The organism is Pseudomonas sp. MWU13-2862 (assembly GCF_023242495.1).
Lineage (GTDB): Bacteria > Pseudomonadota > Gammaproteobacteria > Pseudomonadales > Pseudomonadaceae > Aquipseudomonas > Aquipseudomonas gingeri_D.
This window is the reverse complement of sequence record NZ_JALMEZ010000001.1, coordinates 1-224,753: the sequence shown is the minus strand read 5'-3', so window position 1 is coordinate 224,753 and position 224,753 is coordinate 1. Positions and strand designations below refer to the sequence as shown.

Sequence of the window (224,753 nt, the reverse complement as noted above, 5' to 3'; positions counted from 1 at the left end):
GGCTGGCCGAGGGGACGGCCGTCGGCGGCGAAGACCAGGCTGACGTTGTACAGCGCGCCCTTGCCGATTTTCAGGCTGCCTTGCTCGACGCTGGGATCCGGCAGGACGATGGAGCCGGCCACCAGGGTGACGCCGAATTCTTTCGCCAGGCCGCCGAACACCGCCTGGTAATCCTGGGCCATGCCTTTGGCCTTCATGCGCAGGCGGGCGTCTTCGAGGAAGCTGCGGCCCTTGGCATTGAACAGGGCACCGAGCAGCTTCAGCGGGTTGCCGAGCATCAGCCAGTTCATCGCCTCCTGCTGGTCGAGGGCCTGGTAGAGGTCATCCTTTTCCCCGCGCAGCAGCAGCCAGGTGCCGATGTGTTCGGGCAGTACCACAATGGTCTTGGCGTTCAGCAGTCCCAGGCCACGGGCCTGTTGCAGATAGGCCGCCAACTTGCGGTGCAGGCGCGCCGGGCTCTGGTAGTCGTTGGGAAACAGCTCCGGTTGCAGGCCCAGCAGGTTGCCGTGCTCGCCCGCCACGCCCTGGTCCACGGCCAGGCGGATACGCAGGTCCGAGAGGTAGTGGCCGCTGCCGCGTTGTTGGGTCCACACGCCATAACCGACGACGCTGGCGAGCAGCAGGACCGATAGGAAGAAGAGCAGGAATTTACGCATGGGAGCGGATAACGAACGACCGTGTGCGGGAGTCGTCGACTAGGGTAGGGCCCACGGGCGTGCTTGCCAAGGGGCACTGCACATTTGGATCAATAAGTTGTCAGTTTCGGTCATTGAGCCAGGGCCTGGGCATCTTTAATGTGCCAGTCATACAACTGACGGGGGCCGAAGAGCTTCCCGCATCCCGTGATCTTGCCCGTTGTGGAGTTTCTATGACCGCCGCCCAATACCCGCACCTGCTGGCCCCGCTCGACCTGGGTTTCACCACGTTGCGCAACCGCACCCTGATGGGGTCGATGCACACCGGTCTTGAGGAAAAGCCCGGTGGTTTCGAGCGCATGGCGGCTTATTTCGCCGAACGTGCTCGTGGCGGTGTCGGCCTGATGGTGACCGGCGGTATCGCGCCAAACGACGAGGGCGGCGTGTATTCCGGCGCGGCCAAGCTGACCACCCAGGCCGAAGCCGACCAGCATCGCATCGTCACCCACGCGGTGCATCAGGCCGGCGGCAAGATCTGCCTGCAGATCCTCCATGCCGGGCGTTATGCCTACAGCCCGAAACAGGTGGCGCCGAGTGCGATCCAGGCCCCGATCAACCCGTTCAAGCCCAAAGAGCTGGATGAGGAAGGTATCGAGAAACAGATCGCCGATTTCGTGACCTGTTCAGCCCTGGCCCAGAATGCCGAGTACGACGGCGTCGAAATCATGGGTTCGGAAGGTTACTTCATCAACCAGTTCCTCGCGGCCCACACCAACCACCGCACCGACCGCTGGGGCGGCAGCTACGAGAACCGCATGCGCCTGCCCGTGGAGATCGTGCGCCGGGTGCGTGAGGCGGTGGGTTCGGACTTCATCATCATCTTCCGCCTGTCGATGCTCGACCTGGTGGAAGGCGGCAGTACCTGGGACGAAATCGTCCAGTTGGCCAAGGCCATCGAGCAGGCCGGCGCAACCATCATCAACACCGGTATCGGCTGGCACGAGGCGCGGATTCCGACCATTGCCACCAAGGTGCCGCGCGCTGCGTTCAGCAAGGTCACCGCCAAGTTGCGTGGCTCGGTGGGCATTCCGCTGATCACCACCAATCGGATCAACACCCCGGAAGTGGCCGAGCAGATCCTCGCCGAGGGCGACGCCGACATGGTTTCCATGGCCCGGCCGTTCCTGGCCGACCCGGAGTTCGTCAACAAGGCGGCCCAAGGGCGTGCCGACGAAATCAATACCTGCATCGGCTGTAACCAGGCCTGTCTGGACCATACCTTCGGCGGAAAGTTGACCTCCTGCCTGGTCAACCCGCGGGCCTGCCACGAGACCGAGCTGAATTACCTGCCGGTCACCCAGGTGAAGAAAATCGCCGTGGTTGGCGCCGGGCCGGCGGGTCTGTCGGCGGCCACCGTGGCGGCCGAGCGCGGGCACCAGGTGACGTTGTTCGATTCGGCCAGTGAGATCGGTGGCCAGTTCAATGTCGCCAAGCGTGTACCGGGCAAGGAAGAGTTCTTCGAAACCCTGCGTTACTTCAAGCGCAAGCTGCAGACCACCCATGTCGAGGTTTGCCTGGATACACGGGTGGATGCGGCGCAACTGGTGGCTGGCGGGTACGACGAGATCATTCTCGCCACGGGCATCGCGCCACGGCTGCCGGCGATTCCCGGCATCGATAATCCCAAGGTGCTGAGCTACCTGGATGTGCTGCTGGAGCGCAAGCCGGTGGGCCACAAGGTGGCGGTGATCGGCGCTGGTGGTATCGGCTTCGACGTCTCGGAGTTCCTGGTGCATGAAGGTGTGGCCACCAGCCTGGATCGCGAGGCGTTCTGGAAGGAGTGGGGTATCGACACCCACCTTGAGGCGCGTGGCGGGGTGGCCGGAATCAAGGCCGAACCCCATGCACCGGCCCGTGAGGTGTTTCTGTTGCAGCGCAAGGCCTCCAAGGTCGGCGATGGCCTGGGCAAGACCACCGGCTGGATTCACCGCACCGGGTTGAAGAACAAGCGGGTGCAGATGCTCAACAGCGTCGAGTACCTGAAGATCGACGAGGCGGGCCTGCATATCAGCATCGGCGGTGGCGAGCCGCAGTTGCTGGCGGTAGACAACGTGGTGATCTGCGCCGGGCAGGACCCGTTGCGCGAGTTGCAGGACGGGCTGGTGGCGGCGGGGCAGAATGTGCACCTGATCGGCGGTGCGGACGTGGCGGCGGAGCTGGATGCCAAGCGGGCGATCGACCAGGGTTCGCGGTTGGCGGCTGGGCTGTAGGTCTGAGCAGACTGAACGCGGCCTTTCTCCTGTAGGCGCCGGCTTGCTGGCGATGGCGCCTCGATGAGCGCTGCAAGGCTTAAGGGCCTCTTCGCGGGCAAGCCCTGCTCCTACAACCTTGTGTCGTGCGCAAATTTTGTGATCGGCTCGAATCTGTAGGAGCAGGGCTTGCCCGCGAAGAGGCCCTCGAGAACGCCACAAGACCTGAACTGTTAAACTGGTGGGTCTCCTCCCATCGGACCACCCCGCAATGCTACCCCCCGCCGACTGGCACCCCCACGCCCCCCTCGAACCCCTGCACCTGGACTGGCTGACCCAGGCCGAGGTCGAGGTGGCCATACTGCGCCTCGACCTGATCGATCCGCTGATCAGCGGCAACAAGTGGTTCAAGCTCACCGAACATCTGGCGGCGGCCCGGCAGGCCCGTGCCGAAGGCCTGATCAGCCTGGGTGGCGCGCACTCCAATCACCTGCACGCCCTGGCGGCGGCGGGCAAGCGTTTCGGTTTCCCCACCGTCGGCCTGCTGCGTGGCAATCCGGTACAAACTCCCACCGTCGTCGATCTCCAGGCCTTCGGCATGGAGCTGCACTGGCTCGGCTATGGCGGTTATCGGGCGCGGCATGCGCCAGGCTTCTGGGAGTCGTGGCAGCAACGCTATCCACATCTGCGCGGCGTTCCGGAGGGCGGTGGCGGTTTGATGGGCGCGCGTGGTTGTGGGGTCTTGCTGGAAAAGGTCCATGAGCAACTACCGGCACTCGGCTGGGATGACTATCACGGCTGGTGGCTGGCTGCCGGAACCGGCACCACCCTGGCCGGGCTGGTGCTGGCCGAAGCCGGGCGTCGACCGGTATATGGTGCCCTGGCGGTGCCGGCTGACCATGGCGTGGCACCTTTGGTCGCGGCGATCCTGGAGGAGGGCGGGGTAATGAGCCCGGCGTTTGAACTGATCGACGCCTGCCGTGGCGGTTTTGCCAAGGTCGATCCGACGCTGCTGGATTTTATCGTGCAAAGCGAGCAGCAGAGCGCAGTACCGCTGGAGCCGCTGTATACCGGCAAGGCTTTACTGGCGCTTCAGGAAGAGGTGAACGCCGGACGTTTTGCCCCTGGCACGCGCCTGGTCTTCGTGCACACCGGTGGTTTACAGGGTCGCCGGGGTTTTACTTTGTAAACCCGGTCCTTGTAGGAGCAGAGCTTGCTCGCGAAGGGGCCCTCAAGATCGCCAAAGGCTTCGCTGGCAAGCCATGCTCCTACAGGTTGTGCAGGGCTCCGAGACCTCGCGTTATCGTTGCGAGCAAGAAGGCATCGGGGCTCAAGCACGACGCTTGGGCAGCATGCGCATCAGGGTGTTATCCCGCACGAAGTAGTGGTGATACAGTCCGGCCAGGGCATGCAGGCCGATCAGCCAGTAGCCGATCGTCGCCAGCAGTTCATGCCAGCCCTTGATCTCTTTGGCAAAATCCAGGTTTTCCCCCGTCAGCGCCGGCAGCTCGACGCCGTAGAACAGCACCGAATGTCCTTGCGCACTGACGACCAACCAGCCCAGGAACGGCGTAGCGATCATGAACAGGTACAAAGCCCAGTGCATCAGTTTGGAAATCAGCATCTGCCAGACCGGCGGCGCGGGGACGATCTTCGGTGCCACGCCGAGGGCACGGGCCAGCAAACGCAGCCACACCAGCAGGAACACGGTCAGGCCGAACATGTAGTGCGCCTCGACGATCAGCGCCCGGCCGCCGCTGCCCTTGGGGAATATCCCGCGAAACTCGATACAGGCGTAAACCACCGCCAACAGCACCAGCATCAACCAGTGCAGTGCAATCGACAGGCTGCTGTAGCGACTGTCGGTATTTTTCCAGGGCATACGGTGTTCCTCGAATCATCAGGGCTGGAACCTCCATTCTTGAGCGACGGAGTCCCTACACCTTAATAGGTTTAGCAGCATTTTGCCCAAGGCAACTCAGGGGAGGGCCTGCATTCTCTGTGACTGGGATTTGCTTTTATATATGCTTACTCATATATTCGAAAATCCATATGTGTAGAGCTGCTCGCGATGCCCTGTTTTGCCTCCCCTGTGGAACTCTTCAAATGCCTGGCTGACGAAACCCGTAGCCGCGTTGTGCTGCTGGTGGCTCGTGAGGGTGAGCTCTGCGTGTGCGAATTGACCGCCGCCCTGGAATTGAGCCAGCCGAAAATCTCCCGGCACCTGGCGCAACTGCGCCAGGGCGGGCTGCTGGCTGACCGACGTCAGGGACAATGGGTGTTTTATCGTCTGCACCCGGAGCTGCCGCAATGGGTTTCGACCTTGCTGCAAGGCACCCTGCAGGCCAGCGAGCAGTGGCTGGCGGCGGATATCCGGCGCCTGCAGGCCATGAACGACCGACCACTGCGCTGTTGCTGAGCGTTTACTCCCCCTCTTGCTAACCTTGAAGGTTGTTGTGCATGTTGATTGCCGCGTTGATTTTCCTGCTGACCATTACCCTGGTGATCTGGCAGCCCAGGGGCCTGGGCGTCGGCTGGAGCGCCTGTCTGGGCGCGCTGCTGGCCTTGCTCTGCGGTGTGGTCCATCTCACTGATATTCCGCTGGTGTGGGAGATCATCTGGAATGCCACCGGCACCTTTATCGCCCTGATCATCATCAGCCTGTTGCTTGACGAAGCCGGCTTCTTTGCCTGGGCGGCACTGCATGTGGCGCGCTGGGGGCGGGGCAGCGGACGCAAGCTGTTCGCCGCCTTCGTGCTGCTGGGAGCGTTGGTGTCAGCGTTGTTCGCCAACGACGGCGCGGCGTTGATCCTCACGCCGATTGTGATCGCCATGCTCCTGGCCCTGCGTTTTTCCAAGGCGGCGACCCTGGCATTTGTCATGGCCGCCGGCTTTATCGCCGACACCGCGAGCCTGCCGCTGGTGGTGTCGAACCTGGTGAACATCGTCTCGGCGGACTATTTCAAGATCGGCTTCAATGCCTATGCCTCGGTGATGCTGCCGGTGAACCTGGTCAGCGTGGCGGCGACCCTGCTGGTGTTGCTGTGGTTCTTCCGACGTGACATTCCCCGTGACTACGATCCGCAGCAGTTGGAGCTGCCCGCCAGCGCAATTCACGACAAGGCGACTTTCATTGCCGGCTGGTGGGTGTTGATCATCCTGCTGGTGGGGTGTTTTGCCCTGGAGCCCCTGGGGATTCCCATCAGCGCGATTTCGGCTGTGTGCGCGGCCTTGCTGCTGGGGATCGCTGCACGGGGTCACAAGATCTCGACCCGCAAGGTGCTGAAAGAGGCGCCGTGGCAGATCGTGATTTTCTCCCTGGGCATGTACCTGGTGGTCTATGGCCTGCGCAATGCCGGGTTGACCACTTACCTGGCCGGTTGGCTGGATCACTTCGCGAACTACGGGATCTGGGGCGCGGCCATGGGCACCGGGCTGTTGAGCGCGTTCCTGTCCTCGGTCATGAACAACCTGCCGACGGTGCTGATCGGCGCCTTGTCCATCGATGCCAGCCAGGCCAGCGGCGTGGTGAAGGAGGCGATGATCTACGCCAACGTCATCGGCAGCGACCTGGGCCCGAAAATCACCCCCATCGGCAGCCTGGCCACCTTGCTCTGGCTGCATGTGCTGGAGCGCAAGGATATCCGTATCGGCTGGGGTTACTACTTCAAGGTAGGGATCGTCCTGACCCTGCCGGTGCTGCTGGTGACCCTGGCGGCCCTGGCCTTGCGTTTGTCGCTGGTTTGACGGGTGGTGACGTGCTTTGGCGATCAGCCGGTACCCGGCACATTCGGCCAGAGATCAGCCACCAGGAACAAGCGCTCGGCCTCTTCCCAGTCGCCTTGCGCATTCTGGGTCAGGCGCACCAGCAACTGCGCTGGCGCGTGCGGGTCGAGCTCCTCCAGCCACCGGGCCAGGTGCTCCCGCGACCAGGCGTCTGCCTCGGCATAGTGCGCCGGCGCCAGCCAGGCATGGCGGGGCAGGGGTTGCCAGCGGCCCACCGGGCTGCGCTTGATAAAGTCCGCCCAGTCGCGCTGATGCAGCCAGCGCCCGTGCAGATGCTGCGGATGAGCCCCCCGGGGCGGACGCGCGGTCCCCGGCCACGGATACAGCAGGTAACCGCCCAGCCACAGCTGTGCGCTGAACTGATGGATATCCAGCGCCGCCAAGGCCTCGCGGCTTTCCGGCCGGGCGGAAATCGGCAACTGGTGCTCGCTCAGGTGCGCCAGCTTGCGGTCCAGCCGATCATGGCAGCCCGGGCCGAGCCAGCGTGCCGGGTCTTCGCCGCCGCCGTGTTGCGGGCCAAGGTACAGCTTGATCGCCAATTCCAGGTGATGCACACCATCGCGATCGCGCAACAGCAGGTCCAACTCACCCAGGGTGTGGCCCTCGCGGCGGATCGGCAGGTTGGCGCCGATCAGCTCGATCCCCGGCGCCTCCTGTACCGCGAACTGCCACAGTCGCTCGTAATACAGCCCCAGGCGCCGGGTCGCCCCGCGTACCAACCACCCCTGCAACTCGACGGGATTGCGATCCAGCCCATGCAACCACCGCTCCAACAGGTCCGGTGCCTGGACCCAGTCACTGCCGGCCAACGGGTGGCGCTGCGGCCACGGCGTGTCTGCCAGCATCGGTGGCGCCAGGATGACCCAGGCCAGGTCGCGCACTTCGGGATGGCGCAACTGTCGGGGCAGGTTGAGCAAGTCGGGGAAGAGGATCATCCTGCGAGCATAGCTGAAAGGGTTTTGTCTCGGGCCGGCTTTCGCCCATAATCTCCCCTTTGCCCGTCCCAGACCCCGCAGGAGCCCCATGGAGCAATTTCGCAATATCGGCATCATTGGCCGCCTGGGCAGTTCGCAGGTGCTGGAAACCGTTCGCCGGTTGAAGAGATTCCTCCTGGCGCGGCACCTGCACGTCATCCTCGAGGACACCATCGCCGAGGTCCTGCCGGGCCACGGCCTGCAGACCTCGTCGCGCAAGATGCTCGGCGAAGTCTGTGACATGGTCATCGTCGTCGGCGGCGACGGCAGCCTGCTCGGCGCCGCCCGCGCGCTGGCCCGGCACAATATCCCGGTACTGGGGATCAACCGCGGCAACCTGGGCTTTCTCACCGATATCCGCCCGGACGACCTCGAGGTCGAAGTGGCCAAGGTCCTCGACGGCCATTACCTGGTGGAGAACCGTTTCCTGCTGCAGGCCGAAGTACGCCGCCATGCCGAAGCCATCGGCCAGGGCGATGCGCTCAACGACGTGGTCCTGCACCCCGGCAAGTCGACGCGGATGATCGAGTTCGAGCTGTATATCGACGGCCAGTTCGTCTGCAGCCAGAAAGCCGACGGCCTGATCGTCGCCACACCCACCGGTTCCACTGCCTATGCGCTGTCCGCCGGCGGTCCGATCATGCATCCCAAGCTCGATGCCATTGTGATCGTGCCCATGTACCCCCATACCTTGTCCAGCCGCCCCATTGTGGTCGACGGCAACAGCGAGTTGAAAATCGTGGTGTCCAAGGACATGCAGATCTACCCGCAGGTTTCCTGTGACGGGCAGAACCATTTCACCTGTGCCCCCGGCGATACGGTGACCATCAGCAAGAAACCGCAGAAGCTGCGGCTGATCCACCCGCTGGATCACAACTATTACGAAGTCTGCCGCACCAAGCTCGGCTGGGGCAGTCGGCTGGGTGGTGGAGGCGACTGATGCTCGATCCCGCGCGTGGCTACGATCTGATCGGTGATGTGCACGGTTGCGCCCATACCCTCGAACATCTGCTGGACATGCTCGGCTACCAGAAGCTGGGGGGCGTCTGGCGTCATCCGTCGCGCATGGCGGTGTTCCTCGGCGATATCATCGACCGTGGCCCACGTATCCGCGAAGCCCTGCATATCGTCCATGACATGGTCGAGGCCGGGCAGGCGCTGTGCATCATGGGCAACCACGAGTTCAACGCCCTGGGCTGGAGCACCCCGGCCGCCGCGGGCAGCGGCAAGCAGTTCGTCCGCGAGCACACGCCACGGCATGCCCGGCTGCTCAATGAAACCCTGACCCAGTTCGAACAGCACCCGGCGGACTGGCATGACTTTCTCGCCTGGTTCTACGAGCTGCCGCTGTTCATCGATGCCGGACGTTTCCGCGTGGTGCATGCCTGCTGGGATGGCGGCTTGATCGCGCCTTTGCGGTCGCAGCACCCCGACGGCCGGATCGACGAAGCCTTCCTCAAGGATTCGGCGCTGCCCGGCAGTTTTGCCGCGACGGTGTTCGACCGCCTGCTGCGCGGCACCGATATGCGCCTGCCGGACGGCCTGACGTTGACCGGCGGCGACGGCCTGACCCGGGCGTTCTTCCGCACCAAGTTCTGGGAAGACGATCCGCAGACCTACGGCGATATCGTCTTCCAGCCGGATGCCTTGCCTGAATTGGTGGCGAGCAAAGCACTGTCCTCGACCGAAAAGAATGCCCTGCTGCGCTACGGTCTCGAAGAACCGATGCTGTTCGTCGGTCACTACTGGCGCAGCGGCAAGCCCGCGCCGATCCGTCCCAACCTGGCCTGCCTGGATTACAGCGCCGTGCTCTACGGCAAGCTGGCGGCTTACCGGCTGGACCAGGAAACCACCCTCGACCCGCAGAAATTCGTCTGGGTCGACGTCGAACGTCCCGAGGCTTTGCGATGAGTGCCACTGCTGTCTTACGCCTGCCGTTGACCACTGATTTGAGTGGCTTCGTCAAACTGCTGGAGCGCATGCAGGTGCCGCACCGGGTCAACGAGGAATCCGGCGAGCAGGTGCTGTGGGTGCCCGAGTCGATCAGTGCCGACGTGCTGTCGCTGTACCAGCGTTTCCCCGCTGGCGACCCGGATAACCACCTGGATGTCCCGGACAAGCCCGTGGCCATGACCCGGCCGAACTTTCTCACCCAGGTGCGTCAGAGCCCGGCCACCGCCACCATCCTCTTGCTGTGCCTGATCGTCGCCGGCGTGACCCTGCTCGGTGACAACCTCCAGACCCTGCACTGGTTGACCTTCCTCGACTTCCGGGTGAACGGCAACTACGTCCAGTTCACGCCCCTGGCCGATGGCCTGGCGGCGGGGCAGTGGTGGCGGTTGGTGACGCCGATGCTGATCCACTTCGGCATCCTGCATATCGCCATGAACGGCATGTGGTACTGGGAGCTGGGCCGGCGCATCGAGCTGCGCCAGGGCAGCATCAACCTGATCGGGCTGACGCTGCTGTTCAGCCTGGTTTCCAACTATGCGCAGTACTACGTCAGCGGCCCGACCCTGTTCGGCGGCCTGTCCGGGGTGCTCTACGGTTTGCTCGGGTATTGCTGGATCTACCAATGGGTGTCGCCGAACCCGGTCTATCGTCTGCCGCGCGGTGTGCTGGTGATGATGCTGGTCTGGCTGTTGTTGTGCCTGTCGGGCCTGGTCTCGATGATCGGCTTCGGCGAAATCGCCAACGGCGCCCATGTCGGTGGACTGCTCATCGGATGTTTCAGCGGTTTGTTGGGCGGCCTCTGGTCTCGTCGTAAACTGGCCATCTAGTCGACTTTTTTCAAGCGTGGAGAGCGCATGTCCTCTTTTATCGAAATGATTGAAAACATCACCCCCGACATCTACGAGAGCCTGAAACTGGCGGTGGAAATCGGCAAATGGTCGGACGGGCGCAAGCTCAGCGCCGAACAGCGCGAATTGTCGTTGCAGGCAATGATCGCCTGGGAAACCCAGAACCTGCCGGAAGACCAGCGCACCGGCTACATGGGCGCGCAGGAATGCGCCTCGAAGTCGGCGCCGGTGCCGAACATCCTGTTCAAGTCGGATGCCATCCATTGATCGAGCTTGGCCGCGGTGCAATCAGCAAGATGTCGACGCGCCTTGAAGGCGCGGATGTGCAGTACGCCTTTCGCCTGGGTGACAGCGAGGTGCCGGTCAATCCGTTGATCGGCCAGAAGCTGCGCCTGGAATTCCTCGGGGCGATTCATTGCACCCATTGTGGACGCAAGACCAAGACCAGCTTCAGCCAGGGTTATTGCTACCCGTGCATGACCAAGCTGGCCCAGTGCGACACCTGCATCATGAGTCCCGAGCGCTGCCATTACGACGCCGGCACTTGCCGCGAACCGTCCTGGGGCGAAAAATTCTGCATGACCGACCACGTGGTCTACCTGGCCAATTCGTCGGGGATCAAGGTCGGCATCACCCGTGCCACCCAGTTGCCGACCCGCTGGCTCGACCAGGGCGCCAGTCAGGCGCTGCCGATTGTCCGTGTGGCGACCCGCCAGCAGTCCGGTTTCGTCGAGGACCTGTTTCGCAGCCAGGTGGCCGACAAGACCAACTGGCGCGCCTTGCTCAAGGGCGATGCGCCGGCGGTGGACCTCAAGGCGGTGCGTGATCAACTGTTCGAATCCTGTGCCGAGGGCTTCACGGCCTTGCAGGCGCGTTTCGGTCTGCAGGCGATCCAGCCGGTGCATGATGTCGAGCCGCTGGAGATCCGCTATCCGATCGAGCACTACCCGACCAAGGTGGTCAGCTTCAACCTGGACAAAGACCCGATTGCCGAAGGCACGTTGATGGGGATCAAGGGCCAGTACCTGATCTTTGACACCGGCGTGATCAATATCCGTAAATACACGGCTTACCAGCTCGCCGTGCATCAGTAAAAGGACACCCTCATGCGCACCGAACAACCGAAGATGATTTATCTGAAGGACTATCAGGCACCGGACTACCTGATCGACGAGACGCACCTGACCTTCGAGTTGTTCGAGGACCATACCCTGGTCCATGCGCAGCTGGTGATGCGCCGCAACCCGGCTGCCGGTGCCGGTCTGCCGCCGCTGGTGCTGGATGGCCAACTGCTGGAACTGCTGTCGGTGCAACTCGACGACCGCGTGTTGTCGAGCAACGACTACCAGATCGACGATAGCCACCTGACCCTGCACCCGGGCAGCGAGCACTTCAGCGTCGATACCAGCGTGAAGATCCACCCGGAAACCAATACCGCCCTGGAAGGCCTGTACAAGTCCGGCTCGATGTTCTGCACCCAGTGCGAGGCCGAAGGCTTCCGCAAGATCACCTACTACCTCGACCGCCCGGACGTGATGAGCAAGTTCACCACCACGGTGATCGCCGAGCAGCATCGCTACCCGGTGCTGTTGTCCAACGGCAACCCGGTGGGCAATGGGCCCCAGGACGACGGTCGGCACTGGGCGACCTGGGAAGACCCGTTCATGAAACCGGCCTACCTGTTCGCCCTGGTGGCGGGTGACCTGTGGTGTGTCGAAGACAGCTTCGCGACCATGAGCGGTCGCGACGTCGCGCTGCGTATCTATGTCGAGCCGGAAAATATCGACAAGTGCCAGCACGCCATGAACAGCCTGAAGAAGTCCATGCGCTGGGACGAGGAAGTCTATGGTCGGGAGTACGACCTGGATATCTTCATGATCGTCGCGGTCAACGACTTCAACATGGGCGCCATGGAGAACAAGGGCCTCAATATCTTCAACTCCAGCGCCGTGCTGGCCCGGGCTGAAACCGCCACCGACGCCGCGCACCAGCGGGTCGAGGCTATCGTCGCCCATGAATACTTCCACAACTGGTCGGGCAACCGCGTGACCTGCCGCGACTGGTTCCAGCTGTCGCTCAAGGAAGGCTTCACGGTGTTCCGCGATGCGGGCTTCTCCGCCGACATGAACTCGGCCACGGTCAAGCGTATCCAGGATGTCGCCTACCTGCGCACCCACCAGTTCGCCGAAGACGCCGGCCCCATGGCCCACGCCGTGCGCCCGGACAGCTTTATCGAGATCTCCAACTTCTACACCCTGACCGTATACGAGAAGGGTTCGGAAGTGGTCGGCATGATCCACACCTTGCTCGGTGCCGAAGGTTTCCGCAAAGGCAGCGACCTGTATTTCCAACGCCATGACGGCCACGCCGTGACCTGCGACGATTTCGTCAAGGCCATGGAGGATGCCAATGGCGTCGACTTCAGCCAGTTCAAGCGCTGGTACAGCCAGGCCGGTACACCGCGTCTTGCCGTCAGCGAAAGCTACGATGCGAGCGCCAGGACCTACAGCCTGACCTTCCGCCAGAGCTGCCCGCAGACCCCGGACAAGCAGGAAAAGCTGCCGTTCGTGATTCCGGTGGAGATCGGCCTGCTGGATGCCCAGGGCGCTGAAATCGCCCTGCAACTGACGGGTGAAGCGGCCGCCGGCGCCACCAGCCGTGTGCTCTCGGTGACCGAAGCCGAACAGACCTTTACCTTTGTCGGCATCGCCGCCAAGCCGCTGCCATCGCTGCTGCGGGGTTTCTCGGCGCCGGTGAAGCTGAGCTTCCCCTACGACCGCGACCAGTTGATGTTCCTGATGCAGCACGACAGCGACGGTTTCAACCGTTGGGACGCCGGCCAGCAATTGTCGGTGCAGGTGTTGCAGGAACTGATCGCCCAGCATCAGAAGGGTGAAACACTGGTGCTTGATCCGCGTCTGGTCACGGCCTTGCGCAGCGTGCTGGGCAACGAGCAGCTTGATCAGGCGATGGTTGCTGAAATGCTCTCGTTGCCGGGCGAGGCCTACCTCACCGAGATCAGCGAAGTGGCGGATGTCGAGGCGATCCACACCGCTCGCGAATTCGTTCGCCGGCAGCTGGCCGAGCAGTTGTTCGACGGTTTGTGGCAGCGTTACCAGGCCAATCGCGCGGTGTCGAAAACCACGGTTTACGTGGCCGAGAACGAGCATTTCGCCCGGCGTGCCCTGCAGAATATCGCGCTGTCGTACCTGATGCTCAGCGGCAAGCCTGAAGTGCTGGCGGCGACCCTGGAGCAGTTCGAAAGCGCCGACAACATGACCGAACGCCTGACCGCCCTGGCGGTGCTGGTGAACTCGCCGTTCGAGGCCGAGAAGGCGTTGGCGCTGGCCAGTTTCGCCGAGCACTTCAAGGACAATCCGCTGGTCATGGACCAGTGGTTCAGCGTCCAGGCCGGTAGCCCGTTGCCGGGTGGCTTGCAGCGGGTCAAGGCGTTGATGGAACACCCGGCGTTCACCATCAAGAACCCGAACAAGGTGCGGGCGTTGATCGGTGCCTTTGCCGGGCAGAACCTGATCAACTTCCATGCGGCGGACGGTTCAGGTTATCGCTTCCTGGCGGACCTGGTGATCCAGCTCAATGCGCTGAACCCGCAGATCGCTTCCCGGCAGTTGGCGCCGCTGACCCGCTGGCGCAAGTATGACGACGCCCGCCAGGCCTTGATGAAGGCCGAGCTGGAGCGGATTCGCGGTTCGGGCGAGTTGTCGGCCGATGTGTACGAGGTTGTCAGCAAAAGCCTGGCCTGATCACGTCCTAACGGCAGACACCTATCCTTGTAGGAGCAGGGCTTGCCCGCGAAGGCGTCCTTGAGGGCGCTAAAAGCTTCGCGGGCAAGCCCTGCTCCTACAGTTGATCGCATTCAGCCAGCGGGACCGTCGCCGCACCGTGGATTTCCGCCAAAGGCCACGCTCGTGGCCTTTGTTCATCACCTCACCTGATGCCCCATCATTCAGGCTCCCCCTCAACGCCCCGGGTTAACAAAAGATAACGTGGCGTCGATTGTCAGACGATTCCAAAGCCCGATAGGATAGCTCCAGCTTTAGAAGGGGCTCTAGATTGCCGGTTTCAGACGAACCGGCCGTCATGAAAATGCCCTCGAAGGCGCCCTGATAGGTTGGATGACCTGACAATAATAATGGGGAGAAAGGTCTATGAATGAGCCTGTGAGGCCTACGGGTTCTGGCTGTCCGCCGACATGGCGCGGTACGGCATTGCTGGTGGCGGCGCTTTCGCTGTCGGGACTGGCGGCACTGCCGGCCAGCGCATACGCGGCAGCGTCCACCACTGCCGACACCGTCTACTCCATCGAATCCTCCAAGGCCATCAAGAGCCTGCTGCTCGACGTGGTGCATGCCGGCAAGCGGCTGGTGGCCGTCGGCGATCGCGGGCACATCCTCTTCTCCGACGACCAGGGCGGCCACTGGACCCAGGCCAAGGTCCCGACCCGGCAGATGCTCACCGCGGTCTATTTCGTCGACGACCAGCACGGCTGGGCCGTCGGCCACGACGCGCAGATTCTCGCCAGCAGCGACGGCGGCGCCACCTGGACCCGCCAGTTCCAGGACCTCAAGCGCGAAGCGCCGTTGCTCGACCTCTGGTTCAAGGACGCCCGCACCGGCTTTGCCGTGGGCGCCTACGGGGCCCTGCTGGAAACCACCGACGGCGGCCAGCACTGGGAAAACGTCAGCGACCGCATCGACAACCCCGATCAGTTCCACCTCAACGCCATCGCCGCGGTCAAGGATGCCGGGCTGTTCGTCGTGGGCGAACAGGGCAGCATGTTCCGCTCCGCCGACTGGGGCCAGACCTGGGAACACGTCGACGGCCCTTACCAGGGTTCGTTGTTCGGCGTGATCGGCACCGCTCAACCCTCCACGTTGCTGGCCTACGGCTTGCGCGGCAACCTCTACCGCTCCACTGACTTCGGCAGCAGCTGGGAACCGGTGGAACTCAAGGCCGCCCGTGGCGCCCTGGAGTTCGGCCTGTCCGGCGCGACCTTGCTGGATGACGGTTCGCTGGTGATCGTCGGCAACGGCGGCAGCGTGATCCGCAGCACCGATGACGGCGTGACCTTCAGCGTGTTCAACCGTCCCGACCGGATTTCCCTGTCGGCAGTGACGGCGGCCGGCAACGGCAACCTGATCCTCGTCGGCCAGGGCGGCGCCCACACCACCACGCCCACGGGCGCTGAGCTGGGCCAATAACAAGAAAGGCGGGAATGTATGAGCAGTCAGCAAAGTCATCATCAAGACAAGGCGACGTTTCTCGAGCGCCTGATTTTCAACAACCGCCCGGCAGTGATCGTTATCTGCCTGCTGGTCAGTGTCTTCCTGTTCTGGCAGGCCACGCTGATCCGGCCGTCCACCAGCTTCGAAAAAATGATTCCGCTCAAGCATCCGTTCATTGAAAAGATGATGGAGCACCGCAACGACCTCGCCAACCTGGGCAACACCGTGCGGATTTCGGTAGAGGCCAAGGACGGCGATATCTTCACCAAGGACTACATGGAGACCCTGCGTCAGGTCAACGACGAGGTGTTCTACATTCCGGGTGTCGACCGCTCCGGCCTCAAGTCCCTGTGGAGCCCCAGCGTGCGCTGGACCGAGGTGACGGAGGAGGGCTTTGCCGGCGGCGAAGTGATCCCGCAGAGCTACAACGGCTCGGCCGACAGTCTCGAAAAGCTGCGCAACAATGTGCTCAAGTCCGGCCAGGTCGGACGCCTGGTGGCCAACGACTTCAAGTCGAGCATCGTCGATATCCCGCTGCTGGAGTCCTACCCCGACCCTAAGGACCAGGGCAAGTTGCTGGCACTGGACTACCAGAAGTTCTCCCACCAGCTCGAAGAAAAGATCCGCGACAAGTTCGAAGCACAGAACCCCAATGTGAAGGTGCATATCGTCGGTTTCGCCAAGAAAGTCGGTGACCTGATCGATGGCCTGGTCATGGTGGTGCTGTTCTTCGGCGTCGCCTTCGTTATCACCCTGGTGCTGCTGTACTGGTTCACCCGGTGCATCCGCAGCACCGTCGCCGTATTGAGCACCACCCTGGTGGCGGTGGTCTGGCAACTGGGGCTGATGCACGCGTTCGGCTTCGGCCTGGACCCGTACTCGATGCTGGTGCCGTTCCTGATCTTCGCCATCGGGATCTCCCATGGCGTACAGAAGATCAACGGCATCGCCTTGCAGTCCAGCGACGCCGACAACGCCCTGACGGCGGCGCGACGGACCTTCCGGCAACTGTTCCTGCCGGGGATGATCGCGATCCTCGCCGACGCCGTGGGTTTTATCACCCTGTTGATCATCGATATCGGCGTGATCCGCGAACTGGCCATCGGCGCTTCCATCGGCGTGGCGGTGATCGTGTTCACCAACCTGATCCTGCTGCCGGTGGCCATCTCCTATGTCGGCATCAGCAAGCGGGCGGTCGAGCGCAGCAAGAAGGATGCGACCCGCGAGCATCCGTTCTGGCGCCTGCTGGCGAACTTCGCCAGCCCCAGGGTCGCCCCGGTGTCCATCGTCCTGGCCCTGCTGGCCCTGGGCGGCGGCCTCTGGTACGGGCAGAACCTGAAGATCGGCGACCTCGACCAGGGCGCGCCGGAGCTGCGTCCCGACTCGCGCTACAACAAGGACAACAGTTTTATCATCAACAACTACTCCACCAGCTCCGATGTGCTGGTGGTGATGGTCAAGACCCCGCCCGAGGGCTGTTCGCACTATGAGGCGATGGCGCCCATCGATGAACTGATGTGGAAGATGCAGAACACCGAGGGCGTGCAGTCGGCGATTTCCCTGGTGACCGTGTCCAAGCAGATGATCAAGGGCATGAACGAAGGCAACCTGAAATGGGAAACCCTGTCGCGCAACCCGGATGTGCTGAACAACTCCATCTCCCGGGCCGATGGCCTGTACAACAACAATTGCTCGCTGGCGCCGGTGCTGGTGTTCCTCAACGACCACAAGGCCGCGACCCTCGACCGTGCGGTGCATGCGGTGCAGGACTTCGCCAAGGAGAACAACAAGGACGGCCTGGAATTCCTTCTTGCCGCGGGTAACGCCGGGATCGAGGCGGCCACCAACGAAGTGATCAAGGAGTCGGAACTGACCATCCTGATCCTGGTGTACGTCTGCGTGGCGACCATGTGCATGATCACCTTCCGCTCCTGGGCGGCGACCCTGTGCATCGTTCTGCCGCTGGTGCTGACCTCGGTGTTGGGTAATGCGTTGATGGCGTTCATGGGCATTGGCGTGAAGGTCGCGACCTTGCCGGTGGTGGCGCTGGGTGTGGGGATTGGCGTGGACTACGGCATCTACATCTACAGTCGCCTGGAAAGCTTCCTGCGTGCCGGGCTGCCATTGCAGGAAGCCTATTACCAGACGCTGAAATCCACCGGCAAGGCGGTGTTGTTCACCGGCCTGTGCCTGGCGATCGGGGTCTGCACCTGGATCTTCTCGGCGATCAAGTTCCAGGCCGATATGGGGCTGATGCTGACCTTCATGCTGCTCTGGAACATGTTCGGCGCGTTGTGGCTGCTGCCGGCGCTGGCGCGGTTCCTGATCAAGCCGGAGAAGCTGGCGGGCAAGGTGGGCGGGTCGTTGTTTTCCCATTGAGGAGGCGGATGGCCGGGTGATCGTGATAAACGATCACCCGGCCCCAGGGCAATATCGCCTATCATGAGCACTTCCCCAAACACGATAGAACACCATGACCGCTGCAACCGACACCCTGCTCAATGCCCTCGAAACCAGCAACATGCTTGAAGTCGACGGCCTGCACGCCTTCGATTTCACCCTCGACGACAGCCGCCTGTTGATCGAATGCATGGATGGCCGGGCCGAAAAACGCTGGAGTTTCACCCGTGCCCAGCTTGAAGCGGCGACTTTCGACGAGGCCCTGCAAAGCTGGACCCTGAGCGACGACTACAGCGAGCATCGGCTGGTCTGCATGAGCGCCTTCACCGGTCGCGACGAAGAAGAGTAAGGCGTCAGCTGCATCGGTTCACCTCGTCCTCCGAGGTGCGCGCGCTGCGACAATAGACCGCAGCCCCTGATGAATCAGGCACTTGCGCTTCTATTAATGACGCTGATATCCGCTACTGCTGCAATGAATTTCAACGATGTCCACCCTCGGATGTACTTTTGACTCACGGCCTGAAAGGGCAAGCAAGCCAACTGACATCGAGGGTTACCATCATGAACTTCAATCTTTTCTCCATCATCGCCGCTTCCGCTGTTTCCGCCACCGTAGCCCTGCCTGCCAGCGCCAACGTGGAAATCAACAGCCCTAAAAGCCACACCCAGAGCTACACCCAGAAATACCTGCAACAGAGCGCCAACTTCTATGCCGCCCTGGATCACAAAGCCCAGCACTGAGCACCGACGCCTGGACACATACCTTGTGGGAGTTTGGACCGTCGCGAAGAGGCCCTTGGGGCCACCAAAAGCTTCGCTGGCAAGCACCGCTCCCACACCACTCCCACAAGGTATGTGTCCAGGTTCGGGTTATGTTGCAGGTTTCAGATTGAGCGCTTTCAAGTGAACAGGCCCCTGTCAGGGCTTGGCCATGACGGAGTTGAACAGTTCCGATGCCAGGAACTGTTCCAGCCAGCTCTGTAGATGTTTGTACGGCGCTTGCGCAAACCACACCTGATCCACATGGGCAAATTGACGCACGAAAGGTGCGACTGCAATGTCCGCCAGGCTCAGGTGTTCGGCCAACAGATGGCCGTTACGCGCAAGCAGACCGTCCAGTTTCAAGAGAAATTGCCCGCCCTGTTCCCGATAGTGCTCCATGGGGAACTCCGGGTAGCGCACCGCGTACTTGTAGCGGTCCAGCCACCGTTTGAAAACCGTATCATTCTCTTCGATCAGCAGCCCCGTGGCCTGTGCCGTCACGGGATCGCTGCCGAGCAACCAATCCTGCGGATCATGCTGGGCCAGCGCCCAGTGCATGATCTCCAGGCTCTGTTCGATCACCCGCCCATCAGCACACGCCAGCACCGGCACCGTGCCCTTGCTCGACAATTCCAGCATCCGCGCCGGCTTGTTCTTGAGGCTGACTTCCTCGATCTCTACCGCCACCCCCGAATAACGTAGCGCCATGCGTGCGCGCATGGCGTAAGGACAGCGGCGGAACGAATACAGCGTGGCCGGCGTCATTTCACCTCCAGGGTGCTCAGCCCGTTGCCTTGGCGGCGTACCTGAATCTGCACCGGTATCCGCTCGTGCATTTCCTGCACATGGGAAATCACCGCGACCTTGCGGCCCTGGGCTTGCAGGCCGTCCAGCGCATCCATCGCCAGTTGCAGGGATTCCGGGTCAAGGCTGCCGAAGCCTTCGTCGATAAACAGCGATTCGATCTTCAGCGTGCTCGAAGCCATCGACGCCAGGCCCAGGGCCAGGGCCAGCGAGACCAGGAAGGTTTCGCCGCCGGACAACGAATGCACCGAACGCAGTTCGTCGCCCATTTCCGTGTCCATCACCAACAACCCGAGCATGCTGCCGCCACGCTTGAGGCGATAACGCCGCACCAGTTGGCGCAATTGCGCGTTGGCATGGTGCACCAGCAGGTCGAGGTTGTAGGCCTGGGCCAGTTTGCGAAAGCGATCGCCGGTGGCCGAGCCGATCAGCGCGTCCAGGCGTGCCCAGCGCTGATACTCGTTGTTGGCCTCGGTGATCCGCTGTTGCAGCTCCTGGTTGGCGTCCTGGCGGCGCTGGTCTTCGGTTTGTTGCGCGCGCAGTTCCGCACAGTGGTGTTCACTGGCAATCAGCTGGGTTTGCAGATCGCTCAAGGCGGCGTCCAGTGCTGGCGCGTCGAGGTTGCCATTGTGCTGGGCTTGATGCTGCTGAAGGTGTTTCTCCCGCTCCTGCAGCAGCACCCGGGCTTGCTCGACGGCTTTTTCGCTGACTTGTAATTGCTGGCGCAGTTGGCTGACATGTTCATCGTCGCAGGCCAGCAGTTGCTCAAGTCCGGCGTCGTCCAGTTCCGGGTGGCGGGCACGCCAGTCCGCGACTTGTTGCGCCAGTTCCAGGCTTTCCTGTTCCAGGGCCTGCCGGCGTTCCTGGCGGGCCTTGATGTCGGCGCCGAGCTGGATCAGTTGACTACCGAGTTCCTGTAACTGCAGGTTGGCCGAAGCATCGGCCTGCCGCGCATGCTCCACCGCCTGGTCCATCTGCTGCTGCCAGGCTTCGACGCTGGCGTGTTCGCCGATCAGGCCGACCAGCTTGAGCTGGCTGGCCTGCTGCTGCTCAAGGAGTGCGGCGCAACGTTGTTTCAGCTCTTCGAATTGCTGTTCTCGGGTTTGCTGACGAACTTGCTCCAGTTCGATTTTTTCCTGGCGCTCGCGCTGTTCCTGCTGCTCCTCGCGCTGCTGTTCCAACTGACCGAGACGTTGCGCGACCTGTTGATCGAGCTGCATGAAGGTCGCCGCCGGATCCTTGCGCAGGCCTTGCAGGGTCTCGTCCGGCAGCAGGCTGGCGAAGGTGCCCAGTTCCTGTTCCAGTCGTTCCTGATCGGCACCCATCTGGCGTTGCTGATCGAGCAAGTGCTGGCGCGCGGCCTGGCTGGCTTCGGTGGCGGCCTGCAATTGTTGCTGGAGCCGCGCGGCATCCTGTTGCAGGGTGAGCAGGGCGGTTTGCCGTTGCTCGTCCTGGCCGATGTTCTGCTGCAACTGGTGCAACTGCTGGTTGAGCCAGGCCTCGCGGCGAGCGCCATCCTGTTCCAGTAGCGCGCTGTGCAGCGGATGGGCTTGCAGGCTCGGCGCCAGTTCCTGATGCTGCTGGGCCAGTTGTTCCTGCTGGGTGAGCAGTTCTTTCTGCTGGGCAATCAGCCCGCCGACCTTTTCCCGCAGTTGGTTGAGCTTTTCCGTCAGCGTGTCGACGGCCTGCCGTGCGGCGGCCTCTTCGCTCTCGTCGTGACGACCCAGGCTCTGCAACAGCGCCTCGGGTTGATGGTAGGGATGTTCATGGCTGCCGCATACCGGGCAGGGCTGGTTGTCCTGCAACTGTCCGCGCAGTTCTTCGACGCTGGCGCTGCGGGCCAGGCGCTGGCGTTCAAGCAACTGCCGGGTAATCGTCAGGGCCTGTTCGGCGACCTTGAGTTCATCCCGTGCCTGCAGGCCTTCGCGGTTGAGTTCATCGCGTTGCTGCTGGGCGTTCTGCTGCCGTTCCTGCAACTGCTGGGTGCGCTGGTCCAGCTCGCGCTGGCGGCTCCACAGTCGTTGCAGTTCTTCGAAGGCGCGCAGTTGCTTGCGATTGTCCTGCAGCAGGCTGCCGAGAATCTGGATCTGTTCGCTGACAGCGGCCGGTTCCGCTCCGGCTTCGCTGTACAGCACTTCGAGCGCGCCACGCTGCTCAGCAAGCTGTTGGTCGGTGTGGGCGACCCGTGCCTGCAACTGCTCCAGCTCGCGTTGGCCCTGGTTCAGTCGATTGCCGATCAGCATCAACTGTTGCAAGCGATCGCGATAGGCGTTCCAGGCCTCGCTCAACGGGGCGAGGGCGGCGCTGTGCCGCAACTGTTCGGCGATTTGCTCCAGGCGCGTGGCGACCTGCTGTTGTTGCTCCAACAGTGAGGTGAGCTGCGCGCGGCCTCCGGTACTGGACTGCTCGGTAGCCTGCTTCTGCCCCTCGGCATCGTCCAGGTCCTTGCCCAGGTGGGTCAGCGTGGCCTGTTCATCGAAGGCCTGGCGTAGCAGTGGCGCGCTATCGCTTTGCCGGGCCAGGGCTTCGCTCAACTGGGTATGGGCATTCGACCGGCTCTGTTCAAGCTGCTGCTGACGGGCCTGCAAGTCGGCCTGCTGGTCCAGATGCTGCCGGATCTGCGTGGCCAGTGGCGCCAGCTGTTCGTTCAACTGGCGCTGACGGGCGAACTGATGCCGTTGTGGCGCCAGTTGTTCCAGGCGGGCGAGTTGCTGGCGCTCGGCGCCATGGGCCTGCCAGTCTTGTTCAGCGCCTTGCAGTTGCTCGGCGGCGGCCTGGTGTTGTTCCTGCCGTTGCAGCAGTTCCTTGAGCCAGGTGTGCTGTAGCTCAAGCTGCTTGAGCTGGGCTTGCCCGGTCTTGAGTTGCTGTTGGGCTTCACCGAATTGTCGATCCAGCTCGACCCGTGCTTCAGCGTCCATGGGCGCGATGCCACCGGCCTGGTCCAGCAACAGCTTGTGGGCCTCGCGGGCCTGCTTGGTCTTGTCGAAGGCACGCCGGCCGAGGCGGGTATAGAGCGCGGTATCGGTAAGCTTTTCCAGCAGTTCGCTACGCTCGTTGTCGTCAGCCTTGAGAAAGGCGCTGAACTCGCTCTGGGCCAGCAACACGGCACGGGTGAACTGTTCGAAGTTCAGGCCCAGGCGGCTTTCCAGCAGGGTCTTGTATTCGCCTTTCTGGCTGGCCAGCAGTTGGTCGCTGTCCAGATCGCGCAGGCTCTGGCGGCTGGCCTGCAACTTGCCGCCGGCTTTGTCCCGGGCGCGGTTGGCTTCCCAGCGTGCGCGGTAGCGGCGGCCGTCGATACCGACAAAATCCACTTCGGCATAGCCTGCGCCGGTGCCGCGACGCAACAGGGTGCGTGGGTCGCCGGTGCCGATCTCGCCATCGGCGTCCGGCACCTTGGCATCGCGCGACGCATTGTTCAGCCGGGGTACGGCGCCGAACAAGGCCAGGCACAAGGCATCGAGCAGGGTACTTTTACCGGCGCCGGTGGGGCCGGTAATGGCGAACAGGCCGGCGCTGGCCAGGGGCTCGGCGGTGAAGTCCAGTTCGAAGGGGCCGGCAAGGGAGGCCAGGTTTTTCAGGCGGATGGCGAGGATCTTCATGGCTGTTCGCCCTCCAACTGGACTTCCTGCAACAGCAGGGCAAAGTCATTGAGGGTCGCTTCGTCCACCGGGTTGCCGTAGCTGTCCTGCCAGGCACGGCTGAACAGTTCCTGCGGGCTGAGCTGATCGAGATTGATCAGTCGCTCGTTGTCCGTTTCGCCTTCACCCCCGTTTGAGCCGGCGTACTCGGCGGCGATCCGCACCAGGCGCACGGCCTTGCCTTGCAGGGCGGTTTCCACTTGCTGGCGCAGGTCCGGCTGCGGCTCATCCAGGCGTACTCGCACTTCCAGCCAGGGTTGGCGTTGCAGGTCGGCCAGCAGGTCGACATCCGGCAGTTGCGCCAGCTGTTCGAGGATCTCGGCAAATGGCGCCGGGCCCAGGCGTTGCAGGTTCACGGTACGGGGGATCAGGCGGCTGTCGACGCTGACCAGGGTTTCGCCGTCGAGGACGATGTCGAGGATCTGGTGTTGGTAGGCGATTTCCGAGAACGACAGAGGAATTGGTGAGCCGCAGTAGCGAATACGTTCCTCGCCGTTGACCTTCTGCGGCTTGTGCAGATGGCCAAGGGCGACATAGCTGACACTGGCGTCGAACAGGCTTGCCGGCAGAGCCTCAGCGCTGCCGATGATCAGGCTGCGCTCCGAATCCTCGGAGATCGAGCCGCCGGCCATATGTGCGTGGCTGATGGCGACCAGGGCCTGGCCCGGCTGGCGCTTGGCGTTGGCCGCGGCGATCAGTCGGCGATGCACCTCGCCGATACCCTTCAGGTAGTGGTCACCCAACTGCGTGCCGGTGACTTCGGCGGGCCGCAGAAAGGGCAGGGCCAGGCACCAGGCGGCGATTTCACCGTTCGCGGCGGGCAATGGCAGCAGCAGGCGTTCACTGTCCAGCTCGCCATCGTCGAGCCACAGCACCCGGCCCACGGCGTGGGTGCGCAGTCGGCGCATCAGCGGCGCGGGCAGTTCGATACGGGAACCGGAGTCGTGGTTGCCGGCAATCATCACGATGGTCAGCAGCGGCTGTTGTTCGTGGGCGCTGACGATAAAGTCGTAGAGGCGCTCCTGGGCTTTGACCGGCGGGTTGACGGTGTCGAAGATATCGCCGGCGATCAACAGGACATCGGGCTGCTGTTGCTTGAGTTGGGCCAGAAGCCAGGTGAGAAAACAGGCGTGTTCGAAATCTCGCTCCTGGCCATGAAGGTTCTGGCCGAGGTGCCAGTCGGAGGTGTGAAACAGGCGCAAGGCAAACTCCAACTTATCGATTATTTGGGGTAGAGCGGCGGCAGACTGCTGTCGCTGGCCGGGTCCTGGACGCGCTCGGCGACCGGGATCGCGCGGATCGCCCGCCACAGTTCCTCACCCTGCCAGTATTGGCCGCTTTCGCTGTAGAGCGCGCCATTGAGGCCGTCCAGGGCATCGGACAGGGTGACAAAACGCGCGGCCATGTCGGCCAGGGTTTCCGGTTGCTGCCGGGCCCAGGCATCCAGGGCCTGGCGGGTGGCCTGGGGATCGTTGGCCAGGCAGGTCCGTTTGAGGTCGTCGAGCAGCGTCCGTGGGCTCGGGCCGGTCTGGGCGGCGCGGTGCACCGCCGGCTGCGAGCGGGCCCGCCACCACAGGCCGAAACCCAGCAGGGTGGTGCAGGCGAGGATCAGCGTGCTGAGCTTCCAGGCCCACAGCAGCGGCGGTTGCGGCGGCGTGTTGTTGGCGGCACTGCTCACCGGCGTGTCCACCGCCAGGCTCGGGTTGTTCGCCACTTGCAGGGTCCGCGCCGGCAGTGTGCTGCGCTCCATATGCTCTTCATGGGTATTCCACCAGGTCACTTCCACCGCCGGCAGGTCGAAGCTGCCGCTGTGGGTCGGCACCAGCGCCTCACGTTCTTCGCGGGTGCCGATCAGGCCGCGTTCGGTGTTCTGGTTGCTCAGTTGCGCCTGGTCCGGGTAGCGCCGCAAGCCATTGAGGGTGGTCGCCGGCAGCGGCGGCAGTTGCCCGCTGGAGAGCCCTTCGGCCTTGAGGGTCAGGCTGCGGGTCAGGGAGTCGCCGACCTGGCTGTGATCCGGTTCCGGGCTCCAGCTTTCACTGAGGCTCAGGCTGCGGGCCGGCAGCCACGGCACGTCGGCGGGCCAGGTATCGGGCTGGGGTTTGACCTGCAAGCGCATCTGCTCGGAGCTGACGCGCGTCAATTTGCCGGGTTTGGCGCCCTGGGGCACCTGGCCCTGGTTTTGATTCGGCTGGGCGTCCACCAGGGTGGCGGTAAACACCTGCGCGGGGATCGTCAGTTCACCGCTGTGCTGCGGGTAGATCGCATAACGCCACTCGATCACGCCATGGCGCACGCCATTGATCAGCTTTTCGTAAGTGCGCGACTCGCCCAACTGCTCGATACGGGCATCGGGGATCTGCAAGGGGGTGAGGCTGCTGTCGTCATACAGCGACACCGAGTGATAGATGCGCAGGGTCAGCACGGCCTGGGCCTGGACGTAGACGCTGTCCTGGTCGAGGCTGGCGTCGATGAACACCGGCGCCAGGTTGCTGGCCGCGGCCTGGTCCTCGCCTTGCAGCACCTGCAGGGTGATCGGCTCGCTGCTGAGTTCGCCCAGGTGCAATTCCGGGATCGTCACGTTGCCGTTTGCCTTTGGCGTCAGGGTGACGATCCAGCGCGTGGTGGCCTGGCTTTCGCCGCCCAGGGTGGTCAACTGGTTGACCTGGCGGGTGCCGCGCACTTCGAACTGCGGGTCCAGCGGGGCCAGGTCGGGTTTGCCGAACTGGGTGACATCCTTCGATTCGAGGGTCAGTTCCACCGACTCGCCAGAGTTCAGGCGCGTGCGGTCGACGCTGGCCAGCAAGCCCTCGGCATGGGCCGACAGGTTGGCGCAGAGCAGCAGCGTAAGGAACAGGGAGAAGCGCAGGGTCATCGGGTCTTGTCCTGATGGAGCTGTTGTTCGTACCAGAATTTGCGCCGCAGCAGTTCTCCCGGGTCATCGGGGATCTGTCGCAGCCATTGTTCCAACGCCTGGTGGCGTTCACCGTCGATGATATCGGCGGCGGCCCGCAAGGGCGGATGGGTGGTCTGTTCGTCGCCCAGCTCGCTGCCGGGTACCTCGTTGCCGCCGGGTTGATTGCCCGCTTGGCTGGCCTGGGCGTCCGGCGGCTGGTTGTCGGTCGCCGGGTTCTGTTCCTGGGGCGCGGACTGCGCCGTGGCAGTACTGGACGAATTCGTCCCGGCCGGGGCCGATTGCGCGGCGTTTTGTTCGTTGCCGGTTGTGGCGGCGTCGGCGGGCTTGCTTGGCTCAACCGGTGGCTTGGCCTGTTTTTCCCTGAGCAACTCTTCCACCAGTGTCCGGTTCTGCAAGGCTGGTCGCAAGTCCGGCTGACGTTCCAGGGCCTGTTCGTAGGCGTCCAGCGCTGCTTCCAGCTCGCCGCTGCGGGCCAGGGCGTTGCCCCGATTGTAGTGGGCGTTGGCATCGTCGCCTTCGGCAAACTTCTTCGCGGCGGCGGCGTAGTCGCCGGCTTCATAGAGGGCCAGGCCTTGCCATTGCGGGTCCTCGAAATGTTGTGCCGCTTCGAGCGGGCGCTTTTGCTCAAGCAACTGCTGGCCCTGTTGGTCTGGCCGCAACCATAGATCCCTCAGCTCAAAGGCCTGGCTCGGCTGTGGGAACAGGAAGAACAGTGGCAGGCAGAACAACCAGCCACGCCGTCCGGCACAGGCGGCCAGCAGCAGGAGCGGCAACAGCAACCAGTAGCCCTGGTCGGCCCAGCTGTCGAGCTGTACGGTCTGGCCGTCCTTGCGCAGGTGGCGCGGGCCGTCCAGCAGACCGAGGCCGCGCAGGTCGCTGTCGTCCAGGCGGGCCTGGCGGTAGCGGCCGCCGATTTCGCCGGCGAAGTCCTTCAGGCTCTGGCTGTCGAGATGCGGCACCAGGATCGTGCCCTGGTCGTCCTTGAGGAAACCGCCGTTCTCCTGGGCCACCGGCGCACCATCGCGGGTGCCGATCCCGAGGATCAGCAGGCTGTGGGGCTTGCCGTCCAGGGCCTGGCGGATGCCTTGGCGTTCCTGTTCGCTGAGGGACGAGCCGATCAGCAGCAGCCGGCCTTCGCCCAGGGCGCCACGTTCGAGCAGGGTCAGGGCCTTTTTTACTGCGAGGTCGGCGCGATGGCCTTCCTCGGGCATGATCGAGGGTTTGATCGCGTCCAGCAGATTGCGGCTGGTGCCCAGGTCATCGGACAGCGGCACCAGCGTATGGGCGCTGCCGGCGTAGACGATGATCGCCGTCTGCGAGTCGCTGCGAGCGCGCAACAGGTCGAACAGTTTGCGCCGGGCCTGTTCCAGTCGATTTGGCGGGGTGTCGGTGGCGAGCATGTCCGGCGTCAGCTCGAGTAGCACCACCAGCGGGTCCAAGGGTTTCTGGGTGGACTCTTCGACCCGCTGCCAGCTCGGCCCGAGCAGGGCCAGGGCGGCGAGAGTCCAGCCCAGGCCGAGGGCGATCAGGTGCAGTTTGCTGCTGTTGCGGCTGCCACCATTGAGCAGGACCCGATGGAACGCCGTCGGCAGGATCATCTGCCAGCGGCCGGCGCGCTTCTGCCGGTGCCAGAGTTGCCACAGCAACCAACCCAGCAGCGGCAGGACCAACAGCGAGATAGGGCGGAACCAGTGTGGCCAGAGGGCTTCGATCATCGACGCCTCCGCAGACGCAGGCGTTCCAGGCGCTGGCGCCATTCCGGGCGCTGCGGCAGGAACTGCCGGCGTGCCAGCCAGCGTTGCAGCAGGTTGTCCGGCCAGCGTTCGCGGATCACCAGCAACACGCTGATCAGCAGGGCCAAGCTGAGCGGCCAGTGATACAGCGCTCGGGCGGGGCGGGCCTGGGTGGGTTGTTGGGCGACAGGTTCAAGCTGGTCGAGGGTTTCCTTGATGGCTTGCAGCTCCTGGCCGTCGCGGGCACGGAAATAGCGACCGCCGGTGATGCTGGCGATTTCCTTCAGCGCCGGCTCGTCGAGGTCCATGCTCGGGTTCAGGCCGAGCATGCTCAGGGTCCCGGTTTGTTGCGGATCGGCACCCATGCCGATGGTGTAGATCTTCACGCTTTCTTCGGCGGCCAGGTGCGCGGCGGTGATCGGATCGATTTCGCCGGCGTTGTTGGCGCCGTCGGTGACCAGGATCAGCACCCGGCTTTGCGTAGGCCGCTGGCGCAGGCGCTTGATGGCCAGGCCAATGGCGTCGCCGATGGCGGTGTTCTTGCCGGCGATGCCGATCTTCGCTTCATCCAGCCAGATGCGCACGGTGCGTCGGTCGAAGGTCAGGGGAGCCTGCACATAGGCCTTGCTGCCGAACAGGATCAGGCCCACGCGATCGCCTTCGCGGTGCTCGAGAAAATCGCCGAGCAGGTGCTGGACCAGGCCCAGGCGGCTGATGTCCTCGTCCTGCCAACGCATGTCGGGGTATTCCATGGAGCCGGACAGGTCCACCGCCACCAACAGGTCACGACCGCTGGCGGCCAGCGGCAAGGGGGCGCCCAGCCATTGTGGCCGCGCGGCGGCGCATAACAGCAGCAGCCAGAGCAGGATGAACGGCAGTTGCTGGCGCCAGCTCGGCAGGCTGACCCGGGCGCGGCGGCGGGCCAGGCTTTCCAGGTCGGCGAGAAAGCTGATCTTCAGCGATGCTTCACCGCTGTCGGCCACCGGCAGCAGGATGCGCATCAGCCAGGGCAGCGGCAGCAAGGCAAAGAGCCAGGGCCAGGCGAACTCAAACATGTTTGCGGATCCAGGTGTCGATCGCCTGGCTCAACCCGGCGATGGCCTTGTCGTCGAGCTTGCATTCGGGTTTGTAGGCGCCTTCCACCAGCACCATCCAGCGGGTCAGGCCGGCGGCTGGACAGCGGTTGTCGAGGAACGCCAGCCATTTACGGCCATTGAGGGTGTGGCTCTGGCTGTAGGGGTAATGGTTGCGGCACAGGCGCTTGAGCAGGCCGTTGAGTTGTTGCAGCCAGGCTCCGGCCGGTGCGCCGTCATAGGGCTTGGGCAACTGCGCGAGTTCCGCCAGGGCGGCCAGGCGCACCGGGTCCAGGGGCTGTTCGGCGCGGGCGACGGGGCGCTTGGCCGGCAGGAAGCGACGCAGGTACCAGAGCCCGACGCCCAGCAGCGGAATCAGTGCCAGCAGCAGCCACCAGCCCGGTGCCGGTGGCCAGAAACCCTGGATCGGCGGGGTGATCAGCGGTTGCAGTTGCTCCAGGCTGCTCATGGTTGTTTCCCCGGTCGCTGGGGGTTCAGGTACTCGCGTAACTGCTCGACCATTTCGCTCTGGGTGCTCAAGGGCATCAACAGCACCCGCAGTTTCTGCGCCAGCAGCTCCCAGCGGGCAATCCGTGCTTCACCCTGGGCGCGGTAGGTCTGGCGCAGCTCCAGGTTGAGGGTGTCGAGTTCCAACTGCGCGCCGCGCTCGGCAAAACGCAACAGGCCGGCGGCGGGGAGGGCATGGTCGAGGGGATCGGAGACCGGCAGCATCAGCAGGTCGCAATGACGCGAGAGCAGGCTGAGTTGCTGTTCGGCGGCATCGCTCAGGGCCCGCTCGTCACAGATCACGATCACCAGGCTGCCGGGGCGCAGCACCTTGCGCGCGCGGATCAGTGCCAGGCCCAGGGCATTGGGATCGGCGGCGGTTTCGGTGTGCAGCGAGTGGTTGACCCGCACCAGGCGGTTGAGCAGTTGCAACAGGCTTTGCTTGCTGCGCCGCGGCTTGATTTCGTAGTGTTCGTTGTCGCCGTAGACCAGGCCGCCGACCCGGTCGTTGTGGCCCAGGGCGGCCCAGCCGATCAGGCTCGCGGCCTGGGCGGCGAGCACCGACTTGAAGGTCAGCCCCGAGCCGAAGAACAGCTGGCGGCTCTGTTCCACCAGAATGAAGATCGGCCGCTCGCGCTCTTCGTGAAACAGCTTGGTATGGGGTTCCTGGGTGCGGGCGGTGACGCGCCAGTCGATGGTGCGCACATCGTCGCCGGCCTGGTAGACCCGCACCTGGTCGAAATCGACCCCACGCCCGCGCAGTTTCGAGTGGTGCAGGCCGATCAGCGGGCTGCGCTGGCTCGGCGTCGAGAACAGCTGCACTTCGCGCACGCGATGGCGCATCTCGATCAGTTCGGCGAGGGTGGTGCGGATACCGGGTTCGGCGGGCAGGGGCGCGATCATGGTCCGGGTCAGGCGACGGCGACGACATCGAGGATGCGCTGCACCACCCGATCCTGGTCGATCCCGGCGGCTTCGGCCTCGAACGACAGGATGATACGGTGGCGCAGTACGTCGAACAGCACGGCCTGGATATCCTCGGGGCTGACGAAATCGCGACCGGCCAGCCAGGCATGGGCCCGCGCGCAACGGTCCAGGGCAATCGAGCCGCGAGGGCTGGCGCCATAGGCGATCCATTCGGCCATCTCCGGGTCGAACTTGGCCGGCGTACGGGTCGCCATCACCAGTTGCACCAGATACTCCTCCACCGCATCGGCCATGTACAAGCCGAGGATTTCCTTGCGCGCGGCGAAGATCGCCTGTTGGCTGACCCGGCGCTCGGGCTTGGTTTCGCCGTTCAGGGCTTCGCCCCGGGCCTGTTGCAGGATGCGCCGTTCGACCGAGGCATCGGGGAAACCGATCTTGACGTGCATCAGGAAGCGGTCGAGCTGGGCTTCGGGCAGCGGGTAGGTGCCTTCCTGCTCGATCGGGTTCTGGGTCGCCATCACCAGGAACAGCGGCGACAGGTCGTAGGTACTGCGTCCGACGCTGACCTGGCGTTCGGCCATGGCTTCCAGCAGGGCCGACTGGACCTTGGCCGGCGCGCGGTTGATTTCATCCGCCAGCACCAGGTTGTGGAAGATCGGGCCTTGCTGGAACACGAAACTGCCGGTTTCCGGGCGATAGATCTCGGTGCCGGTGATGTCGGCCGGGAGCAGGTCGGGGGTGAACTGGATGCGATGGAACTGCGCTTCGATGCCTTCGGCCAACTCCTTGATGGCCTTGGTCTTGGCCAGGCCCGGGGCGCCTTCGACCAGTATGTGACCGTCGGCCAGCAGGGCGATCAACAGGCGCTCGACGAGTTTTTCCTGGCCGAGGATCTGGGCTGAGAGAAAGGTTCGCAGCGCAAGCAGCGCTTCACGATGTTCCATCGATGAGTGTTCCTGGAGAGGGTGGCCGACGGCATTCGAATGAATGTCACGGCTGGGGGCGTTACTTTAATGCATCGGGGGTGGTGGCGACTAACGGCTATGGGGATTTTTATGGATTTTGAGGAAAAGTCTTACCTGGTTGGGAATCATCTCCTGTAAGCAGCCCCGCCCAGGCGATTTCTCACTGGGCGGGGGGGCGCTCGCGTTACGGGTTATTGGGCCAGTGCGCAGCCATAGTCCTGGATCTCGCCGGCGGAGCCGCGGCTGAAACCGACCAGGCTCAAACGGTTCGCCAGCAGCAACAGGTCACCGCCGGGCGCTACCACCAGGGCCAGGCCATAGTGGGACAGGCTGTCACCCTGTTGTCGGGCATATTCACCCAGCACCTTGAACGGGTTTTCCTGTTTCAGGTCCTGGCCGTTCAGGCGTTTCGCCAGGTACTCATGGCCGTTCAGCCTGACCGCCAGGGGCTGCCACGCCTGGGTCACCCGCGGGGCTTGTTCGACCAGTTGCTGGTAGATCCCGGGGCGCAGGCAGGCCAGATGGATATGCAGTTGGCCCTGGGAGCGGCCATACGGCGAGTTGATGGCCAGCGAGAGAAACTCGTCCTTGATCGGTTTGCCGGCTTCGGCGGACAGGCGCCCACGTTGCTGCCAGGCACTGGCGAAAAAGGCGTAGGCATTGTCCTCGAGCAGCAGCGGACTCTCGATGCCGGTGACCCGGTCAGTGGGAATGGTCAGGTCATGCAGCGGGCCCTGGCGATCCTTGAGCAAGGCAACGTGCTGCTGCAGATCCACCCTCAGGCACGGCGCGGGGTTCTGGGCGTCCTGCTGATGGGGCACGCATTGCTGGCCGACAATCTGCCAAAGCGCATTGCCTTTGCCGAGTCCCCAGATCAGCCAGGACCCCGCCGCCAGTACAGCGACCACCAACACCAGCCCTGAAATTTTCAGCCACTTGCTCATGCCACTTTCCTGATCAGAAGTAAAAACCGGGACACTCTAAACCAGCTCTTCGTGCTTTTTTGTGTCGATTCTGATCGCGGATGTTTCAAGCCAATCGGCTGTCAGCCCAGTTCGCTGACATAGGTGCCGGTGCCGGCAAGAATATTTTTCAGGGTTTGCTCGACTTCGGCCAGGTCGGCCGCGTCGGTCTGGTGCTGGATCTCGAGGTGATCGTCGCCGTTGAGCGCATCGGCATCGGCGGCGGCGATTTCGATCAGCAGGCGCGTGGCGCTGAGGGTCACCTTGATGCCATCCAGGGTGGAGGGTTCGCCATCGAGGGTGATCTCCAGTTCATCCTCGTCGGGATAGCGGGTCATCAGGAACATTTCGCCCTTGTCGCTATGGCAGCAGAGCATGGCCATGTTGTCTTCTTCATCGTCGCAGGGGTTGGCGATAAGGTGGGCGGTGCTGAGCTGCATGGGTGAGCGTCCTGTCTGGGTGGGGAGGGCGCCATTTTGCCTGGGTTCAGGATATTTTTCAGGACTTACCAGCCAATGTCCGAATATGTCGCAGCGCCGCAAGCAGCGGCGTTCGCGCACTCGTTAAGCTGCGCAACGGAGCGTCGTCCACGAAAATACAGCCTGTGCACCCGGCCGTTGCCATCGTGTGCGACTATCTTGAACGTGAATGTGACCCCTGGGTCGCGGCCAGCTTCATCAACCTGTCACTCTGTACTGCCCAGCTTTACCCTGCAGAGTGATGCAGGTCCCCTTTTCCGGGGAAGAAAACGCGACGCTTCTCTCTATATAACAAGCCCAAGCGGAGTACCACAGATGGCGTTCTTCACCGCAGCCAGCAAAGCCGACTTCCAGCACCAACTGCAGGCGGCACTGGCGCAGCACATCAACGAACAGGCACTGCCACAAGTGGCGCTGTTCGCTGAGCAGTTCTTCGGCATCATTTCCCTGGACGAGCTGACCCAGCGCCGGCTCTCCGATCTCGCCGGCTGCACCCTTTCGGCCTGGCGTCTGCTGGAGCGTTTTGACCACACCCAGGCACAGGTTCGCGCCTACAACCCGGATTATGAACGCCATGGCTGGCAGTCGACCCACACCGCCGTCGAGGTCCTGCACCCCGACCTGCCGTTCCTGGTCGACTCGGTCCGCACCGAACTGAACCGCCGCGGTTACAGCATCCACACCCTGCAAACCACCGTGCTGAGCGTGCGTCGCGGCAGCAAGGGCGAGTTGCTTGAAGTCCTGCCCAAGGGCACCCAGGGCGAGGGGATCGACAAAGAATCCCTGATGTATCTGGAAATCGATCGCTGCGCCAACGCCGCCGAGCTGAGCGTGCTGTCCAAGGAACTGGAACAGGTCCTGACGGAAGTGCGTATCGCCGTCGCCGACTTCGAGCCGATGAAGACCAAGGTCCAGGAGCTGCTGGCCGGTATCGACGCCAGCCAGTTCGCCATCGACCCGGAAGAAAAAACCGAGATCAAGACCTTCCTGCAGTGGCTGGTGGACAACCACTTCACCTTCCTCGGCTACGAAGAGTTCGTGGTCCGTGACGAGCAGGACGGCGGTCATATCGAATATGACGCCCAGTCCTTCCTCGGTCTGACCAAATTGCTGCGCGCCGGCCTGACCCCCGACGACACCCGCATCGAAGACTACGCGGTCAACTACCTGCGCGAACCGACGCCGCTGTCGTTCGCCAAGGCCGCGCACCCGAGCCGTGTGCACCGCAACGCCTACCCGGACTATGTCTCGATCCGTGAGATCGACGCCGACGGCAAGGTCATCAAGGAATGCCGCTTCATGGGCCTCTACACCTCTTCGGTGTACGGCGAAAGCGTGCGGGTGATCCCTTACATCAGTCGCAAGGTCGCCGAAGTCGAGCGCCGTTCGGGCTTCCAGGCCAAGGCCCACCTAGGCAAGGAACTGGCCCAGGTCCTCGAAGTGCTGCCCCGCGACGATCTGTTCCAGACGCCGGTGGACGAGCTGTTCAACACCGTGATGTCGATCGTGCAGATCCAGGAACGCAACAAGATCCGCGTGTTCCTGCGCAAAGACCCGTACGGTCGTTTCTGCTACTGCCTGGCCTACGTGCCGCGTGACGTCTACTCCACCGAAGTGCGGCAGAAGATCCAGCAAGTGCTGATGGATCGCCTGAAAGCCACCGACTGCGAGTTCTGGACCTTCTTCTCCGAGTCCGTGCTGGCCCGTGTACAACTGATCCTGCGGGTCGATCCGAAGAACCGTCTCGATATCGACCCGCTGCAACTGGAAAACGAAGTGATCCAGGCCTGCCGCAGCTGGCAGGACGACTACAAGAGCCTGGTGGTCGAAGGTTTCGGCGAGGCCCAGGGCACCAATGTGCTGGCGGACTTCCCGAAAGGCTTCCCGGCCGGCTACCGCGAGCGCTTCGCCGCGCACTCGGCCGTGGTCGACATGCAGCACCTGCTGAGCCTGAGCGACAGCAATCCGCTGGTGATGAGCTTCTACCAGCCGTTGGGCCAGGTGTCCGGCCAGCGCGAGCTGCACTGCAAGCTGTATCACGCCGATACGCCGCTGGCCCTGTCCGATGTCCTGCCGATCCTGGAAAACCTCGGCCTGCGCGTGCTCGGCGAGTTCCCGTACCGCCTGCGTCACAACAACGGTCGCGAGTTCTGGATCCATGACTTTGCCTTCACCGCCGCCGAAGGCCTGGACCTGGATATCCAGCAGCTCAACGACACCCTGCAGGACGCCTTCGTCCACATCGTCCGTGGCGATGCCGAGAACGACGCGTTCAACCGCCTGGTGCTGACCGCCGGCCTGCCATGGCGCGACGTGGCGCTGCTGCGGGCCTATGCCCGTTACCTGAAGCAGATCCGCCTGGGCTTCGACCTGGGTTACATCGCCAGCACCCTGAACAACCACACCGACATCGCCCGCGAGTTGACCCGGTTGTTCAAGACCCGTTTCTACCTGGCCCGCAAGCTCAGCGTCGAAGACCTCGACGACAAGCAACTGCGCCTGGAACAAGCGATCCTGACCGCCCTGGACGACGTCCAGGTGCTGAACGAAGACCGCATCCTGCGTCGCTACCTTGACCTGATCAAGGCGACCCTGCGGACCAACTTCTACCAGACCGACGCCAACGGCCAGAACAAGTCGTACTTCAGCTTCAAGTTCAACCCGCACGCGATTCCCGAGTTGCCCAAGCCGGTACCGAAGTTCGAAATCTTCGTCTACTCGCCACGGGTCGAGGGTGTGCACCTGCGTTTCGGCAACGTCGCCCGCGGCGGCCTGCGCTGGTCGGACCGCGAAGAAGACTACCGCACCGAAGTCCTGGGCCTGGTAAAAGCCCAGCAAGTGAAGAACTCGGTGATCGTGCCGGTGGGTGCGAAGGGCGGCTTCCTGCCGCGTCGCCTGCCACTGGGCGGCGGTCGTGACGAGATCGCGGCCGAGGGCATCGCCTGCTACCGCATCTTCATCTCGGGCCTGTTGGACATCACCGACAACCTGAAGGACGGCGCCCTGGTGCCACCGGCCAACGTCGTGCGTCATGACGACGATGACCCCTACCTGGTGGTGGCGGCGGACAAAGGCACCGCGACCTTCTCCGACATCGCCAACGGCATTGCCATCGACTACGGCTTCTGGCTCGGCGACGCCTTCGCCTCCGGCGGCTCGGCCGGTTACGACCACAAGAAGATGGGCATCACCGCCAAGGGCGCGTGGGTCGGCGTACAGCGCCACTTCCGTGAGCGCGGCATCAACGTCCAGGAAGACAGCATCACCGTGGTGGGCGTCGGCGACATGGCCGGCGACGTGTTCGGCAACGGCCTGTTGATGTCCGACAAGCTCAAGCTGGTCGCGGCCTTCAACCACCTGCATATCTTCATCGACCCGAACCCGGAGCCGGCCAGCAGCTTCGCCGAGCGCCAGCGCCTGTTCGACCTGCCGCGTTCGGCCTGGTCGGACTACGACGCCAGCCTGATGTCCGAAGGCGGTGGGATCTTCTCGCGCAGCGCGAAGAGCATCGCGATTTCCCCGCAGATGAAAGAGCGCTTCGACATCCACGCCGACAAGCTGACCCCGACCGAACTGCTCAATGCCTTGCTCAAGGCACCGGTGGACCTGTTGTGGAACGGCGGTATCGGCACCTACGTCAAGGCCAGCACTGAAAGCCACGCCGATGTCGGCGACAAGGCCAACGATGCACTGCGCGTGAACGGCAACGAACTGCGCTGCAAGGTCGTGGGTGAGGGCGGTAACCTGGGCATGACCCAGCTCGGTCGCGTCGAGTTCGGCCTCAATGGCGGCGGTTCCAACACCGACTTCATCGACAACGCCGGTGGCGTGGATTGCTCCGACCACGAAGTGAATATCAAGATCCTGCTCAACGAAGTCGTGCAGGCCGGCGATATGACCGAGAAGCAGCGTAACCAGCTGCTGGGCAGCATGACCGACGAAGTCGGCGGCCTGGTCCTGGGCAACAACTACAAGCAGACCCAGGCCCTGTCCCTGGCGGCCCGTCGCGCAGTCGAGCGGATCGCCGAGTACAAGCGCCTGATGAGCGACCTGGAAGCCCGTGGCAAGCTGGACCGTGCCATCGAGTTCCTGCCGTCGGAAGAGCAACTGGTCGAGCGCGTCGCGGCAGGCCAGGGCCTGACCCGTGCCGAGCTGTCGGTGCTGATCTCCTACAGCAAGATCGACCTCAAGGCGGCGTTGCTCGAGTCCAAGGTTCCGGACGACGAGTACCTGACCCGCGACATGGAAACCGCGTTCCCACCGATGCTGGTGAGCAAGTTCGCCGACGCCATGCGCCGTCACCGCCTCAAGCGCGAGATCGTCAGCACCCAGATCGCCAACGACCTGGTCAACCACATGGGCATCACCTTCGTGCAGCGCCTGAAGGAGTCCACCGGCATGAGCCCGGCGAACGTGGCCGGTGCTTATGTGATCGTGCGTGACATCTTCCACCTCCCGCACTGGTTCCGTCAGATCGAGGCCCTGGATTACAAGGTGTCGGCCGAGACCCAGCTGGAGCTGATGGATGAGCTGATGCGCCTGGGCCGTCGTGCCACGCGCTGGTTCCTGCGCAGCCGTCGCAACGAGCAGGATGCTGCCCGTGATGTCGCGCACTTCGGTCCGCACCTGGCGGCCCTGGGCCTGAAGCTCGACGAACTGCTGGAAGGCCCGACCCGGGAAGTCTGGCAGGCCCGTTACCAGGCTTATGTCCAGGCCGGTGTGCCGGAGTTGCTGGCACGCATGGTGGCCGGTACCACGCACCTGTACACCCTGTTGCCGATCATCGAGGCCGCCGACGTTTCCGGCCACGATGCCGCCGAAGTGGCCAAGGCCTACTTCGCGGTGGGCAGTGAGCTGGATCTGACCTGGTACTCCCAGCAGATCAGCGACCTGCGCGTGAGCAACAACTGGCAGGCCCAGGCCCGTGAAACCTTCCGCGACGATGTGGACTGGCAGCAACGTGCAATCACCATCTCGGTGCTGAAACTGGCCGACGCGCCGCAAGACATGGAAGCCCGCGTGGCCCTGTGGCTTGAGCGCAACGCGAGCATGGCCGAGCGCTGGCGTTCGATGCTGGTGGAAATCCGTGCCGCCAGCGGCACGGACTACGCCATGTACGCGGTGGCCAACCGTGAGCTGATGGACCTGGCATTGAGCGGTCAACCGGTGCTTTGATAGCCTGAAGCAAGTGGTAACCAAAAGCCCCGGCTCGTGAGAGTCGGGGCTTTTTTTTGTTAGAACGATATAAGAATGTTCTCAGTTTTATAAAGGGCTTTGTGATCAACCGAAAGCCGTTCACGGGTTGAGCTGTTGGAGGGCGTTAATATCTATGTCATGGGGTGGGTAATGTAGATGGGAAGGTAGAGGAAGTGATTGGTTATTTGAACTTTTTATCGTGCGGATGAAGATTAGTATAAAAAGATTGAAGTTATTTAAGGTTTTTTGGAGATGGCTGTTTCCACGCTTGAAACATCGGATGTTGCAGTGGCTCTTGAGGGTGAGGAATATCATGCCCTGGTGAAAAGTCGACTGCCGGATTGGCTGAAGGCCGCGCCCTTCGAAACCCGCAGCTCCTACGTGGGCAACATGCAGCGCAATCAGGCGAGCAAGGCCGACCTGAGCGCTTATCTGGAGGGCTTGCAGAGCCCGGAGGACTTTGCCGCACCGCTCTTGCAAGGTGCCCTGGACCAGGAGTTCGGCACGGGCCTGGATGTGTATCAGGACCAGCTCAGGCATGTTCATATCCTGGCGGCACAAACAGCCTCCACGCCTTATCGGCAAAGGCTCACGCAACAGACGTTGTTACAGGCGGCCTTGCAGAACTTCGAAGAGAGCGAAACGACTTACTTTGGCTTCGATCGTGGGTCGCAGATACTTCGCAAGGGGCAGGGTGTCTTGCTCAAGGCGTTTACGCCACGGGAATTTGCGCGGTTATGTCGTGAGCTGGATCTGGGCGGGAAATATAAGGAACATATCGAGTCTTTTCTGCTGCGCAAGAATACTTCCGGGCAACGCGATGATAAGTTTCGTCGATTGTTCGTGGCCCACGAGATCTCCGAACTGGCGCTCCAGGCCGATATTGCCGTGATGAAAGGGCATATCGACGACTCGGCCTACCGCATGCTCAAGCAGTGGGTGAGTGGGAACGCCAACCCACTCTGGAGCCTGCATGCCGTGCAGTTTCATGAGATCAAGATGCTCGATGTGCGTATTCCCGAAAGCGGCTATCGAGGCGCTTTGCTCAAGGGTGTACTGCTGATCCGTTTCGACGTCTCGGCATCCCGCGAATCTTGCCCTTGTGTGGTGTACCTGTCCGGTGATGCCGAACAGGCGCTCAAGCAGTATTCAAGCCTGGCGGCCTTCGAGGATGACCTCAGGCGCAGGCTGCGTGATCAGCGCTATCAGCAGGCATTTCGGCGCTATCTCCATTTGCGCACGCAACCGGTGTTTTTCACTGCGCTGAACGAACGCCTGAATCCCTTGAGTGCCGAGACGCGCCGGCGTATGCCCGATGAACAGGCGCGCCTGCAACTGCAACTCGCCCGGGTAACCGGAGATCCCTTCTTCGAGTTCTATGTACAGCACACCGACAAGATGCTCGATGATGCCCGGATGCTGGCGGTGTCGACGGATGCGGAGGACAAGAAGAGCCGTAGCGCTCGCTGGCATGCCTTTCTGGATTGGGGCGTCAACCTGCTGTTTTTCGTGCCGGGCCTTGGCGAGGCGATGCTGGCGCTGGCCGGTGCCCAGATGCTGGTCCAGCTCTATGAGGGAGTCGAGGAGTGGGAACACGACGACAAGAAGCAGGCCGTGCTGGTGTTTCTCGGCGTGGTGCTGAACCTGGAGCTCGGGGCCTTCATGCAGGTCTTGGCGCGCGACGACGAAGCGGCGGCTTTTATTGACTCCCTAAAGCGGGTCAAGCTGCCGGATGGAGGAGACCGGTTATGGAAAGCCGACCTGACGCCCTATCGACATCAGCCGGCCTTGCCCGAGGGGCTCAAGCCCGACGAGTCAGGGCTGCACGTGCGCAATGGCAATACCTTCCTTGATCTGGATGGCAGCTACTACAAGCTCAAGTCCAGCCGCGTCAGCCATGAGTTCCGCGCCGAGCATCCCACCCGGGCGACCTATTCGCCCCTGTTCAGCCATAACGGCTCAGGTGCCTGGACCCATGAGTTGGAGGAGCCGTTGCGCTGGGATGCACTCAAGCTGTTCAAGCGCCTGGGGCCTGATCTGGCGGACTTTTCCCCGGAGCAGGCGACTCGAATCATGACCATCAGCGGCGTGGAGGCCGATCAGTTGCGTCCGGTCTACCTGGACCAGATAAGCCGGCCGGCGCTGCTGAGCGATACGGTGGAGCGCTTCAGGGTCGATGCCGATATCCAGCGGTTTATCGAGACCGGCACCACCAACGGCGGTGTTGTCGATTGGCGTATCCAGGAACAGTTGCTGGAGGCCTTGTGGCCGCCGACCAAGGTCTTGCGCTTCGTCAATGGCGAAGGGCGGGTGTTGAAGGAATACGGCCCGGTGGCTAACGCGGGGTTGCCGGTGGTGATCGTCAGCGAAGCCCAGATCCATGACGCCGAACTGTTGAACGTGGTGTTGCAGGGGCTTGATCATGACGACGTCAATCTATTGCTCGGGCGTCGGCCGGGTGAGGCGCGGTTGACCAGCACGGAACAACTGTCGGCGCTGAACCGGCGACTGGCCGTCGAGGCGCAGAACCAGCGCAGTGCGCTGTTCGAGGCCTATTACGAGTTTCGTACCCGTTCGCGAAATGCCTTTGTCGCTGTGTTCAAGCAAGATTTCCCCAGCTTGCCGACGGTGATTGCCGATGAGTTGGCCAGTGCGGCCAACAGCTATGAGGTCGCGTCGCTGGAGGCGGGGAGGGTGCCGCTGCGGTTGGCGGAGGAAAGCCGTTGGTATGCGCAACAGGTCCGTATCGCACGGGCCTATGAAGGGTTTTTCATCGAATCTTCGGTCAGTCTGGATGCTGATCGGTTGTTCCTGCACTCACTGGAAAACCTGCCGGGCTGGTCGAAAAAACTGCGCATCGAGCTGTATGAGCCTTCCGCACTGGCACCGGGCGGGCGCCGCCTGGTCGACAGCCTGGGGGCGACCTCCTCCGAAGCACCGCTGGAGTTGCTGCGCAAGTCGGGGGGCTATGAGATTGAAGGGCAGGACCTGCCTGGCAACCTCCAGGTGACGCTATTGCAGGCTCTGCCGAATAACCAGCTCCGGGCACTTGGATTCTCGCGTACAACCCGCCCGGAGCTGTTCAAACAGGCGGTGGTGAACCACCTGATGCTGTCCCGTCCGCGCATTCGCGCGTTGCTGAACATACAGGCGATCAAGCCCGGGTTCAGGTCGCCGATGCGTTTGAGCGATGGGCGATTCGGTTATACGCTGGGTGGGCAGCCGGGGGCGCAGGCGGTGTCGCCGAGTCATTTGTGGCTGCTGGTGGACAAGCTTTATCCCGGCAAGGATCTGGACACGGTTCGACAGTTCCTGTCGCTCGAAGGGCAGAATGACAAGGCGTTCCTGAAAGTCCTCAAGAAGCAGCAGGTCGAGTACCACAAGCTGAAACTGGCGCTCGAATACTGGCGCATCGACAGTGAGTATGAGCATGGCGGTAGCAGCACAGGCAGTTGGCTGGTCAGCCGGGCTTCCAAGTCACGGGTCGCGAGCCGGATAAAAAAGTGCTGGCGCCGGGAATCGCAATTGCTGCTCGACGCCAGTGGCCAACCGTTGGGGTATGAGCTGGACCTGTCGAGTGAGCGCCTGCTGAAGTTGCCTGAACTGGAAGAAGGCAGCTTCGAGCATGTGGTCTCATTGAAGTTGGCCCTGGTCGGACGTCGGGATCGGCGTGACTTCGATGCCTTTCTCAAGCGTTTTCCCAAGTTGCGTGAGTTGCAGATCACCGGGGGCAGGTTGACGCAGTTGCCTTCGAGCATGGGCGCGATGGGTGAGCTGCGCAGGTTGCAGCTCAACGACAACCGGATCGCCTGGACCTCGTTACTGGGGCAGCAATTGCGCAGTATGACGCGCCTGAAGCGACTGAACCTGGATGGCAACCCCTTGGGGCTGTTCAATGCCAGGGGCATGCTCCAGTTGCAGGGGCTGCAGTTGCAGCGTACCGAATTGTCCGCCTGGCCGACCGGGGTACTGGAGCTGCTCGATCTGGCGGTGCTGGATTTGCAGGGCAACCAACTGACCTCCATCCCCTGGAGCTTTTTCAGCCTGAGCAGTCGCAGGATGCGAACGGTATTGCTCTACGGCAATCCGTTTGATAACACGGCGCTCCATATGATTGCCCGGTTCATGGATCGACCCTCGATACGTTTCACCTTGCCGGGTGACACCGATATCCCGGAGCCGGGGGTGCCGAAGCTGACGCCTTTCGTGGAAAACTGGCTGGACAGCAGTTATTCGATTGAGGAGCAGGAGCGAAAAAGGGCGTTGTGGGAACTGCTTGCCCAGGAGCCCGGGAGCGGAACCTTCCTTGAGTCGATTGCCGCACTGCGCGCCTCGGCGGACTATCGCGTCGAATACCGGGGCCAGTTGAGCCGACGTGTCTGGCGGATGATCGAGGCGGCGGCTGCCAGCAGCACCTTGCGTCAGATCCTGTTCGACTGGACGACCGACCTGGACACCTGTGCCGATGGCTTTACCGAGGTGTTCAGCCGGTTGGGCGGCGAGGTATTGCTCTACGAGGCGAATCAACTGGTGGGTGATGCCAGGGAAGCGGCGTACCTCGCGTTGGCTCGGGGACGCTCGCGGTTGGCGCGACTGAACGATATCTCCAAAGTCGAAACCTCCAGCCAGGAGATTGCCAGGGCCGCCCGCATCGACGACGCCAGGGCCCAGGCCATGGCCGCGGCGCGCGAGCGGCACCAGAGCGAGGCCGATATCGAGATGGCAGGGCGTGTGGCTGCCGAGGCCGCCGATGAACGCTGGCCCCATGTCGATGAGGTCGAAATCTATCTGGCCTACCGTGTCGATCTCGCGGTACGCCTGGCGCTCCCTTGGCAACCTTTGGCCATGCTGTATCGGGGTTCCAGCAATGTCACCCGGGACATGACCCAGGAAGCGGGTGATCGCATCCTGGCGGCCGAGAACATACCCGGCAAGCAGGTCGAGCTGCTGCTTGAGCAGCCGGTGTGGAAAGATTACCTGAAGACCCTGCCCGAGATGGAACGCCAGGCGAGCGCTGCACAGGAGCAGTTGCAAACCCTGGAAGAACTGCGTGAGGCGCTGGAAGAGCTGGCACGCCAGCCACAAGCCTCGCCGCGGGACATCACCCGTTGGACCGAGACGGTGCGGCAGGGGGCGAGTGCCTTGGGGATCGCCGAGGCGGACATTCCCATGGGCCGGGAAATGAGCGATACGGTGTATGAGCAGGCGCTCGAAGGGATCGACCGTGAGCGAAAAGCCGGAGAGGTGCGGATCACCCAGCGCGCGCTGGATCGTGCGCAGGTGCCCGAGAGTTCAGACCTGTGAAGCCCGTCCCTTGAAAACAGCCGCTGCTGCGTCGGAGGGGGACGGGCCAGTGCATGGCCCTGTTCAGATACCGATATTGCCCAGGGTTTGCACGATGTTGCGCAAGGTGCCGGCGATGGCTGGGTGTTCGAGCTCGAAGCGCTCCACGGCGAGGTTGACGCCGTCCGCAAGGTTGGTGTCCTGGGTCGAGGTCTCCAGTTTGATTTGTGCGTCGATCTGCTGCATCAGCAATTGCAGGTGTTCACGCTCTTCCGGTGAGAGCGGTGGGTTCTGCTCCAGTTGCTCGCGCAGTGTATTGAGTTGGTCTTGCAGTTCGCGGGCAGGCATTGTGGTACTTCCTCTTTGGATAATCTCTGGCACATAGACCGCCATGTGGCGATAAAGGTCTGTGCCTGATGTCAGAGTAATCCACTCGCGCGCGGCCTGCATGACCTTGATCAAGATCGCCGCGTCAGGGCTTCTCGCCCTTGAGCCGGCGCAGGGCGATATCGTCCAGGCAGGTCGCCAGTTCACCCAGGTGATCGATCACCGAGTGCACGCCCAGGCCGAACAGCTCGACGGTGGCCTTGCCGCGTTTGCGTTCCCGCTCCTTCTGCGGCAGTGCCTGCCACTCCACGGGCGACAGGCCGCACAAGGGCCCGCAAGAGGCCAGGCCGATGGTCCAGAGCCCGGCATTCAGGCCCGATTGCAGCAGGCGCGGCTCGCCGCTGACCAGCACGCAGCCGTCCAGTTGCGCCACGCCGAGGGCCATCAGCGCATGCCAGCAAGCGTTGGGCGCCGGCCATTGGGCGCAGTTGGCGGGGGTAAGGGTGGGTTTGATCCAGCTCGGCAAGGTCGCGGCGAGGGGTTGGCTGAGGCTGTGGGGCAATTCATCCAGCCAGGCGCAGGGTACGCCGCGTTGTTGTAGGCCTTGCAAGATCTCCAAGGCACCCTGCGTCGCGTGGTTGTGTTCGCCCGGGTCCAGGTGAGGGCGGGCGCGGGCGCCGAAGTCCACCAGGCAACCGCTCAGGCCAAAGAGCAGGGCGGTGGGCGCGGGCAGCGGTAAGGCGGCGGGTAATGGCATGGCAACGTCCCTGAAATGACTTCGCAGGTTAAGACACTGCCATGACAGTAGGATGACGGCGGCCTGCCCCCGTGTCATCTGTAAATCTTTGCAGGACTTGTCTCGAGCAGACTGCCTAATCGAAGTTATCCGCTTTATACTGGCCGCTTTTCGAGGGTGCGGTTGCCCAGCCCCGTGTTATCCAAGGAGTTCTTTTTATGCGCTGGATCAATCGTCTAGCTCAACTGTCCCTGTGTGCCGGCGTTGCGCTGGTGCCATTTGCCGCACAGGCGGCAGACGAAGATCCATGGGAGAGCGTCAACCGCCCTATCTTCAAGTTCAACGATGTGCTGGATACCTACGCGCTGAAACCTTTGGCCCAGGGCTATCAGGCAGTGACGCCGCAGTTCCTGATCGACGGCATCCACAACATGTACCGCAACATCGGCGATGTGCAGAATCTGGCCAACGACGTGTTGCAGCTCAAGCCTCAAGCGGCGGGTGTCGATACTTCACGGATCTTCTTCAACACCATCTTCGGTGTTGCGGGTTTCTTCGATGTCGGCACCAAAATGGGGCTGCAGCGTAACGACGAAGATTTCGGCCAGACCCTGGGACACTGGGGCGTGGGCAGCGGTCCGTACGTGGTGATCCCGTTCTTCGGCCCGAGCACCCTGCGTGACGCGCCGTCCAAGTACGTCGACACCTACACCCAGCCCTGGCGCTACATGAACGACATTCCGGCGCGCAACATGGCGCTCGGCGCGGAAGTGATCGACACCCGCACCAGCCTGTTGTCCAGCGAGAAGCTGATCACCGGCGACAAGTACATCTTCATCCGCAACGCCTACCTGCAGAACCGCGAGTTCAAGGTCAAGGACGGCAAGGTTGTAGACGATTTCTAAGGGCTTGTCGGGTAAATGAAAAAGGCGACCTCACGAGGTCGCCTTTTTTGTGCCTGGCGGGCCTCAGTTCATCTTGAGGATATGCAACCCCAGGCGCTGGCCGCCGCCTTCGTCTTGGACCCAGACCACCTCCGTCTCGGCCTCCAGGCCCTTGAGCGCCGGATGGTCGGAATCAATACGCACCAGCAACGTGTCGCCGGCCTTGAAGGCCCGTGGCGCGGCGATCTGCATGCCGCTGCTCGACAGGTCCAGGCAGGTCGCGGAAATCTCCAGCCCGGCATGGATCAGCGTCACGTCGGCGTCGACGCGCATACGGATGTAATCGCGCTTTTCACTATAGTCCTGATCGGTTCGGCTCATCACTTCTGTCCTTCGATTCCGTTGTGGTTTGCACTGTTCTTATAACTCCCGGTGATTTGAGGTGTAAAGACGTCAGGCGACCATCGGCATGAGCTTGAAACGCCCGGCGGATGGGAGTACCGTCTGCGCCTTAGAAGGGCACCTCTGATACCGATGCACCGGACGTGATCGTCCGACCCGATTCGGGACAGAGAGGCTAGAAAGCGAATCCAGTAGTACGAGTCGGGCACGTTGCCTTGCTGTCTACGCCAACCTAATTCTGGCGCCGTTTGCCCACATGCAAAAAACCAGTGCCACGCTGCTGATAATTGATGACGACGAAGTAGTGCGTGCAAGCCTTGCGGCCTACTTGGAAGACAGCGGATTCAGCGTCCTGCAGGCCGGCAATGGCTTGCAGGGTCTTGAGGTATTCGAGCAGTCCAAGCCTGATCTGGTGATCTGCGACCTGCGCATGCCCCAGATGGGCGGCCTCGAGCTGATTCGTCAGGTGACCGACCTGTCGCCGCAGACGCCGGTTATCGTGGTGTCCGGCGCGGGCGTCATGAACGACGCTGTCGAAGCGTTGCGCCTGGGTGCCGCGGACTACCTCATCAAGCCCCTTGAGGACCTTGCCGTCCTGGAGCACTCCGTGCGCCGGGCGCTGGATCGTGCGCGGCTGCTGCTGGAGAACCAGCGCTACCGCGAGAAGCTGGAAACCGCCAACCGAGAGCTCGAAGCCAGCCTGCACCTGCTCCAGGAAGACCAGAACGCCGGTCGCCAGGTGCAGATGAACATGCTGCCGACCAGCCCGTGGAGCATCGACAACTTCCAGTTCGCGCACCAGATCATTCCGTCGTTGTACCTGTCGGGCGATTTTGTCGACTACTTCCGCGTCGATGAGCGCCGCGTGGCGTTCTACCTGGCGGACGTGTCCGGCCATGGGGCATCGTCGGCGTTCGTCACCGTGCTGCTGAAATTCATGACCACGCGCCTGCTGTTCGAATCCAAGCGCAACGGCACCTTGCCGGAGTTCACCCCGTCGCAGGTGCTAGGCCATATCAACCGCGGCCTGATCAACTGCAAGCTGGGCAAGCACGTGACCATGGTCGGCGGCGTGATCGACGAAGAAACCGGATTGCTGACCTACAGCATTGGCGGGCATCTGCCGTTGCCGGTGCTCTACACCCCGGACAGCGTGCGTTACCTGGAAGGGCGTGGTTTGCCGGTGGGCTTGTTCAACGAGGCCACCTATGAAGATCACATCCTGGAACTGCCGCCGGCGTTCAGTTTGACGCTAATGTCTGATGGCATTCTGGACCTTTTGAAGCAAGATACACTCAAAGAGAAAGAGGCTGCTTTACCTGAACTGGTAAAAACAGCCGGGGGCAGCCTGGATGGCTTGCGCCAGGTCTTTGGATTGGCCACGCTAGGGGAGATGCCGGATGATATCGCCCTGTTAGTGTTGAGCAGGAACATTTGATGAGTACCGGTAGAATCCAGTTCGCCGAGCAGGATGGCACCTTCGTTCTGAAGTTTGTCGGTGAAGTTCGCCTGACCCTCTGTTCAGCGTTGGATGCAACAATTGAAAGGATCTTCACGGCGCTGAACTTTTCGGCGATCGTGATCGACCTGACGGAAACCCGCAGCATCGACAGCACCACGCTGGGTTTGCTGGCCAAACTGTCGATCTTGTCGCGGCAGAAGGTGGGCTTGTTGCCGACCGTGGTCACCACCCACGAAGACATCACCCGGTTGTTGCAGTCCATGGGCTTTGACCAGGTCTTCAACATCGTCAACCATCCGATCCCGTGCACGGATTGCCTGACCGACCTGCCGTCGCAGGATCAGTCGGAAGAGGTGGTGCGGGTCAAGGTGCTGGAAGCGCACAAGATCCTGATGGGCCTGAACGACTCGAACCGCGAAGCCTTTCACGACCTGGTGAATGCGCTGGAGCGTTCCTGACCGACTGACGCCGAGCGCGTACAAAAAAGGGCGACACCTTCCCAGGTGCCGCCCTTTTTGCGCTTCTCTCGAACCTGGAGCCGGCTTGAACCGGCGATAAACGACAATACGGTCCTACGCGGTCCCCTGTGGGAGCGGAGCTTGCCCGCGAAGAACGATAACGCGGTCCCTAGCCGATCGCGTTACCGCCCCTCCAACAACTCCCCAGCCTGATCCAGCAAAGCCAGCGGATCCTTGGCCTTGTGAATATCCACCGACAGCAACTGCCGAAACCGCCGCGCCCCTGGAAACCCGGTACCCAGCCCCAGCACATGCCGGGTGATATGGTGCATCGCACCGCCATCGGCAATATGCGCCGCCACATAAGGCCGCAACTGCGCCAACGCTTCCGCCCGTGAAATCACCGGTGCTTCACTGCCAAACAACTGCTGATCCACCTCAGCCAGCAGATACGGGTTGTGATACGCCTCACGGCCCAGCATCACCCCATCAAACGTCTGCAAATGCTCGTGACACTGCTCCAGCGTCTTGATCCCGCCGTTAAGGATGATTTCCAACGCCGGAAAGTCCTGCTTCAACTGAGCCGCCACGTCATACCGCAACGGCGGAATATCCCGGTTCTCCTTCGGCGACAGCCCTTCCAGAATTGCGATCCGCGCATGCACGGTGAAGCTGCGGCAACCGGCTTCCTGCACTTTACCCACGAAATCGCAGAGTTCGGCGTAGCTGTCACGACCGTTGATGCCAATACGGTGTTTCACCGTGACCGGAATCGACACGGCATCGCGCATGGCTTTCACGCAATCGGCCACCAGCTCCGGATGCCCCATCAGGCAGGCACCGATCATATTGTTCTGCACCCGGTCGCTGGGGCAGCCGACGTTGAGGTTCACTTCGTCGTAACCGGCGTCCTGGGCCATACGGGCACAGGCGGCGAGGTCGGCAGGAACGCTACCACCCAATTGCAGCGCCAGTGGGTGCTCGGCTTCGTTGTGACGCAGGAACCGCTCATGGTCGCCATGAAGGATGGCGCCGGTGGTGACCATTTCGGTGTAGAGCAGGGTGTGTTTGGAGAGTAGGCGTAGGAAGAATCGGCAATGTCTGTCAGTCCAATCCATCATCGGGGCAACGCTAAAGCGTCGAGATGGCTCGGGGCGGGAAGGTGTAGCGTCGTTCAAAGGCATGGAAGGTCTGTCGCTGTAGGCGCAGCCGGCGCGGATGGGGCAGGGCGCGGGCTTGAGTGGCGTGAGGCTGAATGGGGCGCAGTTTATCAGGAAATGGGTTTGATCGCCGGGGCTGGCAAGCGCAGCAGGCGTTTGAAATGTTTCGCTTCAAATGCTGGCTTGAGCGCTTCGAGTGCTCCGCTACCCTTATTGCTGCTGCCCATTCTCCCTTCTGCTGTATTACGCGAAAGCACTCTCCTTGGATGCCGCGCTGGAAGCAGATGAAGAGCGCGACGCTTAGGCCGGTAAACTCAGCTGCTCGCATCGCGACATTTGGCGCTATGATTGTGCCAAATGTCGTAGGGAGGTCACCGCCATGTCCGCAGCGAAGCCAGCTAACAAGCCAACCGTTAAATCCACAGGAAAAGGAGTAACGGTGCCAAGGACAGAGAGCGTTACCAGAAAACCTACTGAGGTGCTATTACATGGCCGCAAAGGTGATGAGCGCATGCTGATTATCCGGTACACGCAGGAAGGCTTTGACCTGAGTGACGTCAGGGACATGCTTTCAACATCCGCTTTGTACATGGAGCACGACCTGGTTCAGCGCATTACAGGGAAGTCTGTCAGGACCGTCCAGCGTTTGGCGAAAGAGACCAAGCCGGTACGCCTGAACCAGCAGCAAAGTACGGTTGCGTTTCAGTATGCCCAGACCTTGGAGCACGCCACCAACGTGTTTGGCAGCCAGCAGTTGGCTGAGGATTGGCTGAAGAAACCCTGCAAGTACCTGGACGGTAACGTCCCGCTGGAACTGATCGAGAACTCGCTTGGCTTCCAGGTGGTGGAGGATTACCTGACCCGGATTGAACACGGGGTCTACCAATGAATCCTTTGCCCTGGGACGGGCGGTGGCACGCTTGGCGCCTCGACCGTGAGATCTACAAGGATACCTGGGACAGTGGCATTGGTGCGCAACGATCCGGTGGCCGATGGAACCCACCCGGCCGCCGGGTGATTTATGCGTCGTCCGACCCGTCCACGGCTATTCTGGAAGTTACGGCCCACTTGGGGTTCGATGCACTGGATAGGGTGCCCCATGTGCTGACGTGCTTTGAGGTGCTGGATTCGTCGCTTATCAAGGTTGTGCAGCCAGAAGATGTGCCGAACCCGAATTGGCTTGTCCCTTCGTTACCCTCGCCCAATCAGCGACAGTTTGCTGATGAGTTGTTGGCGCAGCATCCCTTCGTGCTGATCCCTTCGGCGGTGACTCGGCATTCCTGGAATTTGCTGGTGAGCTGCGATTTGGCGGCTGAGCAGTTCAGACTTGTGTCGCAGGAGCGGTTTGGGCTGGATACTCGGTTGCTTAAGTAAGCGGTGATTGGCCAGTAGGGACTCAAACCAGAGGGGGTAAGGGGACTGACTTATTTGACTTTCTACGTATGGCATCTACCGTCTTGATGGCCAATGTTGGCAAGCTAAGGGACTACAGTAATGGCTAATGTATTTGTTGAACCACGACCAAAGGGAAAACCAGAAGGCGCTGCAATTGCTGATTATGTACTTGAGCATGCAGGTGGTCTTAGAGTCACTGATACAGACTACAAGACCCAAAAGGACGCTATAGACGCAGCAAAAAAATTGGGTCACCAGCCTTTGGTTGCACGAGTCCGAAATACTGATAAGGGTAAACCTGATCACTGGCGGTCAGCCTAACCGGCAGAAAAAATGGACTGATTTATTTTCCAGTTTTCCGCTGTTGGTACTTGATGGTTCTCAGCGAGGATTAAATAAATCCGTCCGCTTTTCGGTCCTTAATATTCAACTCTGGAGTCGTTCAGTTGTGGGTAAGAATTAAATTTTATCCCATGTTTTTCTAGTTCTAAAGTACGAGTCGTCGTTGGCGAATCCACCTAAGATTTCGCCGAAATAAGGTGTGGCCATCCTATCGACTTGCCTACTTAGGTTTTCCAGCGCAAAAAGAACCTCCGACCAGTACCGGATCATTTGGAGTATATACAGCTGCCTTTTTGGAGCTACGGCTTCAAAGACTCCAGTCCGATGGCTCGCATCCTCAAAGTCACTGATCGCTGCTCCATCTTCAGATGTGTGCGAAATCATTCCAATTTGACTCAAGTACCTGTTAGTGAGTTCGGCTTTCTTTTTTATAATTTGTTTTTTTTGTTCCGTAATATCTATCTTGAAAATTTGCATATCGATTTTTTTATACCACTCTCCAGTAGGATCGGATTGGCGTGAGCTTCCAACTAAGAAGTCGAAATTTGAATAGCGGTCACCTTTAGCAAATTTTGAAAGAATGGATAGAATGCTGGAGTGTATGGGGTTGTCAAGTTTTTGCAGTGTTCTGAGTTTTATTTTTCTTTTTTCTATTACGGCTTGGGACTGGTTGTATAATTTGACTAGGTCATGACCAATTGATTTTTTAAGCTGTTCGTCGGTAGGGAAACTTCCATTTGTTTCGATGAAGTGATCTAAAGTTAGGCAAAGTTTTCCTATTCGTTCTAGTCCTATGCTTAGGTTGCTAAAAGCCTGGAAATAAAGACCTTGTGTGGCATAATTTGCTCTACGGATTTGAGTCACTCCAGAACCGAGTAGCTCTTTGGTAAACATTGCTTCTTTGCAAAGCGCGCGAAATATAGGTGTTGAATTCATTTTTTTAGTTTTCCAGTCCGATGGAGTGAGTAGGCGAATTCTTCTCTATCATACAAGCCAAATAACGCATTGATATATTGGAAAATGGGCGCATTTATTTTTCCAGTTTTCTGCTGTTGGCGCTTGGTGGCTGTTTACGGGATTAAATAAATACTCTCGTTTTTTTCTTGATTTAGGTGCTCCATACGTTCTCTGCTTTTTAGATGTGTATGTAATGCTCTAGCGGTGTGTAGCCTGGTTAGGCTTGCCACGAAGGTAAAAACAAGAAAAAGTGACCACGCTGTTATCATCAGGAGAAGGCCTCGCTGCTGGCTTAGGCCGTTATTGACATAGTCGTTGTATCTGCTGTCGATAAAAAATGAGCAAATTGTATCTAGGTTTTTTTCTTGAAACTCTGGTGTGATAAATTTTTCAAGTGATGCAGATGAGCGGCACTCAGCAGGTGTCAAAAAAATGTCTGCAAAAATTTTAAATTTAACATTGTCTTCGGATATATAAAATGAAGGAACATCGGGTGCATTTTTTAATGAAACCATTAGATATTTTGTAATCGCGAATTGTGAGGTTGTGGCAGCTATTGCGATAAATAAAATTGTTACTATCAATTTAGGTGTTTCTATTCCTTTTGAAATTGATTTTGTCTTTATTTTTAGTTTGCTAAAGTCACTCCAGTCAATGTAATTTCTTGCTCTAGCAACGTCTCTTGATGATATGTCGTTTTTCAAAATCCAGTCCGCAGAAAGCCTAGCTTGCTTCAGGTTTTTTGCAGGAATGTTAAATTCAAAACGGTAGTACTCTAGCTCCCTAAGGTCCTTTCGCATTTGTTCGAATAGCGAATCATTAAATTTATCGATCCCTCCGCAAAGACGCCAAAATAGGTCGCGTAAAAATAAGAGCGAGCCGGAGCGTGTATAGATATAGATTATAAATCCGAATATGAAAATCGCGGTGGCGATGCTGGTGAAAGTTGCGTAGTTTTCAAGAGGCCAAGAGAGTGCGTTTTCGTGTGATTGAGTCATGGATTTTATCTGAGGAATTTTTGGTTGAGTGGTGTTGAAAAAAGAGTAAATTTGTTTTTTCTCAATAGAAACGGTCTTCCTGCTTCAGGATGAAAATACGGCTTACCGTTCGGACGGAGATACCTAGAAATAACAATGCTAGTAACACCCCGCCAGTCATGATGTAAAAACCGGGGCGGTAGGTGTGTAGTTCTGTGGTGATACTACTAGTTTGCAGGAACCAACGTGAATAAAGCAACGAAATTACCCCGTTCACCTCATATCGGGCTTTTTGCCCATAGCGCTCGTCCCTGTATTCACCTTCGTGAACATGGCCGTCGTGATCGATAAACTGGTAATGGATTACTTTGTCGTTCTTGTTCATTGGGATGTCCTCCAGTTGCGTCACGGTACCTTTGATCTCAAGGGCGCTCAACTGGATTGCCGCATAGATGGATCCTTCCTGTCGTGCCATAGCAGCCAGTAGCAGCAATACAAAGCATGCTATGGTGAGCAGGATGACTCGGTTGTACAGATGGTCTCTTTCAGCTTCGCGTGGGTAAAACATTATACGGTCCTTCGTAAAAAGGTAATTAGACACTCGGCTGTATCGGCTGCGGAACAGATAACTTTAAACTCTTCAATGACAGCTTTTGGCTGATTTTAAAAAAAATAGATCCTCTGGACGGCCTGCGAAAATTAACTCATCGACCAGCAAGAGAGTACGGAGCATGTAGGGTCAGTTATTGAATGGGTACAGGAGGGATGCCTACTGTGTGAGTGTTACTGAAGGTTGCTGCACCAATATTTTCGGTTGCGTCATCATACCTTGCGCCCTACAGTTGGCCTTCGCGGCAAACTCCGCGAACGACCTTGGCCGGTCGGAATGGCAGCAGCTCTTGGCAACCAATGGGAGCTTCATTCAATGGACTACACCCCCCTCGACTCATCCAAACCCACCGAACACACCATCCTCTTCATCGACAGACAAGCCCCACTGCATGATCTGCTGGCCTGTGCCGCCCAACGCATTACGTCTGCGCGGGATATGTTGGACAGCATTTCGTGCATGAGCACTCATCACTCGGACGGCATCGATTTGATGCGTATTTCTGGCGTGGCCGCGCTGTTGCTACAAGATGGTTGTGATGTGCTGCGGGTCGTTGAGCAGCGCTTAATGGCCTGACACTGTATCGGGTGGCGTGTCGCTTAACGAAATGATCAGGTGCTATCTGATAGCGATCGAGCAGCACGCCCCTTTGGCCAAACCAAGCGGGTGACCCCAAGGCAACCGAAGAGATATCGTTGGGGACGGTCCTTGACGCCATTTCACCAGTCAGCGGCTAGTCGAGTCTGCGTTCTGGCTCCAGCGCCGGACACGTATCGTCCCCACCTGTTCATTCGTGGTGAATTTACCGTTATCGGCTTCCTGTACCAGCCCAATCTTCACATCCCGAATGGACGCTAACAGCTCTTCGCCGATATTACGTTTGGCATCCCGTTCCGTGAGTTCTTTTTCAGTCAGGGGCATGATTCAGCTCCTTGGCGATTCTGCGTCATATGTTTGCAGGTGTGTTTTCGGTGACGCTTTTTACCGTGGATGGTTAGCGTGAGCAGGGTGACGCTGGCACCAGGTTTTGGAAAAACTCAGAGTCCCGCTCATAGATCATCGAGGAAAATTTTTATTGTAGGTCGGAGTGGCTGCCATTCTTGACAGGATACGGGTGCTTCACCTTGTTGGTGTGTGGGATTTTTCTGATAATTAGTTGGGGTTCGTCTCTGGAAGCGATGTTGCTCTTCTTTTAGTGTTTATCCGCCTTTATATCTAACGCCGTTTTTCATACATCAAGGATGTGAAACATGGCGCACGGATTCATCAATGAAAAGACCACTCATTACCCCAGTCTAAAAAGCCAGCTGCTGATACAGCGCGGCTCACATGCGCTCACCAAGTTCGACACGACCAATAGTCACCTGCGCCGCTCGATGGTCACCCCAGGGCAACTGGTGATCGTACCCGACGACAGCACGGCCTCCTGCACCTTTGAAGAAGCCTGGTTGATGACCCGGGCCCGGGAAGTCGATCTGGCCCTGAGCCTCGAACCCAGGGCAGGTGTAGAGATCCTGAACAACTATGATTTGTTGCAAGGCTTGCTGGGCTATAGCTCGATTGGTATCGGCAGTTCCACTGCGGCCTGGGGGCGGCATTTGACCGGGGTTGAGGACACCTTGAAGGACATCGAAAAGCTGCATCAGCGGCATCTGAAAGGCGGCGCTTCGGCCAGGGCCGAGTTCATCGCCAAGCGCCAGGCACTGTTCCAGAAGCTGGACATGCAACTCCAGGGCGTCGGTCATTACGGCACCAGCCTGCGGCACAACAAGTCGATCAAGAAGATGCTCAGTATTTCCACCCGGAGTTACCTGCATCGCCAGGAAATCGACGGGTATGCACAACGGATCAACAAGATTGCCAGCACCTCCCGTTTCCTGAGCAAAGGTGGCTATGTGGGTATGGCGCTGGACGTGGGGGCGGCGGGGCTGGCGATTCAGGAGGCGTGTTCGACGGGGCGGGAGGAGCAGTGCAGGAAGGCGCGGTATGTAGAGGGAGGTAAAGCGGCGGCAGGGATTATAGGGTCTCACTTCGGAGGAAAGCTGGGAGCCCATGCCGTGGGAGTTGTATGCGTCTTTGGACTTGGTGTCGTCTCGGGAGGATGGGGCGCTTTGAGTTGCGGGATTATTGGCGGCGCTGTCGGTGGCTATACCGGCGGGATCATCGGTGGAGGACTGGGAGAGCGTTTCGGTAATTTTATTTATGAGAGGGCGTACTGATGGAGACGTTGATGCTAGTGGCGGATGTTCTATTCTTGTTTTCTGCCTTCTTTGGTACGGGACTTTTAGCCTATCTCGCCAAAACCAAACTGGATGTGGCCGAAGCATATTTTAAGGATAACGCGACGATGATCGGTCATCACCGCTGGTGGGGTGGTAACTCCTATGACAGTCGAATCATGCGAGTGTACTTTGTCGGCTCATTCTTCATGTTTCCAAAGCTTTACATGCGGCGAGGATTGCTCACCGAACAGGAGCTTGAACCTGTCCCAATAGCCCTGCAGCGTTGGTTCAAGCTCCCCCAGTACTTGGGGATACTGTTTATTTTGCTCTGTATCTTTCATTTGGTGGTGCCCGTCACCGATGAATTGTGATGGGGGAAAGAGGGAAAGGGGGACACCCATTAGCCTTCTTACCGGCCAGGTAGGTGTGAAACAGATTCCAGACGCCCGACAGTTTTTCGCCTTGCAGGCGCAAGCAAGACCGGCCCCAATATCTGAAACAAAGACATCAGGGCCATCCCCCTATGACTGTTGCTCGTTCCAGGCCGTGCCCTGCACCGGCTTGCCTTTGAAGGTGCCGCTGGCCTTGGCCACGCCTTCATAGGTATCACTGGGCTTGGTGCCAGGAAGCGTGGGGAAGGGAAAGTCTTGCGCATCCACCAAACTGACCACATGGAGCACGGCATCGAACGATGGAATCTCTACCTTGAACTCCATGAAGAACACCACGCCGGTCGGACCGGTCCAGGTTCTTCCTGTCGGCGTCATCGTGCAATCCGTCTGGAAGTAGGTGGTCCCATCGGGGAACTCGATCGTTGCCTTGCTCGGCACCGGCACATCGAGCTTTGGCGCAGGAGCACTCTTGCTGAATGTCGTGTAGTGCGAGATGTGCACTCCGTTGTCCAACTGCATGGCCTGCAGGAACCACATGACCGGGTGGGCAGCGTCTCCGAAATTGCCATACTCGTGGTCCATCCACGTAAGCCCCTTCACCGCAAACTCATCGTCGCCGACGGTCAGTGTCCCCTCCGTGTGTATCCGTGTCAGCGAGTAGTAGTAGTTGTTCTGCTTCAGGCCACCCGGTTTTTCCGGATAGTCCAGCACACCATGGCCCCATACAAACAGCGGGCGTCCTTCCTGTGACATCCTCAACGAAAACTTCACGACCGTCTTGGTGTCCGTGTCCACGATCACGGCTTCTACCTGCATGTTTTTTGTCGGATCAGCCTGCGGCGCTTTCATCGTCACATAGGACACACCGTCGAGGCCTGTCTGTTTCACCCACCAGTCCTTGCTCGGGTCGCTTTCCGCCCAATCCTTGATACCCGGAATCAAGGAGGTCAGTTGATAGTGCTTCTGGTTCTCTACATCCGTCAGCATCACCTGGAAGAAACCCAACGGATAGAACGCCGCCGTGTTGATCTCAAAGCCGAAGACACGCTCGCCTGCCTTGAGCGTGCCGGTATGCCACCACCATTCAGTCGGTGCGCCGACGTGCAGGTACTGGTCCTTGGGAAGGTGGAGGACCACTTCGGACGGGGGAATGGGAACAGGAACAGGAGGATGCGCAAGCTGCGATGACTTCATGATGTCGCCTCTCTCTATGGAAACCAGATGGTGGGTGTCGACCGCGCCTGTACCCGCGCACTGCTGTGCGCCTGTGCAGGAGAAAGAAATCTACTGTCAGCGAAGGCCGGGGCAACCCGGTTCGGCGGGGGAAGGGCTGTCAGGGCGCAGAAGAGGTGTCGCACACTCGAGGTGACACCTGGGCTGGTCATGTCTTCTTCCATGAAAGAGGAGCATCGTTATGGGCCGGCTATTGGGGCCGGGGTTTCAAACGTCCTGGCCGATAAGGCTAGCTGACAATTCTGAAGCTGCAATGTCAATTTGATGCCATTGGTTATTCAGGGCTGGATGCCGAAAAGACATTGCCAGCATGGCCCCCAAGGGCAAGTGCTACTCCGACCCGGCTTGCTGTACGGGCGCCAATCATGCTTTCCTGCCATGTCCGTCGGATCGGTGGCATTACCGCAATGTGCAATCAAACTTCTGAATACCAGCATGGGGCCTGTTTATGTCGAGTGAAGTGAAGCTGGTTGTTTTGATTTCCACCCAGGCAGGGCGAGGGCAGGCGCAGATTGATGCATTTGAAAAGCTTGCCCCACTGGTCAGAAATGAAGAGGGATGCCTGCAATACGATCTTCATCGGGTTGCTGGCAATGACGACCAGTTTGTTTTGATGGAGCGTTGGGCATCGACATCAGCCCTGGCGGCTCATGACCTTACGCCTCATATGATTGCGGCGGGTACACACAACCCTACCTTCAGGGCTGGTCCCGCAACCGTTTTGCACCTTGGCCCAACGATTCCAGCCTAGCTGCGCGAGGGCTTGGGCCAATTTTGACGCGGTCCAGGGGCGAGCCTGCTCGGCGGTTATGATGTGTTGCGGGTCGTTGAACCGCTCATAAGGACCTGACACTGCCTGGCGTGCCGCTCAACGACATGATCAAACACTATTTGGTCGCGGCTGAGCGGGCACGCGCCTATTTTTCATAAGACGTTATCAGTATTAGCTGGGTTGTAGGATGTTTCTGAAGGTTGGTGGGTGCCGATATTAAATCAAAGCCACATTGTATTTTGAAATCCCGTTTTTCCTGGCTGCTATCGTCTTCTGCATATGGGAGCAGTTTCAATAAGCTTGTTACTTATAAGTTTGTATCCGATTGTAGTCATTTCTGACACATTTCTTCATGTTCTCTTGTGTCTGTTTGTGCATGCTTGAGCAACTTCCGTAAGTCTCTTCTGAACGGCGGCACGCCACTTTCGCCTGCTCGAAAAGTTTCATGTTCGAAAGCTTGAGGTGTTTCATAGCATCAGCGAATATCGCCGGTCTCAGCTATACCCCTATATAGAGTCCTCAGACTCAACAGCCAGGCACCCGGCCTGACACCGCATGCCGGAACTTGACTTTCAATTCGCAGAAGAGGTTTCGCGTCTATGCAAGACAGCCATATCATCATCAGGCCGCTGTCGGAGATTGATGCGCAACCGTACAGGGAAATCCGCCTTCGCGCGATTGTCGATGCCCCCTCCACCATGTGGCCAACGGCCGAGGAAGAGCTGGCCTGGCCGGTGGCGCAAACCGAGGCCCTGCTTCATGCCACTGTGCATGAGATTGTGTTCGGGGCCTTTGCCGGAGAACACCTGATAGGGGTCACCAGCCTGCACCGTGAGCCTGTTCGACAGGCCGAGCACACCGGCTTTGTATGGGGCGTCTTTGTTGATTCGGCTTATCGTCGACAAGGCGTCGCGCGCAAACTCTTCGAAGCCGTCGTCGCGCAGGCCAGGGCGACTGGCGTCATTCAGCTCCATCTGTCCGTCAATACCGAGAACTTCGCCGCCAGCAACTTCTATCGCTCGCTTGGCTTCGAGTCCTTCGGCATCAAGCCCCGCGTGCTGTGGGTCGGCGGACGCTTTTATGATGAAGAGCAAATGGGGCTGCGCCTGGACGACTGACGCAGAGATGTACCCTGATGGCGGCCAAGTGTGCCGAGCAACGATCACGTTGTCGGCCCGGCGCCAGTCTAGGTTTTCTCGGGTAGCTCCGCTTCTTCCACCATCACGCAGTTGCGGCCGTTCTGCTTGGCCCGGTACAGCAGCTTGTCCGCCTTGTCGAATACGGCGGCGACGGATTCCTTCTCTGGTGTCCAGAGGGCAACGCCGAACGAAACCGTGATATGTCCGACGGTGTCGATGGCTTTGCTTTCGATCGAGACCCGAAGCCGTTCGGCCACTTCGGCCGCCGTCTTGAGCGAGCTGTCCGGGAGCAGCAGCACAAACTCTTCACCGCCCACCCGGCAGGGCAAGTCGTTCGCCCGTGAGTTCTGTTTCATCAGGTCGGCGACGATTCGAAGGGTTTCATCGCCCGCACCATGACCGAAGGTGTCGTTTACCCGCTTGAAGTGATCGATGTCCAGGGACACAACGGCGAATGAATGACCGGTTTCCTCCCAGAGCGTCAGCGCATCTTGCATGGCCCGGCGATTGGCCAGCCCGGTCAGCGCATCACTCTGGGCCTGCCGGTTCAGCCGGCTGATCTTTTCCTGCAGCAGGCCGACGCTGAACAGCAGGGCCCGACGGATTTGCCAGGCTTCGTTGAAAAAGGCTGAAACCGCACTGATGCGCTTGTAGCTGTCAGGCGCATCCAGGCGTTTCGCATACCTGGCCAGCAGGGAAAGGGGGCTGGCTATCTTGGTCCCCGACCACCAGATGAGCACGAGGCCGAGCAGTCCCAGCGGGGCGATTCCCTTGCCGACTTTGATCATCAGGTGATTCAGCGTCGCCAGGGTATTGTTGAGCGGCTGTTGTGAAACCACGCCCCAGCCGCTACTGGAAACGGTTTCGAAGCCGGCAAGCATTTCGATGCCGTTGGCATCGTGGGACTGGAGGCTACCGTTCTTGTTTTGCAAGGCGGCATCCACGATGGGGTCATCTCCCACGATGGTGCCGATGTTGTCGGGTCGAGGGTGATAGAGCACGCGACGTGTTTTGTCGACCAGATAAACATAGGCCCCGTCATGGCGGACATGCTGATCGACCAGGGTGTGCAGGGCGTTTTCCTGGTCGAGCCGGACGGTCCCGCCGATAAGGCCCAGGTATTCTCCCCTGGCGCCGAATACGGGATAAGAGATGAAGATCACGAGATTGCCGGCGATCGACTTGAATGCGTTGCTGATCTTCGGCTCGCGGCTTTGCAGGGGCTCTGTGTTGCGCAGCGCCTGGCCATTGATGTTCAGACTTTCTGGCGCCGATGCCACGACCGTGCCGGAGGCGTTGGCCATCAGGATGGAGTTGAAACTGTTGTCCTGATTCAGCAATCGCAGGGCTTCGTCACCCAGGCGTCCCTGGTCGTTAAAACCCTTGCCGATAACACTGGCGCTGTATTTGAGCTTGTCGATGTCGGAGCTGAGGACTTGCTCGATACCCGCGGCGATTCTTGAGGCATAGTCCTTGTTGTTATCGAGTGCGTGGGTAATCAGTTCCTGTTTCTGAACCTTGTAGATAACCCAGAAACTGTTGGCCAGGGTGGTGACTGCGGAGAGTAGTGCAATCAGCAGGATGAGAGTGCGCAGGTTAAGCGTTGGCTTTGGCCGGGTGGGCATTTGATGAGATCCGGATAGACATGGGAATACCTGTAGCGTGGGTGAAGCACGGGGACGATGGGCGCGCGTGGCTTACGCGGCCCTATCGTTCCCGGGGTCTGCTATTGCTGGGGGGCCTTCAACCGCGGCGTGTCAGCCCCGTTAGTGTATCGGCAATTGTCTTGGTCCGCCGAGAGGTCCCTTCGGTCATCTGGCCGGAGTCTTCCAGGGCGTCGAGCAAGCTGCGCAGGGTGCCCACGGCCGTGGACTGGTCTTCGATCTGCACCGCGACTTTCTGGATCTCGGACGACAGTCGATCGATATCCACGCCGATCTCCCCGGCATTCTTGCGGGTGATCTCCGCCAGTTTGCGCACTTCATCGGCCACCACGGCAAAGCCTCGGCCCATTTCGCCGGCCCGGGCCGCTTCGATGGCGGCGTTGAGGGCGAGCAGGTTGGTCTGGCCGGCGATCTGCTGGATCACCTGCACGATCGATTGGATACGCAGGCTCGATTGCGCCAGCTCACGGGCGCCGCCGACCACTTCGTCGGCCTGGGTGGACAGGCCGTCGAAGGTCGAGCGCGCTTCGGCGGCGACGTCGTGTTGCCGGTCGATGGTGGTGGCCAGGTCGTCCATCGACAGGTGCAGCTCCTGGGAATAGTGCTGCAACTGGCCCGCGATCTGTTCCTGATGGCGGTTAGCCTGGTCGAGCACGGTGCCCAGGTCGGTCAGGCCGTGGAACACCGGTTGCAGGTTTTCGTCGAGGCCGCTCACGTCAAGGGTGCTGACGAAGTTGTTGTTCTTGAAGGCTTCTATCTGCTTGACCAGCACATGGTTGAGGCCTACCAGTTTCTTGATCTGACGGCGCAGGAAGAAGGCCTTGAATTCGCCGTAGTGGATCGGGAAGCGGTCGACGTAGTCATCCTCGAAACTGGCCCCCTTGGCGACGCGGAAGAAAAAGATCGCGGTCAGGGTCTGGTTGAGGTTGAGCCCCAGGATTTCTCCGAAGGTGGAAAAGCCGATCAACGGCACGTCGCCGAACAGGCCGGTCATGGCGTCCAGTTCCGCGCTGTTGTTCAGCCGGCGCAGGATGCAGTCGTTGAGGATGCCGGCAATCGGCTGGCCGCCCTTGCCCTGCAGGAAGCGTTGGTAGTCGGTACGGGTGGCGTCGCGGATCGAGGTGCGTTTGACCATGAGCAGCTCTTCGCCCGGCGCCACGTCGCAGAACAGGTGCACCAGGCCTTGTGCCGGGTCGATGCGGGCGATGGAGCGGACAAACAGTTCCTGGCCCACGCGGATGGCGAAGGAGTAGTCGCCCAGGTGCTGCTCCAGTGTCTGCGGCGTGCATTTGAACGCATCAGCCAGGGCCTGGACCATGGTCTTGATATTGCCTTGGGCGTCGATGACCTGGTGAATGGTGCGATCTTCCAGGGACGCGGTCAGGACGCTGAAGGTCAGCGTCGAGGGTTGGAAGTTCTGGCTTTTGAATACGCCAAAACGGATACCGGGCGAGCACTTGAGAAAGACGATCTGGGCGTGGTTCTCGTAACTGCGGTTGCCGTCATGGATCAGGGTTTTCTTGAAATCGCCCTTGCCGCCCGCCGAGCCACCGACGAACAGGCAGGGGAAACGGCCGGATTCGTAAAGGGCTTCCATAAAGAAGGATTCGGACGCCGACAGGCCATCGAAGAGGATGTAGGCCAAGGTGTCACGCTGGTCAATCTGGGTGCGGACTTGCGCCGCCTTGAGGTTGTGTACCAGGCGGGAGATGCGCTCGCGCATGCTGATGCGTTTGCTATCGCCGCGGATGTCGGCGCACTCCAGGGACACCATGGCGATTTCCGCGCTGGCGATCACGCTGCGATCGAACAACTGCAGCACGATCCGGTCCCAGCGTTCGCCGGTAGGGCAGTAGAGCTGGCTGGCCGTGCCGCAGAGTTCGCCGGAGGTGGTGCACAGGCTGATGATGCAGCTCGGGAAACGCTGGCGAACCGTGCGAGCGATCTGGTCAAGGTCCAGGTGCGGGGACACGAAGCCGGAGATGAATACCGGCTCCAGGCGAACTGCCTGCAGCTTGGCCTGTAGTTCACTGGCGGTACTGAGCACGCTGAGGGTGCCCGACGACGAGGAGTGGGTCCGGTTGAGCAAATGAGAGAGATTCATCAAGGACTACCTCAGGGTAAACCGCGGATTGTTATTGTGGATAACAGCGGTCCTTTGCCGTAGGGGCGCTTGCAGGGCTTGGCGATGCTGATTTGAGTGTTGCCCCGGCGCAACCCGTGCTGTTCAGCGTGATATCAATGTGATTTCGAGTTTTGATTTTGATCAATGAAACCGGTCAGGCTGACTTCGCCGACGGTTGTTGGTTGCACGACAATGCGCATCTGCCAGAGCAGAGAGGGGCAGGTCGCTTGCAACGAATCATGTAGTCTATGGGGCTGAACGCTCCCAACATGCGTAGGCTAAATCAAGAGTACCTGACCATGGTCCGAGATCTCCTGGTTCTGATCGAACTGGCTCCCGAAAGTCTTTCTCGACTGGAGGCCGCAGGCTTCAAGGCGCACGTGGCATTCTCAACTGAAGCGAAGGCCATCACGCTCAAGAGCATGGGCCCTCAGATTCAAGCCGTTCTGACAAACGGGTCTACGGGACTCTCGGCCGACGAAATGGCCTCCCTGCCTCAACTCAAGATCATCTGCGCCCAGGGCGCGGGCTACGAAAAGGTCGATCTGGTTGCGGCTCGTGCACGCGACATCGTCGTGACACACGGCCCCGGCACCAATGACGCCTCGGTCGCTGACCATGCGATCGCCTTGTTGATGGCCATTGTCAGAGGCATTCCGCAAGCCGACGCCGCCGTTCGTCACGGCCAATGGGCCCACTCCAGACAGCCACGTCCCATGCTCTCGAAAAAGAAACTGGGGATCCTGGGGTTGGGCAATATCGGGCAGCAGATTGCCCGGCGTGGCGTCGGCGGATTCGAGATGTCGGTGGGGTATCACAGCCGTCATCCACGACACGACTCGCCCTTCACCTATTTTGATACGCCGGTGGCCTTGGCAAGCTGGGCCGATTTCCTGATCGTGGCCACGCCCGGTGGTGCGGGGACATTTCATCTGGTCGACGCCACGGTACTGAAAGCCCTTGGCCCCGACGGCTATCTGGTCAATATCGCCCGAGGCAGCGTGGTGGATACCGCTGCACTTATCTCGGCACTGACAAACAGGGAAATTGCCGGGGCGGCACTGGATGTCGTGGAAGGCGAGCCTGAGGTGCCGGCGGCATTTGCCAACCTGAATAACTTGATCCTGACGCCGCATATAGCGGGGCGCTCGCCGGAAGCGGTCACCGCCACGCTACAATTGGTCATTGAAAACCTGACGGCGTATTTCTCAGGAAGCCCTGTCCTGACACCGGTGCCATGGGTCTAGTAACGATTTCATGGCTGTTCATGATCGACCGGTAGCCGCCCTCAGCCCCTTAAAGCTTGAACTGTGCCACCAGAACATTGAAGGCGACGGCCAGGCGCGACAGGTCCTGGCTGGAGGCGCTGGTCTGGTTGGCGCCCGCCGCGGTCTGGGTCGAAAGGTCCTGGATATTCAGCAGATTACGGTCCACTTCGCGGGCTACCTGGGCCTGTTCTTCGGACGCCGAAGCGATCACCAGATTACGCGCGTTGATGCTGACGACCCTGTCGCTGATCTTCTCCAGCGCCGCCCCGGCGCTCTGGGCCAGTTCGTGGGTGCTGGTGGCCAGTGACAGACTCTTGCCCATGGCCGCGACGGCCCCATTGGCACCCGATTGCACGCTACTGATCATGCCTTCGATTTCTACGGTTGAGGTTTGGGTGCGGTGTGCGAGCGCCCGCACTTCATCGGCCACCACCGCAAACCCGCGCCCCTGTTCGCCCGCACGGGCGGCTTCGATGGCCGCATTGAGCGCCAGCAGGTTGGTCTGTTCGGCGATGCTGCGGATGACGTCCAGTACTTTGCTGACGCTCTGAATGTTCCCGGCCAGTTCAATCACCGTCTCGGTGGACTCGGTGATCTCTTCCACCATGGTGCTGATGCCGGTGAGCGTATGGTTGACCTGGCTGCGGCCATGGGCGGCGTCGTCGGTTGCGGCTTTGGAGGCCTCGGAAGTCGACACGGCATTGCGCGCCACTTCCTCGACTGCCGCCGTCATCTCGTTGATGGCGGCGGCCGCTTGCTGGATTTCGTCATTCTGCCGCGTCAGGCCATGGGTACTTTCCTCGGTCACCGCGCTCAGCTCTTCGGCTGCCGAGGCCAACTGATCCGAGGCACTGGCGATCTGCTGAAGGGTTTCCCTCAAGCCGCTTTGCATGTCCGCCAGGGCATTGAGCAGTTGCCCGGCTTCATCGCCACGGGTCGTGGAAATGCTCTGGGTCAGATCGCCACGGGCAACGCGTTGCGCATGCTCGACCGCTACCGCCAGTGGCCGGGTGATCATGCGGGTAATCAAAATGCCAAGAGCGGCGGCCACAAGAAATGCGATCACAATCCCGATCAACAGCATCAGTGTGGAGCTGGCTTTGAGTGCCTGTGCCTCATCGGCACCTTCTTTGATCTGCCGATTGTTCGAATCGATCATGATTCGCAGGTCATCGCGGGCGTTGTTGAACACGTCCAGTGACAGGGTGTTCAAGCGAGTGCGTGCGTGGGCAAGATCGTTGGCGTCCATCAGCTCAATGACCCTCTGGGCACCTGCCACATAACTGGGCCACCGCGCTGCGTACTGATCTCCCGCCGCGCGCTCATCAGCTTCCAGAGGCGTGGCACGGTAGGTCGTGAAAGCCTTTTCCGCGCGAGCCAGATAGGTTGCCAGGGACTGGCGAATACGCGTCTTGTCGGCTTCGGACACGCCGCCGTCCTGAGCGTCGAGCAACCGGTAGAGCTCGCGGTTGTGAGCGATCAGGCTGGACAGCGTCTCGTTGACGTTGCCCACCGAAACCAGGTTGTTGGAAAAGGTGAATGACAGCGCAGCGGCCAGGCGGTTGATCCCCGCCATGCCTAATCCACCCACGGCGAGGGTGATCAGGGCGCAGATAGCAAATGAGGACAAAAGCTTGGTCGAGAATTTGGATTGATTCAGAATGTTCAAGTGGCAAGCTCTGTGGATTAGAGGTGATTATCTCGGAGCTTAAACGATTCTTCACGACTTGATCCGAGAGATGTCAAAATAACATCATTCTCTTGGCGGTGCTCGCCGATCCTGACACCGGCAGGTCGGTGCAGCGGGTGTTTCCTGCCACCTTTTGAGGCTTGGTGCATGTCACGCTGCGCTATATTCATGGGCCCCGGCGGGCCGCACAGATAGTGCGGCAGTTGTCGGGGGCTTGCAGTCCTGATTCGAGACCCGCTGATGGGTGTCCCCGCTTTTCGGGTCAAGGGCGCCCCTTCAGTCCATCTCCAGCAGCAGCTGTCGCGCCGATGGCTCCCACTGCTCGGCGTAGCCGGGAACGATGGCGTCATTGCGCGCAATAACGATGGGGAATGCCTGAATGTCGTAGACGGTGAAACGTTGCGGATCAAGTGTCATGGGTTTTCTCCAGGGATGGGTATTGAAAGGACGCAGGCGACCACGGCTCATGCCTTGGCCCTCGGGATGAAAGGCGGCTTGGCAAGCCACACCAGCGCAATGGCCAGCAGAAACGCCGCACCCAGGATGAGCGCGACATCGTTGAAGGCGATCTGTGAAGCCTGGACATCGACCATGCGGTTCAACAACTCATGGCCGAGCGCCAGGTTGCCATGCCCCAGGGTCGAGACCGCCTGCCGGGTGCTGGCGTCGTATGCACTCAGCGACTCACCCAGCCGTGCGTGGTGTTCCGTGGTGCGCCGGTCCCACAGCAGCGACGTGATAGAGACCGACAAGCTCGCGCCCAATGTGCGCAGGAAGGTCGACAGCCCGGAGCCGGCGGCGATCTGCTCGGGTTTCAGGTCGGACAGCAGGATGACGTTGATCGGCATGATGAACAGCGCCAGGCCAAGGCCCTGCAACAGCTGGATCAGGGCGATGTACTGGAAGTCGATCTCGACCACGAAGCCCGCCCGCAGGAATGACGCACTCGCCAGCAGCACAAAGGCGCCGCACACCAGCAGGCGCATATTGAAGCGCGCCGCATACTTGCCCATGAACGGGGTCAGCAGCACCGGCATGATGCCCATCGGCGCCAGGGCCAGGCCGGCCCAGATCGGCGTGTATCCGAGCGTGCGTTGCAGCCACAGCGGCATGATCACGTTGACCGCGTAGAACGCCGAGTAGGCGAACACCAGGGCCAGCGCGCCGGCCGCGAAGTTGCGATGGTGCAATAGCCGCAGATTGACGATGGGTTCACGCTCGGTCAGTTCCCAGATCAGGAAAAAGATCAGTCCGATCACCGCGACGATGGACAGCACAACGATAAGCGGCGAGTTGAACCAGTCCGCTTCATTGCCCCTGTCCAGCACGATCTGCAACGCGCCGACGCCAGCGATCAACGCCACCAACCCGATCACATCCACCTTGACCCGCTCGGTTGCCTCCGGCCGGCCACGCAGTTGGCTGGCCACCAGGCCGCAGGCGAAGAGGCCGACCGGAATGTTGACCAGAAAGGCCCAGCGCCACGAATAGCTGTCGGTGATCCAGCCCCCCAGCAGCGGTCCGGCGATCGGCGCCACCACGGTGACCATGGCGATCATCGACAAGGCGAAGCCACGCCGCTCGGGCGGGTAGATCGACAGCATCAGGGCCTGGGTGGTCGGGATCATCGGCCCGGCCACCGCCCCTTGCAGGGAGCGACACAGGATCAGCAGGCCCATGCTTGGGGCCAGGCCGCAGAGGAGCGAGGCCAGGGTGAACAGTCCGGTCGACCAGAGGAACAGCCGCAGTTGGCCGATGCGGCGTACGAGAAAACCGGTCAGCGGCAGGGCAATGGCATTGCTGACCGCAAAGCTGGTGATGACCCAGGCGCTCTGGCTGCTGCTGACCCCCAGGTTACCGGCGATGGTGGGCAACGAGACATTGGCGATGGTGCCGTCCAGTACTTGCATAAATACCGCCAGCGCCAGGCCGATGCTGGTCCAGCCGACGCTGGTCGGACGAAAGCTCCCGAGCGGAGCGGGGCTGCTCATGAGCGATCCGGCGTGGGTTCGCCGGTAGTGTGGTGGGCCTGGTTGCTGTTGGTTCGGATGATGCGTTCGATCAGTGCATCGGCCTGGGCCAGTTGGTCGCGGTAGACCCGGGTGTCGAGCACCGGCTGGGTGGGTGATTGCTGTGACAGGAGGGCGCCGCGAGTGTCGTGCAAATCGACGCTGACGCTCGTGGACAGGCCGATGCGCAGCGGGTGGCTGTCCAATTGCTCGGGCCGGGTCAGGACGATACGCACCGGCACGCGTTGCACGATCTTGATCCAGTTACCGGTCGCGTTCTGCGCCGGCAGCAGGGCAAAGGCGCTGCCGGTGCCGATGCCCAGGCTCTCTATCCGGCCGTCATAGTGCACCGCATTGCCATAGACATCGGCGTGGATGTCGACCGTCTGGCCGATGCGCATGTCGGTCAACTGCATTTCCGTGAAGTTGGCTTCGATCCACACCTGGTGCAGCGGCACCACCGCCATCAGCGGCTCCCCGGGCTGGACCCGTTGACCGAGCTGGGCGCTGCGTTTGGCGATGTAGCCGCTGACCGGCGCCATTACCGTGGCCCGCGCTTGCCCGAGGAAAGCCGTGCGTAGCGTGGTGACCGCTGCCTGTACCTCGGGGTGCGAAATCAGCACCGTGTCATCGACCAGGGATTTGCTGGTCTGGTAACGCTGGCGCGCCGCCTGCATCGCGCTTTGTGCCATCAGCAGGCTGTCGCGGGCATGGGCCAGTTCTTCGGCGGGGATCGCCCCTGAGGTCGCCAGCATCTTGCGCCGCTCATAGTCGGCCCGCGCCTTGTCCACCGCGACGCCGAGGGCAACCCAGTCGGCTTGTGCGCCATCGACGCTGCTGTACAGGCCGCGGACCTTGCGCACGATAGTCGCCAGGTTGGCTTCGGCACTCGCCAGGGCGAGTTGGCTGTCGCTCGGGTCCAACTGCACCAGCACGGCACCCGCCTGGACGAAGTCGCCATCGTCGGCGCCGATCGACACCACGGTGCCGGGTATCTGCGGGGTGATCTGCACGACATTGCCTTGGGCATAGGCGTTGTCGGTGGTCGCGTACCAGCGTCCGTACAGGCCGTACCAGCTTCCCCAGCCGATGGCGCCGAGCACGACGGTGACCCCGAGCAGGCGCAGCAGCCAGGGACGTTTACTTTTGGCAGGTGCTGCAGGTGGCGCGCTACTCCCGGGGGTGGGTGCCGTAGCGGGGGGCGAGAGGGGCTGGGTGTCGCTCATGGGAAGGCCTTGGCAAGTTCGTCTGAAGTGGGTGGACGGTGTTGAAACCACGAAGACAGTGTTGGACGACTTCACCAAAGGCAGATAACGTTGTTTTATCTAAAAATACTGAGTTTGAATCATGCCGCCAGCAAGCGAGATCCCCACGATTCCAGCGCCGGATCACAGCGAGTGCAGCGATGGCCCCGCGTTGATCGCCTTGAGGGGAGAGGACGCGCCGGACAACGAGTTTCGACTGGGGACCCGCGAATACGACTGGCACCATCACTTGCGTGGCCAGTTGTTCTGCGTCGAGAGCGGTCTGGTCCATGTCCGAACGGTGCAGGGGTCCTGGCTGCTGCCGCCCAACCGCGCGGGTTGGATACCTGGCAATGAAGCGCACAAGGTCAGTATCAGCGGCGCCATGAGCGGCTGGACGGTCCTGATCACTCCGCAGGCTTCCCGCGAGCTGCCGGATCAGCCTTGTGTCATTGGCATCAGTGAGTTGATGAACGCCCTGGTGCGCCGGGCAGTGTCCTGGTCGGCACAAGAGGTGTTGGACGCCTCGCAGGAGCGGATGATTGCGGTACTTCTGGACGAGATCGGGCAGGCGCCCCATGAACCGTTGCATCTGCCCATGCCCAGTGATCGGCGTTTGTTGCGCATTGCCCACGCGGTGCTGGAGCAGCCGCAAGACACCCGCACCCTGCAGGCCTGGGCATCCTGGGCGGGACTGTCGCCCAGCACCTTGTCACGCCTGTTCCTGGCTGAAACGGGAAACAGCTTCGCCCAGTGGCGCCAGCAGGCGCGCTTGACCCATGCATTGGAAATGCTCGCCAAGGGTGTTTCTGTCGCCGAGGTGGCGGATGCGCTGGGATATGCCACCCCCAGCAACTTCATTGCGATGTTCCGGCGCTGCTTCGGCGATTCTCCGGCGCACTATTTTTCGAAAAAATCGCGCTGAGGCCAGTGCGGGGATTGCCGGGGGAGGCTCACGCCTCTTTAGGTGCCAGGTACGCGCAGACCAGGTGGACCAACTCTTCCTTCAGCTCGGGGGATTGCAAGGTTCCTCTTCGGGCGGCGCTATGAATGACCCCTTCAACAGCGGCCGAGAGGACTTGCGCCACCATCGAACTTCGTGACCCGGGGTAGGCCGCCACCACGGCGGCATAGCGCGCCAGGTATTCCGTTTCGAAGACGCTTTGATCGGATACTGAATTTGCATACGGCGAGGTTTCCTCAAGCAGCACCCGATGCAGTTCCGGGTGAACGCTGTGTGCCGCGATCATGCCGCCGACCAGCTCCTCCACCAGTTGCCTGGCGGACTTTTCACCGACCCGCACCGCACGAATGACCGCCACCACCTCATTGAGGTGACGTTGTCGAATGGCTTCGATCAACGCCTGTTTGTCCGGAAAGTACTGGTAGAGCGAGCCAATGCTCACGCCGGCCACCTCGGCGACCTCGTTGGTATTGAAACCGGCCCAGCCTCGCTCGCTCAAAACGCGAGCACCCGCTTGGACGATGGAGTCGACCGTGGCCCGGGAGCGCGCCTGGCGTGGTTCCTTGCGCATCGGGGAGGACGGCGATGGAATGCGAGTAGTCAAAAAATACCCCTGGGAATCAAAATATAAACATATTACTCACATTCCATAACGTCAAAAGGGGTCACTGATCATGAGCTCGTTACCCTTGCTCCGCAGGCTGTTCAGCTATCAGGAATGGGCCAACGGCGAGCTGTTGAAAAAGATGTCACGCGAGGAAATGCTGACCCACGTCGTCACGCATGGCGGTTACCACCGCGGTGAAGTGGGGTAAATCATGAAGCAGCTGTCCATTGAACTGCCCTGGGACACCTTCGCGGTGTACCTGCATCGCACAGAACCTTCACGTCGGTTGACCGCATCGTGACGCAAACCCCCACCATCCACCAGGAAATCACCATGTTTGCGCTACCCCTGACTTCTCGTGAAATCAAACTCGTGCGACGTCCCGATCACACGCCAGGCCCCGAACATTTCGAGATCGTCGAGTCGCCGATGCCGCGTCCCGCCGCCCACGAGGTGCTGGTGCGCAATCGGTGGTTCCGCATCTCGATCTCCGCGCGTCTGATGATGAGCATCGGTGCACAGGACATCAAAGGCATCCCGTTTCCACCGATCAATCCGGGTGACACGCTGGCCGACGGGGCGATTGGTGAAGTGGTATCGGCACCGCCCGAGAGCGGCTTGCAGCCTGGCGATCTGGTTTCACACCATTGTGGCTGGCGCGAGTACGCGGCGATCGCCCTGGACCAATGTGTGCCGCTGCGTTCAGGGCCCGTCGATCCGGTGGCCCATCTTGGCCATGGTTGGACAGCCTATGCCGCGCTGACTCGCGGTGTTGAGGTTCGGCAAGGGGATACGGTTTTCGTTTCCAGCGGCGCGGGCGCCATCGGCTCGATGGCAGGGCAGATTGCCCGTCGGCTCGGGGCAGGGCATGTCATCGGCAGCACCAGTTCCCATGACAAGGCCGCGTGGATGAAATCCGAACTCGGCTACGACGAGGTTATCGTCACCGGTAGCATGCCGATGGTTGAACTGTTGGCCGCTGCTGCGCCAGAGGGAATCGATGTCTATGTGGACATCGTCGGCGGCGAGCAATTGCGTGCCGCGGTGGAGGTCGCCCGGCAAGGGGCGCGCTTCGTGCTGCTCGGTGCCTTGAGCGCAGAGCTGGCGGCCAAGGGCGCGACAACGGTCGCACCGGTGGAGCTTGATTCGTTTCAGCTCATCCTCAAGGGCATGAGGCTACGCGGCTACAGTGCCGACAACGATCCCGACGCGTTCAACGAATGGATCGAGCGCCTCGCCGTATGGCAACGCGATGGCGGTCTCCATCTGCTGTCCTCGAAGTTCAGCGGGATCGAGAGCGCGCCGCAAGCCTTGCATGACGCCTGTATCGGAAGGCTCAGGGGATTGGTGTATGTGGAGTTGTAGGCATGGATCAACCAGGTGATTCCATGCCCGATAATCCGGTCGCCCCTGTTTTATTCATAATTAACATTCAGAGCGCTGTACGCCACAATAGCGGCATCTCCGCCGGCATCGGAAGTCTGGTTGTAATTGCCGGCTTTGAAGTACAGATTCACGCCGTCCCAGCCTGATTTCGGAAAGGTGAACGTCTGGGTTGATATTTGCCCCTGCGCTGTCACTTTAACCAGCAAGGTCATTTCGCTGGCAGAACCTCTGGCTTGTATCGTGTAATCTATTTTGTCGTTAAGGCGGATGCCTGATAAGAGGGTTGATCGGCTCTCTTTGTCGCCATAGTGTGTTTTGGTTCCGGCGATAATAGCACCGTCTTTCCAACGGAGTTTGAGCAACTCTGATCCCCAGGGTTTATCGCCATGAATCTGCGCGAAGATAATGGATTTGGTTTGTGGGTTCTGGACGATATAGGCTTCACCGGATTGGCTGGCATTCAACGGGCCGCCGATGGTGAATTCTCGTTTGCCCCTTAGCTCAACGCGAGGGTAGTCGCTGTGGGCCGTGGCTTTGAGCCCTGAGGGTGTGTTGAAGATGATGGCGCCTTCAGGCACGCCTTTTTGGCAATTGTTTGCGGTATAGCAGTTTGTGTAGAAGTAGGCGTTTTGCAGATTGTCAGTGATCGATACTTCCTCCAGCAGATTTGCACCATTGAAATCCTGGAGAAGGTACGAACTGGTCAGAATGGGAAAGTTGTGGCCCGGTGCTTTGCTCGCATCGAGTGAAAAAGCAGAGGTGCAACTGAGTGTCATGGTGATGGCGGCGATGGCGTTGATAATGGATTTGGTGTTGAACAGTTTGTAGGGGCTCACAATCATCTCGTGTTGCTCCAGGTGTTGATTTGAATTAGGTCACTTTAAAAGATCGGGACCTTAGTGTTCCACGATAGCCTGCCGGGTTCCGCTCGCCAAATGAAACATGAGCAATCATCGTTTCTGGTCTGAACGCTATTCGTTTATGATCAAGCCAACTTTTACGTTTTCCAGAGGATTGGCGATGGCGGAACTGTTGGCTGTGATCTCCATTACCCTGTTGGCTGTCATCAGCCCTGGCCCCGATTTCGCCATGGTGACGCGTAACAGCCTGATGTTGTCCCGCCGAGCGGGCGTGCTCACGGCCCTGGGCATCGGGCTGGGCGTGCTGGTCCACGTCAGCTACACCCTGATTGGCCTGGGACTGCTGATCCAGCAGTCGCTGTGGCTGTTCAACACCATCAAGCTGGCGGGGGCTGCGTACCTCATCTGGCTGGGGGTGAAGATGTTGCGGACCCAGCCCAGTGGAACACTGGCCGAGAGCGCTGTTGCACCGCTGTCTGACTTTGCCGCGCTGCGCACGGGTTTCCTGACCAATGTCCTGAACCCGAAGACGACGATCTTTATCATCAGCCTGTTCATGCAGGTGGTTCGTCCCGATACGCCGATGGCCGTGCAGATCGGTTATGGGGCTTTTATCTCGGGTGCGCATATGGCCTGGTTCAGTGTGGTTGCCTTGTGCTTTTCGGCTAACGCCGTGCGCGAACGGTTGCTGGCTGTGCGCCATTGGATCGACCGTGCGTTTGGCGGGGTGCTGGTGGGCTTCGGTGTTTTGCTGGCGGTTGCCAGGGGCGTGCGCTGACGGTGTTGGCGCTACAGGGTCGCTCCATGGAGGAGGAGGCCCGCGATATCGGGCCATCTGCTATTTGCGGAAAGTATCCAGATTGACGTCATTTTTCCAACGCGGCTGAAGCGTTGAGGCTATGCTCAGCCCAAATGCAAGCACTGCATTTTTTCCAGTTGTCGGCCGTCCAGGAAGGAGTCCGTATGTATTTAGCGCTTCCTATCCAGCGATACCCCATTGCCTTTATCGATCGCGCCTCCCGGGATCCGGCCAGTAGGCCGTACCGTCATTATTTTAGCCGCATCGTGCCGATCCCCCGCTGACGCTGCGACTCCAGTGATCGAAGAGCGACCTGCTTCAAACCGCTTCAAGTATTCGCTCGAAGCGGCCGGCAGTGCCGGTGATAAATCCCAAGCCCGATGGAGAACAGCATGAAGGCTAAATCGATCGATAAAATCCTGCGCCGCTTCGTTGGCTGCCTGACCGGGGTGGCGATGGTTGCCGTCGTTACGGCCCAGGCTGCCGACGGCGGCATCGCCAATGGCCCTACCGCAAGCAAACGCATCGCCTTCAGCAACTCCTACGCGGGCAGCGATTTTCGCAAAGTGATGGTGCGCAACTGGCAAGAGGTTGCGGCCACGGCAAAAAAGGATGGCTTGATCCAGGAGGCACCGGTGGTCAGCGCCAACAACTCGGCGTCGGAACAGGCGGCCCATATCCAGGATCTGATCGTCCAGGGCGTCAACGCCATCGTCATCCTGGCCGCATCCGACACAGCCCTCAATGGGGTGATCCAGGATGCCTGTAACGCCGGCATCGTGGTGGTGGTCATGGCCAGCCTGGTGACCGAACGCTGTGTCTATACGGTGGACTACAACTGGTCCGCCATGGGCCGCGTGGAAATGGACTATATCGCCGAGCGCCTCAAGGGGAACGGCACGCTGCTGGAGATCCGCGGCATTGCCGGCGATGCTACCGATCAAAACATCAGCGACGGTATTCACAAGGCTGCTGGCGACTACCCGGGTCTGAAGTTCGCCAAGACCGTATACGGCAACTGGACGGCTTCCGTCGCTCGCAAGGAGGTGGCGCTGGCGCTGCCGTCGCTGCCCGGCATCGATGCCGTTGCTACTCAGGGGGGCGACGGTTATGGCGCGGCCCTGGCATTCAAGGCGGCGGGACGCCCCTTGCCGATCATCGTGATGGGCAACCGTCAGGACGAACTCGCCCTGTGGAAACAGGAACGCGATGCCAATGGCTATGAGACCGTCTCGGTTTCTGCCTCCCCGAGTGTCTCCCAGGTGGGTTTCTGGGTGGCCCAGCAGATTCTGGCGGGCAAGCAGGTGCCGAAGTTCGTCGAGGTACCGCTGGTACGCATCGATGCGAAAGACCTGGATACCTGGCTCGCCACCATGCCGGTGGGCACCGCCGCCAATCCCTCCTACAGCCAAGCTGCCGTCGTGGCGATGATCGACGCCGCCATCAACCATACGCCGACGTCTCTGCCGAAGGCTGCGAAGCCGTAGCGGGGCGTGAGGAGGCGAGGCTCCATGTCGGTATTCAAACCCGCCAGGGACAGGCCTATTGCCGTCAGGATCGGGCTGGCGGTCGCCGCACTGGTGCTGCTGATGCTGACGGTATCGCTGGTGGACCTCTACGGGCTGCGGGGCATGGAACGTGCGGTGGATTCCGCCAGCCATTCCGCGGAGATCCTGGCCTCGGTCAACGCGGCCACCGGGCGGGTGGAAAACTTTATCGCCACCCGTGACCAGGAAAGCCTGTCCCAGGCCGAAGCCATGGTGGCGACCGCCATCGCCGGCCTCACCACGATTCCGGCGGCGGAGGCGGAACCGCTCAAGGGCAGTCTGGGGAGACTTGCCGAAGCCATCGCCACCTTGCGGGCGGCGACCCTGACCATGGATGGCGAAACGGAGAACATGACCGACCATTATGGGCGGATGCGAGAGGCGACGATCCTCGTTGAACAGGGCATCGCCGATGGGCTGAAGGGGCTCGACTCGCGCATCGCCGACCATGAGGCGCGGGTGAGTAACATCGAAAGCACCCATCGCATCCTGGATATCCTGCGCAACGGCGAACGGATCGTCATCGCCAATGTGGCCAAGGTGTTGGCGACCGGTGATGAGGGCGCCGCCACCGTGGCGCGCAACGCCTGCGCGGCCCTCCTGCCCGTGGTCGAGCAATTGCGCGAGGTGATGGGCGCGTCGCAGGCGGGCGAGAGCCTGGACCAGTTGGCAGCGACGGTCGCCGCGGCCAGGCTGGCGGTCGAGCACCTTGGCGAGGCTCCCAGGCTCCGGGGAAGCGAGGCCTTGCAGCACCTCGCCGCTGTCGAGGATACGCTCGAGCGCCTCGAGGCGATGCTGGGCGAAGCGAGCGAGCACGTGGCCCATGACGCAAACGACATTCAGGCCACAACCGGTTTGCTGCACAATGCCTCCGCGTTGTCCAAGCGGTTCGCCGAGCGCGTCGCCACCCTGGAGGCGCAGACCCTGTCGTTCCGCCTGTCACCCTCGGCTGAGGTCGCGAGCTCCGTCGGCAACCTCCTCGATGAGCTCTCCCGGCTCTCCCGCGTTCTGCCCTCGCCCGGAGGACTGCAAACCCAAGCTGCGCCCCTCTCGGTCTATGACCAGATTGCCGGCTACCGGGCGGCATTCGTCAAGTTCCATCAGGCGAGCAACTCTTTGAGCGTCGCGCGCGATCAGGTGCGCAACGAGGCACGAAGTGCCGGCCAACTGGTCGCGCGCTTCGCTGGCGAAGCGCGCTCCGACGCGGTGGTCCACAATGATCGCGGCATGCTGGCGACGGTGATCGCAGGCACCGTCGCTATCCTGCTGGCCGGCGCCATTGCCTGGAGCACGTCGCGGTTTGTCGCGCAGCCCATCGTGGTCCTGGCCTCGGTCATGCGCCGGCTTGCGGCCGGCGACCTGAACGCCGAGATCGCCAGCGCCGAACGCGGCGACGAGATTGGGATCATGACCCGCGCCGTCCGGGTGTTCCAGGAGAATGCCTTGCGTATCCGGGTGCTGGAGGCCGAGGCCGAGGCCGAACGACAGCAGGTCCAGGCCTCTTTGGAGAGAATGGTCGCCGAACGGACCGACACGCTGCACCAGCAGACCGAGGTACTGGAGGCGCAGGCCGTCGAACTCATTCAGGCGCGCAACCAGGCCGAGGCGGCGAACCAGGCAAAGAGCGATTTCGTCGCCACGGTCAGCCATGAACTGCGCACCCCCCTGACCCTGATTCTCGCCCCCCTGGAGCAGCTCACGGCAGCGAGCGCCCCGCCGGCGGACTGGCATGGGCAACTCGACCGCGTCCAACGCAACGCGCTGCGCTTGATGAACCGGGTGAACGACATTCTCGACTTCTCCAAGGCCGAAGCGGGCAAGTTTGAGCTGTTTCCGGCGCCCGTTGACTTGAGCAAGGCGGTTGGCGTGCTGGCCGACGATGCCGCCATGGTGGCCGAGGGCAAAGGCTGCACCTTGACCTGGTACGTCGATCCCGCGCTCGGCACGGTGTTCCTGGACCCCCGGCACTTCGAGAAGATACTGCTCAACCTGGTGAGCAATGCCATCAAGTTCACGCCCGCTGGCGGCACCGTGCACCTGGCGGTGACTCCGCTCGATGGCGAGCGCTTTGAGCTCGCGGTGCAGGACTCGGGCATTGGCATTGCGCCTGACAAACTACCGCTGCTGTTCCAGCGTTTTTCCCAGATCGACAATTCCGCCACGCGCCACTACAGCGGCACAGGCATCGGTCTCGCCCTGGTCAAGGATCTGGTCGAACTGATGGGCGGTGAAGTCGGCGTCAACAGCGAGCCCGGGCGAGGGGCGCGCTTCTTTGTTCGACTTCCGCTGGGAGCGGAGCAAGACACCGTGCCGGCTGAAGCCGGCAATATGCACGAGCGATCGTCACCGAGCCCGACAAGCAGTACCGAGCAGCGCCACTTGCGTTTCGACGACGGTCACCCTGGCAGTAGCAACGACCGGCCTTCGACGGACGACACTACAGGCGAGGAGCCGCATCCGGAACACGACTTGCGATCCAGAGTACTGCTGGTAGACGACAGTCCGGAAATGCTCAGCTACCTCAGCGAACTTTTGCACAACGACTACGTCGTTGCCACCGCGGCGGATGGAGAGCAGGCCTGGGCGCTCCTGCAGCGTCGCCCCATCGATGTCGTCGTCTCGGATGTGATGATGCCGAAGCTCGACGGCTTTGGTCTGACAGCCAGAATCAAGTCCAGCGCCGGTTTCGCCCATTTACCCGTGATCCTGTTGACCGCCCGCGGCGGCAGCGAAGCCAGCGTCTCAGGGCTGGAGAGCGGTGCCGACGACTATATCGCCAAACCCTTCTCGCCGCTGGAGCTCCGGGCTCGCGTACGCGCGGCGCTACGCATGAGCCAGATACAAACCGAACTGCATGCAAAATCCCGTCAGGCCGGCATGGCCGAGATCGCCAATAATGTGCTGCACAACATCGGCAACGTGCTCAACAGCGTGAATGTCTCGGCCGATGTGATCAGTACCCAGATGCGCGCTTCGAAGGCACTGGGACTGACCAAGGTGGCTCATATGATGAACGAACACGTCCATGACCTGAGCGATTTTCTCACCAGCGACCAGAAAGGAAAGATGCTGCCTGAATACCTGCTCAGGTTGGCAGTGGTGGTGACAGCGGAGCAGCAGGGCATCATCGAAGAGCTGGGGCAACTGACCAAGGGCATCAACCATATCAAGAGCATCGTCGCTGCCCAGCAGTCCCATGCTGGTAACGTCAATGTCGTCGAGGCAGTTCCGGTCCAGGAATTGATCGATGATGCCTTGCGCATGAATGCCGGATCACTGGCGCGCCACGAGGTGACGGTGGTCAAGGACGTTGCCGACTTGCCCCTGCTGTCGCTGGACCGGCACCGGATACTGCAGATTCTGGTGAACCTGATCCGCAACGCCAAGCAGGCATTGGACGGCGTGGTTGATCGCAGCCCGAGCATCACGCTCCGCGCGGCCCTCGCCGACGGGCCGGTATTGCGCATCACGGTAGCCGACAACGGCGACGGGATTACGCCGGAAAACCTGGCTAGCATTTTCTCGCATGGCTTCACCACGCGTAAGAACGGGCACGGTTTCGGCCTGCACAGCTGCGCGCTAGCCGCGCAGGAAATGGGCGGCAGCTTGACTGTGCACAGCGACGGGGCGGGGCAGGGCGCGACCTTCACCCTCGATATTCCGGTTGATGCGGCGCAGGCATGAGTGATGAACACGCCAGCGACACCACCGACAGCGTGGCGCCGGAACAGGTCTTCATCTGGTTGTCGGCGGTCTCGACCTTTGGTGCGATCCGGACCCAGCCCAGTGGAACACTGGCCGAGAGTGATGTCCTGAACTCGAAGACGACGATTTTTATCATCAGTCCGTTTATGCAGGTGGTACGTCACTGGATCGACCGCGCGTTCGGCGGGTTGCTGGTGGGTTTTGGTATTTTGCTGGCTGTTGCCAGAGGGGGGGCGCTGACGGAGCATTCAAGGTGGCCAGATCTTAAAGGAACTGCCCTGACTGCAATCAATGCTTAAAATGCAATCATTGATGAATGATGGAGGTGTGTCATGGCCAGCATGACGATTTGTAATGTTGATGAGCAGTTAAAGGCGCGCTTGAGAGTACAAGCGGCACTGCACGGTCGCTCCATGGAGGATCATTCTGGAGTACCAATGTACTGTCCGAAATAATGCGACCTGATAAAGAAACTCAAAATCCATGAGCACTCGTGGACTCCAGGCGTCATCTACCCGCCCCTAGGCACAAACCTTGGCAATCTGCTCGCGCAGCCAGGTATTGGCACTGTTTTGCTCGGCTTTCCTGTCCCACAACATGTCGATGGTGAAACTGGGCAAACCCGCCGGCGGCTTGCAAAACGCGAACTTGGTTTCGTCACAGATCCGCTTCTGGAGACGGCGAGGCAACATGAGAACCAGATCGGTTCCGCTGATCATTTCAAGTGCCGCTACATAACTGTTGGCGCGGGCGACTATCTGCCGGGTATAGCCCTGTTTGCCGAGCCAGCCATCCACCATGTTGGTGTCTGAGGTCCAGGGCGTCGGAAAGATATGCTGGCGCGCGACAAAGGTGTCCAGGTTGAACCTGTTCTCTGGCGGCGTGAAATGCTTGTCGACCACGCACACCAGGTCATCGTCCAGCAGGATCTTTGATTTGAAGGGCTTGGCGTCACGATGAAAGTTCGGACCGGCACAAATCACCAGGTCAATACGACCGTCGACCAATTGTTCGACCGGAACATCCTTGTGGAACTTGTGGGTGTTCACAATGATCGGCAGGTTGCTCTTGATAAAACTTTTCAGTAGGTCGGGGAGGATCAGGAGTTCGAAGTACTCCGGTGCGCAAATATTAAAAGTGATCTCTTTTTCGGTCGGGTCAAATACGTTGACTCCGGAATGACACAGGTTGATGTTTTTTATAATATTGACCACATGGCTGTACATGCTGGTGGCCTTGCTGGTCGGCCACATGGCATTACGGGTGTGGATGAACAACTCGTCCTCGAAGCTGGTCCGCAGCTTTTTCAGGCAGTAGCTGACCGTGGACTGGCTGACGCAAAGGGTTTCGGAAACCTCGGTGACGCTGCTCTGCTCATAAACCGCGACGAATACCATCAGGTCCTGCATGTCCAGCTTTCTGAGCAAATTGCTATTGAGCATAAAATCCGTCTCGGTCAGGTTCCATAGGCGTTACTTTTGCTCATGTTTGTAGACAAGCAGCCGATTGAGATATTAGGGGATGGGATTTGTTTTTTAAATAGCCTGTGGGCGACCCCTTCACTATAAAGGCCTGGCCCTCGCGTTATCCTTGCCAAGAAGAAAATCGCCATGATTCATGATTGTATCTCCCTCTTTGTGGTCGTCAGCGACGCCTCGGTCCTTCAGGCCCACGCGGGATGAACATGAATATTGCCAACTGGCGGGACGCCGCCGGCCAGCATTGCCCGGGGCTACCGGCCTTGTTCGAAGGGCAACGGCAAGTCGCCAACTATGGTGCCTTTGCCGCCCTGGTCCGCTACCGCGCTGACGGCGCGCCCCTGTACCTGTCGGATCGGGTGGATCCGACAGCGCTGCGCCCGTGGTTGAAGGCAGGGGCAAATGACCCCTTTGTTCCCTGAAGAACGTTTCCACGTAACCCCATTTCCAATGGCAGGCTGATCAGCCAGGAAAGGACCGCGCCGACTAGTGGATGTGCTGTGCGTAGTGCTTCGGATTGAAGCGCAGGACCATCACGATCATCACGGCCATCACCGCCGTCAGTGACCACCAGGCCCACTCGAAGCTGCCCAGCTGGTCACGAATCACCCCGGCAATCAGCGGCGAGAGCCCGGCGATCAGATAACCGATGCCTTGCACGAAGGCGGTCAGGCCGCCGGCACGACGCGGGTTGTCCAGGTGGTCGAGGGAAACGATCAGGCTCATCGGGAACAACCCGCCGATACCCAGGCCCAGCAGGCATGGCCAGAGCAGGGTGAAGCGTTGCGGGCTGAGGATCAGGCCGCAGAAGCCGGCGATGATCAACGCCAGCAAGACCGCCAGCACCAGGCGTCGGTCCTGGCTGCGGTTGGCGATTGCCGGGGTGACCAGGCCGGACACCACTTCCATGGCGGTCAGCAGGCCCAGCAGCAAGCCGGCGCTTTGTTCGCTCCAGCCTTTCTCCACGTAGTAGGGCGCCAGCCAGGCCAGCACGCAGGTATAGGACGCCGTGCCCAGGCCGAAGAAGATCGCCAGCAGCCAGGCCCTCGAGTTGCCGAAAAACGATTCCTGTTGGGTGCTGCTCGAGGTCTGCGGCAAGTGCGGGACCGCCGAGCGCTGGGCGAACCAGACCACCAGGCCGACCAGCGCCAGCAGCGCCCAGATGGCGAGGCTGATCCGCCAGCTTCCAGTCTGTGCCAGGACGAACGGCGAGAACGACGCCGCGAGCGCCGCGCCGCCCATGATCGAGGTCACGTAGATCCCCATGAACAGCGAGACGTTGTGGCTGAAGCGCGACTTGATCAGCGCCGGCATCACCGCTTGGATCAGGGCGATCCCGAGACCCGCGAGTACCGCACTGAGGATCAGCTCGACGGTGCTCTCCAGGTAGAGTCGCGAAGCCGTCGCCAGGCCGATGACCAGCAAGGACAGGACGATGGTGCGGTGTTCGCCGAAGCGCTGGGCGATGCGCATGCCGAGGAACATGGCCAGTCCCATTGCCATGACCGGCAGCATGGTCAGTAACGACGCGGCGCTGAAACTCAAGGGGATATCCCCGCGAATCGCCGACAGCAAGGGCCCGACCGCGGCCATCGACGGCCGCAGATTGAGGGCGACCAACACCACACTGACCATCAACCCCGCGGCGTGGGTGCTTGAAGCTCGTACATGTTCCATTCGGGAGCCTTGGTTAACAAAGCTCTAATTAGGCCGTCGCGGATGGGCAGGCGCAATTTGATAAGTAGGCTGGGATATCGAGAAATTAGGATTCAGCCGCTTTCAGGACCGAAAGGTGCCCGAGTGCCGCCAGATGCAGTTGACGGTACGCCGCCACCAATTGATCGAGGCTGAACGCACGATTACGCCCACTGGGATTGGGCAGCACCCAGACCGCCGCATGGCCGAAGGTCTGTGGCTGAAGTCCCCAGGCGATGTCTCGTTGGCCGGACAAGCCGCAGTACGCCGCCTTGCCGAGAAAGGCCACGAAGCGCGGGGCGTAGCGGGCGATCTTGTGCTCAAAGTCCCTGGCGATGGCGGTGAATTCAGCGGGAGACAGCTGATCCGCGCGCGCCGTGGGCCGTTCAACCACGGCGGTCAATCCACACCCATGCTGCAGGATTGTCCGGTCGTTTTCCGGGCGGATTTCCTCAGGGGTAAAGCCGGCCAGATGCAGCGTGCGCCAGAAACGATTGCTTCTGCCGGCAAAGTGATGCCCCTGGGCGGCGGCCAGTAGTCCCGGATTGATACCGCAGAAAATCACCGCAAGGCCTTCATCAAGAATGTCTTCGAGTCTTTCAGCCACCCCACACCTCGCAAGCCCGGCGGGTGCCGAGCACCTCGTTCAAGCTCATCCGCAGATCACCTTGACCGCATTGCGTGCCAGCTCCGTCAATTCGGCGCGGGGTTTGCCCGCTCGAGCCCGTATCGAAAGGCTGTGCAGCAGGGAGGAGGCGAGTACGGCAAGGGCGGCCGGGTCGGCATCGCTTTTCAATTCGCCAGCGGCGACGGCCAGGCGCAGGCGTGCTTCGAGATCGGCGTCGAGCTGGCTCAGGCGATCCGCAAGCAGGTCGCGTATTTCACGGTCTTCGGCAGCCTCGGTGGTGGCCGTGCCGATTACAAAGCAGCCCCGCGGCTGGCCGTCACCTGAGAAATAGATCGACAACTGCCCCTCGTAGAAACCCAGCAACGCCTCGCGCAAGGTCAGCGTGCTGTCCGTCAGGGCCTCGTGCACGGCGGCGCAGGCCTGCGCCCAATACTGCTCGAACGCCTTGATATAGAGGGCGTGTTTGTCGCCGAACGCCGCATAGAGACTGGGACGGTTCATGCCCGCCGCCGTGGCGATGCTGTCCAGCGACGCGCCGGCATACCCGGTGCTCCAGAAAACCCCAAGCGCCTGCTGCAGCGCGGTCTGCGGGTCATACGCGCGGGGCCGGCCACGGCCTTTGGCTTCGGTGACTTTATTTTGTGCCATGTTGTATAAAAATCCTTGAGCGAAGACTTGCGTGGGGATATTCTTACACTATCGCACAAAATTAAGGAACCAGAAGTTCCTGAATCTCAGATTTGTTGTGGCGGAGCTCGAACCGGGTGGTGCTGCGATGAAACAGGTGCGCTGGGGCAACCCTCCAGACCGCGCATGGACTGCTTTCTCACAGCAATTCCGATTTCCCGGTTAAAGGTGCATTCGATCATGACCCAACAGTTCGACATCCCCGCTTCGCAGACCTTTGAGCATCCAGGGCCGAACCCGGCTGGCACGCTTGTGCGCAAACCGTTCAAGGAGCGGTTGCGGCCATGGCTGATGGTCGGTGTCCCGGTGCTTTTCGCGGCCATCGGGTATGCCCGCTATCTGGCCGGCGAACCCTATGTCTCGACTGATAATGCCTACGCCCGGGTGGCGAAGGTCTCGGTCAATGCCCGGGTTTCCGGGCAGGTGGTGGACATCGCCGTTGAGGACAATCAGCCGGTGCGCAAGGGCCAGGTGCTGTTTCGGATCAATCCGGAGCCGTTCCAGATCGCGGTCAACCGCGCCGAAGCCCAACTGAGCGTGGCGCGGTTGCGTATCCAGGGACTCAAGGCCAGCTATCGCCAGCAACAGGCCGACTTGCAATCGGCCAAGGAGTCGGCCGGCTTCGATCAAAAGGAGTTCACCCGCAAGCAGGCGTTGGTGGCGACCGAGTTTGTCTCGCGCTCTGTTTATGAGCGCGCGGACACCGACCTTAAAATGGCGCGGCAGCACGTGGCGTCTATCGAACAACAGATCGCCAGCACGGTGGTTGCGCTGAACGGCAATCCGGATATCGACGTCGACAGCCACCCGGCGATTCGTGAGGCCAAGGCGCAGCTGGATGAGGCGCAGCTCTATCTTTCCTACGCGACGGTGTATGCGCCGGACGATGGCATCGTCGCCAAGGTCGACGATTTGCAGGTGGGCAACTATGTCAGCAATGGGGCGCCAGCTTTTGCCCTGCTGTCTCGGCGGGTTTGGGTCGAGGCCAACTTCCGTGAAACGGAGGTGACCCATATGCATCCGGGCCAGGCCGCGATGATCCGTATTGACACCTATCCGGGGCACGCCTTCAAGGCCCACGTGATCAGCATGAGCCCGGGGGCCGGCGCGGACTTCGCCCTGTTGCCGCCGGAAAATGCCACCGGCAACTGGGTCAAGGTGGTCCAGCGGGTTCCGGTTCGACTTGAACTCGATCAAGCCGATCCGGATCTACCGTTGTTCTCCGGCACCAGCGCCACGGTCCAGGTCGATACCGGCTATCGCTCGTCCTGGTGGAAGCCGATCGCGGCGCTGTTGAGCGCGGGGACTGACCAATGAGCGCCAAGCCCGGAGGGGAGGGCGCGCTTACGCTCAGGTTTGCCGCGCTGTTCGTGACCTATATGCAGTCCGCCAGCCTGCCGCTGCCGAATGCGGTGCTCCGGTTTATCCAGGGGGCGATGTCGATGAGTGATGACCAGGCGGGTTGGGTCTTCACTTCGTATCTGGCGGCGAGCGCGATCACCCTGCCGCTGGCGCAGTGGCTTGCCGGGAGATTCGGTTTGAAGCGGGTGTATCAAGCCGCGATAGCCGGCTTTGTCCTGGGTTTGTTGCTCGCGACCCAGGCAACGACGCCGCTGGAGTTCGTCGGTGCACGGATTATCCAGGGCGCCGCGAGTGGCGTGCTGGCACCGCTGTCGATGGCGATTGCCATGGAGACTTTACCGCCCGCACGGCGCGGGACCTTTAGCCCGATATGGACGGCCATTGTGCTGCTGGGCATCGTCAGTGGCCCGAGTCTCGGTGGCTGGCTTGGCGAGCTTTACGGTTGGCGTTCGATCTTCTACATCAGCGTTCCGTTGTCGCTGTTCATCTTCCTCGTGGTGACATTTTTGTTGCCGGAGAAAAAGGCCGAGAAAGGTCCGCCCTTTGACTTCTTCGGTTTCGGTAGCTTCACGCTCGGCATGATCGGCCTGCAAATGCTGCTCGACCGTGGGGAGCGCCTGGAGTGGTTCGACTCGCTGGAAATCTGGCTGGAAGCCCTGGCCTGTGCGCTGGGGCTCTACCTGTTCGTGGTGCATGTGCTGACCGCCAAGGTGCATTTCCTCAGCAAGGGCTTGTTCCGGGATCGCAACTTCGTGCTGTCGACCGTGATGTTTTTCGCCCTCGGTTTTGTGCTGCTGTCGACCATGGCGCTGACCTCGCCGATGCTGGATGAACTGCTCGGTTTTCCGCCTGACACCACGGGCTACCTGACGATACCGCGGGGTGTCGGGTTGGTCGGTGCGTTCCTGCTGATGGGCCGTGTTCCCGAACGTTTCGACCGCCGGCCCTTCGTGGCGGGGGGCATCGCCATGGTGATCTATGCCAACTGGCTGATGCTCGGTTATTCACCCTTGATGGACGGCTGGCCGGTGGCGGTTGCCGGTTCGCTCCAGGGCGCCGGTCTCGGGGTATTGATGCCGGCGCTGAGCAAGGTGGCGTTCAGCACCCTGGACCCGAAGCTGCGCCCGGAAGGGACGGGCTTTTTCAATCTGGCCCGTGTCTATGGCAGCACCCTGGGCGTGGCGGTGGTGCAGGCCTGTTTCTTCAACAACACGCAGGCGATGCATCAGGCGCTGGCCAGTCATCTGACCGCGTATCGCATGGCCGCCTCGACGTCCTTGCCGGCGCTGGGCGCGCTCAACGAAATGATCACCGGCCAGGCGGCCTTCATCGCCATCGTCGACCAATTCAAGATTTTGCTGTGGGTGATGCTGCTGGTGAGTCCGCTGGTGGTGTTGCTTCGCAAACCCGTTCCGACCAACTAGTTTTCGTGGAGTCTGGCAAATGAAACCCAATGCATTCGTCCTCAACAGACACCTCTTCCCTACGATGGTCGGTGCGGTGTCGGCGGCTTTTTTCCTGTCCGCCTGTACCGTCGGCCCTGACTACAAGGCACCCTCGGAAAGCGCGTCGCAGCACTATGACCAGCAGGCCGAGCAGGGCCTCGGTCAGAAGGGCCGGATTGACCTGGGCCAGAAGATCAACGGTGACTGGTGGTCGGCCTTTCAATCACCCAAGCTCGACCGGGTTGTCCGTCGGGCAATCGAGGGCAATCTTGAGCTGGTGGCGGTTGACGCGACGCTCCGGCAGGCGGCTTCGTCCGTGGTTGCGGCGCAAGGCGCGCTCTATCCGCGGGTCGATTTTGCCGCCCAGGTCGGTCGCCAGCGGGTCCATACCGCCGCCGACCCCACGGTGGCCAATTTCTACAGCATCGGGCCTCAAGTCAGCTTCGACCTGGATGCATTCGGTGGTAACAAGCGGCGGGTCGAACAACAAGCGGCTTTGGTCGATCTTCAGACGCATCGCTACGAAGCGGCGTATCTGAGCCTGACCGGCAACGTCGCCAGCCAGGCGCTGCTGATAGCCTCTGCCAACGCGCAGATGACGGCGGTCGAGAAACTGCTGGCCGATGACACCCGGAATCTTGAGCTGGTGCGCATGGCCCACCTCAATGGCAGCACCACGCAGGTCGATGTTGCGCTGGCCGAGACACGCTTGGCGCAGGATCGCACGCTGTTGCCGCCCCTGGCCCAGCAGCGGGATGCGGCACGTCATGCGCTGTCGATTCTGACCGGGAAGGGGCCGGCCGACTGGATTGCGCCGGACTTCGACCTGGCCGAATTTGCCTTGCCCTCCGGCGTACCGGTCAGCCTGCCCTCGGAAATGGCCCACGACCGGCCCGATGTCCGGCAAGCCGAGGCTGACTTGCAGATGGCCAGTGCCGCCGTGGGGATCGCGACCGCGAACCTGTATCCGCATGTCGAGCTTTCCGCATCGTTGGCGCAAGCCGCTTCCGGCAATGGCGGCGCGGCGCTCTGGGGCTTTGCGGCGGGACTGGCGGGGCCGATCTTCGATGGCGGAACGCTCAAGGCTGAACGCCAGGCGGCCGTCGACGGCTACAAGGCGTCTCTCGCCGGCTACCAGCAGACGGTCATCCAATCCTTCGGCCAGGTCGCTGACACGTTGCAGGCCATCAACCATGACGAGCAGGAAAACCTCGCCCAAGGGGACGCGCTGCGCGCCGCCGAAACCAGTTTGCGCTTGAACCAACAGGCCTATGCGCAAGGCGAGAACAGCGTTCTTCAAGTGCTGGAGGCCGAGCGTGCGTATCAACAGGCGCTGCTGGGACAGATCCGTGTGAAGACCGCGCGGTATCTCGACACGGTGCGCTTGTTCGTGGCGCTGGGCGGTAACTCCGTCGGTGTACTTGGGCAAAAACTGGCGGGTCGCTGACAGCGGCAAGGCCGAACCCATAGCCGAGCCAGGTATTGGCGGACCGTTTCCGCGAACTGGCCGGCCTCTCGAGATTTTATGAATGGTCACTGCCGCGGTTGCGGTGGTGGCCCCAGGCAATGGAGTAAAGGCATGACTTATCACGATGCGCTTCGCGACACCAGATTCCCTATTGCTCACGGAACCGGTGAGATGCCGGCGGTTGGTTTTGGCACGTTGTTTCGAGACCTCTCGGTGACCACGCAGGCGGTCAGAGCGGCATTGGAAACAGGCTTTCGTCATTTCGATTGTGCGGAGCGCTATCGCAACGAGGAAGGTGTCGGCATTGCTCTACAGGAGGTCTTGCAAACCGGCAAGGTTCGGCGAGAAGAGCTGTTCATTACCACCAAGCTGTGGAATACCAACCATCGTCCCGAGCGCGTCGAGCCGGCATTTGCCGCCAGCTGCCGCCGACTTCAGGTGGATTACATCGATTGCTACCTGATCCATACGCCGTTTGCCTTTCAGCCCGGCGATGACCAGGACCCGAGGGATTTTCAGGGGCATGTCATCTACGATTCGGGTGTCACCTTGATCGAGACCTGGAGGGCCCTTGAGCGCCTGGTGGATGAAGGCCGGTGCAGGTCCATCGGTTTGTCTGATATCACCCTGGACGCGTTGAAAGCGCTGGTGGCCGTGGCGCGGATAAAGCCCGCCGTCGTGCAGGTTGAATCCCACCCTTATCTGCCTGAATGGGAACTGCTCGAGTTCTGCCAGGAGCACGGGATTATCCTCCTGGCATTTGCGCCACTGGGGCATGGCATGGAACCCAATGTGCTGGAAGAACCGGTAATGACCGCAATCGCCCAGCGCTTGCAGAAAACCCCGGCGCAAGTCGCGTTGGCCTGGGCGGTACAGCGGGGAACGGCTTTTCTGACCACCAGCGCAACACCGAGCCATATCCAGGAAAACTTCGATATTGCCACCTTGCCCCATCGGGCCATGGCTGAAATCCGGGACGATATCACCACCCGGATACGCTTCAACTCGGTAGTGGAAACCGGCGTGCCCGGGTTTATTCCGCGCAAGAAATAACGCGTAAGCAGGGGGCGGCTGTTGCAGGGCCGCCCCTTTTTTACGAGCCATTTTCCAGACTGGGCTATGGTATTTTTGCTGATTTGCCGAGGTGGAAACGATGGACGTCTTCCAGACCATGCGTTTTTTCACGGTGGTCGCTCAAAGCGGCAGCTTTACCGGGGCCGCCGAGATCCTGAACAGCACCACCGCCAACGTCTCCAAAGCCGTCTCCAGCCTGGAGGCCAGGTTGCAAACCCGCTTGATCAACCGGACGACCCGGCGCCTGGCACTCACCGAAGCCGGTGTGCGTTATTTGCAGCGCTGCGAGAAAATCCTCGATGAGGTGCGTGAAGCGGAAGAGGAAGCCGGTACCGCTCAAGTCATGCCGGCCGGCAGGCTGAAGATTCACGCCATGTCGGCCATCGGCAATCACTATGTGATCCAGGCCATTGCCAGGTATCGAGAGACCCATCCCTCGGTGATGTTTGATCTGGTCCTGACCAATCGGCTGCCTGACTTGCTGGAGGAGGGCTATGACATGTCGATTGTGCTGGCGCGGGATTTGCCCGATTCAGGCTTTGTCGCCCAGCGGCTCGGTAGCACCTACAGCATTCTGTGTGCGTCGCCCGCCTACCTGGAAAAACGCGGGCATCCCGAGTCTCCGGGGGATCTTTGTTCACACGACTGCCTGAGAATCGTGAACACGGTGATGCCGGCTGAAAACTGGATATTCGAAGGGCCCGAAGGCCTGGAGAGCGTCACGACACCCCTGTCTCCCTTGCACATCAATACCGCCGACGGCATGACCGTTGCGATAAAAAGCGGAATGGGGATCGGGATACAGCCTATTGCTTCGGCTGTCGAGGGACTGAGGAACGGAACATTGGTGCGGGTACTGCCCAACCATCATCTTGAAGAGTTGAATCTGTTTGCAATCTATCCCTCGCGAAAGTTCGTCGATGCCAAGATAAAAACCTGGGTCGAGTTTCTCAAAGGCGCGATTCCGGAGTTGTTGGCATCCAATAAGGAAATTGTCGGTTCACAATAACGATAATGGCTTTTTCATCTGGCCGTGCGGGGAAGGAGTGTCGACCCTCCATCGTCCACAAAGGCACTCAGCCGTTCGAGCAGCCGCTACCCATGACATCGTATTGCAGGATATGGCGTTGGCCGTGGGAGTCGTCATAGGTCATCTGCACGGGCACCGGCGCGCATTGGTCGGCGGCCTCGGTGATGGCAATGACTTTCTCGATATCGGGTTTTGCTGCAGCGGTGTACGTTTCAACCGGGAGCTGGCTGGTGGCGGCTGTTGAATAGCCGTCGTCGGCAAATGCCTGCGCCGCTGCACTACCAAGAATAAGAACCAATGCCATTTTTGCGAAGTTCATGATGTTCACCGTGTCGTCTGGAGTTTCGAGTGTTTACCTCGTGAGGGGTTAATGCTTATTGCATTGGCTCACTGGGTAGAGACGATATTAGGTGTTTGTTATTCCCCCATATAGCGGCTCACTGGACAAACACTGTTGCCAGATTCACATCAATGACCGACTGGAAAAGACAACGGCCCCAAATCAGGGGCCGTTGTCGTTCCGCGAGGTAATGGCGCCGAGCGGCTTTATTCGGTGGTGCGCTCATGATGGCTGGAGACGAATTGCTTGAAGCGTTCGGTAGGCAAGCCTTCGAACAGTTCCGTCGGCGTGCCCTGGACGTCGATCAAGCCGCCGTGCATGAATACCACCCGGTTTGACACGTGGCGGGAAAAGCCCATTTCGTGAGTGACCACCAGCATGGTGCGACCTTCTTCGGCCAGGGAGCGCATCACCCGCAACACTTCGCCCACCAGTTCAGGGTCAAGGGCCGAGGTCGGCTCGTCGAACAGCATCACCTGCGGGTTCATCGCCAGTGCGCGGGCAATCGCCACGCGCTGTTGCTGACCACCGGACAGGTGCGCCGGGTAATAGTCGCGACGATCGTACAGGCCGACCTTGTGCAGCAGTGCCTCGGCTTCCTCGACGCACTCGGCACGGGAGCGCTTGAGCACCCGCATCGGGCCTTCAATGACGTTTTGCAGCACGGTCATGTGCGACCACAGGTTGAAGCTCTGGAACACCATGCCCAGGCAGCTGCGCATGCGCTCGACCTGGCGGGCGTTGCTCGGGGTCTGGCGGCCGTCGGCGTGCTGCTTCATTTCGATCATTTCACCGTTGACGGTGATGATGCCCTGATCGGGGGTCTCCAGCAGGTTGATGCAGCGCAGGAAGGTACTTTTCCCGGACCCACTGGCGCCGAGGATCGAGATCACGTCGCCCTTGTGGGCTTCAAGGGAAATGCCCTTGAGGACATGGGCGCTGCCGAAGGACTTCTGAATATTAGTCACCGACAGGGCAGAGGCGGACTGAGTGCTCATGGCAGGCTCCGTATCAAATCAGGAATGGGTAGGCAGCGAAGGGCTGGCTTTTTTGATGGCGTCGACTGGTCGCTCCCGCAAGTGCGGCGAGAGACGATACTCAAGCCAGGCGACTGCACGGACGACCAGGAAGTTCAGCACCAGGTAGATCATGGCCGCGCAAATGAACACTTCCATCGTGCGATAGGTGCGCTGGATGATCTGTTGCGCAACGCCCGTCACGTCCCACACCGTCACCAGGCTGGCCAGCGCCGTGGACTTGACCAGCAAGATGGCTTCGGTGGAGTAGGCCGGCAGGGCCTGGCGCAGGGTGACCGGCGCAATGATCCGGCGCAGCAATTCCCACGGCGACATGCCCACGGCCTTGCCGGCTTCGATCTGCCCCTGGGGTACGCTGAGCAGCCCGCCACGAATGATCTCGGCGGTATAACCGGCGGTACACAGGGCCAGTGAAACCACCGCGCAGCCATAGGGCGACTTGAGCAGGACCCAGGCGAAGCTGTCGCGGATGGCCGGGAACTGGCCCAGCCCGTAGTAGATCAGGAACATCTGGATCAGCAGCGGCGTGCCGCGAAACAGCATGATGTAGAAACGCGCCGGGTAGCTGAAGAACCACCAGCGGCTGACCCGCAGGCTGACAATGCCGACGGAGAGGGTCAGGCCGATCACCAATGAGCAGAAAAACAGCGTCAGCGTGGTGGGCAACGCGGCCAACAGCTTGAGCATGGTGTCGGCGAGGAACGGAAAATCGATCATAAGTAGTCCTTCCGACTCTGACTAGACTGGGCTGCGCTGCTGCGTGCGACGCACGCGAGCCTCGGCCATGTTGAAAAGCCGACCGGAGAGGCCAGTGAGAACCAGGTACACGATGCCCCCGATGATGTAGAAGGTGAAATATTGCCGGGTCGATCCGGCCGCGACCTGACTGGCCCGCATCAACTCCACCAGGCCGATCACGGAAATCAGCGCGGAGTCTTTCAAGCTCATTTGCCAGACATTGCCCAGCCCGGGCAGCGCGAAGCGCAGTACCTGGGGGATCAAGATCCGTTTGAAACGCATGGCCCGGCTCATGCCGATGGCCAGCCCGGCTTCCAGTTCGCCCTTGGAGACGGCGAGAAAAGCGCCACGGTAGACTTCGGCCTGATAGGAACCGGAAATCAACCCGACCGCCAGCGCGCCCACCAGAAAAGGCGGCACGTCGATATAGCCTTCGCCGCCGAACCAGTGGCCCACCGCGGTGACCACACTGGCGCCGCCGAAGTAGAACAGGTATATCACCAGCAGCTCAGGGATACCCCTGAACAGAATCGAATACAGGTCTCCGAGCCAGCGCAGGGTGCGCCGCCGGGATAGCTTGGCCGCCGCGACCAGGCTGCCAAATACCGCACCCACCAGCAGCGCCGCCAGGGTCAATATCACGGTCATGCCTGCTGCCTTGAGCAGCGCCATTCCCCAGCCTGAGTCACCAAAACTGAGTAGCTGCAAGAGGTTCATAGAAGGTCCCACTTATGATGAAGGTTCAAGCAACCCGGCAACTGTTACGTTGCCGGGCCATTCAGAATCACTGCTTAGGGGTAAGGTCTGCCTTGAACCACTTCTCGCTCAGTTTCTTGATGGTGCCGTCAGCCATGGCTTCCTTGAGGGCGGCGTCGAACTTGGCTTTGAGCTCCGGGTCTTTCTGACGGAAGCCCAGTGCTTCGCCTTCACCCCAGATCGGGCCTTTGATGACCGGGCCGGTAAAGACCAGCGGTTTGTTCTCTGGCTTGTCCATGACCGAGTTGAAGAAGGTCACGTCATCGAAAGCGACGTCGATACGGCCAGCCAGCAGGTCGAGGATGGCTTCGGCCGAGCTGCCGTACTCGCGAATGGTCGCGACATCCTTGAAGTTCTCATCAATGAACGATGTGTAGATGGTGCCGGAGGCGATACCGATGGTCTTGCCTTTGAGGGCCTTGCGCAGCTCTTCAACGCCGGCGCGGACTTGCTTGGCATCGGTGCCCAGGGTGATGGCGGCGGCGTCACCGGTCTTGCCCGGCAGCAGATCGGCTTTCAGCGAGACGAAGCTGGCCGGGGTCTGGGCGTAAGGCGTCGAGAAGGCCATGACCTTCTGGCGTTCCTCGTTGATGACGATGGCGTCCATCAGCACGTCGAATTTGCCGGCATTGAGGCTGGCGATCATCCCGTCCCAGTTCTGTACCACGACGTTGCACTTGAGCTTCATGCGCGGGCAGATGATATCCATCAACTCCGGTTCGAAGCCGCCGATCTTTCCACCTGGGAGCGTCAGGTTCCAGGGCTCATAGGCGCCCTCGGTGGCGATATTCACCGATGTCCACTCTTTGGCCTGCAGTGCCGGGGCACAGGCCAGAACCATTGCACTGAGCGCTACAGAACCCAACCAGCTTGATTTCTTCGACATCTTGATAATTTCCTGCCTAATCAATGGAGTGTTGCGAACTGATCCGGCTCAGGCCGAATCTCCAATGCTTGCCTGCGCAACGGTTCTTGTGCAGACAAGACAAAACCATAAACAGCCAACCCGCCAGTCAAGCCGGTTAATTCGCACCCCTGATGGTTTCAGCCTGGCTGGCCGTCCCCTCTCCATGTGCTCCTGATCGATCGATCAAGCCGTGATCATCGGCAGGTTTGTGGCCTTGCTCTCGAACGTAAACCGGTGCTGTGCACAGATCGTGCTGGCAACTTATACGCACACACATTTACTTGTACATACAAGCATATGCAATCAAGCGGCCAACTTGCCGGGTCGCCGTGCAATAAAACCTGGGATTTTGCTGCAGCGCTTGTAGGACAAGGCTTTGCTGGGCGGGGTTTTTTTTCTGGAAGCTTTGCCGAGGAGGTAACGGTTGTTACCTGAGCTGGGAATTGCGCCACGTTGGGGCGCTCGGTGACAGTTTGAGAGATGTTAGTGCGCGATGGGGAACGTTTTGGGGAGGGCTTGTATAGCGAAAAAGGCCGTCCTTCAGCCGTCGAGAGGTAGCCAAAACACCTACCTTGACGGCCAAAGGACGGCCCCGGGGTCAACCTGTTTACTTGAGGTTTTTCTGCACCGTGGCCAGCACCTCACCACTGCGTACCTGCTCGGTAACACTCACCATGTCCAGATAGAAGGCACGATCATGGTCGGCGACCGGTACGCGACTGCGCACCAGGTCGTAAACCGCCTTGGTCACGCTGGAAGCTTTGTGCACGTCATGGAAGTCCAACGCCTGGCAACCCACCAGCAGTTCAATCGCCAGCACCGACTCGAGCTTTTCGGAAACCTTGTAGGCCTTGATCGCGGCGTTGTACGCCAGGCTGACCAGGTCCTCCTGGTTGGCGCAGGTCGAGAAACTGTCGACCGTGGAGGGGAGTGACAGCGCCTTCATTTCCGCATACAGGCCCGCCGCGGTGTATTGCAGGATCATATAGCCGCTGTTGAGTCCCGGGTTGCGCACCAGGAAGGCCGGCATTTCGCTGAAGTGCGAGTTGACCATGCGGTCGATGCGGCGTTCGGAAATCTTCGCCAGGCTGGCCAGCGCCACGCACAGCGAATCCGCCGACATGCCGATATAGCTGCCGTCGAAGTTGGCGCCGGAAATGGCAATGCCGTCACCGTCCTCCAGCGGGTAGATGATCGGGTTGTCGCCCGAGGAGTGGATTTCGTTCTCGATATTTTCCCGTGCGTGATCGATAAAGCGTTTCGACGCACCATGCACCTGGGGAATGGCCCGCAGGCTGTAGGCGTCCTGCAACCGGTAGTCGATGTTTTCGGCGATCAGTTGGCTGTCGTGCAGCATCGCCTTGATCTCCCGGGCGGTTTGCGCCTGCTCCTTGTGGGCCTTGATCGAGTGGTAACGCGGATCGAAGGCCCGAATCGTGCCCTTCAGTGCTTCCAGTGAAAGGGCGGCGGCGACGTCGGCCAGGGCGGCGCTCTGCATGGCATTGTAGAGGGCCAGAATCGCGATGGCGGTCACCGACATGGTGCCATTGAGCATGGCCAGGCCTTCCTTGCACTGCAGGTCCGTCGCTTGTAGGCCGACCTGTTGCAGGGCGGTGGCGCCATCCACCCATTCGCCGCCATTGACCCGGGCCTTGCCCTCGCCGAGCAGGACCAGGGCCAGGTGCCCTTCGACGGCCAGATAACCCACCGACCCCTCGCCGGGCGCAAACGGCACGACGTCATGGTTGAGCAGGCCGGCAATCAGCTCCAGCAACTCCAGGCGTACCCCGGAAAAGCCTTTGCCCAGGCTGATCAATACCATCAACTGGATGGCCCGAACCTGTTCACGCTTGAGCGGCTCGCCGACGGCGACGGCATGGGAACGCACGATATTGACCTGAAGCTCCTTGGCATTCTGTGGCGAAATCACATGCCGGACGTTGTCGCCGAAGCCGGTGGTCACCCCATAGACCAGGCGATTTTCATCGAGGAAACGCTCGACCAGACCCCGGGACCGGTTCACGCGATTCTTGTAGGTCTCGGAAAACGACACCTTGGCGGAGTAACGGGCTACCGCGACGAACTCTTCGATGGAAGGTTCCCTGTCGCCAAGCACTACTTGAGTGATCTGCTGAGGATGAGCTGTCATTGCGAACTCCCGAGAAACGAAATGATTGAGGACCCGGCCCGGCCGGGCCATCGCTCGATTGAGCGTGGGAGAAGGCTAAAGCGATCTATCGATGAAGAAAATATGGCAATTTCTGTCAGTTTTAATATAATTTCTAAACATAAAATGCCTTCGAGAGCTTTGTACCGCCATGAGCCGTCTACCGCCTTTACGAGCCCTCCAGGTGTTTGAAACCGTCGGTCACTGCGGCGGTATCTCCCAAGCGGCCAAACGCTTGAACCTCTCCGTGGGCGCGGTGAGCCAGCAGATGAAGTTGCTGGAGGAGGCGCTGGGCATGAGCCTGACGGTCAAGGAGGGACAGCGCCTGCGGCTGAACGCCATTGGCCTGCGTTTTCATGGGCGCTGTTCCACGGCCTTTGAAGAGTTGAGGGCCGCCGTTTCCGAAGTCGAGCGTTCGAAAAATCCCAACAATCTGTATGTCAGTGGCCTGCCTTCACTCATGACCCGGTGGTTGGCGCCCCTGACCTACGAATGGCAGCATGAGCATGGGGATCTCGACATCTATCTGGACAGCACGCTGGCGGATACCTCGGAGGAGGAAAACGCCGATTTTCGGATCGGTTATGGCGAGCCAGGCCAATATGCCGAGCACAGTGTCGTGCTGTTTCGCGATTGTGTGGTGCCGGCCTGCTCACCGAAACTGTTGAGCCTTGCGGGCTATCCGGGCCGGGTGGAGCAGGCCGCTGACCTGCTTCAATACCCGCTGATCCGTATCGATTCGCGGCCGAAATTCGACTCACCGCCCTCATGGGCCGAATGGTTCGAGCACGAAGGTGTGGCGGTCGAGCAGGCGATTGTCATCCGTCGCAGTTTTTCTTCGTCGAGCATGGCGATTCAAGCCGCGATCGATTACCAGGGGGTGGTGCTGGCGCAGTTTTCGATGATTTCCCGCGATATTGATGAAGGGCGCCTGGTCATTCCCTGGGGCCGCGCCATGCCGCTGCCTTCGCCGTATTACCTGAGCTGGCACCCCAACACCCTGCAGAAATCCCAATGCCGGGCCTTTCAGCGCTGGTTGATTGGCCGGGGCAAGGCACAAGAGGAAATTACCGCTGGCTTGATCGTTGCCCTCTGATCGAGTCGAAACCAAGTATCGTGAATGTTGCGCGGGGTTTTGGTAGATTCCCCGCGCTTACAGCCTGCCTTGCACGGCAGCTTCAGAGACTGAGCTTCAGATTCGGAAAGGTTCATGGCTAAGAAACCAGCGGCGTCCTCCACTGACACATCGATCACCGCGCCCAGGAAGGGCGCCAGCCTGACCTTGATTGATGTGGCGAAGGTGGCCGGCGTTTCGCCGATGACAGTTTCCCGGGCCTTGCATCGACCGGAGCTGGTGACCGAGGAGACTCGGGAAAAGGTCCGTGAAGCGGTGCGCAAGACCGGCTATGTTTCAAATATGCTGGCTGGTGGCCTGGCGAGTAACAAAAGCCGCCTGGTGGCGATTTTCCTCCCGACCATTGCCAACTCCATTTTTGCCGATACCGTGCAATCGCTGATGGATCGCCTGACCCAGGCCGGCTATCAAACCCTGCTGGGGCTGACCGGCTACTCCGCCGAGCAGGAAGAAAAGCTGCTGGAAGCGGTCCTCGGCCGTCGGCCGGACGGTATTGTCCTGACTGGCACGCTGCATACCGAATCCAGTCGTCTGCGACTCGCCCAGGCGGGTATTCCGGTGGTGGAGTCCTGGGACTTGAGCGAAGATCCCCTGGATATGCTGGTGGGCTTCTCCCATGAGAAAGTCGGGGAGGAGACCGCACGGCATTTGCTGAAAAAGGGCTACAAGCGTTTCTCGGTAGTGACCATCAGCGATCCTCGCGGTCTGCGTCGCTGCAACAGCCTGATCGCCGAGCTCAAGCGCCAGGGTATCGAAGAGGTGCCGATGGAGATCCTGGCACCGCCGGCCACCCTCGAAGTGGGCAGGGAAGGGCTGCGACGCCTGCTTGAACAGCCCGTGCCGCCGGACATCGTGGTGTGCAGCTCCGACACCGTGGCTCAGGGTGTCCTAGCCGAAGCCGCCAGTCGCGGGATGAAGGTACCGTCGGATCTGGCGGTGATGGGCTTCGGCGATCTGAGCAGCGCGGCGCAGGTGCACCCGGCCTTGTCGACCGTCAGCGTCGATGGCAGGAACATTGGCCTGCAAGTGGCCCAGGCGCTGCTTGAGCGCTTCGAATATCCCGCCGGCAGTCATCATCCCGTGCGAATCGACACCGGTTTCACCCTGATCGACCGCGCCAGTACCTGATCCTGAAAACAGCTTTTTTCCGATAATCGCAGGGTTGAATGATTGCGCAATCAGTGTAGTATCGGCGCAAAGGTCATCTGTTCTGTCGGGCGGGACCTTTTTTTGAATCTTTCAATGATTGCGCAATCATTTGCCGATCATGCTGTTATCAGGAGCCGTAAGGGCCACATGGATTCGCCGCTGCACTCACAATAAGGAAAATAATAGTGATCACGCCCACGCCATCGGTCGCGAAGACCAACGTCCGCTATCTCATCCTCGTGATGATCTTCATCGTCACCGTGTTCAACTACGTTGACCGCGCCACGCTGTCCATTGCCGCCCCGAGCATGCGCACCGACCTTGGCTTCGATGCCATGACCATGGGCATCGCTTTCTCGGCCTTCGGCTGGGCCTACACCTGGATGCAGCTGCCCGGCGGCATCGTTCTCGACCGTTTCGGCTCGCGTCTGGTGCTTGGCATGAGCCTGATCATCTGGTCGGTGTTTACCTTCCTGCAGGGCTACGTCGACCTGTTCAGTTCGGCCTTTCTGGTGCTGTTTGTCCTGCGCTTCATGATGGGGGTGGCCGAAGCACCGGCGTTTCCGGCCAACAACCGCCTGACGGTGATGTGGTTCCCGCGCCATGAACGGGGCCTGGCCACGGCGGTGTTCCAGTCCGCGCAATATTTTGCCCTGGCGGCGTTCACCCCGGTGATGGTCTGGCTGGTCAGTACCTGGGGCTGGCAGCACGTGTTCTGGGTCACCGGTGTGGCCGGTATCCTGATCGGCTTGCTGTGGTTTCGCATGGTTCAGGAGCCGCGCAAGGACAAACGTACCAACCAGGCTGAAATCGACTACATCGAAGCGGGCGGGGGCTTGCCCACCCTCGGCGACGTGAAGACACCCTTCAGTTGGAAAAGAATGAAGGCCATCGGCGGCAACCGCATGATGCTGGGCATCTACCTGGGCCAGTTCTGCCTGACCTCGATCACCTGGTTTTTCCTGACCTGGTTCCCGACCTACCTGATCGAAGCCAAGGGCATGACTCTGTTAAAGGTCGGGCTGGTGGCCGCCATTCCCCCCATCGCCGGTTGCCTGGGCGGCATGATCGGCGGTGTCTGGTCGGACTGGATGCTGCGCAAGAACTTCAGCCTGACCGCGGCCCGCAAGACACCGATCATCTGTGGCCTGTTGCTGTCGAGCAGCATCATGGTCGCCAACTACACCCAGTCGATCCCCCTGGTGATCCTGGTGATGTCCATTGCCTTCTTCGCCAAAGGGGTCGGCAACCTGGGCTGGTGCATCGTCGGTGACGTTTCGCCGGCCCGGGCCATGGGCGTCAGCGGGGCCATGTTCAACTTCTGCGGCAACCTCGCGAGCATCGTCACCCCCATCGCCATCGGCGTGATGATCAACCAGTTGGGCTCTTTCGATGTCGCGTTGATCTACGTGGCCGGCATGGGGTTGCTGGGGGCGTTTTCCTATCTGTTTATCGTCGGGCCGCTCAAGCGCCTGGAATTCGATGATTTCGAGGATCCACCGGCCAAGCCTGTCGAAGAGGGCGCGCTGAACAGCGAACTGACACCGCACCGTACCTGATCTCTTTTCAAGACCTCATCACCGTTCAAGGAGAGCGCCATGCTCGCAGCACAACACACCATCAAATCCTCCGACGACGACCGTATTGCCTGGGTGCGTGTGTCTTCGGTGATCCTGCCGCTGGCCAATCCGATCAGTGATGCCAAGGTGCTGACCGGCCGGCAAAAGCCGATGACCGAAATCGTCATCTTGTTCGCTGAAATCGAAACCATCGATGGTCATCGTGGGCTCGGCTTCAGTTACTCGAAGCGGGCCGGTGGGCCGGGGCAATTCGCCCATGCCCAGGAAATCGCCCCGGCGCTGATCGGCGAAAATCCGAGTGACATTGCCAAGCTGTGGACCAAGCTGTACTGGGCCGGCGCCTCGGTGGGGCGTAGCGGCCTGTCGACCCAGGCCATCGGTGCCTTCGACGTGGCCTTGTGGGACTTGAAAGCCAAGCGCGCCAATCTTTCCCTGGCGCGCCTGCTCGGTGCCCAACGTGATTCCGTGCGTTGCTACAACACCTCCGGTGGTTTCCTGCACACGCCGCTGGATCAACTGATGAAGAACACCGACCTGTCTCGTGAAAAGGGCATCGGCGGCATAAAGCTGAAAGTCGGCCAGCCGGATTGCGCCATCGACATCCAGCGCGTCAGCACGGTTCGCAAGCACCTGGGTGACGACTTCCCCTTGATGGTGGATGCCAATCAGCAATGGGATCGCCCGACGGCCCAGCGCATGTGCCGCCAGTTTGAACAATACAACCTGATCTGGATCGAAGAGCCGCTGGACTGCTACGACGTTGAAGGCCATGCCGCCCTGGCCCAGCAATTCGATACGCCGATTGCTACCGGTGAAATGCTTACCAGCGTTGCCGAACACGCCGAGTTCATCAAGCTGCGCGGTGCCGATTTCCTGATGCCCGACGCACCGCGGGTGGGGGGGATTACGCCTTACCTGAAGGTGGCGGCCATGGCTGAGCAGGCGGGCCTGATGCTGGCGCCGCACTTCGCCATGGAGCTGCACGTTCATCTGGCGGCGGCTTACCCGACCGAGCCTTGGGTCGAGCATTTCGAATGGCTTGAGCCGCTGTTCAACGAGCGTCTGGAAACCCGTGACGGTCGCATGCTCGTGCCTACCCGTCCCGGTCTGGGGCTGACGCTCAGCGAGCAGGTCAAAGCCTGGACAGCGCAGGTTGCCGAGGTCGGTGTTCGTCCATAACCCCGTTCGAGGTCGTGTGTGACGCCTATGAACACCTCGCCAAAGGTGCCGTTGGCAACGTCGTTATCAAGGTCGCTGGAGCCTGATCTGTTTCAACGACCGATTGATACGCACACAATCAAAGGTCGTCGGATCAAAGTCGTTATCGCCGAACCACTCCAGTACGCTCTCATGTTCGGGGTGGCCGGCGTCATGCAGGGCCGTCAGGAACTCGTCATAGCCGAGCATGCCGCCGATATCTTCGGGTGGCCGGGCGTTGGCGCCGTCGATGCAGTAGGGCAGTTGCGGGCAAACGTCAGCGGGGATGATTTTTTCCAGCCGGATCAAGTGCTCCCAGCCATCCCTGAAATCGTAGACATAACGGAAGGTGCGGTTCCCCCGCAGGGCGCTGATCAGTGTCGTGCGTTTCTCCGCAACGATCGGAGGTTTCCAGCCGGTGCTGGAGTCGGAAACACCGTAGCTGTCACCGGCGATTTCAAATTCGTGCAGGTGCGTGTCCGTCCAGCCCATCGTCGCCTGGATAACCTGGTGCAGGCTGCCCAGGGTGATGCTTTCGGGGACCGCCACCTGGCGCCAGATCGTAGGGGTTATCCACTTCAACTCAATGCGTAGAATCAGCACGCGGTCGGTTTGGGGTGTCGGCAGTTGGGCAATCTGGGTCATGGGTCAGGCAGCCTCTCGAGGGTCAATGGACAAGGAGCGAGATCAGGGATCGCTCTGGGCTTCATCGGTCATCCACTTCAAGTGTTCAGTCTCTGGAGGGGCTGTTGTAGGAACTTGATTGATGGACGGTCTACTTCGATGGTAGCGACGTTGTTCATCGGCGAAAATCAGACTGCAAGGACAAGTTTGGTACGAATCAGCCTACAGTAATAGGGTTGTATTTAAACGTTACGGGCTGGGAGACGCCATTCAGTCTTATCGGGTTGTCAGCGTTTCGAGTGTTTTTTGGAGTTTGTTGATATCCATTGGCTTTTGTATGCACTCATTGAATATGGATGCCTGGCATTTTCTTCGAACTTCCTCCAGTGGGTTGGCGGTAATGGCGATGATGGGGGTGGTCTGCGGATCAAACCCTTGCTGGCGAATCTTCATGGCGGTCTCAATACCGTCCATTCCGGGCATTTGAATATCCATCAGGATGGCGTCATAGGATTTGCACAGCATGCCCAGGGCTTCATATCCATTACTGGCTATGTTGACGCTGCAATTAAGGCTTTTCAGGATTTTGCAGTGAAACTCGCGCACTCGTTCATCATCGTCGACGATCAATATGGAGAGCCAGGCACTTGGCTTGGGTTGGCTGTCGGTAGAGGTCGTTTCCTTGGCTTGCTCTGCAATACATTGAAAAAATTTAAGCATATCGGCACCTGACAGCTCAAGGTCGGAGCAACTTCTTTCGAAATGGGCCATAAACTGTTTCATTTGTTCCAAGGTCATGCTGTCCGTCTTCCTGGCTCCGGACTTGAGCTTCCGGAAGGTCTCCATGATGTCAGTCAATGGCTCAAACAAATGACGGCTGAGGGTTTGCTTGCTGATCGGGAGCCTGATGCTGTTCGGATGTGTATTTTGGCACATAGAAGCTCCCTCTGTTCCCCGGGGCGATTTGCTTTGTGGTTCGCTTTGAAATTTATAAAACGAATGGACTTGTCGTTCAATAGGGGGATATATCGTTTGTTGCTGATGTTTTTGTAGGTCGAATCTTGTTGGTGTGTAGGGTGGAGGATCGTTTTGTGCTGCTAGGTTGATTTTTTGGTGTATCCATTGCCAAGTTAGGCAAAGTATGTAGAAAATTGATTGAATCAAGGACTGAAGGTTCACCTCATGCAGATTGATAAAACGTGGCATCTGGCTACCACTGATGGTGAAGTGAGTTGGACTGAGTTCGAATTGCAGCTTTGGAGGGCGTTTAATGCCTTCAAGCGTTGGCAGTTGGAGTGCGAAAAGATGGCCAACGATAATAAAATATCAGTTGATGAGCTTGCGGTGCTTCACGTTATTCGGATGAATGATCGACCTAAAACCATTGCGGAGGTGGGGCAGCTGTTGAATCGCTCTGATTATTTTAATATCAATTACAGTGTTACAAAGCTCAGTGAACGAGGGTTGGTAAAAAAATATCAACCGTTCAAGAATAGACCGGTGCAACTCAGCGTTACCGAGGCAGGTCGCGAGAATACGGAAAAATATACAGAGGCACGCAAAAATATATTGTTCGGGGAATTTTCACGCGAAATCAGTGGTATCAACCTCAAGGAGGTCGTCCTTGGACTCAGACAAATCAAGGGTGTGTATGAAGAAGCTCATCGGGCGGCTTCGACTTATAGGTCTGTCACTACGGATTCTGGTTGAACTCAGTTTGAGTTCTCGAGGGGCGTTTTTACGATGAAGAGCACCTGTTCAAGCGGCTGGATGATCGGGCATGTGTAAGCGACCACACTCCGTGACGGGAGAGTGATTCCTGGCGCATTGAGTGTGTGCGTTGCTCAGCTCGGCCCTTCCGCACGCGCAACCTCGCTGCGCAGGGCATTGGCCAACTCTTCGCAGCATCGGTAATAGGTGCGCTCGGCGATCTTGACGGCTTTGAACCCTTCTTCCAGCGTGTCTTTGGGCGACTTGCTCAAGGCGGCGACCGTCGTGCGCCATGCCGCGCGGGCGTTGTCTGCTTCGATCAGGTAGGGCTTCAAGAGAGCTACGTCAATCATCGTCATGGAGGGTGATTCCTGTCTCTGTTTTTTTCTACGGCAGGCCGGCGACCGAATGCCCACCACCCCTGTCTTTTTCTTCGCTCAGCTTAGGGGGCAGCGAATGAACTGTCGAATCTTCGCGCGCCCGCCTGACCACCCACCTGTCATCCTGTCGATACCGGGCTTTGCCGACGATCAGGCATACTCTGCGCCGTCGAGATGAAAAGGATCCAGCCATGTTGTTGAGTAAACGCGAGCAGGCGCAGATCGAGCGTCGTCTGGTTGCCGCCCTGACCGAGGCCTGCGAGACGGCGAAGGCCAGGATCGTCGGGTTTGCCTGGCTGACCCACGAGGTGGACTTCGCGCACTTTCCCGCCAGCCTGCGGGTGACCTGGGTTTTCGACACCCGGGCCAACCGTGACCAGGCGATGTCCGGCGAGTCGGCCCAGATGCTTGAACTGACCGCCGAAGCCCTGCGCGAAGCCGACGTTGAGGTCAAGCAGGTCGCAGCTCATCTGGCGTTCGACAGCGAGGAGCACTGCCAGCAGGTGAGCGCCGGTAACTGGCAGCAGCACCTTGCCCGCAGTCCACGCCCGGGACGCCACTGAATCATGGCCAAGGACATCGACAATCCCTGTATTTCCGTGTGCCAGCTCAACAGCGAAATGTGCCTGAGCTGTGGCCGCTCCAAGGAAGAGATCAAGCAGTGGAAGCGCATGAAGCGCCCGGAAAAAATGGCCGCGGTGCAACGGGCGACGCTACGTCTGAAAAGCCTGCAGAAAAAGAAGCGTTAATCCGCATCAAAGTCCGTGGAACGGGTCAGCGCCTCCCAGGCGTCGAGTTCCGCGGCATAGCTGGCGAGCTTTTCCCGAACCAGCGTGAGCGCGTCACTGCCCAGCAGCAGATGAGCCGGCGGCTGGTCGCTGGCGATCAGGCTGAGCATGGCCCTGGCCGCTTTGACGGGATCGCCCAGCTGTTTGCCGCTCTTGGCTTCGCGGGCCGTCCGGATGGGATCGAACAGGGCGTCATAGTCGGCGATGCTGCGCGGCGAACGGACCATGGAGCGGCCCGCCCAGTCGGTACGAAACGATCCCGGGGCCACGGCGGTGACGGCGATATTGAATGGCTTGAGTTCCTTGCCCAACGCTTCGGAGATCCCTTCCAGGGCGAATTTGCTGCCGCAGTAGTCAGTGATGCCGGGCATTGTGATGAACCCGCCCATGGAGGTGATATTGATGATATGGCCGCGACGACGCTGACGCAGATAAGGCAGCAGTGCCTTGGTCACCGCCACGGCGCCAAAGACATTGACCTCGAACTGCTGTCGTATTTCCTCGAGTGATGATTCTTCGAAGATCCCTTCGTGACCATAACCTGCGTTATTGACCAGGACATCGATCGGTCCCAGGGAGGACTCCATCTCGGCCACAGCCGCGTCGATCCGCCCGAAATCGGTGACATCGAGCAGGCGCCCGAAGGCTTGTGAAGGGCTCAGGGCTTCAAAGGCCTGCCTGGCCGATTCGTTGCGCACCGTACCGATCACGCGATGTCCGGCGGCAATCGCCTCCAGGGCGAGTGCTCGCCCGAAGCCGCTGCTGACGCCGGTGACAAGCAGGGTTTTGACTGGCGACATGCTGATTTCTCTCATGGCAAGGGGATGGGGCGTCAACGGGATGTTCCGCTGTACGAATGCCGCAACTTTAGTCCTCGTGCGCCGCGAGGGAGAGCTCGCTTCCTCTGAATGTCTAGCCTATTCCTATGAGTGGTCTGTTATTCCGGGCCGGCCTTGAGCACAATCGACGACAGGGTCAGTGAGGACGGGGAATCAGGTGAACGGCGAGACGTGGGACCCCAGCGACGTGCGCAAGCGCATGATTGCGCTGATGGACAAGCTGACACCCCGGGAAGGCTACAACCTTACGGTGTTGCCGCAGGTGCGTTTCCTGCGTTCCAATCGGCCGCTGAGCCTGACCCCGGTGTTTTACCAACCCGGTATCGTCATTGTCTGTCAGGGCAGCAAGCGCGGTTTCTTCGGCGACCAGGTCTACCTCTACGATGAACAGCACTACCTGGCCGTTTCAGTCCCGGTGCCATTCACCATGCAAACCCTTGCCACTGAACAGGCGCCGCTGCTCGCCATCTACCTGTATCTGGATTTCAATGTTGTCGCGGATCTGATTCTGCAAATCGACCAGTTGGGTGGCGTCGCGGCGTCCAAGCCCCAGGGCATGTTCTCGACCCCCATGGACCGGGCGATGAGCGAATCGGTCCTGCGTTTTGTCGAGGTCATGGACCGGCCTCTGGAGGCGGAGATCCTCGGCCCTTCACTGGTTCGTGAAATCTACTTTCGGGCGTTGACGGGGGAGCAGGGCGGCGCCATGCGCGCGGCACTCACCCAACAAGGCCGGTTCGGCAAGATAGCCAGGGCCATTCGCCGGATTCACGGGGCCTTCAGCCAACCGCTGAGCGTGGAGCAATTGGCCGCTGAAGCGGGCATGAGCGTTCCCTCGTTTCACAGTCATTTCAAGTCGGTGACCCAGACTTCACCGCTGCAATACCTCAAGTCGATCCGGCTGCACCAGGCACGGCTGCTGATGGTCAGGAACGAGGTGGGCGCCGCCAGCGCTGCTTTGGAAGTGGGTTACGAAAGCGCTTCGCAATTTGGCCGTGAGTTCAAGCGGCTGTTCGGCAACAGCCCGGTTGAGGAGGTCAAGCGCATGAAGGCCAGTTTCGTGGTGCCGCCGCCGGGGTGGCCTGCCAGCGCAGGCCCGGCAATGCACCGACAATAAACCCCCGCCCGTCGCCCCGCGCGGGCCTTTCAACACGACTCCGTTACCTGAACTATGTTGTTAATAACCATGCCTGCACCTTGCGGCCTGGGGGACGAGTGGCTCTTGGCGTTCAAGCAATCTGCGGCGTCAGTTCGAGGCGACTGATGGTCTCATTGATTGCCCAGGTACACCGATAGTCTTGGAATAACACGGCAAAAGGGATTCTTGCAGTCATGTTCAATACTCATCTGAAGAAGAGATTAGAGAGCAAAGAAGAAGAGCTTTTCAAGTTGCACCAGTTGTTCCATGGCATGACGGCGGAAATGGTTTCACTGGTGCTCGACCCGCAGTTCCGCGTCATCGACTTCAATCAACGCTTTCTCGACCTGCTGGGGTATACCGCCGAGCAGGTGCGGGATCGACCGTTGGAGCAGATCGTTCCGGCCTATGTCAAAACCCTGGACTGTTACCGTAACCTCAAGGCTGCGGTGGCCAAGGGCGAGTCGGTCAGCGACAACTACCGTTTCCTGCGCGCCGATGGCACCCTGGCCTGGTTGCAGGGCAGTTGGCAGCCGGTCCGGAACGAGAAGGGCGAGTTGTTGCACATCCGGTGTTTCGCTCGCGATGTCAGCCAGACCGTCGAGACCATGAAGGAGAACGAGGCCTTTATTCGGGCACTGCTGCGTTCCACGGCGGTGATCGAGTTCAATCTCAAGGGCGAAGTGATTACCGCCAATGACCAGTTCCTGCGGGCCATGGGCTACTCGCTGGCGCAGATCGTCGGCAAGCATCACCGTATTTTCTGTTCTCCCGAAGAGGTCGCTTCGAATCAGTACCAGGCCTTTTGGGCGACCCTCAATCGTGGGGAGTTCGTCGCGGATCGGTTCAGGCGCATCGACAGCCAGGGGCGCGATGTCTGGCTGGAGGCCACTTATAACCCGGTCCATGATGCCCAGGGCCAACTCTACAAAGTGGTCAAGTTCGCCAGCCTGGTGACCGACCAGGTGGAGCGCGAGAAAGAGGTCAGCGAGGCGGCGGGGATTGCCTACGACATCTCCCTGCAGACCGACACGACCGCGCAGCGCGGGGCCACGGTGGTCAAGGACACGGTGATGACCATGCAGGCCATTTCCGAGGAAATGCAGTCGGCCTCGGAAGGCATCGAGGCGTTGGGCAAGCAGTCGATGTTGATTACCTCGATGGTCCAGACCATTGGCGGGATTGCCGCGCAAACCAACCTGCTGGCGCTCAATGCCGCCATCGAGGCGGCCCGGGCCGGGGAGCAGGGCCGTGGTTTCGCGGTAGTGGCCGACGAGGTCCGGCAACTGGCGGGACGCACCAGCGCCGCCACCGAGGAAATCGTCACCCTGGTTCAGCAGAACCAGAAGCTGGTGGACGAGGCGGTGCGGGACGTGTCCACCAGCCGGCACAAGGCCGAGCAGGGCGTGTCCCTGGCCAACCAGGCCGGCGAGGTGATCATCGAGATCCAGGATGGGGCCAAGCAGGTGGTGGGCGCGGTGGGGCGGTTTGCCAATCAGCTGAAGTAAGTGTCAGATTGGAATGGGATCGGGCGGCCAGGGGATTTCCTGATCCGCCCGAGTGTTCTGGTTGTCGGATGTTAAATCCGGGTTTCAAGTGCGAGCATCAGAAGCGAGTCCACCGTCGCCTTGGCCATTTCCACTGACTGCATGACAGTCAAAAGTTGATGGTGAGCTGTTTCGTGATTGCCCAGGTTGATGTTGTCGGCAGTATCTTCGGCGGTTTCAAGTATCTGCGAAACGTTAGCCAGCACGTTCAGTAGGCCGATGTCTTCGCGAATCGCCAATAGCGAGGGGATCTGAGAGTGGGCTGTTTCAAAGGGTATTGGCGGGTGTGCTTCGGCAGTACCTGAACGCAGTGTTTCATTGGCCGGTGGTTCTGAATCCAGCCGTGAAAAAATGGCGTTGATGCTTTGGCGAATGAAAGCTGCTTTATCTTCGCCAGTTGGATTAATCGGAAGGTAGGGCGAGTCAGGCGTAATTTTCTTCATCATTTGTGTAGCTCCTGGACGCTCCTATATCTTTATTTCGGTCTGTCAAAACCGGTCGTCGATGGGCGGCGACCCTGAAACGTTATCGACGTGGATACATCGGCTCAAGCAGATGCTTCTTACAGGTGTGTAGGCTTTGTCGGTGAGTTGGGTGGGCTTGTCAGCCTGTTGCGTAAGTAACAAAAGCCATCCGATACCCAGGCGCCCCTCGCTTTAGAAAATCGCCCGCAACGCCAATATCGCCAGGTAGATCAGGGCCACTCCGCACAGCCCATGGCTGAGCCGCTGCCAACCCGGTGATGCGGCTTTCCTGAGTACGTTGACCAAGGCCGCGATGACAAAGCAGCAGGCCACCGAGGCAAACATGAAGCCGGCAAAGAACATCAGGGTTTGCCCATGGCTCAGGATACCCAGCCTTTGGAGCACGAACCATGGGGGTTTAAAAATATTCTGTTACGTTTTTTCAGGTGTTTTGGGGTAAATTTTTTCATGAACGGCATGACTGGAATTTATCGGGGTTTATTACGAATAGAGCCTGTAATCCATTCGCTGTGTTGTGCGTAAGTCTTGTCGTTTATTTTTTAAAATTTCAGCATATTCAGAGGATTGTGAATTTAAGGTTAAGTTCAGTGTTTCGACCTTGGATGGACATTCTTGTTGTTTGAGCTAGGTTGAAAGTTCTCCCTGAGTTGGAGAGATTTCTTTCAAAGGAGTGAGAAAAATGAACAAGCCTTTATCTAAGCCCGTACTTAAACATGGCCGTGTCGTTTCGCCGTCCAGCCGTGGATCGGTGGCCGTGGAACTGGGGTTGCTCGGTACCTGGCAGGTCAATGAAATGGAGGGAGGGAAGAATTTTCCGGCGCTCACCGCCGGGCCTTTCCCCCAGCCGTTTGAAACCGATGACCAGAGCGTCGCCCCACCCGCTGACGGTTACATCCTCAGTGGCGGGAAAAACGATGCCCGTGACTGCATCAACTTCACCGACGAGGAATTGAGCAAGAAGCTCAATCGCCCTTATGCCTGGCCACTGCTGAACGTCAACCCTGGGCAGGCCTTCCATGTGCAGTGGGAATACACCGCCGCCCACGTCACCCGGGGCTATCGCTGGTTTATCACCAAGGACGGCTGGGACCCGAAACAACGCATCAGCCGTGGGCAACTGGAAGCCAAGCCGTTTTACGAGGACTTCTACACCCAGGTGCCTTACTACCAGCACAGCGATGAGTTGAAGGCCAAGGTGGAGCACGAGGTGAAACTGCCGGCGGGCAAGAAAGGCCGGCATGTCATCGTCCTGCTGTGGATCGTCGCCAATACCGGCAACGCCTTCTACCAGGCGTTTGACGTGGACTTCAAATGAGCTTGCCGCTGGGCAATCGATCTCATGCAAATTTCTAAAGGACTGGAATGTGACCACAATCGACTTTTCACTGCTCAAATCCAAGGCCAGCGATGCGGCGTCGGCGATGCCGAGCCTTGCCGGCAAGAAAATCCTCATGGGCTTCTGGCACAACTGGGCCGCGGGGCCGAACGATGGTTACCAGGGCGGCAAGTTCGCCAACCTGGCGCTGACGGATGTGCCCATGGAGTACAACGTGGTGGCCGTGGCCTTTATGAAAGGCAACGGCATCCCGACGTTCAAGCCGTATAACCTGTCTGACGCGGAGTTCCGCCGCCAGGTCGGTGTCCTCAACGGTCAGGGCCGTGCCGTGCTGATTTCACTGGGCGGCGCCGATGCCCATATCGAGCTGCACAAGGGTTCCGAGCAACCGCTGGCCAACGAAATCATCCGCCTGGTGGAAACCTATGGTTTCGATGGGCTGGATATCGACCTGGAACAAAGTGCCATCGACTATGCCGACAACAAGGCGGTGTTGCCCGCAGCCCTGAAACTGGTGCGCAACCACTACAAGGCCGAGGGCAAGCACTTCATTATCAGCATGGCCCCCGAGTTCCCCCATCTCACCACCAACGGCAAGTACATCGATTACATCACCGCCCTCGACGGCTACTACGACTTTATCGCGCCGCAGTATTACAACCAGGGCGGCGACGGCGTCTGGGTGCCGGAAGCCAACGGTGGCAGCGGGGCCTGGATCGCGCAGAACAACGATGCGATGAAGGAGGATTTCCTCTACTACCTGACCGATAGCCTGGTCACGGGAACGCGGGGCTTTACCAAGATTACGCCGGACAAGTTCGTCATTGGCTTGCCGACCAATAACGATGCGGCTGCCACGGGTTATGTGATCGATCCGGCGGCGGTGGTCAATGCCTTCAAGCGACTGGATGCCGCCGGCCATTCGATCAAGGGGCTGATGACCTGGTCCATCAACTGGGACCAGGGACTCAGCCGGCAGCAGGTGCCTTACAACTGGGAGTTCCGCAATCGCTACGCGCCGCTGATTCATGGCGCGCTGGCGGCGGCTGAAGTGCCAGCGGGCAAGCGGCAGGCCTAAGCAGAAAAACGAAACCCGGCGCTTGCGCCGGGTTTTGTCTTATCGCTGTTCCACTACTGGTAGCGCCAATGCCCAGGCACCCAGATCCACTGATTATGCCCCCAGCGATAGTGCCCGGCGACCCAGTGATAACCCGGTCCGGGCATGACCGGTACGACTTCGACAATGGGCGGTGGTCGACGCGGATGCACCGGCTCGACAATACAGCCAGCCAGTGACGCGGCCATCAGGGTGGCAATCAGCGCGGTCTTGAATATTCGCAGCATTGCGTAACTCCTTGCAGAGCGTTCAGTCGTCGCCTAGTGGGCGGGCTTGTAAGGGTTAAACGTCACAACAGGGAAAATCCGTCGCCCCTACAGCTTTTTTTGCATCGACTTGCCTTTGGCTTGCGTGCGGAAATACAGGGAGTCGACCAGTTTGCGACGTTCCTCCTGGGGCAGGGTCTCGGCGAATTCCGCCAGGGTGTTGTCCACCAGCGCCCTGAGCGCGACATCCGCCTCACGGGCCTTGCCCAGATCCGCCAGCAAGGCCGGCCGATCCAGTGTCGGTGCCTCAAGCTGCTTGATCACATCCTGACGGGCCTGACGGCCTGCCATGATCAGCGGCTGGCTGTCGGCCCGATTGCGGCGTAGCAGTTGGCGCAACTCATGCTGTCGCGCCTCCGGCAACTGCACCATGGCCTGGCGCAAGCCGTGCTGGTTGACGGCGGCCATGGCCGGTTTCGCATTGACCAACCAGTGGTAGACGCCACCACCGATGCCACAGATCAGGAAGACATTGAGCATCAACGACATCAGGAGGAAGTTCTTGATGGTCTTGGACGGTTGACTCATTGCTCGCTTTCCTCGGCGTTTACGGTGAAGACGATATCGGCATCGCCCTGGTCGAAGACACTCGGCAGCGCTTCGGATGCAGTGGACAATGGCAGGCTCAGCGAGACCACCAGGATACCGGTGGCAATCCCAGCCAGGCCCACGCCGACGAAGCCGACACTGGACAGCCAGTCGGCATAACGGCTCCAGAACGACACCGGCTTGGTCATGACTGCTGAAGCGGCAATACGCCGGGCCAGGGCCGGGTCGGGAGGCGCCAGTTGATAGCTGTCGAGCAGGCTGTCGAGTTGCCGGGCCTGTTGCAGCACCTGGAGCAACGCGGCATCGCCACGCTCAAGCAACCCCAGGGCGGCGCCGCGTTCGGCGGCCGGCCAGCGTTGCAGGTCCGCGCCGTAGGCGTCGGCCAGGTAAGCAAATCGTTCGGGCGTCATCATCTTCCCCTTCCTAGGCTATCTGGGCCGTGCGTTTCGGCGAGGTAGCTGCGCAGGTTGCGCCTGGCCCGCGAGAGCAGGCTTTCCAGTGCATCGACGCTGATATTCATCAGCGCCGCCGCTTCGATGTTCGACAGCTCCTGGTAGTACTGCAACACGATGGCTTCGCGCTGACGATCAGGCAACGCGGCCAGGGCCGCGGCCATCTGCTCACTGCGCGCCGTCGCCTCCAGCTGTTCATCGGGGCGGGGGGCGCTGTCGACCAACTCAATGCCGGGCTCGTCGTCGTCCAGCGGGCGCTCCTTGCGCTTGCGCAGGCGGTCGTGACAGAGGTTCAGCACCACCCGGTGCAGCCAGGTGTCGAAACGCGCCTCGCCACTGCGCCAGTTCGCCGCCTGTCTCCAGATGCGCAGAAAACTTTCTTGCGCCACATCCTTGGCCTCATCGGCATCGCCCAGTATCCGGCTGGCGAGGGCGAGCAAACGGGGCAGCTTGCGCGACACCATCTCGTTGACGGCGGCCGGCTCCTTGTTGCCAATACGGGCCAGCAGCTCAACGTCCGGATCAATCTCTTTCAATCGGGCAAGTCTCGGTCCGGTGATGGGTTCGGGTATGACAAGGCCGGACGGCACAGTAGCGTCGTCCGGCCCGCAGGTCAGCGGATCCAGTGTCCTTCGACCCAGCGCCAGTTAGGTCCACGGGGTTCCCAGTGGCCCGGTTCCCAGCGCGCATTGCGCATCACGGGCTGCCAGTGGCCAGGGAACCAGACGTAACCCCGACCTTCCCAGCGCCAGTGCCCACGGTCCCAGACGTAGCCGGGGCGCCCCATGGGCTCGGCCTCGACGCGCATCGGTGGTGGCGCTTCACGAATGATGACTTCGGTCTGAGCAAAGCTCGGCGTACTGGTCAGCGCGGCGAACGCCAGCGGGATCAGCAGGAGGGCATGGCGCAATTTGGCCAGGGGTCGTGTAGGTTTCATGACAACTCCTTCAGGCTGCGTACGAAAGTGAACGCTGCTGATGAGTTGAACGATAGGTGCCGGGAAAATCCGTCGCGAGAAAAAATCATTTTTTTATCGATACATTCCGAGGGGGGGCGAGGGCAGTATTGCGTAGGGAAGGCGGGCACTTGATGAAATTGTTCGAGGGCAGCGACGGATTGGTCGTCGTCATCACGTTCAACTGGTAACCGTAGCAATCGGCAGGTGCCTTGGCCCTGTGGGTTGAGCGGCTTTACCTATTGAACCTCCTGAGGAAACCACCATGTCACGTCGCCTTTCACTGTTGGGTGCAGCTGTGTTGCTGCTGAGTCTGAGCGGTTGTGTGATCTTGCCGGGTCATCGGGATCATTGCTGCTGGCGGTACGGGTATGTGGCGCCGGTCACCGCGCCCACGGCGGCGACCGTTTAAGCAGCGGCGCCTCGAACACACCACAGACCCCGTAGGAGCCGGCTTGCCGGCGATTCAGGTGACGCGGTTTGACCGGAGACCGCGTCGATACCATCGCCAGCAAGCTGGCTCCTACGGGGTGCTCTGTTGGCTTGTCATAAAATGAAGTAATTCCCAGCTTGTGTTTTAGGCTTTGCTGAGACTGGAAAATCATAAAAAACAGGGCCATCATTCCCGCAGCTGTCTAAGCTTCACAGGTCTGCGCCGCGCTTCTTGGAGAGCGGTGGGAAATTAGCCTTATTCCGGGAAATTATTTTGTCTAACGTCTGCTCCAGCGGCCTCGATATTGGCTTCGCTTCGCTGAATTATCTGCAAATCGGCATCCTGGGTATCATCCAGGGCATCACGGAGTTGCTCCCTATCTCCTCCACGGCGCATATGCGCATCGTGCCGGCGGTGCTCGGCTGGCAGGATCCGGGCTCGGCTTTTTCGGCCGCGATGCAATTGGCCGCATTGGCGGCAGTGGTCAGTTATTTCTGGCGTGATGTGCGAGATGTGGTTGGTGGCAGTATCGGCGCCGTGCGCCAGCGCGACTACAACAGCCCGTGGTTCAAGCTGGCGGTGGCGATCATCCTGGCGACCATCCCCATCGGGATCGCCGGCCTGGCCTTGTCGTCGACACTCAATGCCTGCGACTCGCCCTTGCGCGGGCTGACAGTGATCGGTATTTCCTGCCTGGTGATGGCGGTGTTGATGGCGGTGTCCGAGTTCAGTGCCCGCCATCAGCGGGTGGTGGGCCAGATGCGCCTGCGCGATGCGCTGATCGTCGGTATCGCCCAGGTCGGCGCCCTGATCCCGGGTGTTTCCCGTTCCGGTTCGACGCTGACCGCGGCCCTGTTCCTCAACTTCAAGCGTGAAGAGGCCGCGCGGTTTTCCTTCCTGCTGGGCTTGCCGGCGATTGCGCTGGCCGGGCTCAAGGAGTTGCTGACGTTGCACCATGCGCAGATCCCGGCGGAGGCTTGGAGCCATCTGCTGTTCGGCTTGGTGGTCGCCAGCGTCTCGGCGTTCTGCGCGATCTGGGGCCTGATGCGCTTCCTGGAACGCTTCTCCACCTGGCCGTTCGTGATCTATCGCGCGGCGCTGGGGATTTTCCTCCTCGTCGGCGTCAGCACCGGCTTTCTGTCGTAATCGACCCTCCCGAGCGTGGCCTGCGGGCTACGCTTTTTTTGCCGTCGCCAGCGCATAGCGTCGGCAATGTTCCAGATACCCTTGCTCATGGCTGCCCACCAGTTGTACGACGCTGGTCCATAACCAGGACGGCGCATCGAGGGTTTTCGAGCGATTGAGTTGCAGCTCCGCCCGCCAGCTTTTGCGTGTCGCCTCATCCATCTGCCGGGCATGGGCAATACCGATCACCCGGGCCAGATAACCCGCTGCGTGCATGGCGTCGGTTTCATTGAGGGTGTCCAGTTCGAGCTTGAGGTCCTGGGGCAGCAGCTCACGAATGAACATCCCATGGTCGAGAAAACGGGTGGCGATCATCCGCTCGCCCAGACCGGGTGAAAGGTGGCGTGCTCCCTCGACCACCCGTCGCGCATTGTCCCGTGGCATCTGCACGTGGGCACCACGGGGGGCCGCGGCCGCAACGGCCTCCTTGACGTCGATCAGGCAATAATCCTGCTCGTCATGCCCGCCGACACCCAGCAGCACGGCGTAGCGCAGCAGCCCCAGCGAACTGCAACCCTTGACCCAATAGGCACAGTCGAGCAGTTCGACACTGGCATCATTGGGACGCCCCTTGAGCGAGGTCACCAGCGTCTGGATCTCTTCGCCGGTACACAAGGCCTCGATCTCGGCTTTTTCGTTGCGGGACATCGGCCAGAAATGCCGGCCCATCGGCAGCGTCAGCTTGGTGTTCTCCATGCGCTCACGGGCCAGGTTTTTCCAGGTACGCTTGACCGCGTCCCGCAGGCCGGCCTTGACCTGTGACGGGCGTTCGGGCGTATGGTCGGTCTCGTCCAGCAGGGCCTGTTCGTAGCCCACCATCATTTCTTCGAGCATGCGCGCGGTGGTCACGCCGGGCAGGTCCGAACCGCGCGCGGCGGTCGCCAGGGACAGGGCCAGGCGCACCAGGTCGTGGGCGGGATTGCCGATCACCGTCTGGTCCAGGTCGCGGATATGGATATCGATACCACCACGACGGTCACCCGTGGGGCCCAGGTTGCCGGCGTGGCAATCGCCGCAGATCCACACGTTGGGGCCATGGGGCAAGCGTCTGCCGCGCTGGCTGTGCAACCACTCATAGAACTGGACCGTACTGCCACGGACATAGGCGTGGGCCGAGCGGGCCATTTTTTCGTTACGCAGGTTAGAGAGCAGGGTGGTGCGGTCGGCAGGGCGAGGTGGTTTCAAGGGCGGGCTCTTCGTGCTGGTGAGAAGGCGATACTCATTTCGTATAAAGCCTAGACCGCTGCGTTGAGGCGTTCGATCCCTGCCCCGATGATTTTCCTCGTTTTTCAGGTAAAAAAAGGCCCGCAAAGAGCGCGGGCCAATAAGAGGTTTCACCAAAGAAGCAGGTAGAAATATAAACAGCCCGGGCCTTGTTCACAGTGAAAGAAGTTTTATTCGTTAAAGAATAAAGTCTAATATTTTCAATGGTTTGTATGTGAATAACGAGCTGCTTTTTCGGCCGCCCCTGAAAAAATTTTCATGATCACCCCGGGCTCCGTGGAAGGCCGCGAAAGCGCTATCGATGCAGGCTCTTTTCCAGCCCCAGGCGAACATCGGGCCACTCTTCGTCAATGATGCTCAAGCGTACGGAATTGCGCTTGCGTCCGTCCGGCATGATCCGTTCATTACGTACGATGCCTTCCTGCTTGGCGCCCAGGCGCAGGATTGCCGCGCGGGATTTTTCGTTGATCTCATCGGTGGTGAACTGTACGCGCACGCAATCGAGCACCTCGAAGGCGTGGCGCAGCATCAGGTACTTGGCCTCGGTATTGACGAAGCTTCTCTGCCAGCGGGTCGAGATCCAGGAACTGCCGATTTCCAGCTTGCGGTACTGGCGATCGATCTTCCAGAAGCGCGTCGAGCCGATCACTTCGCCGGTGGCCTTGATCACGATGACAAAGGGCATCACGGTCCCGGCTTCCCGACCCGTGAGGGCTTTGTGCAGGTAGGACTCGACGGTGTCAGGCCCTGGTATGACGGTAAAGGGCAGGTTCCACAGTTCGCCGTCCCGGGCGGCCGCCACCAGGGCGTCGGCGTCGTCGGCCTGGAGTGGGCGCAGCAGCAAGCGCTCGCCTTCAAGGGATTGCAGCAATTGCAGGTTTTTCACGGGGCAGGCGCTCGCGGTGCGGGTTTCAGCGAGCATTACAAGGTAGCCGGGATCGGGTTTGCAAGGGCCATTGCGGGTTAAAACGGGCAGACCAATGCCGCCGTGGGCTCAGGCCTGGCTCACATCGAGCAGCGCCACCAGGCGATCGAACATCGGATACATGGAGTTTTCCTCGGGTTTACAGGATCAGGTTTGCAGAATCAGGTCGTAGGACAGTTTGCTGATCAGGATCACCAGCAACACCAGGAACAGAGCCCGGACAAAGGGTACGCCTTTATGCACCGCCAGCCAGGTGCCGGTCAGCGCACCGAGGATGTTGAAGACGGCCATGGGGATGGCGATCAGGTAGAGCACGTTGCCGGTTGGAATGAAGAAGATCAGCGCCGCGACGTTGGTCGCGATGTTCACCACCTTGGCCGACGCCGAGGCTTGCAGGAAGTCGAAGGCGAAGCAGCGGATAAACAGGAAGATCAGGAAACTACCGGTCCCGGGGCCGAACAATCCGTCGTAGAAGCCAATGGCCCCGCCGATTACGATCGCCAGCAGTTTTTCCTTGGTGCCGATGTGCATGGGTTTGTGCAGGGCGCCGAAGTCCTTCTTCCAGAAGGTGTAGATCGCCATCAGCACGATCAGCACCAGCACCGTCGGACGGATCACCGACTGGGGCACGGAGGAGACTGTGGCTGCACCAAAGAAGGCCATGGCAAAAGCCGCGCACGCGGCGGGGACCACCAGCCTCCAGTCGATCACCACCTTGCGTACGAAGGACCGGGCCGCGAATACGGTACCGCAGGCGGCCGCGAACTTGTTGGTGCCCAGCAACGCCACCGGTTGTGTCGTGGGCAGCACGTTGAACAACGCGGGTACCTGGATCAGTCCGCCGCCGCCCACCGCCGCATCGATCAGGCCGGCGGCGAAGGCGAATACACAAAGGATGACAATATCGACCATGGAATCAGGCTCTGATGATGAAAGGTTGGTGAGGGACCAGCGGCACCTCGTGTATCGGGTCGTTGACCTTATAGATGCGGAGCATCCAGCGGTCGTGGCAATCGTAGCGGAGGGGAAGTCGTCCCGGGCATTCAGGGCCTGCTGGTTCTTGAAGATCAGCATGTCCCCCGGTGGCTGCAGAATCGGGTGAATGACATCGGGATGGTTGGCGGCGGCAAATAGTGGCAGGACAAACTGCGTGTGGTCGCAGGTCGTGGCGACGCCGGCCTTGTTGCAGCCGGAAATACAGGATAATGCTGACGTTTCTGTACATCAGGGGAACGTTTTCCAGCACATTACCCTGTGTACCGACGGAGGTCGGTCGGCGGATGGCGAAGCGGCGGGGCGACAATTCTTCTTCGAAGGAGGCCGGCAACACGGAGAGCGGCGCCCCGGTCATAACCGCCAGGTGCTCGATTTCCGGCACCAAGTCGTAGGTTTTGGCTGGCAGTTGTCGAGCCCTGAAGATCATCGCCACTTCAGGGGCCCTGCCATTACTATCTTATTCAGCGTTGACACGTCCTTTTGCTGATATTTGCCTGCATTTCCGTGCGGGCTTCTCAATATGAGAGGTGCCAATATACTTAAGCGCCTCTCCACAGGCTATTTAAAAATGGTTGCTGGCGACTTTCTTCGGCTTCCATACGGCTCCTGCAACTGCGTGCTGTGGCTGGCGTGGCTATCCGTGAAAACGCTCTTCAGGGGGAGGAGGGATCATTTGCGCTCGCCTTCAACCACGGGTACAGCGCCTTCGCCTCCATCCAGTCCGACAGGTAGATGGGGGCGCCGTCATAGACGATGGTCTTGATACCCTCACCACCATGACCCAACTGGCGGGCCCGTTCGACGATCTGCTTGAACATGGTGGGGGTCACGAACAAACTGATATGCCCCAGCCTGCCCGCCAGCTCAAACAACTCTTCGGCCTGGAAACCACGGGACTCGGGAACGACATGGCGGGCGGCCCGGCGCACATGGATCAAATGGTAAAGGCCGGCGCAGTGAGACATCGGCGCGGCATACACCACCGCATCATCGGCACCGACCGGATCGGTATCGGCCGGATAGCGCAGTGACATGGCCGTCAGGTCGCCATGACTGAGCCTCACACCCTTGGCGTCGTCGCTGGTGCCGCAGGAGTAGAACAACCAGGCCAGGTCATCGGCCTGGCGCGGACAAGGCCTGTCAGGGGGCGCCGTGGTCGAAGCGAGCACCCCCATGTCTTCTCGATCCAACTCTTGACACCCCAGGGGCAGTCTCTCGGGCGCGAACACCTGGCCGCCATCGGTGAAAATCAGCCGGGCATCGGTGTTACCGACGATCCAGCCGGCCTCGACGGGATGCAGCTTGCAGTTGATCGGCACCGCTACCGCCCCGGCCCACCAGATGGCGTAGAGCAGCTCGAGGTATTCGCAACAGTTCTCCATGAACAACGCGATACGGTCGCCGGGGACAATGCCGTGCTCGTCCATCAGGTACGCCGCGCGATACCGGACCAGGGCGGCAAAGGCACCATAGTTGGCGACTTGCCGCTGCCCTTCGAACAAGGCCGGCCGTTCCGGGCAACGTTGGCCGGCGGCGTCCAGCCAGTTGGCGATATTCATGCTCGGCTCCTGCGTGGCTGAAGGACCGAGGCGTAGTTGGCGATCGCCTTCCCGCCCATGTTGAACGCCAGGCCGAACTCGGGATTCCCAGGCTGATGGGCTCGCCGGTCAGGCGCAGCGACGGCGCGACAAGCGGGTTGTTCGAGTGATACATGAGTCTGCGTTATCTCAAGACGGGTCGAAGTGACTGAGTTTTTCCCCAGCCATGCACGAATTTCTTCACTGATCAGGGCAGCAGATTCCCTGACTGTTTCATTCAGCCTTGACATGTCCGTATGCTCCTTTTTTACCTGCATCCCTATGGGGAGAGTGGGAAGGCTAACGGAAGGGCTTTTTTTGTGTTGCAATACCATATTGTGAAAAGTGCAATGAGGTGAGGAATGGCCCTAGACATGTTGGGGGAGCTGGAAGCCTTCGCGACGGTGGCGCGCAAACGTAGCTTCGTCGCTGCGGCCCGTGTCCTGGGACGCTCTCCCAGCTCTTTGACCCGTGCTGTGCAGGCACTGGAGGAAAGTGCCGGGGTCAAGCTGTTCAATCGTTCGTCGAATGCGGTGAGCCTGACCGAAGCGGGTGAACACTTCTTGCCCCACGCTTACAAAATGCTGGATCTGCAACGTGAGGCGGATGAAGACCTGGCCGGTCTCAGCGGCCTGGCCCACGGCTGGATTCGCTTTTCCGCCCCCGAGTTTCTCGGGCACAGGGTTTTGCCCAAGCTGATCGCGCAGTACTGTGAGCGTTATCCGAACGTGAACGTCGATGTGATTTTCACCGATGAGACCATCGACCCGGCCAAGAGCAAGCTGGACTTCTCGATTCGCGGTGCGTTTCCGCAATCCAGTGACCTGATCGGCTTTCCGCTGTGGAGTTATTCACGTTACCTGTACGCCAGCCCCAGGTATCTGGAGCGACGCGGGATGCCGGATTCCATCGAGGCGCTGGAGGCGCACTCGCTGATCCTGCATACGGCGCCACGGATCCTCAAGGAGTGGAATTTTCGCAATGAGCAACAGGCCATCAGCTTTCGGGTGCATCCGCAGTTTCGTTTCAGCTCCGGTGCGGCGGTGTTCCACGCGGCCCTGGCGGGTGTCGGCATTGCCCGCCTGGCGGACTGGCTGGCGGAGCCGGAAGTGGAGGGGGGGCGCCTGGTCCGGGTCTGCCCTGAATACAAACTCACCTCCAGCAGTGGCGAGAGCCCGCAGATGCACGCCGTGTATCCGGCGGGGAGTCTGCCGCTGCGGGTGAAGTCGCTGCTGGAGGTGATTCGCGGCTTTGGCGAAAGCCTGGATCGCAAGTATTCACTGACGTTCTAGCGCGAGGGTTGCTTGAATTATTCAGGGGTTCTCAAGAGACCGGGCCGGGCCCAAACCTTCCCGAATCAAGGCGACGAAGCGCGTCGCGGCGGGTGACAGGGGCTGGCCGCTGCGGCTGATCAGGCCGATCTCGCGGCTGACGCCGGGGTGTTCCACGGGGCGTTTTTGCAGGCCGCTGAGGCCGTCATCCGCCGATTCCGGCAATAGCGCCATGCCCAACCCCTGGCGCACCAACGCCAGGACCGTGGACATGTAGTTGGCTTCCAGCCCCGGGACCAGTGTCAAACCTTGTTCGTCGAACAGTTGCTCGACCCGTTCGCGCACGCTGCTGTCGCGTCCGGTAAGGATCATCGGCTGGCCGCTCAAGTCCGGCAGACTGACGCTTGTCTTGCGCGCCAGCAGGTGTCCGTCGGGCAGGAACAGGCACAAGCGATCGACCATGACCACTTCGAAGTCCAGGCCATGATTGAGCCGAGCCCGTACGCCCAGTCCGAAGTCCACTTCGTTCTCCCGTACCAGGCTGTCGATACGCTGGGCGACCACGTCCCGAAGGCGGATTTCGATACCGGGATAAGCCTGGCGAAACTGTTTGAGCAGCGGCGGCAGGGCGCCCGAGCAGATCGACGGCAAGGCGGCGAGGGTCACCACGCCCCGTTGCAGGCTGGCCAGGTCGCGGGAGCCACTGACGATATTGTCCAAATCCAGCAACAGTTTCTCCATGGGGCCACGGGCCTGCTGGCCGGCGCCGGTCAGGCTGACCTGGCGCGGACTGCGTTCCAGCAGGGTGACGCCGAGCCACTCTTCCAACTGCTGGACCTGCACCGTCAGCGCCGAGGGCGACAGGTGCAGCAAGGTGGCGGCGCGGGTGAAGCTACCGGTCTGGGCGACCGTCAGAAAGGCGCGGATATGCTGGACGGCGTTTTTCATTCTGTTTTTCCGAATGCATGGCGGTGAACATTCCAATTTACAAAGCTTAACCGCGTTCCAATACTCTGGGGAAAACAATAACTGTCCGCCCTTGAGCGGCCCCCGGAGTCTTCCCATGCTCGCCACATTGGGTGTCATCACCATCGTCTGTCTGCTTGCGGCTGTCATGAGCAAGCGTCTCTCGCCCCTGGTCGCGCTGATTGCCTTGCCGATCATTGCCGCGCTGCTCGGTGGTTTCGGTCTGCAAACCAGTGCCTTTATCGTCACCGGCATCAAGAACGTCGCCCCGGTGGTGGGCATGTTCGTGTTCGCCATCCTGTTTTTCGGGGTGATGACGGATGCCGGCATGCTCGACCCGATCATCGATCGCATCCTGCGCACGGTGGGCACGCGGCCCACGCGGATTGTCATGGGCACGGCCTTGCTGGCGTTGCTGGTGCACCTCGACGGTTCCGGGGCGGTGACTTTTCTGGTGACCATCCCGGCGATGTTGCCGCTCTATACGCGATTGGGCATTGACCGACGGATCCTGGCCTGTGTCGCGGCGATGGCCGCCGGGGTGAATTTCCTGCCCTGGACCGGCCCGGTGCTGCGTTCGTCGGCAGCCTTGCATGTGCCGGTGGCGGACCTGTTCCAGCCGTTGATTCCGGTGCAGATCGTCGGTCTGCTGTTTGTCTTCGCCTGTGCCTGGTGGTTGGGCCGGCGTGAAGAACGACGTCTGGGTCTGGGCGCGGGTCTGGCCACGGGCAGCGTGCCGAGCCGGGTGATCAGTGCGGATGAAGAAGCCCTGCGGCGTCCACGCCTGTTCTGGGCCAACCTGTTGCTGACGGTGCTGGTGATGGCGGTGATGATCGCCGGTTGGGTCGACCCGGTGGTGATGTTCATGCTCGGCACCGTGGTTGCGTTGTGCCTCAACTATCCGAATGTCGACGCCCAGCGTGCTCGCGTCGACGCCCATGCCAAGACCGCCCTGACCATGGCCAGCATCCTCCTGGCGGCCGGGGTCTTTACCGGCATCATGCAGGGCACCGGCATGCTCAAGGCCATGGCCGAAGTGGCGGTGGCGCAGATCCCGGCCGGCCACGGCAAGCTGATTCCGGCAGTGGTGGGTTTCCTGTCGATGCCGCTGAGCCTGTTGTTCGATCCGGACTCCTTTTATTTCGGCGTGATGCCGGTGATCGCCGAGGTCGGCAAGGCCTTGGGTGTAGAACCGTTGCAGGTGGCCCAGGCGTCCTTGCTGGGGGTGCATACCACCGGTTTTCCGGTCAGCCCGCTGACCCCCGCGACCTTTCTGCTGGTGGGCCTGTGCAAGATCGAACTGGCCGATCACCAGCGTTTCACCATTCCTTTCCTGCTCGCCGCCTCGGTGTTGATGACCCTGACGGCGTTGCTTCTGGGCATCTTTTGATAGGAGGGACCTTGCGATGAAAACCTTGCGTATCGGCTCCGGTGCCGGCTATTCGGGCGACCGCATTGAACCGGCGGTGGAACTGGCGGCCAAGGGCGAGCTGGATTACCTGGTGTTCGAGTGCCTGGCCGAACGGACCATTGCCCTGGCACAACAGGCCCGGCTCAGTGATCCCGAGGGCGGTTACGACCCCTTGTTGCGTGAGCGGATGGAGCGCGTGCTGCCCTTCGTCGGCGGCGCTGGGCGGCGCCTGCGGATCATCACCAATATGGGCGCGGCCAATCCCCTGGCCGCCGCGCGGGAGGTCCGGCGGATCGCCATCGAGCTGGGTTTGCCCGGGCTCAAGATTGCCGCGGTGACCGGTGACGACGTGCTTGAGGTGCTGCGTGCCGAACCGAGCCGTTGGCTGGACAACGGCTTACGGGTCGAGCAGTTGGGCGAGCGACTGGTCTGCGCCAATGCCTATCTGGGGGCGGAAGGCATTGTCCAGGCCCTGGCGGCCGATGCCGATGTGGTGATCACCGGCCGGGTGGCCGATCCATCGTTGTTTCTCGCGCCGCAGTGCTTCGAGTTCGGCTGGGCGGCGGACGATTGGCCGCGCCTGGGCCGTGGCACCCTGATCGGCCATCTGCTGGAGTGCGCGGGGCAGATCACCGGCGGTTACTTTGCCGACCCGGGTGTCAAGGAGGTGCCGGACCTGGCGCGCCTGGGCTTTCCCCTGGCGGAAGTGGATGCCGAGGGCCGGGCGACCATTACCAAGGTTGTGGGTAGCGGCGGCCGGGTGGACGCGGCGACTTGCACGGAGCAGTTGCTCTATGAGGTGCATGACCCGGCGGCCTACCTGACGCCGGATGTCACGGCGGATTTTCAGGGCGTGAGTTTTGTCGAAGAGGGCGCGGGCCGGGTCGGCGTGCAGGGGGCGAGCGGGCGCCAGCGTCCGGAGACGCTGAAGGTCTCGGTCGGTTACCTGGACGGTTGGATCGGTGAAGGGCAGATGTCCTACGGTGGTCCGGGCGCCTTGTCCCGGGCACGGCTGGCGCGGGAGATTGTCTTGCAGCGCCTGGAAATCATCGGTGTGAAAACTGAAGAGGTCCGTGCGGAACTGATCGGCGTTGATGCCCTGTATGGCGAAGCGCTGAGTGCGCGAGGGCAGGGTGAACCCTGGGAAGTGCGCTTGCGGGTGGCGGCGCGTTGTGTCGATCGGGCCGATGCGCTGCGTGTCGGCAATGAAGTGGAGACGCTGTATACCAACGGTCCGTCCGGCGGTGGTGGCGCAAGCAAGAGTGTGCGGCAGGTGGTGGCGGTGGCGTCGCTGCTGCTGCCACGGGAAAACCTGACGGCAACGGTACATCTGGAGGAACGCCCATGAGTGGTCTTGAATTGCGCGCCTTTGCCCATTCGCGCACCGGCGACAAAGGCGACACCTCGAATATCTCGGTGATCGCTTATCGGGCCGAGGACTACCCCGGGTTATGTGAATGGCTGACGGCCGAACGGGTGGCGGACTACTTTGCGCCCTTGCTCGATCCGGCAGCCGGACCGGTACGGCGTTATGCCGTACCGGGGGTGCGGGCCTTGAATTTCGTCTTGCCGGGCATCCTCCGTGGCGGAGTGACCCGCTCCCTGGCGCTGGATGCCCACGGCAAGAGCCTGGGCTCGGCATTGCTGGATATGCGCTGGGCGCGCGATTAACCCACTTGTTTCAAGCGCTGGGCGACCCGTTCGGTGATCAGGCTGCGCTGCTTGTGCGACTCCGCCGCCCGTTGCCGGGCAATCTCCAGCACCTGCACAGGTGCCGTCTCCGGGCTACCGGAGTTGAAGGGCGGCGCCGGTGCGTATTCCAGCTGCAACTGGGTCACCTGGGCCTCTTGCGCCCCCACCAGTTCGGCGACCAGGGTCAGGGCAAAATCGATCCCGGCGGTGATGCCGCCGCCGGTCAGCAGGTTGCCGTCACGTACCACACGGTCTTTCACGGGGATGGCACCGAGAGGCGCCAGCAGGTCGTGATAGGCCCAGTGCGTGGTGGCCTTGCGACCTTGCAACAGCCCGGCGGCACCCAGTACCAGGGAACCGGTGCAGACCGAGGTGATATAGCGTGCCTGGGCGGCCTGTCGGACGATGAACGAGAGGGTCTCGGCATCTTCCATCAAGGGGCCTACCCCGGCACCGCCCGGAATGCAGATCACGTCCAGGGGCGGACAGTCTTCGAACGTCGTCGTCGGCGTAAAGACCAGGCCGGTACTGGAGGTGACGGGGGCCAGGTCTTTCCAGATCAGGTGGATCCGCGCATCCGGCAGCGAGAACAGGACGTCGTAGGGGCCGGTAAGGTCCAGCTGTTGGACTTTGGGGAACAACAGAAAGCCGATATGCAGCGTCATGGCGATAGCTCCTTGGGAGTGGATAAACGGGTCCGGCGAGGCTGGACGAACCTACTTTAGTTTCGTAGGCTTTGGCGTATCCGCCATTGACCCCACGTTTCACGCCAATCCCCATGAATACACCCAGAACGATCCGCATCCTGGCCTTTCCCAATGTGCAGGTGCTCGATGTCACGGGGCCGTTGCAGGTCTTTGCCTCGGCCAACGACCTGGCCCGTGCCGAGGGCTTGCCGCTGCCTTATGCCGTGAGCGTCATTGCCGACCAGCGCGAACCGGTGATGAGTTCGGCGGGGCTGGCCCTGGTGGCTGATCCTTTGCCGGCGACGGGGGGGGCGTGCGACACCCTGATCATCTCCGGTGGTTGGGGGACTTACGCGGCCGCCGAGGACCCGGCGCTGGTGGCCTGGGTACGCCAGCAGGCCAGTTGCGCACGCCGGGTCGCTTCGGTCTGCACCGGGGCTTTCCTGCTGGCGGCCAGTGGCTGGCTGGACGGGCGGCGGGTGGCCACCCACTGGACCCGCTGCGAACAATTGGCCGCGCAGTACCCGCAGGTGCGGGTCGAGCCCAATCCGATTTTTATCAACGACGGCCCGGTCTGGACGTCGGCGGGGGTGACGGCAGGCATCGATTTGTCCCTGGCCCTGGTTGAAGCGGACCTGGGGCGCCCCGTGGCGCTGGAGGTCGCCCGGCATCTGGTGGTGTTCCTGAAACGTCCGGGCGGGCAGTCGCAATTCAGCGCCACCTTGTCCTTGCAGAAGGCCGGCAGCCGCTTTGGCGACTTGCAGGCCTGGATCGCCGAGCACCTGGCGCAGGACCTGTCGATCCCGATCCTGGCGCAGCAGGCGGGCATGAGCGAGCGCAGTTTTGTCCGTCACTACCGCGCCGAAACCGGGCAGACGCCGGCCCGGGCCATCGAGCAGATCCGTGTGGAAACCGCCCGGCGCCTGCTGAGCGACACCGCGCTGCCGATCAAGCGGATTGCCACTCGCTGTGGTTTCGGCAGCGAGGAAACCCTGCGCCGCAGCTTTCTGCGGGCCATGAGCATCACGCCCCAGGCCTATCGCGAGCGCTTTTCGCTGCGGCCATAAAACGCCCGTTGGGTGACACCGTCGATCCACTTAGTTGACCTAAGCCATCCCCTGAGGCTCGATTGCGCCTAAGCTGTTGGAATATCGGACGTAGTTCTCAATAAAACCTATACGCTGAGCATGTTTTGTAAAACTTATGGCATCATGCCATTAATGCTTTCCCTGATACCCCAATAAGATGAGCACCGGTCTGTGTCAGTGATTCCCCTACTTGTGTGTGATGACTCCAACATGGCCCGTAAGCAGGTTTTACGGGCGCTGCCGGCAGAGTGGCAGGTCTCGATTACCCAGGCCAGCGATGGCCGGCAGGGGATGGAGGCCATCCGCAAGGGTTTGGGGCAAGTGGTTCTGCTCGACCTGACCATGCCGGAAATGGATGGCTATCAGGTGCTCTCGGCGATTCGTGCCGAAGGGTTGCAGGCACAGGTGATCGTGATCTCCGGTGACGTCCAGGAAGAGGCCGTGCGCCGGGTGCACGAATTGGGGGCACTGGCGTTCCTGAAAAAGCCTTTCGACCAGGACGAGCTGCGCGAGACCCTCGACGGACTGGGGCTGCTCAATGCCCCCGGTCCGGCGCCGTTGGCCGCTCGCCCTGAACCGACGGCCGAAATCAGCTTTCGCGATGCCTTTCGCGAAACGGTCAACGTGGCCATCGGTCGTGCGGCGGCGCTGATCGCCAAGGTGCTGGGGGTGTTCGTGCACTTGCCGGTGCCGAACGTGAATATCCTCGAAGTGGGCGAGTTGCACATGGCGCTGATGGATGCCGGCAACGGCAACCAGCTCACCGCCATTTGCCAGGGCTTTATCGGCAGCGGCATTGCCGGCGAAGCCCTGCTGATGTTCCATGACTCGGAAATCGCCGACATGGCGCAGTTGATGCAGCGTCAGGGCACCGAGTATTCGGATCTGGAAATGTTGCTGGACCTCTCCAGCGTGCTGATCGGCGCCTGCCTGAGCAGTATTGCCGAGCAGATCGACGTGGTGTTTTCCCAGGGCCACCCACAGATTCTCGGGCAGCACGCGGCCATCGACGAACTGATCCGGGTCAACCAGCAGCGCTGGAAAAAGACCCTGGCGGTAGAAATCAGCTACAGCCTGGAAGGGCACGATATTCATTTCGACTTGCTGTTGTTGTTCACGGAAGACTCCATCCAGCGGTTGACCGACAAACTCGCCTACCTGATGAGCTGAGCCATGAACGACACTCTCGATCTGAACGAGTTTCACTGGTTGCTGGCGATTGTCCAGAGCATCGACGTCGGCGTGGTGGTACTGGACCGCGACTACTGCGTGCAGGTCTGGAACACCTTTATGGAAAACCGTTCCGGGGTGCAGCCCAAGGACGCCAGCAGCCAGTCCTTCTTCAGCCTGTTTCCCGAAGTCGATCGCGAATGGTTCAGCCGCAAGGTGGAGAGTGTCGCGACCCTGGGTACGCCGGCGTTCACCATCTGGGAGCAGCGGCCTTACCTGGTGCGGTTCAAGAACTACCAGCCGATCACCGGCCAGGAAGACTTCATGTACCAGAACACCACGTTGCTGCCGTTGCGTTCCACCAACAGCACCATCACCCATATCTGCCTGGTGATCTATGACGTCACCGACGTGGCCACCAACCGCCATCAGCTCCAGGCGGCCAATGCCAAGTTGCAGAAGCTCTCCAGTACCGACCGCCTGACGGGCCTGTACAACCGTGGGCACTGGGAGGAAAGCCTCAAGGCCGCCTATGCCCGGAACCAGCGCTATGGCAATGCCACGAGCCTGGTGATGTTCGATATCGACCACTTCAAGCGGGTCAACGACACCTATGGCCACCAGGCCGGGGACAAGGTCATCGAGCACGTGGCCGATCTGGTCCGTGAACATGTGCGCGACAGCGACGTGGCCGGACGTTATGGCGGCGAGGAGTTTGGCGTGGTGCTGTCGGACACCGACAAGGCCGGCGCACGCTTTTTTGCCGAGCGCTTGCGCAAGGCCATCGAAGCCCTGGAAGTCGTGCACGAAGGCCAGAGCATCCGCTTCACTATCAGCCTGGGGGTGGCCGACCTGAGCCAGTCTTCAATCAGTCATGCCGACCTGATCGCCTGGGCGGACCAGGCCTTGTATGCGTCGAAGAAGGGCGGGCGTAATCGGGTGACGGTCTACGAGTAAACCGACCCGATCCGCTCTGCCATTTCTCAGAGTGTGAATTTTCCTACCAGCGTCTGCAGGTGAACCCCCAGCCGGGCGAGTTCGATGCTGGACGCTGCAGTTTCCTCACTGGCTGCCGAGGTCTGTTCGGAAATCTGGCGGACGTTGGTCACGCTACGGTTGATCTCTTCCGCCACCGCGCTCTGCTGCTCGGCGGCAGTGGCGATCTGATGGTTCATCGATTCGATGGCCTGGACCGACTGGGTGATACCGTCCAGCGAAACGCCGGCCCGACGCGTGAATTCGACACTGCTTTGCGCCAGTGTGCGGCTGCTCTCGAGGCTGCTGGCGACCTTTTCGGTACCGTTGTGCAGCCCGCTGATCAGTTGTTCGATTTCTTCGGTCGAGGTCTGGGTCCGTTGTGCCAGGCTACGCACTTCATCGGCCACCACCGCGAAGCCGCGCCCGGCTTCTCCGGCCCGCGCCGCTTCGATCGCGGCGTTCAAGGCCAGCAGATTGGTCTGCTGGGCGACGGACTTGATGACATCGAGAACGCTGCCGATCTTGTCGCTTTCCTGCTTGAGGTCACCCATCGCGGTGGTTGAGTGATTGACCTCGTTAGCCAGTTTGTCGATCTGGTTCATGGCCTGGCCAAGCACTTCGCCACCTTCGCGGGCTTCACGGGTTGCGCTGACGGCGGCCGTGGAGGCCTGTTCGGCGTTGCGCGCGACTTCCTGGACGGTTGCGGCCATTTCGTTCATGGCCGTGGCGACCTGGTCGGTTTCCTGTCGCTGGTTGTTCACCCCGGCACTGGTTTGCTCGGTGACCGCCGACAGTTCCTCGGCGGCACTGGCAATCTGTATGACGCCTTCACGCAGGCCGCCGATCAATTCCCGCAGGTTGAGCGTCATACGCTGCATGCTCAGTTGCAGTGCACCCAGTTCGTCGCGACGTGACACCGTGACGTTGGCGCTCAGGTTGCCGGCGGCCACCTGCTCGGCCCGACGCAGGGTTTCCATCAACGGGCCGACGATCAGGCGGGTGATGGTCCAGGCCGCGATGATGCCGAGCAGCAAGGCGGCGAGAAAGGCACCTGCCAGCCAATTGCGGGCGTTGAGGACGTCAGCGAGACTCTGTTCGGCCTGGTTCTGCGCCAATTGCTTGTTCGCCGCGAAGAGAGTGGCGATGTCATCGTTGAGCAGCGCCTGGATTTTTTCCGCCCTGACCTGGGCCTCGGCGAACTGGCCGACGGTGGCGCGATAGCCGGCCATTGATTGTTGCAGGCGCTGCAGGCTTTCAGGCGGGGCCGACGGCAGCAACTCGTTGAGGGTCTTTATATAAGCGCCGGCCTGGTCGATGGCCTCTTTGGCCGGTTGTTCAAGCTCGGCTTTCAGGCTGTAGCTGTAGCCTCGGAGTTGAAACCTTGCCTGCTGGACCAGCATCTGCGCGTTGACCACGGCGTCGATCTGGGCCTGATTGCCGCTCGCCGAGGCGGCGCTGTCCTTGAGCTTTTGCAGTTCGGCCACGGCGGCGTCGGCATGATTGCCAAACACGGCGCGCGTCGCATCGCGGGCCTGGATGGCCTGGCTGAAATCGTTGAAGTGCGTGCGATAGCGTTTGACCGATTCGCCGGCAGATTCGATCTGCGCAAGATCTCGCGGGGCCACGAAGGTCGAGCGGTTCTCGGCAAGGTGGCTGTCGAGACTGTCCAGGAGCTTGACCACGTTCGCGGCATGCTGTGGGTCGGCGGTCAGTGTGTAGGACAGGCGCCCGATGCGTACGTCCTTGGCCAGATCGTTCAGCTTGGCGATATCCAGGATTCGGTCACTACGGTTGCTGAGTGACTGGATACCCAACCAACCGGTGATTGCAATCAACAGGGTCAGCAGTATGACCACGCCGAATCCTATGGCGAGCTTGGTCCTGACGCTGATGTTTTCCAGCATCCTGTTGATGGGTGCAAGCATTGAGCAATCTCCTCCATATCAAACCGTAAATATGAGGGCTTTTCCGCCCTCTAACAGGTTAGATCGGCCGGAACACTCAAAGCTTGATGTGTGGAGGCGGGGCGCTCGGGAATGCTCAGGCTCTGCGCGCCATCAGCAGCACCGAAGCCGCCCCTGACAACAGCACCGCGCAACCTCGGTTGAACAGGCGCTTGCCCTTGGGGTCGGCGAACCAGCGACGCATATGCACACCCATATAGGCGTAGGCGCTGATGGCGATCAATTCCAGCATCAGGAACAGGGCGCCGAGTACGGCGAACTGGGCGGAGATGCCCTGGGTCGGGTCGATGAACTGGGGGAGGAAGGCGGTGAAGATAAGGATGGCTTTTGGGTTACCGGCCGCGACCAGGAACTCCTGGCGGGCGAGGGCGCGCAGGCTGGCGGGGGCGCTTTGGGCGCGGATGTCGGCATCGGGGTTGGCGCGCCAGAGCTGGATGGCGAGGTAGATCAGATAGGCCGCGCCGAGAATCTTGATGCCATAGAACAGCAGCTCCGAGGTCTGCAGCACCACCGCCAGGCCCGCGGAGGCCAGGGCGATCATGCCGGCAAATGCCAGCAAGCGGCCGAAGCCCGCCAGGCAAGAGGTGCGAAAGCCATAACGGGTCGAGTTGCTCACCGAGAGCAGGTTGTTCGGGCCAGGAGCCATGTTCAGGGCGAAGCACGCCGGTATAAACAGGATCAGCGTCGGCAGGTTCATGGCAGGCTCCGGGATCGAGAGGCGGGAAAGCTCGACAATAACGTCAAGCCTTGGCCGGATGCCAGTGCGCCAAAGGCTTTCCTGATCTGTACCTGAGACTTGTCACGCAGGTGTACGGTAGGTCGGCATCAACAACCCCGTTTTGCGCAAGGTTGCGCTGCTCCCAAGGCATCTCCTTATGCGTCGAAAATGACGCGCAAATGCGGGCTTCGCAGTACGCTTGCAGGCGTCACGGTATGCCGTTGCCATGGAATCCGGCCGAAGTACCAGAAGCGCCAGAAGGCAAGCTTCGGATCGGGGTTGTCCCGTAATAACGTGGCGAACGTCTCCACGTCGCCGAGCTGGATGGCCGTCGCTTCCTGGATGACTTCACGCACGAAGCGGGAGCAGAACTGGCGTCGTGAGCCGATATTGAAACCGGTGTCGTAGAAGGTCCCCATCCGGCTCTCGGCCGCGCTCACCAGCATGTTGCGATGCCGCTCATTGAGCGGCGCGGTCAGCCTCGCGACTGCGCAGCGTCGGTGCTCGGAGCGCTCCAGGAAACGCGTCATCGGCGTGGTTCGGGCAAAAGGAAAAGTGCTCTCCGCAATCAGGGGGTCATCGCCACGGTTACCGACGACGACGCCTACATGGTTGGTCCATGAGTTCGTGGCGTTGGCCACTTCGAGGAAGGGGCGCGCGGTGACGCGGATAAAAACCAGGTCGCCGATTTGCAGATCACCCACCGGTGGTCCTGCGACAGGCAACTCGACGTGCGCACTTCCTTGCACCCCCTTCGAACGTATGACGCTGTTCATTGCGCTGCTAATGGACATGCTGGCCTCCTTGTTCTCTTGAAGGGCCAGTATGGGAGGAGGGTGCATATTTCACACCTTTATCCTTTGCATTTCCTTATGCTGATACCTTCAGTATCGGATTCCAATACTTAATGACTCCAATTACCCAGCTCATCGCGACGATCAAGCAGCGCCTCAAGTCAGCGGGAATGACCTATCGCGACGTTGCCCAGGCGCTGGACCTCTCGGAACCCAGCGTGAAACGGCTGTTGGCCAGCGGACGGCTGACGGTCGAGCGCCTTGCCCAGTTCTGTGACCTGCTGGGGCTGACGATGGCGGAACTGCTTCAGGAGTCCGAAGCATCGGCACCGCGTCTGCAAATGCTGACCCATGAACAGGAAGCGCAACTGGTCTCAAATGAGAAGCTGCTGTTGGTGGCCGTGTGTGCGTTGAACCAATGGTCACTGGAGGACATGGTGTCGGCCTATCATCTGTCGAAGGCCGAGTGCATCAAGCACTTGCTGGTGCTGGAGCGGATGGGGCTGGCGGATCTGAAGCCGGGCAACCGTATCCGGCTGCTTGTCGCACGAGATTTTGACTGGCTGCCGGACGGACCTATCCGGCACTTCTTTGTGCAACAGGGGCTACCCGATTTTATGGCCAGCCGCTTCGACCTTGCTGACGAGACCCTGGACTTTGCCCATGGCATGTTGACGAAGGCGGCGTACGCCCAGTTGCAGGTCGAAATGCACAGGTTGCGCAGCAAGCTGGCAGCGCTTCACAGCGAATCCCTGAGCGCACCCTTGTCCGAGAAGCGCGGCACGGCGCTGCTGCTGGCCATGCGTGTCTGGGAGCCACGGGCGTTCAGAAAGCTCAAACGGCCAGTACCCGACCGCGCTCAAGAATAAGTGGCTGTTTTAAAACAAATTTGTTTACCTTGGGGCTTCCCAGGCGAGGCGAAAGTTGATAAATTTCCGCGCACTCCTGCAGTGACCCTTCTCGGGTTCGCAAGCTGCAAGATCAAAAGCGAGTGTCAAGCATTCGTCGCAACAGCTACAGGGGCGTCGCCAAGCGGTAAGGCAGCAGGTTTTGATCCTGCCATGCGTTGGTTCGAATCCAGCCGCCCCTGCCATTTTCCTTCTCGTACCTAAGATCATGCCAGCCGCTGGCGCATCTGCTCACTGGCAGCCGGCCCGGCCTGCACTGTGCTACGGTCCAACGGCACCGGACGTCCATCGGCGATATCCGCCATCATCAATTGCAACGGTCGTCCGCTCCCGCGTTCGACGATCTGCACGCTTTCGCCTTCCGGCGCGTAATGGCGATTGCCCCATTCGACAAACGCCATCAGCACCACGCGAAAATCCTCGCCCTTGGCCGTCGGCACATATTCATGGCGCAGCGGACGCTGGCTGTAGGGCTGACGTTCGAGCAGGCCCGCATCCACCAGCCCATTCAGGCGCCGGGTCAGCATGTTCGGGGCAATCTCCAGGCTGCGGGAGAATTCGTCGAAGCGTTTCAGGCCATGCAGGGCATCGCGCATGATCAGGATATTCCACCACTCGCCCACGCGCTCAAGGCTGCGGGCTACCGGGCATTCGGCATGGCTCAGGGTCTTGCGTTGCATGGGGGCTCCTGTCGGGGCGCGCGGATATTTGTGAGGCAGGTATGTTACTTTCATGATGATAGTAGCGTCCACAAGCCATTACCTCACTCAAGAAACGGAAGGAGTTGGATCGTCATGAGCAAACGCATTGTCGTCACGGGCATGGGCGCACTGACCCCGTTGGGCTGCGGAGTCGAACAGGTCTGGCAGCGCCTGCTGGCCGGCCAGTCCGGTATCCGACAGTTGCCGGCGGAGTTGATCGGCGACCTGTCGATCAGTATCGGCGGCCAGGTCCAGGACCGTGCCCAGGACCCGGAAGCCGGCTTCGATCCGGATCAGCTGCTGGCGGCCAAGGAGCAGCGCAAGATGGACCGTTTCATCCTGTTCGCCCTGGCGGCGGCGGATGAGGCCCTGGCCCAGGCCGGCTGGGCTCCCGATTCCCCGGAGGCGCAGGAACGCACGGCAACTATCATTGCTTCCGGTGTCGGCGGTTTTCCCGCCATCGCCGAAGCGGTGCGCACCACGGACAGCAAGGGACCGAGGCGTCTGTCGCCGTTCACCATCCCTTCGTTTCTCAGCAATATGGCGGCCGGTCACGTCTCGATCCGCTATGGTCTCAAGGGGCCATTGGGTGCTCCGGTGACCGCCTGTGCCGCCGGCGTCCAGGCCATCGGCGATGCGGCCCGGATGATCCGTGCGGGGGAGATTGATGTGGCGGTCTGCGGTGGCGCGGAAGCGTGCATCCACAGGGTCAGCCTGGCCGGGTTCGCGGCGGCACGGGCACTTTCAAGTGATTACAACGAGACGCCGCAGTTCGCTTCCCGGCCCTTCGATCAGGCCCGCGATGGTTTTGTCATGGGAGAGGGCGCCGGCCTGCTGGTGATCGAGGAGTTGGAGCATGCCCTGGCCCGCGGTGCCAAACCCCTCGCCGAGTTGGTGGGTTACGGCACCAGTTCCGATGCCTACCATATGACCGCCGGACCGGAAGATGGCGACGGTGCTCGCCGTGCCATGCAGCAGGCATTGCGCCAGGCCGGTATCGAACCGTCCCAGGTCCAGCACCTGAATGCACACGCCACCTCGACCCCAGTGGGCGACAAGGGTGAGTTGGCGGCCATCAAGGCGGTGTTCGGGACAGCGGGTGGTCCGGCCATCAGTTCGACCAAATCCGCCACGGGGCATCTGTTGGGGGCTGCGGGTGGGATCGAGGCGATCTTCACGGTTCTGGCATTGCGTGATCAGGTGGCACCGGCAACGCTCAATCTGGATAACCCCGATGAGCTCGCCGAAGGTCTTGATCTGATTCGTGGTCAGGCCCGTCAGTTGCCCATGGAGTACGCGCTCTCCAATGGCTTCGGTTTTGGTGGGGTCAATGCCAGCGTGTTGTTCAAGCGCTGGGTGTAGGGCGGGAGATACCGTCTTCAGGTCAACGCGGTCAATGTAGGAGCCTGGCTTGCCGGCGATGGCGTCCTCAAGGGGCTCATCGCTGGCAAGCCGCGCTGCTACAAGGGACGGCGTTTACTTGGAGAATTTCCGTGCGCCGGCCACGCAAAGAATCACCGCCACCGTGACCCCCAGCATGCCCAGGCTGACGGGCTCGTGGAGTAAAGTCGCCGCCAGGGCCAGGCCGAAAAACGGCTGCAAAAGCTGCAACTGTCCCACGGCGGCAATCCCGCCCTGGGCCAGCCCGCGATACCAGAACACAAAACCGATCAGCATGCTGAGCAGCGAGACATACGCCAGGCTCAACCAGGCCGGTGGGCTGATCCCCGTGAACGAGGCGGGTGTGAGCAATCCCGTCAGCACGAGCATCACCGGCAGCGACAATACCAGCGCCCAGGAAATCACCTGCCAGCCTCCCAGCGTCCGTGAGAGTTTCGCCCCTTCGGCATAACCCAGACCGCAGACCAGCACCGCCAGCAGCATCAGGATATCGCCCCGGGGCGAGGCGTTCAGTCCCTGGGACACGGCGAACCCCACCACCAGTAGACTCCCCAGCACGGAAAAGAACCAGAACACCGGCCGGGGCCGCTCGCCGCCGCGCAGTACACCGAAGACCGCGGTTGCCAGCGGCAACAAACCGAGGAAAACAATGGAGTGCGCCGAGGTCACGTACTGCAAGGCCAGTGCCGTCAATAACGGAAAGCCGAGCACCACGCCGATGGCTACCACCAGCAGGGACAGCAGTTGGCTGCGGGCAGGTCGCTTCTCCCTGAACAGCAACAGCAGGCACAGCGCCAGAACCCCGGCGATGCTCGCCCGGGCCACGGTCAGAAACACCGGGTCGAACTCCAGCACCGCCACCCGTGTCGCGGGTAGCGAGCCGCTGAAGATCAACACACCGATAAATCCATTGAGCCAGCCGCTGGTATTTTTGGCCAGCGCCGGGGTGTTCAGGGGCGAGGTTCGTTCCATTTTCGCTTCACGCTCAAGGTTCGGGTTGCTTGAGGCGCATGCTATGACTGAGTATTGATACAATCAAAATATTGTCATGGATACATCTGCCGATGCCCCGTTCCCGGTATAAATCACTGGTTGACGTTTTTGCTGCCGATATCCGTTCGGGGCGCTTGCCGCCTGGCGCTCGGCTGCCCACCCATCGCCAGTTGGCCGCCACCCACGGTCTGGCCCTGGTGACGGCCAGTCGGGTCTATGGGGAGCTTGAAGCCATGGGCCTGGTCAGCGGAGAAACGGGGCGCGGCACCTTTGTCCGGGAGACGTCCCTGCCTTCCGGCCTGGGCATCGACCAGCCCGACGTTACCCAGGGGATGGTCGATCTCAACTTCAACTATCCCTCGTCGCCGGGGCAGGCCGAGCAGTTGCGCACGGCCTTGCGCCAGTTGGCGTTGTCCGGCGACCTGGAGTCCTTGCTGCGCTACCACCCCCATGCCGGGCGCCTGCACGAGCGGGCAGCGGTCGCCCGTCACCTGGCGGCGCGGGGGTTGAGGGTGACGGCCGAGCAGGTGCTGATTGTCAGCGGTGCCCAGCATGGTTTGACGGTGATCCTGATGGCGTTTCTGCAACCCGGGGATGTGATCGCCGCGGACGCCTTGACCTACCCCGGATTCAAGGTGTTGGCGCAGGCCCTGCACCTTGAGATCGTGCCGATTCCCGTTTCCGACCAGGGGCCGGATCTCGATGCCCTGGAGCAGCTCTGCCGCAGCCGTCCGGTACGTGCCGTTTACAGCATGCCGACCCTGCACAACCCGATGGGCTGGGTGATGGCGGCCGATCAGCGCAAACAGTTGGTGTCGATTGCACGTCAGCATGATCTGTTGATTATCGAGGATGCAGCCTATGCCTACCTGGCGGAGAAAGCGCCGCCGCCGTTAGCCGAGCTGGCGCCGGAAAGGACGCTCTACGTTTCCGGTCTGTCCAAGAGCGTGGCCGCCGGTTTGCGGGTGGGGTTTGTCGCGGCACCGATATCGCGGGTGGCGGCGTTGGAGCGCACCATCCGGGTGACCACCTGGAACACGCCGGGGGTGTTGACGGCGATTGCCACCGCCTGGATCGAGGATGGCACCGTTGCCCGGCTCGAGGTGCAAAAGCGCAAGGATGCCCAGGCCAGGCAGGCCATGGCCGAAGAGTTGTTGGGCGGCCTGCACACCGTTCGCCATCGGTCTTCGTTCTTTCTCTGGCTGCCCCTGCCGGAAGAGGCACGGGCTGATCAGATCGCCATGGCGCTGATGCGCGAACAGATTTCGGTGTCCACCGCCGAGCCTTTTGCGACCTCCGTGCAGGTGCCGCATGCGATCCGCCTGGCCTTGGGTTCCGTGGACATGGAGACCCTTCGGGTGGCGCTGGTGAAAGTGCAGCGGGTGCTCGGCCCGCTGTTCTGATCCGTATTTTTCATCGTCATCTGCCTCTGTAATGTATTCGGCCCACGACCGACAATGAACCTACGGATCAGCCTTGTGCAGATGCCCGGGGTTACGGCCTGTTATGCCGGGCCACGACCTCTGTTTGCTCTGCTCCGTAAACTCATTACGCACTCCGCGTTATGCGCTGACCTTATAGTCGAGGAGGCCTTATGGCCAAGATGGCGATGTTCCTGGGTGGATTTCTCATACTGACAATTGCGATTGGCCTCCTGGCCACGATTTCTCCGACATAACCCCCTAGACCAGATAGCGCCGGAACCACCCCAGGGTCCGGTCCCAGGCCAGCTTGGCGGCCGCCTCGTCGTATCTCGGTGTGGAGTCGTTGTGAAAACCGTGGTTAACCCCGGCGTAGATATGCGCCTCATAGACCTTGCCGGCGGCTTTTAATGCCTGCTCATAGGCGGGCCAGCCGTCGGTGATCGCCTTGTCCAGTTCTGCGTAGTGCAGCAATAGGGGCGCCTGGATCCGCACCACTTCCTCGGCCTTTGGCTGGCGGCCATAGAAGGGCACCGCGGCGCTGAGTTCCGGATAGGCCACGGCGGCGGCATTGGCGACCCCGCCGCCATAGCAGAAGCCGGTGATGCCGACCTTGCCGGTGGTGCTGTCGTGGTGCATCAGCCATTCGATGGCAGCGAAAAAGTCATTCATGAGCTTTTCCGGGTTGACGGTCAGTTGCAGCTCCCGGCCTTTTTCGTCATTGCCGGGATAGCCGCCGACCGATGACAGGCCATCCGGGGCCAGGGCGATAAATCCGGCCTTGGCCACCCGCCGGGCAACGTCTTCGATATAGGGATTGAGCCCACGGTTTTCATGCACGACCACCACAGCGGGCACCTTGCCGCTGGCCTTGGCCGGACGCACCTGATAGGCACGCACTTGCCCGTTGCCCTTGGGGGAGGGGTAGGTGATGTATTCGGCGAGGATGTCCGGGTCGGTAAACGGCACCTGTTCGGCCAGCGCATAGTTCGGGCTCAACGCCGCCAGCAGGCTGCTGGCGGCGAGACCACCGAGGGTGAACTTTGCCGCACGATCAAGAAACTCCCGGCGGTTGATCTTGCCGTGGACATAGTAGTCGTACAGCTCAAGCAGTTCAGGGGCAAAGTCTTTCGCGGTGAGACGTTCCATCTGGGCGCTACCTTTCGAGTGGTCCGGGTTACGGCCCAGTGTAGAACCTAAAGGCGGGTATTCGGGCTTGAGCGGCTTTCATATGGGTAATATTGATTTATGATCATGAGTGAAACTTGTGATCATCAATATTAAAATGAGTTTGTCTCAGTATGTGCTGAATGTCGACAATGGCTCCCATCGAACATATTGGAGTTTTTTGTCATGGCACTGGCTCATTCCCTAGGATTTCCGCGCATTGGCCGCGACCGCGAGCTGAAGAAAGCTCAAGAAGCCTTCTGGAAAGGCGAACTGAACGAAGCGGGTCTGCGTGCCGTGGGCAGCGAGCTGCGCAAGGCCCACTGGGACCTGCAGAAGAAAGCCGGTATCGAGTTGCTGCCGGTCGGCGACTTCGCCTGGTACGACCAGGTGCTGACCCATTCGCTGATGTTCGGTGTGATCCCGGAGCGTTTCCGTCCGCACGACGGCAAGATCTCCCTGCAAACCCTGTTCGGCATGGCCCGTGGCGTCAGCGACAGCTGCTGCGGCGGTGCCCATGCCCAGGAAATGACCAAGTGGTTTGACACCAACTACCACTACCTGGTGCCGGAGTTCAGCGCCGACCAGCAGTTCCAGCTTGGCTGGGACCAACTGTTTGAAGAGGTCGAAGAGGCACTGGCACTGGGTCACAACGTCAAGCCGGTGGTGATCGGTCCGCTGACCTACCTGTGGCTGGGCAAGGCCAAAGGTGGTGATTTCGACAAGCTCGATCTGCTCGATCGCCTGTTGCCGCTGTACGGTCAGATCTTCCAGCGCCTGGCGGCCCAAGGCGTCGAGTGGGTGCAGATCGACGAGCCGATCCTGGTCCTGGACCTGCCGCAGGAATGGAAAAACGCCTTTGAGCGGGCCTATAACCTGATCCAGCGCGATCCACTGAAGAAGCTGGTTGCCACCTACTTCGGTGGCCTGGAAGAGAACCTCGGCCTGGCGGCCAATCTGCCGGTCGACGGCCTGCACATCGACCTGGTTCGTGCCCCTGAGCAATACCCGACCATCCTCGATCGCCTGCCTGCTTACAAGGTACTGTCGCTGGGCTTGGTCAACGGCCGTAACGTCTGGGGTTGCGACCTGGAAAAAGCCCTGGCGGTCTTGCAACATGCCAATGAGCGCCTGGGCGATCGCCTGTGGGTCGCGCCTTCCTGTTCGTTGCTGCACAGTCCGGTCGACCTGGGCCGTGAAGACAAGCTGGACGCCGAACTGAAGAGCTGGCTGGCCTTTGCCGTGCAGAAGTGTGGAGAAGTGGCGATTCTGGCCCGTGCCATCAACGAACCCGAAGCGGTTCCAGTCCTGCAAGCACTGGCCAGGAGCCGTGCGGTTCAAGCCAGCCGTGCCGCCTCGCCGCGCATCCACAAACCGGCTGTGCAAGCTCGTGTTGCCGCGATCACCGCCAAGGACAGTCAGCGTCACTCGATGTTCGCTACCCGTATCGAGAAGCAGCGCGCCGGCCTGGATCTGCCGCTGTTCCCGACCACGACCATCGGTTCGTTTCCGCAAACGGCGGCCATCCGCCTGGCGCGTCAGTCGTTCAAGCAAGGCAAGTTGAGCGAAGCCGAATACACCGAAGCGATGCAGAGCGAGATTCGCCATGCTGTCGAGTTCCAGGAGCGCCTGGGCCTGGACGTGTTGGTGCACGGTGAAGCCGAGCGTAACGACATGGTCGAGTACTTCGCCGAGCAACTCGAGGGTTATGTCTTCAGCCGCTTTGGCTGGGTCCAGAGCTACGGTTCCCGTTGCGTGAAACCCGCGGTGATCTTCGGCGATCTGAGCCGTCCGAAAGCCATGACCGTGGAGTGGATCCGCTACGCCCAGGGCCTTACCGACAAAGTGATGAAGGGCATGCTGACCGGTCCCGTGACCATGCTGATGTGGTCCTTCCCCCGTGAGGACGTGTCCCGTGAAGTGCAGGCTCGTCAACTGGCCCTGGCCATTCGTGACGAAGTGGTGGACCTGGAAACCGCTGGCATCAAGATCGTGCAGATCGACGAAGCGGCGTTCCGCGAAGGTCTGCCGCTGCGCCGGGCGCAATGGCAGCACTACCTGGACTGGGCCACCGAGGTCTTCCGTCTGTGCGCGTCCGGTGTGCGTGACGAAACCCAGATCCATACCCACATGTGCTACAGCGAGTTCAACGATGTGATCGAGTCCATTGCGGCAATGGATGCCGACGTCATCACTATTGAAACCTCGCGTTCGGACATGGAGCTGTTGGAGGCGTTCGAAGCCTTCGCTTACCCGAATGAAATCGGGCCGGGCGTCTACGACATCCACTCGCCACGGGTTCCGGATGCTTCGGAAATGGCCAACCTGCTGCGCAAGGCCGCCCAGCGCATTCCCGCCGAGCGTCTGTGGGTCAACCCGGATTGCGGTCTGAAAACCCGCGGCTGGCCGGAAACCGAGGCTGCTCTGGTGCATATGGTCAGCGCCGCCCGCCAACTGCGTGCAGAACTGGGGTAATGCGCTAAGCCCTGCGCCTGAAGTACCTGCCGGAGTCTGTCAGCGTGCTCCGGCTTTTTTATGGCTGCTGTCAGCCGGAGTGCGTACACTGCCGGGGTTCTATCGCTTTTTCACTAGAGCGTTTTACAACTCGTTCAGAAACAGGAAGCCGGTTGAAATCCGGCGCGGTCGCGCCACTGTATTCGGCTGTTTATCAGTCGTAAGCCAGACCCTGTTTCTCCAATCCGTAATCCGTACTGGGACGCGTCTTCCCTGGAGGTTCATATGGCTTATAACGCTGCTACGCAGACCGATGTTTCCCTGCCCACCATTCCGTTGGGCGAAATCCTTCCCTGGGCCATTTTTGGCGGCCTGCTGTTGATGCTGGCGATTTATTTCGTCGGTGCGGAGCAGGGCGCGACGGCTTTGTTCAAGGGTATGTATGTCCACGAATTCGTGCACGACGGACGCCACCTGCTTGGTTTCCCCTGCCACTGATTCAAGGAACATGACATGACCGGTCAATTATTGATTCGCGGTATGCTGGTGGGCTTGCTCGCCGGCATTCTTGCCTTTGGCTTTGCCAAAGTGTTTGGCGAGCCGCAAATCGACAAGGCGATTGCCTTCGAAGAACACATGGCGCACATGCACGGTGATGCTCCGGAAGAAGAGGAGCTGGTGAGCCGCGAGGTGCAGAGCACGTTCGGTTTGTTCACCGGTGTGGTGGTGTACAGCGTTTCCCTGGGCGGGATCTTCGCCCTGGTGTTTGCCTATTCCCTCGGGCGTGTCGGCAAGATCGGCCCGCGTGGCCTGGCTGCGCTACTGGCGCTGGCGGCCTTCGTCACGCTGATTCTGGTACCCGGGCTGAAATACCCGTCCAATCCGCCGTCAATTGGCGATCCGGAAACCATCGCGCAGCGCACCAAGCTGTTCTTCCTGATGTTGCTGGTGTCGGTGATTGCGGCGGTGATTGCGATCAATGCCGCGCGTAAGCTGATCCCGGCCCTCGGCATCTGGAGCGGCTCGATCCTGGCGGTAGGGTTGTACATTCTGATCATGGCGGTTGCCGGTGCTCTGTTTCCGACCATCAATGAAGTGCCGCAGGCTTTCTCGGCGGTCCTGCTGTGGAAGTTCCGCGTGGCCTCCCTGGGCATCCAACTGGTGCTCTGGACCACCGTAGGCCTGACGTTTGGCTGGTTGGCCGAGCGCAAGCTGAATCTGCCCGGGTTCTCCACCCGCGCCTGAAGTTGAAGAGCGGTGCCGTGCAAACGGCACTGCTTGAACCCTGTCATCCCTCTGTTCCGCCCCTTCCAGAGCCTTGCCAGTCAATGCGCGAGCGGCTTACCGGCGCAACCGACTCGCAACGTCAGCGTTAAAGGCTACGCCAGCAACCGGGCGTACCGATCCAGGTCAATATTGCCTCCGCTCACGATCACACCGACACGTTTACCTTCCAGTGCCTTGCCCATTTCACGTACAGCGGCCAACCCCAAGCATCCGGTCGGCTCCACGACCATCTTCATGCGCTCGGCAAAAAAACGCATACCCTCGATCAACTGGGCATCCGTGACAGTCAGGATGTCATCAACGTCGCGGCGAATGATTGGGAATGTATAGTGCCCCAGATGCTGAGTCTGGGCTCCGTCTGCCAAGGTGTCCGGTGTGTCGATATGTACAATTTCGCCCCTGCGAAACGACTGTTGACCGTCATTCCCCGTCTGCGGCTCGACACCGTAAAGTTTACAGTCAGGTGACAGTGCGCGGGTTGCCAAGGCAGCTCCCGCCAACAGTCCACCGCCACCGAGACAGACGAATAGCGCGTCCAGCGGGCCGGTTTCTTGCAATAACTCCAGGGTCGCCGTCCCTTGCCCAGCGATGACATCCGGGTGGTCATAGGATGGGATCAAGGTGTAGCCATGCTCCTCAGCCAGGTTTCGACCAATGGCTTCGCGGTCCTCGCTGTAACGATCATAGAGCACAACACTGGCTCCGTATTCGCGTGTCGCTGCCATTTTCGAGGCCGGAGCGTCATGGGGCATCACGATGGTCGCGGGAATACCCAGGATACGTGCAGACAATGCGATGCCTTGGGCGTGGTTACCGGAAGAAAATGCCACGACCCCGGCCTTGCGTTGGCGCTCGTTGAAGCGAGCTACTGCATTGAACGCGCCGCGGAACTTGAATGCGCCCATGCGCTGATAGTTCTCGCATTTGAAAAAAACCTCTGCACCCAGTTGTCCGTTCAGCGTACGTGAGGTCAGCACCGGAGTGCGATGAGCGTGGCCCTGGATACGTTCGGCGGCGTCAAGGACGTCTTGATAGGTAGAGAGCATCAGCTGCGTCGTGGTCATGGGGGCCTCGCTTTTTGATATGAGAATTTTTAGACGTGTGTGCAATTAATACGCTTATGCAGTCGCCGCAAGTGCCATGGCTTCCACCTCTACGGCTGAACCAAAATGCAATTGAGCCACTCCCGCAACGGATCGTGCGGGACGGTGATCACCTAACCACTGCTCGTAGAGCCGATTGAAAGCTGGCCATTGATCAATATCGGTAACATAGACGCGTACCTGCACTAGGCTGTATTTGTCGATGCCTGCCCGGACTAGACAATGTTCAAGATTGCTCAGGACCTGCCGAGTTTGTTCCTCGAAACTCTGGTCTGCCAATGCCTGTCCCGAGGAATTGATAGGTAATTGACCAGAAATAATCACAAATCCACCGGCGATACAAACATGAGAATAGTGCCCCGCAGGAGGGCGGATGGAGCTGCTATTGGCGCATTGGATAGCGGGATTAAGCATGGCGATACCTTTATTCAGGTCGAGGAGAACCAGCCCCTCACTTGGGCAAAAACTTTCTGGCCTACTGTCGGTACGAGACCGGCCAGGGTTATTTCACGTAGCTATAGGCAGCCGCGCGGGACACGCCCAAATGCTGGGCGATGACCTCCATTGACTTGCGTACTTCCAGATAACCGGTGCCCTTCAGTTCGCGAAGCAACAAACGTTTGTCTTCGGCCTTCAGTGCGCGTGGTGTCGTAGCCTGACGCGCGGCGAACTCGTCGATACGCTGGCGAATGGCGTCAGCATTGCTGGTGTCCAGGTTTTCCGTAACACCATTCTTGACCACGTTGGTGAATTGCCCCATCGCGCTTTGCATGCTCTGGAACAGACTCAAGTCCAGGTTCATGCACAGTGCCGCGACATACCGGCCGTTCGAGTCCTTGATCCCTATTGAGGTGCTCTTGGCCTGCCGACCATCAGGAAAGCGGTTGGCATAGTTGGCGATCACTTGCGGATAATGCGCATCAGCAATGCGAGCCAGGCCGAGCTCGGTTGCCGGATCGCCTACCTGGCGCCCCGAAAGGTTGTTGTGAATCGTATGAATGGCGTGACTGGGGTCTTGCAGGTCATGTACCACCACTTCGCAAAAAGGCGCGAATGTTTCACCCAGCCCCTGTGCAATCTGCCCCAGTTGCTTGAGGATATTGGTGGACTCGTCGTTTTTTGCGCTCATGGTGCAAGCTCATGCCGGTGATGAATGGATAGGTTCAGATAACTATTCAGGCGACCGGATTGGACGTTGGGATGGAATCTGACGTCGACTGAAACATTAGACCTGACTCTGTCCGCGCGGCGTGCGCCTGGTCATCGCCGTTGCGTTGCCCCATCCATCGGGCGATAGCCATGGTCGCGACCCCGTTACCTAGAACGTTGGTGAGTGTGCGCATAGTGTCCATCAAGCGGTCGACACCCAGAATCAGGGCAAGGCCAGCTAATGGGATGTCTGGGAACATCGTCAGGGAAGCGGCCAGTGTTACGAAGGCTCCTCCGCTCACGCCAGCAACCCCCTTGGAGGTCAGCAGAAATACCAACAATAACGACAACTGCTCAGACCAGCCCAGATCAAGTCCAGCTGCCTGAGCAATGAACAGAGCCGCCACTGTGAGATAAATGGATGACCCGTCCAGGTTGAATGAATATCCGGCGGGCACTACAAATCCGGTAACGTTCTTGCTGCAACCCGCTTCCTGGAGTTTGGTCATTAAGCCCGGTAGCGCCGCTTCCGATGAGGTTGTTGTAAAGGCGATAATCAGTTCCTTGTGGATAAGCTTGATGAACCTCCACAGGCTGAATCCGGTGAGCCGCGCAATACTGGCGAACACCAGCAGAATCATCAACGTACACCCCAGATACACCAGACCGATCATCTTGATCAGTGGCACTAGTGCCGCAAGTCCGAATTTTCCTATCGTAAATGCTACCGCGGCAAAGACACCGATAGGTGCAAAACGCAGAATAACACTGACCACCTTGAAGCTGACTTCAGTCCACAAACGGAGATTTTCTGCCAGGGGTTCGGCACGTTCACCCAGTGCAAATAATGCATAACCAAACAGCAGCGCGACCAGCAGGATCTGCAACATCGCTCCACCCGCCAGCGCATCAAGCACAGTTTTGGGGATGACATTAAGCAAAAAGTCGACTGTAGACAACGCCTGGCCGGCTTGAGCAAACGATGCCACGGTTGCAGCACCATCTGCCGGGATCGATAGACCTGCGCCCGGTTTAAAAACGTTACCCAGCAGCAATCCCAACACCAGCGCTATGGTGCTGATAACCTCAAAATATATCAGTGTAACGACGCTCAGCCGCCCAAGACCTGCGCCTTTCCTGATCTGAGAAAGCCCGCTGGCTACGGTAAGAAATACGATTAGGCCTGCAACCATTTTAATCAGTTTGACAAAAGCACTGGCCAGCGGATTGAGCTGTGCGGCGAAATGCGGCCAGATAATTCCTATGAAGGTGCCAAGCAGCAACCCAATGAATAACTGGAAGGTCAGCGAGTAGATCAGTGGTGAACCTGTGTTTGCAGCGGATGAAGGTGTTGACATTACAGCACTCCAATCAGGGTGGCAGAAGTCAGAAATACGTCGATACGGCGCTGCTTATTGTTCTGAGCAGTCTCTCTTGGGGGGGGGGGTGGCAAAATATCTAAAAATAATCAAAATGTCCAGGTTCTGGATGTTATATCTTGAAAAAATGGCTGGACAGGCGGTGGTTGGGCCTGAGTTCAGGAAAGCTGACAGTCCGATTTTTCAACAGCGTCTACCCATAACGGTCGTTTGCTGATTTTTGTGGTACAACCATCCGCCTGAAAGATACAGAAAAACCTGGCACTCAGTGGCTGCCGTAACCAGGCGTTATAAAGCGTGTATTCTTCTGATGAAATTGCCTGTGTTGTGAAATAAAAAGTCGCCTGGATGAGTTCGGAATTTTATATTTCGGAGCGGGCAGGGCCGAGTGTTTTACACGCTGTTGATCATTAAGTTAACGTTTATGGAGAGAATCAGTGCGGCTGAGAAGCAGATAAATACAATGCCGCCAACTCTATTGATGATCAAAAAGCCTCTGCCAAGAGATATTTTTTGCCGGGCTGAGGTGGTGATATATCCATAGGCGAAGTGAATCAAGAATACCAGTGTGCAAAATGTGGATGCCAGTAAGGTGAATTGAGGTGCGAACGGTTGGTCTGCTTTTATGAATTGCGGAAAAAGAGCCATGAAAAAAACAATTGGCTTGGGATTGAGCATCGAAACGAAAAACCCCTGCCTGAATCGGGCTGTCACACTGGGAAGGGATTCAGAGTGTGTTATTTCATTGAGGGTGTTTTGAAGTTTCGGCTTGGATCGCAGCAGCTTCAATCCCAGGTAGATCAGATAAGCAGCCCCCAGTAATTTGACGATGTTCATCATCCAGGCGGAGCTGGAAATAATCGCTCCGACACTGCTTGCCGCAATGATGGAGATCCCCCCCATGCCGAGGGCTACTCCAAGAATTCCAGGCAAAGCATTCTTCAATCCATAGGTGAGTGAGTTTGTTAATGTCAGTAACACTCCAGGACCCGGACTGGCGATCGTCAAGCATGATATCGTCACGTAAAAAAGATATTCCTCCACTGTCTATCTCCACGTATAAAAAAGAGCGTAAGCCCTTGTAATGAATCAGCTTGTTTTCGAGGTTTTTAGCGAACGGTACTCTTGGCCTTTAAAGAACGGGCTGTTAACAAGAAGTTCGCCTTGTTCCTTTGCCACTTCTAAGTGAAAGCGCGTCGGACCAGAGTATTTGAAATGCTCGCGAGGAATTTCAAGGTCGTGAGCGCGCCGATAGTCATAGGTACTGGTCTCGCAGAAGAAACGCATGACGAACGCTGCGCGCGAGTCTATCGGGCCATCTTCCAGCATGATGCTCCGGTGAATCACATTTTTGTCGAAAATGAGCGCGTCACCCACCTCGAATTCGTCCTCGACGGCAAAGTGATCCAGCAGCTTTTTAATCGCCGGATCATTCAAAGGACCATCACGAAGATGCATGAACTCATCAATGGTGGTCTCCTCACCCCGCTCAATACGTTCCGACAGCAGTTGGAAGATTGAAGGATCGATGTGTTCATACATGAATGCACCTGATACGGCGTCTTTAGGGACATACGCCAGACCGCCGCGTTGTCCTTTGGGATCGATATTTACCAAGGGCGCCCAGACTGTGCAGCCATAGTCTTCCGCTTGGTGATAGCCGAAACTTTGCGTGCCGATATGCCAAGGGAAACCCTTGTTTTTATTTTTTTCCAGCTCGAAGGAAAGCGCCTGGGCAAAAAACAAGGTTTTGCCCGTCAACGTGTTCATGACATGTTTGAAATGATCATCTTGAATAACGCTGGCAATCATCGGGTCGCCGTCATACATGTCAAATGCCAAACGGCTAAAACCGCTCTGATATTTATCAGTAGGCGCAGAGATGCGCTCGCCAATGGTTGATTTCAAATAACCGGTTATATCTTTGTTGTAAAAACCTTTCAGGAAAAGAAAGCCCTGCCTACGAAACGTTATCACCTGATCTTCGCTTACTTGAAACTGTTCATTGATCATTGTCGCTCCATTTTTTATTGACTGATGCGTTTTGTGGTGTGAGACTTTTCGTATATTATTGAAACTAAATCACTTTTCCATGCCCGAGACATCGCGCGCTGCAAATTGCTCGCTATGGATGTGGGGTATAAAAACAAGTAGGGGGGGTGTCAGAATTCTAGGCGTTCTGAACGGCGGTAATTAGCATATGACATGTCATTCCCTTCACTGAGATGCAGCTCCCTTGATGAGAAGACCCTCTTCTCACTTCGAAAAAGCTTAATATGCTAAAAATATTTTGTAAACATTTTCTTGGTGGTAAAGTTTGCCAGCGACTCGCAAACGCAATCTGCGTACACAACATCCAGGCTTCGATCGTGGATTTGCATTCCTATGGAGTGTGAGCACATAGGCGCAGATTGGAACATGATCTATAGTCTGTTTGGCATGGCATTTGTTGGTGGGCCTGTCATAACCCCCCCCTCACGTCCACCAGTAGCGCACCAGATGGAAAAAGGTCGGTGCGACGAAGCACACCGAGTCCAGCCGGTCGAGCATGCCACCATGGCCTTCGACCATATGGCCCCCAGTCCTTAACCCAACGGTCGCCCTTGATCGCCGACATGACAATGCCATCGGCAAACACCAGCAGCGCGATCAGTGCCGCTGGCGGTGGCGGAAACGTGAGATGTATTACCAGGATGGCCCCGTTCTTCCGACCGATTCAGAAGGCGGGAGTGCACTCGTTATTGCCCGATATCCGAATAAAGATGCCGCGGCCGCCATATATAACTTTGGGAAAGGTACAGTCAGTCTTGTCGGTCCACATCCGGAGGCCAATCAAGAATGGTACAGTCGTGAGGGTTTGAAAAATCCCGACGGTGTAAACCTGGATCTTGCAGAGGATCTGGTTGTGGCGACGATGAGATATGAGATAAAAGAGTGAGCCGTCATGAACGACATCCTGATCTTCATCTCGGTGGTTGATGCCTGAAGCATTGTCGCCGAAGACCGGATGATGTGTCTGGCCCGCTCGTCGGTGGGCAAGTCCGTGACTCGCTTGTAATGCTGGATGAACCGTGTAGTTGAGGTGACTACCCGGTGCGGGGAGCGGAGTGCAGCCCGCCAACGCTAAAACGTTGGCGAGCCCGCCGTAACACCTCTCACGTCCACCAATAGCGCACCAGATGAAAGAAGATCGGCGCGGCAAAGCACACCGAGTCCAGCCGGTCGAGCATGCCGCCATGACCTTCGATCATATGGCCCCAGTCCTTGACCCCACGGTCGCGCTTGATCGCTGACATGACGATGCCGCCGGCAAAGCCCAGCAGGTTGATCAACAACGCAATCAGCGCCGCCTGCCAGGGATTGAAAGGGGTAATCCAGAACAGCGCGCCACCGATCAACGAAGCCAGTGTGATGCCGCCGACAAAGCCTTCGACGGTTTTCGACGGCGACAGGTTGGGCGCGATCTTACGTTTGCCGAACAGCTTGCCGCAGACGTACTGGAGCACGTCGGACAACTGCACCACGATCACCAGGTAGGCGATCAGCAGCAGGTTGCGGCCTTCATAACCGGCAATCTCCAGGGTCAGCAGCGCCGGCACGAACGACACGCAGAACACCGCGATCATCAGCCCCCACTGGACCTTCGAGGCCCGTTCCAGAAAGTGCGTGCTGTCACCGCCCAGCGAAGCGAGGATCGGCAGCAGCAGGAACACATAGACCGGAATGAAGATCGAGAACAGTCCGTACCAGTCGCTGTAGATCAGCAGGTACTGCAACGGCAGGGCCAGGTAGAACGCCGCCACCAGCGCCGGGTAGTCGCTGCGCCGGGTCGGTGTCAGGGTCAGGAATTCGCGCAGGGCGTAGAAGGACACCGCATAGAACAGCAGGATCACCGCGCCGGTCCCCAGCCAGAAGGCGATACCGATCACCAGCACCATCACCCACCAGGCGTTGATCCGGGCGTTGAGGTTATCGATGACCGCATTCGGCGTGCCTCGGGTACGCCACTTGAGGACAAAGCCGATCAGCGAAGCCAGCACCAGGATCATGCCGATCCCGGCGAACAACATCAGGGTCTGCCTATCCATTTCAGTGTTGCTCCGGTGCCAGGGCCAGCAGCGCATCGCGGCTGCGTTGCAGGAAGTGTTCTTTGCTTTCGTCGTCTTCGAGTCGCAGCGGTGCGCCGAAACTGGTGGTGCACAGCAGCGGCAGGGGCAATACCCGGCCCTTGGGCATCACTCGGTTGAGGTTGGCGATCCATACCGGAATCAACTGCGCCTGTGGGTAGCTCCGGGTCAGGTGGAAGATCCCGCTCTTGAACGGCAGCAGGCCGTCTTCCTGGTTGCGGGTGCCTTCGGGAAAGATGATCAGCGAGTGACCTTGTGCCAGGGCGTCGAGCATCGGTTGCAGCGGGTTGTCCCCGGGCTCCTTGCGTTCGCGGTCGATCAGCACACCGTTGAAGACCCGCTTGATGATGTAGCGGCGCAGGGCGCTTTTATTCCAGTAGTCGGCGCCGGCGACCGGCCGGGTGAGTTTGCGCAGTGCCGGTGGCAGCGAGGCCCAGAGCAGCACGAAGTCACCGTGGCTGCTGTGGTTGGCGAAGTAGATGCGCTGCTCCGGATTGGGCCCGCAGCCGATCCACAGGCTGCGGGCACCGGTGATCAGGCGGGCGCCGGAGGTGATGAGGGTGGCAACCACGGGTTCGAACATGACGATTCCTTATCCGGCGAAGGGCAGCCAGGGGCTGGCCAGAATGACGATCAGTGGCAGGGAAATTTGTACCAGCACCAGCAACGCCTGGCGCTTGAGCAGGCCCAGCGCGCCATGGCTGCGCTCGGCCCAGGGACGGTTTGCGGATTGTCGCGGTTGCAGGCCGAGGTCTTGCAGTGCCTGGTCCAGCGCCTCGGTGCGATCGCTCAGGTTGCTGGGATCCTGCGCCATCAGTTGGAACAGATCGGCGTCGAAAGCGACACGAAAGGCCCAGTATTTTTGCAGCAGGCCCGACAGCACCAGCCAGGCGCTGACCACCAGGCACCACAGGCTGATGGTGCTGAAGAGCAGCGGTGCCAGACCCAGCAGAACACCCAGTACGGTCAGTCCCGTGGAGAATTGGTCGAGCGCGCGGCCGCGCCTTAGCAGGCTGGCGATCACATGCAGTTGCAGGCTAGCGGGCATCGGCGATCCTCGATTGGGCGACCGCTTCGCCAGGCACGAGCTGAAGCATGGCTTCCAGCACCTGGCGATGCCGCGGATGCAGGACCACGCCGGGACGTGCCGCGCGTATCAGCTCCAGGGCTGCATCGATCGTCGTCGCTCGGCCGCTGTGCAGCAACCAGGCGGCGAGCGCCGTGGCACTACGTGAATAACCCAGGGCGCAGCAGACCAGCAGCGGCCCGTTCTGGCGCAGTTCATCAATGCTCAGGGCGGCTTCGCGACATTGCTCCGCTGACGGTGCAATCAAGTCCAGTACGGGGATGCTGCTATAGGCCCGCCCTTGGGGGGCCAAGGGCAGTTCGGCACACAGGTCGACGATGGCCGCGAATGGGCCGGCCTGAAGTTCGCGTCGGCTTGGCAGTCGCCCAAGCCAAACGTCATCTACAACCTGATCGGGTTGTGGATGGGATTTTGTCCAGAGCCGCGAATTGACCCAGGCGCCTGCCCGGTAAGGCGCAAACAGCCAGCGTGCGGCCGGGCTCAAGCTGCCGTCGGCGCGTTTCTGGAAGCCCTGGGCGCCGAACACCGCGTAATTGAGCGCTACCAGCGCCAGGGCCAGCGCCGGCCAGAGCAACCATAACGCGACACCGGCGAAGCCGAAGCCGACGATGGCCAACAGCGTCGCCCCCAGCCCGTAGCGAACAGCCAGGGCGAGGCGTTTGCCATCGCCTGACAGGCGCGCGGCGGACAATGGGTTGGCGCGATCATCCGGCCACAGCCAGACGCACAACCAGCCGGCCAAGGCACCGGTGGGCAGGTCGATAAAGTGGTGTTGATAGGTGGTCAGTACCGATACACCGATCAGCGCGAACCAGCCGTGCACCAGCCAGCGTCCGACACCGGTGAAATGCCGGCGGTACATGACCCATAGAATCACCAGCAACGCGATATGCAGCGAAGGCGCCTGGTTGAAGGGTTTGTCGAAGCCCGCCAGTACCGCGAACAGCCAGCCGAACACGCCGTCCAGCGGTGGTCGGGGGAAGGTGAAGGTCAGTGGCCAAAGCAGGAAGCAGGAGACGGCGATCGCCTGGGCCGTCAGCAGGCGCAGGGCGTGTCGGTCGAGCTCGCGCTTGCTTCTGGGCAGCAGCAGCGACAAGCCGTAAAGCAGGTCGATGGACCAGTAGGGCACGATGGTCCAGGCCCAGAACGGCATATGGCTTTCCCAGCCGAACACGTAGTTGCCGACATCGCTGCGCCGGGCGGTGTACCAGGTGGCAAAGCCATAGCTGGCGAAGAACAATGGCGCCAGCAGGACCAGCCAGAGCACGGCGCGCTTCAGCAGGCCGGATTCCCGGGATGTGCTGTTCATCCTTGCACGCGTTGCGCCAGGGACACGCTGAAGATCCCCCATTCATCGACCCGTTGAGTGATCTTGCGAAACCCGGCGGCTTCCACCAACTGGTCCATTTCCGCCTGGCTACGACGGCGCATGACCCAGGCCTGGCCTTGGCGGTGACTGGTCAGGGCGCGGGCGATCAGTTCCAGCTGGGGGTGCCAGGGTTGCCCGGTGTAGACCAGATACGCGCCCGGCTCACAGGCCTCGGCCAAGCCGGCGAGGGAGTTGCCGACCAGGGTGTTGTCGGCGAACAGTTCGTACAGGCCCGACACCACCGCCAGGCTCGGCTTGGGGTCCAGCGCGGCGAGGTCGTCCCGGTCAAAGGCGTCGCCCTTGACGAACCGGGCGATATCGCCAAGGCCTTTTTCGACGATCAGCGCGCTGCCGTCACGCACGTTGATATCGCTGTAGTCGCGCAGCAGGATCGATTCCGGCAGTGGCGTCACCCCGTGCAGGGCTTCGAGGATATAGCGCCCGTGGCCGGCGGCGATATCCACGATCCGCACTTCGCGGCCTTGCTCGCGCAACTGGGCCATGGCCAGGCGTAGCAGCTCCTCGACATACAGTTTGCGTTGGCGGATGCCGCGCCAGCCGATGGAGTTCAGGTAGTTCTGGTCGATCATCCGGCCCAGCGCGGTATGCCCGGTGGGGGTGTTGCGGTAGACGTAGTCCAGGGTGCTGCCGGAGTCGAAACCGGTGTCGAAGCCGAGCTTGACCCCGGCTGACAGCTTGCTGCCCAGGCCCATGCTGGCGCGAGTCAGGCGCCAGTAGAGATCGCGCGGCGAGTTGTGCGGCAAGGGCGCTGCCAGCGACTCGGATTCGGCGCAGGTCTCGCCGATGCGATCAGCGTCGAGCAGGGCCGGGCGGTTAACCGGCGAGAGGAAATTCTGTTGGATAAAACGCTTGGCGCGGCTGACGGCCAGGTGCCGGTCGCGTTCGCCGAGGGTGTCGTGGAAGAAACCGGGGAGTACGTGCCGTTCTTTTTTCAGGCTGCCCAGGCGCTGGAAGAATTGTTCCTGGGGTTTGCGATGGACCACGAAGTCCGCGCCGGAAATCAGCAACTGGGTCGGTACCTGGATCGCATTGGCATCGGCGACCACGCGGTCGGCGGCCTCGTAGAGCCCGAGCAGGACGTTTACCGAAATGGCCTTGGTGATCAGCGGATCGCTGTCATAGGAGGCAATGCGTTCCGGGTCGTGGCTGAGAAACCTGGCCTTGACGTAGCTGTTGACGAAAAAGTTGCCGCGAAAGCGTCGCATCAGGGCCAGGCCTGGACGGGCGAAAGGCACGTAGAGCTTGACCTTGAAGGCCGGGGAGGCGAGCACCAGGGCGCGGATCTTTGGCGCGTAGTCGTGGACCCAGGTGGCGACGATCACCGCGCCGACGCTCTGGGCGATGACCGCGATATTTTCTTCGGCGATAGCGAAGGTGGCGCCGAGGTGATCGCAGAAGGTCTGCACATCCCGCACGCTGGTGGCGAAGCTCGGGCTGTCACCCCGCGCGCCCGGCGACTGGCCGTGGCCACGGGCGTCCCAGGCGAAGAAGTCGAAGTCCGGCAGGTCGAGTTCATCCACCAGGTGGGCAATGCGCCCGGAATGCTCATGCCCCCGGTGGAACAGCAGGATGGCCTTGCGCGGCTCGCCGGCGGCAGGCGTTGTGGCCGGCCAGTGGCGATAAAACAGTTCGACGCCATCATGGGTACTGAAGGTCTGGGCTTGCTCGTCGCGCATTGCAATGTCCTTTTGCCGGATCTTGGAGAGGGGAGCTTGAGGCAACTATCTTGGGGGAGCGGTTTGGCGATTCGGGTGTTACTGGGCAGGCGGTTCTGCTGTTGTTGCGGCTTCTTTCAAGCCTTGCCGTACCCGATTGACCAGCGTAACCAGCAGGAGTGCCGCCATCAGCACGAATAACCCATTTATCCATTGGGTATTGAGCAGGCCGAAGGCCACGCCGGTGGCGATCACACCCAGAACAAATGCGCGATCGCTCTTGCCCATGGGACCGTCGTAGCGCCGTGAGGCGCCGACCATCGACCCCAAGACACCGGCGTATTCGCTGAACAGGGCCAGCAGGGTCACCAGCAGCACCGCCAGCAGGCTGACTTCGGGCAACAAGGCAAACGGCAGGATCAGTGCGCTGTCGGCGATGATGTCGCAGAGTTCGTTCAGGTAGGCGCCGAGCTTCGATTGCTGGCCGAACTCCCGGGCGAGCATGCCGTCGATGGCGTTCAGGGCCATGCGCAGGATCATCCAAATGGGGATGATCACGAACACCCAGGCGTGCCCGGCGAAGGTGGCGACTACGGCGCCTACCAGCAGGGAAATTACAGCGGCGCTCAAGGTGACCTGGTTGGCGCTGGTGCCATTGTCGAAGAGGCGTTGGACCACTGGACGCAACAGGTTCTGGAAGCGGGGCTTGAGTTGGTAGATCGAAGGCATGGTGGCGACGGTCCTTGTCCGAAGGCAGTGAGCGGGGCTAGGGGAATCCTGGGAGCAGGAGAGACCGCTTATTGGCAAAACAGGTGGATTATTGCCAGAAATGGCCGGGGCTGACATTAGGTTCCGGATAAAAATGTGTGCAGCCGTGCATATTCAGGAAACAAAGCGGTTTTTATGAAGGGTTGGTTTCCAGGACTGTCAGCCAAGGCCAGCGAGCCTGATAACTTTTCGCCTTCTGCTCGAACAAGTCGGGTTCGGGATGTGCCGGATTGATCCGAAGCAGGCCTTGTTCGATATCGGTCAGGCCGTAGGGGGCATAGACTTCACCCGTGGCAACATCCAGTCCGATGCAAGTGCCGGCAATAAGGTAACGATCAATACCTTCTTTGGCCGACTCCAGCCGAGCATAGGTTCTGCCGAACCGTTGGGCATACCAAAGATGGACGCGCGCCTGGTTCTTGATATCGATGTTGACGCCAAGGTCCTGGAAGAGCAGGTGAGTGGCCCGGATAACCTCGTTTTCGGCTTCCCAGGAGAGGTCATTGTCGAAGTAGAAAACGTCGTAATCCTTGACGCCCCACTCGGCTGGCAGGTCCGAATGCTGATTCCAGACGGCCTGGAACAGACAGCCCGCCGTGAGCATGCATTGACTCAAACCGAGGGATGGCAGGCGTGAGGCGATTTCAGCGTTTACCGGGTTGGCCATGGCCAGGCTGAGCAAACGTTCGGCAGTCAATGTCATCTTCATTCCTTTGGCGTAGATCGAGTCCTGGCCGCCGAGGATAGCTCAAAGGTTATGAAATTTTGTGATGGCCATAGACCTTGTCGATGTGCGGCTGGTGGTTCGCAGCCCTTGTTTACAAGCCGTTTTTGGAAAGGCATGCCTCAAGTGCTTCGGTTATCAGGGAAATCAGAATCGGGCCTGAGCTGGACTGCATGTCTTTCCCGATTGCCGATTGTCGCTCTATCACTTTACCGGCGTATTTTGAGTCTCGACCTTTAGACGCCAGCGACGATAGCTCTTCTGAGGAGAAAGACTTCTCATAGGCGGCGGCAAGGTTCTGGTCCCATTTCGGCTGGTACTGCGGGAGTAGCGCAGTGATTTCGCTCGACACGGCTGTGTCTGCCCCGACAGCCCCCAGCTTCGCAACGAGCGTCCCGTAGGTTTGTGTGTGCTTGGCGGCTGATAGTGCGATGGCGGCGAGATCGTCGCCGGCATGGGATTGGGCAACGAAACTTCGGGCTGATTCATGAGCTGTTTCAGCCGCGGCTGTATTCGATAGCGCGAGGAGCAATGTGAAGGCGAGGGTGATGCCAAAGGGTTTCGTCATTGTCGGGCTCCTGAAGGGTTGCGAATAAGCGCTTCGTCTTTTGGACGCTCTCTACAACCAAGCCATCACACCGCCGTGCCGTGAGCAGGTTCCACGCCGATGCTGGCTGAAACTGTAAGTCTTGTCGCGGCACTTGGCCGTGGCGCCCTCGGGAGCTCGGTCTGATTTGGTGTGAGCGGGACTGTGTACGGTGTTTCCGTCTTTATTGATATACGAGCCGTGCTCGATCAATTGCGACTCGTCTGGGGTGAAGGCTTGACGATCCGTATCGGACCTGGCGAAAGCGGGTTGGAAAATCAAACAGGTGGCAAGCGCCAGGTAGGCGAGTTTCATGGGCTGACCGATCCTTGGTGTGCTGGAGGAGATTCATACGGGTGTCATTACCGTACGTTCCTTTTCATCAGGATGGTAGCAATTTGGAATTGCTTCTGTCTTTTCCTTCAAGGCCGCTTGTTTTACAGAGGGTACTTTAGTCGTTGATTTCGGCTTTTGTGGATTGTTCCCGAGCCTGTCGAAGCTCGTCGATCACCCCCATGAACGCCTCGACCAGCAGGCTGCGTCCTTGCGCGCGAGTGAGTACCAGCAGAGGCGCACAGGCGTCGGGATCGGTCACGGGGCGGTAGGTCACGCCTTTTTTTGCCAGGGTCCGGGTGCAGTGAGGCACCAGTGCGACGCCCTGGCCGGCAGCCACGAGGGCGATGATCGAGGTGATCTGCCGTCCGGCCGGCCCGGGCTGCAAGGGCAGGCCATGGCGTTGGTAGAGGTGCTCGATAATCGTGTTGAGCCCCGAGCCGTAATCGGTCGGATAGCGTATCAACGGGCGCGTACTGAGTTGCGCCAGGGTCACCTGGGATTGATCGGCCAGCGGGTCGTCACTGGAGAGGGCGGCCACCAGTTGCTCCTCGCCCAGGGACAGTGACTGGACCTCGGTTTGCCCGTCGGACGGTGGCAGACGGCTCATGCCGATATCGATGCGCCCGTCGACGATCTGCGCCACCAGGGTGCCTGAAGCGCTTTCCACCAACGTCAGTTGAACCTCTGGAAAACGCTGGGCGAAGGCCCGAATGGCCTGGCTGAAAATATCCGACAGGGCAATCGAGCTGGCATAACCCAGGACAAGCTGACCGGCAGTGCCAGCCGCCAATTTGTCGGCGATGACTTTGGCCAGGTCGACTTGCTCCAGCACGGAGCGGGCGTAAGGCAGGAAGGCGCGGCCTTGAGGCGTGAGCGATACGCTGCGGCTGGTGCGGTCGAAAAGGCGAAACCCCAGTTCGACTTCCAGGGCCGAAATCTGCCGGGTCAGGGGCGGTTGGGCAAGGTGCAGGCGCAGTGCTGCACGGCCAAAATGCAGTTCCTCGGCAACGGTCAAGAAGTAACGCAACCTGCGTAGATCGAGCATCCTGGTCCTTGGGTATTGATCGGTTCGAATTTGGTATTGGTCTTTGCCAGTCTGCGTATTCTATAAAGTCTTTTCGTCATAAAACGAGAGGCTCTGTGAGTCAACACGATGACTGATCTGAAAAGCCCACTGACATTGAGCGAATCGCCACCCGCCGAGACCTCTTTACGTCGTCGGTCCCTGCTGGCGGCCTGTAGCGCCCATGCCGTGCATGACGGTCTGACCGATGTGATCTATGTGTTGCTGCCAATCTGGCAGGCACAGTTCGGCATGAGCTACGCGCAGGTGGGGCTGCTGCGCGGAGCCTATTCCGGGATGATGGCCGGTTTCCAGTTGTTGGCGAGCCGGGCCGCCAGACGCTGGGGACGAGAGCGTTTGTTGGTGGGCGGCACCGCACTGGCCGGCTTGGCGTACCTGCTCGTCGGCCAGGCCGGCGGCTTGACGGTGCTGCTGTTGGCGCTGCTGCTGGGTGGGTTGGGCGCCAGCACCCAGCACCCGCTGGCGTCCTCGCTGATCACCGATACCCATGAGGCAGGTGGCGGGGTCAAGGAGGCGCTGTCGCAATACAACTTTTCCGGCGATATCGGCAAGACGTTGCTCCCGGGACTGGTAGGCCTGTTGTTGACGGTCGTCAGTTGGCGCGCCAGTGTCACGCTGATGGGCGTACTTGGCCTGGCTGCCGCCGCGCTGCTGTGGTGGCTGGTTCCGACACAGGCGGCAACGTCGCCCGGGTCTCGGAAAGCCTCCGCGACACCGACAGGGAAAGGCTCCGCCAACGGGCTGCGTGCGCTGCTGCTGACGGGCACGCTGGACAGTGCGGTGCGCATGGGCTTTCTCACCTTTTTGCCTTTCCTGTTGAGTAGCAAGGGGGCCGGGACGGCGGGCATTGGCCTGGCGTTGATGCTGTTGTTCGTGGGCGGCGCGTTCGGCAAGTTGTTCTGCGGTTACCTGGGCGCGCGTATCGGCATGATGAAGACCGTGTGGCTGACGGAGTCCGCTACTTCGGTATTGATCGTACTGGCGGTATATCTGCCGCTGTCCGGCATGATGGTGATGCTGCCGTTGCTGGGGCTGGTTCTGAACGGGACATCGTCGGTGCTCTATGGTGTAGTGCCGGAGTTGTCGGAGGCGGGCAGGCGCGAGCAGGCGTTTGCGCTGTTCTATACCGGAACCATCGGCGGCGGGGCACTGGCGCCGGTGTTGTTCGGGGGACTGGGTGACCTGACCGGAATCCCGATCGCGGTGATGGCCCTGGCGGCGATGGTGCTGCTGACGCTGCCATTGTCCTGGTGTGTACAGAGAGCGCTGGACCGCTGAAATCACGGTATTCCCGCAGGGAATGCGCGCATGAAAATCATGCATTTCATTTATGACGGCCAATCCCGTAGCGTGTCCCCTCCCACCTATGGATATGGAGATGTGTCGTGAGTGATCCCCGCCTGCAACTGTACGTCGATGCTCAATTCACCAGCCCTTATGCCATGTCGGATTTCGTTGTGCTGCGGGAAAAGGGCATCGACTTCGAACTGATCCCCCTGGACCTCGACACCTTGGAAAACCAGGCTGAAGGCTACGCCAGCCTGTCGCTGACCCAGCGGGTGCCGACCCTGGTGCATGGCGACTTTGCCTTGTCCGAGTCGTCGGCGATTGCCGAGTATCTGGAAGAGACATTCCCGCAGGTGCCGGTTTATCCGCAAGACCGTCAACAGCGCGCGCAGGCTCGGCAGGTCCAGGCCTGGCTGCGTAGTGACCTGATACCGATCCGGCAGGAGCGCTCCACCGTGGTGGTGTTTTATGGCATCAAGTCGGGGCCCTTGTCGCCAGCGGCCGAGGCGGCGACGCGCAAGCTGTTCGCGGCCGCCCAGGCACTGCTGGCGGATGGGCGCGAGCACCTGTTCGGTCAATGGTCGATTGCCGATACCGACCTGGCGCTGATGCTCAACCGGCTGGTCCTCAACGGTGACGACGTGCCACCTGTCCTGGTGGAATATGCGCAACGCCAATGGCAGCGGCCTGCCGTGCAGGAGTGGGTCGGGTTCCAGCGTCCTGCGTTGTAGTGCGCAGCGTTATCTTTTCTTGACGACCAGCGCCACGGCCAGTGCGACGACAACCAGTGCCAGTGCCGTGGCAAAGGTCGTTCGCATGCCGCTGGCGACGGCTTCGGGGGACGCGCTGGTGATGTCGGCTGCCTTTGAAGCGAACACAAACACCGCACCCAGTGCCGATGCTCCAGTGATCAGCCCGAGATTACGCGACAGATTGAGCAGGCCGGAAACGACGCCCCGTTGCTGCGTGCCGACCTCGCCCATGACGGCGCTGTTGTTGGACGCCTGGAACAGGGCATAGCCGATAGTGACAACGACCAGCGGGCTGATGTAGCCGCCCAGCCCGAGGGTCTGCGGCACTAGCGACAGCGCAAGGCAGCCGACGGTCATGGCCATCAGACCGACAACCGTTATGCGCTGTGCGCCAAAGCGGTCTGCCAGTCGGCCCGCCGGCACTCCGGTCAGCGCCGAGACACAAGGCCCGGCTGAGAGCGCCAATCCGACCCCAGCCGCGTCCAATCCCAGCCCTCGCGCCAGATAGAACGGACCGACCACCAGCGTCGCCATCATCACCGCCGAGACGAGCCCGCTCATCAGCAGGCTCCCGCTCAGCCTGAGGTCACGGAACATCACCAGGCGAATCAGCGGCGAAGCGACCTTGGCCTCGGTCAACACGAACAGGCCAAGGCCGAGGGCTGCCATCGCTAGCAGGCTGATATTGAGCAGGCCGAAGTGGCCGCGTCCCAGGGTCATGGCCAGCGCATAGGCCGCCAGTGTCAGCGCCAGTAGCAGTGTACCCAGTGGGTCGAAACCGCTTCGCTCGTGCTGAGTCCTTTGACGATCTGCGGGCAGGTGGCGGTGGCTGAGGATAAACGCCAGCACACCCAGCGGCACACTGATGAGGAAGAGCGCGCGCCAGCCCGGCCCGGCGATCAGGAACCCGCCCAGTGAGGGGCCCAGGGCCGTGCCGATGGCGGACATGGTACCCAGCAAGCCCATGGCACTGCCGGTGCGGGCCTTGGTCACTGTTTCGCCGACAAACGCCAGGGTCAGGGCCATCATGATCGCCGCGCCGACGCCTTGTAGCGCCCGCGCGCCGATCAGCAGACCCAGCGTGGGGGCGAAACCACAGAGCGTCGAGGCCAGGGTGAACAGGGCGATGCCGGTCAGGAGCAGGCGCCGCCGACCGGTGAGATCACCCAGCCGGCCTACGCTGACGATCAGGGTGGTGATCGTCAGCAGGTAGGCGAGGACGATCCATTGCACGTTCTGGAAGGACGCGTTGAACGCCTGGGCCAAGGTGGGCAGGCCGACGTTGGCGATGCTGGTGCCAAGGGATGACAGCAGCATCGACAGCGACAAGCCGGCCAGTGCCCAGCGTGCCGACGGTGTGTGTGGCTCGGTGTCCGTCGCGAGTTTTTCGGGTCCTGCAGTGATCGGTTTCATCCGGTTTCTCTTTTCGGCCGCTCCCAACGCAGAGCTGTCAGAAATCTACGCCGGCGCCTAACATGGCGGAAGGTGCACCGTTTGCACTGTACTCGTGCGTTTGACGCGCTATCCGATCAGGCCATGCCAAGGGGCGGTCCATGTCCACACCCGATCTCAATCTACTGGTCACCCTGGATGTGCTGCTGGCCGAAGGCAGCGTGGCGCGCGCTGCCCGGCGCCTGCATCTCAGCCCCTCGGCAATGAGCCGGGCGCTGGCGCGTTTGCGGGAAACCACCGGTGATCCGTTGTTGGTCAGGGCAGGGCGTGGCCTGGTGCCCACGCCCCGGGCACTGGAGTTGCGCGAGCGGGTCGCGCAGTTGGTACAGGACGCCGAAGCCGTGCTGCGACCTGTCGGGCAGTTGGACCTCAAGCAACTGGTCCGCACGTTCACACTGCGCACCCGTGACGGTTTTGTGGAGAGTTTCGGTCCTGCGCTGCTGGCCCGGATCGCTGAAGAGGCGCCCGGGGTGCGCCTACGCTTCCTGCAGAAACCGGACAAGGACAGCGCGCCACTGCGCGATGGCAGTGTCGATCTGGAAACCGGTGTGGTGGGCAGCAGCCAAGGTCCTGAGTTGCTGACCCAGGCGCTGTTTCGCGATCGCTTTATTGGCGTGGTGCGCCGGGAGCATCCGCTGGGTCAGGGTGAAATGACTCCTGCACGGTATGCGGCCGGCCAGCATATCGGTGTTGCGCGGCGAGTGCTCGACAAGGGCGCTGTCGATGAGGCGCTGGAGCGGCTTGGGTTTTCACGGGAGGTGGCTACGTTTGTTGCCGGATTTTCGACTGCGCTGTCGCTGGCCCGATCCACCGATTTGATCGCCACCGTGCCCGAGCGCCACACCGGCAACCTGCGTACCCGTATGCACAGCTTTGAACTTCCGTTCTCGCTGCCGACGTTCACGGTTGCCATGCTCTGGCATCCGCGGCTGGATGCCGATCCCGCGCACCGCTGGCTGCGCGGGTGCCTTCGGCAAGTCTGCGCGCAGCTGAAGTGACTCAGTTCAAGGTGAACTTGATCAGCATATCGTAAGCCAGCTTGAGCAGGGGAATGGTGATGCAGACGAGCAGGATGCTGAGCTGCCAGCGCAGGATCTTGTTCTGTGAGTCCATTTCAGCAACGGATACCTGGAATTTTGCACCTTGTTCTGTAATGGCCTCTCGCAGTTCTGCGCCTTGCTTCGTCATGGCCTCTCGCAGCTCCGCGCCCTGCTTCGTCATGGCTTCTCGCAGTTCTGTGCCTTGTTTCGTCATGGACTCTCGCAGTTCCGCGCCTTGCTCTTTTATGGAGGCTCGCAGTTCTGCACCCTGCTCATTGATCAGTGCGCGCAGTTCGGTACCCAGTGAGCGAACTTCTGAGCCCAACTCCGTAATCGACGTTTGCAACTGGGTCTCGGTGCGGAGCAGATCAGACTTTGTCGCGAATTTTTCCATATCCGACTCCCAGGCATTTACAACCGCCTTGGCCTTGTTCGGAGGGACATTGATGCTCGTCAGCGCGTCGTATAAGTTCATCGATAGCTTCATCGTATCTCCTGCAAGGGACAAGTGACCAGAAGGCACCGCTTGACGGCAGGCTCCCGTCAAAAGCGAGGGCTGGGCAGGCGCTGTCGGGGACAGCGGTCCAGATTCAGATAATCGACGTAAAGCTAGGGAGTGGAAAGTCGGACATTTCCTATGAGATAGCAGGACCAGGCTTGGCTTTTTGCGTGCCAATCAACGTGGCTGCCGGGGGATGCAGCCAGCCGTTGATCAGCGATTGAGCTTAGTCGCGCAGCATGCTGGTGCCGTACTCACGGAAGCTGCTGCCCAGGTTCGAGGCGCCAAAACTCTGGGTGACCGGTTTGCTGTCGTAGTGCTGGTTACAGCTTTCGGTATAGCAGGCACTGTTGCTGGTCATCGTGCTCGTGCCGGAGCAGGCGCTCAACAGCAGGGCGCTCATTACCAGCGCGACTTTGACGAGGTTCGGCTTCATGGTTCGGTTTCCCCTGGCTGGATACGATGCACGATTAACACCTTGTTTATCTTACGCCGCTTGAACGCTTTGCTGGATGAAACATTTCGTCTGTGGGGCAAAAGGCTGTACAGGGGAGTTTTCTTCAATACCGCCGCCCGTGCGCATGGGTACCTTCAGCCCCGACATCCACTCATGCAGAAGGTAGACGATGAGCATTCTTGTTTCCATGGCGGCCTTTGCGCTGGCCTCTTCCATAACCCCCGGTCCGGTCAATATCGTGGCCCTGAGCGCCGGTGCACAGTTCGGCTGGCGTGCTAGCTTGCGGCACGTGACGGGCGCGACCCTGGGCTTCACCCTGTTGCTGGTCCTGATCGGCCTCGGGTTGAATGAGCTGCTGTTGTTCGTGCCGAGTTTGACCCGGGTGATCCAGCTGGCCGGTGTGGCGTTCCTGTTGTACATGGCCTTGAAGCTGGCGCTCGACGATGGCGGTCTCAATACCAGCCAGTCCGGCAAACAGCCGACGATGACGGTCGGCGCGGTGATGCAGTGGCTCAATCCCAAGGCCTGGCTGGCCTGCGTGGCGGGGATGGGGGCGTTTGCGGCCAATGGCGAAGCGCGGTTGGTGTGGCAATTCGCGGCGGTGTACTTCGTGATCTGCTACGGCTCGATTGCCTGTTGGGGATTTGCCGGAACCTTTCTGCGGCACTATCTGGACAATCCCAAGGGCATGCGCCTGTTCAATCGGCTGATGGCCTTGTTGCTGGCCCTCAGCGCGATCTACCTGTTGCTGCCTTGAGGCGAATCAACCGCGATACTGCCCCGGTGTCGCGGCCAAGTGTTGTTTGAATGCCCGTTGGAAGTGCGCCTGGTCGGCGAAGCCGGCCTCCAGCGCGACGTCGGCGATCAGGCCGCCACGGCGCAGCCGATTGCGTGCGTACTGGATGCGCCGGTTGACCAGGAAGGCGTGGGGCGTCATGCCGTAATGCTGTTTGAAGGCGCGGGTCAGGTACGACGCCGACAACTGCGCGGCCTGGCAGATGTCTTCCAGCTTCAGGGCTTCAGTGCAGTGTTTATGAATGTAGGCCGCAGCCCGTTCCAGTTTCTGGTTGATCTCCCGAGCCGGCCGTGGCGCCGGGTTCAAACGGTGCTGCAGCAGGGTGAAGAACTCGACCAGGGCGCACTGTTTTTCCAGGAGCGCGAGCTCGTCGTCCACCAGGGTTTCGTACAGGCTGTTCAAGCCTTCATAGAGTGCCGGATCGCGGGTATGGGGCGTGGAAAATGCCCGAAAGTCCAGATCCGGGCTGAACCCCAGTTCATGTTGCAGTGATGTCAGCCAGGCTATTTCGACATAGAACATGCGATAGGCCCAGGGCTGGTCTTCGATGGGGTTGCAGGCATGCACCTCACCCGGATTCATCAGCACCACGGTGCCGGCCGCGACCCGCCATTGGTTCTGCTCGTTGATGTAGGTGCTCTGGCCGTGGGTGATCGCACCGATCGAGAAGTGTTCGTGGGAATGCCGGGAATAGCAGACCTTGCGGCCGTCCTGGATCGAGCGGGCCTCGATGAAGGGCAGGCATTCGTCCCGCCAGAAGTAGGGGGCCTTGTCATCAGGGACGGTTGAGGACGATTTACTCACGAGCGGGTCCGGTGCGAGATGATTCGGGGCGGCGACTGGTCTGTAGCCTAGCCTGTTCCTGCAGAAGTCGAAGCGGTTCCGGTCTTTCCAGGGTTTGCCAAGCCTGGGCATGAGCCGCCTCGGCGGCTGTCAGCCAGAGGCCTGCTTGCAGTTGCAAGGGTTCGCACGGCCACTCCAGTATCTCTTTCAAGGCGATCTTCACACGAGTACCCGGGTCGGAGCCATCCCGCTGATCCCAGTCCGCTTCGAACTGGCGCAAGTGCAGGGCGTCGGCAGCAAAGTCGATGAGCTGTGGTCGGTTGCCCAGCCAGCCGGGTGCGGTGCGCAAGGTGTGTGCCTCGACATCCAGCAGCAGGAGTTTCCAGGCGCTGCGATTGTAGCTGTCAGCGAAGTCGCGATGGTCGAGATAGAGTCGGGTCAGCGCAAGGTAGCGTCCCTTCGGCGACCAGGCCATGGAGGGGGCCAGGTCCGACAGGGCACAGCCGGAAGCGGTCAGCAGGTGTCCGCCCAGGCGAGCAATATGCCCGCGCCCCAGATCGTCGCCGTATTCGGTACTGGTGCCGAACAGCCAGGCGGCGTCCAGGCCGGTCGGGGAGGGTTGGATAAACTCGCCTTCGGCGCTGGCGATCTGTGGCTGCTTGACCCAACGCCAGGCGGGCAAATCTTGCAGGTTGTCGCCACTCAATTGCAGTCTGCGCAGCTCGTAGTAGAGGCGCGAGTCTTCGCGGTATCGGCAGAACTCGGCGGCTTGGGACGCATCAGGGACGGCTTCGGTAAAACGTTGCAGCGGCGTACTGGCGACGTCCCGCGGCAGGCGCCCGACAATCACTGCGACGCTCAGCGTCGCCGCCTTGAAATCCACCAGCCCGGCGACCCGCATCAGTGGACTCTCGATCAGCCGATGTTGCCGGGGATCGGCCACCATCACGCGGTCGGGCACCGCCGGATGCAGGGCAAACGGCACCAGCGCCAGATAATGGGAGCAGTCGCTCACTCGATGATCCAGGCGCCAAAGGCCGGGCAGGGTCCAGTCGCCGATCCGGCACTGGTAGCCGGCTGAGTCGTGCTGATCGTCCTGGAGCAAGGTGAAGTGGGCGTGGGTGCCATTCGCCAGCGGCTCTGACTCGATGGTTACGCTGGCCGTGCTCCCGTCGCTGTCCAGTGGCAGGACCAGGCGGATACGGGGCCTGTTCCATTCGGTAGTCTGCTCGCGGCCCAGAGGGTCGTGGCCGACCAGAATCTGCGAGTCACTGTGGATACTGTGCAACTGGTAGCCGTAATGTCCGTTGTCGGGTTGCGACAGCGGTAGCTCGCTCTCCAGCCAGACCTGCTGCTCGTCCAGCGCCACCGGTTGGCTCCAGTATCCGCTAGGGCTGCGGTTGTCGCGGCTCCAGGGGCTGCGCAGGGGGCGCCAGCCCCGATCCTGCTGCCAGAGCCATAGCGCTTGGTGCGGCTCTGACGAGTCCATTGTGCGGGCCCGACAGATCAGGCTGCGGCTGTCGGCGCTCCAGACAATCGGCGTCTGGGCCGAGATCAACAAGAATGAAGGGGCGTTATCGACGCTGAGCCGGTAATCGGGATGGTTGATCGGGCGGGTCGGTTGGTCCAGTTCCCTCAGGCTATCGGGCAGGGTCAGTTGGCCATTTAGCCGATGCCGACCATCGGGGGAGCGATATTCGATCTGTTGCCGGGCCAGGGCTTGTTGCCAGTTGCCCGGTTCCAGCCAGAGATCGCTGACTGGGAGCAGGTCGATGGCTTGGGCGTCTTGCAATAACTCTTCAAGGGAGTGCTGGTGGGAACCGTTGTCCACCAACGGACTGTAACGCCCACCGAGGCCTTGCTCATTGAAAGTATCCAGTTCCCAGAACTGATCCGCCTGGCAGCGATAGAGGCGGTGCAAGGTGCGGTCGAGGATTACCAGGCCCCAACTGCTGCGCGACGGAATGGGGGCGGCGAAGTAGCGGGCGTCACTGGAAAAGCGCGCCGAGGCGCCCAGTCCTTCGAGCAGGGTGCCGTCGGGAAACAGGTAGTCGCACATCACCGGGCCGCCCATGGCGATTTCGCCGTGGTTGAACACCCGGATCGGCTCGCCTTCGGGCGTCAGTGTTGGCTCCTGGCCACCCCAGGCACTGGCACCGCTGCCAGCGGGTGGGGTCTGCGTGGTGGGCTTTACCAGGCCCAGGTGCTTCTCCCAAATGCTCACGCAAGCCAGCCCGGGGAAAATCGCCAGGCAGGCAGCCGCGATGTCCCAGTAATCGGGCAGTGCCCGGCCGAGGCTGAAGCCCAGGCCAAAGACCGCCGAGATCATCAGCCGGGCAAAGGCTCGTCCGCCTTTGGGCCAACCGACGTTCACACAGACCCACATCGCCCCGGCGCAGACGATGACCACGGCCAGGGCGAGCAAAGGCGGGAGGATCGTGACGAAGAACATCGGCACCAGCAGTACCAGGAGCAGCCACAGCAGTTCGAGCAACAGGCGGCCGATGTTTTTGTTCTCGCGGGTTGGGGTGCGTGCGGCGCTCACGGGTGACGTCCTGTTCGACGGAGGCGGAGCGCGATTATGCCGGTTTGGGTGCGCGGCGGCACCTTTGGGCTTATGGCGACGGATTGGACTCCGCTTGTGGCTGATCGAGCAGGGCCGTCGAAGTCACATCACTGCCGGCGAGGCAGACTGACGGACCCAGTTCAGCCAGGTGATAGGCGCGCAGGAACAGGCACCCGAGCACGACAGCACGTGGCCCGAAGAATCGGGCCACGGTATCAGGGCTTACTTTGACGCTTGGTCGCGGCTCTTGAGGTTCTTCTCGGACTTGTAGCGCAGGGCCACATCCGGTACGCCACCGCTCTTGCCGGTTTCGATCCAGTTGCGGATCCGGCTGGCATCGGCGAAATGGGTGTACTTGCCGAACGCATCGAGAATCACCAACGCCACCGGGCGACCGCCCATGTTGGTGACCAGTACCAGGCAGTGACCGGCCTGGTTGGTGAAGCCGGTCTTGGTGATCTTGATGTCCCAGTTGTCTTTATTGACCAGATGGTCGGTGTTGTGAAAGCCCAGGGTGTAGTTGGGCTTGCGGAACGCCACGGTCTTTTCCCTGGTGGTGCTCAGTTCGCTCAACATCGGATAGTGACGTGCGGCCATCAGCAACTTGCTGAGGTCGCGGGCGGTGGAGACGTTATGGACCGACAGGCCAGTGGGTTCCACATAGTGGGTATTGATCATGCCCAGGGACCGGGCCTTGGCATTCATCGCCGCGATAAAGGCCGCGTAGCCGCCCGGGTAGTGGTGGGCGAGACTGGCCGCCGCACGGTTTTCCGACGACATCAGGGCGATCAGCATCATTTCCTTGCGCGGCAGCTCGCTGTTGAGCTTGACCCGGGAGAACACGCCTTTCATTTCCGGGGTATCGGCGATGTTCACCGAGATGTACTGGTCCATCGGCAGCTTGGCGTCCAGCACTACCATGGCGGTCATCAGCTTGGTCACCGAGGCGATCGGCACGATCACGTCCGGGTTGCTGGAGTACAGGGTCTTGTTGGTTTGCAGATCGACGACCAGGGCGCTGCCGGAAGCGACTTGCAGATGACGGGTATCACGGGGGGCGGAGACGGTCTCGCGGGCTTCTACGTTAGGGGTGATGGCGGCGCCTGCCAGGACAAAAACCAGGCCGAAGATGGAATGACGAATGTTCACGCGGATGGACTCGCAAAAAATAATGGGTAAACCGTAGGTAACGGGTCGTTCTCAAAAAAACGTTACATTTTATGAATATAGTTCAGAAAGTTGCCACACCTCTGTAGATATTGGGCTTAACTGACACAAAATTTACTCTTGTACCAATGTTGTACCCATTCTCTCTTCGAGCTTCCTGATCTCGGTCCAATCCGTGGTGAGCTAAGCCAGCATGCATGGGTCGGCAGGAGGACCTGAACGCTGTGTCCTAACTGGCCGGCGATGAAGGCTGGATGCATGCTGGCCATAAGACACATAGTAGCGTACGTATGGCGGCAGTTGTATGGATTGCGACCCCATATTTTCAGGCTTTTCGGTGCCTTTTCGAACGGGCTGGTCGGGGTCGTGACGCGCTGAGTTTCCTGCCGGTTGGAACACGAATGGAAACGACTTGCGGACGCGTCGGCGGTCGTTGTCGCGCTTCTTTGCTATGTTTGCCAGGACGCCGGATAAGTGATGGCTATTTAATTGTGTACCCAGCCTGATACGTGGTGGTGCGGGCCTCGCGGACCGATTAGCATCGGCGCTTGCGACGTAATCGACGCGATCCAATGACTCAGGAGTCCGGCAATGCCGAAGGGTTTGATCAGCAGGGATTACCTGCCCATGGTGGTCTGGGCAGGGATGGTGGCGGTTCTGTTGCTGGGCTTTGCTTTCTTTCCGAAATCGGCGGATTGGTATGGCTGGATTCAGGCCGTGGGCCTGGTGGTCGGCCTGATGGTGGCTATCAGTGTGCCCGCAATCCAGCGCAAGCAGGAATTCCAGGAGCAGCGCAAACAACGCCGTGAGCGCGATGTCGGGTATGCGCGGCGGCTGCACTACTTTGGCATTGAGCTGCTGGATCTGCTGGGTCGTATCAGCGCCAATCTGGTGCACTTGCGGGCCACGGACCGGCATCGTTGCCAGCGCACCCTCGATGATTTCCTGCACCGCCTGTTCGAGTCCCACAAACACGATCTGAACGACGACCGGATCGTCATCAGCCATGAACTGCGCCAGGTGACCCAAGCGCTGATCGATGAGTTGGAAAGTGGTCGCAGCGACCGTGTGGTGATGATCGAACTGGAGAAGCGCCTGCAGAAGCTCATCCACCGTTCCCAGGTCAATGCTGCCTTGGCCGAGCGCGGCTGATCAGTGCACGCCCATAAAAAAGCCCGCAACGTATGCGGGCAAAGGGGTGTGCGGAGCAACGCACGTTTTCGGGAATCTTGGGCTGGTCAGGCGTTCAATGCCGAGAGGTTCATACTTTGCGACGAAGTCTTGGCGGCCATCAAAGAAGTGAAAGGTCCACTGATCGGTACACCGTCTCGAACCAGGTACCAGCAGGCGAGCAGACCCAGCTCTCTGAGCGAGGCGGGAACGGCACTGCCGATTACGGACATGATTTGTATCTTGGCCATGAGGACCTCCATCAATCTATGGCGCTACCTTAAGGCCCGGCCCGATCGGAGGAAAATCATCGTGCTCGATAGTGGACATCGACGAGATCGACAGGTAGCAATAGAGTGCGTCAGTCGACGACCTGGTCTAGCATCTTCAGCACTTCCTGCTCATTCAGCAGCCCTTTGCGGACGAGATTCTCGGCCAGCAAGGAGAGGAATTTGGCCGTGCGGTGGCCTTCGAGCTGCTTGAGCTCGGTGAGGGCGCTGTAGACCTTGCTGGATGTGCAGAGGCCAGCGGTACGATGTGGGTTCTGCGTAGGCATGGTTCGTCCTTGTTCTTATCATTCAGCCTGATCTTGCTGATCGGGCATGGCATAAATATGACAGTCGTATTAAGGCCCGTCCTGGGCGACGACAGGTCATATCATGCCTTTTATTGCCGCTGGGCGGTTGTCTTGCCTGCGACCTTTGCTGGCGCAATTCAGACATCGACGCTTGGATATCGCAAAAAAAAGCCCCGCTCTTGCGAGCAGGGCCTGGATGTTCTGCCTGTCGATTACCAGCGTGGGCCACCGCCGTAGTAATGCGGATGACCGTAGTACACCGGACGGCCATAGTAGCCACCCTGGACGTAGACCGGGGCCGGCTGGACATAGACCGGTTGTTGGACATAGACCGGAGGCGGCTGCTGTACATAGACCGGGGCCGGTTGCACATACACGGGCTGCTGAACATAAGCCGGGCGGCTCTCTGACATCACCGAACCGACGATGGCTCCGCCGATCACGCCACCCAACAAGGCAGGGCCGACCCAGTTGCCACCATGGGCAGAGGCCTGGCCTGCGACAGCGAGTGCACCAACGAGCAAGGCTATCTTGGGGATTGTACGAATCATGATTATTCCTCGGGTTCCAACCCCAGCGCTTGTTGTCTGCAATAGACTCAAGGACTGTCGTGGGGATACTTCTATGACAACGACTTTCTGAAAAATTGCACAGCCGTTGAGTAAATTTTGTGTAAGGTTCTTGGCGCGGCTTCTTTGACAGCTATCCGAGGCCAGGTGCCAGAGCCTTCAGCTGGTCGCTATGATCGACGAAAGCTGGGTAAATGCCTATCCCATTTATCCGAAAACACCCCTTCAGGAGATGAAACATGCAGATGAACCCCAACAAAGACACCCAGTTGTGCATGTCGTTGTCGGGGCGCCCCGGGAATTTCGGTTTGCGTTTCCACAATCATCTTTATGAGCAACTAGACCTGAACTTTTACTACAAGGCGTTCAGCAGCCAGGACCTGACCGGCGCGGTCGGTGGGATTCGGGCCCTGGGTATTCGGGGCTGTGGGGTGTCGATGCCGTTCAAGGAAGCGTGCATCGCCTTGGTGGATGAACTGGACGCGTCCGCCGCGGCGATTCAGTCCATCAATACCATCGTCAACACCGCTGGCCATCTGAAGGCCTATAACACCGATTACATCGCCATTGCGCAGTTGCTTGAGACCCATGCGGTGCCCAAGGACATCAGCTTCGCGCTACGCGGCAGCGGCGGCATGGCCAAGGCCGTGGCGTCGGCCCTGCGGGATGGCGGTTACCGTAATGGCGTAATTATGGCCCGCAATGAAGCAGCGGGCAGGGCGCTGGCGCAGAGTTGCGGTTATGAATGGCAGGCGGAGTTGGGGGCGTTACGCCCGCAGATGTTGGTCAATGTCACGCCGATCGGCATGAGCGGCGGCCCGGAAGCGGATCAGCTGGCCTTCGAGGCCGCGGCGGTGGAGGCGGCCGACACGCTGTTCGATGTGGTCGCGGTGCCCTCGGAAACCCCGTTGATTCTACGCGGCAGGGCCCTGGGCAAGCGGGTGATCACCGGGCTTGAAGTGATTGCCATCCAGGCGCTGGAACAGTTCGTGCTGTACACCGGTGTGCGGCCCAGCGAAGAGCAGTTCCAGAAGGCGGTGGCCTTTGCGCGCAGTTGAATGAAGCGTCTGGCGGTGGTTATTCCAATCGCGCCAGACGTTCTTCAAGCGCCGCGATCCGGGCTTCCAGCTCTTCGATACGCTCCACGGACACCGCGCCGACCGCACTGCGCTCGGGTCCTTGCTGACGGGCCGCGAGGATGGCTTCGATATCCGCCGGGTCGCCCAGGGCGTGGGTGTAGCGGTCTTCCCGCTGCCCGGCCTGTTTTGGAATCAGCAGGGCCAGGCCACGGGCGATCAGGCGCTCCAATTGATGCACGACCTGCTCGCTGTCTTCGAAATCATGCATCCGGCCGCTGCGGGTCAGGAGTTCGTTGACCGTCTGCGGGCCACGCAGGAACAGCAGGCCGATCAACACCACCTGGGCCGGCACCAGTTCCAGCGCCTTTTCGACCCGATGCTCCCAGCGGTCGGCACGGCTGCCCATCACCAGGCGCGTAAAGCCACGGCCTTCAAGGGCGCGCAGGCTCTGGCCGACCTGGCCCTGGTTGAGGTTCGTCACCGGTTCGCGGCTGGTTTTCTGGTTGCAGGCCAGCACCAGGGCATTGAGGGTCAGGGGGTAGGTTTCCGGGCTGGTGGCCTGTTTTTCAATCAAGGAGCCCAGGATGCGAATTTCCGTGCTGTTCAATTGTGGCTGGTCGACGGAAGTCTCTTGCTCGCTGCCCATAGTGCTTTTCCCTGTGCGTTGAAAGGTCGTAAGCGTAGGGCCTTCAGCCGTAAAAAGACAAGCCGCTATACGCTTCACCCTGGCTATAATCGCCCAGCTTCACTCCTGCCATTTTCACTGCGAGATCCTCATGACCATTTCCCTGTACGCAGCTTCCATTCCGGTCTTCAAGCAAATGCTCAATGCCTTGAGCGACGTTCTGAACAAGGCCGAAGCCCATGCGGTGGCAAAGAACATCGATCCGAGCGTTTTCGTACAAGCCCGTCTGGCCCCTGATATGTTCCCGCTGAACCGTCAGGTGCAGATCGCAGTCGATTTCGCCAAGGGCGTTTCTTCGCGTCTGGCCGAGATCGACGTGCCGTCCTACCCGGACAGCGAAACCACCTTCGCCGAACTGCAGGCATTGATCAGCAAGGTGCTGGCTCACCTGGACACCATCACCCCGGGCAAGATCGACGGTAAGGAAGGCATCGAGATCGTGACCCGTCCGGGTACTCCTAAAGAGAAGCGCTTCACTGGCCAGGCCTACCTGTTGACTTACGGCCTGCCACAGTTCTTCTTCCACGTGACCACTGCCTACGCGATCCTGCGCCACAACGGCGTGGAAATCGGCAAGCGTGACTACATGGGCGCGTTCTGATTTCGTACGGCTCGATACCGGTTCAAATCTGATTGGCCGGTGAGACCTTGTGGTGAGCGGGCTTGCCCGCTTGCCGCAAACCTTCTGTTGAGCGCGAAATCCCGCACGGTCAGCGCTTAGTCTTCCTGCGTGGTAAACAGCTCGCGTCGAGCGCCCTCGGTAATGGCAACAATGCCAGGGTGCTTGACCTTGCGCTCCACCGAGATCGCATAGAACGACTCGCTTACCGCATCGGTCTGGCCGATCAGCTTGACGCCGTACTGCCGGCATACCTCCTCGGCGATCACGCTCGGGGCAATGAAAATCCCGCTGCCGGATTGGCCGAATGCCTGCATCAGGGCACTGTCGTCGAACTCGCCGACGATCCTCGGGTGCAGGTGTTGTTCGGCGAACCAGCGCAAGAGCCGGCTGCGCACCACGCTTTCCTGTCCGGGAATCAGCAGCGGTGCGCCATGCAGGCAACGTGGAAAATCCTCGGCATGGCGCGCTGCCAGTGCCGATGTGGCAAAAAAGCTGATCCCGCATTCCCCCAGCTTCTGGCTATAGCCCTTGATGTCCAGATGACCAGGCATGGGGCTGTCGGAAATCACCAGGTCCAGGCGCTGGATCGCCAGGTCGGCGAGCAGGCGTTCGAGCTTGTCTTCGCGGCAGGTGATACGGATCGGCTCATCCAACTCCATGGTCGGCGCGATCAGGCGATAGACGATGGATTTGGGCACCACATCCGCGACCCCGACCCGCAGCAGTCGCTGCTGCTCGTTCGGCTGGGTGCGCAACATGGCTTCCAGTTCGTTGCCCAATTGGAACATCTGCTCGGCATAGGGCAGGGTCCGGCGCCCGGCTTCAGTCAGTTCCAACTGTCGTCCGGCCTTGCGGAACAACTCCACGCCAAAGGTCTGCTCCAGCAGGCTGATCTGGCCGCTGATGGTTTGTGGCGTCAGGTTCAACTGCTCGCAGGCCCTGACGATACTGCCGGTCCTGGCCACGACCCAGAAATAGTGCAACTGGCGATAATTGAGCATCAGGCTCTATTCAGTTCGTTAAAACCGAAGTATAGCGCTTAAAAATACGAATTTTCCTGAAGTGTTCACTTCCTTAGAATGCTGCGCTATTGGTGGGCCAGGACGTGGCCGCCTTACCCCCGAATCAGGACTGAACCATGGAATACCTGTTGCAACTCGCCGTCAGCCCCACCGCCTGGATTGCCCTGGCGACGCTGATCGTCATGGAAATCGTGCTGGGCATCGACAACCTGATCTTCATCTCGATCCTGACCAACAAGCTGCCGGCGCAGTTTCGCACCAAGGCCCGGCGTATCGGTATCGGCATGGCCCTGATCCTGCGCCTGGCCTTGCTGGGCACCATCGCCTACATCGTCAAGCTCACCGCGCCGGTGATCGAGGTGTTCGGCCAGGCGTTCTCCTGGAAGGACATGATCCTGATTGCCGGTGGCCTGTTCCTGGTGTGGAAGGCCACCACCGAGATTCACCACAGCATGGACCCCGAGGCCAAGGAGACCGAAGACAGCAGCGCCGGTATATCCCTGGGTTTCGCGGCGGCGATCGGTCAGATCCTGATGCTCGACATGGTCTTTTCCATCGACAGCATCATCACCGCCGTGGGCATGACCGAGCATCTGCCGATCATGGTGATCGCGGTGGTAGTGGCGGTGCTGGTGATGTTGCTGGCGTCCGAGCCGTTGGCGAAGTTTATCAACGACAACCCGACGGTGGTGATGCTGGCCCTGGGCTTCCTGATCATGATCGGCATGACGCTGATCGCCGAAGGCTTCGGCGCCCATGTGCCCAAGGGCTATGTCTACGCGGCCATGACTTTCTCCGCGGTGATCGAAGGTTTGAACATGCTGGCCCGGCGTGCCCGACACAAGCGTCAGGTAGCAGAAGGCTGATAGCTGTTGCGTCAATAAAAAGGCCGCCTGGATTCAGGCGGCCTTTCTCGTTAAAAGCCCGTCAGTGCACAGTGACAGTACGGGCCTGGGACTGTTCGGCGGTTTTGGGCTGTGCCGGCAGGGCAGGGTGGTGGTGACGGCGGGAGACTCTCAGGACTCCCCACAACATGGCCGCTGCGACGGTGACCCAGCCGAGCACCAACAGTGCAATTATCGCTACAAGGCTCATCAGTGCCTCCTTCGCCCGTTCGGGCTCACTCACTTCGTCTTTCCAGGATCAGTCTAGACGTTGCTGTGTTTCAGTCCATTGACCAAAGGTCGTGTTGGGTCAGTCATTTCGCTCTATCGCGTCAGGCAAATCGCAACGAAAGGCTATACCCACATCGGCGTGCGACCTATGATCAGGGGGCCTGTCAGGTGTTGAACGGCCTGGCGATTGACCAAGAGAGTGAAGATGTTCAAGGGATCAACAAATTTTCGAACGGTACCGGGGCGGCGCTTGTGGCTGGTGGGGGCATTGTTGCTGGGGTTGGGCGGTTGTGCCGGCGGTGGTGTTTCGCCAGAGGTCCGGAATCTGCCGGAGCGGGTTGAGCTCAATGCCGTGCCGTTCTTCCGTGGCGAGGCCTATCAAGGCGGCACCATGGCCCTGGCCACCATGCTGTCGCAGCAGAGTGTCAGCGTGACGCCGGGGTTGCTGGAGAAACCGCTGAAATTGCCGGGAGCCGAGGACGGCCTTGAACGCAACATGCAGGTCCTGGCCCGTGAGTACGGCATGGTGGTCTATCCGCTGGACCCTGAGTTGTCGGCGTTGCTGGCCCAGGTCGCCGCCGGGTATCCGGTGCTGGTCCGGTTCAACGAGGGGCGGGTGTGGTCGACCCCGCGTTATGGGGTGCTGGTCGGTTACAACCGGACCAAACAGACCGTGCTGTTGCGCGCGGGCATGAGCCCTCGGCTGCCGATGAAGTTCAGTGCCTTTGCATCGGCCTGGAAGGGTGCCGGCAGTTGGGCGGTGCTGGTCCAGGCGCCGACGCAATTGCCGGCCCAGGTTGATCGGCAGCGCTGGTTGAAAGCCGCCAACGACCTGGCCCAGGCCGGTCAGGAACAGGCGGCGGCCCAGGCCACCAAGGCCTTGGCCGGGCACTGACGACAATATTTGCATCAGGCTGCGGGGGTCAGACCCCCAGCTTGTCCCGCAACGTGTAATACCAGGCTCCCAGGGCGGTAAACGGCGTGCGCAGCAACTGGCCGCCGGGGAAGGGGTAGTGCGGCAGGTCGGCAAAAGCGTCGAAGCGCTCGGCCTGGCCGCGCAGGGCTTCGGCCAGCACCTTGCCCGCCAGGTGGGTGTAGGTCACGCCATGACCGCTGCAGCCCTGGGAGTAATAGATATTGTCCCCCAGGCGACCGACCTGCGGCAGGCGCGACAGCGTCAGCAGGAAGTTGCCGGTCCAGGCGTAGTCGATCTTCACATCCTTGAGTTGCGGGAAGGCCTTGAGCATCTTCGGCCGGATGATCGCCTCGATATTGGCCGGGTCCCGTGCGCCATAGACCACGCCGCCGCCGAAGATCAGGCGCTTGTCACCGGAAAGACGGTAATAGTCCAGCAGGTAGTTGCAGTCCTCGACGCAGTAGTCCTGGGGCAGCAGCGACTTTGCCAGCGCATCGCTCAGCGGCTCGGTGGTGATCACCTGGGTGCCGCAGGGCATCGATTTGGCGGACAGTTCCGGCACCAGATTGCCCAGGTAGGCGTTGCCGGCGACGATGATGAACTTGGCCCTGACCTTGCCCTGTGGCGTATGCACTACTGGATTGGCACCGCGTTCGATGCGCACTGCCGGCGACTGCTCGTAGATGGTCCCGCCCAGCGACTCGACCGCTGCCGCTTCGCCCAATGCCAGGTTCAGCGGATGGATATGACCGCCGCTCATGTCGAGCATGCCGCCCAGGTATTGGTCGCAACCGACCACTTCACGAATGCGTCGCTCGTCCAGCAGTTCGAGCTGGGTATGGCCATAGCGTTCCCAGAGCTTCTTCTGGGATTCGAGATGGCCCATCTGCTTTTTGGTAATGGCGGCGAACACACCCCCGTCCTTCAGGTCGCACTGGATGTTGTACTTGGCCACCCGCTCGCGAATGATCCGGCCGCCTTCGAAGGCCATCTGCCCGAGCAATTGCGCCTGTTTGGGGCCAACGGTGCGTTCGATGACGTCGATATCGCGGCTGTAGCTGTTGACGATCTGCCCGCCGTTACGGCCCGACGCGCCGAAACCGACTTTGGCGGCCTCCAGCACTGTGACCCGGAAACCGTTCTCCAGCAGAAAGAGTGCGCTGGACAGCCCGGTATAACCGGCGCCGATCACGCACACATCGGTCTCGACGTCATCCTGCAAGGCAGGGCGTTGAGGAACCGGATTCGCCGAAGCGGCGTAATAGGACTGGGGGTAGGGGGTGTTCGCCATCCTGCAACCTCTGTTTTATATTTTTTACGAGTGGCCTGATCCTACCTCAGATGAAATACCCCCGCCAGCCACCCGGGAAAAAAGCCGATTTCGCCGGGAATCAGTAAAAAATACGCGTATTCAAGGGGTTAGCGAAATAAAGGGGTTGACAGCTTTGAGAAAATCCGCAAAATGTCGCCCCACAGCAGGCACGTAGCTCAGTTGGTTAGAGCACCACCTTGACATGGTGGGGGTCGTTGGTTCGAGTCCAATCGCGCCTACCAAACAAAATCCGCTCTGCTGGGCGGTCAGAAAGGGTCAACCGAGAGGTTGGCCCTTTTTTCGTTTTCCGGGTGTTCACTAAAAAATACGCATATTCATAGGCTTAGCGGAAAGAAAAGGGGTTGACAGCCTTTCGGAAATCCGTAGAATGCCGCCTCACAGCAGGCACGTAGCTCAGTTGGTTAGAGCACCACCTTGACATGGTGGGGGTCGTTGGTTCGAGTCCAATCGCGCCTACCAAACAAAATCCGCTCTGCTGGGCGGTCAGAAAGGGTCAATCGAAAGGTTGGCCCTTTTTTGCGTCTTGCGTTTGGCAATGGTGCCCGACGTATCGAATCCGTTATTGGGTTGACCGTTTTCTGTCTTCCCTAAACATTGGGCCTTAAACGCTGGTTTTTTGGGGGTGTAGGTGGAGGTATCAAGGGTTCGGCTACTGGCAGTCTCCGGGAGCCTTCGGGCGGCCTCTTCAAACTCCTCGTTACTTCGCGCCGCCGAGAGGCTCAGTCCGCAGGGGGTGTCGATCCAGCATTATCTGGAGGTGGGGCAGTTGCCGCATTTCAACCCGGACCTGGCCGACAATCCTCCGGCAATCGTTTTGGCGCTGCGGGAGCTGATCGGTCGGGCAGATGGCATTCTGATCTCTTGCCCCGAATATGCGCGTGGCATTCCAGGCTCGTTCAAGAACGCGCTGGATTGGCTCGTCGCCAGCCACGAATTTCCCGGCAAGCCGGTGGCGCTGTTCAATGCATCGCCGCGGGCGAGTCATGCCCAGGCGGCGCTCAGGCTGGTGCTGGAAACGATGTCAGCCAATATCGTCGAACCGGCATCGATCACTGTGAACCTGCTGGCCAAAGAAATGGATGAGGCGAGCATTGCGGCGGATCCGCTGATTGGCCAGCAAATCGTTTCAGCCCTCGATGCATTCAAGGGCTGGATCGATAAGGAAAACCCGATTTCGTAGCCGCCGCTCGACGGGCCCGCAATCAGTCGGATTTGCGCTCCTGCCGGACATCGATAAAGGGCAGGGAGCCGCTCGGCAATACCGTTGTCGGCAGTACACCATTCCAGCGCTCCGCCTTGGTCAACTCCACCAGGTTCTGGTTGCTCGCCAATGCCTGGGCGCGGGCCTTGATCGCTTCCGCCTCGGCTCGGCCGCGCAGTTCGGTGGCCTGGGCATCGGCCTTGGCCTGCGCCAGCTGTGCGTCGGCCTCGGCTTGTGCCTGGGTCACGCGGATCTGTGCCTGGACCTGTTCGGTGGCCAGTTGCTGTTCGCGGGTCTTGACCTGCACCTCGGCGGCCATGCGTGCCTCGATGGCTTTCTCATAGGCATCGCTGAAGTCGATGTTCTCGACCTGCACGCTGTCGATCATCACCGGCCCGGTGATCGCCGTCTTGATCGCGGCGGAAATATCATTGACCAGTTGGACACGGTTCTGCACGGCGGCCACGGCGTTGAACTGGCCGAAGACGTTCTCGACCTGGGTCGGTACCTGGCGGCTGATCAGTCGGTCGCGAATGCCCTCGATATCCTTGAACTGGGTGTACACCTTGGCGACATCGGAAGGGGCGACGTGCCACGACACCGAGACCTTGAGTTGCGCCGATTGCTGGTCCTTGCTGTAGGCCTGGAGATTTTCATAGGCCGAAACCTGGCTCTGGGTACTGATCAGCTTGACCGTTTCAATGAAGGGTGTCTTGAACGACAACCCGGGGTCCACCACACCGACGAGCGCGCCGTTTCTCAGAAGTACGCCGCGCTCGGTTTCATCCACGGTGTACCAACTGCCGAAAAACACAATGAGCAGGATCAATGCAGCCGCACCGCCAACCGCGCTGCCGATCATATTACGGGTCATATTTCGTTCCTTTGATGTGCGGGAAAGCACTCCCTGGATACGCTGCCTGGGTGTTCAGGAAGCGCGCCCCGCCAACATGGTCAATAGTGTTGAGTTTGCCTTGTCGCCGCAACGGTTCCGGGCGCCTTTCGAGCCGCCGACACTGGCGACCCAATATGATAGCGACCTGGCCAGTTCCATTCTGAGAAGCGACTCTCAGGCCTGGGCGTCAGAGATCCCTGACGGTTCAGGTCTACTGAATATCGTGCCCTGTCGGTCGTTATCTTTTCAATGATGCTGGAAGGCCATATTGATCTAGTGTCGAATGATCAATCTGGCGTCGGCGTTTCCTGGCCGGTTGCCAAACCCATTTGAAGAGCGCGCGCCATATGCCTGTATTGGAAAAGACCACGTTGATCAAAGGGCGCAGTTGCGCCGAAGTGTTCGATTTTTGCCTGGAGGGGGCCAACTTCCCGAAGATTTTTCCGGAGCGTGTCACGCCGCTGGGCAAGGTCGACATCGCCGACCTGCGGATCGAGCTGGGGCGCGAGTTCCGTTTCCGGCACTGGATGTTCGGTTTTATCCCGGCCAACTGGACCGTGCGTATTCGTGAGGTTAGAGACAATCAGCACTTTATCGATGAGATGGTCAGGGGGCCGCTCAGTGCGTTTCGCCATGAGCACCGGGTCGAGGCCGCCGAGGGCGGGACGCTCTATACCGACCGGGTTACCTATCGGGCTATCGGTGGTGCGGCGCTGGAGTGGCTGTTTGTCGATGCGTACATGCATCGCATCTTTGATGCACGCCATCGGAACATGCGGCAGTTGCTGGACATCCCATGATTGCCGTGGTTCCGGGCAGCCTGAAGCCAGAACATCGGGAGCGGAACCAGTTTTGGAAAAGTGAGTCATAGCTATGTGCCATCTCGGCACTTCACAAGGACGCTCAGTGATGCTCGCTCGTTTCAAACCCTCGTTCACGATTCCCGCCACTGGCTTGCTGGTCCTGCTGCTGGGTGGCTTGGCGCTTCCGGCCCAGGCCGCGGTGGAGGTCGATAATCTCAGTGCTTCGGGTTTTGATCATCTCGCCGCGACCCATGGTGGTTCGGGTTCCGGGCACTCGCTGCGCAATACCGATTTCACGGTGGATGACTTGCAGAAGATGGAAAACCTGCAGAAGCGCAATGCCGATGAATTGGAGAACCTGAAGAAGATCATCAACGATCAGGCACGTGTCATCGAGGAACTCAAGCGCAACAGTGGTTCCGGCTCCAATTCCAGTTCGAACAGCAGCGATCTTTCCGGCCTCAAACGCAGTGTCAGCGATCAGGATCGCGCTATCGAAAAGTTGACCAGCCAGGTGGACGACCTCAAGCGCAGTTCAGGCTCAAGCTCCAGTTCGAGTTCCAGTGAGTTGTCCGGCCTCAAGCGCGATATCAGTGATCAGCAGCGTGATCTGGACAGTCTGAAACGCAACGTCGATGACCTGAGCAGAAAGGTGAAGTGACGACAGCAGCCATGGCGCTCGCATAAGCCCTGATGTGATCGTTCCCACGCTCCGGCGTGGGAACGTTCGATCAGTCAGGAGTTGGCCGCCGACTTCGGCGTACGCCGGGTCCTGCCTGTCTTGGTTCCCGCTGCCTTGCGCTTCTTCTTCCAGGGCGCCGCGCCTTGTCCCGTCATTCCGGCCGGCATGGTGATCTGCAGCTTCAACTCGACACAACGTCCTACCTGCTTGCTCATCCAGGCTGCCTGCTTGGCGACAAACTCTTCCAGGCTCATCTCGCCGCTTTGCACCATGTCCAATGCCTGTTCCCAGATCGCCGTGGTGCCCGGGTCGGCAATCGCCCGCGGTACCGCATCGATCAGGCTGAAGGCCGCCGGGGTCGCTGACAGGCTTTTGCCATGCTTGACCAGATAACTTCGATCGAGCAAACCCTGGATGATGCCGGCGCGTGTGGCTTCGGTGCCGATGCCGGTGGTGTCCTTGAGTTTCTGTTTGAGGCGTGGGTCCTCCACATACTTGGCGACGTTTTTCATCGCCTTGATCAGGTCGCCTTCGGTGAAAGGTTTGGGGGGCTGGGTCCAGAGATCCTTGAGGTCGACCCGGCTCACCGTGCATTCGGTGCCTTCGCGCAACGCCGGCAAGGCCTGCGGCTCGGGGGCTTCGCGGCCCTTGGCCGGCGCCAGCGCTTCAGGCAGGGCACGTTTCCAGCCCGGCTCGACGATCTGTTTGCCTACGGCCCGCAATGCCTGCGCCGCACAATCGAAATCGGCCTGGGTCCGGTCGTATTCGTGATTGGGCAGGAATTGCGCCAGGTAACGGGCGCGAATCAGGCTGTAGACGGCGCGCGGCTTGCCCTGCAAACGTTCGAGGCTGGCGCCGGTGCCCGTCGGGATAATACCGTGGTGGGCGGTGACCTTGGCGTCGTTCCAGGCTCGCGAACGGCGTGTCGGATCGAGATACGGCGCCAGTTTGTCCAGGCTTGGATCAGCCCGTTCCAGTGCCGCCAATACCCGACCGGCGTCGCCGTGCTGGCTCAGGGGCAGAAAGCCGCAATCACTGCGCGGGTAGGTGATGACCTTGTGGGTTTCGTACAGTGACTGGGCAATATCCAGTGTCTCCTGGGCGCCCAGCCCGAGCCTTTTCGAGCAGACTTCCTGCAAGGTGCCCAGATCAAAGGGCAGGGGTGCAGCCTCGCGAATCCGCTCGGTCTTGAGCTTCACCACCCGGGCGCTGGACGCCGCGCCCATGTCGCTCGCGGCCTGTTGGGCGAGGGCCTGGTTGAGGCAGCGGTCCTGATCGTCACAGGCATCCGACGGCGCGCGCCACTGGGCGATAAAGGGCTGGCCGTCGTGCAGCAGGTGCACGTCGATCGCCCAGTAAGCCACCGGCACGAAGTCGGCGATGCTACGGTCACGGTCCACCACCAGGCGCAGGGTCGGTGTCTGTACCCGTCCGACCGGCAACACGCCCTGATAACCGGACTGGCGGCCGAGCAGGGTGAACAGGCGGCTCATGTTCATGCCGATCAGCCAGTCGGCCCGCGAGCGTCCCAGGGCCGAGTGATAGAGCGAAAAGGTCTCGACGCCGGGCTTGAGCGCCGCCAGCGCCTTGCGGATCGAGGCATCGTCCAGCGCCGACAGCCAGAGCCGCTGGATCGGCCCGCGATAGCGACAATGCTCCACCAGTTCACGGGCGATCATTTCCCCTTCGCGGTCGGCGTCGGTGGCGATCACCAACTCCCCGGCCTCGCCCAGCAGGCGCTTGACCGCCTTGTACTGGCTGGCGGTCTTGGGCTTGACCTGCATCTTCCATTTTTCCGGAACGATCGGCAGGTCGGCCAGCACCCAGCGCTTGTAGCGGGCGTCGTAGGCATCCGGCGGGGCGGTTTCCAGCAGGTGGCCGATGCACCAGGTGACGGTGGCATTCGGCCCCACCCAGCAGCCGTCGCCACGCCGCGTGGCACCGAGCACCGTAGCAATGTCTTTGGCCTGGGAGGGCTTCTCACAGAGGAACAAGCGCATAACCACTCTCATTTCAGCGCGGGGTCTTGAAGTCGGACAGCATGCTCAGTGTCGGGCGATCAGGCAATCATTATCTGTATAAACATACAGCTTTATTTCATCAACTATAGTTCATGCGCGCAGATAGTAGGCAAGACTCAATTGTCCCTTTTATAGAATCAATGATTCCCGGTTTAGGGTAATTGTCTCGATTTGCTCAGGCGCCTAAAGTGACATCCAAGCCAGGCAGCACGGACCTCCCAACGGAGGGCGCCAGGCCCGCCTGACAAACCGAACGCACCACTACTCGACATCAAAAGGAACGCGCCATGTCTATTCGTGAACTGCTGAACCCAACCAACTCCACCCTGATCCTGATCGACCACCAGCCGCAGATGTCCTTCGGCGTGCAATCGATCGATCGCCAGACCCTGAAGAACAACACCGTGGGCCTGGCCAAGGCGGCGAAGATCTTCAATGTGCCGACGATCTTCACCTCGGTGGAAACCAAGAGCTTCAGCGGCTACATCTGGCCGGAACTACTGGCGGTGCACCCGGACCAGCAGCCCATCGAGCGCACCTCGATGAACTCCTGGGAAGACAAGAAATTCGTCGAGGCGGTGAAGGCCACCGGTCGCAAGAAGCTGATCATGGCTGCACTGTGGACCGAGGTGTGCCTGAACTTCCCGGCCCTGGAAGCCCTGGCCGAAGGTTACGAGGTGTACATCGTCACCGACGCGTCCGGCGGCACCACCCAGGAAGCCCACGACATGTCCGTGCAACGGATGATTCAGGCCGGTGCCGTCCCGGTGACCTGGCAGCAGGTACTGCTGGAGTTCCAGCGTGACTGGGCGCACAAGGAAACCTACGACGCGGTGATGGATCTGGTGCGCGAGCACAGCGGCGCCTACGGCATGGGTGTGGACTACGCCTACACCATGGTGCACAACGCGCCGCAACGCCAAGCCAAGTAGTGACGTGAGTCGGGCGCGTGGGTCGCGCCCGACACCTCATCGCCTCAAGCCTTCACAGGGATACCTGACATGGTCACTCGCCCCTTGTTGTCCTCTCGCACTTCGGCTGACTGGGCGCTGCTCTGGTTACGCCTGGCCGGTTCGGCCTTGTTGTTACGGGTCCATGGCTTGCCCAAGCTGCTGGACTTCCAACATCAACTGACATTGATCGAAGACCCTTTCGGCCTGGGGGCGCACCTGACCCTGAGCCTGGCGATTTTCGCCGAAGTGCTGTGCCCGTTGCTGATTATCCTTGGCCTGTTGACCCGCCTGGCTACGCTGCCGGTGCTGTTCCTGCTGCTGGTTTCACTGGTGTGGGTACACCCGGAGTGGAGCCTGGCCGAAGGGCAATTCGCCTGGTTGCTGCTGATCGTCTTCGTCGCCTTGCTGATCGGTGGTTCCGGGAGCATCGCTCTGGAGCGGCGTTTCAGCGCGTTCACCCGCCCGGGGAGTCTTCATCCATGAATATCGAATTGCTGGATGGCGTGGTGACCCTGCTGGTCCGTCATCGGATCAAGAAAGGCCAGGACCAGGCCTATGAAACCTGGCTGCGGCGCATCGTCACCATGGCGCGCAGTTATCCGGGGCACCTAGGTGTCGATGTGGTGCGTGGGCATAGCCACGGGCAAACGTTGTTTACCAGCGTGCTGCGTTTTGCCTCTACCGAACAACTGCAACACTGGTTGGACTCCAATGACCGTCGTGAGTTGGTAGAAGAGGCCCAGCCCATGCTGGCCGATGGCGACCAGACCGAAATCAACGCCGACCGCGAATTCTGGTTCACCCCGGCCGAAGTCGGTTCGCCCAGTCCGGTGCCGCGTTGGAAGCAGGCCTGCGTGACCTTCCTGGTGATCCTGCCGCTGAGTTTTGTCGTACCGATGTTGTGGCGCCCGCTGTTCACGCTGCTGCCCTGGTTGGGCGGCTATGTGCAAGCCAATGTGCTGATCACCTTGAGCATCGTGTTGCTGGTGGTCTATGTGTTCATGCCCCGTGTGACCCGTCTGTTCAGCCGCTGGCTGCAACCGGCCAACCACTGATTTCGCTGACCGTTACATTCCGTCAAGCAAGGAGAACTGATATGAGCAATGTGATCGCTGACCTGATTCTGCACAACGGCCGCTTGCACACCGTCGACCGCGCCCAACCCAAGGCCACGGCGGTAGCCATCAAGGACGGTCGCTTTATCGCCGTGGGCAACGACGGCGAGGCCATGGCCTTGCGCGGTAGCACCACCCAGGTAATCGACCTCAAGGGCCGCACCGTCATCCCCGGCCTCAATGACTCGCATCTGCACCTGATCCGTGGCGGCCTGAACTACAACCTGGAACTGCGCTGGGAAGGCGTGCCCTCGTTGGTGGATGCGTTGCGTCTGCTCAAGGAACAGGCCGAGCGTACCCCCGCGCCGCAATGGGTGCGGGTGGTGGGCGGCTGGAACGAATTCCAGTTCGCCGAAAAGCGCATGCCGACCCTGGAAGAACTGAACAAGGCGGCGCCGGACACTCCGGTGTTTGTCCTGCACCTGTATGACCGCGCCTTGCTCAACCGGGCGGCACTGCGGGTGGTCGGCTACAACCGCGACACGCCGAACCCGCCGGGTGGCGAGATTGTCCGCGATGCCAAGGGCGAGCCGACCGGCATGTTGATTGCCCGGCCCAACGCGATGATTCTCTACTCGACCCTGGCCAAGGGGCCGAAACTGCCGCTGGAGTATCAGGTCAACTCGACCCGCCAGTTCATGCGTGAACTCAACCGCCTGGGTGTCACCAGCGCCATCGATGCCGGCGGCGGTTTCCAGAACTATCCGGACGACTATGAAGTCATCAACGAACTGGCGGCCAAACAACAACTGACCGTACGGATTGCCTACAACCTGTTTACCCAGAAGCCCAAGGAAGAGCTGGCGGATTTCAAGAACTGGACCAGCAAGGTGACCTACGGCCAGGGCGACGACTTCCTTCGGCACAACGGCGCAGGGGAGATGCTGGTGTTCTCGGCGGCGGATTTCGAAGACTTCCTCGAGCCGCGCCCTGACCTGCCGCAGACCATGGAGCAGGAGCTGGAGCCGGTGGTTCGTCATCTGGTGGAACAGCGCTGGCCGTTCCGCCTGCACGCCACCTATGACGAATCCATTTCGCGGATGCTGGATGTCTTCGAGAAGGTCAATCGGGATATTCCGTTCAATGGTCTGCCGTGGTTTTTCGATCACTGCGAAACCATCACGCCAAAAAACATCGAACGGGTACGGGCGTTGGGCGGCGGCATCGCGATTCAGGACCGCATGGCCTTCCAGGGTGAATACTTCGTCGAGCGTTACGGCGCCAAGGCCGCCGAGGCCACGCCGCCGATCAAGCGCATGCTGGCCGAAGGCGTGCCGGTGGGCGCGGGTACCGATGCCACGCGGGTGTCGAGTTACAACCCCTGGACCTCGCTGTACTGGATGGTCAGCGGGCGTACCGTCGGCGGGCTCGAGCTCTATCCCGAGGGGCTGCCACGGGAAACCGCGCTGGAGCTGTACACCCATGGCAGTGCCTGGTTTTCCTCGGAGCAGGGCAAGAAAGGCCAGATCAAGGTCGGGCAACTGGCGGACCTGGTGGCCTTGTCGGCGGACTATTTCAGTGTGGAGGCCGAGGCCATCAAGTGGATCGAATCGGTGCTGACGGTGGTCGACGGCAAGGTGGTGCACGCGGCGGGTGATTTCGACAAACTCGCGCCGCCGACGCTGCCGGTGACCCCCGACTGGTCGCCGGTGGTCAAGGTGCCGGGACACTGGCGGCCGAACTCGCCCTTGCAGGCCCAGGTGCACCAGTGCAGCGGTCCTTGCGGGGTGCATGCCCACGGTCATGAGCGGGCGCGGATGTCGAGTGTGCCGGTCAGTGACTTCCAGGGGTTCTGGGGGGCCTTTGGTTGTTCGTGTTTTGCCTTCTGAGTCGAAGACCGGGCGGGGCGCTTGCGCCTCGCCCGGCTTCAGAAACGATCCCAGGCCGGTAAACCTTCGAATTCAGCGGCCATATAGTCGATAAATCGACGGACCTTGGACGGCACGTATCGGGCCGTCGGGTAGACGGCCTGTATGGTCAGATCGGGAACGCTGAAATCGGGCAGTATCCTCACCAGATCGCCGGCGGCCAGTGCTTGCCCGAACACAAAGGTCGGGCCGTAGGCGATCCCGAGTCCGGTCAGGGCCGCCGCCAGCAGCATGTGCATGTTATTGGCATACATGCGCACCGGCCCTTCGATCAGATGGGGTTGCTGTTGTGCGTCGCTCAAGGTCCAGGCGCCGCTGGAGACGGCTTCGCTGAAGGCCAGGCGTGGACTGTCACTCAGGTCCTCGGGGCGCGACGGTACACCTTCCCTTTGCAGAAATGCAGGGGCCGCGCAGAGCACCATGCGGCAGGGGGCCAGCGCTCGGGCAATCAATTCCGAATCCGGCAGGCGTCCGATGCGGATGGCGATGTCGATACCGGCGGTATGCAAGTCCACATAACGATCATCGAGCACGATCTCGGTATCGAGCTGCGGGTGCTCGGCCATGAAACGCGCCAGCGGTTGTGCCATGTGCAGGGAGCCGAAGGTCACCGGCGCGCAAATGCGCAATTTCCCGCGCAGGGCATGCTGGGTATCGCTGGCTTCGCGGTCGGCTTCTTCAAGGGCTTCGAGAATACGCTGGCAACGAGCATGGTAGGCCCGACCGGCCTCGGTCAGGCTCAGGCTGCGGGTACTGCGCTGGATCAGCCGCACATTCAACTCGGCCTCCAGGGCGCTCAGGTACTTGCCAGCCATTGAAGCGGAAAGCCCGAAACGCCGGCCTGCGGCCACCAGGCTGCCGGCTTCGACGGCGGCGCTGAACACCTTGAGGCTCATGAAACGGTCCATAACGTACTCCAGTCGATAGCCTGGTGATTAGCTGATGATAGAAAATACGGGATTATCGCTTTATTTGCGCTGATCTACGATCGCCTCCAGACATTCAGTCTCTGGAGATCGACATGAAAGTAGTTTCCAACGGTGTTCAACTTGAAGTCAGCGACCGTGGCGCCAGCTCGCCAGCCCTGGTGTTCCTGCACTACTGGGGCGGTTCGTCACGCACCTGGGACGATGTGCGCGCGGCGCTGCCGAGTGATTACCGTAGCGTTGCCCATGACCATCGCGGCTGGGGCGACTCCCAGGCACCGGCCAGCGGCTATGCCTTGGCTGATTTTGTCGAAGATACCCTGGCGGTGATTGCTGCGTTGAACCTGAGCCGCTACGTGCTGATCGGCCATTCGATGGGGGGCAAGATCGCGCAGCTGTTCGCCTCGCGGCGCCCGGTCGGTCTGGTCGGGCTGGTGCTGGTGGCGCCTTCGCCGCCGGGACCGCTGCGGCTCCCGGCAGAGGTGCAAGCCGCGATGGAGACGGCTTATGAGTCACGTGAGTCGGTGGCGATGGCCCTCGAACATATGCTGACCGCCAAACCCTTGAGCCCGAAGCATCTCGAGCAGGTGATCGAGGACAGTCTGCGTGGCGCACCGCAAGCCAAGGCCGCCTGGCCTTGTGCGACCAGCAAAGAGGACATCACTGCTGACGTGACGGGTATCGAGGTGCCGAGCCTGGTGATTGCCGGTGAGCTGGACCGGGTCGATCCGGTCGAGGTATTGCGAGCAGAAGTCCTCTCGCGAATTCCCCAGGCCACTCTGTGTGAACTGGCGGGTACCGGGCATCTGTCGCCGCTGGAGTCGGCGGATGAGGTTGCCGGGGCTATCCAGCGCTTTGTCGAAGGACTTGGCCGGTGATGCGGATGCTCCGCGAAAGTGGCCGGGTTTGCGGCTTTTATGTCATATCGATAGCCGGTCCCGGTTTGGCACTATCGGCCCACCTTCTTCAGGAAAATGCTAATGACTAGCGCCGTCACCGTCACATTGCTGATGAACATAAAACCTGAGTTCATGGAGGCGTTCATCGAGGGCCTGCCTGAGCTGACCCGTGGCACATCTTCGGCGGCTGGCGCCTTGTCCGTGCGGGTACTGCGTCAGCATCAGGACAGCCAGGCGATCTGCTTCGTCGAACAATGGGAGAACGAAGCCGCGTTCCACGCTTATATCGCCTGGCGCGAGGCTCGCGGCGATATGGCGCACCTGGGGCAACTGCTGTCTGCTCCTCCTCAGATCAATCTGTGGTCTTCCTTGAGCGAGAGCCCGTAACGGCCGGTGTATCCTCAATGAGCATCGGGCGACGCTGCCGCCGCAGGCGGTGGCTTCACCTTGTGCATCAACGGCACCAGGGCCGTGGCGATGATGAAACAGACCATGATCACCAGGAAGGTATCGGCATAACTCTGGGTCTGCGCCTCACGATAGGCCAGTTGCCAGAGTTGCTGCAGGCTGGCGGTGGTGCCTTCGCTGCCGCTCTGGCCGAGGGCCGCGAAGTTGCTGCCGACCGTGGCCATCCACTGGTTCAACGCTTCGTTGGTGCTGTTCAGGTGCTCGGCCAACCGGTTGAAATGCAGGTTGGTCCGATCATTGAGAATCGTCGCGCAAGCCGCGATACCAATGGCGCCGCCGAGGTTACGCATCAGGTTGAACAGGCCCGAAGCCTGTTTCAGACGTGCCGGTGCCAGGGCGCCGAGGGTCAGGGTCACGGTGGGCGGCACGGCGAATTGCTGGGCCATGCCCCGCAGTGCCTGGGGCAACATCAGCTCCTTGCCACCCCAATCATGGGTCAGCGGTGAGAAGTCCCACATCGACACGGCAAACAGCCCCAACCCCACCATCATCAGCCAGCGCAGGTCGACCCGGTTGGCAAAAAACGCGTACAGCGGAATTGCCGCCAGTTGGAACAGACCAGTGGAGAACACCGCCAGGCCGATGTCCAGGGCGCTATAGCCACGCACTCGGCCGAGAAACAGTGGCGTCAGGTAAATGGTTGCGAACAGCCCGATACCGGTGACGAAGGAAAAGAAGCAACCCAGGGCGAAATTGCGCTCCTTGAGCGCGCGCAGGTCGACCACCGGATTGGCCACCATCAGGCTGCGGCTGACAAAGGCCAGCCCGGCGAGGCCGGAAATCCATGCGGTGGCCAGGATAGTGCTGTCGCTGAACCAGTTCCAGCGCGGGCCTTCCTCCAGGGTGTATTCCAGGCAGCCGAGAAACACCGCCATCAGCAGCATGCTCAGGTAGTCGGCACCCTTGATCAGGCGCAGGTCCGGCTCGTCGATCCGCACCAGCATCGGCACCACCACGGCGACGAACACACCGGGCACCAGGTTGATGTAGAACAGCCAGTGCCAGGAGGAAATATCGGTGATCCAGCCGCCGATCACCGGGCCGAGGGTCGGCGCCAGGGAGGCGATGGCACCGATGGTCGAGGCGGCGATAACGCGCTGCTTGCCGCTGAAGAACATGAACGCCGAGGTAAACACCAGGGGGATCATCGAGCCGCCCAGGAACCCTTGCAAGGCGCGAAACACGATCATGCTCTGGATGTTCCAGGCCGCTCCGCAAAGCAGGCTGGCCAGGGTGAACCCCACCGCCGAGGCACAGAACAGCCAGCGCGTGGAAAACACCCGCGACAGCCAGCCCGACAGCGGGATCACGATGATTTCGGCGATCAGGTAGCTGGTCTGCACCCAGGCGGTTTCATCGGTACCGGCCGACAGTCCGCCGCCGATATCGCGCAACGAGGCGGAGACGATCTGGATGTCCAGCAGGGCGATAAACATACCCACGCACAGGGTGGCAAAGGCGAACACCTTGACCGAGGTGCTCATCGACGCCGCGTCGAAAGGCTTGGCCGGGGCGCGGGTGCTCATGGCGTGCTGACCAGTTGGCTGGTGGCACGTTGGTCAGCCGGGCGGCTGGCGACGCCATTGGCGTTGTGCAGGGTATCGACTTCGGCGGTGACCGAGAGGCCCGGGCGCAGCTGCCCGAGCACGCCATCGGCCTGGTCAAGCATGACCCGGACCGGCACCCGCTGGACGATCTTGGTGAAGTTGCCGGTGGCGTTTTCCGGTGGCAGCACGCTGAACTGGGCGCCGGTGGCCGGGGCCAGGCTGTCCAGGTGGCCGTGAAAGACCTTGCCGGGCAGCACGTCGGCGCGGATGGTCACGGCCTGGCCGGGCAGCATATGGGTCAACTGGTCTTCCTTGAAGTTGGCGTCGACCCAGAGGCCCTGCTGCGGCACCACGGAAAGTAACTGCGAACCGGCCGCGGCAAAGGCGCCGACCCGTGCCCGACGGTTGCCGATCACGCCGTCCACCGGCGCTCGCAATTCGGTGTAGGAGAGGTTCAGGCGGGCCATGTCGCGTTCGGCGACCGCTTGCATCAACGCGGCCTTGGCCTGCAATTTCTGGGTCTCGATCACGTCCACCTGGCGTTGATTGGCCAGCAGCGTGGCTTGCGCCTTGGCGCCATTGGCCTGGGCGGTCTTGAAGGTGGCATCGACCCGTTGGGCACTTTCCACCGACACCGCCGAGCGGCCCACCAGGCTTTCGTAGCGGGCGTGGTCGTTGCGCGAACGCACGGTTTCCGCATTGGCCGCATCAATGCCGGCCCGGGCCTGGCTGATCACCGCGTGCTGCAACTGCTCGGTGGCGTCGAGATTGGCCAGCAGCGCCTGTTGAGCTGCGACCGCGCCTTCGGCCTTTTGCAGGGCGGCGACATAGTCGCGGTCATCGATCTTCACCAGCAGGTCACCGGCGTGGACGAACTGGTTGTCGGTGACTTTGAGCTCGGCGATATAACCCGGCACCTTGGGCCCGATCACTGTCACGTCGGCGCCGATATAGGCGTCGTCGGTGCTTTCGATAAAGCGTCCGGCCGTCCACCAGTGCAGGCCGTAGAAAGCGGCGAAGACCAGTGCGCCAGTGACCACCGTCAGCAGCAGGAGGCGCTTGAACAGCACCGGTTTTTTCTGAACGGCCAGTTCAGGGGCAGAGGCCGAGGACAGGTTGGTCATGACGGAGTTACCGGTTGGCAGAGAGGGGGGGAGCGATATCAGGGTTTTGCAGCGCCGCCAGTTGGCGGCGTTTTTCAAAGCGTCGACGCATGGGCTCGTCGGCAGCCGGGCCGGCGACGACCTTGTGGCGCCGACTGATGGTCTGCCCGGAGCGACGGTCGATCAGGGCCAGTTCGACGAGTTCGCCGCTGGCACTGTCGACGAGTTGAGTGGTCGGGCCTTCGGGTGAGAGGTGCTGGTTGCCCCAATCCATCAAGGTCAGCAGCACCGGTCTGAAATCCCGACCGCGAGCGGTCAGCAGATAGTCGAAGCGCGGTGGGGCATCGTTGTAGGCCCGGCGTTCGAGCAAGCCGCTTTCGACCAGGTCATTGAGACGGCGGGTCAGGATACTGGGGGCAATCCCGAGGCTTTCCTGGAACTGATCGAAACGGCTGAGACCGTAGAAGGCGTCCCGCAGGATCAGGATATTCCACCACTGACCGACCTGCTCAAGGCTGCGGGCCACGGGGCAGTGCAGGTGGGCCAGGCTTGTCCTTTTCATGGTTGGGGCCTCGGAGTGCGGTAATGATTATGCGTGTAATATTATGATCGTAATATAGGCGGGCGACTTTCAATTTGCAAGTCACTACTTGCAAGTATTTTCAGGCGAGGGGGGAGGTGGGCAGAGGGAAGGTTCGGGCTGGGTGGGGGGCACACGGGGGCATGGGATCTTGAGAGCAGTACCGAACCGTGTGGGAGCCGGCTTGCCGGCGATGAGGCCCGCAAGCCCGGCGTCGACTATCCGGCCGTCATCGCCAGCAAGCCGGTTCCCAAAAGGGGATGGTGATCACCCGTGCTGGCAAGCGTTGCCCAGGCGGATAAAATTCATTTCGTGGCGCACGCCCTGGCCATCAACGTAGATCACGTGCCCCTGCACCGGACCACAATCGGAGGCGGCGGCACTGTCGGCGCGCACGGCCTTGGCCATGTCGAGGTCTTCGGAATAGTCATAGGGCTCGGCGTTGGTGCTGGCGGTTGCACCCTGGCCTTGGGGAGCGGCGGTCACATCACCTTGGGCGGTAGCAACCAGGCTGAACAGCGAGAGCAGGACAAACAGAAGGTATTTCATGGCGGTCTCCGGAAAGACATCCCCCTCACCTGACGGTAGTGAGGCAGTGGTGGCCATTTTACAAACGGCACTGGCGCCAATAGAACGGATCCTCGGCAATAGCGGATATCAGCGGGATCGATACTGGGTAAAGCTGATGGGACCTGGAAAACACGGCGAATCCCTGTAGGAGCCAGCAAGCCGGCTCCTACAATGACCGTGTGTTACTTGCCGCCCAGTGCACCACCGGCTGCACCACCCAGGCCGGCACCGATGGCCGCTCCGGTCTTGCCGCCCAACTGGTTGCCCAGCAGCGAACCACCGGCTGCACCGAGGCCGCCGCCAATGGCTGCCTTGGTTTTCTTGCCTTTCTTGGCTGCTACGGCACCACCGGCCGCGCCGCCCAGGCCCGCGCCGACTGCTGCGCCGGTGCTGCCGCCCATCTTCTGGCCCAATACGTTGCCCAGGGCGCCGCCCAGACCACCGCCGACCGCGGCCTGTGTGCCGCCCGCCGCCATGGCGCCTTGGGCAAACAGGGCGCTGAGGGCCAGGACGGTAAGTGCTTTACGCATGTTGCAAACCTCGAAAGAAAATGGAACGGCAATTGTCACCGCCTCCGGTTGGCGAAGCAAATACTGTTGTTGGTGATATCAAAGCATCCAACCGCTTCTTTCAGGAATAAAAAACCACTGTTTGTGCTCCATTATGGTTCATCTCAAGCCATGAAAAACATGTGGTTATTGAAGGGGTTATGTCAATAGGAAGCTGAAAAACATCTTGTTACAGATTGTCGCAGTGGGTTAATATTGCCCTGCGTTCACCTACCACGGTTTATGCATTTTTAAGCCCCAAGCGTCCATCAGCCGCTTGGGCTTTTTTTTGCCTGGAGTTTGTCCGCCGGTGTCGGTGGATATCACATGTACAGCCGCCGTGTGAGCCTGCGAGGCTTTGACGCGTCTGGAGCCATACAGATCATGTTTTTGGATCTGGCAGCGCCTTCTTGTCGGCCTGTGCCCGTGGCTGGGGATGACCCCGGCCATGGCGTGTGTTCGTCCATGATCGGGGCCATGACTAAACCTCATGCCCCCATGACTTTTAATGGTTACAGCCCCCTCCAGCCCCAGTGATAAAAAAGCGCAAACACCAGCTCACTCATAAAAAAAAGAGCGTTTGCACCATGACCCAGCCCCACTGCCGCGTCCTCGCCAGCTTTCTGCTGCGCTCTGCGTTTCCCGACTTTGACCGTTCGTGCCCCAGGGTGCGTGCGCGTTTCTGATCACCCTCAATTCCCTGCGTCCGCGAGATAAAAACCCATGAAAGAACAAGACCTGTACATCGGCGAAGGTTTCGAAGGCCCCGGCGTGAACGCCGCCCATATCAATATCCTCATCGGTCCGCGCAACGGCCCGGCTGGCCAGGCCTTCGCCAACAGCCTGGCGTCGCCGAGCCAGGGTCATTGCCCATTTATGGTGATCGCCCAGCCGAATATTCCGGTCAAGCCGATGACCCTCTACGTCAACAAGGCCGCCATCGGCAGCGACTTCCACGGCAATGCCACCTGGGGCGCGTCCCAGGCCGGGATCGCCAAGGCCGTGCTCGAAGCCCTGCTCGACGGCACCCTGCCGGCCGAGGCCGAGGACGAGTGGGCCATCGTCACCGCCAACTGGGTCAATCCTTCCTGCGATGACCTCGATGCTGTCTACCTGAACAACTACAACGCCTGCCGCACCGCAATCCGCGCCGCCCTGACCGGCCTGCCGGTACGTGCCCAGCTCGCCGATGTGGTCAACCACGTCGCCAACCCTTTCTACACCCCGAAAGCCTGAGGTCCGCGCCATGCAATACATTCGTCTGGGCAATTCCGGCCTGCAGGTTTCCAAGCTGTGCCTCGGTACCATGAACATGGGTACGCCGGACTGGAAACCGTGGATCTTCGATGAGAAGAAAAGCGAACCGATCGTCAAGCACGCGCTGGACAACGGGGTGAACTTCATCGACCTGGCGGACTTCTATTCCGCCGGCGTCGGCGAGGAAGTGGTGGGGCGCATTCTCAAGCGCCTGACCCGTCGCGAAGACATTGTGGTGACCACCAAGGTCGGCTACGGCACCCGCAGCGGGATCAACGCCAGCGGCCATTCGCGCAAGCACATCATGGACAGCATCGAGGCGTCCCTGAAACGCCTGGATATGGACTACGTCGATGTCTTCATGCTGCATTACTTCGACATCAACACTCCGGTCGAGGAAACCATGAGCGCCATGAACGACATCGTGCGTTCCGGCAAGGCTCGTTATATCGGCGTCTCGACGATGCTCACCGGGCAGTTGGCGAAGATTCTCATGGCTTGTGAGCGCAACGGCTGGGTCAAGCCGATCAATATGCAGCTGCAACTGAACTGCGCCTACCGCGAAGAAGAGCGCGAGATGCTGCCGTTCTGCCGTGACCAGGGCCTCGGCGTCTCGGTGTTCAGCCCGCTGGCGCGCGGCCTGCTGACCGGCGACGTGCAGTCGACCCGCAACCAGACCGACTTCTTCACCCAACAGATGTACAGCGACGAAGCGTCTTTCGAAATCGCCCATTCGGTGCAGCGTGTCGCCCGCCGTCGTGGTGTATCCAATGCGCAGATCGCCCAGTCCTGGGTGGTCAATCACCCGGGCGTGGATTGCATGCTGGTGGGCGCCGACACCACCGAACAGTTCGACAGTGCCCTGGCGGCCCTGGAGACCCGCCTGGACGCCGACGAGCTGTACGAGCTGGAACGCAACTACACCCCGTGCGATGTGATCAACGATTACACCGCCGGCAAACGTATCCTGCGCTCGCCCCGTCCGGGCGAGGCAGCTTTCACCTTGACCGAGGCCGTGGCATGAGCGAGTTGATCCGTACCGGTAACTACATCGACGGCCAATGGTCCAGCGGTGGGCCGACTTACCCGGTGCTGAACCCGGCCAATGGCGAGTTGATCGTTGATGTCCAACGCGCCGGCGCTGAAGAAACCGTCCTGGCCATTGCCGCCGCCGAGCGCGCCTTGCCGGCCTGGCGCAAGCTGACCGCCAAGGATCGCAGCGTGCGCCTCAAGCGTTGGAGCGAGTTGATGCTGAGTAATCAGCGTGAACTCGCTACCTTGCTCAGTCGCGAGCAGGGGAAACCGTTGGCCGAAGCCATGGGTGAGGTGGTCTATGCCGCCAGTTTCCTCGAGTGGTTCGGTGAAGAGGCCAAACGCGCCTATGGCGATGTGATCCCGAGCCACAAGGCCGATGCGCGGATCATCGTCACCAAGGAAGCCATCGGTGTGGTCGCGGCGATCACTCCGTGGAACTTCCCGCTGGCGATGGTCACCCGCAAGGTCGGCCCGGCCCTGGCCGCCGGTTGCACAATGATCCTCAAGCCTTCGGAAGAGACGCCGCTGTCGGCCTTTGCCCTGGCGGTACTGGCAGAGCAGGCGGGGATTCCGGCCGGCGTGTTCAACATCGTGTCCGGCGATGCGGTGGCTATCGGCGGCGCGCTGCAAGCTTCATCAGTGGTGCGCAAGCTGTCCTTCACCGGTTCGACCCGCACCGGCAAGCTGCTGATGCGCCAGGCTGCCGACACCTTGAAAAAGGTCTCGCTGGAGTTGGGTGGTAACGCTCCGTTTATCGTGTTCGATGACGCCGACCTGGACGCGGCGGTGAAGGGCGCGATGGCTTCGAAGTTCCGCAACACCGGGCAGACCTGTGTCTGCGTGAACCGCTTCTTCATCCAGGATGGCGTGTACGAGGCCTTTACCACCAAGCTGGCGGAGGCGGTCAAGGCGCTGCGGGTCGGCAATGCGCTGGACGGCGAAACCGAGCAGGGGCCGTTGATCAACAGCGCCGCCTTGAGCAAGGTCGAGCAGCATGTCGGCGATGCGCTGGAAAAGGGCGCCAAGATCTTGTGCGGCGGTCGTCGTCATGCCCTCGGCGGGACCTTTTTCGAACCGACCATCCTCACCGATGTGGGCGATGGCATGCTGATCGCCCAGGAAGAGACCTTCGGCCCGGTGGCGGCGTGCTTCCGCTTCAAGGACGAGGCCGAGGTGTTGCGCCGGGCCAATGACACGCCATTCGGTCTCTCGGCGTATTTCTACAGCCGCGATATCGGCCGTGTCTGGCGCATGGCCGAAGGCCTGGAAGCCGGGATGGTGGGGATCAACGAAGGGATCATCTCCACCGAAGTGGCGCCCTTTGGCGGCATCAAGGAATCGGGCCTGGGACGTGAAGGTTCGCATTACGGTCTGGACGACTACCTGGAAATCAAATACCTGTTGATGGGCGGCCTCTAAGGCACCGTCGCCCCCTCACACCCTGTAGGAGCGAGCTTGCTCGCGATGGACGCAAGGGCGCCGCTGGGTATCAGGCGCCCCGAGTTATCGTTCACGACCATCGCGAGCAAGCTCGCTCCTACAGGGGGGGCGTGGGAAGGGCGCGGTAGCGGGTTTCAGTTCTCCTTTTTTTGTGTTGCCTCGGAAAACGGCCGGGGATTGCATCGGGCCTTGAGTCAGGGATTGCTCACCAGGCTCAACCACTCGGTAAACAGCCGCACTTTCGACAACCCCTGCTTGTCGTTCGCCACATCCAGCCAATAGCCATACGGCCCGACCACCTCCACCGGGGTGATGGGCAGCAGGCTGCCGTTGGCCAGTTCCTTGACGATCATCTGCCGGTCGATCACCGCCAGCCCACCACCGGCCAATGCGGTGTTGATCACCTGGTCCAGGGTGCTGAATTCCAGCCCTTGCCGGGCATCGATGTCTTCACGGCCCATCGCCGCCAGCCAGTTCTCCCAGACCTTGAGGCGCTTGCCGTCGTGCAGGATATGCAGCAGGGGAGAGTGGCGCAGGTCCGGCGCCTCGCCCTGTTCGAACAGCTCCGGGCTCGCCACGGCAATATGCCGCTCCATCACCAGCAATTGGCTGCTGCAATGTGTATCCGCCTCGAGGCCGAAACGGATCTGGCAGTCGACCTCGGCCAGGCTGTCATGACTGGCCTGGTTGGTCACGCTGAGGCTGATATCCGGGTAGCGCTGGCAGAACGCTCGCAGATGCGCCGACAACCAGCGGGTGGCCCAGGTCGGTGGCGCGAGGATACGCAGGCGTTGGCGCAGATTGGGCACCCGCACGGCTTGCAGGGCACGTTCGATATGGTCGAAGGCATCGCCCAACTGCGGTGACAATGCCGTTCCTGATTCGGTCAGTGACAAGCCCCGCGGCGTGCGCACGAACAAGGCGACGCCAAGGTAATCCTCCAGTTGCTTGATCTGTCGGCTGACCGCGCCCTGGGTGACGTTCAGGGACGCGGCGGCCTGGCTGAAGCTGCGATGCCGGGCGACTTCCTCGAACACGCGGAGCATGTTCAGCGAGGGCAGTTGACGCATGAAATGAATACTCCGGACCGGCTGGCGCACACCTGCGAAACACCGTGTTGAAGCACGGGATCGGCCAGCGTGGAGTCGGTTTATTGTTGTTCTTTGAAGTGTTTTCTATGTAGGACGTATCTGACTATCAGCGGCGGGCCGATGCAAGCGTTGCTTGGCGGGAGTGAGTTAAAAAAACGGTGGGGATGGAAAAAGGTGGGAGAGCCCAGGTGCTCCCCCACAAAGATGCGCAACGAAATGAGGAGGTAAAAGGTGGGTGCTCGAACACGATGCAATCTCGTGGACGAGCACCCACCTGTAGGAGCCGGCTTGCCGGCGATAACGCCCGTGAGTGCGCTGCAAGACTCACGTTCTTGTCACCCGCAAGCAGCACCCTCAGAAGTAATAACCGATGTTCACATACAGCTGGTTTTTCCAGAGATCGGTCCCGCCGGCCGCGAGACTCTGGGTATAGCTGCTGCCGCCGATGTAAGGATCGTTCTTGCCGATCAGCCATTCGGTGGCGACCCAGAATTTGCTCACCGAGAACGAGGTGCCGAGGATCAGGCGCTGGGAAGTCTTGAAGTCATCCGCCGATTTGTCGAAAGCACTGTAGTTGGCGTACAGCTTGATCCCGCTGATCTGGTCAAGCAGGTACTTGCCGTCGACGTCGTAGCTCAGGTCGGCGACATAGAGGTTGCCGCGGCTGGCGACGTTGAAGGTGCCGTCATAGCCGCCGAAGGTCACCACCTCGTTGCTGCCGGGATTGCGTGGCGACATCTGCTGGCGCGCCGCCTGCAATTGCAGGCCCCACGGACCGTCCTTGCCCAGGTAGTGGATGGCCACGGCATTGCGTCGACCGTCTTCGCGGGTGTCGCGGTTTTCCAGGGTCGAGGTCAGGCCCGAGATCCCCACCTCGGATTTCCAGTTACCCAGTTGCATGGCCTTGGCCAGGCGCACCACGGCGGTGTTGTGTTCCTGGTTGTTGCTGCCATCGGTCACATAGCTGTCGGCCCGGGAGACCACGGTGGAGTAGGTGTCGCCGTTGCTGGTGCCGCGCCCTTGCAGGGCCGGGCGCAGGTAGAAGCCGGCTTGCAGGTTCCAGTCGCCGTTCTGCTGGATGTATTTGGCGCCGACCTGTTCCACGTCTTCCAGGCCGACCACGTTGCCCAGGGTTTCATAGAAGGTGCTGCCGAAGTAGGGTTGCAGGCCGAACGGAATCTGGTTCAGGCCGACCTGCACCTGTTGGTCCGGGTTGAATTTGTAGCCGACCCAGGCGGTCTCGGCGAACTGCACCGCGCCGATGCGATCGGTGTACTGGTACGGATAGGAGCGCCCGTAGAAGCGGTACTTGGCGGCGGCGATCCAGGTGTCGGAGTTGTACTTGGCGGTGAGGAACGCGGTGTCGAAGTCGAACTTCTGGATATCGCGATCCGGGGCGTAGTCCCAGCGATAGCGGACAGCGCCGCCGATATCCAGGTTGTCGGTGACCTGGATCGCCATTGCGGGCGTGGAAAGGGCGCCCAACAGCGCCAGCGGGGTTAATGAGCGCAAGGCCCGGGTGGTGTTCAAGTTCATGGTCGCTCCGTCTCTTCTCTAGGTTTATTGTTGGCAACAGCCATCCCGGCCACGGCAAAAGCGTGGTCTGGATGAAAGGGGTAGGGCCCGCTACGACGGAGGCTGCGAACAACGTCCAGGTGTTAGCGGGCCGGGAGGATCAGCCGCCGGCGGCACTCAGGCCCGGTGCCGGTCCCGCCTGGGTTGGCGGTCGCACCGACGCCCCGGGCGCGGCGGCCAGCAGGGTCTGGGTATAGCCATGTCGAGGGTGCAGCAGTACCTGCTCGGCTGTGCCGTACTCGACCACTTCGCCCTGGCGCATCACCGCGATGTGATCGCTGATCTGCGCCGCCACGCGCAGGTCGTGGGTGATGAAGAGGATGCTCAGGTTCAGTCGTTGCTGGAGCTCGGCCAGCAATTCCAGCACCTGTTTCTGCACCGAGACATCCAGGGCCGAGACGCTTTCATCGGCAATCAGGACCTGCGGGCGCATGGCCAGGGCGCGGGCAATGCCGATGCGCTGGCGCTGGCCGCCGGAGAACTGCCGGGGTTTGCGTTTCAGGGCGTCGCGCTTGAGGCCGACCTGTTCCAGCAGGTCGCCGGCTTCGATCCAGGCGTCCTTGGCCGACAGTCCCCGCAATTGCGCGGCGCGGGCGATGATGTCGCCGACCCGATGGCGCGGATTGAGCGAGCCGTAGGGGTCCTGGAAAATCATCTGGATCTGCCGCCGGCCCTGGGTCAGTGCCTCACCCTTGAGGGCGAGGAAGTCGCTGTCGCCGAGCCAGACATGCCCGCTGTCGCTGTCCACCAGGCGGATCGCCGCCTTGACCAGGGTGCTCTTGCCCGAGCCGGACTCGCCGACAATCGCCAGGGTCTTGCCCCTCGGCAGTTGCAGCGAGACATCCTTGAGCGCACAGACTTGACGACCTTCGACGTGGTAGGTCTTGTTCAGGTGTTCGATCCGCAGGGCGATCTCACCGTCGGCGCAGGGCGCGTGCAGCTCCGGATTCAACGCCGGGACCGCGGCGATCAGCTTGCGTGTGTAGGCGTGGCGTGGCGCCTGCAAGACCTGGTCGCGCTCGCCGATTTCCACCAGCCGACCACCTTCCATCACCGCGATGCGGTCGGCGATTTCCGCCACCACGCCGAAGTCATGGGTGATGAACAGGATGCCGTGCTGGCCGCGCCCACGCAGTTCGCGGATCAGCTTGAGGACCTGGGCCTGGGTGGTGACATCCAGGGCGGTGGTCGGTTCGTCGGCGATCAGCAGGTCCGGGTTCATGGCCAGGGCCATGGCGATCACCACCCGCTGGCATTGGCCGCCAGAGAGCTGATGGGGAAAGCTGTTGGCGATCCGTGGCGGCTCCGGCAACTGGGTCGACTCCAGCAACGCGAGCATGCGTTCGCGCCGCTCGGCCGCGCCCATCTGCGGGGCGTGGATCTCGAAGATCTCCTCCACCTGCCGGCCGATACGGATCGCCGGATTGAGGGCCGCCATGGGCTCCTGGAAGATCATCGCGATGCGGTTGCCGCGCAGGCCGCGCAACTGCGCTTCGGGCATGCTGCAGATGTCCTCGCCGAGGAAATCGATACGCCCTTCGCTGTGGCACAGGCCCTTGGCGTAGTCGCCCATAATGGCCCCGGAGAGCACCGATTTTCCCGAGCCGGACTCGCCGATCACACAGAGGATTTCGCCCTTGCGCACATCAAGATCGATCTTCTGTACCGCATGGCTGCGGTCCGCGCCCGGCGGCAGTTCGATGGACAACCCCTCGACGCGCAATACTTGTTGGCTGCTCATACTCAACTCCTTGTGCCTTTCTGGGCGTGTTCGTCCAGGCCGTCCGCCAGCAGGCTGAGGCCAAGCATCAGGGTGGAAATGGCAATGCACGGGAAGATCACCAGGTGGGGAAACGCGATGGCCATGCTGCGGCCTTCGTTGATCATGCCGCCCCAGTCCGGGGTCGGCGGTGGCAGGCCGAGGCCGAGGAAGCCGAGGGCACCGATCATGATCGCGGTGTAGCCGATGCGCAGGCAGAAATCGACGATCAGCGGGCCACCGCAGTTGGGCAGGATTTCCACGGTCATGATCCGCAGGGCGCCTTCGCCCTGGGTGATGGCGCTGAGCACATAGTCCCGCGAACGCAGGTCCATGGTCAGAGCGCGCATGATCCGGAAGATCGCCGGGGCGCTGGTGAAGGTCACCGCGATCAGGATGTTCAACGCCGAGGCGCCGAGGGCGATGATGATCACGATGTACAGCACCAGCACCGGGAATGACAGCACGGTGTCGGCGATGTAGGACAATACCGAGTCGACCCAGCCATTGAAGTAGCCGGCGCACAGGCCCATGGCAATGCCGAAGGCAAACGCGGTGAGGGTCGCCAGGGTCGACCAGAGCAGCACCGTGCGGGTGCCCCAGATCAGTCGCGAGAGAATATCGCGGCCCAGCACATCGGTACCCAGCAGGAAGGTCTGGCCGCTGCCGTCGTCGCTGAACGGCGTCAGCAGCGGGGTGAAGCTTTCCAGCGGGTCATGGGGGGCGAGCCAGGGGGCGAAGACCCCGAGGATCACCCAACCGCCCACCAGACACAGGCCCAGGGCCGCCAGCGGGTTCTTGAATGCATGCAGAAGATTCATCGGGCGCTCCCGCCAAGGCTGCGCAAGGTGATGCGCGGATTGAGCCAGGTATAGGCCAGGTCGGAGAAGATCTTGGTCGCGCCCACCACCAGCGCGCTGATCATGGCGCAAGCCTCGATCAGGTAGACGTCATGGTTCAGCGAGGCGGTGTAGAGCAGCGAGCCGAAGCCCTTGTAGGCGAAGAACACCTCGACCACGATGACGTTGGACAGCAGCCACGGGATGTACAGCATGATCACCGTGATCGGTGCGATCAGCACATTGCGCAGCGCATGGCGCAGCACGATGCGTGAGGTCGAGGCACCCTTGAGGCGGGCGGTACGGATATACGGCGCCTGCATCACTTCGACCATCGACGCCCGGGTGATCCGCGCCAGGTAACCGACGCCGAACAGGCACAGCACCATCAGCGGCATCGCCAGTTGCAGGGCACTGAAACCGTCGCTCATGCTGCTGACGCCCGGCAGCCAGTTGAGCCAGAAGACGAAGATTGCCGAGACGAACACCGCGCTGGCGAAGTCCGGGATCGAGGTGGTGACGATGGACAGGAACGACACCAGGCGGTCCAGCGGCGAACCCTGGCGAATCCCGGCCAGTACGCCGAGGGTCAGGGCCACGGGGACCATGATCAACAGCGCCAGACCCGCCAGCATCAGGGTCTGTCCCAGGTTGGGCAGCAGCAGGTCCATCACCGGTTCGCGAAAGTGCACCGAGGTGCCCCAGTGGCCGCTGACGAAGTCCTTCAGCCAGATCAGGTAACGCCACAGGAAGGGTTGGTCGTAGCCGTGCTCGGTGAGCCAGGCGGCGCGTTGGTCGGCGGCGGAGTAGGGACCCAGGACGTTGATCGCGACGTCCTCGATATTCAGCTCCAGGGCGAAAAAAACGATCAGTGACACCGACAATAACGTCGCTGCCAGGGCCAGTAGCTTGCGCCACAGAAAATCAGCCATGTTTGCATGCTCCGGCTATACAGTTGCCGGCTCGCCGCACCGGGGTGGGCGAGCTCATTGTTTCAAAGGTCGGATCAGGCGCTGAGCCAGGTTTCGTTCATCGGGTAGAAGTCCGATGGGTGGACCTGGAAGCCCTGGACCTTCTGCGATGTGGCGGTGAACTTGTCGGCCCAGAACGGTTGGATGATGACGCAGGCGTCCTGGAGGATCTGCTCCACGCTTTGCATCGCCAGGGAGCGCTGTTTCGGATCGACGATGCCCATGGCCTTGTTCAGGGCGGCGTCGAAGGCCGGGTCCTTGTAGTGGCTTTCGTTCCAGGCACCGCCGCCGCGGTAGGCCAGTTCCAGGGACATCACCCCCAACGGGCGATGGGCCCAGTAGGTGAGGCTGAAGGCGGCCTTGTCCCATATCGGCCAGTACTGGGTGGCGGGAATCACCTTGAGGTTGATGCGGATACCGGCTTCCAGGCAGTTCTGCTGGAGGATCTGCGCGGTGTCCTGTTCGTAGCGACCCTGGGTGTTGCCGACGATCAGGTCGATATCGATACCTTTGGGATGTCCGGCTTCGGCCAATAGTGCTTTAGCCTGGGCCACGTCGCGGGCACGCTTGGGCAGCGGGAAGTATTCCGGGTGCGACGGTGCCACGTGGTGGTCCTCGCCCAGGGTGCCCATGCCGCGATAGGCGATCTTGAGCATTTGCGCGTTGTCGGCGCAGAGCGCCACGGCCTTGCGGATGCGCAGGTCGTCGAACGGTTTCTGGTCCACGGCCATGCGCATCACCACGGTCTGCGCCGATTTGCAGGTCAGCAGCTTGGCGTTGGGCAGGCGCTTGGCCAGGTCCAGTTCGGCCACGGTGACGCGGTACAGGACGTCGACCTGCCCGGCTTGCAGGGCGGCCAGTTGGGTGGACACATCGGTGCCCATGTCGACATACCGCAGCTCGTCCAGATAGGCTGGCTTGCCCCAGTAATCGGCGCGCTTGGCGAAGGTGGCTTCCTTATTCACGGCGAACGAGGTGAGCTTGAAAGGACCGGTGCCGACCGGGTTTTTCGACCAGTCGTCACCGGCCTTGAAGCTGCGGTGGACGATGGCGCAGGTGAAGGCGTTGAGCATTTCTGGAATCGCCAGGATCGGCCGCTTGAGCATCAGCTTGAACTGGTAAGGCCCGAGTTTTTCGAAGGAGGCGATGTCCTGGAAGGCAGTGCGGTTGACCGACTTGGACTCGGCGCCGGTCCAGCGTTGGAAGTTGTGCTCGACGTCGTCGGCGGTGAAGGCGTCGCCGTTGCTCCACTTGACATCCTGGCGCAGGTTGAAGACCCATTCCTTGAGGTCGTCCGAGGGCTTCCAGCTTTCGGCGAGGTACGGGTGGGTGATGTTCTGGGCATCGACCCAGGTCAGGTATTCCAGGCTGTTGCGCATCAGGTTCGAGGCTTCGATCCAGGTGATGAGCATCGGGTCCTGGATTTCCTGGATGGCGCAGGCAAAGCGCAGGCTGCCGCCATTGCGTGGGGTGCCGGTTTCAGCCGCCTGGACCGAATCGCTGAACAGCGCCGGGCCGAGGAAACTCCCGGCGCTGGCGGCGGTGATACCGAGCAGGGTGGCGGTGTGGAGGAATTGCCGGCGGCTGATCTGGCCGCGCTTGGCTTGGGTGCACAGGTCATCCACGGCTGGATGCGGCGCGGAGCCGTCCAGGGTAGTCAGGTCTTTCATGAGCCTCTCCGATACTGGGGCGTAAATGCGTCTTTTGGGTGCCACTGCGAACAGAGGGTTGGCAGCTAGCGCTGGCGATCCAGGGCGGACCCGTGATCGGTCAGGAAAAACGTCAACGGCAGATCAAAGCGCGGAGCATTCAGGAGGCGGGACGTGGGATAGGACATGGTGCGGCTCTCGTGTTGTTTTTATTTGAGATGCTCGCAGTTTTGTCATCTGGCTCCGGATGAACAAACGATAAATTCAGCGTAGGAAAATTCCTAAAACGCACATTACTGATTGTCCTCTCGCGCCAGACACGCTCCTGATGGCCCTACCTCGCGGGCTGAGTGCCGGCGCGGGGTAGGGCGGCAAGACTTAAACGGGCAGCAGGCGCGGGTCGAACGGATAGTCCGAGAGCAGCTCGATACCATTTTCGTGGATGTAGATCTGCTCTTCGAGCTTGACCCCTTCGCCGCCTTCGTCGTGGCCGATGTAGCTTTCCACGCAGATGGTCATGCCCGCCTCGAACACCCCGTCATAGCCCAGTGCATCGATGTCCTCGCGGTGCACCACGTAGGGGTATTCACCGGTCATGCCAACCCCGTGGGCCAGGGCGAAATAACGGTTGGCCTTGTAGTGGTCGGGGATCTTCCAGGCCAGCTCCGCATACTCCTTGAAGCTGCGCCCGGCCTTGAGCATTTCCATATTGGTCTGCACCTGTTCATAGGCCAGCTTGTACAGCTCCTGCTGCTTGCGGGTGGCGGCCTGTTCGCCGCAGAGAAAGGTCCGCGAGAAGTCCGCGTAGTAGCCGAAACGACCGACCACATCGGTGTCCAGCGCCACCAGGTCGCCGGCTTCGATGGGCCGGGTGCTGCACTCCTGGAACCAGGGGTTGGTGCGCGGTCCAGAGGAGAGCAGGCGGGTTTCCACATAGTCGCCGTCGGTGGCGATCACGTGCTGGTGCAGGTGCGACCAGAGTTCGTTTTCGCTGATGCCGGGCTTGAGCTTGCTTTCCATCAGCTTCACGCCGGCCTCGGTGGCGCGCAGGCTGGCGCGGATCATCTTCAGCTCGTTCGGCACCTTGATGCAGCGCGCGCGTTCCAGTGGTTCCTGGGCATCGAAGACCTGGTAGCCGAGCTTCTGCAATTCGAAGGCCGCCGCCGAGGTGGCGCTCTCGATGGCGATGCGTTTTCCGCCACCGCATTTGCGCACCAAGTCGTCGATTTCGGCGGCCCAGTCGGCGGTGACATTGCTCAGGAAACTGTCGCAGAAGTAATAGGAGATCGCCTTGGCCGGGCGCACTTCGTCGACGGTGTTCAGGGATTCGGCCAGGTGCAGGCAGCCGCCGAATTCGAAGACCACCACCGGGCCTTCGGCGGGGATAAAGGCATAACGCGCCGGGTTGCGGGCCGAGTACACCTGCATATTGCGCGAGCCGGTGGCGTAGCGCATATGGGTCGGGTCGAACAACACGCAGGCGGCGTAGTCGCGCTTTTTCAGTTCGTTGCGCACCCGTTGCAGGCGGTCCAGCTGGATCTGCTGGATCTCGGCGTGGGTGGGTTCGCAGTCGGCGGGGTTGCGGTTGGGGCCGGAAAGACTCATGGGGTGTTCCTCGCTAATACCGGTCGGTGATGGAAATACGTTCTTATAAAGTCCGCGCTCCCGTTGTAGGAGCGAGCTTGCTCGCTATGGCCGCAAGGGCGCCGCTGGCTATCAGGCGCACCGCGTTATCGTTCACCACCATCGCGAGCAAGCTCGCTCCTACAGGAGAGGTCAGTCGAGCAGTTGGTCGCTGCGCACCCGGCTGCGCTCGGCTTGCAGATGGGCTTCGGAGAGGCGCCCGTAGAGCTGCTTGGTGCGCTCGGCGCGGCCAATGATTCCGGGCTTTTCCGAGTAGGCGAAGATCGCGGTATTGCGCTCGACCGCGCCTTCGACACGGGTCACCCGATGCACCGAAAAACGCCCCTTGAAGATCTGCAGGTCGCCGGGATTGAGCTCCAGGTATTTCACCCGGCTGCGATCCTCACCCCGCACCACCTGACCCACCGCGCCGAGGTTTTCCGCCATGCGCGAGCGGATCATCGGCGCGTATTCGAACAGGCCGCCGGCCTCGGGCTTCTGGGTCATCATGCTGACGATGAATTCGTTGGTGTCGAAGTGCCAAGGCTGTTGGGTGCCCTCTGGCATCACGTTGATTACCAGGCCGGCAAAGGGGTCGGCATATTCGAAAATCTCAGGTTCCCCCAGGCAGGCACTGATGAAACGTTTCATCATCGGCGAGACGTAGAGCCGGTGAATGATCGCGTCCGGGGCGATCATGTCGCGGGTCACAAAGCCGCTGGTGCGCTCCATGAAGGTGCGGCGCGGGTCTTCGGCCGGCAGGGAGGGATCGTCTTCGGTGAAGTAGGCGTTGACCTTGCGCACCGAATAAAACGTCTTGTCCGAGAGTGCCTGACCTTCGAGACGAGCCTGCTCCAGCACTTCGGGGCGCAGGAAGTTCTTCAGCAGGCAGCAACCGTCGACGGCCAGTTCGGCACGGGCGTGATCGATCAGCGCCTGTAATTGAACATGGCCCGAATCATGAATGGGATAACGTTCGGTGTTGACGATATCGCTGATATCACCCACTTCGGCATCGGCAAGTTGAAGGCTCATTTCGGGCTCCTGAAGTTAACGATCATTAGTCGCCAGTGCAAGGTTCGAAGTTGTCTCGGCGTTGAGTTGATAGTTGCGCAAATTCAGGAGTAATAGAAATGATGAGTTACGATCGAATCCATCGGCAGGAGCGATAGTTATGTCAGGTCATCTGGACGGAACATTGCTCAAGGTGTTTGTGGCGATTATTGAATGCCAGGGTTTTTCGGCGGCCGCCGAGCGCCTGCACAAAACCCAGTCGACCGTCAGCCAGAGTCTGCAACGGCTGGAGGAGGTGGTCGGCACGCCGCTGATCCACCGCACCAGCCGCAGCTTCAGCCTGACCCCCAGCGGCGAGACCTTTCTGATCTATGCGCGGCGCATCCTCAAGCTGCATAACGAGGCGATCAATGCGGCGCACCTGCCCAATGACCTCGCCTGCATCCACGTCGGGATGCCCGAGGACTACGCGCAATACTGCCTGGCCGGGGTCTTGCGGGATTTTCGCGAACACTTTCCCAAGGTCCGCCCGGACGTCTGCTGTGAAGCCTCGGTGGCCCTGGTCGGGCGCCTGCAGCGCGGCGAGCTGGACCTGGTGCTCGGGGTGCAGCACGCCAATCTGCAGCAGGGCGAGTTTCTCTGCGACGAGCCGTTGGTCTGGGTGACCGCCGACGAGCGTGCCTGGGCGGATGACCAGTCGGTGCCGCTGGCGGTCTATGCCGAGGGCTGCGCCTTTCGCGCCAATGCCATCGACGCCCTGGCCGAGGCCGGTCGGGCGTGGCATGTGGTTTACACCAGCCAGAGCCCGCGAGGGATCGGCGTGGCCATCGAGGGCGGCGACACGGTGGGGGTGACTGCCCGCCGGCTGGTGCCGGAGGGCTGGCGGATTCTCGATGAGCGAGACGGTTTCCCGGCTATCGAGCCGGCCCGGCTGATGCTCTGGCGTTCGTCGGCCTGTCAGGAACCGGGGCTCGAGGCGATGGTGGAGATGCTCGGGCGCCAGCTACTGCGTTCAGACCGGCTCCTGGAGCAGCGGCCGACGGCGCTGGTGGCGGGCCATGACCTGCAATAACAGCAGGCTGGCGAGCACCCAGCCGGCGATCCAGGCATGGATGATGGCGAACGATCCGCCGGCTTGCAGCAACAGGCCGTTGACCCAGTTCGCGCTGGCGCTGCCCAGGCCGTAGCCGACCATGCTCAGGCTCACCACTTGCAGGCTTTGCACGGGTGTCAGGCGAGCGCTGAGGTAGGCGGCCATCAGGCCCCAGACCGGAAAGTAGAACAGCGCGAACAACCCGGCGGCCAGCCAGGTCAGCAGCAGGCCGGGGTGCAATAGAAGGCCGAGCATGGCCAGACCGAAGGCACCGATGCTGATGGCCATGACCCGCAGCGCGCCCCAGCGATCAGCCAGTGACCCCAGCGACATCCCACCCAGCGCGCCACAGGCGCCGATCAAGGTCCAGAGCGAGCCGGTGACCTGCGGGCCGGCACCCAGGCGTTCGCTGGCGAAGGCCGAGAGGAAGTTGAGGAACGGGCCGCTGATACTGCCGATAAAGCCGCTGAGCAGCAGGATATGCACGGCGATGGGCTGTTCCAGGCACAGGCGCAGCCAGCGCCGGAGTACCTGGCCCAGGGAGGCGGCCGTCGTCGGGCGAGTGTCCGGCTGGCGGCCGAGGGGCGCCAGGGCCCAGAGGGTCAGTAGGGTGACGATCAAGGTGAGCCCGGCGCAGATCAGCCAGAAAGCCCCCAGGGAAATACCCTGGAGCAGGGCGATCAGGATGCCGTTCAGGCAGATGGCAAAGGCCGCCCCGGAAGACGCCAGTCCCAGCACCCGGCTGCGGTGGGACGCGGGAATCACTTCGCCGGCCAGGGCGGCAATCGCGTTCCAGTTGGACACCGCACAGGCCGAGACCAGCGCCAGGCACAAGGCAAAGGGCAGGACCCAGGGCGTGGCGACCGCCAGCGCCAGCAGCACCGGGCTGAGCAGCATGGTCAGGCGCACCATGTTCAAGGGGCTGATCCAGGCGGCGGCGATCCCGCTGGCAATCGAAGCGCCCATATAGAAGAGTTGCAGCAAAGCGGCAATGGAGGCGGCCTGGCTATAACTCAGGGAGAAGTGCTGGCGGATTTCGGGTAACAGGGCGGAATAAAGAAAAATACTGAAGCCATGGGTGCTGGCATTGCAGCAGGTGAATATAAAAGCAAGCAGGCCGAGGGTTCTTGTTGGTGTATTTTTTATAGCTGTCATTGCGTGGCCTGAAAAAATAAGTTGTTAGAGGAGTGCGACACAATGGGGCAAAAGTTGGCGTGGCGCCCAATGTAAGTGCGTGGAAATTTTCTGTTTGAAGTTATAGGGCAGGGTAACGTTTATAAGTTGAAAAGAACCAGTGCTGAATACTCATGAGGGCTGTGCGAAATACTCGTGCTATTTATCTCGGGGCGACGGTTTTCTTGCAAAAGCGACCTTTGATCGCAACCTCCTTTATCGCTGATCTGGAACACGACACACATCCTGTAGGAGCAGGGCTTGCCCGCGAAGCTTTTAGCGATCTTGAGGGCCTCTTCGCGGGCAAGCCCTGCTCCTACAGGTTCCGTTGTGTTCTCAAGATCTGCGTCGGCCTCACATTTTGAGGCGGCGGACAGGATTCGCATTTTTTGTAGGACGATAGACAAAAAGGAATGTTACCCACCCCCGGCCCCATGCGATGCTTGTGGCCGTCCGCCCCTTGGTGAGTGTCTTTTCTTGAAACGCAAAATGCCCGCGCTCAATGCGCTCAAAGCCTTCGAAGTGGCTGGCAGCACCGGCAGCTTTACCCGCGCCGCCGAGCTGCTGAACGTGACCCAGAGCGCCGTCAGCCGCCAGGTCCGTCAGCTTGAGGAGCAACTGGGCGAAAGCCTGCTGGAGCGCCGTCATCACCACCTCGAATTGACCAGTGCCGGGCGGGTGTTGCTGCGCGCGCTGCATCAGTCCTTCGACAAGATCGAGATGACCGTGCGTGGCATCCAGGAGAAGAACCACGCCAACCGTTTGCGCATCAATGCGCCGCCGACCTTTACCAGCCGCTGGCTGTTGCCGCGCCTGGGGCGCCTGCGCCAGCAACATCCGGGGCTGGAACTGAGCATCACCACACGCCTGCAGGACAGCCTGGCCGAGACCAGTACCCTGGACTGCGCGATACGTTTCGGCGATGGCGAATGGGATGGCCTGGACAGCTCGTTGCTGATGCACGAGCGGCATATCGCTGTCTGCTCGCCAAGCCTCTATGCCCGCGAGTTGAGCGGGCAGGAAGAGATCGACCTGAACCGCCTGACCCTGCTGCATGTACTGGCCAAGGAAGATCAGCGCTACCTGACCTGGAAACACTGGCTGGACGCGGCGCGGATCAGTGGCGTCGATACCTTGAGCGGTTATGAGTTCGACCTGCTGGACCTGGCGATTCGCGCGGCCATCGACGGCTTGGGCATCACCATCGCCGACTGGCATATGGTGGCCGGCGAACTGGCCTGCGGACAGTTGACCCAGGTGCTCAACGTGCATGTCGACGGTCACCAGTCCTACTGGCTGGTGACCCGCCAGGAACAGACGCAGATCCCCCAGTTGCAGATTTTCAGCCAGTGGTTGCAGGAAGAACTGGAGCTGGCGCGGCGGCAGTTGGAGCCGTCGATGGCGGCGCCGATGCCGGTTATCTGAAGGTTGGGCGGTAACCTGCATTTTTTGAATGTTTACCGCCTGAATTAATCGTTTGTTCATCCCGCGTCGGATGACAAGACTGCTGGCTTCTCAGATAAGAAAAGTACGAGAACCAGTACATGTCCACCCAGCGCAACTTTGTTAACGGTCAGTTCGTCGAGCCCGCCGGTACTGCCCGGATCGCGGTCTACAACCCTGCCACCGAAGCCTTGATCGACCACGTACCGGCTGCTACCTCCGTCGAGGCGGTCGAAGCCGTCGAGGCCGCCGCCGCCGCCCAGAAGCTCTGGGGCAAGCTCACCAGCATCGAACGCGCCGAACATCTGCGCAGCTTTGCCGGCGCCCTTGAAGCCTGCGCCGAAGACATCGGCCAGGCCCTGGCGGCGGAGTCCGGCAAGAGCGTCGCCGACGCCAGCAACGAAGCCCGTTATGCCGCGCAGATCACCCGCTACCACGCCGAATGGGCGCGGCGCATCGAAGGCGAGATCATTCCCAGCGATACCCCGGACGAAAACCTGTTCCTGCAGCGCGAGCCCATCGGCGTCGTCGCTTGCCTGATTCCGTTCAACTACCCGGTCTACACCCTGCTGCGCAAGATCGCCCCCGCGCTGATCGCCGGCAATACCGTGGTAGTGCGCCCGAGCAACAACACGCCGATCTCGGCCTTTGAAATTGCCCGGGCCGTGCAGCAATCCAGCCTGCCTGCCGGGGTGGTGAATATCCTCACCATGGACCACGACACCGCCGCCAGCGTCTGCACCCACAAGGCCGTCGGCCTGATCACCCTGACCGGCAGCGTCAACGCCGGGCGCATCGTGCTCGACTACTGCAAGGCCAATATCGCCAAGCCATCCCTGGAACTGGGCGGCAAGACCCCGGCGATCATCGAGGCCGATGCCGACCTGGAACAGGCCGCCAGCGCCATCGTCGCCTCCAAGACCACCCATTGCGGCCAGTTGTGCACGGCGGTGGAGCGGGTCTATGTCCACGAAAGCGTGCACGACCGTTTCCTCGCGCTGCTGAAAGAGAAAATCAGCGCGGTGCAGTTTGGTGACCGCGCCGCGGATGCCAGCCTGATGGGCCCGCTGGTCAATGCCAGCTCACGGCGCAATATCCACGCCATGGTCGAGCGGGCCGTGGCCGACGGCGCGGTGTTGGAAACCGGTGGTGGGATCCCCGAAGGCCCGGGGCATTTCTATCCGCCGACCCTGCTCAGCGGTTGCCGCCAGGATATGGAAATCGTCCAGGAAGAAATCTTCGGCCCGGTCCTGCCGGTGCTCAAATACCGTGATATCGACGAGGCGCTGGCCATGGCCAACGATCACCAGTTCGGCCTGTCGTCGGTGCTCTATACCGAGAACTACCGCACGGCGATGAAAGTGGCCAATGCCATCGAGTCCGGCGAGCTCTACGTCAACCGCACCCCGGCCGATCCTTACCAAGGGTTCCACGCCGGTTGGAAACGTTCCGGCCTGGGCGGCGATGACGGCAAGCACGGCATGCTCGAATTCACCCAGACCCGACTGGTGGTCATGAAGTACTGAGACAGGCTTTACGCGACACGCTATTCCAATAACAACAATCGATAGAGAAGGGCGACCGTGCACTGCCGGATCGCCCGAGGTCCCAGTACATGTCCAAGCCTGCTGCTGTTCAGGTTCACGCCGCCGCCACGTCCGCCAGAAGCGACAAGGGCAGCCGTTATTTCCAACTGATGTTGCTGGTGCTGGCCGCCGGGGCGATCTACCCGATCCTCTACCTGCGCCAGGTCTACCAGACCACCATGCTCGAAGTGTTCCATATCAATCACAGCGAGCTGGGTTACCTGTACTCGATGCTCGGCACCCTCTTCCTGCTCAGCTACCTGCCCAGCGGCTGGCTGGCGGATCGCCTGGCACCGCGCTTCCTGATCTTCTTCTCGTTGGTCGCCACCGGCCTGCTGGGGATCTGGTATTCCACCGCACCGTCGATGACCGGCCTGATGATCATCTTCGGTTGCTGGGGCCTGACCACCGGCCTGACCTTCTGGGCCTCGGTGCTCAAACGGGTCAAGATGATCGCCGAGGCCTCCGAGCAGGGGCGCTTCTTCGGCATCCTCGACGGCGGTCGCGGCCTGGTGGAAGCCATGCTCGCCACCGTGGCCCTGGGGCTGTTCGCCTACGCCACCGAGACCCGCAGCGAGTCGGCGGCCGAAGGCTTCAAACATGTGGTCTACCTGTACTCCTTTACCTGTATCGCCATCGGTTGCGTGCTGGTCTCGCTCAAGGACCCCAAGTCCGTGGCGGCCGTTGAAACCCAGGAAGAAAAGGCCTCGCACACTCTGCTCAGCGACCTGGCCTTCCTGGTGAAGATCCCTGAGTTGTGGCTGGTGACCGCCATCGTGTTCTGCGGTTATCACATCTTCTGGGCCACCTACAGCTTCTCCGACTACCTGCAAGGCAGCGGCATGACCGCGGTCATGGCCGGCACCATCACCACCATCAAGTTGTGGATGCGCCCCATCGGCGGTCTCGGCGGCGGCTACCTGGGGGACAAGTTCTCGAATATCTCGGTGCTGATCGTTGCACTGCTGCTGGCGACCCTCGGCATCCTCGGGCTGATCGTCTTCCCTGCACTGGGCAGCATCGGTGTCCTGGTGGCCACGGTGATCTTTATCGGCCTGATGACCTACGCCATTCGCGGGTTGTACTGGGCAATCCTCGACACCTGCAAGATCCCGCTGCGGATCACCGGCCTGGCCATCGGCATTGTCTCGGTGGTCGGCTACCTGCCGGACACCTTTATCCCGTTGATCAACGGTTATCTCACGGAAAACTTCCCTGGCGCCCTCGGTTACAAGCTCTATTTCGGCTACATCGCCTTTATTGGCGGGCTTGGAACCCTGGCGGCCCTGGCGCTGCGTGCGCTGGTCAATAAAAAGGCAGGTGCCTGATATGAAAATCGTCTCCCTGGAAACCCATATTGTCGCCGTACCGCCGCCGCACATCGGTGGCATGTACTGGCTGTTCGTCAAGCTCAAGACCGACTGCGGTATTGAAGGCGTCGGCGAGATCTACGCCGCCACCTTCGGTCCCAAGGCGATGGTGCCGATCATCGAGGACGTGTTCGAGCGTTACCTGCAGGACCAGGACCCGCACCATATCGAGCGCTTCTTCCGCCAGGCCTACTCCAGCGGTTTCACCCAGCGTCCGGACCTGACCATGATGGGTGTGGTCAGCGGCCTGGAGATGGCCTGCTGGGACATCATCGGCAAGGCGGCGAACAAGCCGGTCTATGAACTGCTGGGCGGCAAGGTCAACGAGCGCCTGCGCTCCTACACCTACCTGTACCCGGTCAACAGCCGTGGCGAGTACGACTACGACGACCCGGACCTGGCCGCCGAATGCGCGATAGAGAATATGAAACTGGGCTTCACCGCCGTGAAGTTCGACCCTGCCGGGCCTTACACCGCCTATTCCGGCCACCAGATTTCCCTGGAGGTGCTGGAGCGCTGCGAAACCTTCTGCCGCAAGATCCGTGAAGCGGTGGGCGACAAGTGCGACCTGTTGTTCGGCACCCACGGGCAGATGGTGCCGTCGTCGGCGATTCGCCTGGCCAAGCGCCTGGAGAAGTACGACCCACTTTGGTTTGAAGAGCCGGTACCGCCCGGCCAGGAAGACGCCATGGCGCAAGTGGCGGCCAAGACCACCATCCCGATTGCCACCGGCGAGCGGCTGACCACCAAGTACGAGTTCTTCAAGTTGCTGCAGGCCGGCGGCGCGTCGATCCTGCAGATGAATGTGGCGCGCTGCGGCGGCCTGCTGGAAGCCAAGAAAATCGCCAGCATGGCCGAGGCCTACTACGCGCAGATCGCCCCGCACCTCTACAACGGTCCGATCGGCGCCGCGGCCAGCTTCCAGTTGGCGACCTGCACGCCAAACTTCCTGATCCAGGAAAGCATCATGACCTGGGGCGGTTTCCACGCCGAAGTGCTGACCAAGCCGCTGCAATGGGAAGACGGCTACATCATCCCGTCGACCGAACCGGGTCTTGGCGTCGAGTTGAACATGGACGTGGTGCGCAAGCACACGCCCTACACCGGCCAGCGGCTGCACCTGCAAATGGCGCCGACGCCCGCCGATGTGAAAGACACCTCGCCGGCCAGGGGCTGAGCCATCCTGCCGCCCTGGGACAGGGCGGCGTTTTCAACGAATCAGCGGTAACCTGCATGACATACGACTACATCATCGCCGGCGCGGGCGCCGCCGGTTGCATCCTCGCCAACCGCTTGTCGGCTTCGGGGAAATACTCGGTCCTGTTGCTGGAAGCGGGCGGCAAGGACGCTTCGTTCTGGTTCAAGATCCCGGTCGGTTTCGCCAAGATGTATTACAACCCGACCTTCAACTGGATGTACTACAGCCAGCCGCAGAAGCAACTGCACAACCGGGAAATCTACGCGCCCCGGGGCAAGGTCCAGGGCGGTTCGGGTTCGATCAACGCCATGGTCTACGTGCGTGGCCAGGCCCATGACTTCGATGACTGGGCGGCCAACGGCAATGACGGCTGGGCGTTCAAGGACGTGCTGCCGTACTTCCGCAAACTGGAAAACCACCCGTTGGGCGATACCGAATATCACGGCGGCAGCGGGCCGATCAGCATCACGCCGATGCAGGGGCATACGCACCCGATCTGCGATGTATTTCTCGAAGGCTGCCAGCAGTTGGGTTATCAGCGCAGCGACGACTTCAATGGACCGAAGTTCGAAGGGGCGGGGGTCTATGACGTCAACACCCGCAATGGCCAGCGCAGCTCCAGCAGCTTCGCCCACCTGCACCCGGCCCTGAGCCGGCCGAACCTCACCGTCGAACACCATGCCTTGGTGGATCGGGTGTTGTTCGACAACGACCTGCGGGCCATCGGCATTTCCATCAGCCAGCACGGCGTGGCGCGCTCGTTCAAGGCCAACAAGGAAGTGATCCTGTGTGCCGGTGCGGTGGATACGCCGAAGATCCTGCAACTGTCCGGGGTCGGTGACCAGACACTGTTGAGCGAACATCGGGTGCCGGTGGTCAAGCATCTGCCGGCGGTGGGGCAGAACCTGCAGGATCACCTGTGCGTGAGCTACTACTACAAGGCCAATATCCCGACCTTGAACGATGAGCTGAGCTCGTTGTTCGGCCAGCTCAAGCTGGGCCTGCAATACCTGCTGACCCGCAAGGGCGCGCTGGCCATGAGCGTCAACCAGGCCGGCGGGTTCTTCCGCGGCAATGAAGAGCAGGCGCATCCGAACCTGCAGATGTACTTCAACCCCTTGTCGTACCAGATTCCGAAGAACAACAAGGCCAGCCTCAAGCCGGAGCCGTATTCGGGCTTCCTGCTGTGCTTCAACCCGTGCCGGCCGACCAGTCGCGGCAGCGTGCGGATCGCCTCGAAGAACCCGGCGGATGCGGCGCTGATCGACCCGAACTACCTGAGCACCGAGAAGGATATCGACGAGGTGTTGCAGGGCAGCCGGCTGATTCGCAAGATCATGCAGGCGCCGGCCTTGCGGGCGATTACCGTCGATGAAGTGTTGCCGGGCAAGGCGGTGAATGACGACGCGGCGATGTTGGAGTATTTCCGCGAGAACAGTGGGTCGATCTATCACCTGTGCGGTTCGTGTGCGATGGGTTCGGATCCGCAGGTGTCGGTGGTCGACAAGCGCCTGAAGGTGCATGGGATGAAGGGGCTGCGGATTGTCGATGCGTCGATTTTCCCCAACGTGACGTCGGGCAATACCCACGCGGCGGTGCTGATGGTGGCGGAGAAGGGCGCGGACCTGATTCTCGAGGATGCCTGAACGGGCGAGTGAGGCGTTCTTGGGGAGGGTGTAAGGCTCTGGGGCCTCTTCGCGGGCAAGCCCTGCTCCTACAGTGATGTGTCGCTCACCCATATTGTGTACGACACATCACTGTAGGAGCAGGGCTTGCCCGCGAAGGCGTCGATTCAGGCGACGCAAGGCTCAAGGATTCAGGCTCCGGAACGGGTTACTTCTGCGGATGCTCCAGCAGGAAATTCCCCAATGCCTCGAACGCCGGCAAGGTCACCGGGTCGTTCGCCGAATTGCTTGCCACCGGGTGGGAGGCATAACGCACGATCACCATCTCGGCCTTGGGATCGATATAGATCCGCTGGCCATGGACGCCCCGGGCCATATAGGCCCCGTGGTTGTTATGGGTCACCCACCACATGTCGCGATAGCTCCAGCCCTTGAGCAGCGAGTATCCGGCTTTGGCGAATGCGGCCTTGTCAGCCCCACGTCGAATATCCTCGACCACCTTAGCCGGTACGATCTGCTGGCCGTTGGCGCGGCCGTCGTTACGGAGCATTTCGCCGAAGCGTGCCAGGTCTCGCAGACCTGTATTCAGACCACCGCCGGCGAACGGCGTGCCAATCGAGTCAACGGTGAAATAAGCATCCTGCTCGGCGCCCATGCGGCTCCAGATCCGTTCCGACAGCACCTGCGCCACGTTATGCCCGGTGGCCCGGGCGATCACCCAGCCGAGCACGTCGGTGTTGACGGTCTTGTAGGAGAAGGCATTGCCGTTCTCACCTTGCGGTTGCACGGTCTGGAGAAATTCGTAGTAGGTGCGCGGACCCTGGTAGTCGGCGGGCTTGGGCAAGGGGTTGCCGGCCTGGGCGTGGGCCCAGACACCGGCATTCGGGTCGCCGTAGTCTTCGCTGTAGTCCAGCGCCGTGGTCATGTCCAGTACATGGCGCACGCTGGCAGTGCCGAAGGCCGACTTCGCCAGCTCCGGCACATAGTCCTTGACCTCCTTGTTCACATCGATCAGCCCTTCGGCCACCAGCGTCGCGCCCAGGGTACCGATCACCGACTTGGTCACCGACATCGCGGCGTGCTGGCCCTGGGGAGTAAGCGAGCCGAAGTAGCGCTCGTACACCACCTTGCCACGGTGCAATACCACGATGCCGTCGGTGTAGGTCGCCGCCAGGGATTGTTCCCAGGTCATCGGCGTTTTCGTGTCGAGGGTGGTGAAGCTCAGGCGATCAATGTCATTGCGCAAGACTGATGGCAACGCAACCGGCCCTTCAAGGCCCCGGGACACATTGGTGGTGGGCATCAACTGGCGAAAGTGCGAGACGCTCCAGCGCAGGGCCGGGAAACGGAAATAGCTGCCGTCCTCGAAGCGCAGGATGCGATCGGCCGGCGGCGGGGCGCCGATCATCCAGCCGAGTTTCGTCGGGTCGCTGGCGGTGGCATCCGGGAAGGGGGCGGACGCTGTTTCGGCGAGGGCCGTGGAGCAAGCCAGTGCGCTGAACAGCAGGCACAGGCCCGGTCGTACCCTGTTGAAATACGTCTTGAACATATGAGCCATCCTTGAATCAGTGGGCAGAGCTTGGACAACCGGGCGCGTTTGTGCAACCCGCTGCGACGTCGCAGGCGAGCGGACCGGGGGCGGGGAGAGCGGCTTTTGACAGCGTGAGGCCTTTTGCGCGGTAGTGATTCGTATTGAGTCGCCACAATGCTAAAGTCGCTTCTTTTTTTCGGCAGGGAATGGTCATGCGGATGTTAATCGGGGCGTTGGCGGCAGTGGCGTTGGCGGGCTGCATGGGGCCTGCGATGAACCAGACCCGTACCACCGGGCCGACCAAGAGCTTCACGTCGAGCAAGGCCGAGGATGTCGTGGCCCAGTGCATTCAGTTTGCCTGGCAGGAAGAGGCGGTGTTCGGTGTCGATGCGGCGGCTTATCTGCAACCCGGCTACAAGAGCGGCTCGACCGTTTATACCCGGGGCTCGGAGTTTTTTGCCGACGTGCGCCACGAAGGCGCGGACACGCGGGTCGACTACTACGCGACCGTCAGCAAGCCGATTGGTGTGAGAAGGCTGGCCGCGCTAGCAACCTGCCTGTAACACCTGGTTCCTACAAGGGCGGTTTGCTCAGCGCGCCCTTGACCGCCCCCAGCGCGATATTGTGCATCAACGCCCGATAGGTCGCCGCATCCAGTCCGGCTTCCTCGGTCCAGGCCGGCAGGTTGTTCAGCAGGCAGAGAAAGGTCCGCACGGTGGTCAGGGCCAGGGTGGCGTCGGTCGACAAGCCCAACGGCCCCAGCAACTTGATCAAATGAGTCTCATAGCGCCTGCGCAAGACCAGGATCGCTGCCTGGTGCGCGGCTTCCAGGCAATGGAACTCATGCTCGGCGACCCGGAAGAAATCACCCTTGGCGCGATGCAGGTCCAGGTGCGCGGCAATCAGCTCGTTCAGACGCTTTTCCGCCGAGCGCGCGCTGCGCACCGGTTGCGTGACAATCCCCAACAGCTCCAGGTGCAGACTCTCGATCAGTTCGAAGAGCAAGGCCTGCTTGCTCTCGATATGGTTGTAGATCGAGCCCGCCTGGATGCCCAGGTGCCCGGCCAGTTCACGCAAGCCCACTTGGGCGAACCCGCGCCGGGCAAACAGCGCCACGGCTTTTTCGCGGGTTTGCAGATGGCGCGAGGCCCGTGCCTGAAGCTCGGCTTCAGGCACGGCGGCGAGGGCTGCACGGGGCATGACGATCAGCACTCGTAGCTATAGAAGCCGCGACCGCTTTTACGGCCCAGATAACCGGCGGCCACCATTTCCTTGAGCAACTGCGCCGGACGGTACTTGGGTTCGTCGAAGCCCGAGTGCAGGCTTTCCATGATCGCCAGCAGGGTGTCCAGGCCGATCAGGTCCGCCAGGGCCAGCGGGCCGATCGGTTGATTGCAGCCCAACTGCATGCCGGCGTCGATATCCTCGGCGCTGGCCAGGTCTTCCTGGAGCACGAAAATGGCTTCGTTGATCATCGGACAGAGGATGCGATTGACCACGAAGCCCGGGCGGTTGCGGGCGGTGACCGCGGTCTTGCCGATCTGGCTGGCCAGGGCCATGGCCTGGGCATGGGTGGCATCGCTGGTCTGCAGGCCACGGATGACTTCCAGCAGGCCCATCATCGGCACCGGATTGAAGAAGTGCAGGCCGATAAAACGCCCGGGCTGGTCGATGGCCGCCGCCAGTTCGGTGATCGACAGCGACGAGGTGTTGGTGGCGATAATGCATTCGGCGCTGGCCACTTCGGCCACCTGCCGCAGAATGCGTTTTTTCAGGTCGAGGTTTTCCGTGGCCGCCTCGATCACCAGTTCGGCCCGGGCCAGCACCGCGTAGTCGCTGCTCAGGCTGATGCGGCCGAGGGCGGCTTGCTTGTCCTCGGGGGTGATCACGGCCTTGCGCACTTGCCGGTCGAGGTTGCCGGTCAGGGTCGCCAGGCCTTTATCCAGGGCCTGCTGCGAGACGTCGATCAGCGACACTTCAAGACCCGCCACCGCGCAGACCTGGGCAATCCCGTTGCCCATGATGCCGGCGCCGATCACGGCGATACGTTGAATACTCATGTTCTGTTGTCCTTAAACCCGTTCGAAGATAACGGCGATACCTTGGCCGCCGCCGATGCACATGGTGGCCAGGCCGTAGCGGCCGCCGGTGCGATGCAGTTCATGAATCAGTTTGGTGGCGATGATCGCGCCGGTGGCGCCCACCGGATGGCCCAGGGCGATCCCGGAACCGTTGGGATTGACCTTGGCCGGGTCGAAGTCCAGCTCCTGGCTGACGGCGCAGGCCTGGGCGGCGAAAGCGACGTTGGCTTCGATCACATCCAGGTCGGCCACCGTCAGGCCGGCGCGCTTGAGGGCCAGGCGGGTTGCCGGGATCGGGCCCAGGCCCATCAGCTCCGGTTCGAGCCCGGCATGGGCGTAGGCCACCAGGCGGGCCAGGGGTTTCAGGCCGTCGCTCTGCAGCGCGGCGCCGGTGGCCAGCAACAGGGCGGCGGCGCCGTCATTCAGGCCCGAGGCGTTGCCGGCGGTGACGGTGCCGTCTTTCTTGAAGGCGGTTTTCATCTGTGCCAACTGTTCCAGCGAAGTCGCTCGCGGGTGCTCGTCGACACTGAACAATTGAGTGCCCTTGCGGCTGCGCACTTCCACCGGGACGATCTGCGAGGCGAAACGACCCTCTTCGATGGCACGGCTGGCGCGCAGTTGTTCTTCCAGGGCCAGGTCGTCCTGCATCTGCCGGGTAATGCCATTGCGTTCGGCAATGTTTTCGGCGGTGATGCCCATATGGATGCCGTGGAACGGGTCATGGAGAATGCCAAGCATGTAGTCGACGGCCTGGACATTGCCCATGCGCGCGCCCCAACGGGCCGAGGGCAGCAGGTAAGGGCCGCGGCTCATGGATTCGGCGCCGGCACCGATGGCGATATCGGCGTCGCCGAGCAACAGGGTCTGTGCCGCCGAGACAATCGCCTGCAAGCCCGAGCCGCAGAGGCGGTTGACGTTGTAGGCCGGGGTTTCCTTGGGAATGCCGGCGTTGATGGCGGCGACCCGGGACAGGTAGGCGTCCAGGGTATCGGTGGGGATCACATTGCCCATCACCACATGGCCGACTCGCGCCGGATCGACGTCGCTACGTTGCAGGGCGGCCTTGACGGCGGTGGTGGCCAGTTCGCTCAAGGGAACGTCTTTCAGCGAGCCGCCGAAAGTACCTATGGCGGTACGGGCGGCGCTGACGATATACACTTCGGGCTTTGACATGGGGGCAGTCCTGATTATTGTGGGGATCAGCTTGCATGATCCTGGTTGGAGTGGAGGCAGTTCATCCAGTGCGGCCAGTCTAGGACCGTCGGTCCACTCGGCCTATGCCGAAACTGCTCAGTAAACCTGTGACTTTTTGCCATACGCAGCTTGGGATTCATGAAAGAAAAACATTCGGTGTCGTCCTACTTCATTAAAGCCCTGCTGGTGCGTTTTCTCGACCGCCCGCAGCGCATTGCCGAGCTGCTGCAGGCCGCGGGCTTTGCCGAGCGTTCCCTGGACGAACTGGGGGAGCGGGTTGCACCGAAGCTGCTGGCACAACTCTGGCTGACGGTGATCGGCGAACTGGGCGACGAGTTCTTCGGCTTCGATTCCCACGGCATGCCCATCGGCAGCTTTGCCCTGATCTGCCGGGGGCTGATCCAGGCGCCGACCGTGGGCAAGGCCCTGGGTCTGTCGCTGGAGTATTTCGCCCTGTTCCTGCGGGATATCGATGCCCAGGTGCAGGTCCGTGGCAAGCGGGTGGTCGTGGTGATGCGCACCGAGACCCAGGACCCTTACCTGCAAGCGGTGATCACCGAAACCTTCCTGATCCTGATCGTCGGCCTGATGTGCTGGCTGGCCGGACGGCGCATTCCCATCAGCCGTGCCCGCTTCGCCCATGCCCGTCCGCCCCATGGTGATGAACATCTGCTGTGGGGCGCCTACGTGGAGTTTGACGCGGCGGTGACCGAGATCGAATTCGAGCGCGAATACCTGCGCTTGCCGGTGCTGCAGGATCGCAAGTCGCTCTACACTTTTTTGCGCGATGCGCCGCAGTCGGTGTTTATCCGTTTCCGCAATCGCGAGGGTTTCAGCGCCCGGGTCCACCAGCGCTTGCGCGCCTGTGGTTATGACCATTGGCCGACTCTGGAGCAACTGGCGGTGGAGTTCGATATCCACCTGGCCAGTCTGCGCCGGGCGTTGCAGCGCGAAGGGTTTTCCTATCAGGAAATCAAGGACGAGGTGCGCCGGGCCATCGCCTTCGAGCGGCTGCGCAGCAGCACCATGAGCATTGCCGATATCGCCCAGGAAGTGGGTTTTCGCGAGCCCAGTGCCTTCCACCGCGCGTTCAAGCAGTGGACGGGGGAGAGCCCCGGGAGTTTTCGTTTACGCGGATCGCAAGGATCAGCACAGCCCTGACGGATTCAGCTATAACCTTCGTTTCATCCATCGCTGTCCACTCACCGAGGAACCGTTCATGCCGTCCCAGCATCTGACCGAATACGAAGACGCCAATCCGGAAGTGCGCGCCGTCTACGACGACATCATGCATACCCGCAAGGTCGACCAGGTCAATAACTTTTGGAAGTGCCTGGCCGCGCACCCGCCGACCTTGCGCCGGACCTGGGAGAGCCTCAAGGAGATCATGGCCCCCGGCGCGCTGGACCCGCTGACCAAGGAACTGATCTACGTCGCGGTCAGCGTCACCAATAACTGTCCGTATTGCATCGCTTCTCACACTGCCGCCGCGCGCAAGGCCGGGATGAGCGACGAGATGTTCGGCGAGTTGCAGGCGGTGGTCGGCATGGCCAACGAAACCAATCGCCTGGCCAACGGTTATCGCGTGCCGCTGGATGAGGCGTTCAAGCTGGACTGAAGCGATATTTCAACGCCGCGCTCGAGAAACCGATAGGTCCGCTCATCCTCCGAGTGCGCTACGGCGTTTTCAATATCTCACTTCCTCAACTGAACGGCATCCCGGCAAGCCCGGCTCCTAGGCGGCTTGTGCGGGTCTTAGCATTTTGATCCATTCGGCCGCCAGGCGATGGCAATCCCCTGGCCAGCGCGCGGTCAGCAGGTTGCCGTCGCGGACCACGAAGCCACGGCCCGGTTTGGCCGCGGAATCGCGCAGCAGCGCTGGCGGGCCCTGGGAAAAGTCTTTTGGCGTGGCCAGCGCCGCCTTGATCTCGGACTCGACGGTTTGTGGGTAGGTCCGGTAGTAGCGGCCGAGCCACGGCGCGGTGATCAGCCAGGCGGCCAGTTCCATGGTGGTGGACAGCAATGCGGTGACCTTGCGCCCATGGAGCACCGAGCGCCCGCTGTCGGGGTCGAGAGTGCGGGCCAGCAGCAATGGGCCGTGGCACACCGAGGCGACGGGTTTGCCGGTTTTGAAGAAATGCAGGACGATGCGCATGGCTTCGTCCGACTCCAGCAGGCTGCGCATGCCCTCGGCATGTCCGCCTGGCACGAACAGCCCTTCGAACTGCGTGGGGTCGACATCTGCGTAGGCCAGCGGTTGGCGAAAATGCTCGTCGGTGATCATCGTGTTGTAGCTTTGCAGGTCACTGTCGCGGGTCATCAGCATGGGGTTCAGCAGGCCGAAGCCGTGCTCCACCAGACGCGGGTCGGCGTAGGCCGGGGCACCCAGCGGGGTAGCGAAGCGCACCTCGATCCCGGCCCGGCGCATGGCCTGCCAGGGGACGCTGCTTTCGGTGGGGTCGTAGTCGGAGTGGGGGAGCAGGATAAGAATCATGCAGGTGGCTCGATTTCTACAGGGTAGAGATCGAGGATAGCAGCAGGATCGTTACCTGGCCGTGCCGGATAACGCCATGAAGCCTGTAGGCGATAGCACAGCAACAGCGTACGCCGACC

210 protein-coding genes, 3 tRNA genes, 6 pseudogenes and 1 riboswitch (1 of these 220 running past the window's edge) are annotated in these 224,753 nt (G+C 60.8%); of the genes and pseudogenes, 100 read left to right on the top strand and 119 right to left on the bottom strand.

The genetic code is table 11. The features are described 5' to 3' along the window. Window positions 1-656, bottom strand: the 5' portion of a protein-coding gene (locus tag M5C56_RS01095; protein ID WP_103495058.1) for a carbon-nitrogen hydrolase family protein. It extends 484 nt beyond the left edge of the window; 656 of the gene's 1,140 nt are visible here — the first part of the coding sequence; it begins with the start codon at window positions 654-656; its stop codon lies off the left edge, out of view. 212 nt (window positions 657-868) lie between these two features. Between M5C56_RS01095 and M5C56_RS01090 the strand changes: the two genes are divergently transcribed. Next, complete coding sequence (locus M5C56_RS01090) at window positions 869-2,905, top strand: NADPH-dependent 2,4-dienoyl-CoA reductase (RefSeq protein ID WP_103495057.1); 2,037 nt, start codon at window positions 869-871, stop codon at window positions 2,903-2,905. Between the two features lie 250 nt (window positions 2,906-3,155). Then, window positions 3,156-4,073: a pyridoxal-phosphate dependent enzyme gene (locus M5C56_RS01085; protein ID WP_103495056.1), complete on the top strand. Its 918-nt coding sequence runs from the start codon at window positions 3,156-3,158 to the stop codon at window positions 4,071-4,073. A gap of 141 nt (window positions 4,074-4,214) precedes the next feature. Here M5C56_RS01085 and M5C56_RS01080 read toward each other — a convergent pair whose 3' ends face one another. Beyond that, the gene (locus M5C56_RS01080) at window positions 4,215-4,766 is read right to left on the bottom strand and encodes a cytochrome b (protein ID WP_103495055.1); all 552 of its coding nucleotides are present in this window, start codon (window positions 4,764-4,766) and stop codon (window positions 4,215-4,217) included. 189 nt (window positions 4,767-4,955) lie between these two features. On the opposite strand from M5C56_RS01080, the gene M5C56_RS01075 reads away from it, so the two are divergent. Next, the gene (locus tag M5C56_RS01075) at window positions 4,956-5,303 is read left to right on the top strand and encodes a metalloregulator ArsR/SmtB family transcription factor (RefSeq protein WP_103495054.1); all 348 of its coding nucleotides are present in this window, start codon (window positions 4,956-4,958) and stop codon (window positions 5,301-5,303) included. A 41-nt stretch (window positions 5,304-5,344) separates the two neighbouring features. Further along, complete coding sequence (locus M5C56_RS01070; RefSeq protein ID WP_152737414.1) at window positions 5,345-6,631, top strand: arsenic transporter; 1,287 nt, start codon at window positions 5,345-5,347, stop codon at window positions 6,629-6,631. 23 nt (window positions 6,632-6,654) lie between these two features. On the opposite strand, the gene M5C56_RS01065 is transcribed toward M5C56_RS01070, so the two are convergent. Then, window positions 6,655-7,605 (bottom strand): DUF1853 family protein, encoded by a 951-nt coding sequence (locus M5C56_RS01065; protein WP_103495793.1) that lies wholly within the window; start codon window positions 7,603-7,605, stop codon window positions 6,655-6,657. Between the two features lie 88 nt (window positions 7,606-7,693). Here M5C56_RS01065 and M5C56_RS01060 point away from each other — a divergent pair, with 88 nt between their 5' ends. The 10 genes from M5C56_RS01060 to M5C56_RS01015 all read left to right on the top strand — a co-directional run bounded on the left by M5C56_RS01060 (window position 7,694) and on the right by M5C56_RS01015 (window position 18,832). Continuing rightward, the gene (locus M5C56_RS01060) at window positions 7,694-8,584 is read left to right on the top strand and encodes an NAD(+) kinase (RefSeq protein ID WP_103495792.1); all 891 of its coding nucleotides are present in this window, start codon (window positions 7,694-7,696) and stop codon (window positions 8,582-8,584) included. Further along, window positions 8,581-9,555, top strand: a complete 975-nt coding sequence (locus M5C56_RS01055) for a metallophosphoesterase (RefSeq protein ID WP_247263014.1) — start codon at window positions 8,581-8,583, stop codon at window positions 9,553-9,555. The genes M5C56_RS01060 and M5C56_RS01055 overlap by 4 nt, the downstream gene beginning before the upstream one ends. Continuing rightward, a complete protein-coding gene (locus M5C56_RS01050; RefSeq protein ID WP_103495790.1) occupies window positions 9,552-10,424 on the top strand; it encodes a rhomboid family intramembrane serine protease in 873 nt (290 codons plus the stop codon). The genes M5C56_RS01055 and M5C56_RS01050 overlap by 4 nt, the downstream gene beginning before the upstream one ends. Window positions 10,425-10,451: 27 nt before the next feature. Beyond that, the gene (locus M5C56_RS01045; RefSeq protein ID WP_100942947.1) at window positions 10,452-10,712 is read left to right on the top strand and encodes a DUF1315 family protein; all 261 of its coding nucleotides are present in this window, start codon (window positions 10,452-10,454) and stop codon (window positions 10,710-10,712) included. Continuing rightward, window positions 10,709-11,539, top strand: a complete 831-nt coding sequence (locus tag M5C56_RS01040; RefSeq protein ID WP_103495789.1) for a DUF2797 domain-containing protein — start codon at window positions 10,709-10,711, stop codon at window positions 11,537-11,539. The genes M5C56_RS01045 and M5C56_RS01040 overlap by 4 nt, the downstream gene beginning before the upstream one ends. A 12-nt stretch (window positions 11,540-11,551) precedes the next feature. Further along, window positions 11,552-14,209 carry an aminopeptidase N gene (gene pepN / locus M5C56_RS01035; RefSeq protein WP_103495788.1) on the top strand — a complete coding sequence of 886 codons (2,658 nt, stop codon included), beginning with the start codon at window positions 11,552-11,554 and terminating at the stop codon, window positions 14,207-14,209. Between the two features lie 405 nt (window positions 14,210-14,614). After that, a complete protein-coding gene (locus tag M5C56_RS01030) occupies window positions 14,615-15,667 on the top strand; it encodes a YCF48-related protein (protein WP_103495787.1) in 1,053 nt (350 codons plus the stop codon). Between the two features lie 18 nt (window positions 15,668-15,685). Further along, the gene (locus tag M5C56_RS01025; protein ID WP_103495786.1) at window positions 15,686-18,070 is read left to right on the top strand and encodes an RND family transporter; all 2,385 of its coding nucleotides are present in this window, start codon (window positions 15,686-15,688) and stop codon (window positions 18,068-18,070) included. Window positions 18,071-18,164: 94 nt separating this feature from the next. Next, entirely contained in the window at window positions 18,165-18,440 is a 276-nt protein-coding gene (locus tag M5C56_RS01020; RefSeq protein ID WP_103495785.1) for a DUF5629 family protein, read from the top strand. A 212-nt stretch (window positions 18,441-18,652) separates the two neighbouring features. Further along, the gene (locus tag M5C56_RS01015; RefSeq protein ID WP_103495784.1) at window positions 18,653-18,832 is read left to right on the top strand and encodes a hypothetical protein; all 180 of its coding nucleotides are present in this window, start codon (window positions 18,653-18,655) and stop codon (window positions 18,830-18,832) included. 177 nt (window positions 18,833-19,009) lie between these two features. Here M5C56_RS01015 and M5C56_RS01010 read toward each other — a convergent pair whose 3' ends face one another. The 11 genes from M5C56_RS01010 to M5C56_RS00960 all read right to left on the bottom strand — a co-directional run bounded on the left by M5C56_RS01010 (window position 19,010) and on the right by M5C56_RS00960 (window position 32,816). Beyond that, window positions 19,010-19,618 (bottom strand): glutathione S-transferase, encoded by a 609-nt coding sequence (locus tag M5C56_RS01010; protein ID WP_103495783.1) that lies wholly within the window; start codon window positions 19,616-19,618, stop codon window positions 19,010-19,012. Then, window positions 19,615-23,256, bottom strand: coding sequence for an AAA family ATPase (locus M5C56_RS01005; RefSeq protein ID WP_103495782.1), 3,642 nt, complete (start codon window positions 23,254-23,256; stop codon window positions 19,615-19,617). Before M5C56_RS01005 ends, M5C56_RS01010 begins: the two co-directional genes overlap by 4 nt. Further along, a complete protein-coding gene (locus M5C56_RS01000; protein ID WP_103495781.1) occupies window positions 23,253-24,497 on the bottom strand; it encodes an exonuclease SbcCD subunit D C-terminal domain-containing protein in 1,245 nt (414 codons plus the stop codon). Before M5C56_RS01000 ends, M5C56_RS01005 begins: the two co-directional genes overlap by 4 nt. A 20-nt stretch (window positions 24,498-24,517) precedes the next feature. Next, window positions 24,518-26,167, bottom strand: a complete 1,650-nt coding sequence (locus tag M5C56_RS00995; RefSeq protein WP_103495780.1) for a BatD family protein — start codon at window positions 26,165-26,167, stop codon at window positions 24,518-24,520. Beyond that, window positions 26,164-27,921 (bottom strand): tetratricopeptide repeat protein, encoded by a 1,758-nt coding sequence (locus M5C56_RS00990; RefSeq protein WP_247263013.1) that lies wholly within the window; start codon window positions 27,919-27,921, stop codon window positions 26,164-26,166. The genes M5C56_RS00995 and M5C56_RS00990 overlap by 4 nt, the downstream gene beginning before the upstream one ends. After that, the gene (locus tag M5C56_RS00985) at window positions 27,921-28,997 is read right to left on the bottom strand and encodes a VWA domain-containing protein (RefSeq protein WP_103495778.1); all 1,077 of its coding nucleotides are present in this window, start codon (window positions 28,995-28,997) and stop codon (window positions 27,921-27,923) included. The genes M5C56_RS00990 and M5C56_RS00985 overlap by 1 nt, the downstream gene beginning before the upstream one ends. Then, window positions 28,990-29,484, bottom strand: a complete 495-nt coding sequence (locus M5C56_RS00980; protein ID WP_100942933.1) for a DUF4381 domain-containing protein — start codon at window positions 29,482-29,484, stop codon at window positions 28,990-28,992. Before M5C56_RS00980 ends, M5C56_RS00985 begins: the two co-directional genes overlap by 8 nt. Further along, on the bottom strand, window positions 29,481-30,425 hold the full coding sequence (locus M5C56_RS00975) for a DUF58 domain-containing protein (protein ID WP_103495777.1): 945 nt from the start codon (window positions 30,423-30,425) through the stop codon (window positions 29,481-29,483). The genes M5C56_RS00980 and M5C56_RS00975 overlap by 4 nt, the downstream gene beginning before the upstream one ends. Window positions 30,426-30,433: 8 nt before the next feature. After that, window positions 30,434-31,393: a MoxR family ATPase gene (locus tag M5C56_RS00970; RefSeq protein WP_103495776.1), complete on the bottom strand. Its 960-nt coding sequence runs from the start codon at window positions 31,391-31,393 to the stop codon at window positions 30,434-30,436. A gap of 212 nt (window positions 31,394-31,605) precedes the next feature. Then, window positions 31,606-32,358 (bottom strand): CDP-diacylglycerol diphosphatase, encoded by a 753-nt coding sequence (locus M5C56_RS00965; protein WP_103495775.1) that lies wholly within the window; start codon window positions 32,356-32,358, stop codon window positions 31,606-31,608. Between the two features lie 101 nt (window positions 32,359-32,459). Then, window positions 32,460-32,816 carry a hypothetical protein gene (locus tag M5C56_RS00960; protein ID WP_103495774.1) on the bottom strand — a complete coding sequence of 119 codons (357 nt, stop codon included), beginning with the start codon at window positions 32,814-32,816 and terminating at the stop codon, window positions 32,460-32,462. A gap of 354 nt (window positions 32,817-33,170) precedes the next feature. Between M5C56_RS00960 and M5C56_RS00955 the strand changes: the two genes are divergently transcribed. Further along, window positions 33,171-38,030: an NAD-glutamate dehydrogenase gene (locus M5C56_RS00955; protein ID WP_103495773.1), complete on the top strand. Its 4,860-nt coding sequence runs from the start codon at window positions 33,171-33,173 to the stop codon at window positions 38,028-38,030. Window positions 38,031-38,372: 342 nt separating this feature from the next. Beyond that, complete coding sequence (locus M5C56_RS32445) at window positions 38,373-43,355, top strand: DUF6543 domain-containing protein (protein ID WP_247262991.1); 4,983 nt, start codon at window positions 38,373-38,375, stop codon at window positions 43,353-43,355. A gap of 63 nt (window positions 43,356-43,418) precedes the next feature. On the opposite strand, the gene M5C56_RS00945 is transcribed toward M5C56_RS32445, so the two are convergent. Together M5C56_RS00945 and M5C56_RS00940 are read right to left on the bottom strand one after the other, a co-directional pair. Then, complete coding sequence (locus tag M5C56_RS00945; protein WP_103495771.1) at window positions 43,419-43,682, bottom strand: DUF4404 family protein; 264 nt, start codon at window positions 43,680-43,682, stop codon at window positions 43,419-43,421. A gap of 124 nt (window positions 43,683-43,806) precedes the next feature. Next, complete coding sequence (locus tag M5C56_RS00940; protein ID WP_103495770.1) at window positions 43,807-44,418, bottom strand: phosphatase; 612 nt, start codon at window positions 44,416-44,418, stop codon at window positions 43,807-43,809. A 197-nt stretch (window positions 44,419-44,615) separates the two neighbouring features. On the opposite strand from M5C56_RS00940, the gene M5C56_RS00935 reads away from it, so the two are divergent. Continuing rightward, window positions 44,616-45,302 carry a VacJ family lipoprotein gene (locus tag M5C56_RS00935; RefSeq protein WP_103495769.1) on the top strand — a complete coding sequence of 229 codons (687 nt, stop codon included), beginning with the start codon at window positions 44,616-44,618 and terminating at the stop codon, window positions 45,300-45,302. Window positions 45,303-45,365: 63 nt separating this feature from the next. Here the strand turns inward: M5C56_RS00935 and M5C56_RS00930 are convergent, their stop codons facing one another. Next, window positions 45,366-45,662: a PilZ domain-containing protein gene (locus M5C56_RS00930; RefSeq protein WP_103495768.1), complete on the bottom strand. Its 297-nt coding sequence runs from the start codon at window positions 45,660-45,662 to the stop codon at window positions 45,366-45,368. A 277-nt stretch (window positions 45,663-45,939) separates the two neighbouring features. On the opposite strand from M5C56_RS00930, the gene rssB reads away from it, so the two are divergent. Continuing rightward, complete coding sequence (rssB, locus tag M5C56_RS00925; protein ID WP_103495767.1) at window positions 45,940-47,121, top strand: two-component system response regulator RssB; 1,182 nt, start codon at window positions 45,940-45,942, stop codon at window positions 47,119-47,121. Continuing rightward, window positions 47,121-47,603 (top strand): anti-sigma factor antagonist RssC, encoded by a 483-nt coding sequence (gene rssC / locus M5C56_RS00920; protein ID WP_103495766.1) that lies wholly within the window; start codon window positions 47,121-47,123, stop codon window positions 47,601-47,603. The genes rssB and rssC overlap by 1 nt, the downstream gene beginning before the upstream one ends. Before the next feature lie 182 nt (window positions 47,604-47,785). Here rssC and dusA read toward each other — a convergent pair whose 3' ends face one another. Beyond that, the gene (gene dusA / locus M5C56_RS00915; RefSeq protein ID WP_103495765.1) at window positions 47,786-48,787 is read right to left on the bottom strand and encodes a tRNA dihydrouridine(20/20a) synthase DusA; all 1,002 of its coding nucleotides are present in this window, start codon (window positions 48,785-48,787) and stop codon (window positions 47,786-47,788) included. 355 nt (window positions 48,788-49,142) lie between these two features. Between dusA and M5C56_RS00910 the strand changes: the two genes are divergently transcribed. From M5C56_RS00910 to M5C56_RS00900, 3 genes are all read left to right on the top strand, one after another. After that, entirely contained in the window at window positions 49,143-49,652 is a 510-nt protein-coding gene (locus tag M5C56_RS00910) for an antitoxin Xre/MbcA/ParS toxin-binding domain-containing protein (protein WP_103495764.1), read from the top strand. Further along, a complete protein-coding gene (locus tag M5C56_RS00905; RefSeq protein ID WP_103495763.1) occupies window positions 49,649-50,137 on the top strand; it encodes an RES domain-containing protein in 489 nt (162 codons plus the stop codon). Before M5C56_RS00910 ends, M5C56_RS00905 begins: the two co-directional genes overlap by 4 nt. A gap of 120 nt (window positions 50,138-50,257) precedes the next feature. Continuing rightward, on the top strand, window positions 50,258-50,479 hold the full coding sequence (locus M5C56_RS00900) for a DUF2188 domain-containing protein (RefSeq protein ID WP_103495762.1): 222 nt from the start codon (window positions 50,258-50,260) through the stop codon (window positions 50,477-50,479). A 138-nt stretch (window positions 50,480-50,617) separates the two neighbouring features. On the opposite strand, the gene M5C56_RS00895 is transcribed toward M5C56_RS00900, so the two are convergent. From M5C56_RS00895 to M5C56_RS00885, 3 genes are all read right to left on the bottom strand, one after another. Next, the gene (locus M5C56_RS00895) at window positions 50,618-51,436 is read right to left on the bottom strand and encodes a hypothetical protein (protein ID WP_247262990.1); all 819 of its coding nucleotides are present in this window, start codon (window positions 51,434-51,436) and stop codon (window positions 50,618-50,620) included. A gap of 134 nt (window positions 51,437-51,570) precedes the next feature. Then, window positions 51,571-52,455, bottom strand: coding sequence for a DUF6216 family protein (locus tag M5C56_RS00890; protein WP_247262989.1), 885 nt, complete (start codon window positions 52,453-52,455; stop codon window positions 51,571-51,573). 61 nt (window positions 52,456-52,516) lie between these two features. Next, window positions 52,517-53,002 carry a hypothetical protein gene (locus M5C56_RS00885; RefSeq protein WP_103495760.1) on the bottom strand — a complete coding sequence of 162 codons (486 nt, stop codon included), beginning with the start codon at window positions 53,000-53,002 and terminating at the stop codon, window positions 52,517-52,519. Window positions 53,003-53,359: 357 nt separating this feature from the next. On the opposite strand from M5C56_RS00885, the gene M5C56_RS00880 reads away from it, so the two are divergent. Then, the gene (locus M5C56_RS00880; RefSeq protein WP_103495759.1) at window positions 53,360-53,620 is read left to right on the top strand and encodes a hypothetical protein; all 261 of its coding nucleotides are present in this window, start codon (window positions 53,360-53,362) and stop codon (window positions 53,618-53,620) included. A 252-nt stretch (window positions 53,621-53,872) separates the two neighbouring features. On the opposite strand, the pseudogene M5C56_RS32440 reads toward M5C56_RS00880, so the two are convergent. Next, a pseudogene (locus M5C56_RS32440) lies at window positions 53,873-53,965 on the bottom strand (transcriptional regulator); the annotation flags it as partial. A 329-nt stretch (window positions 53,966-54,294) separates the two neighbouring features. Between M5C56_RS32440 and M5C56_RS00870 the strand changes: the two are divergent. Then, window positions 54,295-55,263, top strand: a complete 969-nt coding sequence (locus tag M5C56_RS00870; RefSeq protein WP_103495758.1) for a hypothetical protein — start codon at window positions 54,295-54,297, stop codon at window positions 55,261-55,263. Further along, a complete protein-coding gene (locus M5C56_RS00865; RefSeq protein ID WP_103495757.1) occupies window positions 55,263-55,637 on the top strand; it encodes a hypothetical protein in 375 nt (124 codons plus the stop codon). The genes M5C56_RS00870 and M5C56_RS00865 overlap by 1 nt, the downstream gene beginning before the upstream one ends. 150 nt (window positions 55,638-55,787) lie before the next feature. On the opposite strand, the gene M5C56_RS00860 is transcribed toward M5C56_RS00865, so the two are convergent. Further along, entirely contained in the window at window positions 55,788-56,852 is a 1,065-nt protein-coding gene (locus M5C56_RS00860; protein WP_103495756.1) for a lipocalin-like domain-containing protein, read from the bottom strand. A gap of 487 nt (window positions 56,853-57,339) precedes the next feature. On the opposite strand from M5C56_RS00860, the gene M5C56_RS00855 reads away from it, so the two are divergent. Together M5C56_RS00855 and M5C56_RS00850 are read left to right on the top strand one after the other, a co-directional pair. Further along, window positions 57,340-57,642 carry an antibiotic biosynthesis monooxygenase family protein gene (locus M5C56_RS00855; protein ID WP_103495755.1) on the top strand — a complete coding sequence of 101 codons (303 nt, stop codon included), beginning with the start codon at window positions 57,340-57,342 and terminating at the stop codon, window positions 57,640-57,642. 620 nt (window positions 57,643-58,262) lie between these two features. Further along, window positions 58,263-58,781, top strand: a complete 519-nt coding sequence (locus M5C56_RS00850; RefSeq protein WP_103495754.1) for a GNAT family N-acetyltransferase — start codon at window positions 58,263-58,265, stop codon at window positions 58,779-58,781. Between the two features lie 68 nt (window positions 58,782-58,849). Here M5C56_RS00850 and M5C56_RS00845 read toward each other — a convergent pair whose 3' ends face one another. Together M5C56_RS00845 and M5C56_RS00840 are read right to left on the bottom strand one after the other, a co-directional pair. Further along, window positions 58,850-60,427, bottom strand: coding sequence for a sensor domain-containing diguanylate cyclase (locus M5C56_RS00845; protein WP_103495753.1), 1,578 nt, complete (start codon window positions 60,425-60,427; stop codon window positions 58,850-58,852). Window positions 60,428-60,545: 118 nt separating this feature from the next. Next, window positions 60,546-62,570: a methyl-accepting chemotaxis protein gene (locus M5C56_RS00840; RefSeq protein WP_103495752.1), complete on the bottom strand. Its 2,025-nt coding sequence runs from the start codon at window positions 62,568-62,570 to the stop codon at window positions 60,546-60,548. Window positions 62,571-62,890: 320 nt separating this feature from the next. On the opposite strand from M5C56_RS00840, the gene M5C56_RS00835 reads away from it, so the two are divergent. Then, window positions 62,891-63,838 (top strand): 2-hydroxyacid dehydrogenase, encoded by a 948-nt coding sequence (locus M5C56_RS00835; RefSeq protein ID WP_103495794.1) that lies wholly within the window; start codon window positions 62,891-62,893, stop codon window positions 63,836-63,838. A gap of 49 nt (window positions 63,839-63,887) precedes the next feature. Here the strand turns inward: M5C56_RS00835 and M5C56_RS00830 are convergent, their stop codons facing one another. The 4 genes from M5C56_RS00830 to M5C56_RS00815 form a co-directional block, all read right to left on the bottom strand. Then, window positions 63,888-65,528 carry a methyl-accepting chemotaxis protein gene (locus tag M5C56_RS00830; protein WP_103495751.1) on the bottom strand — a complete coding sequence of 547 codons (1,641 nt, stop codon included), beginning with the start codon at window positions 65,526-65,528 and terminating at the stop codon, window positions 63,888-63,890. 297 nt (window positions 65,529-65,825) lie between these two features. Beyond that, on the bottom strand, window positions 65,826-65,966 hold the full coding sequence (locus M5C56_RS00825) for a hypothetical protein (protein ID WP_247262987.1): 141 nt from the start codon (window positions 65,964-65,966) through the stop codon (window positions 65,826-65,828). 47 nt (window positions 65,967-66,013) lie between these two features. Then, window positions 66,014-67,540, bottom strand: coding sequence for a DHA2 family efflux MFS transporter permease subunit (locus M5C56_RS00820; RefSeq protein WP_103495750.1), 1,527 nt, complete (start codon window positions 67,538-67,540; stop codon window positions 66,014-66,016). Then, window positions 67,537-68,784, bottom strand: a complete 1,248-nt coding sequence (locus M5C56_RS00815; RefSeq protein WP_247262986.1) for an efflux RND transporter periplasmic adaptor subunit — start codon at window positions 68,782-68,784, stop codon at window positions 67,537-67,539. Before M5C56_RS00815 ends, M5C56_RS00820 begins: the two co-directional genes overlap by 4 nt. A 121-nt stretch (window positions 68,785-68,905) precedes the next feature. On the opposite strand from M5C56_RS00815, the gene M5C56_RS00810 reads away from it, so the two are divergent. Beyond that, window positions 68,906-69,727 (top strand): helix-turn-helix transcriptional regulator, encoded by an 822-nt coding sequence (locus M5C56_RS00810; protein ID WP_103495009.1) that lies wholly within the window; start codon window positions 68,906-68,908, stop codon window positions 69,725-69,727. 28 nt (window positions 69,728-69,755) lie between these two features. Here the strand turns inward: M5C56_RS00810 and M5C56_RS00805 are convergent, their stop codons facing one another. After that, window positions 69,756-70,370 carry a TetR/AcrR family transcriptional regulator gene (locus M5C56_RS00805; protein ID WP_247262985.1) on the bottom strand — a complete coding sequence of 205 codons (615 nt, stop codon included), beginning with the start codon at window positions 70,368-70,370 and terminating at the stop codon, window positions 69,756-69,758. 70 nt (window positions 70,371-70,440) lie between these two features. Here M5C56_RS00805 and M5C56_RS00800 point away from each other — a divergent pair, with 70 nt between their 5' ends. Together M5C56_RS00800 and M5C56_RS00795 are read left to right on the top strand one after the other, a co-directional pair. After that, window positions 70,441-70,581, top strand: coding sequence for a DinB family protein (locus M5C56_RS00800; RefSeq protein WP_247262984.1), 141 nt, complete (start codon window positions 70,441-70,443; stop codon window positions 70,579-70,581). 125 nt (window positions 70,582-70,706) lie between these two features. Continuing rightward, window positions 70,707-71,738, top strand: coding sequence for an NADP-dependent oxidoreductase (locus M5C56_RS00795; protein ID WP_103495007.1), 1,032 nt, complete (start codon window positions 70,707-70,709; stop codon window positions 71,736-71,738). Window positions 71,739-71,788: 50 nt separating this feature from the next. On the opposite strand, the gene M5C56_RS00790 is transcribed toward M5C56_RS00795, so the two are convergent. Continuing rightward, entirely contained in the window at window positions 71,789-72,601 is an 813-nt protein-coding gene (locus M5C56_RS00790) for a polysaccharide lyase family 7 protein (RefSeq protein ID WP_103495006.1), read from the bottom strand. 178 nt (window positions 72,602-72,779) lie between these two features. On the opposite strand from M5C56_RS00790, the gene M5C56_RS00785 reads away from it, so the two are divergent. The 4 genes from M5C56_RS00785 to M5C56_RS00770 all read left to right on the top strand — a co-directional run bounded on the left by M5C56_RS00785 (window position 72,780) and on the right by M5C56_RS00770 (window position 78,969). Then, window positions 72,780-73,397, top strand: coding sequence for a LysE family transporter (locus M5C56_RS00785; protein ID WP_103495005.1), 618 nt, complete (start codon window positions 72,780-72,782; stop codon window positions 73,395-73,397). 413 nt (window positions 73,398-73,810) lie between these two features. After that, a complete protein-coding gene (locus tag M5C56_RS00780; protein WP_103495004.1) occupies window positions 73,811-74,905 on the top strand; it encodes an ABC transporter substrate-binding protein in 1,095 nt (364 codons plus the stop codon). 24 nt (window positions 74,906-74,929) lie between these two features. Next, window positions 74,930-78,649, top strand: a complete 3,720-nt coding sequence (locus M5C56_RS00775) for an ATP-binding protein (RefSeq protein ID WP_248766923.1) — start codon at window positions 74,930-74,932, stop codon at window positions 78,647-78,649. Next, complete coding sequence (locus M5C56_RS00770; protein ID WP_247262983.1) at window positions 78,646-78,969, top strand: hypothetical protein; 324 nt, start codon at window positions 78,646-78,648, stop codon at window positions 78,967-78,969. The genes M5C56_RS00775 and M5C56_RS00770 overlap by 4 nt, the downstream gene beginning before the upstream one ends. A gap of 222 nt (window positions 78,970-79,191) precedes the next feature. On the opposite strand, the gene M5C56_RS00765 is transcribed toward M5C56_RS00770, so the two are convergent. Further along, a complete protein-coding gene (locus tag M5C56_RS00765; protein ID WP_103495002.1) occupies window positions 79,192-80,112 on the bottom strand; it encodes a LysR family transcriptional regulator in 921 nt (306 codons plus the stop codon). Window positions 80,113-80,354: 242 nt separating this feature from the next. On the opposite strand from M5C56_RS00765, the gene M5C56_RS00760 reads away from it, so the two are divergent. Continuing rightward, window positions 80,355-80,570, top strand: a complete 216-nt coding sequence (locus M5C56_RS00760) for a hypothetical protein (RefSeq protein ID WP_152737450.1) — start codon at window positions 80,355-80,357, stop codon at window positions 80,568-80,570. A gap of 64 nt (window positions 80,571-80,634) precedes the next feature. On the opposite strand, the gene M5C56_RS00755 is transcribed toward M5C56_RS00760, so the two are convergent. From M5C56_RS00755 to M5C56_RS00745, 3 genes are all read right to left on the bottom strand, one after another. Then, window positions 80,635-81,825 (bottom strand): cyanate transporter, encoded by a 1,191-nt coding sequence (locus tag M5C56_RS00755; RefSeq protein WP_103495000.1) that lies wholly within the window; start codon window positions 81,823-81,825, stop codon window positions 80,635-80,637. Window positions 81,826-81,910: 85 nt separating this feature from the next. Next, window positions 81,911-82,450, bottom strand: coding sequence for a G/U mismatch-specific DNA glycosylase (gene mug / locus M5C56_RS00750; RefSeq protein WP_103494999.1), 540 nt, complete (start codon window positions 82,448-82,450; stop codon window positions 81,911-81,913). Window positions 82,451-82,495: 45 nt separating this feature from the next. Beyond that, window positions 82,496-83,119: a TetR/AcrR family transcriptional regulator gene (locus M5C56_RS00745; RefSeq protein WP_103494998.1), complete on the bottom strand. Its 624-nt coding sequence runs from the start codon at window positions 83,117-83,119 to the stop codon at window positions 82,496-82,498. A gap of 219 nt (window positions 83,120-83,338) precedes the next feature. Here M5C56_RS00745 and M5C56_RS00740 point away from each other — a divergent pair, with 219 nt between their 5' ends. The 5 genes from M5C56_RS00740 to M5C56_RS00720 all read left to right on the top strand — a co-directional run bounded on the left by M5C56_RS00740 (window position 83,339) and on the right by M5C56_RS00720 (window position 89,516). After that, on the top strand, window positions 83,339-84,475 hold the full coding sequence (locus M5C56_RS00740) for an HlyD family secretion protein (protein ID WP_103494997.1): 1,137 nt from the start codon (window positions 83,339-83,341) through the stop codon (window positions 84,473-84,475). Next, a complete protein-coding gene (locus M5C56_RS00735; protein WP_103494996.1) occupies window positions 84,472-85,944 on the top strand; it encodes a DHA2 family efflux MFS transporter permease subunit in 1,473 nt (490 codons plus the stop codon). The genes M5C56_RS00740 and M5C56_RS00735 overlap by 4 nt, the downstream gene beginning before the upstream one ends. 19 nt (window positions 85,945-85,963) lie before the next feature. Further along, entirely contained in the window at window positions 85,964-87,412 is a 1,449-nt protein-coding gene (locus M5C56_RS00730; RefSeq protein ID WP_103494995.1) for an efflux transporter outer membrane subunit, read from the top strand. A 132-nt stretch (window positions 87,413-87,544) separates the two neighbouring features. Further along, window positions 87,545-88,486, top strand: a complete 942-nt coding sequence (locus M5C56_RS00725) for an aldo/keto reductase (protein ID WP_103494994.1) — start codon at window positions 87,545-87,547, stop codon at window positions 88,484-88,486. A gap of 100 nt (window positions 88,487-88,586) precedes the next feature. After that, a complete protein-coding gene (locus tag M5C56_RS00720) occupies window positions 88,587-89,516 on the top strand; it encodes a LysR family transcriptional regulator (RefSeq protein ID WP_103494993.1) in 930 nt (309 codons plus the stop codon). A gap of 67 nt (window positions 89,517-89,583) precedes the next feature. On the opposite strand, the gene M5C56_RS00715 is transcribed toward M5C56_RS00720, so the two are convergent. The 6 genes from M5C56_RS00715 to M5C56_RS00690 form a co-directional block, all read right to left on the bottom strand. Next, window positions 89,584-89,856, bottom strand: a complete 273-nt coding sequence (locus M5C56_RS00715; protein WP_103494992.1) for a DUF2790 domain-containing protein — start codon at window positions 89,854-89,856, stop codon at window positions 89,584-89,586. 227 nt (window positions 89,857-90,083) lie between these two features. After that, entirely contained in the window at window positions 90,084-90,875 is a 792-nt protein-coding gene (locus M5C56_RS00710) for an ATP-binding cassette domain-containing protein (protein WP_103494991.1), read from the bottom strand. A gap of 18 nt (window positions 90,876-90,893) precedes the next feature. Next, the gene (locus M5C56_RS00705; RefSeq protein WP_103494990.1) at window positions 90,894-91,631 is read right to left on the bottom strand and encodes an ABC transporter permease; all 738 of its coding nucleotides are present in this window, start codon (window positions 91,629-91,631) and stop codon (window positions 90,894-90,896) included. 21 nt (window positions 91,632-91,652) lie between these two features. Next, the gene (locus M5C56_RS00700) at window positions 91,653-92,324 is read right to left on the bottom strand and encodes an ABC transporter permease subunit (protein WP_281438657.1); all 672 of its coding nucleotides are present in this window, start codon (window positions 92,322-92,324) and stop codon (window positions 91,653-91,655) included. Window positions 92,325-92,436: 112 nt separating this feature from the next. Beyond that, the gene (locus M5C56_RS00695; RefSeq protein ID WP_178129759.1) at window positions 92,437-93,294 is read right to left on the bottom strand and encodes a transporter substrate-binding domain-containing protein; all 858 of its coding nucleotides are present in this window, start codon (window positions 93,292-93,294) and stop codon (window positions 92,437-92,439) included. A gap of 628 nt (window positions 93,295-93,922) precedes the next feature. Further along, window positions 93,923-95,464, bottom strand: coding sequence for a histidine ammonia-lyase (locus tag M5C56_RS00690; protein ID WP_103494989.1), 1,542 nt, complete (start codon window positions 95,462-95,464; stop codon window positions 93,923-93,925). A 169-nt stretch (window positions 95,465-95,633) separates the two neighbouring features. Here M5C56_RS00690 and M5C56_RS00685 point away from each other — a divergent pair, with 169 nt between their 5' ends. The 4 genes from M5C56_RS00685 to M5C56_RS00670 all read left to right on the top strand — a co-directional run bounded on the left by M5C56_RS00685 (window position 95,634) and on the right by M5C56_RS00670 (window position 100,525). Continuing rightward, window positions 95,634-96,578 (top strand): LysR substrate-binding domain-containing protein, encoded by a 945-nt coding sequence (locus M5C56_RS00685; RefSeq protein ID WP_103494988.1) that lies wholly within the window; start codon window positions 95,634-95,636, stop codon window positions 96,576-96,578. Between the two features lie 114 nt (window positions 96,579-96,692). Further along, the gene (locus M5C56_RS00680; RefSeq protein WP_103494987.1) at window positions 96,693-97,745 is read left to right on the top strand and encodes a LacI family DNA-binding transcriptional regulator; all 1,053 of its coding nucleotides are present in this window, start codon (window positions 96,693-96,695) and stop codon (window positions 97,743-97,745) included. A 263-nt stretch (window positions 97,746-98,008) separates the two neighbouring features. Then, on the top strand, window positions 98,009-99,325 hold the full coding sequence (locus tag M5C56_RS00675; RefSeq protein WP_103495016.1) for an MFS transporter: 1,317 nt from the start codon (window positions 98,009-98,011) through the stop codon (window positions 99,323-99,325). A 39-nt stretch (window positions 99,326-99,364) separates the two neighbouring features. Next, the gene (locus M5C56_RS00670) at window positions 99,365-100,525 is read left to right on the top strand and encodes a mandelate racemase/muconate lactonizing enzyme family protein (protein ID WP_103494986.1); all 1,161 of its coding nucleotides are present in this window, start codon (window positions 99,365-99,367) and stop codon (window positions 100,523-100,525) included. Between the two features lie 66 nt (window positions 100,526-100,591). Here the strand turns inward: M5C56_RS00670 and M5C56_RS00665 are convergent, their stop codons facing one another. Both M5C56_RS00665 and M5C56_RS00660 read right to left on the bottom strand, forming a co-directional pair. Continuing rightward, window positions 100,592-101,188 (bottom strand): plasmid pRiA4b ORF-3 family protein, encoded by a 597-nt coding sequence (locus M5C56_RS00665; protein ID WP_103494985.1) that lies wholly within the window; start codon window positions 101,186-101,188, stop codon window positions 100,592-100,594. A 255-nt stretch (window positions 101,189-101,443) separates the two neighbouring features. After that, window positions 101,444-102,373: a response regulator gene (locus M5C56_RS00660; RefSeq protein WP_103494984.1), complete on the bottom strand. Its 930-nt coding sequence runs from the start codon at window positions 102,371-102,373 to the stop codon at window positions 101,444-101,446. Between M5C56_RS00660 and M5C56_RS00655 the strand changes: the two genes are divergently transcribed. Next, window positions 102,350-102,877: a winged helix DNA-binding protein gene (locus M5C56_RS00655; RefSeq protein ID WP_103495015.1), complete on the top strand. Its 528-nt coding sequence runs from the start codon at window positions 102,350-102,352 to the stop codon at window positions 102,875-102,877. The genes M5C56_RS00660 and M5C56_RS00655 overlap by 24 nt on opposite strands. 134 nt (window positions 102,878-103,011) lie before the next feature. On the opposite strand, the gene M5C56_RS00650 is transcribed toward M5C56_RS00655, so the two are convergent. Continuing rightward, window positions 103,012-103,236 carry a hypothetical protein gene (locus M5C56_RS00650; protein WP_103494983.1) on the bottom strand — a complete coding sequence of 75 codons (225 nt, stop codon included), beginning with the start codon at window positions 103,234-103,236 and terminating at the stop codon, window positions 103,012-103,014. A 212-nt stretch (window positions 103,237-103,448) separates the two neighbouring features. Here M5C56_RS00650 and M5C56_RS00645 point away from each other — a divergent pair, with 212 nt between their 5' ends. Together M5C56_RS00645 and M5C56_RS00640 are read left to right on the top strand one after the other, a co-directional pair. Beyond that, the gene (locus M5C56_RS00645; RefSeq protein ID WP_103494982.1) at window positions 103,449-103,820 is read left to right on the top strand and encodes a hypothetical protein; all 372 of its coding nucleotides are present in this window, start codon (window positions 103,449-103,451) and stop codon (window positions 103,818-103,820) included. Between the two features lie 3 nt (window positions 103,821-103,823). Then, window positions 103,824-104,006, top strand: a complete 183-nt coding sequence (locus M5C56_RS00640; protein ID WP_103494981.1) for a DUF1289 domain-containing protein — start codon at window positions 103,824-103,826, stop codon at window positions 104,004-104,006. Here the strand turns inward: M5C56_RS00640 and M5C56_RS00635 are convergent. Continuing rightward, complete coding sequence (locus tag M5C56_RS00635; RefSeq protein ID WP_103494980.1) at window positions 104,003-104,845, bottom strand: oxidoreductase; 843 nt, start codon at window positions 104,843-104,845, stop codon at window positions 104,003-104,005. The genes M5C56_RS00640 and M5C56_RS00635 overlap by 4 nt on opposite strands. A 250-nt stretch (window positions 104,846-105,095) precedes the next feature. On the opposite strand from M5C56_RS00635, the gene M5C56_RS00630 reads away from it, so the two are divergent. Then, window positions 105,096-106,001: an AraC family transcriptional regulator gene (locus M5C56_RS00630; RefSeq protein WP_247263012.1), complete on the top strand. Its 906-nt coding sequence runs from the start codon at window positions 105,096-105,098 to the stop codon at window positions 105,999-106,001. Between the two features lie 215 nt (window positions 106,002-106,216). Further along, a complete protein-coding gene (locus M5C56_RS00625) occupies window positions 106,217-107,530 on the top strand; it encodes a PAS domain-containing methyl-accepting chemotaxis protein (protein WP_103494979.1) in 1,314 nt (437 codons plus the stop codon). A 71-nt stretch (window positions 107,531-107,601) separates the two neighbouring features. On the opposite strand, the gene M5C56_RS00620 is transcribed toward M5C56_RS00625, so the two are convergent. Both M5C56_RS00620 and M5C56_RS00615 read right to left on the bottom strand, forming a co-directional pair. Then, the gene (locus tag M5C56_RS00620; protein ID WP_103494978.1) at window positions 107,602-108,015 is read right to left on the bottom strand and encodes a hypothetical protein; all 414 of its coding nucleotides are present in this window, start codon (window positions 108,013-108,015) and stop codon (window positions 107,602-107,604) included. A 210-nt stretch (window positions 108,016-108,225) separates the two neighbouring features. Continuing rightward, a pseudogene (locus M5C56_RS00615) lies at window positions 108,226-108,414 on the bottom strand (chemotaxis protein); the annotation flags it as partial. A 319-nt stretch (window positions 108,415-108,733) separates the two neighbouring features. On the opposite strand from M5C56_RS00615, the gene M5C56_RS00610 reads away from it, so the two are divergent. Together M5C56_RS00610 and M5C56_RS00605 are read left to right on the top strand one after the other, a co-directional pair. Further along, window positions 108,734-109,369, top strand: coding sequence for a lytic polysaccharide monooxygenase auxiliary activity family 9 protein (locus M5C56_RS00610; protein ID WP_103494977.1), 636 nt, complete (start codon window positions 108,734-108,736; stop codon window positions 109,367-109,369). A gap of 106 nt (window positions 109,370-109,475) precedes the next feature. Then, a pseudogene (locus tag M5C56_RS00605) lies at window positions 109,476-110,420 on the top strand (chitinase); the annotation flags it as partial. A gap of 101 nt (window positions 110,421-110,521) precedes the next feature. Here the strand turns inward: M5C56_RS00605 and M5C56_RS00600 are convergent. The 5 genes from M5C56_RS00600 to M5C56_RS00580 all read right to left on the bottom strand — a co-directional run bounded on the left by M5C56_RS00600 (window position 110,522) and on the right by M5C56_RS00580 (window position 112,711). Continuing rightward, on the bottom strand, window positions 110,522-110,734 hold the full coding sequence (locus M5C56_RS00600) for a YXWGXW repeat-containing protein (protein WP_103494975.1): 213 nt from the start codon (window positions 110,732-110,734) through the stop codon (window positions 110,522-110,524). 87 nt (window positions 110,735-110,821) lie between these two features. Further along, entirely contained in the window at window positions 110,822-111,301 is a 480-nt protein-coding gene (locus tag M5C56_RS00595) for a periplasmic heavy metal sensor (protein WP_103494974.1), read from the bottom strand. Then, window positions 111,298-111,732 carry a hypothetical protein gene (locus M5C56_RS00590; RefSeq protein ID WP_103495013.1) on the bottom strand — a complete coding sequence of 145 codons (435 nt, stop codon included), beginning with the start codon at window positions 111,730-111,732 and terminating at the stop codon, window positions 111,298-111,300. Before M5C56_RS00590 ends, M5C56_RS00595 begins: the two co-directional genes overlap by 4 nt. Continuing rightward, a complete protein-coding gene (locus tag M5C56_RS00585) occupies window positions 111,732-112,310 on the bottom strand; it encodes an RNA polymerase sigma factor (RefSeq protein WP_103494973.1) in 579 nt (192 codons plus the stop codon). Before M5C56_RS00585 ends, M5C56_RS00590 begins: the two co-directional genes overlap by 1 nt. A 77-nt stretch (window positions 112,311-112,387) precedes the next feature. Further along, on the bottom strand, window positions 112,388-112,711 hold the full coding sequence (locus M5C56_RS00580; RefSeq protein ID WP_103494972.1) for a YXWGXW repeat-containing protein: 324 nt from the start codon (window positions 112,709-112,711) through the stop codon (window positions 112,388-112,390). A gap of 724 nt (window positions 112,712-113,435) precedes the next feature. On the opposite strand from M5C56_RS00580, the gene M5C56_RS00575 reads away from it, so the two are divergent. Next, complete coding sequence (locus tag M5C56_RS00575) at window positions 113,436-114,308, top strand: undecaprenyl-diphosphate phosphatase (protein ID WP_103494971.1); 873 nt, start codon at window positions 113,436-113,438, stop codon at window positions 114,306-114,308. Window positions 114,309-114,335: 27 nt separating this feature from the next. Here M5C56_RS00575 and M5C56_RS00570 read toward each other — a convergent pair whose 3' ends face one another. From M5C56_RS00570 to M5C56_RS00550, 5 genes and pseudogenes are all read right to left on the bottom strand, one after another. Next, entirely contained in the window at window positions 114,336-115,532 is a 1,197-nt protein-coding gene (locus M5C56_RS00570; RefSeq protein WP_103494970.1) for a DUF2252 family protein, read from the bottom strand. 334 nt (window positions 115,533-115,866) lie between these two features. Continuing rightward, window positions 115,867-116,439 carry a GNAT family protein gene (locus tag M5C56_RS00565; protein WP_103495012.1) on the bottom strand — a complete coding sequence of 191 codons (573 nt, stop codon included), beginning with the start codon at window positions 116,437-116,439 and terminating at the stop codon, window positions 115,867-115,869. Between the two features lie 204 nt (window positions 116,440-116,643). Beyond that, window positions 116,644-117,408, bottom strand: a complete 765-nt coding sequence (locus tag M5C56_RS00560) for a TSUP family transporter (protein WP_103494969.1) — start codon at window positions 117,406-117,408, stop codon at window positions 116,644-116,646. Between the two features lie 4 nt (window positions 117,409-117,412). Then, a complete protein-coding gene (locus M5C56_RS00555; RefSeq protein ID WP_247262982.1) occupies window positions 117,413-117,925 on the bottom strand; it encodes a hypothetical protein in 513 nt (170 codons plus the stop codon). Window positions 117,926-118,187: 262 nt separating this feature from the next. Continuing rightward, window positions 118,188-119,051 (bottom strand): annotated as a pseudogene (locus M5C56_RS00550) (class I adenylate-forming enzyme family protein); the annotation flags it as partial. A gap of 380 nt (window positions 119,052-119,431) precedes the next feature. On the opposite strand from M5C56_RS00550, the gene M5C56_RS00545 reads away from it, so the two are divergent. Continuing rightward, window positions 119,432-120,361, top strand: a complete 930-nt coding sequence (locus M5C56_RS00545; RefSeq protein WP_103494964.1) for a LysR family transcriptional regulator — start codon at window positions 119,432-119,434, stop codon at window positions 120,359-120,361. A gap of 21 nt (window positions 120,362-120,382) precedes the next feature. Here M5C56_RS00545 and M5C56_RS00540 read toward each other — a convergent pair whose 3' ends face one another. Beyond that, a complete protein-coding gene (locus M5C56_RS00540; RefSeq protein WP_103494963.1) occupies window positions 120,383-121,288 on the bottom strand; it encodes a LysR family transcriptional regulator in 906 nt (301 codons plus the stop codon). 115 nt (window positions 121,289-121,403) lie between these two features. Here M5C56_RS00540 and M5C56_RS00535 point away from each other — a divergent pair, with 115 nt between their 5' ends. Genes M5C56_RS00535 through M5C56_RS00525 form a run of 3 tightly spaced genes read left to right on the top strand, consistent with a single transcriptional unit; the run spans window position 121,404 to window position 124,388 of the window. Next, a complete protein-coding gene (locus M5C56_RS00535; protein ID WP_103494962.1) occupies window positions 121,404-122,696 on the top strand; it encodes a citrate:proton symporter in 1,293 nt (430 codons plus the stop codon). 16 nt (window positions 122,697-122,712) lie between these two features. After that, complete coding sequence (locus M5C56_RS00530) at window positions 122,713-124,065, top strand: acyclic terpene utilization AtuA family protein (protein ID WP_103494961.1); 1,353 nt, start codon at window positions 122,713-122,715, stop codon at window positions 124,063-124,065. Beyond that, complete coding sequence (locus tag M5C56_RS00525; RefSeq protein ID WP_103494960.1) at window positions 124,062-124,388, top strand: hypothetical protein; 327 nt, start codon at window positions 124,062-124,064, stop codon at window positions 124,386-124,388. The genes M5C56_RS00530 and M5C56_RS00525 overlap by 4 nt, the downstream gene beginning before the upstream one ends. On the opposite strand, the gene inhA is transcribed toward M5C56_RS00525, so the two are convergent. After that, window positions 124,385-125,074: an isonitrile hydratase gene (gene inhA, locus M5C56_RS00520; RefSeq protein WP_103494959.1), complete on the bottom strand. Its 690-nt coding sequence runs from the start codon at window positions 125,072-125,074 to the stop codon at window positions 124,385-124,387. The two genes, M5C56_RS00525 and inhA, sit on opposite strands and share 4 nt — an antisense overlap. Before the next feature lie 113 nt (window positions 125,075-125,187). Here inhA and M5C56_RS00515 point away from each other — a divergent pair, with 113 nt between their 5' ends. The 3 genes from M5C56_RS00515 to M5C56_RS00505 all read left to right on the top strand — a co-directional run bounded on the left by M5C56_RS00515 (window position 125,188) and on the right by M5C56_RS00505 (window position 128,310). Then, window positions 125,188-126,162 (top strand): GlxA family transcriptional regulator, encoded by a 975-nt coding sequence (locus tag M5C56_RS00515; RefSeq protein ID WP_247262981.1) that lies wholly within the window; start codon window positions 125,188-125,190, stop codon window positions 126,160-126,162. Window positions 126,163-126,354: 192 nt separating this feature from the next. After that, on the top strand, window positions 126,355-127,353 hold the full coding sequence (locus M5C56_RS00510) for a response regulator (RefSeq protein ID WP_103494958.1): 999 nt from the start codon (window positions 126,355-126,357) through the stop codon (window positions 127,351-127,353). A gap of 3 nt (window positions 127,354-127,356) precedes the next feature. Further along, window positions 127,357-128,310, top strand: coding sequence for a diguanylate cyclase (locus tag M5C56_RS00505; protein ID WP_103494957.1), 954 nt, complete (start codon window positions 127,357-127,359; stop codon window positions 128,308-128,310). Window positions 128,311-128,336: 26 nt separating this feature from the next. Here the strand turns inward: M5C56_RS00505 and M5C56_RS00500 are convergent, their stop codons facing one another. From M5C56_RS00500 to M5C56_RS00490, 3 genes are all read right to left on the bottom strand, one after another. Next, window positions 128,337-130,256, bottom strand: a complete 1,920-nt coding sequence (locus M5C56_RS00500; protein WP_103494956.1) for a methyl-accepting chemotaxis protein — start codon at window positions 130,254-130,256, stop codon at window positions 128,337-128,339. 115 nt (window positions 130,257-130,371) lie between these two features. Beyond that, window positions 130,372-130,992 carry a LysE family translocator gene (locus tag M5C56_RS00495; RefSeq protein WP_103494955.1) on the bottom strand — a complete coding sequence of 207 codons (621 nt, stop codon included), beginning with the start codon at window positions 130,990-130,992 and terminating at the stop codon, window positions 130,372-130,374. A 176-nt stretch (window positions 130,993-131,168) separates the two neighbouring features. Next, window positions 131,169-131,807, bottom strand: a complete 639-nt coding sequence (locus tag M5C56_RS00490) for a YebB family permuted papain-like enzyme (RefSeq protein WP_103495010.1) — start codon at window positions 131,805-131,807, stop codon at window positions 131,169-131,171. Between the two features lie 113 nt (window positions 131,808-131,920). On the opposite strand from M5C56_RS00490, the gene M5C56_RS00485 reads away from it, so the two are divergent. Both M5C56_RS00485 and M5C56_RS00480 read left to right on the top strand, forming a co-directional pair. Next, window positions 131,921-132,676: a helix-turn-helix transcriptional regulator gene (locus M5C56_RS00485; RefSeq protein WP_103494954.1), complete on the top strand. Its 756-nt coding sequence runs from the start codon at window positions 131,921-131,923 to the stop codon at window positions 132,674-132,676. 149 nt (window positions 132,677-132,825) lie between these two features. Next, window positions 132,826-132,900 (top strand) — tRNA-Gln (locus tag M5C56_RS00480). 21 nt (window positions 132,901-132,921) lie between these two features. On the opposite strand, the gene M5C56_RS00475 is transcribed toward M5C56_RS00480, so the two are convergent. Next, entirely contained in the window at window positions 132,922-133,395 is a 474-nt protein-coding gene (locus tag M5C56_RS00475) for a helix-turn-helix domain-containing protein (protein WP_103499529.1), read from the bottom strand. Between the two features lie 114 nt (window positions 133,396-133,509). Between M5C56_RS00475 and fabF the strand changes: the two genes are divergently transcribed. Further along, window positions 133,510-134,778, top strand: a complete 1,269-nt coding sequence (gene fabF / locus M5C56_RS00470) for a beta-ketoacyl-ACP synthase II (RefSeq protein ID WP_103499528.1) — start codon at window positions 133,510-133,512, stop codon at window positions 134,776-134,778. A 114-nt stretch (window positions 134,779-134,892) separates the two neighbouring features. Here the strand turns inward: fabF and M5C56_RS00465 are convergent, their stop codons facing one another. Further along, window positions 134,893-135,789 carry a DMT family transporter gene (locus M5C56_RS00465; protein WP_103499527.1) on the bottom strand — a complete coding sequence of 299 codons (897 nt, stop codon included), beginning with the start codon at window positions 135,787-135,789 and terminating at the stop codon, window positions 134,893-134,895. A gap of 92 nt (window positions 135,790-135,881) precedes the next feature. Here M5C56_RS00465 and M5C56_RS00460 point away from each other — a divergent pair, with 92 nt between their 5' ends. Next, window positions 135,882-137,213: a PLP-dependent aminotransferase family protein gene (locus M5C56_RS00460; RefSeq protein WP_103499526.1), complete on the top strand. Its 1,332-nt coding sequence runs from the start codon at window positions 135,882-135,884 to the stop codon at window positions 137,211-137,213. A 279-nt stretch (window positions 137,214-137,492) separates the two neighbouring features. Here M5C56_RS00460 and yghX read toward each other — a convergent pair whose 3' ends face one another. Further along, window positions 137,493-138,380, bottom strand: coding sequence for a YghX family hydrolase (gene yghX, locus M5C56_RS00455; protein WP_103499525.1), 888 nt, complete (start codon window positions 138,378-138,380; stop codon window positions 137,493-137,495). A 204-nt stretch (window positions 138,381-138,584) separates the two neighbouring features. Here yghX and metE point away from each other — a divergent pair, with 204 nt between their 5' ends. The 3 genes from metE to M5C56_RS00440 all read left to right on the top strand — a co-directional run bounded on the left by metE (window position 138,585) and on the right by M5C56_RS00440 (window position 142,097). Continuing rightward, complete coding sequence (gene metE, locus M5C56_RS00450; RefSeq protein ID WP_103499524.1) at window positions 138,585-140,873, top strand: 5-methyltetrahydropteroyltriglutamate--homocysteine S-methyltransferase; 2,289 nt, start codon at window positions 138,585-138,587, stop codon at window positions 140,871-140,873. 97 nt (window positions 140,874-140,970) lie between these two features. After that, a riboswitch (cobalamin riboswitch) is annotated at window positions 140,971-141,104 on the top strand. Between the two features lie 33 nt (window positions 141,105-141,137). Then, window positions 141,138-141,350 carry a CbtB domain-containing protein gene (locus M5C56_RS00445; RefSeq protein WP_103499523.1) on the top strand — a complete coding sequence of 71 codons (213 nt, stop codon included), beginning with the start codon at window positions 141,138-141,140 and terminating at the stop codon, window positions 141,348-141,350. Between the two features lie 15 nt (window positions 141,351-141,365). Beyond that, window positions 141,366-142,097, top strand: a complete 732-nt coding sequence (locus M5C56_RS00440) for a CbtA family protein (protein ID WP_103499522.1) — start codon at window positions 141,366-141,368, stop codon at window positions 142,095-142,097. 134 nt (window positions 142,098-142,231) lie between these two features. On the opposite strand, the gene M5C56_RS00435 is transcribed toward M5C56_RS00440, so the two are convergent. The 7 genes and pseudogenes from M5C56_RS00435 to M5C56_RS00405 all read right to left on the bottom strand — a co-directional run. Beyond that, window positions 142,232-143,203, bottom strand: a complete 972-nt coding sequence (locus tag M5C56_RS00435; protein WP_103499521.1) for a threo-3-hydroxy-L-aspartate ammonia-lyase — start codon at window positions 143,201-143,203, stop codon at window positions 142,232-142,234. A 54-nt stretch (window positions 143,204-143,257) separates the two neighbouring features. After that, window positions 143,258-143,656 (bottom strand): RidA family protein, encoded by a 399-nt coding sequence (locus tag M5C56_RS00430; protein ID WP_103499520.1) that lies wholly within the window; start codon window positions 143,654-143,656, stop codon window positions 143,258-143,260. Window positions 143,657-143,744: 88 nt separating this feature from the next. Then, window positions 143,745-144,371, bottom strand: a complete 627-nt coding sequence (locus tag M5C56_RS00425; protein WP_103499519.1) for a helix-turn-helix transcriptional regulator — start codon at window positions 144,369-144,371, stop codon at window positions 143,745-143,747. Between the two features lie 46 nt (window positions 144,372-144,417). Further along, window positions 144,418-145,749, bottom strand: coding sequence for a cation:dicarboxylase symporter family transporter (locus tag M5C56_RS00420; RefSeq protein WP_103499518.1), 1,332 nt, complete (start codon window positions 145,747-145,749; stop codon window positions 144,418-144,420). A gap of 414 nt (window positions 145,750-146,163) precedes the next feature. Beyond that, window positions 146,164-146,778, bottom strand: a complete 615-nt coding sequence (locus M5C56_RS00415; protein WP_247262980.1) for a LysE family translocator — start codon at window positions 146,776-146,778, stop codon at window positions 146,164-146,166. 81 nt (window positions 146,779-146,859) lie between these two features. After that, window positions 146,860-147,783, bottom strand: coding sequence for a hypothetical protein (locus tag M5C56_RS00410; RefSeq protein WP_103498331.1), 924 nt, complete (start codon window positions 147,781-147,783; stop codon window positions 146,860-146,862). 462 nt (window positions 147,784-148,245) lie between these two features. Further along, window positions 148,246-148,429: pseudogene (locus M5C56_RS00405) on the bottom strand (phosphatidate cytidylyltransferase); the annotation flags it as partial. A gap of 21 nt (window positions 148,430-148,450) precedes the next feature. Here M5C56_RS00405 and M5C56_RS00400 point away from each other — a divergent pair. Continuing rightward, complete coding sequence (locus tag M5C56_RS00400) at window positions 148,451-148,708, top strand: hypothetical protein (RefSeq protein WP_103498332.1); 258 nt, start codon at window positions 148,451-148,453, stop codon at window positions 148,706-148,708. A 217-nt stretch (window positions 148,709-148,925) separates the two neighbouring features. Here M5C56_RS00400 and M5C56_RS00395 read toward each other — a convergent pair whose 3' ends face one another. The 10 genes from M5C56_RS00395 to M5C56_RS00350 all read right to left on the bottom strand — a co-directional run bounded on the left by M5C56_RS00395 (window position 148,926) and on the right by M5C56_RS00350 (window position 157,488). After that, window positions 148,926-149,858 (bottom strand): phosphatidate cytidylyltransferase, encoded by a 933-nt coding sequence (locus tag M5C56_RS00395; protein ID WP_100942822.1) that lies wholly within the window; start codon window positions 149,856-149,858, stop codon window positions 148,926-148,928. Between the two features lies 1 nt (window position 149,859). After that, window positions 149,860-150,480: a lysophospholipid acyltransferase family protein gene (locus M5C56_RS00390; RefSeq protein ID WP_103498333.1), complete on the bottom strand. Its 621-nt coding sequence runs from the start codon at window positions 150,478-150,480 to the stop codon at window positions 149,860-149,862. A gap of 9 nt (window positions 150,481-150,489) precedes the next feature. Further along, window positions 150,490-150,945 carry a hypothetical protein gene (locus tag M5C56_RS00385; protein ID WP_103498334.1) on the bottom strand — a complete coding sequence of 152 codons (456 nt, stop codon included), beginning with the start codon at window positions 150,943-150,945 and terminating at the stop codon, window positions 150,490-150,492. Then, entirely contained in the window at window positions 150,935-152,293 is a 1,359-nt protein-coding gene (locus M5C56_RS00380) for a phosphatase PAP2/dual specificity phosphatase family protein (RefSeq protein ID WP_103498335.1), read from the bottom strand. Before M5C56_RS00380 ends, M5C56_RS00385 begins: the two co-directional genes overlap by 11 nt. Further along, window positions 152,290-154,050, bottom strand: a complete 1,761-nt coding sequence (locus tag M5C56_RS00375; protein ID WP_103498336.1) for a bifunctional alpha/beta hydrolase/class I SAM-dependent methyltransferase — start codon at window positions 154,048-154,050, stop codon at window positions 152,290-152,292. The genes M5C56_RS00380 and M5C56_RS00375 overlap by 4 nt, the downstream gene beginning before the upstream one ends. 78 nt (window positions 154,051-154,128) lie before the next feature. Next, window positions 154,129-154,758 carry a CDP-alcohol phosphatidyltransferase family protein gene (locus M5C56_RS00370; protein WP_103498337.1) on the bottom strand — a complete coding sequence of 210 codons (630 nt, stop codon included), beginning with the start codon at window positions 154,756-154,758 and terminating at the stop codon, window positions 154,129-154,131. A gap of 172 nt (window positions 154,759-154,930) precedes the next feature. Further along, on the bottom strand, window positions 154,931-155,500 hold the full coding sequence (locus M5C56_RS00365) for a nucleotidyltransferase family protein (RefSeq protein ID WP_103498338.1): 570 nt from the start codon (window positions 155,498-155,500) through the stop codon (window positions 154,931-154,933). Between the two features lie 115 nt (window positions 155,501-155,615). Further along, complete coding sequence (locus M5C56_RS00360; RefSeq protein WP_103498339.1) at window positions 155,616-156,089, bottom strand: hypothetical protein; 474 nt, start codon at window positions 156,087-156,089, stop codon at window positions 155,616-155,618. Window positions 156,090-156,140: 51 nt separating this feature from the next. Further along, window positions 156,141-156,422, bottom strand: coding sequence for a DUF3761 domain-containing protein (locus M5C56_RS00355; RefSeq protein ID WP_103498340.1), 282 nt, complete (start codon window positions 156,420-156,422; stop codon window positions 156,141-156,143). 136 nt (window positions 156,423-156,558) lie between these two features. Further along, complete coding sequence (locus tag M5C56_RS00350; protein WP_103498341.1) at window positions 156,559-157,488, bottom strand: LysR family transcriptional regulator; 930 nt, start codon at window positions 157,486-157,488, stop codon at window positions 156,559-156,561. 108 nt (window positions 157,489-157,596) lie between these two features. Between M5C56_RS00350 and M5C56_RS00345 the strand changes: the two genes are divergently transcribed. Beyond that, window positions 157,597-158,805, top strand: coding sequence for an MFS transporter (locus M5C56_RS00345; protein WP_103498342.1), 1,209 nt, complete (start codon window positions 157,597-157,599; stop codon window positions 158,803-158,805). A gap of 107 nt (window positions 158,806-158,912) precedes the next feature. Then, window positions 158,913-159,545 carry a glutathione transferase gene (gene yfcF, locus M5C56_RS00340; RefSeq protein ID WP_103498343.1) on the top strand — a complete coding sequence of 211 codons (633 nt, stop codon included), beginning with the start codon at window positions 158,913-158,915 and terminating at the stop codon, window positions 159,543-159,545. A 9-nt stretch (window positions 159,546-159,554) separates the two neighbouring features. Here the strand turns inward: yfcF and M5C56_RS00335 are convergent, their stop codons facing one another. Next, a complete protein-coding gene (locus tag M5C56_RS00335; protein WP_103498344.1) occupies window positions 159,555-160,979 on the bottom strand; it encodes an MFS transporter in 1,425 nt (474 codons plus the stop codon). Between the two features lie 140 nt (window positions 160,980-161,119). Here M5C56_RS00335 and M5C56_RS00330 point away from each other — a divergent pair, with 140 nt between their 5' ends. Continuing rightward, entirely contained in the window at window positions 161,120-162,016 is an 897-nt protein-coding gene (locus tag M5C56_RS00330) for a LysR family transcriptional regulator (protein WP_103498345.1), read from the top strand. A gap of 1 nt (window position 162,017) precedes the next feature. On the opposite strand, the gene M5C56_RS00325 is transcribed toward M5C56_RS00330, so the two are convergent. The 3 genes from M5C56_RS00325 to M5C56_RS00315 all read right to left on the bottom strand — a co-directional run bounded on the left by M5C56_RS00325 (window position 162,018) and on the right by M5C56_RS00315 (window position 163,191). Next, window positions 162,018-162,545, bottom strand: a complete 528-nt coding sequence (locus M5C56_RS00325; protein ID WP_103498346.1) for a DUF1640 domain-containing protein — start codon at window positions 162,543-162,545, stop codon at window positions 162,018-162,020. Between the two features lie 238 nt (window positions 162,546-162,783). Beyond that, window positions 162,784-162,993, bottom strand: a complete 210-nt coding sequence (locus M5C56_RS00320; RefSeq protein ID WP_103498347.1) for a hypothetical protein — start codon at window positions 162,991-162,993, stop codon at window positions 162,784-162,786. Window positions 162,994-163,044: 51 nt separating this feature from the next. Next, complete coding sequence (locus tag M5C56_RS00315) at window positions 163,045-163,191, bottom strand: hypothetical protein (RefSeq protein ID WP_177103420.1); 147 nt, start codon at window positions 163,189-163,191, stop codon at window positions 163,045-163,047. Here M5C56_RS00315 and M5C56_RS00310 point away from each other — a divergent pair. Further along, complete coding sequence (locus M5C56_RS00310; RefSeq protein WP_103498348.1) at window positions 163,184-163,771, top strand: LysE family translocator; 588 nt, start codon at window positions 163,184-163,186, stop codon at window positions 163,769-163,771. The genes M5C56_RS00315 and M5C56_RS00310 overlap by 8 nt on opposite strands. Window positions 163,772-163,777: 6 nt before the next feature. Here the strand turns inward: M5C56_RS00310 and M5C56_RS00305 are convergent, their stop codons facing one another. The 4 genes and pseudogenes from M5C56_RS00305 to M5C56_RS00290 form a co-directional block, all read right to left on the bottom strand. After that, complete coding sequence (locus M5C56_RS00305; RefSeq protein ID WP_247262979.1) at window positions 163,778-164,614, bottom strand: AraC family transcriptional regulator; 837 nt, start codon at window positions 164,612-164,614, stop codon at window positions 163,778-163,780. Continuing rightward, on the bottom strand, window positions 164,607-167,138 hold the full coding sequence (locus M5C56_RS00300; RefSeq protein ID WP_247262978.1) for a hypothetical protein: 2,532 nt from the start codon (window positions 167,136-167,138) through the stop codon (window positions 164,607-164,609). Before M5C56_RS00300 ends, M5C56_RS00305 begins: the two co-directional genes overlap by 8 nt. A gap of 243 nt (window positions 167,139-167,381) precedes the next feature. Then, entirely contained in the window at window positions 167,382-168,308 is a 927-nt protein-coding gene (gene pbpG, locus M5C56_RS00295; RefSeq protein WP_103498350.1) for a D-alanyl-D-alanine endopeptidase, read from the bottom strand. 132 nt (window positions 168,309-168,440) lie between these two features. Next, window positions 168,441-168,655 (bottom strand): annotated as a pseudogene (locus M5C56_RS00290) (site-specific integrase); the annotation flags it as partial. A 262-nt stretch (window positions 168,656-168,917) separates the two neighbouring features. Here M5C56_RS00290 and M5C56_RS00285 point away from each other — a divergent pair. Further along, complete coding sequence (locus M5C56_RS00285) at window positions 168,918-169,478, top strand: hypothetical protein (protein WP_103498351.1); 561 nt, start codon at window positions 168,918-168,920, stop codon at window positions 169,476-169,478. 86 nt (window positions 169,479-169,564) lie between these two features. Here M5C56_RS00285 and M5C56_RS00280 read toward each other — a convergent pair whose 3' ends face one another. The 3 genes from M5C56_RS00280 to M5C56_RS00270 all read right to left on the bottom strand — a co-directional run bounded on the left by M5C56_RS00280 (window position 169,565) and on the right by M5C56_RS00270 (window position 170,624). After that, complete coding sequence (locus M5C56_RS00280) at window positions 169,565-169,747, bottom strand: hypothetical protein (protein WP_103498352.1); 183 nt, start codon at window positions 169,745-169,747, stop codon at window positions 169,565-169,567. Window positions 169,748-169,857: 110 nt separating this feature from the next. Continuing rightward, window positions 169,858-170,052, bottom strand: a complete 195-nt coding sequence (locus tag M5C56_RS00275) for a hypothetical protein (protein WP_100942792.1) — start codon at window positions 170,050-170,052, stop codon at window positions 169,858-169,860. A 233-nt stretch (window positions 170,053-170,285) separates the two neighbouring features. Next, entirely contained in the window at window positions 170,286-170,624 is a 339-nt protein-coding gene (locus tag M5C56_RS00270) for a hypothetical protein (protein WP_103498353.1), read from the bottom strand. A gap of 257 nt (window positions 170,625-170,881) precedes the next feature. Here M5C56_RS00270 and M5C56_RS00265 point away from each other — a divergent pair, with 257 nt between their 5' ends. Continuing rightward, on the top strand, window positions 170,882-171,700 hold the full coding sequence (locus M5C56_RS00265) for a shikimate 5-dehydrogenase (protein ID WP_103498354.1): 819 nt from the start codon (window positions 170,882-170,884) through the stop codon (window positions 171,698-171,700). 19 nt (window positions 171,701-171,719) lie between these two features. Here the strand turns inward: M5C56_RS00265 and M5C56_RS00260 are convergent, their stop codons facing one another. Further along, window positions 171,720-172,367 (bottom strand): DUF480 domain-containing protein, encoded by a 648-nt coding sequence (locus tag M5C56_RS00260; protein ID WP_103498355.1) that lies wholly within the window; start codon window positions 172,365-172,367, stop codon window positions 171,720-171,722. A gap of 130 nt (window positions 172,368-172,497) precedes the next feature. Here M5C56_RS00260 and M5C56_RS00255 point away from each other — a divergent pair, with 130 nt between their 5' ends. Then, a complete protein-coding gene (locus tag M5C56_RS00255) occupies window positions 172,498-173,007 on the top strand; it encodes a DUF1993 domain-containing protein (protein ID WP_103498356.1) in 510 nt (169 codons plus the stop codon). A 116-nt stretch (window positions 173,008-173,123) separates the two neighbouring features. Here the strand turns inward: M5C56_RS00255 and nhaR are convergent, their stop codons facing one another. Further along, on the bottom strand, window positions 173,124-174,029 hold the full coding sequence (nhaR, locus tag M5C56_RS00250) for a transcriptional activator NhaR (protein WP_103498357.1): 906 nt from the start codon (window positions 174,027-174,029) through the stop codon (window positions 173,124-173,126). Between the two features lie 137 nt (window positions 174,030-174,166). Between nhaR and M5C56_RS00245 the strand changes: the two genes are divergently transcribed. Next, window positions 174,167-174,916: a TerC family protein gene (locus tag M5C56_RS00245; protein ID WP_103498358.1), complete on the top strand. Its 750-nt coding sequence runs from the start codon at window positions 174,167-174,169 to the stop codon at window positions 174,914-174,916. Window positions 174,917-174,977: 61 nt separating this feature from the next. Here M5C56_RS00245 and M5C56_RS00240 read toward each other — a convergent pair whose 3' ends face one another. Next, on the bottom strand, window positions 174,978-175,145 hold the full coding sequence (locus M5C56_RS00240) for a hypothetical protein (RefSeq protein WP_177103409.1): 168 nt from the start codon (window positions 175,143-175,145) through the stop codon (window positions 174,978-174,980). 225 nt (window positions 175,146-175,370) lie between these two features. On the opposite strand from M5C56_RS00240, the gene M5C56_RS00235 reads away from it, so the two are divergent. After that, complete coding sequence (locus M5C56_RS00235) at window positions 175,371-176,060, top strand: hypothetical protein (RefSeq protein WP_103498359.1); 690 nt, start codon at window positions 175,371-175,373, stop codon at window positions 176,058-176,060. A gap of 28 nt (window positions 176,061-176,088) precedes the next feature. Here the strand turns inward: M5C56_RS00235 and M5C56_RS00230 are convergent, their stop codons facing one another. Then, window positions 176,089-177,372: an FAD-binding oxidoreductase gene (locus tag M5C56_RS00230; protein ID WP_103498360.1), complete on the bottom strand. Its 1,284-nt coding sequence runs from the start codon at window positions 177,370-177,372 to the stop codon at window positions 176,089-176,091. Window positions 177,373-177,558: 186 nt separating this feature from the next. Here M5C56_RS00230 and M5C56_RS00225 point away from each other — a divergent pair. The 3 genes from M5C56_RS00225 (at window position 177,559) to M5C56_RS00215 (ending at window position 178,594) form a co-directional block, all read left to right on the top strand. Next, window positions 177,559-177,635 (top strand) — tRNA-Val (locus M5C56_RS00225). Between the two features lie 161 nt (window positions 177,636-177,796). After that, a tRNA-Val gene (locus M5C56_RS00220) sits at window positions 177,797-177,873 on the top strand. A 169-nt stretch (window positions 177,874-178,042) separates the two neighbouring features. Further along, window positions 178,043-178,594 (top strand): NADPH-dependent FMN reductase, encoded by a 552-nt coding sequence (locus tag M5C56_RS00215; RefSeq protein ID WP_103498300.1) that lies wholly within the window; start codon window positions 178,043-178,045, stop codon window positions 178,592-178,594. A gap of 22 nt (window positions 178,595-178,616) precedes the next feature. On the opposite strand, the gene M5C56_RS00210 is transcribed toward M5C56_RS00215, so the two are convergent. After that, window positions 178,617-179,489, bottom strand: a complete 873-nt coding sequence (locus M5C56_RS00210) for an SPFH domain-containing protein (RefSeq protein ID WP_103498299.1) — start codon at window positions 179,487-179,489, stop codon at window positions 178,617-178,619. A gap of 368 nt (window positions 179,490-179,857) precedes the next feature. Between M5C56_RS00210 and M5C56_RS00205 the strand changes: the two genes are divergently transcribed. Continuing rightward, window positions 179,858-180,310, top strand: coding sequence for an SRPBCC family protein (locus M5C56_RS00205; RefSeq protein WP_103498298.1), 453 nt, complete (start codon window positions 179,858-179,860; stop codon window positions 180,308-180,310). 109 nt (window positions 180,311-180,419) lie between these two features. Then, a complete protein-coding gene (locus tag M5C56_RS00200) occupies window positions 180,420-180,974 on the top strand; it encodes a hypothetical protein (protein ID WP_103498297.1) in 555 nt (184 codons plus the stop codon). Between the two features lie 74 nt (window positions 180,975-181,048). On the opposite strand, the gene M5C56_RS00195 is transcribed toward M5C56_RS00200, so the two are convergent. Continuing rightward, window positions 181,049-182,995: a DNA topoisomerase III gene (locus M5C56_RS00195; protein ID WP_103498296.1), complete on the bottom strand. Its 1,947-nt coding sequence runs from the start codon at window positions 182,993-182,995 to the stop codon at window positions 181,049-181,051. Between the two features lie 308 nt (window positions 182,996-183,303). On the opposite strand from M5C56_RS00195, the gene M5C56_RS00190 reads away from it, so the two are divergent. From M5C56_RS00190 to M5C56_RS00175, 4 genes are all read left to right on the top strand, one after another. Beyond that, entirely contained in the window at window positions 183,304-183,948 is a 645-nt protein-coding gene (locus tag M5C56_RS00190; protein WP_152737523.1) for a hydrolase, read from the top strand. A gap of 69 nt (window positions 183,949-184,017) precedes the next feature. Continuing rightward, window positions 184,018-184,452, top strand: a complete 435-nt coding sequence (locus tag M5C56_RS00185) for a DoxX family protein (protein WP_103498326.1) — start codon at window positions 184,018-184,020, stop codon at window positions 184,450-184,452. Continuing rightward, window positions 184,449-185,024 carry an antibiotic biosynthesis monooxygenase gene (locus M5C56_RS00180; protein WP_103498327.1) on the top strand — a complete coding sequence of 192 codons (576 nt, stop codon included), beginning with the start codon at window positions 184,449-184,451 and terminating at the stop codon, window positions 185,022-185,024. Before M5C56_RS00185 ends, M5C56_RS00180 begins: the two co-directional genes overlap by 4 nt. 50 nt (window positions 185,025-185,074) lie before the next feature. Beyond that, the gene (locus tag M5C56_RS00175; RefSeq protein ID WP_103498329.1) at window positions 185,075-186,913 is read left to right on the top strand and encodes an amidohydrolase; all 1,839 of its coding nucleotides are present in this window, start codon (window positions 185,075-185,077) and stop codon (window positions 186,911-186,913) included. Between the two features lie 38 nt (window positions 186,914-186,951). On the opposite strand, the gene M5C56_RS00170 is transcribed toward M5C56_RS00175, so the two are convergent. Next, a complete protein-coding gene (locus M5C56_RS00170; RefSeq protein WP_103498328.1) occupies window positions 186,952-187,860 on the bottom strand; it encodes a LysR family transcriptional regulator in 909 nt (302 codons plus the stop codon). A gap of 113 nt (window positions 187,861-187,973) precedes the next feature. On the opposite strand from M5C56_RS00170, the gene M5C56_RS00165 reads away from it, so the two are divergent. Then, window positions 187,974-188,756: an alpha/beta hydrolase gene (locus M5C56_RS00165; RefSeq protein ID WP_103499378.1), complete on the top strand. Its 783-nt coding sequence runs from the start codon at window positions 187,974-187,976 to the stop codon at window positions 188,754-188,756. Between the two features lie 102 nt (window positions 188,757-188,858). Further along, window positions 188,859-189,164: an antibiotic biosynthesis monooxygenase gene (locus tag M5C56_RS00160; protein ID WP_177103394.1), complete on the top strand. Its 306-nt coding sequence runs from the start codon at window positions 188,859-188,861 to the stop codon at window positions 189,162-189,164. Between the two features lie 14 nt (window positions 189,165-189,178). On the opposite strand, the gene M5C56_RS00155 is transcribed toward M5C56_RS00160, so the two are convergent. The 5 genes from M5C56_RS00155 to M5C56_RS00135 form a co-directional block, all read right to left on the bottom strand. Continuing rightward, entirely contained in the window at window positions 189,179-190,771 is a 1,593-nt protein-coding gene (locus M5C56_RS00155; RefSeq protein ID WP_103499376.1) for a DHA2 family efflux MFS transporter permease subunit, read from the bottom strand. Next, window positions 190,768-191,916: an HlyD family secretion protein gene (locus M5C56_RS00150; protein ID WP_103499375.1), complete on the bottom strand. Its 1,149-nt coding sequence runs from the start codon at window positions 191,914-191,916 to the stop codon at window positions 190,768-190,770. Before M5C56_RS00150 ends, M5C56_RS00155 begins: the two co-directional genes overlap by 4 nt. 7 nt (window positions 191,917-191,923) lie before the next feature. Beyond that, on the bottom strand, window positions 191,924-192,457 hold the full coding sequence (locus M5C56_RS00145) for a helix-turn-helix domain-containing protein (protein WP_103499374.1): 534 nt from the start codon (window positions 192,455-192,457) through the stop codon (window positions 191,924-191,926). Between the two features lie 285 nt (window positions 192,458-192,742). Continuing rightward, window positions 192,743-193,024, bottom strand: coding sequence for a DUF2790 domain-containing protein (locus tag M5C56_RS00140; RefSeq protein ID WP_103499373.1), 282 nt, complete (start codon window positions 193,022-193,024; stop codon window positions 192,743-192,745). A gap of 203 nt (window positions 193,025-193,227) precedes the next feature. Next, on the bottom strand, window positions 193,228-193,575 hold the full coding sequence (locus tag M5C56_RS00135; RefSeq protein WP_040069550.1) for a hypothetical protein: 348 nt from the start codon (window positions 193,573-193,575) through the stop codon (window positions 193,228-193,230). A 741-nt stretch (window positions 193,576-194,316) separates the two neighbouring features. Between M5C56_RS00135 and fae the strand changes: the two genes are divergently transcribed. The 3 genes from fae to M5C56_RS00120 are packed head-to-tail and all read left to right on the top strand — an operon-like array spanning window position 194,317 to window position 197,304. After that, window positions 194,317-194,829, top strand: a complete 513-nt coding sequence (gene fae / locus M5C56_RS00130; protein WP_103499372.1) for a formaldehyde-activating enzyme — start codon at window positions 194,317-194,319, stop codon at window positions 194,827-194,829. A gap of 10 nt (window positions 194,830-194,839) precedes the next feature. Then, complete coding sequence (locus M5C56_RS00125) at window positions 194,840-195,874, top strand: aldo/keto reductase (protein WP_103499371.1); 1,035 nt, start codon at window positions 194,840-194,842, stop codon at window positions 195,872-195,874. Further along, window positions 195,871-197,304 (top strand): NAD-dependent succinate-semialdehyde dehydrogenase, encoded by a 1,434-nt coding sequence (locus tag M5C56_RS00120; protein ID WP_103499370.1) that lies wholly within the window; start codon window positions 195,871-195,873, stop codon window positions 197,302-197,304. The genes M5C56_RS00125 and M5C56_RS00120 overlap by 4 nt, the downstream gene beginning before the upstream one ends. Window positions 197,305-197,519: 215 nt before the next feature. On the opposite strand, the gene M5C56_RS00115 is transcribed toward M5C56_RS00120, so the two are convergent. From M5C56_RS00115 to M5C56_RS00080, 8 genes are all read right to left on the bottom strand, one after another. After that, on the bottom strand, window positions 197,520-198,395 hold the full coding sequence (locus M5C56_RS00115) for a LysR substrate-binding domain-containing protein (protein ID WP_103499369.1): 876 nt from the start codon (window positions 198,393-198,395) through the stop codon (window positions 197,520-197,522). Between the two features lie 375 nt (window positions 198,396-198,770). Next, entirely contained in the window at window positions 198,771-199,952 is a 1,182-nt protein-coding gene (locus M5C56_RS00110; protein ID WP_103499368.1) for a hypothetical protein, read from the bottom strand. A 139-nt stretch (window positions 199,953-200,091) separates the two neighbouring features. After that, the gene (locus tag M5C56_RS00105) at window positions 200,092-201,732 is read right to left on the bottom strand and encodes an ABC transporter ATP-binding protein (protein ID WP_103499367.1); all 1,641 of its coding nucleotides are present in this window, start codon (window positions 201,730-201,732) and stop codon (window positions 200,092-200,094) included. 2 nt (window positions 201,733-201,734) lie between these two features. Continuing rightward, window positions 201,735-202,571 carry an ABC transporter permease gene (locus M5C56_RS00100; protein WP_103499366.1) on the bottom strand — a complete coding sequence of 279 codons (837 nt, stop codon included), beginning with the start codon at window positions 202,569-202,571 and terminating at the stop codon, window positions 201,735-201,737. Next, a complete protein-coding gene (locus tag M5C56_RS00095) occupies window positions 202,568-203,521 on the bottom strand; it encodes an ABC transporter permease (RefSeq protein WP_100943535.1) in 954 nt (317 codons plus the stop codon). Before M5C56_RS00095 ends, M5C56_RS00100 begins: the two co-directional genes overlap by 4 nt. A gap of 74 nt (window positions 203,522-203,595) precedes the next feature. Next, entirely contained in the window at window positions 203,596-205,230 is a 1,635-nt protein-coding gene (locus M5C56_RS00090; RefSeq protein WP_103499365.1) for an ABC transporter substrate-binding protein, read from the bottom strand. 357 nt (window positions 205,231-205,587) lie between these two features. Beyond that, window positions 205,588-206,814 carry a Xaa-Pro peptidase family protein gene (locus M5C56_RS00085; protein ID WP_103499364.1) on the bottom strand — a complete coding sequence of 409 codons (1,227 nt, stop codon included), beginning with the start codon at window positions 206,812-206,814 and terminating at the stop codon, window positions 205,588-205,590. 171 nt (window positions 206,815-206,985) lie between these two features. Next, complete coding sequence (locus M5C56_RS00080; RefSeq protein ID WP_103499363.1) at window positions 206,986-207,867, bottom strand: hypothetical protein; 882 nt, start codon at window positions 207,865-207,867, stop codon at window positions 206,986-206,988. A gap of 139 nt (window positions 207,868-208,006) precedes the next feature. Here M5C56_RS00080 and M5C56_RS00075 point away from each other — a divergent pair, with 139 nt between their 5' ends. After that, the gene (locus M5C56_RS00075; RefSeq protein ID WP_103499362.1) at window positions 208,007-208,918 is read left to right on the top strand and encodes a LysR substrate-binding domain-containing protein; all 912 of its coding nucleotides are present in this window, start codon (window positions 208,007-208,009) and stop codon (window positions 208,916-208,918) included. On the opposite strand, the gene M5C56_RS00070 is transcribed toward M5C56_RS00075, so the two are convergent. Continuing rightward, the gene (locus M5C56_RS00070; RefSeq protein ID WP_103499361.1) at window positions 208,859-210,094 is read right to left on the bottom strand and encodes an MFS transporter; all 1,236 of its coding nucleotides are present in this window, start codon (window positions 210,092-210,094) and stop codon (window positions 208,859-208,861) included. The genes M5C56_RS00075 and M5C56_RS00070 overlap by 60 nt on opposite strands. A 495-nt stretch (window positions 210,095-210,589) precedes the next feature. Here M5C56_RS00070 and M5C56_RS00065 point away from each other — a divergent pair, with 495 nt between their 5' ends. The 5 genes from M5C56_RS00065 to M5C56_RS00045 all read left to right on the top strand — a co-directional run bounded on the left by M5C56_RS00065 (window position 210,590) and on the right by M5C56_RS00045 (window position 217,355). Further along, complete coding sequence (locus M5C56_RS00065) at window positions 210,590-211,537, top strand: LysR substrate-binding domain-containing protein (RefSeq protein WP_103498454.1); 948 nt, start codon at window positions 210,590-210,592, stop codon at window positions 211,535-211,537. Window positions 211,538-211,656: 119 nt separating this feature from the next. Beyond that, complete coding sequence (gene aldA, locus M5C56_RS00060; protein ID WP_103498455.1) at window positions 211,657-213,081, top strand: aldehyde dehydrogenase; 1,425 nt, start codon at window positions 211,657-211,659, stop codon at window positions 213,079-213,081. 89 nt (window positions 213,082-213,170) lie between these two features. Next, the gene (locus M5C56_RS00055) at window positions 213,171-214,469 is read left to right on the top strand and encodes an MFS transporter (protein ID WP_103498456.1); all 1,299 of its coding nucleotides are present in this window, start codon (window positions 213,171-213,173) and stop codon (window positions 214,467-214,469) included. A 1-nt stretch (window position 214,470) separates the two neighbouring features. Then, complete coding sequence (locus M5C56_RS00050; protein ID WP_103498457.1) at window positions 214,471-215,688, top strand: mandelate racemase/muconate lactonizing enzyme family protein; 1,218 nt, start codon at window positions 214,471-214,473, stop codon at window positions 215,686-215,688. 56 nt (window positions 215,689-215,744) lie between these two features. After that, window positions 215,745-217,355, top strand: coding sequence for a GMC family oxidoreductase N-terminal domain-containing protein (locus tag M5C56_RS00045; protein WP_100943524.1), 1,611 nt, complete (start codon window positions 215,745-215,747; stop codon window positions 217,353-217,355). 187 nt (window positions 217,356-217,542) lie between these two features. Here M5C56_RS00045 and M5C56_RS00040 read toward each other — a convergent pair whose 3' ends face one another. Then, window positions 217,543-218,883: a serine hydrolase gene (locus tag M5C56_RS00040; protein ID WP_103498458.1), complete on the bottom strand. Its 1,341-nt coding sequence runs from the start codon at window positions 218,881-218,883 to the stop codon at window positions 217,543-217,545. 194 nt (window positions 218,884-219,077) lie between these two features. Here M5C56_RS00040 and M5C56_RS00035 point away from each other — a divergent pair, with 194 nt between their 5' ends. Further along, on the top strand, window positions 219,078-219,428 hold the full coding sequence (locus M5C56_RS00035) for a hypothetical protein (RefSeq protein ID WP_178129766.1): 351 nt from the start codon (window positions 219,078-219,080) through the stop codon (window positions 219,426-219,428). Window positions 219,429-219,438: 10 nt separating this feature from the next. Here M5C56_RS00035 and M5C56_RS00030 read toward each other — a convergent pair whose 3' ends face one another. From M5C56_RS00030 to M5C56_RS00020, 3 genes are read right to left on the bottom strand one after another with little or no spacing between them, the layout of a single operon-like run. Then, the gene (locus tag M5C56_RS00030) at window positions 219,439-220,065 is read right to left on the bottom strand and encodes a TetR/AcrR family transcriptional regulator (RefSeq protein WP_103498465.1); all 627 of its coding nucleotides are present in this window, start codon (window positions 220,063-220,065) and stop codon (window positions 219,439-219,441) included. Between the two features lie 5 nt (window positions 220,066-220,070). Beyond that, window positions 220,071-220,925, bottom strand: a complete 855-nt coding sequence (locus M5C56_RS00025) for a 3-hydroxybutyryl-CoA dehydrogenase (RefSeq protein WP_103498459.1) — start codon at window positions 220,923-220,925, stop codon at window positions 220,071-220,073. Window positions 220,926-220,937: 12 nt separating this feature from the next. Next, the gene (locus M5C56_RS00020; RefSeq protein ID WP_103498460.1) at window positions 220,938-222,119 is read right to left on the bottom strand and encodes an acetyl-CoA C-acyltransferase family protein; all 1,182 of its coding nucleotides are present in this window, start codon (window positions 222,117-222,119) and stop codon (window positions 220,938-220,940) included. A gap of 159 nt (window positions 222,120-222,278) precedes the next feature. Here M5C56_RS00020 and M5C56_RS00015 point away from each other — a divergent pair, with 159 nt between their 5' ends. Beyond that, a complete protein-coding gene (locus tag M5C56_RS00015; RefSeq protein ID WP_103498461.1) occupies window positions 222,279-223,301 on the top strand; it encodes an AraC family transcriptional regulator in 1,023 nt (340 codons plus the stop codon). Window positions 223,302-223,359: 58 nt separating this feature from the next. Then, window positions 223,360-223,758 carry a carboxymuconolactone decarboxylase family protein gene (locus M5C56_RS00010; RefSeq protein ID WP_103498462.1) on the top strand — a complete coding sequence of 133 codons (399 nt, stop codon included), beginning with the start codon at window positions 223,360-223,362 and terminating at the stop codon, window positions 223,756-223,758. A 117-nt stretch (window positions 223,759-223,875) separates the two neighbouring features. Here the strand turns inward: M5C56_RS00010 and M5C56_RS00005 are convergent, their stop codons facing one another. Next, complete coding sequence (locus tag M5C56_RS00005) at window positions 223,876-224,634, bottom strand: DJ-1/PfpI family protein (protein ID WP_103498463.1); 759 nt, start codon at window positions 224,632-224,634, stop codon at window positions 223,876-223,878. Between the last annotated feature and the right edge of the window lie 119 nt (window positions 224,635-224,753).

Coding starts and splice junctions, on each gene's coding strand:
- M5C56_RS01090 (WP_103495057.1), top strand. CDS start 869: ATGACCGCCGCCCAATACCCGCACCTGCTGGCCCCGCTCGACCTGGGT.
- M5C56_RS01085 (WP_103495056.1), top strand. CDS start 3,156: ATGCTACCCCCCGCCGACTGGCACCCCCACGCCCCCCTCGAACCCCTG.
- M5C56_RS01080 (WP_103495055.1), bottom strand. CDS start 4,766: ATGCCCTGGAAAAATACCGACAGTCGCTACAGCAGCCTGTCGATTGCA.
- M5C56_RS01075 (WP_103495054.1), top strand. CDS start 4,956: ATGCCCTGTTTTGCCTCCCCTGTGGAACTCTTCAAATGCCTGGCTGAC.
- M5C56_RS01070 (WP_152737414.1), top strand. CDS start 5,345: ATGTTGATTGCCGCGTTGATTTTCCTGCTGACCATTACCCTGGTGATC.
- M5C56_RS01065 (WP_103495793.1), bottom strand. CDS start 7,605: ATGATCCTCTTCCCCGACTTGCTCAACCTGCCCCGACAGTTGCGCCAT.
- M5C56_RS01060 (WP_103495792.1), top strand. CDS start 7,694: ATGGAGCAATTTCGCAATATCGGCATCATTGGCCGCCTGGGCAGTTCG.
- M5C56_RS01050 (WP_103495790.1), top strand. CDS start 9,552: ATGAGTGCCACTGCTGTCTTACGCCTGCCGTTGACCACTGATTTGAGT.
- M5C56_RS01045 (WP_100942947.1), top strand. CDS start 10,452: ATGTCCTCTTTTATCGAAATGATTGAAAACATCACCCCCGACATCTAC.
- pepN (WP_103495788.1), top strand. CDS start 11,552: ATGCGCACCGAACAACCGAAGATGATTTATCTGAAGGACTATCAGGCA.
- M5C56_RS01030 (WP_103495787.1), top strand. CDS start 14,615: ATGAATGAGCCTGTGAGGCCTACGGGTTCTGGCTGTCCGCCGACATGG.
- M5C56_RS01025 (WP_103495786.1), top strand. CDS start 15,686: ATGAGCAGTCAGCAAAGTCATCATCAAGACAAGGCGACGTTTCTCGAG.
- M5C56_RS01020 (WP_103495785.1), top strand. CDS start 18,165: ATGACCGCTGCAACCGACACCCTGCTCAATGCCCTCGAAACCAGCAAC.
- M5C56_RS01015 (WP_103495784.1), top strand. CDS start 18,653: ATGAACTTCAATCTTTTCTCCATCATCGCCGCTTCCGCTGTTTCCGCC.
- M5C56_RS01010 (WP_103495783.1), bottom strand. CDS start 19,618: ATGACGCCGGCCACGCTGTATTCGTTCCGCCGCTGTCCTTACGCCATG.
- M5C56_RS01005 (WP_103495782.1), bottom strand. CDS start 23,256: ATGAAGATCCTCGCCATCCGCCTGAAAAACCTGGCCTCCCTTGCCGGC.
- M5C56_RS00995 (WP_103495780.1), bottom strand. CDS start 26,167: ATGACCCTGCGCTTCTCCCTGTTCCTTACGCTGCTGCTCTGCGCCAAC.
- M5C56_RS00985 (WP_103495778.1), bottom strand. CDS start 28,997: ATGTTTGAGTTCGCCTGGCCCTGGCTCTTTGCCTTGCTGCCGCTGCCC.
- M5C56_RS00980 (WP_100942933.1), bottom strand. CDS start 29,484: ATGAGCAGCCTGGAGCAACTGCAACCGCTGATCACCCCGCCGATCCAG.
- M5C56_RS00975 (WP_103495777.1), bottom strand. CDS start 30,425: ATGATCGCGCCCCTGCCCGCCGAACCCGGTATCCGCACCACCCTCGCC.
- M5C56_RS00970 (WP_103495776.1), bottom strand. CDS start 31,393: ATGGAACATCGTGAAGCGCTGCTTGCGCTGCGAACCTTTCTCTCAGCC.
- M5C56_RS00965 (WP_103495775.1), bottom strand. CDS start 32,358: ATGAGCAAGTGGCTGAAAATTTCAGGGCTGGTGTTGGTGGTCGCTGTA.
- M5C56_RS00960 (WP_103495774.1), bottom strand. CDS start 32,816: ATGCAGCTCAGCACCGCCCACCTTATCGCCAACCCCTGCGACGATGAA.
- M5C56_RS00955 (WP_103495773.1), top strand. CDS start 33,171: ATGGCGTTCTTCACCGCAGCCAGCAAAGCCGACTTCCAGCACCAACTG.
- M5C56_RS00945 (WP_103495771.1), bottom strand. CDS start 43,682: ATGCCTGCCCGCGAACTGCAAGACCAACTCAATACACTGCGCGAGCAA.
- M5C56_RS00940 (WP_103495770.1), bottom strand. CDS start 44,418: ATGCCATTACCCGCCGCCTTACCGCTGCCCGCGCCCACCGCCCTGCTC.
- M5C56_RS00935 (WP_103495769.1), top strand. CDS start 44,616: ATGCGCTGGATCAATCGTCTAGCTCAACTGTCCCTGTGTGCCGGCGTT.
- M5C56_RS00930 (WP_103495768.1), bottom strand. CDS start 45,662: ATGAGCCGAACCGATCAGGACTATAGTGAAAAGCGCGATTACATCCGT.
- rssB (WP_103495767.1), top strand. CDS start 45,940: ATGCAAAAAACCAGTGCCACGCTGCTGATAATTGATGACGACGAAGTA.
- rssC (WP_103495766.1), top strand. CDS start 47,121: ATGAGTACCGGTAGAATCCAGTTCGCCGAGCAGGATGGCACCTTCGTT.
- dusA (WP_103495765.1), bottom strand. CDS start 48,787: ATGCCTTTGAACGACGCTACACCTTCCCGCCCCGAGCCATCTCGACGC.
- M5C56_RS00910 (WP_103495764.1), top strand. CDS start 49,143: ATGTCCGCAGCGAAGCCAGCTAACAAGCCAACCGTTAAATCCACAGGA.
- M5C56_RS00905 (WP_103495763.1), top strand. CDS start 49,649: ATGAATCCTTTGCCCTGGGACGGGCGGTGGCACGCTTGGCGCCTCGAC.
- M5C56_RS00900 (WP_103495762.1), top strand. CDS start 50,258: ATGGCTAATGTATTTGTTGAACCACGACCAAAGGGAAAACCAGAAGGC.
- M5C56_RS00895 (WP_247262990.1), bottom strand. CDS start 51,436: ATGAATTCAACACCTATATTTCGCGCGCTTTGCAAAGAAGCAATGTTT.
- M5C56_RS00890 (WP_247262989.1), bottom strand. CDS start 52,455: ATGACTCAATCACACGAAAACGCACTCTCTTGGCCTCTTGAAAACTAC.
- M5C56_RS00885 (WP_103495760.1), bottom strand. CDS start 53,002: ATGTTTTACCCACGCGAAGCTGAAAGAGACCATCTGTACAACCGAGTC.
- M5C56_RS00880 (WP_103495759.1), top strand. CDS start 53,360: ATGGACTACACCCCCCTCGACTCATCCAAACCCACCGAACACACCATC.
- M5C56_RS00870 (WP_103495758.1), top strand. CDS start 54,295: ATGGCGCACGGATTCATCAATGAAAAGACCACTCATTACCCCAGTCTA.
- M5C56_RS00865 (WP_103495757.1), top strand. CDS start 55,263: ATGGAGACGTTGATGCTAGTGGCGGATGTTCTATTCTTGTTTTCTGCC.
- M5C56_RS00860 (WP_103495756.1), bottom strand. CDS start 56,852: ATGAAGTCATCGCAGCTTGCGCATCCTCCTGTTCCTGTTCCCATTCCC.
- M5C56_RS00855 (WP_103495755.1), top strand. CDS start 57,340: ATGTCGAGTGAAGTGAAGCTGGTTGTTTTGATTTCCACCCAGGCAGGG.
- M5C56_RS00850 (WP_103495754.1), top strand. CDS start 58,263: ATGCAAGACAGCCATATCATCATCAGGCCGCTGTCGGAGATTGATGCG.
- M5C56_RS00845 (WP_103495753.1), bottom strand. CDS start 60,427: ATGCCCACCCGGCCAAAGCCAACGCTTAACCTGCGCACTCTCATCCTG.
- M5C56_RS00840 (WP_103495752.1), bottom strand. CDS start 62,570: ATGAATCTCTCTCATTTGCTCAACCGGACCCACTCCTCGTCGTCGGGC.
- M5C56_RS00835 (WP_103495794.1), top strand. CDS start 62,891: ATGGTCCGAGATCTCCTGGTTCTGATCGAACTGGCTCCCGAAAGTCTT.
- M5C56_RS00825 (WP_247262987.1), bottom strand. CDS start 65,966: ATGACACTTGATCCGCAACGTTTCACCGTCTACGACATTCAGGCATTC.
- M5C56_RS00820 (WP_103495750.1), bottom strand. CDS start 67,540: ATGAGCAGCCCCGCTCCGCTCGGGAGCTTTCGTCCGACCAGCGTCGGC.
- M5C56_RS00815 (WP_247262986.1), bottom strand. CDS start 68,784: ATGAGCGACACCCAGCCCCTCTCGCCCCCCGCTACGGCACCCACCCCC.
- M5C56_RS00810 (WP_103495009.1), top strand. CDS start 68,906: ATGCCGCCAGCAAGCGAGATCCCCACGATTCCAGCGCCGGATCACAGC.
- M5C56_RS00800 (WP_247262984.1), top strand. CDS start 70,441: ATGAGCTCGTTACCCTTGCTCCGCAGGCTGTTCAGCTATCAGGAATGG.
- M5C56_RS00795 (WP_103495007.1), top strand. CDS start 70,707: ATGTTTGCGCTACCCCTGACTTCTCGTGAAATCAAACTCGTGCGACGT.
- M5C56_RS00790 (WP_103495006.1), bottom strand. CDS start 72,601: ATGATTGTGAGCCCCTACAAACTGTTCAACACCAAATCCATTATCAAC.
- M5C56_RS00785 (WP_103495005.1), top strand. CDS start 72,780: ATGGCGGAACTGTTGGCTGTGATCTCCATTACCCTGTTGGCTGTCATC.
- M5C56_RS00780 (WP_103495004.1), top strand. CDS start 73,811: ATGAAGGCTAAATCGATCGATAAAATCCTGCGCCGCTTCGTTGGCTGC.
- M5C56_RS00775 (WP_248766923.1), top strand. CDS start 74,930: ATGTCGGTATTCAAACCCGCCAGGGACAGGCCTATTGCCGTCAGGATC.
- M5C56_RS00770 (WP_247262983.1), top strand. CDS start 78,646: ATGAGTGATGAACACGCCAGCGACACCACCGACAGCGTGGCGCCGGAA.
- M5C56_RS00765 (WP_103495002.1), bottom strand. CDS start 80,112: ATGCTCAATAGCAATTTGCTCAGAAAGCTGGACATGCAGGACCTGATG.
- M5C56_RS00760 (WP_152737450.1), top strand. CDS start 80,355: ATGAATATTGCCAACTGGCGGGACGCCGCCGGCCAGCATTGCCCGGGG.
- M5C56_RS00755 (WP_103495000.1), bottom strand. CDS start 81,825: ATGGAACATGTACGAGCTTCAAGCACCCACGCCGCGGGGTTGATGGTC.
- M5C56_RS00745 (WP_103494998.1), bottom strand. CDS start 83,119: ATGGCACAAAATAAAGTCACCGAAGCCAAAGGCCGTGGCCGGCCCCGC.
- M5C56_RS00740 (WP_103494997.1), top strand. CDS start 83,339: ATGACCCAACAGTTCGACATCCCCGCTTCGCAGACCTTTGAGCATCCA.
- M5C56_RS00735 (WP_103494996.1), top strand. CDS start 84,472: ATGAGCGCCAAGCCCGGAGGGGAGGGCGCGCTTACGCTCAGGTTTGCC.
- M5C56_RS00730 (WP_103494995.1), top strand. CDS start 85,964: ATGAAACCCAATGCATTCGTCCTCAACAGACACCTCTTCCCTACGATG.
- M5C56_RS00725 (WP_103494994.1), top strand. CDS start 87,545: ATGACTTATCACGATGCGCTTCGCGACACCAGATTCCCTATTGCTCAC.
- M5C56_RS00720 (WP_103494993.1), top strand. CDS start 88,587: ATGGACGTCTTCCAGACCATGCGTTTTTTCACGGTGGTCGCTCAAAGC.
- M5C56_RS00715 (WP_103494992.1), bottom strand. CDS start 89,856: ATGAACTTCGCAAAAATGGCATTGGTTCTTATTCTTGGTAGTGCAGCG.
- M5C56_RS00710 (WP_103494991.1), bottom strand. CDS start 90,875: ATGAGCACTCAGTCCGCCTCTGCCCTGTCGGTGACTAATATTCAGAAG.
- M5C56_RS00705 (WP_103494990.1), bottom strand. CDS start 91,631: ATGATCGATTTTCCGTTCCTCGCCGACACCATGCTCAAGCTGTTGGCC.
- M5C56_RS00700 (WP_281438657.1), bottom strand. CDS start 92,324: ATGGCGCTGCTCAAGGCAGCAGGCATGACCGTGATATTGACCCTGGCG.
- M5C56_RS00695 (WP_178129759.1), bottom strand. CDS start 93,294: ATGTCGAAGAAATCAAGCTGGTTGGGTTCTGTAGCGCTCAGTGCAATG.
- M5C56_RS00690 (WP_103494989.1), bottom strand. CDS start 95,464: ATGACAGCTCATCCTCAGCAGATCACTCAAGTAGTGCTTGGCGACAGG.
- M5C56_RS00685 (WP_103494988.1), top strand. CDS start 95,634: ATGAGCCGTCTACCGCCTTTACGAGCCCTCCAGGTGTTTGAAACCGTC.
- M5C56_RS00680 (WP_103494987.1), top strand. CDS start 96,693: ATGGCTAAGAAACCAGCGGCGTCCTCCACTGACACATCGATCACCGCG.
- M5C56_RS00675 (WP_103495016.1), top strand. CDS start 98,009: ATGATCTTCATCGTCACCGTGTTCAACTACGTTGACCGCGCCACGCTG.
- M5C56_RS00670 (WP_103494986.1), top strand. CDS start 99,365: ATGCTCGCAGCACAACACACCATCAAATCCTCCGACGACGACCGTATT.
- M5C56_RS00665 (WP_103494985.1), bottom strand. CDS start 101,188: ATGACCCAGATTGCCCAACTGCCGACACCCCAAACCGACCGCGTGCTG.
- M5C56_RS00655 (WP_103495015.1), top strand. CDS start 102,350: ATGCAGATTGATAAAACGTGGCATCTGGCTACCACTGATGGTGAAGTG.
- M5C56_RS00660 (WP_103494984.1), bottom strand. CDS start 102,373: ATGCCACGTTTTATCAATCTGCATGAGGTGAACCTTCAGTCCTTGATT.
- M5C56_RS00650 (WP_103494983.1), bottom strand. CDS start 103,236: ATGACGATGATTGACGTAGCTCTCTTGAAGCCCTACCTGATCGAAGCA.
- M5C56_RS00645 (WP_103494982.1), top strand. CDS start 103,449: ATGTTGTTGAGTAAACGCGAGCAGGCGCAGATCGAGCGTCGTCTGGTT.
- M5C56_RS00640 (WP_103494981.1), top strand. CDS start 103,824: ATGGCCAAGGACATCGACAATCCCTGTATTTCCGTGTGCCAGCTCAAC.
- M5C56_RS00635 (WP_103494980.1), bottom strand. CDS start 104,845: ATGTCGCCAGTCAAAACCCTGCTTGTCACCGGCGTCAGCAGCGGCTTC.
- M5C56_RS00630 (WP_247263012.1), top strand. CDS start 105,096: ATGGACAAGCTGACACCCCGGGAAGGCTACAACCTTACGGTGTTGCCG.
- M5C56_RS00625 (WP_103494979.1), top strand. CDS start 106,217: ATGTTCAATACTCATCTGAAGAAGAGATTAGAGAGCAAAGAAGAAGAG.
- M5C56_RS00620 (WP_103494978.1), bottom strand. CDS start 108,015: ATGATGAAGAAAATTACGCCTGACTCGCCCTACCTTCCGATTAATCCA.
- M5C56_RS00610 (WP_103494977.1), top strand. CDS start 108,734: ATGAACAAGCCTTTATCTAAGCCCGTACTTAAACATGGCCGTGTCGTT.
- M5C56_RS00600 (WP_103494975.1), bottom strand. CDS start 110,734: ATGCTGCGAATATTCAAGACCGCGCTGATTGCCACCCTGATGGCCGCG.
- M5C56_RS00595 (WP_103494974.1), bottom strand. CDS start 111,301: ATGAGTCAACCGTCCAAGACCATCAAGAACTTCCTCCTGATGTCGTTG.
- M5C56_RS00590 (WP_103495013.1), bottom strand. CDS start 111,732: ATGACGCCCGAACGATTTGCTTACCTGGCCGACGCCTACGGCGCGGAC.
- M5C56_RS00580 (WP_103494972.1), bottom strand. CDS start 112,711: ATGAAACCTACACGACCCCTGGCCAAATTGCGCCATGCCCTCCTGCTG.
- M5C56_RS00560 (WP_103494969.1), bottom strand. CDS start 117,408: ATGGTCGATATTGTCATCCTTTGTGTATTCGCCTTCGCCGCCGGCCTG.
- M5C56_RS00545 (WP_103494964.1), top strand. CDS start 119,432: ATGGCCCTAGACATGTTGGGGGAGCTGGAAGCCTTCGCGACGGTGGCG.
- M5C56_RS00540 (WP_103494963.1), bottom strand. CDS start 121,288: ATGAAAAACGCCGTCCAGCATATCCGCGCCTTTCTGACGGTCGCCCAG.
- M5C56_RS00535 (WP_103494962.1), top strand. CDS start 121,404: ATGCTCGCCACATTGGGTGTCATCACCATCGTCTGTCTGCTTGCGGCT.
- M5C56_RS00530 (WP_103494961.1), top strand. CDS start 122,713: ATGAAAACCTTGCGTATCGGCTCCGGTGCCGGCTATTCGGGCGACCGC.
- M5C56_RS00525 (WP_103494960.1), top strand. CDS start 124,062: ATGAGTGGTCTTGAATTGCGCGCCTTTGCCCATTCGCGCACCGGCGAC.
- inhA (WP_103494959.1), bottom strand. CDS start 125,074: ATGACGCTGCATATCGGCTTTCTGTTGTTCCCCAAAGTCCAACAGCTG.
- M5C56_RS00515 (WP_247262981.1), top strand. CDS start 125,188: ATGAATACACCCAGAACGATCCGCATCCTGGCCTTTCCCAATGTGCAG.
- M5C56_RS00505 (WP_103494957.1), top strand. CDS start 127,357: ATGAACGACACTCTCGATCTGAACGAGTTTCACTGGTTGCTGGCGATT.
- M5C56_RS00500 (WP_103494956.1), bottom strand. CDS start 130,256: ATGCTTGCACCCATCAACAGGATGCTGGAAAACATCAGCGTCAGGACC.
- M5C56_RS00495 (WP_103494955.1), bottom strand. CDS start 130,992: ATGAACCTGCCGACGCTGATCCTGTTTATACCGGCGTGCTTCGCCCTG.
- M5C56_RS00490 (WP_103495010.1), bottom strand. CDS start 131,807: ATGTCCATTAGCAGCGCAATGAACAGCGTCATACGTTCGAAGGGGGTG.
- M5C56_RS00485 (WP_103494954.1), top strand. CDS start 131,921: ATGACTCCAATTACCCAGCTCATCGCGACGATCAAGCAGCGCCTCAAG.
- M5C56_RS00475 (WP_103499529.1), bottom strand. CDS start 133,395: ATGCAACGCAAGACCCTGAGCCATGCCGAATGCCCGGTAGCCCGCAGC.
- fabF (WP_103499528.1), top strand. CDS start 133,510: ATGAGCAAACGCATTGTCGTCACGGGCATGGGCGCACTGACCCCGTTG.
- M5C56_RS00465 (WP_103499527.1), bottom strand. CDS start 135,789: ATGGAACGAACCTCGCCCCTGAACACCCCGGCGCTGGCCAAAAATACC.
- M5C56_RS00460 (WP_103499526.1), top strand. CDS start 135,882: ATGCCCCGTTCCCGGTATAAATCACTGGTTGACGTTTTTGCTGCCGAT.
- yghX (WP_103499525.1), bottom strand. CDS start 138,380: ATGGAACGTCTCACCGCGAAAGACTTTGCCCCTGAACTGCTTGAGCTG.
- metE (WP_103499524.1), top strand. CDS start 138,585: ATGGCACTGGCTCATTCCCTAGGATTTCCGCGCATTGGCCGCGACCGC.
- M5C56_RS00445 (WP_103499523.1), top strand. CDS start 141,138: ATGGCTTATAACGCTGCTACGCAGACCGATGTTTCCCTGCCCACCATT.
- M5C56_RS00440 (WP_103499522.1), top strand. CDS start 141,366: ATGACCGGTCAATTATTGATTCGCGGTATGCTGGTGGGCTTGCTCGCC.
- M5C56_RS00435 (WP_103499521.1), bottom strand. CDS start 143,203: ATGACCACGACGCAGCTGATGCTCTCTACCTATCAAGACGTCCTTGAC.
- M5C56_RS00430 (WP_103499520.1), bottom strand. CDS start 143,656: ATGCTTAATCCCGCTATCCAATGCGCCAATAGCAGCTCCATCCGCCCT.
- M5C56_RS00425 (WP_103499519.1), bottom strand. CDS start 144,371: ATGAGCGCAAAAAACGACGAGTCCACCAATATCCTCAAGCAACTGGGG.
- M5C56_RS00420 (WP_103499518.1), bottom strand. CDS start 145,749: ATGTCAACACCTTCATCCGCTGCAAACACAGGTTCACCACTGATCTAC.
- M5C56_RS00410 (WP_103498331.1), bottom strand. CDS start 147,783: ATGATCAATGAACAGTTTCAAGTAAGCGAAGATCAGGTGATAACGTTT.
- M5C56_RS00400 (WP_103498332.1), top strand. CDS start 148,451: ATGTATTACCAGGATGGCCCCGTTCTTCCGACCGATTCAGAAGGCGGG.
- M5C56_RS00395 (WP_100942822.1), bottom strand. CDS start 149,858: ATGGATAGGCAGACCCTGATGTTGTTCGCCGGGATCGGCATGATCCTG.
- M5C56_RS00390 (WP_103498333.1), bottom strand. CDS start 150,480: ATGTTCGAACCCGTGGTTGCCACCCTCATCACCTCCGGCGCCCGCCTG.
- M5C56_RS00385 (WP_103498334.1), bottom strand. CDS start 150,945: ATGCCCGCTAGCCTGCAACTGCATGTGATCGCCAGCCTGCTAAGGCGC.
- M5C56_RS00380 (WP_103498335.1), bottom strand. CDS start 152,293: ATGAACAGCACATCCCGGGAATCCGGCCTGCTGAAGCGCGCCGTGCTC.
- M5C56_RS00375 (WP_103498336.1), bottom strand. CDS start 154,050: ATGCGCGACGAGCAAGCCCAGACCTTCAGTACCCATGATGGCGTCGAA.
- M5C56_RS00370 (WP_103498337.1), bottom strand. CDS start 154,758: ATGCCTTCGATCTACCAACTCAAGCCCCGCTTCCAGAACCTGTTGCGT.
- M5C56_RS00365 (WP_103498338.1), bottom strand. CDS start 155,500: ATGACATTGACTGCCGAACGTTTGCTCAGCCTGGCCATGGCCAACCCG.
- M5C56_RS00360 (WP_103498339.1), bottom strand. CDS start 156,089: ATGACGAAACCCTTTGGCATCACCCTCGCCTTCACATTGCTCCTCGCG.
- M5C56_RS00355 (WP_103498340.1), bottom strand. CDS start 156,422: ATGAAACTCGCCTACCTGGCGCTTGCCACCTGTTTGATTTTCCAACCC.
- M5C56_RS00350 (WP_103498341.1), bottom strand. CDS start 157,488: ATGCTCGATCTACGCAGGTTGCGTTACTTCTTGACCGTTGCCGAGGAA.
- M5C56_RS00345 (WP_103498342.1), top strand. CDS start 157,597: ATGACTGATCTGAAAAGCCCACTGACATTGAGCGAATCGCCACCCGCC.
- M5C56_RS00335 (WP_103498344.1), bottom strand. CDS start 160,979: ATGAAACCGATCACTGCAGGACCCGAAAAACTCGCGACGGACACCGAG.
- M5C56_RS00330 (WP_103498345.1), top strand. CDS start 161,120: ATGTCCACACCCGATCTCAATCTACTGGTCACCCTGGATGTGCTGCTG.
- M5C56_RS00325 (WP_103498346.1), bottom strand. CDS start 162,545: ATGAAGCTATCGATGAACTTATACGACGCGCTGACGAGCATCAATGTC.
- M5C56_RS00320 (WP_103498347.1), bottom strand. CDS start 162,993: ATGAAGCCGAACCTCGTCAAAGTCGCGCTGGTAATGAGCGCCCTGCTG.
- M5C56_RS00310 (WP_103498348.1), top strand. CDS start 163,184: ATGAGCATTCTTGTTTCCATGGCGGCCTTTGCGCTGGCCTCTTCCATA.
- M5C56_RS00315 (WP_177103420.1), bottom strand. CDS start 163,191: ATGCTCATCGTCTACCTTCTGCATGAGTGGATGTCGGGGCTGAAGGTA.
- M5C56_RS00285 (WP_103498351.1), top strand. CDS start 168,918: ATGCCGAAGGGTTTGATCAGCAGGGATTACCTGCCCATGGTGGTCTGG.
- M5C56_RS00280 (WP_103498352.1), bottom strand. CDS start 169,747: ATGGCCAAGATACAAATCATGTCCGTAATCGGCAGTGCCGTTCCCGCC.
- M5C56_RS00275 (WP_100942792.1), bottom strand. CDS start 170,052: ATGCCTACGCAGAACCCACATCGTACCGCTGGCCTCTGCACATCCAGC.
- M5C56_RS00270 (WP_103498353.1), bottom strand. CDS start 170,624: ATGATTCGTACAATCCCCAAGATAGCCTTGCTCGTTGGTGCACTCGCT.
- M5C56_RS00265 (WP_103498354.1), top strand. CDS start 170,882: ATGCAGATGAACCCCAACAAAGACACCCAGTTGTGCATGTCGTTGTCG.
- M5C56_RS00260 (WP_103498355.1), bottom strand. CDS start 172,367: ATGGGCAGCGAGCAAGAGACTTCCGTCGACCAGCCACAATTGAACAGC.
- M5C56_RS00255 (WP_103498356.1), top strand. CDS start 172,498: ATGACCATTTCCCTGTACGCAGCTTCCATTCCGGTCTTCAAGCAAATG.
- nhaR (WP_103498357.1), bottom strand. CDS start 174,029: ATGCTCAATTATCGCCAGTTGCACTATTTCTGGGTCGTGGCCAGGACC.
- M5C56_RS00245 (WP_103498358.1), top strand. CDS start 174,167: ATGGAATACCTGTTGCAACTCGCCGTCAGCCCCACCGCCTGGATTGCC.
- M5C56_RS00240 (WP_177103409.1), bottom strand. CDS start 175,145: ATGAGCCTTGTAGCGATAATTGCACTGTTGGTGCTCGGCTGGGTCACC.
- M5C56_RS00235 (WP_103498359.1), top strand. CDS start 175,371: ATGTTCAAGGGATCAACAAATTTTCGAACGGTACCGGGGCGGCGCTTG.
- M5C56_RS00230 (WP_103498360.1), bottom strand. CDS start 177,372: ATGGCGAACACCCCCTACCCCCAGTCCTATTACGCCGCTTCGGCGAAT.
- M5C56_RS00210 (WP_103498299.1), bottom strand. CDS start 179,489: ATGACCCGTAATATGATCGGCAGCGCGGTTGGCGGTGCGGCTGCATTG.
- M5C56_RS00205 (WP_103498298.1), top strand. CDS start 179,858: ATGCCTGTATTGGAAAAGACCACGTTGATCAAAGGGCGCAGTTGCGCC.
- M5C56_RS00200 (WP_103498297.1), top strand. CDS start 180,420: ATGCTCGCTCGTTTCAAACCCTCGTTCACGATTCCCGCCACTGGCTTG.
- M5C56_RS00195 (WP_103498296.1), bottom strand. CDS start 182,995: ATGCGCTTGTTCCTCTGTGAGAAGCCCTCCCAGGCCAAAGACATTGCT.
- M5C56_RS00190 (WP_152737523.1), top strand. CDS start 183,304: ATGTCTATTCGTGAACTGCTGAACCCAACCAACTCCACCCTGATCCTG.
- M5C56_RS00185 (WP_103498326.1), top strand. CDS start 184,018: ATGGTCACTCGCCCCTTGTTGTCCTCTCGCACTTCGGCTGACTGGGCG.
- M5C56_RS00180 (WP_103498327.1), top strand. CDS start 184,449: ATGAATATCGAATTGCTGGATGGCGTGGTGACCCTGCTGGTCCGTCAT.
- M5C56_RS00170 (WP_103498328.1), bottom strand. CDS start 187,860: ATGGACCGTTTCATGAGCCTCAAGGTGTTCAGCGCCGCCGTCGAAGCC.
- M5C56_RS00165 (WP_103499378.1), top strand. CDS start 187,974: ATGAAAGTAGTTTCCAACGGTGTTCAACTTGAAGTCAGCGACCGTGGC.
- M5C56_RS00160 (WP_177103394.1), top strand. CDS start 188,859: ATGACTAGCGCCGTCACCGTCACATTGCTGATGAACATAAAACCTGAG.
- M5C56_RS00155 (WP_103499376.1), bottom strand. CDS start 190,771: ATGAGCACCCGCGCCCCGGCCAAGCCTTTCGACGCGGCGTCGATGAGC.
- M5C56_RS00150 (WP_103499375.1), bottom strand. CDS start 191,916: ATGACCAACCTGTCCTCGGCCTCTGCCCCTGAACTGGCCGTTCAGAAA.
- M5C56_RS00145 (WP_103499374.1), bottom strand. CDS start 192,457: ATGAAAAGGACAAGCCTGGCCCACCTGCACTGCCCCGTGGCCCGCAGC.
- M5C56_RS00140 (WP_103499373.1), bottom strand. CDS start 193,024: ATGAAATACCTTCTGTTTGTCCTGCTCTCGCTGTTCAGCCTGGTTGCT.
- M5C56_RS00135 (WP_040069550.1), bottom strand. CDS start 193,575: ATGCGTAAAGCACTTACCGTCCTGGCCCTCAGCGCCCTGTTTGCCCAA.
- fae (WP_103499372.1), top strand. CDS start 194,317: ATGAAAGAACAAGACCTGTACATCGGCGAAGGTTTCGAAGGCCCCGGC.
- M5C56_RS00125 (WP_103499371.1), top strand. CDS start 194,840: ATGCAATACATTCGTCTGGGCAATTCCGGCCTGCAGGTTTCCAAGCTG.
- M5C56_RS00120 (WP_103499370.1), top strand. CDS start 195,871: ATGAGCGAGTTGATCCGTACCGGTAACTACATCGACGGCCAATGGTCC.
- M5C56_RS00115 (WP_103499369.1), bottom strand. CDS start 198,395: ATGCGTCAACTGCCCTCGCTGAACATGCTCCGCGTGTTCGAGGAAGTC.
- M5C56_RS00110 (WP_103499368.1), bottom strand. CDS start 199,952: ATGAACTTGAACACCACCCGGGCCTTGCGCTCATTAACCCCGCTGGCG.
- M5C56_RS00105 (WP_103499367.1), bottom strand. CDS start 201,732: ATGAGCAGCCAACAAGTATTGCGCGTCGAGGGGTTGTCCATCGAACTG.
- M5C56_RS00100 (WP_103499366.1), bottom strand. CDS start 202,571: ATGAATCTTCTGCATGCATTCAAGAACCCGCTGGCGGCCCTGGGCCTG.
- M5C56_RS00095 (WP_100943535.1), bottom strand. CDS start 203,521: ATGGCTGATTTTCTGTGGCGCAAGCTACTGGCCCTGGCAGCGACGTTA.
- M5C56_RS00090 (WP_103499365.1), bottom strand. CDS start 205,230: ATGAAAGACCTGACTACCCTGGACGGCTCCGCGCCGCATCCAGCCGTG.
- M5C56_RS00085 (WP_103499364.1), bottom strand. CDS start 206,814: ATGAGTCTTTCCGGCCCCAACCGCAACCCCGCCGACTGCGAACCCACC.
- M5C56_RS00080 (WP_103499363.1), bottom strand. CDS start 207,867: ATGAGCCTTCAACTTGCCGATGCCGAAGTGGGTGATATCAGCGATATC.
- M5C56_RS00075 (WP_103499362.1), top strand. CDS start 208,007: ATGTCAGGTCATCTGGACGGAACATTGCTCAAGGTGTTTGTGGCGATT.
- M5C56_RS00070 (WP_103499361.1), bottom strand. CDS start 210,094: ATGACAGCTATAAAAAATACACCAACAAGAACCCTCGGCCTGCTTGCT.
- aldA (WP_103498455.1), top strand. CDS start 211,657: ATGTCCACCCAGCGCAACTTTGTTAACGGTCAGTTCGTCGAGCCCGCC.
- M5C56_RS00055 (WP_103498456.1), top strand. CDS start 213,171: ATGTCCAAGCCTGCTGCTGTTCAGGTTCACGCCGCCGCCACGTCCGCC.
- M5C56_RS00050 (WP_103498457.1), top strand. CDS start 214,471: ATGAAAATCGTCTCCCTGGAAACCCATATTGTCGCCGTACCGCCGCCG.
- M5C56_RS00045 (WP_100943524.1), top strand. CDS start 215,745: ATGACATACGACTACATCATCGCCGGCGCGGGCGCCGCCGGTTGCATC.
- M5C56_RS00040 (WP_103498458.1), bottom strand. CDS start 218,883: ATGTTCAAGACGTATTTCAACAGGGTACGACCGGGCCTGTGCCTGCTG.
- M5C56_RS00035 (WP_178129766.1), top strand. CDS start 219,078: ATGCGGATGTTAATCGGGGCGTTGGCGGCAGTGGCGTTGGCGGGCTGC.
- M5C56_RS00030 (WP_103498465.1), bottom strand. CDS start 220,065: ATGCCCCGTGCAGCCCTCGCCGCCGTGCCTGAAGCCGAGCTTCAGGCA.
- M5C56_RS00025 (WP_103498459.1), bottom strand. CDS start 220,925: ATGAGTATTCAACGTATCGCCGTGATCGGCGCCGGCATCATGGGCAAC.
- M5C56_RS00020 (WP_103498460.1), bottom strand. CDS start 222,119: ATGTCAAAGCCCGAAGTGTATATCGTCAGCGCCGCCCGTACCGCCATA.
- M5C56_RS00015 (WP_103498461.1), top strand. CDS start 222,279: ATGAAAGAAAAACATTCGGTGTCGTCCTACTTCATTAAAGCCCTGCTG.
- M5C56_RS00010 (WP_103498462.1), top strand. CDS start 223,360: ATGCCGTCCCAGCATCTGACCGAATACGAAGACGCCAATCCGGAAGTG.
- M5C56_RS00005 (WP_103498463.1), bottom strand. CDS start 224,634: ATGATTCTTATCCTGCTCCCCCACTCCGACTACGACCCCACCGAAAGC.